This is a genomic window from Rhodococcus sp. SJ-3 (assembly GCF_051918125.1).
Classification (GTDB): domain Bacteria; phylum Actinomycetota; class Actinomycetes; order Mycobacteriales; family Mycobacteriaceae; genus Rhodococcus.
The window spans coordinates 342,280-572,965 of the sequence record NZ_CM123306.1 but is presented as its reverse complement, the minus strand read 5'-3'; the positions used below and the strand labels follow the sequence as shown (position 1 = coordinate 572,965).

Genomic DNA, 230,686 nt, shown 5'->3' with positions numbered 1-230,686 from the left:
TCCGCCGACGAGCCGGAGCAGGGCGTGTACTCGTCGCCGGCCGAGGCCATCATGGCTGTGGACCGGGGCGTGCTCTCGGTGCAGGCCCCCATCCGGGTGCGTCTGTCGCAGCAGCGTCCGCCGCGCGAGATCGAGAACGAACTGTTCCCCGAGGGATGGCGCTACGGCGAGGACTGGCTCGCCGAGACCACGCTCGGTCGCGTGATGTTCAACGAGTTGCTGCCGGCCAACTACGGCTTCGTCAACGACATCATGCCGAAGAAGCGTCAGGCCGGGATCATCAACGATCTCGCCGAGCGCTACCCGATGATCGTTGTCGCACAGACCGTCGACAAGCTCAAGGACGCGGGCTTCTACTGGGCCACGCGTTCGGGCGTGACGATCGCGATGTCGGACGTGCTGGTTCCGCCGGAGAAGAAGGAGATCCTCGAGCGTTACGAGGGTCAGGCCGATTCGATCCAGCGGCAGTACGACCGAGGCAAGCTGTCCGAGGACGAGCGTCGCGATTCACTCGTGAAGCTGTGGCAGGAAGCGACCGAAGAGGTCGGCCAGGTTATGGAGGCGCACTACCCGGACGACAACCCGATCCCGACGATCGTGAAGTCCGGAGCCGCGGGCAACATGACCCAGATCCGCTCGCTGGCGGGTATGAAGGGCCTGGTGACCAACCCGAAGGGCGAGTTCATTCCTCGTCCGATCAAGTCCTCGTTCCGTGAGGGCCTCACCGTCGCCGAGTACTTCATCAACACGCACGGTGCGCGTAAGGGTCTGGCCGATACCGCTCTGCGTACCGCCGACTCGGGTTACCTGACCCGTCGTCTGGTGGACGTCTCGCAGGACGTCATCGTCCGCGAGGTCGACTGTGGCACGCCGCGTGGTATCGAGATGATCATTGCCGAGCCCGAGCGTGACGCACAGGGCAACGAGACCGGCAGGCTCGTCCGCGATGCTCACATCGAGACGAGCACGTACGCTCGCACGCTGGCGACGGACGCAATCGATGCGGCAGGCAACGTCGTGGTCGAGCGCGGCTCCGACCTCGGCGATCCCGCGATCGAGGCTCTCCTCGAGGCCGGTATCCAGAAGGTCAAGGTCCGCTCGGTCCTGACCTGCGACACGGGCACCGGCGTCTGCGCGACCTGCTACGGCCGCTCGATGGCAACGGGCAAGCTCGTCGACATCGGCGAGGCCGTCGGTATCGTCGCTGCCCAGTCGATCGGTGAGCCCGGTACGCAGCTGACGATGCGTACGTTCCACCAGGGTGGTGTCGGTGAGGACATCACGGGCGGTCTGCCCCGTGTCCAGGAGCTGTTCGAAGCCCGTATCCCCAAGGGCAAGGCTCCGATCGCCGACGTCTCCGGACGTATCCGCCTCGAGGACGACGATCGTTTCTACAAGATCACGATCGTCCCCGACGACGGTGGCGAAGAGGTCGTCTACGACAAGCTGTCGAAGCGTCAGCGTCTGCACGTGATCCGCAAGGCCGACGGCACCGAGGGCGTCCTCGGTGACGGCGACCATGTGGACGTCGGTCAGCAGCTCCTCGAAGGTGCTGCCGATCCGCACGAGGTGCTGCGCGTGATGGGTCCCCGCCAGGTTCAGATCCACTTGGTCCACGAGGTCCAGGAGGTCTACCGGAGCCAGGGTGTGTCTATCCACGACAAGCACATCGAGACCATCGTCCGTCAGATGCTGCGTCGCGTGACGATCATCGATTCGGGCGCGACGGAGTTCCTGCCCGGCTCGCTCGTCGAGCGCAGCGAGTTCGAGGCCGCGAACCGTCGTGTGGTCCAGGAAGGTGGCGAGCCGGCTGCCGGTCGCCCCGTTCTCATGGGCATCACGAAGGCGTCGCTGGCCACCGACTCGTGGCTGTCGGCGGCGTCGTTCCAGGAGACCACTCGTGTGCTGACCGATGCGGCCATCAACTGCCGCTCGGACAAGCTGATCGGTCTCAAGGAGAACGTGATCATCGGCAAGCTGATCCCGGCCGGTACCGGCATCAACAAGTACCGGAACATCCAGGTTCAGCCCACCGAGGAGGCTCGTGCCGCCGCATACGCCATCCCGGCGTACGACGACCAGTACTACTCACCGGACGGTTTCGGCCAGAACACCGGTGCTGCAGTGCCTCTGGATGACTACGGTTACTCCAACGACTACCGGTAGTTCGCTGCCGTAGTCACAAAGGTCCCGCCCTCTCTCTTCAGGGCGGGACCTTTGTGGTTTCCGGGATATTGTCCGTAGGGAGCGTCGCTCTGACGCGCAGTATTGCTGTGCCGCTCAGTGTGCGATGTGAAAACGCTCAGCGTGCGATGTGAAAGTCCGTCAGCTCGGCGCGGCCCGGCTCGAGGTCGTCCCAGCTGCCTCGAACGGTGAGGACCGCGAGCGCTGAGGTCGGAAACTTCTCGGAGAGTTGCTGGGCGATGTCGCTGCTGTGGTCTGTGGCCAGGCTCAGAGCCGTCTCGGACAGCGACGGCTCGTGCCCTACCACGAGCAAGGTGTGAATTTCCGGGTCCATCGAGCGGATCTCCGCGACAACGGCCTCGGGAGTGGCCCCGTAGAGCGCCGCGCGATAGTCGACGGGTGCGTCGATCGTCGCTTCGGCGAGGGTTTTGCGCGTGCGTGTCGCGTCGGAACACAGCACTGCGTCGATTTCAGGCAGGTTGGCTCGCATCCATCGACCGGCGAGACCTGCTTCTCGGCGGCCGCGTGGAGAGAGGGGGCGCTCGTGATCGTCCACGTCGTCCGGGTACGCGGACTTCCCGTGGCGAAGCAGGATCAGGGTGCGGGGCATCATCGCTCCACCGTAGGGGCTGCGTGCCCGAACCGGAACGTCGACTCCGGCTTTTGATGTCGATCCGGCGGACCGGCCTTGCGGAGGGTGCGAATGCACGACTACAGTTCAGATAACTGTTACAGCGTGTTACATGAAAATGCGGCTGTGCCGCCCACCCCTCGAGGATCTCGCCATGGCCTACGTCATCACCCAGACGTGCTGCAACGACGCAAGCTGCGTCGCCGTCTGCCCGGTCAATTGCATTCACCCCACCCCCGACGAGCGTGAATTCGGGTCGGCGGAGATGCTTCATATCGACCCGCAGACCTGCATCGACTGTGGTGCATGTGCCGACGCATGCCCGGTCGAAGCCATCCTTCCCGACGACAAGCTCGAACCGTCCCAGGCCCGGTTCGCCGAGATCAACGCCGACTACTACCGCGCGCATCCCATGCCGGAGGGCTGGAATCCTCTCGTGCCGACACCGGCTGCGCCGCGGGATCGCGGAACACTGCGCGTCGCGGTCGTCGGCGCCGGTCCCGCGGCCTGCTATGCGACGCAGGAACTGCTCGAACGATCCGATGTCGAGGTCGAGATGTTCGATCGGCTGCCGACCCCGTTCGGACTGGTTCGCGCCGGCGTCGCGCCCGATCATCCCGGTACGAAGGCGGTCACCGAGTCATTCGAGTGGTCCTTCCGCCGAGACGCCTTCGCATTGCACCTCGACACGGAGATCGGCCGCGACCTCACCCACGCGGAGCTGCTCGACCACCACCACGCGGTGGTGTATGCGGTGGGCGCCTCCGCCGACCGTCGCCTCGGCATTCCCGGCGAAGATCTCGAGGGCAGCCACGCAGCCACGGAATTCGTGGCCTGGTACAACGGCCATCCCGACTATGCGAACCGCACCTTCGATCTGTCCGGTGAACGCGCCGTCATCGTCGGCAACGGCAACGTCGCAATCGATGTCGCCCGTATCCTCGCGATGGACGTCGAGGACCTCGCGCGCACCGACATCGCCGATCACGCCCTCGAGGCGCTGCGGCACAGCAATATCCGTGAGATCGTTCTCCTCGGCCGCAGAGGGCCTGCGCAGGCCGCGTACAGCAACCCCGAATTCCTCGCGCTCGGCGAGCTCGAGGGTGTGGACATCGTCATCGACGAAGCCGACCTGGAACTCGACGAGGCCGGCGCGAACGCTGTGGCGAGCGATCCCGCCGTGGCGATGCGCGTGCAGCTCGCGCGTGAGTACGCGGGGAGCGAGGTGCGGGAGGGCAATCGGCGCATAGTCTTCCGCTACCGCGCCGTGCCCGCGGAGGTGCTCGGCACGGACCGCGTCGACGGCGTCCGGGTCGCGCGCACCGAGCTGGTCGAAGATTCCGAGGGCGCGCTCGTTGCGCGGGTGACCGATGACGTCGATGACATCGACGCGGGACTCGTACTGCGGTCGATCGGTTATCGAGGTGTGCCCGTTCCCGATCTGCCGTTCGACGACCGGCGTGCCGTCGTCCCCAGTACCGGTGGCCGCGTCGACGTCGGTGTCTATGTCACCGGTTGGATCAAGCGCGGGCCGAGCGGCGTCATCGGCACCAACAAGGCCTGCGCCAAGGAAACCGTGGCGACGTTACTCGCCGATTTCGACTCGGGTCGGCTGGCACCGCCGCGGGGCGACCGCCGGAGTCTCGGGAAGCTTCTGGCCGAGCGGCGCCCGGACCGCGTCGACCTCGATGGGTGGCGGGCCATCGACGCTGCGGAACGCGCTGCGGGTCGCGCGAGCGGCCGGCCACGAATCAAGATCACGGAGCGGGCTGCACTCGTCGAACTCGGTCGTCGCCGCCGTCGTCTTCCTCTGATCGGGGCCGCGCGGCGATAAATCCGTTGGGCGCGTTGGCTCATCGTCGCTAAGATCGGCACACGGCGCGCACGCGTTCCGGTATCTGCCACGACCACCGGCGCTCTCTCGCGCGGGCCTGCCACCTCGATTCCAATCAGGCGGAAGCCTTTGCATTCATCGGAGTAGCCTATGACAGCGCCACCTGCAGGTTCTTCGGCCTCGGACACGAAGCTCGACGCTGCAGTCCTGAAAATCGCATCGGTGGTGGTGCTCGGTGCCATCATGTCGATCCTCGACGTCACCGTCGTCTCTGTCGCGCTTCCGACCTTCATGTCGGAATTCCAGGCGAGCTATGCGACGGTCGCATGGACGATGACCGGCTACACCCTCGCCCTCGCCAGTGTGATTCCACTCACTGGATGGGCGGCCGATCGGTTCGGTACCAAGCGCCTGTACCTCACCGCTCTCGTTCTGTTCGTGGCCGGCTCGGTTCTGTGCAGCCTCGCGTGGGATGTCACCTCGCTGATCGGATTCCGCGTCCTCCAGGGCTTCGGCGGCGGCATGCTCATGCCCCTGGGCATGACGATCATGACGCGGGCCGCGGGTCCACAGCGCGTCGGTCGCGTCATGGCGGTCCTCGGTATCCCGATGCTCCTCGGTCCCATCGGCGGCCCCATCCTCGGTGGCTGGCTGATCGACGTGGCGAGCTGGCACTGGATCTTCCTCATCAACCTCCCGATCGGTGCCGTCGCGCTGATCACGGCCTTCGTCGTGCTCCCGAAGGATTCACCGAAGAAGTCCGAATCGTTCGACTTCGTCGGAATGCTGCTGCTGTCGCCGGGCCTTGCGCTGTTCCTGTTCGGCGTGTCGTCGCTGCCGGAGACCGGCACGGTCGCATCGGCTCGGGTTCTCGTTCCCGGCATAGTCGGGGTCGCGCTCATCGGCGCGTTCGTGTACCACGCGGTACGCACCGACCACCCGCTCATCGACCTGAAGTTGTTCAAGAACCGCCAGCTCACCTTTGCGGTCCTCACCATGACGGTCTTCGCGATCGGCTTCTTCGGTGCCGGCCTGCTGTTCCCGAGCTACTTCCTCCAGGTGCACGGCGAAACGACACTCATGGCCGGGCTGCTTCTCGCGCCGCAGGGACTCGGCGCGATGCTCACGATGCCCATCGCCGGACAGCTGGTCGACCGCATCGGGCCCGGCAAGATCGTGCTGGTCGGTCTTGTGCTCATCATCGCGGGCATGTCCGTGTTCACGCAGGTCGGTGTCGACACCGGCTATCCGCTCCTGCTCGGGGCGCTGTTCGTCATGGGAATGGGCATGGGCTGCACCATGATGCCCACGATGACCGCTGCCTTGCAGACACTCACCGATCACAGCATCGCGCGCGGCTCGACGTTGATGAACATCGTCCAGCAGGCGGCGGGGTCGATCGGTACGGCCACGATGTCCGTGATCCTCACGAGCCGGATCATCGCCCCCGAGGGGGCACCGGAAGGGACGACCGGTCAACCCGACGCGGAGATGCTCGCGCAGCTTCCGCCGGAGGTGCAGCAGACCGTGCTCGGTTCACTCGCCGATGCCTTCGGCGACACCTTCCTGGTGGCGACGCTCGTCATGGTGGTCGCGTTGATTCCCGCGGCGTTCCTGCCGCGTACGAAGTCGGTCCAGCCGATCGATCCGACGGCTGTCTCGATGCACTGAGTCGTTCTTGATGCACTGAGTCGTTCGAAGTCGACGGTGGTCGTGATGTATGTCGCGGCCCCCGTCGTCGTCGCGCGACTACCCTGAGCCGGGATGTGTCAGCGATCGGAACGGACAGTGTGAATGAGTAGCGACCTCTCCCCGATGTCCCGGCGAGCCGTGTTGTCGAGCGCAGGCACCGCGTTGGTGGCGGGAACACTGACCGCGTGCGGTGCATCGACGTCGCAGGAACCGGAGGCGGAGCCGGTCGCAACGACCACCGCGCCTCCCGGGCCGGAAGCCGAGGTCGTCGCGGCCGTGACCGACGTGCCGGTCGGCAGTGGCGTGTTTCTCGACGGGAAACGACTCGTTGTCACCCAGCCGACGGCAGGCGACTTTCACGCGTTCGTCGCGATCTGTACCCACCAGGGGTGCAACATCACGGAAGTGGAGGACGACCTGATCGTGTGCCGATGCCACGGAAGTAAGTTCGCACTCGATGGGGTACCGGTGGCTGGGCCCGCGAAGAGGCCGTTGAAGTCGCGTCCCGCGCAGGCCCGCGGTGCGGATGTGGTCGTCGGCTGACCTGCCGCGGAAGGACCGGATAGAGTCCGCCGTGTGAGGACGACACAACGAGACCGGAGGCCGCGGGCCCTGCGCGAGGGTGCCGATCCCGACCCGCGGTTCACGCTCGCCAACGAACGCACCTTCCTCGCGTGGGTCCGGACCGCTCTGGGTCTCATCGCAGCGGCGGTGGCGCTGGAGACTTTCGCCGGCGAGATCATCGACCCGGTCCTGCGCACGGTAGTCGCGTGTGTGTTGCTGGCGTTCGCGGTCGTGCTCGTCGTTGCTTCGGTGATGCGTTGGATCAGCGTGGAAAGCGCGATGCGGGCCGGTCTGCCCTTGCCGTTCCCCTGGATCGCGTATCTGCTTGCCGGGTTGCTCGCAGTTGCCGCGATAGTTCTGGCCGTGGCGATCGTGGTGTGATCGCGCGTGCGCCATGACGACCCGGGCCTGCAGCCCGAACGCAGTTCCCTGGCGTGGCTTCGCACCGAGATCGTGCTCGGTGCGATCATCCTGGGTTTCATGCGATTGGCGCCTGGTCCGGGTCCCGTAGTGGCCGCGATCGGGCTGGCGTGCCTGGTCCCGGTCCTGGTGTTGTTGTTCACCTCGCGAGAGGGGCATCGCGCGCGGGTGCGTGGAATGGACAGCGGCAACGGCATCTACTTTCTGTGGCGCAACCTGCTGCTCGCAGGCACCGTTGCAACTCTCGGGAGCTGTGCTCTGGTCCTGATGTTGCTCTCAGCGTGAAATTTCGATCAGTCGGGCGCTACCCTGGGCCGCCGCGCACACCTTCTCCGAACCGTCTTCGGCGACCACGATGATCTCGCTCCGGCACAGCGCCTGGCGCTTCGAGGATTCGACGACGCGAGCGTGGGCGCGCAGCAGAGTGCCTTGTGCGGGACGCAGGTAGTCGATGGAAAATCCGGTTGTGACTATCGACGGTCCGAGCACGGTGCCTGCGGCGAATGTGATCGCATTGTCCGCTGCGTACGACAGAACTCCGCCGTGTGCGAATCCGAACTGCTGGAGCAGTTCGGGTCGCAGCGGAATTTCGAGCGACACGCCCTCCCGGCCGTAGGCCGACAGTTGTGCGCCGATCAGGACGCTGAACGGTTGCGCGGCGAGGACGTCTCGGGCCCGCTCGATACCGAATGACGACATGGCCGCATTCTGCCTCAGCGACGGATGGCTGGCATATCGTTTCTGCATGACCGAGTGGCCGGATCTCGCAGCGCTGGAGTTGCTCGTCGGCATCGACGACCACGGGGGTCTCGGGGCCGCGGCCCGGATGGTGGGGATCGCGCAGCCGAACGCCACGCGATCGGTCAGGCGTCTCGAGAAGCAACTCGGTGCCGTGCTCGTGAAGCGCGGCCGGTCCGGATCGGTTCTCACCCCGGAGGGCACGGTGGTTGTGCACTGGGCCAGGGAAGTTCTCGCAGACGCGCACCGACTGCTCGATGCGGCAGCGGCGCTCAGCGCCGAAGATCATCCCGAACTCGTGGTCGCGTCTTCGATGACCGTCGCGGAACACCTGATCCCGCCATGGCTCGGTGCCTTCCGTGCGGTCCACGACGACGTCCAGATCCAGTTGCAGGTACACAACTCCATGCAGGTGTGCGACATCGCTGCGGCGGGCGGATGCGACGTCGGATTCGTGGAGGGTCCCAGTGTCCCCACCGGTCTGCACAGTGTGGAAGTGGCGCGCGACGAGCTGGTCGTCGTGGTGGCACCGGGCCATCCGTGGGCACGCCGTCGTCGGCCACTCACGGTGGCCGAACTCGCTGCGACGCCCCTGGTGGTGCGCGAGGAAGGTTCCGGCACACGACGCACCCTCGACCTCGCATTGCAGGAGTACCAGCGCCCGCCTCCACTGCTCGAACTGGGTAGCGGAGCGGCGGTGCGCACCAGCGCACTCGGTGGGGTGGGGCCGGCCGTGCTGAGTACCTTCGCCGTCGCCGACCATGTCGCGTCCGGGCAGCTGAAAGTGGTCGGTGTAGAGGGGTTGGATCTCTCGCGGGTGTTGCGCGCGGTGTGGCGACCTCCGCGCGTTCTCCAGGGTCCCGCGGGCGAACTCCTGCGCATGATCGTCCGGTCCAGGCGGACCGGAGCGGCCCGGGGGAGCACCGACGCACCGTGACGGACCGGCCTTTCCAGGGAATCCGGCCGGAAATACCTCTGTGTGGGATTTGCTCCCGAAGTCCCGTTGTACTCCTTGTACGGTCGCAGCGGCTCATGCCGGCCGCACCCGAACGACACAGGAGGAAGCATCGCCGTGGACTATGTGGAACGGGCCGCACGGATCACCGTCGTCACGAATGCCATCTCGTGCCTTGCCCAGGCAGCGGATTTCGGAACTCTGGAGGAATACGGCTCGCTCCTTTCGGCGGACATCGTGTGGGAATTTCCCGGTGGTGGAGGCTCCGGGCTCGTGGCCCAGGTGCGACGGGGACGCGAGGATGCGTTGGCAGGCGCCAGGGAACGGCGGGCCGACGGTGTCCAGGGGCCCGGTACGGGAACAATGCACGTGATCACGAATGTGTCGGTGGATCCCGCCGGCGACGATGCGACATCGATGGCGTACTGGCACTTCGTCACGGGGGTCGGCGGTACCCCGGTTATCCGGTCGAGCGGTGTCTATCGCGACCGTTTCGTCCGCACCGCGAGTGGTTGGCAGCTCACACACCGGAGGATCAGTGTCGACTGAGCAGGGTATGAGCACTGCGGACCGCGGCGAGGCGGGGCGGGGGACGGTCCTGGTGACCGGTGGCACCGGCGGGATCGGTGCCGAGATCTGCCGAAGTTTCGCCGCAGCCGGCCATGACGTGGCCTTCACGTATCGAAGCCGGGTGGAGGCGGCCGAGCAGTTGGCCGCGGAACTCCGTGGTCTCGGCGTCGTCAGCAGAGCCGACGCCCTGGACTTGTCCGATTCCGAGGCAACCGTCCGTTGGGTGCGTAGCGTCTGCGAACAGTTCGACGGAGTCTGCATCGTCGTGCATGCTGCAGGCCCGCACATTCCGATGATGCACCTGTCGGGAGTATCGCCAGCGCAATTCGGTGCGGCGGTGGATGGCGAGACCAAGGCGTTCTTCAACCTCGTGTCCGCGGTGCTTCCGGCGCTGCGTCGCACGAAGGGAGCGGTCGTGGCCGTCACCACTGCGGCGACAACACGCTACCCGGTCCGGGACGGGCTCTCTGCGGGGCCGAAGGCTGCGGTCGAATCACTCGTGCGGGCGTTTGCGGCGGAGGAGGGCCGATTCGGGGTGCGATTCAACAGCGTGGGGCCCGGAATGCTCGTCGACGGTATGGCGGACCGGCTCATCTCGTCCGGCGATCTCGACGAACACGCTCTCGAAGTGACCAGGCGGAACATTCCGTTGCGCCGCTTCGGGAACGCTCGCGACATTGCTGAGGCGGTGTTGTTCCTCGCCTCCGATCGCGCCGGATTCATCAGTGGGCAGAAGCTCGACGTAGACGGTGGATACGGGGTCTGATTTCCGCTCGGGCCTGATGCCTTCGCAAAAAACAATCAAGAGTGCTTGATTTATCTGCGGGCTCATGTGACGCTGGTCGCATGGCGGACTTGCCCGGGCTCTTCGACGACCTACGCGCCGAAGGCGATGCCCTCGATTCACTCGTGACCGATCTGTCCGACGACGACTGGCGTCGCGACACCCCGGCGGCGGGATGGACCGTGGCGCACCAGATAGGCCACCTGCTGTGGACCGATCGTGCGGCACTCACCGCGGTCACCGATGCCGCCGCGTTCGTCGCCGAGATCGCGCAAATCACCGACGCAACGACATTCGTCGACGAAGGCGCCGGTGAGTATGCGGCCCTGCCGTCTCAGGACCTACTCGCCGAGTGGCGGCACTGCCGCGAATCCCTCGGCCGTGCCCTTGCCGACGTCCCCGCGGCGGTGAAGATCCCGTGGTATGGGCCGCCTATGTCGGCGGCATCGATGGCGACGGCGCGGCTCATGGAGACCTGGGCGCACGGAGGTGACGTCGCGGCGGCGCTCGGGACGGCACCCAGGCCGACGTCACGCCTGCGACACGTTGCGCACATCGGTGTCCGCACTCGCGACTTCGCGTTCGTCCTCCGCGACCGCGCGGTCCCGGCGGAGCCGTTTCGCGTCGAGCTCGCCGCACCGGACGGCAGCACCTGGACCTGGGGGCCGACCGAGGCTGCGCAATCGGTGACCGGTCCGGCTCTCGACTTCTGCCTGCTCGTCACGCAGCGTGTGCACCGCAGCGACACTGCGCTCGTCGCACGCGGGCCGGACGCCGACGCCTGGCTCGACATCGCGCAGGCATTCGCGGGACCGCCCGGATCCGGACGCGAACAAAGTGGGAAAGCACAGTGAATCGAGAGCGCTCCGCCGTAGTGCGAATCGGTAATTGCTCCGGTTTCTATGGAGATCGCTTGTCGGCGATGCGTGAAATGCTCGAGGGCGGTGAACTCGACTACCTGACCGGCGACTACCTTGCCGAACTGACCATGCTCATTCTGGGCCGCGACCGGATGAAGGATCCCGCCACCGGCTACGCCAAGACATTCCTGCGTCAAGCCGAAGAGTGCATGGGTCTTGCGTTGGACAAGGGTGTGCGTCTGGTTGCGAACGCGGGTGGACTCAACCCCACGGGTCTCGCTGCAGCACTGCGCGATCTCGCGGACACGCTCGGACTCGCTCCGAACATCGCTCACGTCGAAGGTGACGATCTCATCGCCCGCGTCGACGATCTCGGCCTGACCACCGATCCTCCGCCGCTCACCGCGAACGCGTATCTCGGTGCGTGGGGCATTGTCGACTGCCTGAACTCCGGAGCCGATATCGTCATTACGGGACGCGTTACCGACGCCTCCGTCATCGTCGGCCCCGCCGCTGCGCACTTCGGCTGGGCCCGAGACCGATTCGATGCACTGGCCGGTGCGGTGGCGGCCGGACACGTGATCGAATGCGGAACCCAGGCCACCGGCGGTAACTACGCGTTCTTCACCGAACTCGACGATCTCGACCGGCCGGGATTCCCGATCGCCGAGATCGAGGCCGACGGATCGTCGACGATCACCAAACACCCCGGGACGGGTGGCGCGGTCACCGTGGGAACCGTGACAGCGCAACTGTTGTACGAAGTCACGGGCGGGCGTTACGCAGGCCCCGACGTCACCACACGTATCGATACGGTCCGGCTCGATCAGGTCGGCCCCGACCGCGTCAGGCTCTCCGGCGTGCGCGGTGAGGCACCACCGCCCACGCTCAAGGTGTGCCTCAACGCGCTGGCCGGATTCCACAATCAGGCCGAGTTCGTTCTCACCGGACTCGACATCGAGGCCAAGGCGCAACTCGTGCGACGCCAGGTCGAAGCGAATCTTCCGGCCCGCCCCGCAGAGCTGGAATGGACGCTCGCCCGCACCGACCACGCCGACGCCGACACCGAGGAAGCCGCGAGTGCGGTGCTGCGTTGCACCGCCCGCGACCCCGACCCGAAGGTCGTTGGACGCGGATTCACATCCACTGCAGTGGAATTCGCGCTCGCGGGGTACCCCGGCTTCTTTCTCACCGCGCCACCCGGATCCGGCAATGCCTACGGCGTGTACACGGCTGGCTACGTCGACGCCGCACAGGTTCCCCACGTGGCCGTTCTTCCCGACGGAGCACGCGTCGAGGTGCCGGCTGCAGAGCAGACCCGGACACTCGACCCACTCGATGCACCTGAATTGCCTGCGCCGCTCCCCGACGGTCCCACCCGTCGCGCACCGCTCGGCGCAGTGGCCGGCGCACGCAGCGGCGACAAAGGAGGAGACGCCAACATCGGCGTGTGGGTTCGTAGCGACGACGAGTGGCGCTGGCTTGCACACACTCTCACCGTCGAGGCCGTCAAGGCACTTCTCCCCGAAACCGAACCGCTCACCGTCACTCGCCACCTGCTGCCGAATCTGCGGGCCGTGAACTTCGTGATCGAAGGAATCCTCGGCCGCGGTGTCGCATCCCGCGCGCGATTCGACCCGCAGGCCAAGGGTCTCGGCGAGTGGTTGCGGGCCCGCTACCTCGATATCCCGATCACCTTCCTGGAGGACCACACGTGAGCATCTGGAACACCCCCGAACGTCGTGCACTGCGCGAGACCGTGGCCGGTTTCGTCGAACGCGACGTACTGCCGTACCTCGACGAGTGGGAACGCGACGGCGAACTTCCTCGTGAACTCCACAAGAAGGCGGCAGCACTCGGGTTACTCGGCGTGGGTTTCTCCGAAGAGGTCGGCGGCTCCGGGGGAGACAGCGCCGACACCCTCACGGTGTGCGAGGCATTCCACGAGGCCGGCGCTTCCGGCGGTGCGTTCGCGTCGCTGTTCACCTGCGGCATCGCCCTGCCTCACCTGATTGCTGCGGGCGATCCCGACCAGATCGACCGATGGGTGAAGCCCACACTCGCGGGCGAGCTCATCGGGTCGCTCGCGATCACCGAACCCGGCGGCGGATCCGACGTCGGGAACCTGACCACCACCGCGGTGCGCGACGGTGACCACTACATCGTCAACGGCGCCAAGACGTACATCACGTCCGGCTGCCGTGCCGATTTTGTCGTCACCGCCGTCCGGACCGGCGGATCGGGCGCGAGTGGCGTCTCGCTGCTCGTGATCGAAAAGGGCACACCGGGGTTCACGGTATCCCGCAAGCTCGACAAGATGGGCTGGCGTGCCTCCGATACGGCCGAATTGTCATTCGTCGACGTCCGGGTTCCGGTCACCAACCTCGTGGGCGCCGAGAACTCCGGCTTCTTCCAGATCGCCCAAGGTTTCGTGTCCGAACGGATCGCGCTTGCTGCCCAGGCCTATTCGGGCGCCCAGCGGTGCCTCGATCTGACCGTCGCATGGTGCCGCGACCGGGAGACGTTCGGGCGCCCGTTGATCACTCGCCAGGCCGTGCAGCGCACCCTGTCCGACATGACGCGCAGGATCGACGTCGCGCGCGTCTATTCGCGGGCACTCGTCGAACGGGCCGTCGGTGGCGACCTGGACCTCATCGCCGAGGTGTGTTTCGCGAAGAACACGGCGGTCGACGCCGGTGAATGGGTTGCGCACCAGGCGGTCCAGCTCTTCGGTGGACTCGGTTACATGGCGGAGTCCGAAGTGGAACGCCAGTACCGCGACATGCGCATTCTCGGTATCGGCGGAGGTACCAGCGAGATCCTCATCGAACTTGCCGCGAAGCGATTGGGGTACCACGGGTGAGCATACTGCCATCGTCCCTCGATCCCGCCTCCGTCGAATTCTGTGCTGCCGCCGACGCGATGCGCGAGCGCCTCGCAGACCTGGACGCCGAGAACTTCAAGGCGCTTGCGGGCGGCGGCGAGAAGTACGTCCGCAGGCACCACGATCGCGGCAAACTTCTGCCCCGGGAGCGGATCGAACTGCTGGTCGATCCCGATTCGCCCTTCCTCGAACTCTCGTCTCTCGCGGCCTGGGGCACCGAGTTCCCCGTCGGGGCCAGTGTGGTCACGGGTATCGGCGTCGTCGAAGGTGTCGAGTGCGTGATAGTCGCAAACGACCCGACGGTGCGCGGCGGCACCAGTAACCCGTGGACCCTGCGCAAGAGTCTGCGCGCCAACGATATCGCTCTCCAGAACCGGATGCCGTTGATCTCACTCGTGGAATCGGGAGGGGCCGATCTACCTACCCAGAAAGAGGTGTTCATTCCCGGCGGCCAACTCTTCCGCGACCTCACGCGCTTGTCTGCCGCCGGTATCCCCACCATCGCCTTGGTATTCGGCAACTCCACTGCCGGTGGCGCCTACATACCCGGGATGTCCGATCACGTCGTCATGATCAAGGAGCGGTCCAAGGTCTTTCTGGCCGGACCCCCGCTCGTGAAGATGGCCACGGGTGAAGAATCCGACGACGAAGCACTCGGCGGTGCCGAAATGCACGCCCGCACATCAGGTTCGGCCGACTACTTCGCGGTCGACGAACACGATGCGGTGCGCCTCGGGCGCAACATCGTGCGGAGACTCAACCACCGCAAGCGCGGGCCCGCGGCCGTTCCGAATGCGCTCGAACCCCGGTACGACGCGGAAGAGCTGATCGGGATCGTGCCCGGCGACCTCAAGCGGCCCTTCGACCCGCACGAGGTGATAGCCCGGATCGTCGACGACTCCGATTTCGACGAGTTCAAACCTCTGTACGGGTCGTCGCTCGTCACCGGATGGGCACAGCTGCACGGATTCCCGGTCGGCATACTCGCCAACGCCCGGGGTGTGCTGTTCAACGAGGAATCGCAGAAGGCCGCCCAGTTCATCCAGCTGGCGAATCGTGCGGACACGCCACTGCTGTTCTTGCACAACACCACCGGGTACATGGTCGGACGCGAGTACGAGGAACGCGGAATGATCAAACACGGTGCAATGATGATCAACGCGGTCGCCAACTCGACCGTGCCGCACATCTCGATCCTGCTCGGCGCATCGTACGGAGCAGGGCACTACGGCATGTGCGGGCGTGCCTTCGCCCCGCGTTTTCTCTTCGCGTGGCCGAGTGCACGATCGGCGGTGATGGGTGGTGCGCAACTTGCCGGCGTCATTTCGATCGTCGGACGCGCCGCAGCCGAGGCCCGGGGCCAGGCGTTCGACGAAGCTGCGGACGAGGCGATGCGGGCCGCAATCGAGAACCAGATCGAGGCGGAATCACTGCCGATGTTCCTGTCCGGACGGCTCTACGACGACGGCATCATCGACCCCCGCGACACCCGCACCGTGGTGGGCATGTGCCTTTCGGCCATCGCCACCGCGCCGATCGAGGGCGCCGACAGCTTCGGCGTCTTCCGGATGTGAGGCAGACCGTGACCGACACAGGAAGCAACGCGGTGTTCCGGGCGGGTATCGAGACCGTTCTCGTCGCCAATCGTGGAGAGATCGCCCGGAGAGTGTTCGCGTCGTGCCGCCGGGCAGGACTCGGCACCGTTGCGGTGTTCTCCGATGCCGATTCGGGCAGTCCACACGTGGCCGACGCGGACGTTGCGGTGCGGCTCCCGGGAACCTCACCCGCAGACACGTATCTCGATGCGGACGCGCTCATCGCGGCGGCGCACGCCGCCGGTGCCGATGCGATCCACCCCGGATACGGATTCCTTTCCGAGAACCACGAGTTCGCACAATCGGTTCTCGATGCCGGACTCACCTGGATCGGACCGCGTCCCGACTCGATCTCCCGCATGGGATCGAAGGTCGAGGCGAAGAAGATCATGGCGGACGCAGGCGTACCGGTCCTCGCGGAACTCGACCCGAACCGGGTCACCGACGCCGACCTGCCCGTGCTGATCAAGGCGTCCGCGGGCGGTGGTGGACGTGGGATGCGGATCGTGCGGTCAGCGGGCGAGCTGCCCGCCCAGCTCGAGGCGGCCCGCCGGGAAGCGGAGTCGGCGTTCGGCGATCCGACCGTGTTCTGCGAGCGCTATCTCGACACAGGCCGACACATCGAGGTGCAGGTGCTCGCGGATCGGCACGGCACCGTCTGGGTGGTCGGAGAGCGAGAATGCTCTATTCAACGCCGGCATCAGAAGGTCGTCGAAGAGGCACCCTCACCGCTTGTCGAGGCAGTTCCAGGCATGCGCGACAAGCTGTTCGACGCCGCTCGTCGTGCCACCGAAGCCATCGGCTACGAGGGGGCGGGCACCATCGAATTCCTGGCATCCGGAGATGCGGGCGAATTCTACTTCCTCGAGATGAACACTCGTCTGCAGGTCGAACACCCCGTCACCGAATGTGTGACCGGGCTCGATCTGGTCGATCTGCAATTGCGCATCGCGGACGACGCCAGGCTCGACCCCGAACCGCCCCCGGTCCGTGGACATTCGATCGAGGTCAGGCTCTATGCCGAGGACCCGGCCCGTGACTGGCAGCCTCAGACCGGGGTGGTGCACCGGATTACGGTGCCGGGCACAATCATCGAGTTCGGAGCACTCTGCAGCGTCGGTGTCCGACTGGATTCGGGTGTCGTCGACGGGTCGCAGGTGGGAATTCACTACGATGCGATGCTCGCAAAGGTGATCTCTTTTGCACCGGCACGGACGACCGCCGCACGGATACTTGCACGTGCGCTCGTCGGAGCCGAGATCCACGGAATCCACACCAATCGCGACCTGCTGGTGAACGTGCTCCGTCATCCGGCATTCCTGGCAGGCGACACCGATACCGCGTTCTTCGGCACACACGGTCTCGGCGCGCTGTCGGCGGCGGTCGCGTCCCCGGAAGCGGAAGCGATGTCCGCGCTGGTGGCTGCCCTGGCAGACTCGGCGAACAATCGTGCCACGGCGACCGTCGGCGCAGGTCTTCCGGCAGGATGGCGTAACTTACCCTCGGTGCCTCAGGCCAAGAAGTATCTCGGCAACCACGGTGAGCATGAAATCCGGTATCGCCGTACCAGGGCCGGACTGGTGGCAGACGAATTCCCCGGTGTCGTCCTTGTCGAGTGCATGCCCGAACGTGTGGTCCTCGACCATGACGGCGTGCGCCGTGAGTTCGCCGTCGCGCGGTACGACGACACTGTCCACGTCGACTCGTCGCTCGGGCCGGTCCGGTTGCAGGTGGTACCGCGTTTCGCGGATCCCGCATCGCACCGCGCCGTGGGATCACTCCTTGCCCCCATGCCGGGCACAGTGATCGGACTCGGCGCGGCCGTCGGGGACACTGTCACTGCAGGCCAGCCCATCCTGTGGCTCGAGGCGATGAAGATGGAGCACACGGTCACTGCGCCCGGGGCAGGAGTGCTCACCGAGCTCGCGGTCGTCGTCGGCTCGCAGGTCGACGTCGGCACAGTGCTTGCCGTCGTATCCGCCGACGATCAGGCGTCGGGCGAGGAACAATCCGCTATCTCAGGAGAACGTGAATGAACATCATCGAAACGGAAGAGCAGAAAGCACTCCGAGCAGCCGTAGCGTCTCTGGCCCAACGCTACAACTACGTCGATTACGTACTTCCGAGATCTCGTAGGAACGAACCGCTGACCGAATTATGGTCGGATGCAGCGAAACTAGGATTTCTCGGTGTGAACCTCCCCGAAGAGTACGGCGGCGGCGGTGCCGGAATCTACGAATTGGCGCTGGTGCAGGAAGAACTCGCGGCGCACGGATGCGGCCTGTTGCTCGTTGTCGTCTCACCCGCCATCTGCGGAACCATCATCTCCAAGTACGGAACATCGGAGCAGAAGCAGCAGTGGTTGCCCGGGCTCGCCGACGGATCGAAGATCATGGCCTTCGGAATCACCGAAGCGGACGCCGGTTCGAACTCCCACAAGATCGGCACCGTGGCCGAGCGTGACGGCGACGATTGGATTCTGTCGGGTAGCAAGGTGTTCATCTCGGGCGTCGATCAGGCAGATGCTGTTCTCATCGTCGCCCGCACCACGGACGCCCGCACCGGGAAACTGCGTCCCGCACTGTTCATCGTGCCTACCGATACCGACGGGTTCACCAAGACCCCGATGGAAATGGACATCATCGAACCCGACCGTCAGTTCACCCTTTTCCTCGACGACGTCCGTCTCCCGGCGGATGCACTCGTCGGCGAACCCGACGCGGCACTCGCGCAGTTGTTCGCCGGACTCAATCCCGAACGCATCCTCGGCGCCGCCATGGCCGTGGGCATGGGTCGCTACGCGCTCGATGCCGCAGTGAAATACGCAGGCGAACGCACCGTATGGAAAGAACCGATCGGTGCGCATCAAGGTATCGCACACCCGTTGGCGCAGCGCAAGATCGAGGTTGAGCTCGCGAAGCTGATGATGCAGAAGGCCGCGTCCCTCTACGACAGCGGGGACGATTTCGGCGCAGCCGAGGCCGCGAACATGGCCAAATATGCAGCGGGCGAAGCTGCTATCGCAAGCCTGGACCAGGCCATCCAGACGCACGGCGGAGGGGGGCTCACACAGGAGTACGGTCTTGCCGCCATGCTGGGGGCCGCCAGGATCGCGAGGGTGGCCCCGGTCAGCCGCGAGATGATCCTGAATTTCGTGTCGCAGCACTCGCTGGGACTGCCGCGTTCCTACTAGGGCAGGAGATGTCATGACGCACACCGAACCCGAAGATCCGCTCGTACGCTACGACGTCGCCCACGGTGCCGCGACACTGACATTGGACTCGCCGCACAACCGCAACGCCCTGTCGTCGACCCTGCTGCATCAACTGCAGAAACGGCTCGACGATGCGGCCGCGGATCCTCAGGTACGCTCGATCGTCCTCACGCACACCAGCGGAACATTCTGTGCCGGAGCGGATCTGCGTGAGGCCGGCAGCACTGACTCGAAGGGGGCACCGGAGGAAGCGGCCGCGGGCCGGACCCGCGAGATGACCGGTCTGTTGCGGCAGATCCTCGAAACCCCCAAACCCGTTGTCGGGCAGATCGACGGCCATGTCCGGGCCGGAGGGATGGGGATCGTCGGTGCGTGCGACATCGTCGTAGCGGGCCCGCGCACCACCTTCGCCCTCACGGAGGCACGTCTGGGGCTGGCTGCCTCGATCATTTCCCTGACTGTATTACCGCGACTGTCGTCGCGGGCCGCCTCACGGTATTTCCTCACCGGAGAGCGTTTCGGTCCCGAGGAGGCCCGCGCGCACGGTCTGGTGACGATCACCGCCGATGACCCCGCCGATACCGTAGCGGAACTGCTCGCCGAGTTCCGTGAGTGCTCACCGCAGGGCCTCGCGGCGTCGAAGCAACTGCTCACGCGGCAGATGCTGGAAGATCTCGATCGGCACGGAGCTGAACTCGCAGCGCAATCGGCCGAACTGTTCGGTTCGGACGAGGCAGTCGAGGGAATGACGGCCTTCCTCCAACGGCGACCCCCCTCGTGGGCCCGTCGGTGACCGACCGCCCGGACAGTCCCGGATCGTTCGAATCAGCGATCCGTGGTGGCCAGGAGCTCGTGCAGAATTCGTCCGAGTCCCCACCTCAGCGTGTCCAGTTCGGGCAGCGGGACCGTCTGCTGGTAACCGACGAGGCAGTAGAGCGCCGTGCGGGCGAAGCCCTCGGCGGCCCCGGCATCGTCCAGGATCGCCGACGTCGCTTCCACTACCACCAGGTACCGCTGGTAATCGACGGTGGCCTGCACCGAACGCACTTCTGCGTCGGTGTGTGCCCAGCCTCGGATGGACGACTCGGCGTGGTGGGGGAGACCGCACGCGAAGTCGATCAGCAGCTCGAGGCGCCGGACCGGGGAGGCTTCGAGGCGCGCAGTCGCGACGAGCCGGATCGTCTGCTGTTCGAGCCAGTTCTCGAGGAATTCCTTGCGGAACTGCGCCCAGCTGGCGAAGTAGTTGTAGAAGGACCCCGTGGTGACGTCGAGGTGTGCGCACAATTGCGCCTGCTTGAGCGCCCCGTAATCGTCCGACGAGAGAAGCTCGATCGCAGCGTCGAAATAGTCCTCGCGTCTCACCAACGTTGCCACAGTGAAACTGCCTTTCCGTCTCGTCCTGGGGTACGAGTGTACGGAGCCGCGATATGAACGGACGGTCTCGGGATCAGGAGAAGGCACTTATGACGCGCGAACCCAAGCAGGACCGCAGCAGAGCGACACGGCAGCGTCTGCTGGAGGCCACCATCGACACATTGGCCGAATCAGGGTGGGCCGCTACGACGGTCGGGGTCGTCGCGCAGCGTGCGGGCGTGTCACGCGGCGCGACCCAACATCACTTCCCGACACGGGAAGACCTCATCACTGCGGCGCTGGAGGTCATGTTCGACAGCCGTATGGATCAGGTCCGCGACGAGAACGTCGCCCCCGTCTCGGGCGTTGCACATACCGAGCGGGTCGTCGCGGGCATCATCGAGCAGTACTCCGGAACCCTGTTCAAGGCGGCGCTGCAGGTGTGGACGGCGGCCGCAGCCGATCCCGTTCTGCGTGAACGCATCGTCCCTCTCGAAGAACGTTTCGGACGGGTCGCACACCGCGCCGCGATCGTAGAACTCGGAGCCGACGATACCGACCCGGTCGTACACCGCATGGTTCAAGCGACCCTCGACCTTGCGCGGGGCCTCGGTCTTGCCGATGTCCTGACCGACGATTCGCGCCGGCGTGCCGAGATCGTGCGGCACTGGGCCGCTCAGCTCGATGCCGTACTGGTCGATGCGCGCAGTCGACAAGCGGGCGGACGTACGGCTGGGTAGTGTCTGTGCACATGCCTGTCGAGGGGACCGGGCGGACCGGGAGGATCACGGCGACCGTGGCAATGGCCGCGCTCGCCGCAGTGTTCGTGGCGGGGTGCGGGTCATCCGAGGACGATGTGGGTGGCGGTGGCCCGGAGACGACGGCGCTGCAAGCCACCGAGCCCGGACCGTTCTTCGGCGAATGCGGTGCGCTCTCGGACGATGAGGTCCGAGAGGTTTTCGCGCTCGGAGACTTCTCCACGGTGACCCGGAACTCGGTGGGATGCGAGTGGGAGACCTACGTCGGCGGCCCGAGCGTGAGCTTCTCGTGGTACCGGGGCAGTCCGATCGGCCGTGAGCGCGCGGGGTCGGATCTGATCGGCCGACCTGCCGTGGACGTCGAGATCGGCGGTCGGCCCGGATTCATGGGCTCGGCTCAGAACGAGCTGGGGCAGACCGTCCTGTGCGAAATCGGGGTGGATTTCGGCGGCGATTTCATTCACTGGTCGGTCACGTACGCGAACTTCACGCCAACGGCCGACTCGTGCGCTGTCGCGCGGGACCTCGCCGAACTGAGCGTGGAGAGGGCGCAGTCATGAGAGCGGGCATGTCTCGGCCCGGCCGGCGTACAGCGAGCGAGCACGCCAGGCCTCGTCGGATCGTCGTGAGTATCGTCGCGCTCTGCGCCGCCCTTCTGTTGATCACCGGATGTGCGCGCAGCATCGAAGGCCGTGCCGTGCCGCAGGGCGCGGGCGGCGGCCCGGGACTGTCGGCGGAGTTCACGAAATTGCTCACCGAATGCGACGCCGTCGCCGACGAGAAGATCGCAGAGACGGTGGGTGCCGCGGCGGTGTACCGAGGGTTTTTCGGGGCCATCTGCCGGTGGGAGGGGGACGGTCCGTCGGGAGTAGTGAAGGTCACGTTCAACTGGTTCGAGACCGGCTCGCTCGACCACGAGCGTAAGGCGGGTGACGAGCTCGGCTACACGGTCGAGGACACCACCGTCGAAGGGAGGCGGGCGCTGCAGATGCGTCGACCGAACGACCCGTTGTCCTGTGGTATCTCCGCCGGTGCGGCAACCACGGGGATCTTCGGATGGTGGGTGCAGTACACGACCGGAGGTACGGACCCGTGTGAGGCTGCTGCTACGTTGGCACGGCTCACCCTCAACCTCAGCAGTTGACTTCTCGCTCATGCCGCGCCGACGTGCGCGGTCATTCGTCGCGTCTCGCTTTGACCGCATGCGCCGCCGCCGGGTATCGTTGTGGGTCGTGTCCGGCATGCCCGGGCCGATCTGTGTGCCTATGCGAGGCGATGCCGTACGCGCGGTCTGTAGATATCTGCAGGTGCGAGTCCCCGGCTGCCTGTGTGGGGGTACGCGACACACCCGACCTCGTGTGCGCACGGGGTGCGAGTGCGGAGCAGTTGCTTCCTTGCTCCAACCGATGGATCCCTAATTTCAGAACAGCCAGTGTTGCTCGCCTGAGCAGCTCCAGACAACGAGAAAGCCGATAGATGCCCACTATCAATCAGCTGGTCCGCAAGGGTCGCCGCGACAAGACCGCCAAGGTCAAGAGCGCGGCCCTGAAGGGCAGCCCGCAGCGTCGTGGTGTGTGCACCCGCGTGTACACCACCACCCCGAAGAAGCCGAACTCGGCACTTCGTAAGGTCGCTCGCGTGCGCCTGACCACTTCGGTCGAGGTCACCGCATACATCCCGGGTGAGGGCCACAACCTCCAGGAGCACTCGATGGTGCTCGTGCGTGGCGGTCGTGTGAAGGACCTCCCCGGTGTGCGTTACAAGATCATCCGTGGCTCGCTCGACACCCAGGGTGTCAAGGGCCGCAAGCAGGCACGTAGCCGCTACGGAGCGAAGAAGGAGAAGGGCTGATGCCACGTAAAGGACCCGCTCCGAAGCGCCCCCTGATCGCCGACCCGGTCTACGGTTCGCCGCTGGTCACCCAGCTCGTGAACAAGATCCTCCTCGACGGCAAGAAGTCCACCGCCGAGCGCATCGTCTACCAGGCGCTCGAGCAGGCTCGGGAGAAGACCGGCACCGATCCGGTCGTCACTCTCAAGCGCGCGCTCGACAACGTCAAGCCTGCCCTCGAGGTGCGTAGCCGTCGTGTCGGTGGCGCCACCTACCAGGTGCCGGTCGAGGTTCGCCCCGGCCGCTCCACCACGCTGGCCCTGCGCTGGCTGGTCACCTTCTCGCGTCAGCGTCGTGAGAAGACGATGGTCGAGCGTCTCGCCAACGAGCTTCTCGATGCCAGCAACGGCCTCGGTGCCGCTGTGAAGCGTCGCGAGGACACGCACAAGATGGCTGAAGCCAACAAGGCGTTCGCGCACTACCGCTGGTGAGTCGACGCCGGTCGGGTGGATCGTCATATGATCCCCCGATCGGCTGCTCGCACATCTGTGTCGGTCCCGTAAAGGCCGGCTGACAACCTAAGAACATGTGGTCCGCACCCAAGGACCGACACGAGCTACGAGCGGGGTTTACCTGTGGCACAGGAAGTGCTGACCGACCTGAACAAGGTCCGCAACATCGGCATCATGGCGCACATCGATGCCGGTAAGACCACCACGACCGAGCGCATCCTCTTCTACACCGGTGTGAACTACAAGATCGGTGAGACCCACGACGGTGCTTCCACCACCGACTGGATGGAGCAGGAGAAGGAGCGAGGTATCACCATCACCTCCGCTGCGGTCACCTGTTTCTGGAACAACAACCAGATCAACATCATCGACACCCCCGGCCACGTCGACTTCACGGTCGAGGTCGAGCGGTCGCTGCGCGTCCTCGACGGCGCGGTCGCCGTGTTCGACGGCAAGGAGGGCGTCGAGCCCCAGTCCGAGCAGGTCTGGCGCCAGGCTGCCAAGTACGACGTTCCCCGCATCTGCTTCGTCAACAAGATGGACAAGATGGGCGCGGACTTCTTCTTCACCGTGCAGACGATCATCGATCGTCTCGGTGCGAAGCCGCTGGTCCTGCAGATTCCGATCGGTGCGGAGGACGACTTCGACGGTGTCGTCGACCTCGTCGAGATGAAGGCGCTCACCTGGCGCGGCACCACCCCGATCGGCACAGAGGCCACCGTCGAGGAGATCCCCGCCGATCTCGCCGACAAGGTCGCCGAGTACCGCGAGAAGCTGCTCGAGACCGTCGCCGAGTCCGACGAAGCCCTGATGGAGAAGTACTTCGGTGGTGAGGAGCTCACGGTCGCCGAGATCAAGGGCGCCATCCGTAAGCTGACCGTCAACTCCGAGCTCTACCCGGTTCTGTGTGGCACCGCGTTCAAGAACAAGGGTGTCCAGCCCATGCTCGATGCGGTCATCGACTACCTGCCCACTCCGCTGGACATCGGCGAGGTCATCGGCCACAAGCTGAACGACGAGGAGACCACCCTCACACGTAAGCCCAGCAAGGACGAGCCGTTCTCGGCTCTGGCTTTCAAGATTGCTGCGCACCCGTTCTTCGGCAAGCTGACCTTCGTCCGCGTGTACTCGGGCCGGGTCGAGCCGGGCGCTCAGGTGCTCAACGCCACCAAGGGCAAGAAAGAGCGCATCGGCAAGCTCTTCCAGATGCACGCCAACAAGGAGAACCCGGTCGACGAGGCCGTGGCAGGCCACATCTACGCGATGATCGGCCTGAAGGACACCACGACCGGCGACACCCTGTGCGACCAGGCGAACCCGATCGTGCTCGAGTCGATGACGTTCCCGGACCCGGTCATCCAGGTCTCCATCGAGCCGAAGACCAAGTCCGACCAGGAGAAGCTGGGCACCGCGATCCAGAAGCTCGCCGAAGAGGATCCGACGTTCTCCGTCGAGCTCGACGAGGAGACCGGCCAGACCGTCATCGGCGGTATGGGTGAGCTCCACCTCGACATCCTCGTCGACCGCATGCGTCGCGAGTTCAAGGTCGAGGCCAACGTCGGTAAGCCGCAGGTCGCGTACCGCGAGACCATTACCAAGGCCGTCGAGAAGCACGAGTTCACCCACAAGAAGCAGACCGGTGGCTCGGGCCAGTTCGCAAAGGTCATCATCGCCCTCCATCCCTTCACGGGCGAGGACGGCGCGACCTACGAGTTCGAGAACAAGGTCACCGGTGGACGCGTTCCGCGCGAGTACATCCCGTCGGTCGACGCAGGTGCCCAGGATGCTCTGCAGTACGGCGTGCTCGCGGGCTATCCGCTGGTCAACGTCAAGGTCACGCTCCTCGACGGTGCGTACCACGACGTCGACTCGTCCGAAATGGCGTTCAAGATCGCCGGCTCTCAGGCGCTGAAGGAAGCGGCCCGCAAGGCTGCCCCGGTGATCCTCGAGCCGCTCATGGCCGTCGAGGTCACGACACCCGAGGAGTACATGGGTGACGTGATCGGCGACCTCAACTCCCGCCGTGGCCAGATCCAGGCCATGGAGGAACGCAGTGGTGCCCGTGTCGTGAAGGCGCTGGTTCCGCTCTCGGAGATGTTCGGTTACATCGGGGACCTGCGGTCGAAGACCCAGGGCCGCGCGAACTTCTCCATGGTGTTCGATTCCTACGCAGAGGTTCCGTCGAACGTCTCGAAGGAAATCATCGCCAAGGCCACCGGCGAGTAACCTTCGGGTTGGAACCGGTCGTCTGCACGACCAAGTAATACAAACCGCACTGCTGCATACTGCACGCAACAACAGTCCAGGAGGACATTCCAGTGGCGAAGGCGAAGTTCGAGCGGACCAAGCCGCACGTGAACATCGGCACCATCGGTCACGTCGACCATGGCAAGACGACGACCACGGCTGCGATCACCAAGGTGCTGGCCGATAAGTACCCGGATCTCAACGAGAGCTTCGCGTTCGACCAGATCGACAAGGCTCCCGAGGAGAAGGCTCGTGGTATCACGATCAACATCTCCCACGTCGAGTACCAGACCGACAAGCGCCACTACGCGCACGTCGATGCTCCGGGTCACGCGGACTACATCAAGAACATGATCACCGGTGCTGCTCAGATGGACGGCGCGATTCTCGTTGTCGCCGCCACTGACGGCCCGATGCCGCAGACGCGCGAGCACGTGCTGCTCGCTCGCCAGGTCGGCGTGCCCTACATCCTCGTCGCCCTGAACAAGGCCGACATGGTCGACGACGAGGAAATCCTCGAGCTCGTCGAGATGGAGGTGCGCGAGCTCCTCGCTTCGCAGGAGTTCGACGAGGACGCTCCGGTTGTCCCGATCTCGGCTCTCAAGGCTCTCGAGGGTGACGAGAAGTGGGTCAAGTCGGTCGAGGACCTCATGCAGGCCGTCGACGACTCCATCCCGGATCCGGTCCGTGAGACCGACAAGCCGTTCCTCATGCCCGTCGAGGACGTCTTCACCATCACGGGTCGCGGCACGGTCGTCACCGGCCGTATCGAGCGCGGTGTGGTCAACGTGAACGAAGAGGTCGAGATCGTCGGCATCAAGGAAACGTCGACCAAGACCACGGTCACCGGCATCGAGATGTTCCGCAAGCTGCTCGACCAGGGCCAGGCAGGCGACAACGTCGGTCTGCTCGTCCGTGGCATCAAGCGTGAGGACGTCGAGCGCGGTCAGGTCGTCATCAAGCCCGGCACCACCACTCCCCACCGGGAGTTCGAGGGCCAGGCCTACATCCTCAACAAGGAAGAGGGCGGCCGTCACACGCCGTTCTTCAACAACTACCGTCCGCAGTTCTACTTCCGTACCACGGACGTGACGGGCGTTGTGACCCTTCCCGAGGGCACCGAGATGGTCATGCCCGGTGACAACACCGAGATGTCCGTCAAGCTGATCCAGCCGGTCGCCATGGACGAGGGCCTCCGTTTCGCGATCCGCGAGGGTGGCCGTACCGTCGGCGCCGGTCGCGTCACGAAGATCATCGCGTGAGTTAGTACTCACTGACGCTCGAGCGGCGTCCACCCTCCGGGGTGGGCGCCGTTCGGCGTTTCTGTGAAGAAGTGTCGTGCCGCGAGCAGGTCAGGGTGAAGGATCGTTCAGCGGACCTCACCCGCTGGGTCCAGATGCAGCAGTATCTGGGTCGCGACACGGGCACCACCGACTGCGGCGGCGGCCCGACGCGCCGCATCCTCTGCGCAGGCCGTGAACTCGGAGACATCGATGCCGGATTCGGCCTGGACGGTCACCGACAGTGTCGGCAGGTGCCGTTCCACGACCGCACGGCTACGCACCGACCGGACACCGGGAAATGTTTCGAGCTCTCGGGCCACCCCTGTTGCGACCGGACCGAGGTCGACGCCGAGTGTCGCATCGGTCACCTCGTCGTACAGCTCCACGGTCGAGGTCCGGCGCCTCGACAGGTTCACGACGAGCAGCACGATCCCGATCGCGCAGCCCGCGGCCAGGACGGTCCACAATGCCGGTGTCCACCACGGCTGATCGGGAAGGTCCATGATGAGCGGCCGGTCGAGATCGGCGAGTCGCTCGCGTGCGAACGGCACCCGCCACACCCAGGCCAGTGCAAATGCGCCTGCGCTGAGGAAGGCACATCCGACCACGAAGGCGAAGAACCGGTTGACGAGCACGGTGCGGAGTTTCACGGCAGTGTTCCCGTTTCGGTGGTGGCGGCAGGCGCTTCGTGGCGCGAGACCTTCAGAACCAGCGGAATCGGGTCTGCCAGCAGTGCCAGCCGCGGTTCCACTTCCGCGCGGATGGTGGCGCTGAGATCGTCGATCGCGCTGTCCGGCGCCGCGACGACGCGGATCAGCGCGCGCCTGCGGTCGACGACGGTCCGCGCGTGGAGTACACCGGGCAAGGCTGATGCGCGCGCGCTGCACATTCGGGCGATGTCGGTCCGTCGCATCCAGACGGTCGGAACGGTGCCGGACTGCGTCAGCGGTAGGTGGGTGCGCCTGCGCGGCTTCAGTGCCACCGCGATCGCGGCGACCCCGAGCAGAACGAGCACTACTGCAACGGGTGCGATCCACGGATGCCAGTGCAGCCGTCCGAACCATTCGAACGAGTTGCGGATCCATGGCGCGCCGTCGTAGGTGCCGCGGACGATGAACAACTCCCGTGCGGCGACGAACGCGAGACCGAGCGCGCCGATTGCGATGAGCGCCGCGGCGGGTGCGGCCGCGGGTGTGGCGAGCGGTGGCAGCGGCGGTGTCACGGGAATGTCGGAGCGCGGTCCGGTATGTCCGGCGACGATGTCGGATTCCAGATACTCGACGGGCACTGACTGCTCGACCGGCTCGTCTTCGACTGCGCGCGCGGTCGACACGATCAACACGTTGAGCTCGTGCACCACGAGTCCGGTGTACTCGTGCAGGTGCCATGCGACGGCGTCGTGCACACGCCGTGTGAGCGCAGCGGCATCGTAGGGCCATTCCGCCGCGATGTAGAGATTGACCGCCACGGCACTGCCCGCGGTGATCACCTCGGCGCGGGGCAGTTCGCGACCGGTGAGCAGGCTCATGCTGCTGCTCTGCCGGACGACGTGGGGTACCTGAAGCGCGGCGGCAGCGGCGATCCGCTCGATAGCACGGTCCTTGACGGTGAGGCTTCCGCGTGCCCCCGCGAGATCGGAGGATTCTGAGTCGGAGCGTGCGGCCGAAGGAGCAGGGTCAGCCACGGCCACGGCTTCGCAACAGCGCACCCAGGTCGAGGATGCCGTCGCGGTGCGCGCCGATGGCGGCGCCGAGTGCACCCAGCAGTACCGCGAAAAGGAGCCCGCTGAATCCGCCCAGAATTCCTGCCAGGGCGAGTAGTAGGCCTGCGATGAGTCCGACAACGGTGTTGGTCGTAGGGTTGTGGTTCACGATGTCACCTGATTTTCTGCGGAGATCTGGTCGGCGAGGGGCCGTCGGATGTCCTGGAACACCACGCGGACCGGCTCGTCGACGAGGGGTTCGACGTATCGCCGCACTGCTTCGCCTAGCGCGGGAAGGTCGGCGGGGTAGAGAGCAGTCACGTGGACCTCGCACACGTCCGGGCCCAGCCGGATGCCGGAGACGCGCCTGCCGGGCAGGTACGTGGCGATCTCACCGAATTCACCACCGTGCAGAGCGGCTATTCCGGCGATGCTCAGCACCGTGTTCGCGACGTCGTCGACGAGATCGGCCTCGTTGCGGTCGGCAGCACGCATGGAGGCGTCACCGTTCGTAGTCCGGCCGTTCACGGTCACTGCACGCGAGGCTTCTGCTCCGCCCCGGCCTCCACCGCCTCGTCCGGGAGGACGACGTCGAACACAGTGATATTGACTTCGGTGACTTCGAGCCCGGTCATGCGCTCGACTGCCACGATCACGTTGTGGCGGATGGCGACGGCCAGTTCGTGGAGCGCAACGCCGTATTCGGCGACGATACCGATGTCGATCGCGGCCTGTTTCTCGCCGACTTCGACGGCAACGCCCTGACCGTGGTTGATCCGAGCTCCCGGAATCCGGTCGCGTAGGGCGCCGACGACGCGTGCGGTGCCTGCGCCGACGTCGAACACCCCGCTGATCTCGCGTGTTGCGATTCCGGCGATTTTTGCGACGACGGCGTCCGCGATGATCGTCCGTCCCTGGGTGTCGACGGGGCCGTGAGACGAACCGGCTCCGAATTGCACGCGGCTGAGTCCTGCGCCGCTGTCGCTCGTCATGAAAACTCCCTCGTGGCTGTGTCGTGTGGGGCTGTGCCGGTCGCGTATGGAGATCTTCGTTGTGCTTTCGACTCTAAGTATCCGCCAGGCGGGGGGAGATGTGCCGCGCAGAGCAGATCGGCGCTCTGTTCACCGCCACTTGTATTTGGTATGAAGACCCGAAGCAATCACGTGGCATACGTCACGACTTCAGGAGGATGGACTCAGGTGGCAGTTGATCGGATCGTCGTTGTCGGAGCGGGACTCGCCGGTGTGCGAACCGCGGAGGAATTGCGCCGCGCAGGGTTCGAGGGCGAACTGGTGCTCGTGGGCGACGAGACGCACCTACCGTACGACCGCCCTCCGCTGTCGAAGGACGTCCTCCGCGGTGACCGCGACGACACCACGCTGCGCCCCCAGGAGTTCTTCGAGGAGCAGAGGATCGATCTGCGGCTCGCCAGCCCGGCCGCGTCGGTGGACACGGCTGCGCAGACTGTCACGCTCGCCGACGGAACCGAGTTGGGCTACGACGAACTGGTGATCGCGACGGGCCTTCGTCCGCGGCGGATCCCGGGTCTGAAGGAACTCGCGGGCGTGCACGTACTGCGATCGATGGACGACAGTCGCGCGCTGCGTGAAGACGTGGTGCCGGGAGCACGTGCTCTTGTCGTCGGTGCCGGGTTCATCGGGTGCGAGGTTGCAGCGAGCCTGCGTGCGAAAGGCGTCGAGGTCGTGCTCGTCGAGCCTCAGGAGACTCCGCTGGCGTCCGTTCTCGGTACCGAGGTCGGTTCGTTGGTCTCGCGACTTCATACCGAAGAAGGGGTCGATGTGCGGGCCGGAGTCGGTCTGGCCGAACTCCGCGGCGACGAGCGCGTCACCTCCGCCGTGCTCGGCGACGGCTCCGAAGTCGCTGTCGACCTGGTTGTGCTCGGTATCGGATCGATCCCTGTCACCGCGTGGCTCGACGGTTCGGGCATCGAGCTCGACAACGGTGTCGTGTGCGACGAGGTGGGTCGCGCGTCGGCTCCCCACGTCTGGGCGGTCGGCGACGTCGCATCCTGGCAGCTTCCTGACGGGGGTCGTAAGCGCATCGAACACTGGACCAACGCGGGTGAGCAGGCCACCGTGCTCGTGAAGGCTCTGGTCTCGGGCGATGTGGGAGTTGCCTCGGCGGTGCCCTACTTCTGGAGCGACCAGTACGAGATCAAGATCCAGGGGCTCGGTGCGGTACGTGGCGACGACACCGTGCACGTGGTGCGCGACGACGGCCGCAAGTTCCTGGCCTTCTACGAACGTGATGGCCGGCTCGTCGGTGTCGTCGGCGGTGGCATGCCGGCTCAGGTCATGAAGAACCGGATGAAGATCGCGGCGGGCGCACCCATCGAGGAGTTGCTCGCCACCATGGCGTGAGCCCGGTAGCCCGGACCCGTTAGATTCGTAGGGTGATGGTTGCTCTTATCGACTCGGGTTTCGGGCTGCTTCCGACGTCCGCGTGGTTGCGGCGCCTGCGCCCCGACCTCGACCTGATGTTGTCGATGGATCCCGCAGGCGCACCATGGGGTCCGAAGCCGTCCGATTGGGTCATCGAGCGTGTAGTCACAACAGCCCGGCGGGCAGTGGAGCGGGGAGCCGAGGTTGTGGTGCTGCCGTGCAACACCGCGTCCGTCACCGCCCTCGAGCACGTGCGCGCCGACCTCGGCGCGGATGTGCCCGTCGTGGGCACTGTTCCCGCCATCAAGCCGGCGGCCGCCGCGTGCGGGTCGGTTGCGATCTGGGCGACCGCGGCGACCACTGCGAGTCGGTACCAGGCTGATCTGATCGCACAGTTCGCAAACGGCAGCGACGTCGTCGGAGTCGCGTGCCACGGTCTCGCCGATGCGATCGATCGTGGCGACCGCGACGGCGCGTCTGCCGCGATTGCTTCGGCCGTCGAGCGCACGCCCGACGATGTCCAGGGAGTCGTTCTCGGGTGCACGCACTATCCGCTTGTCGCGGACACGATCGTCGCGCAGTTGCCCGCGGGGGTGCGCTTGTTCGACAGCGCCGAGGCCGTCGCGCAGCAGACACTGCGCAGAATGGACGCGCTCGGCCGTGATTCGCCGGGATCGGGGCGCATCGAGGTGTTTCTCAGCGGCGAGCGTGGCACCCTTCCGGCAGGTGCCGGCGCATTCGCCGCCGGACGCGAGTTGTTCGGGACGGCTCCGAACCCGATCGGCTGAGTCCGGCCCGATCGGCTGAGTCCGGGGCCCCGCGTGGCGGCAGAGCTGTCGTCACCCCCGGATCCGGGCCAGCATCCCCGGCAGCGGCGTCATCCGGGACATCCCTGCCGCGATCAAGCGTGCAATGTTCTGTAGTTCTTCGTGGGCACGAGGCAGGCCGTCGCGACCGAACAGTCGGTCGGTCGTGGCTGCGGAGAGCATCGCCGAGACCCATGCGGTCGCTGCAGTGCGCAGGGCGTTCACCGACACCGGTACCGGTGAACTCGCCTGGAGGACGCGCATCGTGGTGTCATGAAGGTGTGTGCGAAGGCGCTGTACGTGAGTGCGCACGTCGGTGTGTGTTTCGGCCTCCCGCCAGATGATCACGCGGAGTACCGAGGACTCGTTCCGTTCGAGGTTCAGGGCAGTATCCAGGTTGACCAGGCTCGATGCCGGATCTCCCGGTGCAACGAGTGCGATGACGTCGGAAATCGGTTCGGTGGGGAGCCGTTCGGCGATCAGTGCGTCGAGGATCGCCTCCTTGGTGGGGAAGTAGTAGAAGATCAGACCCTTCGGCACGTGTGCTGCAGTCGCGATGGCGGTGGTCGCGGTCGCATCGAATCCTTGCTCGGCAAACAAGTCCTCGGCGGCGTCGAGGATGCGGTTGCGGGTGGCGGGGTGCGCAGTGGCGCGCCGAGTACTCACCGATCACCTCCGAGAGTTGGAGGGGTCACCGTCCCGATGGCAGCGCCGGACGCTTGCCGGTTTTTCCACCGGGACAGTGATCGGTTTCGGATATGACAGTGGTCTCAGTGATGTGTCGCCAAGCGGCCTCCGTGCATGCGGGTATTCATGGCGGGCAGCGCAGCGACCGCGACGACCACGGTCAGGACACCGACGACCCATGCGGTCCACGACGCTCCGCTGAATGCGGTGTACGACATCACCCACGGCGAGATGAACAGCAGTGCGCCGAAGATGCCCATGGCGTAGTCGATCGCAGCTGTTGCCGGGCTCATGATCTGTGCAATGCCGCACAGGGCGACGAGCACACCGAGGACGATGAGCGACCACATGGCGTTGGAATTGGTGTCCAACCACAGTGGTGAGAGGGCGGCGAAAACGCCCAGAACGACGGCTACGTAGTCCTGCAGCCGGCTGTCGGAGAACATGGTGGCCTCCTTGTGAAATGTGTCTGTGAGGATGTGTCCCTCACTTTCGGTATAGGCCTGATCGACCGGTCGGTCAATGACCGGTCGAGTTGCCAAGTGATAAACCTTTCTGCAGCCCAGCACGGTTGTCGGTGTTGATCGTGACGTAAGCGAAATATTTTTCCGGACGACGATGTTGCACAGGCAGCAGCGCCGTTATGTGCGGCGCTGCTGCTCGTGTTTTGTTTCCTTGTTTCCTTGTCGCCGGTTCGACTGCTGGAGGTTCGATGGCTCCGTCCGCCCCATCCGATGCCGGATCGCGTGTTTTCGGATTCGCGGTCATGGGGGTGGGGGCGTTCACCCTCACTGGATCGTCGTCGGCACCGTCACCTCTGTACCCCGTCTACCAGGAGATGTGGGGATTCTCGGCGGCCGTGCTCACCGTGGTCTTCGCGATCTATGTCGTCTCTCTGCTCGCGACCCTGCTCACCGTAGGGTCGTTGTCGGATCGCATCGGCCGCCGTCCGCTCGTCGGCGCCGCGATGCTGATTCTCGCGATCTCGATGGTCGTGTTCATTCTCGCTGACAGTGCGGGATGGCTGATCGTGGCGCGCATCATCCAGGGATTGGCGGTGGGTACAGCCACGGGCGCCGTCGCCGCGGGGATGATCGACTTGCAACCCAACCCTCGGATCGGCCCGCTGATCAACAGCATCGCACCGTCGCTCGGGCTCGGGCTCGGTGCGGCGGGCGCCGGTCTGCTGGTTCAGTTCGCGCCGTTCCCGACGGTGCTGAGCTATGCGCTCGTCGCGGCCCTCGCGATCGCGATCGTGATCGCGCTCCCGTTCGTGCCGGAGCATTCGCAGCCCGAAGGATTCTCCTCTCGGAGGGAAGCGCTGCGTGCCCTGAAGCCGAGTGTCGCGCTCCCGCAGGGAGTGCGTGCACAGTTCTTCTTGGTTCTGCCGTGCTTGATGTCGGCGTGGGCGCTCGGCGGCCTGTACATGTCCTTGGGGACGTCGATCGTCGATGCGGTGTTCGGTATCGATGACCGGCTCGTTGCCGGGCTCGCCGTCGCGACCCTGTTCACAGCGGGCTCGGTCGCGGCAGTGGTCATGCGACGATTCGCCGAACTCCGCGTGGTCGTGACGGGCGTGGTCCTGCTTACGGCCGGTGTCGTCGTGGTTGCGGCTGCCCTGCTGTCGGGCATGGTGGTGCTGTACTTCGTGGGCACCGCGGTTGCCGGGTTCGGCTGGGGGTCCACGTTCCTGGGTGCCATGGGAATCGTGAGTGGCCTGGGTCGCCCCAACCAGCGGGCACAGATCTTCGCGACCATGTTCGTGGTCTGCTATCTCGCGTTCTCGGTTCCCGCCATCGCTGCCGGCGTGGCCACGGGCACTTTCGGGCTCACCGCCACCGCGGTCGGTTACAGCGCGATCGTCGCGACCCTCGCACTCGCATCCGGGATCGCGCTGGTGCTGCGGCAGCCGAAGCGTGCGCCGGTGCGCCTCGAGGAGGTCACGCCGGCGTAGGAGCCGCAGACACCTCGAGGATGATCAGAATTCGATCTTGAGGGTGTCGGTGACGGGGCGCGCTTGGCAGCCCAGGATGTATCCGGCCTCGATGTCTTCGGGATCGAGCACATCGCAGTGTTCCATCTCGACCTTGCCCTCGAGCACGGTGCACGCACACGATCCGCACTCGCCCTCCTGGCAGGAGTACGGCACGTCGATGCCCTTGGCCAGCATGATGTCGACGAGCGTCTGCTTGCGAGGCCACGACAGGGTGTGGACTTCTCCGTCGAGTTCGACCTCGACGGTCGCTGCGTCGGCGGCCTCGTCGTCGCTGATCTCGACGGGCTCGTGGTCGGCGAACGGATCTCCGGCGAGCGAGTTGAACACCTCGGCGTGCACGCTGGTGCGCGGCATTCCGGCATCGTGTAGCGCCCGGTGCACCGCGTCCATGAACGGGCCGGGTCCGCACATGAATGCTTCGCGGTCGGCGAACGGCGCTGCGACGGTGGCGAGCTGTGTCGCCGTGGGCAGGCCCTGCACCGACTCGAGCCAGTGCAGGACGGTGAGCCGGTCGGCGTGCTTCTCACCGAGTGCGCGCAGTTCTTCGGCGAAGATGACGGATTTCTCGTCGCGGTTGGCGTACACGAGTGTGACCTTGCCCGAGCCCTGCGTCAGCGCGGACTTGAGGATCGAGATGACCGGGGTGATGCCACTGCCTGCTGCGAAGAGCAGAAAGTCGTGGTCGAAGGACTTCGGCGTGAAAACCCCGGACGGAGGAAGGACCTCGACCTCGTCGCCCGCCGAGATGCTGTCACACAGCCAGTTGGAGCCGTACCCGTCGACGGTGCGCTTGACCGTTACCTTGGGGGCATCGTCGGTGAACGGCGAGCTCGCCAGGGAGTAGCACCGAGCGACCGATCCCGTTCGGTCGCTCGGGATGCGCAGCGTGAGGAACTGGCCGGGCTTGTAGGCGAACTTCTCGCGCAGTTCTTCGGGCACGGCGAAGACGATCGAGCGGCTGTCCGGCGTCTCCTCGATGACGGCAGACACGGTGAGAATCACCGATCGTGACCCGTGCGGCACCTCGACTGTCGTCATGGGAATTGTCCTCTCGTGCAAACGTGGGGCGGCAGTGTGCTGCGCACCACAATTCTAGAACGTGTTCTAGTTTGAAGAATACCAGCCGTAGTGTGGCACCGACACGCTACCGGGAGTGGGCCGCGGATGTGCTGCCCACCCGTTCGGTCCCGGCCTGCCTGCCCGATCGGACGGTCCTGCCGCCGCGACCGGACGGTTTCCGTGTGCGGACCTTCTCCGGGTGAACTCCCTGGTCGATTGTTGTTCGTGCATGAGGCGTACATCACACCCGCCGATCATCCCGCCGATAATCGAGGAGAACCACGATGGCAATCGAGCTCAACCAGATCTGGGACTTTCCCATCAAGGAGTTCCACCCCTTCCCGCGCGCTCTCATGGGCGTCGGGGCGCACGACATCATCGGTGTCGAAGCCAAGAATCTCGGGTTCAAGCGCACCCTTCTGATGACCACCGGCCTGCGCGGTTCCGGGATCATCGAAGAACTCGTAGGCAAGATCGAGTACCAGGGTGTCGAGGTCGTCCTCTACGACAAGGTCGAGTCCAACCCCAAGGACTACAACGTCATGGAAGCAGCGGCGCTCTACCAGAAGGAAAAGTGCGACTCGATCATCTCGGTCGGCGGCGGGTCGAGCCACGACGCCGCGAAGGGCGCCCGCGTCGTCATCGCCCACGACGGCCGAAACATCAACGAGTTCGAGGGTTTCGCGAAATCGACCAACAAGGAGAACCCGCCCCACATCGCGGTGTCCACCACGGCCGGTACCGGCTCGGAGACCTCCTGGGCCTACGTCATCACCGACACCTCCGACATGGATCACCCGCACAAATGGGTCGGCTTCGACGAGGCGACGATCGTCACCCTGGCCATCGACGATCCGCTGCTCTACTACACCTGCCCGCAACACTTCACGGCGTACTGCGGATTCGACGTCCTCGCTCACGGTTCCGAGCCCTACGTCTCGCGCCTGGACTTCGCGCCGTCGCTCGGTAACGCTCTGTACTCGATCGAACTCGTCGCGAAGAACCTGCGGGAGGCGGTGTACGAGCCCCGCAACCTCAAGGCGCGCGAGGGAATGATGAATGCCCAGTACATCGCTGCGCAGGCGTTCAACTCCGGTGGTCTCGGGATCGTGCACTCCATCTCGCACGCGACGTCGGCGTTCTTCGACAGCCACCACGGGCTCAACAACGCGATCGCGCTTCCGCGGGTGTGGGAGTACAACCTGCCATCGCGGTACGAGAACTACGCACGCATTGCGACGGCGATGGGCGTCGATACCCGCAACATGACGACTGTGCAGGCTGCCGACGCCGCAGTCGAGGCCGCGATCCGGCTGGCGCAGGACGTCGGGATTCCCGACAACTTCGGACAGGTCCGCACCGACTCGTACGACAAGAACCGGATGAACACCGGCAAGTACGCCGGTCGCGGCGAGACGATCCCGGGCGACGAGAAGACCGTACGGGCGATCTCGGAGCACATCCAGGGTGACTGGTGCACCCCGGGCAACCCCCGTGAGGTCACGGTCGAGTCGATGATCCCCGTCGTCGATCACTGCATCAATCGGTCCTACTGACCCGACAAGACCCCGCGCCCGGGGGCGGCTTGCCCCCTGCCCGCTCCCGGGCGCGATCCCACTCACTGCCCGCTCCCGGGCCCGAGCCCGCACGCACCGGAGGACCCATGACGACCTTCTCCAACGGCGCCGAACTGCAGGACGCGCTGCGCCGGCACGACTACATCGCCGACAACGAATTCGCGACCGTCGTTCACCTCGCCACCGCACTCGAACGACCGCTGCTGCTCGAAGGTCCGGCCGGGGTGGGCAAGACGGAGCTCGCCAAGGCGCTCGCCGCCGTCGGCGGTCGCAGGCTGGTCCGGCTCCAGTGCTACGAGGGACTCGACGACAGCCGCGCGCTGTACGAGTGGGACTACGCCAAACAGTTGTTGCATGTACAGATGCTGCGCGACCGGATCGGTGAACTTCTCGGCCAGCACCCCGACATTGCCGACGCGTCCCGATTTCTCGCCCAACAGGACTTCGGTCTTTATTCGGAGGCGTTCCTCTCGGTCCGCCCGCTGCTCGATGCCGTGCTGTCACCGGAGCCGGTGGTGCTCCTCGTCGACGAGGTGGACCGGACCGAGGAGTCCATGGAGGCGTTGCTGCTCGAGGTTCTCGCCGAACGTCAGGTCACGATTCCCGAAGTCGGCACATTCACCGCCCGTTCGATGCCGTGGGTGATCCTCACCTCCAACGACACCCGGGAGCTGTCCCCGGCTCTCAAACGCCGCTGTCTGCACTATCACGTGGGATACCCGACCCTCGAGCGCGAACGGGAGATCGTGACCGCCCGCGCACCCGAGGTGTCCTCGGGTACCGCGGGGCAGGTCGTCGAACTGGCGCGCACACTGCGCGATCTGCCACTGCGAAAGAGCCCGTCCATCTCTGAGGTGATCGATGCGGCTCGTGCCGCGTCGGTGATGGAAAGTGGTGTACCCGATTCGAATCCGGTAGTCGATATGCGCGACGTACTGTTGTCGACGTTGCTCAAATACACCGGCGACGTGGACCTCGTCAAGAATCGCCTCGATGGTACGACGCCGGTACCGGCACCCGCTGCCGCGACGGTGCCGGCGGAACGTGTGACCGTGGCGTCGAATCCTGCCAACACCACCACTGCGGTCTTCCGGGGTCGTGGTGGAGGCGGTCGCGACGCGGCCGCCAGCGGTGCGCGGCGGTGACCGCGTCATGTATGTGAGTGCTCCCGAGCGCCGGCGCGCCCGGCACCCGCTGGACGTGGTGTCCGCGGTGTTCGGTCTGCTGCTGCGTAAGCACGGTGTCGCGGCTTCACCCGCCGAAACCATCGAAGTGCGGAGGGTGTTCGGCCTTGTGGGGGCCCGTGATCGCGTGGCGCTGCGGTCGTGCCTGCGCGCGGTGTGCGCGAAATACCCGCATGAACGTGCCGGTTTCGAGCGTGCTTTCGACGAGTTGTTCGGTGCGGTGGACGCTGCCACGGCCGACTCTCACGACCCGCTACGTGCCCAGTTCGCCGACTCCCTTCCCACCGCCCTCGAGATCGACGACGATCCGAGCATCGCCCGTTACGCCGAATACAACGAGCGTGCTGCAGAAGTCGGCGACCACTTCGACACTCCCGAGGCCGAGAAGGGCTTCAATCCGCACAAGGACGACGACGATGTGTCGATGACGTCGTCCGATGCCGAGCTGTCGGTCGACACCGGTGCGGACTCGGGCCGGCGCGGCGTGACCTACACGGTCGACGTCGAGCGTGCCGGTTCGACGACGGTCGGCGAACTGTCCGCGGATCCTGGTGCCGCGGTCGTCGGGTCGTTGTCGTGGGACGACCCGACATCCATCCTCGCGTGGCTCGATGCATACGATCCGCACCGAATGTACGGCGGTGACGTCCTCGACGGGCCACTCAGCGAGGCGCAACTGAGCCGTCTCGTCGACGCAGTCGAGGCGTTCGTGGCATCGCTGGCCGGGGTGAGCCCGTCCGGCACCGAGGAAGTCGAAGCTCCGGAGTCCCGTGACGCGGCGGGTGTCGATCGTGCCGAGATCGAGCTCGCGTGCCACGAGGTACTGCGGCGGATGCGCGGTCCCGCGCGACCACGCCCCCGTGAACTGACCCGCGGCCGGCTCGACATGCGCCGTACCGCGCGCGCCGGGATGCGCACCGACGGAGTGCCGTTCCACCTCGTGGTCCGTGCGCCGCGTCCCGATCGCGTGCGATTGCTCGTGCTCGCCGACGTGTCGCTGTCGGTCCGCCCGATCACCGCGTTCACGTTGCGTCTTGCACAGGCGATCCATGGTCGCGCGCATCGTTGCCGGGTGGTCGCGTTCGTGGATCGCCCGGTGGACGTGACGCAGCGGCTGCTCGCTGCTGATGGAGACGGCGCGCTCGCGGCGGTGCTCGCGCATCCCGGCGTGGATCTCGAGGCCAGCAGCGACTACGGCAGGGTGTTCGACGAGCTGCTGGTCGAGCACGCCGGATCGATCGACAACCGGACCTCGGTTCTGGTTGTGGGGGACGGGCGGTGCAACGGGTTGCCTGCGCGGGTCGATCGGCTCGAAGAACTCCGGCGGCGGGTTCACCGCCTGGCATGGATCACGCCCGAACCGAAGCGGTACTGGGCACAGGCGACATGCGCGATGCCCGACTACGCGGACGTGTGCGATCACGTGGTCGTTGCGCGTGACGGCGAACAATTGCTTTCGCACGCAGCGGAACTCGGCCACGCGCTTCGGTGATCGGTGCGTGGCCGAGCTCGGCTGTTCACGGCGCCGACACGCGTGCCAGAACTTCGTCGAGCTGGTCGTAGCCCTGGCTCATGCCGGTCTCCATCCCGGACGATGCCATTCCGTCGCGAGCTTCCATGCTCGGGTACACGGCGTGGCCGCTGAGCCTGCAGCGCCCGCCGCCGAGATCGGTGAAAGTGAGGAACTCGATGCTCACCACATCGGCGAAGCCGTCGAATTCGAATGTCTGAACGGCGAATTCGTTCTCGCGCACGGTGTGGAACACTCCCGTGAACGTGTACGAACCATCGTTGTCGGTGTGGGTGTACCGGTAACTGCCGCCGGTGTGGAAATCGTAGTGGTCGATCGTCATCTCCATGCCGCGTGGGCCCAGCCACTGCGCAATCAGGTCGGGGTCTTTGTGGGCGCGGAACACGTCGGCGACAGGAAAGTCGAATTCGCGCGCGTAGTCGATGAAGGGGACACCGTCGGGGACGGTGACGTTCAGGGCGTTGCTCATGACGAACCTTTCCGAGGGAGGTTCCTCTGGGGAACCCTTATGGTTTCGGGTCGGCCGATTCCCCGGCCAGCACGGCATCGAGATCGCGGAACTGCTGTTCCTTGACCAACCGGTAGCGGTCGATCCAGGCCGTCAGCATCTCCAGCCGCGCGGGATTCAGATGGACGGGACGGCGCTGGGCGTCGCGTGTGCGCGTGACGAGTCCGGCGTGTTCCAGAACCTGAATGTGCTTCGAGATCGCCTGTTTGGTGATCGCGAACGGTTCCGCGAGTTCGTTGACGGTGGCGGGCCCGCGGCTGAGCCGGGCGACGATGCGGCGGCGGACCGGGTCGGCCAGGGCAGTGAATGCCAGGTCGAGTTGGTCGTCGTTCGCGTCGTCGTGCACGGTCGAGCCTCCATTTTTAGCAACCTTCAGGTTTATCAACCATCTGGTTGAATAAAGAATGCGCTCGTATGTGCCGTCTGTCAAGGGCACTCGGAGAAACTCGATGTCGTGCGAATGCCGACGGTGCCGCGCTCGCCCGGCTACCGTCGGAGGATGATCTCGGGGGAGCGAATTCGGTCGGGAATCAGGGTCGCTGCTGTAGCGGCGGTGTCGCTCGCGCTCGTCGGCGCGTGCGCGTCGGGATCCGAGGGCGGGGACAGCGACGACACGCAGAGTGCTGCCGCGACCTGTACTGCGGGGCCCAACGGAACGCCGCTCATGGGCGCACCCCCGTCGCCGGAGACAGGTGACCGCGATATCTCGACCAATCCCGAGATTGCCACCGGCTATCGCACGGGCATGACCGCGGTGACCGCCGATTCGTATGCGGTGTCGACTGCGAACCCGGTCTCGACCGAAGCGGCCTGCGAAGTCCTCCGCGACGGTGGCACTGCGGCCGATGCGCTGGTGGCCGCGCAGATGGTGCTCGGACTGGTCGAGCCCCAGTCGTCCGGCATCGGTGGTGGCGCGTTCCTCGTGTACTACGACGCCGAATCCGGAGAGGTCGAGGCCTACGACGGCCGCGAGACGGCCCCGATGTCCGCGACCGAGAACTACCTACGCTGGATAAGCGACACCGACCGCACGGAACCGAAGCCCGACGCGCGCGCCAGCGGGCGGTCTATCGGAGTGCCGGGCGTGTTGCGCATGCTCGAAATGGTGCACGCCGAACACGGCTCGACGGGCTGGTCCGACCTGTTCGACCCCGCAATCGAACTCGCCGACCAGGGAATCGTGATCAGCGATCGCATGGCCGATTCGATCGCCGACTCCGCGGCGCAACTTGCGGTCGACGACGATGCCCGCGCGTATTTCCTGCTCCCGGACGGGAGCCCCAAACCGGCGGGGGAGACGCTCACGAACCCGGCCATGGCCAAGACCCTCGGCGCGATCGCCACGGGTGGCGCCGACGCCTTCTACACGGGTGACATCGCGCAGGCCATCGTCGACGCGACGGCAACGGACTCGGGTGGGCGCACGCCCGGAACGATGACCCTCGACGATCTCGCCGGATACGAGGCGAAGGTGCGCACGCCCCTGTGCACCCCGTACCGCGACTACGAGATCTGTGGGATGCCGAATCCGTCGTCCGGCGGTGTGACGGTGGCCGCAACACTCGGCATCCTCGAGAACTTCGACCTCGCCGGGTTGCCGCCCGGCACCGTGGATTCCGACGGTGGCGTGCCGGACGCCGATGCCGTCCATCTGGTCTCGGAGGCCGAGCGACTCGCCTACGCGGATCGCGACAAGTACGTCGCCGATTCCGATTTCGTTCCGCTGCCCGGAGGTTCGCTCGACACCCTCGTGAACCCGGACTACCTCGCAGAACGTGCGGGCCTGATCGATCCGGGAAAGAGCATGGGCGAAGCGCAACCGGGTGATTTCGGTCCCGTGCCGCTCGGCGTTCCCGATCAGACGCCGGAACACGGCACCAGCCACATCTCGGTTGCCGACAGCTACGGCAACGTCGCATCCATGACGACGACGATCGAGTCGGCGTTCGGGTCGTTCCACATGACCGACGGATTCCTTTTGAACAATCAGCTCACCGACTTCTCCGCCGAGCCTGTCGACGACGACGGCATGCCCGTTGCCAACCGCGTCGAACCCGGTAAGCGTCCGCGCAGTTCGATGGCCCCAACCCTCGTATTCGACCGCACCCCCGACGGTGGACGCGGCGATCTGCAGATGGTCGTCGGATCACCCGGTGGCTCGGTGATCATCCAGTTCGTGGTCAAGACCCTCGTCAACTCGCTCGATTGGGGACTCGACCCGCAGCAGGCCGTCTCTGCGGTGTCGTTCGGAGCTGCGAACACACCGGTCACCGGAGTCGGTGGAGAACACCCCGCGATCGACGCCTCGGACGACGGCGCACACGACCCCCTCGTGCAACAACTCCGCGACATGGGGCACGAGGTGTCGGTCGCGCCGCAATCCAGCGGGCTCAGTGCGCTCCAGCGCGACGGCGACGGCTGGATCGGTGGCGCCGATCCGCGCCGTGAAGGTGCCGTCATGGGAGACACCGGTCAGTGACCACGACCTGCACCGACGAGACCTGACGCAACCGGACCTACCCGTTCGGGTAGGTTCAGCGCCCGTCCGCAGGCCCGGTGCGTGCCTGTCCGCAGCGTCCTAGGCTTGGGATGCCCACGTAAGCTGGATCACAGCAATTTCGTCCGGATCGTCAGGAGTGAGCCGTGGCCGTCGTCGTGCCGGAACCCGGGTATGCAGGGGTGGGCCACCACATCGGCGAAGGGAGCCGCCCCGGCGTCGTGAAGTTCCACGCCCCCGAGATCGTGTTCGGGGAGGGGTCGCTGGTCGAGGCGGCGCACGCGACGGCGCGCCTCGGCGGGGTTCGGCCGATGCTTGTCACCGACCCGGGCCTGACAGCAGCAGGCTGGGTCGACGAGTTGCGCCGCCACCTCCTCGACCGGGGCCTGAGTCCTACCATCTGGTCGGACCTGACTCCGAACCCCAAGGACTACGAGGTCGCGGCCGGACACGAGGTGTACCGAGAGGCCGGCTGCGATGTACTCGTCGCGCTCGGCGGCGGCTCGGTGATCGATGCCGCGAAGAGTATCGCGATCCTCGCCGCCAACGGCGGCAGCATCCTCGACTACGAGGGAGTCGACCGTGCGAGCCTGCCGATTCCACCGATGGTGATGGTGCCGTCGACGTCCGGTACCGGTGCCGACGTGTCCCAGTTCTGTGTGGTCACCGACACCGCACGCGGCAGCAAGATCACCATCATCGGGCGGTCCCTGGTGCCCGATCTCACGGTGATCGACCCGCGACTGCTCACCACCATGCCCGACGATCTCAACGCGGCAACCGGCCTCGACGCGCTGACGCACGGCGTCGAGGCATTCGTTTCCCTCGCACACAATCCCCTCACCGACCATCACGCGCTGCGGGCGATCGACATGGTCACCGGCACACTCGTCCGGACGATCGACGACCCACTCCACATGGCGGCGCGCGCGGCGATGGCACAGGCGAGTCTGGAGGCCGGGCTGGCCTTCACCAACGCGATTCTGGGTGCCACGCATGCGATGAGCCATCAGGTAGGTGGTCTCCTCGATCAGCCCCACGGCGTCATCAACGGGGTGTTGCTCCCGCATGTCATCCGATTCAACGGCGCGTCCGATCCCGATCCGTACGTCACCATCGCCGCGACGCTCGGACTCGACGAAGCACGTGGACCCGCCGCCGACGCAGTCGAAGCGGTGGCCGCGCGGATCGACGACCTCTCCCGCCGGGTAGGTGTGCCACGAGGGCTGAAGCAGCTCGGAGTCACCGAGGGCGACCTCCCGCGGCTCGCCGAGGGGGCACTCCGCGACGCCTGCATGTCCACCAATCCGCGTACCGCAACCCACGAGCAGATGATCGAACTGTTCCGGACGGCACTGTGAGCGCGCCGGATCTCTCGGCGCTCACCGGCCTCAGGTCGGGAAAGCCGACGTTCTATCCTCAATATCGCGGTGCGGCAGAACGTCTCGAACGGGTTGTGTATGCGCTCGAATTGATCTCCCGAGCCCTGGTCCGCACCGTCGAGGGCCCCGAGACACTGATCTGCGCAGTTGCGGAGGCCGCTCGCGCACATCTGAGCGCCCGCTGGGTGGCGTTCGCGCTCACCGACGGCACCCTGCCCGACGCAGGTCCGCGCCGACTCGTGCTCGGGCCCGACGCCACCCCGTTCCTGGTCGACAACGTCGAAGGGCCACCGTTACCCGACGAGGTGGTCTCCGTCCTCGAGGACATCCGCCGCGGATCGATCGAGCAGGACACCGAGGTCGCGCCGCACCGTGCGTTCGTGCCGATCGTCCTCGACGGGGGTGTGGCCGGAGCGATCGCGGCGTGGACACCCGAGCATCGCGTCCTCGACACCACGGATCGTGCGGTGCTGTCGATTCTGGCGAGCCAGACCGCGGTCGCGCTCCAGAACTCGGCGCTGTATCAGCGGGGACAGTTGCTGCTCCACCGCGCCGAACTGGCATACCAGGAGGCCAATCGTTCGGCGGCCGACCTGCAAGCACGCAATGAAGAACTCGAGGCGACGCTGCGCGAGCTGGCACTGACCCAACGCAGGCTCGGCGCCGCTCACCGGCATCAAGCGCTCGACGAGGAACGCCACCGTATCGCACGTGAACTCCACGACAGTGTCACCCAGGCCGTGCTGTCCGCCGGAATGCAAATAGAAGTGTGTCGCAGCGACATTCCCACCGAAGAGCGCAGCGAGCGTCTCGATCTGGCCAAGGAGCTGACCCGCCGCGCCGTCGAACAACTCCGATCCGCCATCTACGCCCTCAACCGCACCTCCGACGCCGATCGCTCGTCGCTCCCCGAGATGCTCGAGCAACTCCGGGTGGCGCACACGCCCGCCGAACTAGACATCGCGGTGCGGGTGGGCGGCACACCCGTCGAACTGTCCGGCGACGCCGAACACTCCCTTCTCCGGATCGCGGGTGAGGCCCTGTTCAATGCCGCCGTGCACGCGAACGCGACCCGGGCGATCCTGCGCCTGACCTACAGCCCCGACTCGGTGCTGTTGTCCGTAGCAGACGACGGTGACGGCGATCCCGCGCGCATGCGGCTGATGTTGAAGCTGGCGGCGGGCAACGATCTCGACGGCCGTCATCGCGGGCTGGCCAACATGAAGGCCCGCGCACACGAACTCGGCGGCGCCCTCGAGGTGCGCCGAGCCAGGATCGGCGGGGTTCGCGTCGCCGTCCGGATTCCGGTTCGGCGCCCGGCCGACCCGGCCACCACGGGAGAGACACCATGACCGCGACCCGACAACAACCGCAGCGGGCGCCCTCCGGCACGATCCGGATCGCGCTGGTCGACGATCACGCGATCCTGCGACAAGGATTGCGGTCGATCCTCGATCGGGAACCCGACCTCGAAGTGGTGGGGGAGGCGTCCACAGATGTGGAGGCGGTCGCGCTGGTCGACCGGATGCGTCCGGACATCGTCCTGCTCGACCTGAAACTGTCGGCCGGGTCCGACTTCGAAGGTCTGGCCCTGTGCGGGCAGTTGTCCGCGTCCCACCCCGGCACCGGTTTGCTCGTCCTCACTACCTTCCTCGACGAGCAGATCGTCGTCCGTGCGGTGCATGCAGGTGCCCGCGGCTACGTCGTCAAGGATGTCGACACCACCGAACTCGTTCGTGCCATTCGCGCGGTGTCGCGTGGGGAGAGCGCATTCGATTCGCGCAGTGCAGCGGCGGTCGTGCGGTCCCTCAACGGTCAGGGCGTCTCGGTCGAACAACTGACCGGACGGGAACTCGAGGTGCTGCAACTGCTCGCGGGTGGCCTGTCGAACGCGAAGATCGGTGAGCAGCTGTATATCTCGGCGACCACCGTGAAATTCCATGTCAGCAACATCATGCGCAAGCTCGGAGTGAGCCGGCGTGCGGAGGCGGTGTATGCGGCGAGCAAGCAGGGCCTGATCTGACCTCGTCAGGGCGAGGGCAACTGCTCCTCGAAGTTCTTGCCCCACTCGTCGAGCCAGGCGACTGCGATGTCGAGTGTCCGCCCGAGATCGGTCAATGTGTATTCGACCCGCGGCGGCACCTCGGCGAAGACGGTACGGGTGACGATGCCGTCGGTTTCGAGGTCGCGGAGCTGCCGGGTGAGGACCCGTGGACTGACAGGTCCGACGAGTCGTCCGAGTTCCCCGAATCGACGCGGTCCGTCGAGCAGGTACTTGACGATCGTCAGCTTCCACGACCCGCCGAGGACCGCGACCGCCACTTCGACCGGACACACTCGCAGCGCCGTTGCCACCGCTTTCCTGTGCATCGGACCTCCAATACTTACGTTTCTGTCACTATCGGACACAAATGTGCGTACTTCACATCAGGGCTGCAGGCTCACAGTATGGGAGTATGACGTCGAACGAAAGCGTGCTGTGGGTGCACGCGCATCCCGATCCAACCTCGTTGAATCACGCGCTGTTCCGGTCCGGTACGGATCGACTGCGTTGCGTCGGCCATGATGTGTCGATTTCGGATCTCTATGCGCAGAACTGGAATCCGGTGCTCTCCGGCGCAGATTTCGTCGATCCGGTGGACGACACCTTGTCGGCGCAGCAGAAGCATGCCACCGTAACCGGAGGGCTCGCTGCCGACATTCGTCGCGAACAGGATGCGGTGCGGGCGGCACGGTACATCGTCGTGCAGTTCCCGCTGTGGTGGTACGGCATGCCCGCGATACTCAAAGGCTGGTTCGACCGCGTGTTCACCAATGGGTTCGCATTCGGAGTGCACGACGAGCACGGACATGTCGTCAAGTACGGGGACGGCGGCCTCGCGGGCAAGACGCTCCTCGTCGTGGTGACCGCGGGTGACCGGGAGTCTGCGCTGGGTCCGAGAGGAATCAGCGGTTCCATCGATCACGTGCTGTGGCCGCTGCTCCACGGCACCGGCTTCTACACCGGAATGCGGGTGCTGCGACCGCATCTGATCGCGAGTGCGAACTTCATCGACGCGCAGGGTTTCGACGTGGAGGAGCGCCGGTTGCATGCTCGGCTAAACCGCCTCGGCACCGAACCTGCGATCGAATTCCGGCCGCTACGCTCCGGCGACTACGACGCCGATCACGTGCTGTCGCCGCAGGTCCGTGCCGGTGACGGCGGACTGGACGTTCATGTGCGTCAGTGCACATCGATGACGAGCCAGCCGCCATGGTGCTCGAACGCTTCGTAGGGCCGTCCCGTGCCGAGACCCAGCGCCTCGAGCGCGGTGAGATCGAACGTCCGGACGTGCCCATGGCACGCGGTTGCCTCGTCCTCGAACGGCACGGCAACCACGACGCGTTCACGTGCGACCCGCAGTGCCTCGCGCAGCACGGCGTCGCCTATCTCGCCGTCGACGTGTTCGAGCAGGTGGATGGCGGTGACGGTGTCGTAGCTGTTGTCGGGGACGGGCACGTGCGCGGCGTCGCACACGATCGTGTCGAGTTCGATGCCGAGCTCGGGCGCGACGGCGTCGAGGAGGCGCATGGTGCCGGGCAGGATGTCGGTGGCCGTCACGCGGCTACCTGCGCGAGCAAGGCGGAGCGGGAGGAAACCGAAGCACGACCCGAGGTCGAGGATATGGCCCCGGACGAGCTTTTCGGCCTTGTCGTGGATCGGGGCGAATTCTGCCGTGCCGTCGAGGAGTTCGCTCAGTGAATTGCGGTAGTAGGTGACCCACGCGTCGAGTGCGCCGGGGACCGTGGAGCGGACGAGCCCCACCATGGTCAGTTCGAACTCCTCCTGTCCGAAGGCGGCGTCCTGCACCGAGGCGGTGACTTCGGCGACGAGCCGTTCGCTGAGCTGGTCGGCGGTGAGTGAGTGCGTCACGTGCAACCGGTCGTCGCCACGACGCAGGGTGAGAACGCCGCTCGGAACGTGCTCGACCGTCACGTGGTCATGCGACCAGCGTCCGGGAGGGCACGGGGCGAGGGAATCGAGCACGGTCATGGCAGGCCAACCTCGGTGGAGTGTGGAGCGACGGTGAGATCACTGTAGTCGAGTCCTGCTGTGAGGGGCTGCATTCCGGTGGCGATCAGCTCTCGGAGATTCGCCGTGGGGTTGTCCAGCCACTCTTCGTACGCGGCGAGAGCCACACCCAGAAGCAGGTACCCGTGCGTGCGCGGCATGTGATCGTCCGGAGATGCGCCGGTGCGACGTGCGGTGAACTCGGCTACCACGCGCCGCCACCCTTCGTACATCACCGCCGAGTACCCCTGGAGTGCCGGCGTGCGCAGGATCAGGCTCATTCGTGCGCGATGGCGATCGGTCTCCGAATCCGGGAAGGTGTTGAAGTCGAGTATCGCGGTGGTGAGTGCTTCGGCCAGGGGGACATCGTCGGGGATCGCTGCGAGGAGGTCCCGCATGTGATCGAGATGCGCATCGAAATCGCCCCAGGCCAGAGCGTTCTTGGAAGGGAAGTACCGGAAGAAGGTACGCCGCGCAATGCCTGCTTCCTCAGCGATGTCGTCGACGCTGGTCTCGTCGAAGCCCGCCTTCTGGAACAACTCGATGCCGATCGCGGACAGGCTCTCCTTCGTGGTGGACGGGCGTCGTCCTACCCGAGCGGACGGTTTTCGTCGGCTTCGCATCGTTGTGCCCTCCCTCACGTGACATTCTGCACTCGATGCCATTAGAGTGGTTAACCGGGTCACAGTGCAAGTGTGGTGTGACACCGGGCTCCAGTTCTGGAGTGTGAAGAAACCGAAGTGCGAAAGAACCGAGGAGGAAGCATGTCCGATCGTGACAACGCCGTGATCGAGTCCGATCTGATCGAGGAGTCTCTCGTCGAAGAGGTGTCCATCGACGGTATGTGCGGCGTGTACTGACATGACCGCGCCCGGAGCCACCGACGTGTCCCCCGAAGCTATGGACACCGAAACGTTCGACCCGGGTGCCACCTGGCGGCTCCATCCGCAGGTAGCGCTTCGCCCCGAACCTTTCGGGGCGTTGCTCTACCACTTCGGCACCCGCAAGCTGTCGTTCCTGAAGAACACCGTCATCGTCGAGGTCGTCAAGTCGCTCGATGGTCATGCATCGGTGCAAGAGGCGTTGCGCGCCCACGGGATCGACGAGAGCGCCGAGCGACCCTACGTGCGTGCCCTCGGCACGCTGGCCGCTTCGAACATGATCGTTCCCGCCTGACGTTCCGACCCAGCAAGGATTCGCCATGACGTCTCTGCTCGAACCGCCCGTAACCTCTGCACCACCGAAGGTGGGTCGCCTCGTCGACCAGTTCGAAAAAGGTCTCGACGCCCCGATCTGCCTGACCTGGGAGCTGACCTACGCCTGCAACCTGTCGTGCGTGCACTGCCTGTCGTCTTCCGGTAAGCGCGACCCCCGCGAACTCAGCACGCAGCAGTGCAAGTCGATCATCGACGAGCTCCAGCGCATGCAGGTGTTCTACGTCAACATCGGCGGCGGTGAACCCACAGTGCGCTCCGACTTCTGGGAGCTCGTCGACTACGCCACGGAGCATCAGGTGGGCGTGAAGTTCTCCACCAATGGCGTGCGCATCGACAAGAAGGTCGCCGCGCGCCTCGCCGCCTCCGACTACGTCGACGTGCAGATCTCCCTCGACGGCGCGACCGCCGAGGTCAACGACGCGGTGCGCGGTCCGGGCTCCTTCGCGATGGCCGTGCGTGCGCTCGAGAATCTGTCCGAGGCCGGCTTCCGCGACGCGAAGATCTCCGTTGTCGTCACCCGCCAGAATGTCGATCAGCTCGACGAGTTCAAGGCTCTCGCCGATCAGTACGGCGCGACACTCCGCATCACGCGGCTGCGCCCCTCCGGTCGTGCCGTGGACGTGTGGGACGACCTGCACCCCACCCACGAGCAGCAGCGACAGCTCTACGACTGGCTCGTCGCGCACGGCGAAGGGGTGCTCACCGGCGATTCGTTCTTCCACCTGTCCGCCTTCGGAGGCTCCGACGGCGGGGGTGGGCTGCCCGGCCTGAACCTGTGCGGCGCCGGCCGTGTCGTGTGCTTGATCGACCCGATCGGAGACGTGTACGCCTGCCCGTTCGCGATTCACGACAACTTCCTTGCAGGCAACATCCTCACCGACGGCGGATTCTCACAGGTCTGGAAGACCTCGGAACTGTTCCGTTCGCTGCGCGAACCGCAGTCCGCCGGTGCGTGTGCGTCGTGCAACTTCTACGACTCCTGCCGCGGCGGATGCATGGCCGCGAAGTTCTTCACAGGTCTTCCGATGGACGGACCGGATCCCGAATGTGTTCAGGGATACGGACAATCGGCACTCGAAGGCGAACGCACCGTGCCGCAGTCCAGCGTCGACCACTCGCGTACCGGCAAGCGCGCCGAGCGTCGCACCCCTGCGGCGCCGGTGCCCCTGACCCTGCTCACCAAACCCCCCGCCAAGTTCTGCGACGAGAATCCGCTCGCAGGTCTGTAGATCCCGAGGAGACCACTTCAGATGGCCAAGCCCTCCTGGCTGAAGAACCCGTGGGCCCAGGACCCCTGGTTCGAAACGGTCGCGATCGCGCAGGAGCGCGCCCGCAAACGACTGCCCAAGTCCGTCTACGGCGCACTGGTTGCCGGGTCGGAAGCCGGTCTCACGGTGGACGACAACACGGCCGCGTTCCGCGAACTCGGTTTCGCTCCGCACGTTGCCGGGCTGTCCGACAAACGTGAGATGGGCACCCGCATCCTGGGGCAGGACGTGTCACTGCCGGTGATGATCTCCCCGACCGGCGTGCAGGCCGTGCATCCCGACGGTGAGGTCGCGGTGGCTCGCGCCGCGGCTGCCCGAGGTGTAGCGATGGGACTGAGCTCGTTCGCGAGCAAATCCATCGAAGATGTCGCCGCGGTCAACGACAAGACGTTCTTCCAGATGTACTGGGTGGGCAGCCGCGAGGTGCTCGTCCAGCGCATGGAACGTGCCCGTGCAGCCGGGGCGAAGGGCCTGATCATGACCCTCGACTGGTCGTTCTCCAACGGCCGCGACTGGGGCAGCCCGGCCATCCCCGAGAAGATGAATCTCGACGCGATGATCAAGTTCGGTCCCGAGGGCATCACACGTCCCAAGTGGTTGCTCGAGTGGGCCAAGACGGGCGGAGTCCCCGATCTGACCACACCGAACCTCACGCTCCCGGGCGGAGAAGCGCCCACGTTCTTCGGTGCGTACGGCGAATGGATGACCACCCCGCTGCCCACGTGGGAAGACGTTGCGTGGTTGCGTGAGCAGTGGGGCGACGGACCGTTCGTGCTCAAGGGCGTCATGCGCGTCGACGACGCCAAGCGGGCAGTCGATGCCGGAGTCACCGCGATCTCGGTGTCGAACCACGGCGGTAACAACCTCGACGGCACTCCCGCGCCGATTCGCGCGCTGCCTGCTATCGCCGAGGCGGTCGGCAAGGACGTCGAGGTGCTGCTCGACGGCGGTATCCGCCGCGGCAGCGACGTCGTCAAGGCACTGGCGCTCGGGGCCAAGGGCGTTCTCATCGGACGCGCTTACCTATGGGGTCTCGCCGCGAACGGTCAGGCCGGTGTCGAGAACGTCCTCGACATCCTCAGTGGTGGGATCGGCTCCGCTCTCATGGGTCTCGGTAAGAACTCGATCCACGAGCTGACCCCGGACGACGTGTTCGTACCGGCCGGGTTCCGCCGCGACCTCGGCATCTGAGACGAATCTCGTTCCGACACAGATGAGCTCAGGGCGTGCCTGCCCGATCAGGCTCACCGATCCGATCACCCTCGCCGGACGTACTGCTCCGGCGAGGGTGATCTTCGGTCCCCATGAGACGAATCTCGCAGAGGGAAGGTCGTTCTCAGCTGAGCACGTCGCCTACTACGAGCGGCGTGCGCGCGGCGGCGCCGGCATCGTTGTCACCGAGGTCGCATCGGTCCACCGTCTCGATCATCCCTACGAGCGCGCGCCCCTCGCGGAAGACAGCGGGACCGGGTGGGCACGAATCGTCGACGCATGCCGTCCCCTTGGTTCTCTCGTCCTCGTCGGCCTCGGACACAGCGGCCTGCAGGGGTCCAGCGCCTGGTCGCAGTCGGCCCTGTGGGCTCCGTCGCGTGTACCCGACCCGGCGACCCGCGAACTGCCCGCCGAGATGACCGCCGCCGACATCGATGCCGTCATCGAGGGATTCCGGCGTGCAGCCGCGATTGCAGTCGCGTCGGATGCAGACGGAGTCGAACTCGATGCCGGACCCACCGCGCTGTTGCGCCAGTTCCTGTCCCGGCTCACCAACCATCGCGCGGACGAATACGGCGCCGACAGGCTGCGCTTGCTGCGCGAGGTGCTGGCCGCCGTTCGCGCCGAGCTGGGTGCGACGCGAATAGTGGCCTTACGCCTGTCGTGCGACGAGAACGCTCCCTGGGCGGGTATCACCCCGGATGTTGCGGCCGAGTGGGCACGCGGCCTCGCCCCGCATCTCGACCTGCTCACCGTCGTGCGCGGTGGTCTCTACACACCCGAGGCCTACCGCCCCGACGCGCACACTCCGGAAGGATTCAACGGCGACCTGTGTCGCGGGATTCGCAACGCTGTCGACGGCGCCTGCCCGGTGGTCCTGCAGGGTAGTGTCGTCGACCCCGAGCGTGCGGCACTCGCGCTCGACGGGATCTGCGACATGGTCGAGATGACGCGTGCGCAGATCGCCGATCCCGATCTCGTGCGCTCGATCCGAGACGGTCGACGGCCGAGACCGTGCGTGCGATGCAACCAAGCGTGTCTCGTCCGGGATTTCCGCAACCCGATCGTCGGATGCATCGGAAACGCGGAGGCAGGGCGAGAGACCCGGCCGCCGGTTCGGCACGCAGACGACACCCGCGACGTGATGGTCGTCGGCGGCGGACCGGCCGGTCTCGAAGCTGCGCGTGTGCTCGCCGAACGCGGGCACCGTGTCGTATTGACCGAGCGGGACGAACGTGTCGGAGGCCTGACGGCGCTGATCTCGGCCGGGCAGGGGCGTGCTGATTTTTCCGCACTCACCAGCTGGATCGAGAGTCGTTGTCGTGCAATCGGAGTCGAGATTCGGAGCGGAACCGAAGCCGTCGACGCCGACATCGGGTCGGCAGTCGCACAGGGCGTCGCGGTGGTGCTGGCCACCGGCGGTGAACCCCGCCGCCCGGCTTTTCCCGTTGCAGATGAAAGCCGGTACCTCACGGCAGCCGAGGCGCTGGCGAAGCCCTGCCGAACCTCGGGCCGGGTGGTCGTGTGGGACCCTGCAGGCGGCCCGGCCGCCGTCGCGGTTGCCGAACGTGTCGCGGAACTCGGGGCCGAGGTACATTACGCGACCGTCGATCCGATTGCCGGGTCCAGGTTGGCGCCCACGGGCGATCTCGTTGCGGCCGGTACACGCTTCGCGCAGGCCGGTATCACCCGGCACCTCGACGTCACGGTGAGTGCGGTCGATAGCGACGGTGTTCACCTCCGGTGCCGCCATGCGGACGACTCGGTGGTGGTGGCGGAGGCGACCCTCGTCGACTGCGCCCCGCTGCGTCCGGGTTCGCCCAGGCGGCCGAAGACGATGCGTATCGGCGACTGCGTCGCACCGAGAACTGTCCGTTCAGCGGTCGAGGAAGGGTACGAACTGGGACGCACGCTGTAATCTGAGCAAACTGAAACAAGTTCTACTCGACGATCGAAGGGAACGGCTGCAATGGGCGAATTCGACGGCAAAGTCGTCTTCATCACCGGTATCGCGCGGGGGCAGGGCCGCAACCATGCCCTGCGGTTCGCGCGCGAAGGCGCATCGATCATCGGGATCGACGTCGCGAAACCGGTCACGGAGTACGCCACCTACGAGCAGGCAACCGAGGACGACTTCCACGAGACCGTCCGGTTGGTCGAGGAGGTGGGCGGCAAGATCGTTGCCCGAATCGGGGACGTCCGCGACAGCGCCGCCTTGAAATCCGTGGTCGACGAGGGCGTGGCGCAATTCGGCCGGCTCGACGTCGTGGTGGCCAATGCGGGTATCTGCACATGGAACCGATTCTGGGAAATGCCCGACGACCAGTTCGAAGAGCTCATCGACATCAACCTCACAGGCGTGTTCAAAACCCTCAAGGCTGCGGCACCCGCGATGATCGAGGCGGGCAACGGCGGATCGATCATCGTGGTCAGCTCGGTCGCGGGCCTCAAGGCAATGCCGGGCCAGATCAACTATGCAGCAGCCAAGTTCGGCCTCGTGGGCATCACCCAGGCCGCCGCGAAGGAACTCGGAGAGTTCAACATCCGCGTCAACTCCATCCACCCGTACGGTGTGAACACCCCCATGGGCACCGATGTTGCCGTCCTGCAGTTGTTCGACAAGCACCCTGCATGGGGGCCGAATTTCGTCCCGATCCTCACCGAGAAGCCCATCGCCGATCCCGACGACATCTCCGACTCGGTGCTCTTCCTCGCGAGCGACCGTGCGAAGACCATCACCGGAAGTCAGATGGCGCTCGACCAGGGCAACTCCAAGGTCTGAACCGATGTCGCGCGACGCGGACGGAGCCGATCCGCAGGACACCCTGCGGATCGGGCCGTTCACGCTGCGCAACCGCATGATCTTCCCCGCCCACCTCACCAACTTCGCGGTCGACGGCATGATCACCGATCAGCACATCGCCTACTACGAGGCGCGTGCGCGCGGCGGTGCAGCCATGATCATCACCGAGGAACACACCGTGCATCCCTCGGACCGGCCCTACGAGAAGCTGATCCGCGGATGGGATCCAGCGGTGCTACCCGGCTACCGGCGGCTTGCCGCCGCGGTGCATCGACACGGGACCCGAATCCTCGCGCAACTCAACCACAACGGAGCGCAAGGTAGCTCGATGTACACCGGACGTCCGCTGTGGTCGCCGGGAACGGACCCCGACCCGTTGTTCCGGGAAGTGCCGATGGCAATCGGTGAACCCGAGATCGGTGAACTCGTCGACGGATACTCCGACGTCGCGCGTCGATGCATCGACGGCGGATTCGACGGTGTCGAGATCCAATGTTCGCAGGCCTCGATCCTGCGTGCTTTCCTGGCGTCCGGTGCCAATCCGCGCACCGACCGATACGGTGGCGACCTGAGTGGACGAGCGCGGTTGCTGCTCGAGGTAGTAGCTCGAGTTCGAGCCGAGATCGGGCCGGACCATGTGGTCGGGGTGCGGCTGAGCGGATACGACGGCACCGGCGGCGGTATCGACGTCGACGACGCGGTGCAGGTTGCCCGGATGCTCGAGACCACCGGTCACGTCGACTACCTCAACACCTCAGTGGGTGTCGCGACCGAAACGTTGCACCTCATCGAGGCACCGATGGCGACCCCGCACGGCTATTCCCTGTTCGTGCCCAGTGCAATCCGCGCCGCGGTGTCCCTGCCGGTCGTCGGTGTCGGGCGGTTCACGAGACCGGACCAGGTTCGGGCAGCCCTGTCCGGCGGTGTGTGTGACCTCGTCGGCGCGGTGCGAGCACAGATCGCCGATCCGGACTTCGCCGGAAAGACGCTCTCCGGTCGCGACGACGAGGTGCGCCCGTGCATCGGCTGCAACCAGGAATGCATCGGCCGCGTCGGTCTCGGCCGGTGGATCGGCTGCACCGTGAACCCGCGTGCGGGCCGGGAGTCGGTGCCGCTACCCGAGCCTCGCGTGCCCGGCCGCCGCGTGCTCGTGGTGGGTGGGGGACCGGCCGGTCTCCAGGCCGCCGCGACCGCTGCCCGTCGAGGTCACATCGTCACCCTGTGTGAGCGGGAAGCGCGGGTAGGAGGCCAGATTTGCGACGCAGCAACCGCACCCCACCGTGGTGAACTTCTCTCGATGGTGACGAGCCTAGAAGCGGAATGCCTGCGAGCAGGCGTCGAGATCCGTACAGACGTCGACGTCGATGTCGATGTCGTCAGCGAACTGCGGCCCGACGCGGTGATCGTGGCGACGGGCGCACGTCCACTCCGTCCCGCATGGGCGGCTGCGATTCAGCAGGTTATCGACGTGCGCGACGTGCTGGAAGGTCGCGCAACGCCGTCCGGCCGGATACTCGTCGTCGACGATCTCGGATTCCACGAGGCGACGTCGGTCGCCGAACTACTCGCCGACCGCGGCTGCGACGTGACGGTGTGTACCCCGGGAATGATCGTCGGCCAGGACCTCGGCCTCACTCTCGACATGGACGGCTGGCTGCGTCGTGCACACGAGAAGTGCATCGACAGGATCACCGACGTGACTGTGACGGGGGTGGCGGCCCGCGACGAAGGACTCGACGTGTCGCTGGCACATCACCCCACCGGACGAACCCGTGTGCTCACGGTCGACGGCGTGGTCGTCGCGACTCACCAAGAACCCGTCGACGAACTGTGGACAGCTCTGTCGGAGAGCGGGATCCGCGTGTCGCGAGTGGGTGATGCCGTGACCCCGCGCCGAGCCCACGCCGCGATCCTCGAAGGCGACCGTGCGGCGCTGGAAGTGGGAGTCTGACGTAGGTGTCGCGGATGTCGGTTGGTGTATCGAAATACGCGGCACCTACCGTCGTTTCTGACTTCTACATGTCGTTGCGGTGCTGAGAAGGTGTCAGATCGCAAGCACGGTGTCGCCGTGTCGGCGGGCCGGATCCGGAACCGGTACCGCGTCGATGAGCGCCCGGGTGTACGGCTCGCGCGGTGAAGTGAAGACAGCATCGACCGGACCGGTCTCGACGACCGACCCCGACTGCAGTACCACGACGCGGTCGGCGACCTGGTGCACCACAGCCAAGTCGTGACTGATGAACAAGCACGCGAACCCGAGTTCGATCTGGATCTCGGCGAACAGGTCGAGCACCTCGGCTTGCACCGAGACATCGAGAGCGCTGGTGGGTTCGTCCGCGATGAGCAAGCGCGGCGCCAGAGCCAGCGCTCGGGCCAGTGCGACACGCTGCCGCTGTCCGCCGGAGAGCTGGTGTGGGAAACGGACGGTGAGGGCCGCAGGCAGGCGCACCGCGTCGAACAGATCGAGAACCCGCTTCCGTCGCTCCGCCGGTGTGCCGACGGAATGCACGTCCAACGGCTCCCGGACACTGGCTCCGACGGAGAGCCGCGGGTCGAGTGAGGTTGCGGGATCCTGCTGCACGAACGCCACATCGCGACGCAGTGTGCGGAGCTGCGCAGCGGAGATCGTGGCAAGGTCGTGGCCCTCGACCGACACCCGCCCCGACGTTGCCTGCACCAAACCGATTGCGACGCGACCGAGAGTGGATTTGCCGGAACCGGATTCGCCGACGAGGCCGACCACTTCGCCGGTGTGGACGGTCAGGTCGACCGCGTCGACCGCGCGGAACGCCTCGGTGCCGCGACGCCCGGGATAGGTGACGCCCACGGAGTCGAGTTCGAGAACGACCTCGGATGCAGGTTTCGCCGGGGCTGGTGCACTCGCGTGCTCGGGCAATCGAGGTACAGCGGCGAGCAGCGCCCGGGTGTACGGGTGCTCGGGTGCATCGAAGAGCGAATGGGTGGTGTCGGTTTCGACGACCTCTCCGCGCCTCAGTACGACCACGCGGTCGGCCTGCTGCGCGACGACGCCCATGTTGTGGGTGATGAGCAGAATTCCCATGCCGGTGCGCTGACGAATGCGGACGAGAAGGGCGAGGATCTCGGCCTGCACGGTGACATCGAGCGCGGTCGTGGGTTCGTCGGCGACAAGCAGATCTGGATCGTTGGCGAGTGCTAGCGCAATCGCGACACGCTGCTTCTGCCCGCCGGAGAGTTGATGGGGAAAGTGGTCCACCCGCTTCGCGGGTTCGGGGATCTCAACTTGGTCGAGAAGCGAGATCGCGAGCTTTCTCGCTTCGGCCTTCGAGACCTTCCGGTGTGCACAGATGGCTTCGCGCAACTGCCAGCCGATGCGGCGCACCGGGTTCAATGCGCTCTGCGGTTCCTGGAAGATCAGTGCGACGTCGGAGCCGCGGCGTCGCTCGAGGTCGCCCTCGTCGGCACCGATCACCTCGTTTCCGTCCAGCAGGATCGAGCCCGCTACGGACGCGGTCGCGGGGAGGAGGCCGAGGATCGCCCGCGCGGTCATGGACTTGCCTGATCCGGATTCGCCGACCAGCGCGACGACCTCGCCACGCTCGACCTGGAGCGAGACGTTGTCGACGGCGGGATGCCCGGTTCCGAAGTCGATGGTGAGACCGGAGACGGTGAGCAGTGGTGTGGTCACAGGAAGGTCCTTGCTGGTGAGTGCGGCCGGTGTCAGCGGCGACGCGAACGGGCGGCCAGTGCTTGCGAGATCAGGAGCAGGCCGAGGACGAGAACGACCACCACGACCAGCGGACCTACGACGAACAACGGTGAGTGATAGGCGTTCTGGGTGCCTTCCTTGATCAGTGATCCCAGGGACGGCGTGGGCGGTGTGATTCCGAGGCCGAGGAAGCTCATCGCACCCTCGATGAACACTCCGACAGACATCGCGAGCGCTAGCTGCACCGTGAGTGGTTCGAGGCAATTCGGGAGGATGTGCCTGCGCATGATCCATCCCTCCTCGGCGCCGACGGATCGTGCTGCCTCGACGAAGGGTGCCTGACGTACCGTGAGCACCGACGTTCGCATCAGGCGGCCGAACACGGGGATCTCGGCGAGCACGATCACCGTGGCGATCGTCCACACACCCGGGCCGATCACCATCGTCAGCGCGATGGCCAGCACGATGGTCGGGAAGGCGAGGATCAGGTCGAACGACCGCTGAACCAGAGTGTCGAGCCAGGCGAACCGCGTTGCAGCCAGGCCGAGCAGCGAGCCGAGTGCCGCGCCCACCGGAACGGCGAGGAACACGACGAGCAGGTCGATGCGGATGCCGTACAGGGTGCGGGACAGGACGTCGCGGCCGACGGAATCCGTACCGAGGAGGTGTTCGCCGCCCGGCGGCTGGAGGGTAGAGCCCGGGATCTGCTGGTCGGGGGCGAACGGGGCGAGCCACGGCGCGAACACCCCGGCCAGGACCACGATTCCGACCAGGATCAGACCGACCAGACCGCGGCCGCGACGAAGTGCGCTCCAGACGCTGTCGCGGTTCGTGCCCACCGGGGAGGTCGCGTCAGCGGTGAGAGTCGTCGTGCTCATATTTTGTCTCCCAGCCGGATTCGAGGGTCGAGCGACGCATTGACCAGGTCGGTGACCAACTGGATGATCACGAACAGTGCCACTGAGAACAACAGCATCACCTGCACCACCGGATAGTCCCGGCTCGAGATGGCGCGCTCGATGAGGTGGCCGAGCCCGGGCCACGCGAAGATCGCTTCCACCAGCACGGCGCCTCCGAGCAGGTGGCCGATCTGGATACCGAGGACGGTGATCGATGCAGGAAGTGCATTCGGGAGGGCCTGGGTGAGCACGATCCGGCGGCGGGAGATCCCCAGTGCTCGCGCGGTCGTGACGTAGGGCTCCTCGAGCTGGGTGCGCAGCGATTCGGTGAGAAATCGTGTGAGTGAGGCCGCGATCGGCAACGCCAGGCACACCGCGGGCAGTATCAGATACTGCGCCGATATCCCGATGTCGTCGAGGAATCCCCTGCGGGGTATGCCGCCTGCGGGTAGGACAGCCCACACGACACCGAAGAGGACCACCAGCGCAGCGCCGGTGACGAAGTTCGGAATGGCCACGGCCACGGTGCCGAAAGTGGTCACGATGCTGCCAAGCCATTTGCGGTCCACGATCACCGACACGGTGCTCAGTATGAGCGCTACGGCAACAGCGAGGACCAGGGCCGACAGCGCGAGAACGAGGGTGTTGCCCAGTGCATCGAGCAGGAGCGAACCGATCTCACCGCCGAGGACCAGTGACCTTCCCGGATCCAACGTGACGATCCCGGACAGCCACGAGAAGTACTGTGCAATGGGGGATCCGGTGAGCCCGAGTTCGGCGCGCAGTGCGTCGATTGCTTCCGGAGGAGCGTCCGGTCCGGCGAGAACCATGGCGGGATCACCGGGAACCAATCGGAGCAGCGCGAAGATGAGAACTGATCCGACGGCGAGGACGACGAGTGCGGAGGGTATCCGTCGCAGAGCGTAGTTAAGCATACTCGGTCACTCACTCAGGTAGGTGTCGCTGAGGTCGAGCTCGGCCTTCTTCGACCAGTCGATGTTGTGGACGTTTCCTGACATGGCAAGCCAATTCTCGGAGGCGAACAACTCGATGAGGAACGCGTTGTCGAGCAACTCGGTGTTGAGGACCTTGTATGCGGCTTGGGCCTCGGCGCTGGTCGGATCGACGATCTGCCACGCGTTCGCGACTGCGGCCTGATAGTCCGGATCGATGAAATTCGACGTGTTCTTCTTCGAGTTGAACGGGTAGGCACTGGTCGGAAGCGTCGCCGGTGTGTACTGCGTGTAGGTGTGGGCCGTGATCCAGAGCCCGCCGTAGGTTCCGCCGATCAGGTGTTTGAGATTGGTTGCCTGGTCCACCGGCTCGAGCCTGGTCTCGATCCCGGCTGCGGCGAGGTCCGCCTGGATGATCTGCGCAACGGCCTCGGACTCACTCGAGCCCGTTGTGTAGGTGATCGGGATGACCGGGATGGCGCCGACTTCCGCAACCAGCGCCTTGGCCTTGTCGACGTCCTGGGCGTAGGTGACGTTGAGGTCCGCGTCGTAGGCCGGGGAGTATTCCGGCCAGGGCAGACTGCCGGCGGTTCCGTAGCCCTGGTAGACGTCAGCGAGGATGCGATCGTTGTCCACCGCGTAGGCGATGGCCTGACGGACCCGGACGTCGCTGATCCCGGGTGCCTGGACATTCGCACCGATGTACCAGTTGCGTTCCACCCCTACCTGATCGACCAGCTGGTAGCGATTGTCGCCCTCGAGCTGTTCAGCATCGCGAGGAGCCAGGGCGAGTAGCAGGTCGAGCTGACCGGAGCGCAGTTGGGAGACTCGCGTCTGGGCATCGGGAATGACAATGTACTCGACACCGTCGAGGTGAGGAGCTCCGTCCCAGTAACTCTCGTTGGCCTCGAACGTGATCGATGAACTCGGCTTCCACTCCACGAAGCGGAACGCTCCGGTGCCGTTGTAGCCCGAACCGGCGTCGAAGTCGGCGATGGTGCCTTCGTCGATGATCGGCACGATGTCGAGCAGGTCGAGGATATTGCTGGCAGGCTGTGAGAGCGTCAGGGTGATGGCGTGCGGGTTCGAGGTGTCGTACTCCGTGATCAGCGCAGCGGTGCTCGCGAGCTGACCGGCCCGCATGGGGTCCGCGTAGGTGCGCAAGCTGAACTCGACGTCCTCGGAGGTGAACGGCTTACCGTTGTGGAAGGTCACGTCGGGTCGCAACGTGAGGGTCACCAACTTGCCGTCGGGAGAGACCTCCCAGGATTCGGCCAGTACGGGTTCCGCTTCCAAACCGTCCGGTGGGTAGCTGACGAGGGTGTCGTAGACCAGTCCGGTGATGGTGGCTCCCGCCAGGGCACCGGAATAGAACGAGGCTGGCACAAGGTCGCCGCCGTCTCCGATCCGGAGCACACCACCTTCGGTGACCTCTGCGCTGCCGGCCTCTGCCGCAGCCTGGTCGACCGCCGAGGTACATCCCGCAACGGCGAGGACACCGGCGAGGGACAGGGTGATCGCTCCGAGCATGGAGTGGCGCCGAAGGTGTGCGGGGCGGCTGAACACGGAAGGTTCCTTTCGGGAGCGGATCCGGTCACTCATGAGGGAGTGACCGGATCCGACAGGGGCGAGGTGGATCAGGATTCGAAACCGGGGAAACGGTCGGGGGTGTCGACGACGGAGAAGTGCGATGCGTCACCGGTGATGATGCGGCTGGCTTCACCGTCGACAGAGACGGGGACATCGCCGGCCACGGTCACCCGGTGGACGCTGCGCTTGTGGTCGCCGTAGTCCGCGATGCCGTAATGCTGAGTGGCGCGGTTGTCCCAGATGACGAGGTCGCCCGGCGTCCAGGCCCACCGCAGGGTGTTCTCGAGCTTGATGATCCGTTCCTGAAGGAGCTGGTAGAGGGCCGTCGACTCGGAGCTCTTCAGCCCGACGAACTTCTTGACGAAATGGCCAAGCACGAGCGACTTCTCACCGGTCTCGGGGTGGACGCGAACCACGGGGTGTTCCGTCTCGAAAACCGTGCGGGTGAAGTCCTTCATCGTCTCGTTCGTCCGCGCGGCGATGCCTTGCTTGTCGGCGTGGACCCCGGCGTAGTCGTATTCGTTGCTGTGGACTGCCCACAGGTTGTCCACGAGTGCCTTCAACGGAGCGGGAAGCTGCGCGTACGCGGCGGTCGTCGACGCCCAGGTGGTGGCACCACCGTAGGGCGGGATCTCGACCGCACGGAGGATCGAGGCCTTCGGAATCCGATCGATGAAGGTGACATCGGTGTGCCAGCTGTTGGCGGCGCCTTCGAGGATCAGGGTCCGGTTGTCCTCCGAGGTCAGCGTCGGGTGAGTGGTGGTCGGCGTCCCGAGCGTTCCGGCGAACTGGTACTGGATGTCGTCGGTGAGGTGATGCTGGCCGCGGAAGACGACCACCTTGTTGGCGGCGAGCGCGTAGCGGATTGCGTAGGCGGTGTCGGGCGAGATGTCGCCGGAGACATGAACGCCTTCGATGAGTGCGCCGATGTTCTCGCCGAGCTTGGTGACGGTGATTCCGCCGGCCGCATAGATGTCGGTGGCGGTGCTGGGGCGGGTTTCGACGGTGGTCATGTGTATCTCCTCGTGTGATGTGAAGTGAGTGGACAACGGGGTCAGCGGGCGGGGACGGGTGTCTCGGGTGCCACCTCGATGCGATGGATGCGGCGCGGTTCGTCGCCGTAGTCGTAGATCGCGTTGTGCTGGACGAAATGGTTGTCCCAGATCGCGATGTCGCCGACCTGCCAACGGCGCCGGACCGTGAATTCCGGGCGGATCGAGACCGATACGAGGAGTCGGAGAAGTGCTCGGCTCTCGTCTGCGGACAACTCGTTGATGTGAGAGGTGAACAGATCGTTGACGAACAACGCTTCGCGGCCGGTCTCGGGATGACGGATCACCAGGGGGTGCGTTGCCTCGGTTGTATCCGGCCGGGGGGAGATCCGATGTGTTGCGGTCAGACCGTACAAAGCCTCGCGGAGCGGGGCAGACAGCGCTTCGAGCGCGGCGTATTGGTTCGACCACAGCGTGTCACCACCTGCCGAAGGCAGCACCTGCATGTGCAGGATGGAGAACCGCGACGGCGCGGCCCGCCACGAGACATCGCAATGCCAGCGATTCGCCTGATAGGCACTTCCGTTGTCGGTGCCGATGACGCTGATCTCGCGATAGCCCTCGGCTTCGAGGTTGGCCAGATGCTGGTGCGGATACACGACTTCGCCGAAATGCTGAGAGAAGTCCCGGTGGACGGCCGGATCGACACCCTGGCCCGGGAAGAACAACACACAGTGCCGAGTGAGCGCGTCTCTGATCGTGCGGACGTCGGCGTCCGTCAGCGAGTCCAGACGTAGTCCGTGGATCTCGGCGCCGATGGTCCCCGTGAGGGGCACAACGGTCACAATGGGTTGTTCGAGCGTGGTCATCGATCGGGCCTCTCGACGCATGGCGGGCGGTTCAACGAGGGCCAAAGTAATTCCGAATAGTTAAGTTGGGTACGCATACGATCGGTGTGCGTCGAAGGGTTTACATCGGGCGGGTAGTCCGGTAGAGCTACGAATCCGGGAGGTCCGTACCGCGGCAATCGCCGCACGACTTCAGACTCGGGGTGGATGGTCGTGACGAGCCGACGGGGCCGGTACAGCTCAGGACAAGAAACACGACTGCTGCTCGTCGAGACAGCCGAACGTCTGTTCGCGGTGCGGGGATATCACGCGGTGACCTTGGGAGACGTCAGGGCGGCCGCGGGGCAGAACAATGCGTCGGTCGTCAGGTACTACTTCGGCTCGAAGGAGGGTTTGCTCACTGCGATCCTGGATCATCGCCTGCCTCGGATCAGCGCCTATCGCGGCGAGTTGATCCGAGAGTGGGTCGCGGTCGGCGCGACATTCACTGCGCGGGATGCATTGTGGTGTCTCGTCGAACCTTTGGCCGACAGCGTCCGCCGTGGCGAGTACTACGTGGCTCTGCTCGACAGGCTCCTCGAAGCGGAGGTCATCGGCGAGACCTTCACTGCGGCAGACCCCGGTGGCACCGCGAGTGGATTCGAGATCGACTTGGTACTGCGCGGCGTTATCTACGAACTTCCGGAAGGTGCACGAAGACAACGGATTGTCATGGTGTACACAAGTGTGCTCGGAACACTCGCGCAGTACATCCGCACAGGAACCGAACTGGCGCCGACCGAGGTGCCCGCACTCATCGATGCGTGGGAGGGATTACTCTGTGCGCCGACATCGGAGGAGACCCGCGGTATTCAGGCGGTGGCGCGGCGGTAGCGCCGATCAGTCGAGCTCGCGCACCATCGCGATGCGTGGCCACTGCCCGATGGCGCGTGCCCGTTCGTCGGCGAGGATCGCCTCCAGCTCGGGTGTGAGTTGGGAATCTTCCACGACCTCGAAGCCGATCCGCTCGTAGTACGGCGCATTCCAGGGTACGTCGCGGAAAGTGGTGAGGGACAGAATGGTACAGCCGCGATCGCGTGCCCACCCCGCGACGTGATCGATGAGCGCACGACCCACTCCGTGACGTGCGGCATCCGGGTGCACCGACACCTGCTCGATGTGGGCTGCGCCGTCCATGAGCTCTGCGATCAGATATCCCACAGGTCGGTTTGCCTCGTCCAGCCAGGCCCAGCACCGGCCTGCATCCACATAGGTTCGAAGCTCATCCAGGGTCGGCGGTTCGTCCTCGGCGACGAGCGTCATGCCGATGTCGGCGAACGGTTGTCCGGCAGCACGTTCGATGTCCTGCATGGCGCGGAGATCCAGCTCTGTCGCCAACCGGACGGGCGGTAACTCCTTGGCGAAATACAGTGACGAGTCGGCGTCGCCGTACAGCCCGAAACGTTCGGGCATCGGGTCGTACCCGGCCGCGGCATACATCGCGAGCGCCTCGGGTTGCTCGGTGCCGGTTTCCAGAACCGCTCGTCGACGACCTGCGTCGACCGCGGTGCGTTCGAGCGCCCCGAGCATCCGTCGTGCAATACCTCGCCGCCGTGCGTTGCTGCGCACATACATCCGTTTCAGCTCGGCGTCCCCGTCGCGCAGGCCGGCATGGGTGGCGTCCTTCGCTCGCCAGCCGCCGATGCCCACGGGCGTTCCGTCAGCGTATGCGACAAGGAAGACACCCTGTGGGGGAGCGAACTCGTCCGGCAGCAGTTCGGTGTGGTCGGGCCCACCGTAGCGCCGGACGTACTCGAGCTGGACCTCGCCGATGAGTTCCTGCGCGTCCGGGTCGTCGAGCGGACGGTGTTCGATCTGCACGTCAGGTTCGATCTGCACGTCAGGAGCGTACTCATTGCCGGACTGCCCGATGTTTGCACTCTCGCCGATCGGGCACCCATCGATGATGGCAAAGAACGTATTCGTCCTCGGCGTGACCGACCAGCAGCGTGAAGAGCTCGGCACGGTCAGCGACGCGGAAGAACTGAAGTTTCACGGATTGCTCGACTATCACACTCTTGTAGACCCCGACTCCTACGTGTTCGCGGACCTGCTCGACGAAGCGCGGCGCCAACTCGACGAGTTCCCCGGTAGCGTCGACGCGATCATCGCCCATTGGGACTTCCCGACCAGCGTTCTCGCCCCGATTCTCGCTGCCGAACGCGGGCTGCCCGCGCCGAGTCTGCGCAGTGTGCTCGAGTGCGAGCACAAGGCATGGAGCCGGCTGACCCAACGCGAGGTCATCCCCGAGTGTGTTCCGGCGTTTTCGATGTTCGACCCGTTCGATGACAACCCTCTCGAGACCCTCGAGCTCGACTTCCCGTTCTGGGTCAAGCCCGTGAAGTCCCACTCGTCACAGATGGGGTTCGAGATCCGCAACGCGGAACAGTTCGAGGCGGCACTCGAGGAGATCCGGGAGAACATCGGTTTGGTGGGGGACGCATTCGACGAAGTCCTGGCCATGGTCGACCTCCCCGATGAGCTGGGCGGCAGCGGAGGTAAGTCCTGCTTGGCCGAACAGATCATCACCGGTGTCCAGATTGCTCCGGAAGGGACGATGTTCCGCGGCGAATACCAGATCCACGGTGTGTTCGACATGCGCAAGGACGCGGAGGGGCACAGTTTCGATCGTCTCGACTATCCCGGGTCGTCCGTACCCGAGGCGGTGCAGGACCGCATGATCGACCTGACCGAGCGCTACCTGCGGCACATCGGATTCGACAACGGATGTTTCAACAGCGAGTTCATGTGGGACGAGAAGACGGACACGCTTTCGATCATCGAGGTGAACACACGAATCTCTCAGTCGCACAGCGACCTTTTCATCAAGGTGGACGGAACGTCCAACCACGAGGTGGCGATCGACATCGCGTTGGGCCGGAAACCACGTATCGTTCCGCGCCAGGGCAACTACGCGGTGGCGACCCAATGTCATATCGGCTACTACTCCGACGGAATCGTGCGGAAGATTCCAGGGGAAGACGACATCGCACGGCTCCTCGAACGAATCCCCGACACCGTCGTTTCCTTGAAGGTCGCTCCGGGCGATCGGCTCTCCGAGCTGCCGAACCAGGACGGGTACCGCACGAAGCTGGCGACCTTGTCCATCGGAGCCGGGTCTACCGACGAACTCGCGAAGTTCTTCGAGCTTGCCACCGAGCTGTTGCCCTTCGATATCGAACCCGTTCCGGAATAGGAGGGTCTGTATGCAGACCGTGACGTCATTTCCCCACGACGTGCGCGTCATCGAGAACACGTTCATCACGATGCCCGACGGAACGCGGCTCTCTGCACGGATCTGGCTGCCGGAGGACGCCGAGCGGAATCCGGTTCCTGCTGTGCTGGAATACATTCCATACCGTCATCGCGACACCACTCGCGCACGCGACGACCTGAACCACCCCTACATCGCAGGCCACGGGTATGCCAGCGTGCGGGTGGATCTGCGTGGCAGTGGCAACTCCGACGGAGTGCTCGAAGACGAGTACCTCCCGGCGGAACAGGACGACGCCTGTGTGGTGATCGACTGGCTCTCGAAACAACAGTGGTGCGACGGCAACGTCGGCATGATGGGGATTTCCTGGGGCGGTTTCAACAGCCTGCATGTCGCCGCGAAGCGGCCTCCGGCACTCAAAGCGATCATCACGGCGTCCGCCACCGACGATCTGTATGTCGACAACATGCACTACATGGGAGGGTGCCTGTTGTCCGACAATCTCTCCGAGGCAACCGTGATGTTCGCGTTCAACAGCATGGCGCCCGACCCGGAGATCGTCGGCGACAGGTGGCGCGACATGTGGCTGGAGCGACTGCGGGGAAGTGGCCTCTGGGTCGAGAAATGGCTCGAGCATCAGCATCGCGACGACTACTGGAAGCGCGCGTCGATCAACGAGAACTATTCCGATGTGGCGTGTCCGGTCTTCGCCGTCGGTGGCTGGGCGGACGGCTACACGAACGCCATCTTTCGCTTGATGGAGAATCTCGACGTGCCACGTAAGGGACTGATCGGTCCGTGGGGCCACAAGTACCCGCACCTGGGCGTCCCCGGCCCCGCGATCGGATTCCTCCAGGAAGTCGTGCGGTGGTGGGACCACTGGCTCAAGGGTGTGGACAACGGGGTCATGGACGAACCGATGTTGCGCATGTGGCGTCAGGACAGCGTCCCGCCGCATCCGTCCTACCCGGAACGACCCGGAACATGGATCGCCGAGCCGTGCTGGCCATCGCCGCAGGTGGAGGATCGTGAGTACACGATCACCCGGTTCGGCCTCGACCCTGAACTCGGTGCGGGAGAGTCGTCCGCGACCCGGGAGCTGACCGTGCGGTCGCCGATGAGTGTCGGGATGGCAGGCGGCAAATGGGCATCCTATGCCGCGACCCCCGACCTGCCGTCCGACCAGCGCGAAGAGGACGGCGGTGCCCTGGTGTTCGAAACGGATCCGCTCACCGAATCGCTCACCGTTGTGGGACTGCCGAAGCTCGACCTGACGGTGTCGGCCGACAAGCCTGTTGCCATGGTCGCGGCTCGGTTGAGCGACATCGCCCCTGACGGACAGGCCACTCGAGTGACCTACGGGCTGCTCAACCTCACACATCGGGACGGCAGCGCCGACCCGCAACCGGTCGAGCCCGGTCGCCGATACGAGGTGCGGGTCAAACTCAACGGCATGGCTCACGAGTTCCCGGCGGGACACCGTGTGAGGTTGTCGATCTCGACGTCGTACTTCCCACTCGTATGGCCGTCACCGGAGGCGGCGACGGTCACGTTGGTGACCGGCGACAGTCGGCTCATACTGCCCACCCGTCCCGGTCGTGTCGCCGAGGACGCGGCGCTTCGGCCGTTCGGGGAACCCGAGGCGGCCGAGCCGCTGAGCGTGACACAAGTCGAGACGGGCGAGCACCACTGGCGTACGACGCGGGACCTCGAGACTGCGGTGACAACCCTGGAGATCAAGGACGATCAGGGCGAGTTCGTCATCGATGAAACCGGAACCGTACTGCGGCGAGCCACCACCGAGTGGTTCAGTTTCCAGGGTAACGAGGTCGATTCGGCCCGCGGCGAGACCGAGACAGTGCGGTATCTGGGCCGGGGCGACTGGCAGACCGAGGTCAGGACACGCACGGTTCTCACCTCGACCCCCGAGGACTTCGTGATCACCGCCCAACTCGATGCGTACGAATTCGACCGTCTTCACGGCACAAGGCGCATCCACTCGGAGAACTGGAATCGCTCGATCCCTCGTCGCCTGGTATGAGTTTTCGTCGGCCCGGCCCGCCCTTGCAGGTCGGAACGGCAGGCAAGGCCGCGGGTGCTCGACCGGGTTACATGGCGGGGGGTGTCACCCCCTAGCATCGGAGCGGTGACACGGGAGCTTTCCACCGCCTACTGGCCGGACGTCGAACCCCACGGGGTGACGGTCGCGGTACCAGTGGGCGCGTTCGAACAGCACGGCCCCCACCTGCCCCTCGATACCGACACCCGCATCGCCGTGGCCGTGGCCGAGGCTTTGCCCGACGTTGCGCTCGCCCCGCCCCTTGCGTACGGCGCGAGTGGCGAGCACGAGGGGTTCGCGGGCACCGTGTCGATCGGCGCCGACGTCACCAAAGCGATGCTCGTCGAATACGGCCGCTCGGCATGCCGGTGGGCACAGCGGGTGCTGTTCGTCAACGGGCACGGCGGCAATGCGTATCCGCTGGCCGAGGCTGTCGCGCTGCTGCGTTACGAGGGCAGGGACGTCGCATGGTTGCCGTGCGCGGTTCCCGGTTCCGACGCGCACGCAGGCATCACCGAAACGAGCTTGATGCTGCATCTTGCTCCCGAAACGGTCGACATGAATCGTGCTGTAGCGGGCGCGACCGAATCGATCCGCACTTTGATGCCGCGGTTGCGCGAAGCCGGTATCGTTTCGGTGTCTGCGAACGGAGTGCTGGGTGATCCGGCCGGATCCACCGCCGAACTCGGGGCCGAGTTGTTCGCGAATCTGGTGGAGCGGGCGACCGCGCAGGTCGCCCGGTGGCAACCGGGGACGGAGGGGAGACTTCGGTGAGTCAGGCGACATCATCTCGGGTCGCGCACACTCGACTGGCCAGGCTTCCCGACGGCTTCGGGGTGCGTCTCGACCCGCGGGTACGCAAGTTCGCCGCTGGTCGTGTCCTGATCGGCGGTTCGCCCACTCGGATGCTCAAGCTCGCGCCCGCAGCGGCGTCGATGATCGACGGAGATTTCCTGAAAGTCGTCGATTCGCAGACGGCGGTGGTGGCGAGGCGTCTGCTGGACTCCGGTGTGGGAAACCCCCGGCCCGTCGTACTGCCGTCGATGTCCGACGTCACGGTGGTGATTCCCACCAAGGACAACGAAGCGGGCCTTCGTCGATTGCTACAGGCATTGCACGGCCACGAGGTCATCGTCGTCGACGACGGGTCCGATACTCCGATCAAGACGCCGGAGCGTGGCAAGGTTCGCGTGCTCCGCCACGATGTGTCGCGGGGTCCTGCCGCCGCACGGAACACCGGATTACGTGACGCATCAACGGAGTTCGTTGCGTTCCTCGATTCCGATGTCGTACCTCGGCTCGGATGGCTCGAAGCCGGACTCGGGCATTTCAGCGACCCGGCGGTCGCGTTGGTGGCCCCGCGCATCGTCGCACTCGACCCGGACAACGGCGCGCTCGCACGGTACGAGCACGCACGCTCGTCCCTGGATCTGGGCCGGCGCGAGGCCGCGGTGGTGGCGGGAGGTCCCGTCTCCTACGTCCCGAGTGCGGCTCTGCTCGTGCGCCGCGACGCCCTGGAGGCGTGCGGTGGATTCGACGAGTCGATGCAGGTCGCGGAAGACGTCGATCTGTGCTGGCGGCTGCAGGCCGACGGATGGCGACTGCGATACGAACCCATCGCGCGTGTCGCGCACGACCATCGGACCAAGTTCCGGAATTGGATCACTCGCAAGGCGTTCTACGGAACAGGCGCGGCTCCGCTGGCTGCCAGGCACCCCGGGTCGGTGCCGCCGATGGTGATGTCGATCTGGACGCTGCTCGCGTGTCTCGCACTGGCGACCTTCACCCGGATCGGAGTGGTCGGTGCACTGCTGACCCAGGTGGCGACGCTCGTGCGATTGCGCCGCATGTTCGCCGAGCTCGATCAGCCGACACGGATCGCCGCGGTCCTGACTGCTCAGGGGTTCGCAGGTGGTTTGTGGCAGGTCGCGTCGGCGGTATGCAGGCACTATTGGCCGGTGACGGTGGTCGCGTCGCTCTTTTCATCGAAGGTGCGGCGTGCTGTCCTGGCTTTTGCTGTGGCAGAGGGTATCTGGGACTGGATGGGGCACCGTGAAGAAGGTGGGATCGACCCGATCAGGTACGTTCTCTACAAGCGACTGGACGACCTGGCCTATGGCGCAGGGTTGTGGAAGGGTGTGATCGACGCCCGCGACCCGTCGGCGCTGATCCCCGACATCCGGAGCTGACATGGCCCCGCAGCGAGCCGACGTCGTGGTGATCGGCGGTGGCAGCTGCGGCTGCGTGGTCGCCGCAAGGCTGAGCGACGATCCCGAGCGTTCGGTGTTGCTGCTCGAAGCCGGCCGGGGATACGGTGCGGGGCACGCGCTTCCGCCGGAGCTGCGTTCTGCTGCAGAACTCCCGATCGGGCCCGAGAGTCATTGGGCTGCAGCGTATTCCGCGCGCCTCACGAAGGGGGTCGATGCGACTGTCGTGCGTGGCCGAGGCCTCGGAGGTTCCGGCGCGGTCAACGGCGCGTATTTCGTCCGTGCACGCCCGGGCGATTTCGAGTCATGGCCACGATCCTGGTCGTACGACGAGGTACTCCCGCATTTTCGGGCGATCGAATCGGATGCCGACTTCCCGGGCGGGATACACGGCAGCGATGGCCCCATCCCGGTCGTGCGCACGCCGCAGGACCGGCTCCACCCGGCTTCCGCGGCATTCCACGACGCAGCAGTGGCTGCCGGGCACCGGCCGGTCGCCGATCTCAATGCGCCGGGGCCGGTGGGGGTCGGGTGCGTGCCGATGAATGTGCGCGACGGCGTACGCCACGGCCCCTCGCTCGCCTATCTCGCACCCGTGATGGACCGGCCCAACCTTTCGGTGCGAACGGGAGCGAAGGTCGTCCGGATCGTACTGTCGAAGGGGCGCGCGACCGGGGTCGAGGTCGTGGACGGTGCGAGTGTCCGGAGGATCGACGCCGGGCACGTCGTCGTGTGTGCGGGCGCAGTGTGCTCGCCGCAGCTCTTGATGCTGTCGGGGATCGGACCTGAGCCCCGACTGCGGCGCCTGGGAATCGACGTCGTCCACGATCTTGCCGGAGTGGGGGAAGGATTCAGCGATCACCCCGAAATCGCCGTACCGTACCGATATCGGGACGGCATCCCGATGCGGGCACCGCTGTTGGAAACCGTGCTGCACACCGAGACGCTCGAATTCCGCGCATACACGGTGCCGTTCGGTGTGGCGATACCCGGCAGCGGCATTGCCGACCCGGTGCTCGGTGTTGTGCTCACACGGCCACGTAGTCGCGGAAGCGTGATGCTGGATCCGCAGGATCCGTCTGCGCCGCCCGTACTCGACTACCGCTATCTCGCGCACCCCGACGACCGCGCCACGCTGCGCGACGGTGTCTGCACTGCCGTCGACCTTCTGACAGACATGACGGATGTCGTTGCACCTGGCAGTGTCGCTGTCGAAGCAGGGGAGCGAGGACCCAGCGACGCGTGGCTCGCATCGCACCTGGGAACGTCGCTGCATCTGTCCGGCACGTGCCGCATGGGAGACGACGAGCGCTCTGTGGTCGACGAGAGATGCAGAGTCCACGGCATCGACGGGCTGAGCGTCGTCGACACCTCGGTGTTCCCCGAAGTGCCCAGTCGCGGCCCGCACGCGACCGCGGTGATGTTGGCCCACCGAGTCACAGCCGAACCGAACCGAGGATCCGGCCACACACTTCTGCTGTGATTCGGACTACAGTGGCCGCATGGAGGACGCTGCCGGATGACCGTTCGTGAGACCGCGACGACCAGCCCTGCGACGACGAACCCGTGGGTGGCGCTGCCCCCGGGGGAGGATGCAGCTGCGCATGCGCGAGCGGTGCTCCGCGCACACGGCACGATTGTCGGTGCGGCCGGAGAGGGCCGGCCCGACGGAGTGCGATCGATCGTGCACGACTCGTGGCTCCGGAGTCTGCAGCGGGGAATCGACCCCGATCTGGTCGCGCAGCCTGCGCTCCTCACCGGACACGATCTAGAGCAGTACCGTGCCGGCCATCCGATGGCACTCATCCGCCCGGTGGTGCGCAAGCTCCTCGTCGAGGATGCCGCCGACAGCGGTCTGCTCGTCGCCATCAGCGACGGACAGGGCCGGCTGCTGTGGGTGGAGGGTGATCACAGCGCGCGCGACCGCGCGCAGACCATGAGTTTCGTCGAGGGTGCGGACTGGAGCGAGGATCGCGTGGGCACCAACGCCCCGGGAACTGCCTTGGCACTGGATCATTCGGTGCAGATCTTCGCGGCCGAGCATTTCAATCGCGCGGTGCACGAGTGGAGTTGTTCGGCTGCGCCCGTGCACGACCCGGCCAGCGGCAGGATTCTCGGGGCCATCGACATCACCGGCGGCTCGCGGGTGGCGGTCCCGGAAGTCCTGCAGCTGGTCCGCGCGACCGTGGCTGCAGCCGAAGCCGAGCTTCGGCTGCACATGATGACCTCGCCGCACCTGTTCGCCTCCTCGGCACCGCGACTCGACACATTCGGCTCGGGCAGGCCGACTCTCCGCAACAGCGACGACCGGATTCACCTGTCGCAGCGGCACGCCGAGATCCTGCTGATCCTCACAGACCATCCCGAAGGGCTGAGTTCGGACCGGCTCGCAGTATTGCTCGACGAGAACGAGCTGGACTCCGTCACGATTCGAGCCGAAATGTCCCGTCTGCGGAAGGTACTCGGATCGGAGCATCTCGGGTCTCGGCCGTATCGGTTGCTCACGGAACTGGACACGGACGTAACGGAAGTGCGCCGCGCGCTCGATCGCGGTGACGCCGAGTCGGCCGTCCGTCTCTACAGTGGCCCGGTGCTGCCGGGTTCCGATGCGCCGGGCATCGTGGAGATCCGCGAGGATCTGCGCACCCGGGTGCAGGCAGCATTGCTGCGGGGCGGTGACCCGGGTCTGCTTGCCCGGTGGACAGCCTCGATACACGGACGTGACGATCTGGCGGCGTGGTCGGCGTATCTGACCACCCTCGCTCCGACTTCTCCGCAGTACGCACAGGTCAAGGCAAAGATCGATCGATTGGATCTGCGGCTCGCAACGTAGTTGCAACCTCGGCGATCGTAGTGTTTCGAATCACACCACCCGGCCATACGACGCTGTAGGAGATGCACCATGACCGTGTACTCGCGCCCCGGTTCACCCGACGCCCTGATGTCCTTCCAGTCCAGGTACGACAACTGGATCGGGGGTCAGTGGGTCGCGCCGGTGAAGGGAGAGTACTTCGAGAACGTCACCCCGGTGACCGGCCAGGTGTTCACCGAGGTTGCCCGCGGCACCGAGGAGGACATCGAACTCGCCCTGGATGCCGCCCACGCCGCCGCACCGGCGTGGGGCAAGACCTCGCCCGCCGAGCGCGCCGTGATCCTCAACAAGATCGCCGACCGCATCGAGCAGAACCTCGAATCCATCGCGCTCGCCGAGTCGTGGGACAACGGCAAGCCGATTCGTGAGACCCTCAACGCGGACATTCCGCTCGCGATCGACCACTTCCGCTATTTCGCGGGTGCGATTCGTGCGCAGGAAGGTTCGATCTCGGAGATCAACTCCGACACCGTCGCCTACCACTTCCACGAGCCACTCGGCGTCGTCGGTCAGATCATTCCGTGGAACTTCCCGATTCTCATGGCCGTATGGAAGCTTGCGCCCGCTCTGGCCGCAGGCAACGCGATCGTCCTCAAGCCTGCCGAGCAGACTCCCGCGTCGATTCTTCACCTGGTTTCGATCATCGGCGATCTGCTGCCCCCGGGCGTGCTGAACATCGTCAACGGGTTCGGTGTCGAGGCCGGGAAGCCGCTCGCGTCGAGTCCCCGCATCCGCAAGATCGCGTTCACCGGCGAAACCACGACCGGACGCCTGATCATGCAGTACGCGTCGCAGAACCTCATCCCCGTCACGCTCGAACTCGGCGGCAAGAGCCCCAACATCTTCTTCTCCGATGTCCTCTCGGCGAACGACGACTACCAGGACAAGGCCCTCGAAGGCTTCACGATGTTCGCCCTCAACCAGGGCGAGGTGTGCACGTGCCCCTCGCGTGCCCTCATCCAGCAGGACATCTTCGACGACTTCCTGTCGCTCGCGGCGGTCCGCACCAAGGCGGTCAGGCAAGGCGACCCGCTCGACACCGACACGATGATCGGTGCGCAGGCGTCCAACGACCAGCTGGAGAAGATCCTGTCGTACATCGAGATCGGCAAGAGTGAGGGTGCCAAGGTCATCACCGGTGGTGAGCGGGCCGACCTCGGCGGCGATCTCTCGGGTGGCTACTACGTGCAGCCCACGATCTTCCAGGGCGACAACTCGATGCGGATCTTCCAGGAGGAGATCTTCGGTCCGGTCGTGTCGGTCACGTCGTTCGGTGACTTCGACGACGCGATCAAGATCGCGAACGACACGCTCTACGGTCTCGGCGCAGGCGTGTGGTCGCGCGACGGTGGCGTCGCCTACCGTGCCGGTCGCGAGATCCAGGCGGGCAGGGTGTGGACCAACACCTACCACCAGTACCCCGCACATGCCGCATTCGGTGGATACAAGCAGTCGGGCATCGGTCGCGAGAACCACCACATGATGCTCGATCACTACCAGCAGACGAAGAACCTCCTCGTGTCCTACGCCCCGAAGGCGCAGGGATTCTTCTGACCCGACCCCGGCGCCTGCCACGCTCCGGCGGGGCGGGCGCCGGTTCCATGCGCCCGAGATATCCATCCGCCGACAACGGGAGGTTCACATGCCCGCTCCGCTTCGCGTGATCGCGACGGGAAGTGCCGTCGATCTGCTTCGACGATTGTCGAATCGGTCCGGGGCGCTCATGATGCACCAATCCGGCGGCTGCTGCGACGGATCTGCGCCGATGTGTTATCCCGACGGCGATTTCATCGTCGGCGACCGTGATGTACTGCTCGGTGTCCTCGATCTGCGGCTCGAAGTGGGAGAGATCGCCCCCGATCTTCCGTCCGGCGAAGACGCGGTTCCGGTGTGGATCTCGGGTTCGCAGTTCGAGGCGTGGAAACACACGCAACTCGTCGTCGACGTGGTGCCCGGACGTGGGTCCGGATTCAGCTTGGAGACCCCCGAAGGCCTCCGATTCCTCAGTCGAGGGCGCGCTTTCACCCCCGAGGAACACGTGTTGTTCGACGACGAGCAACTCCTGCTCGGCAAGCACTGGGACGCGGGCGTTCGGCCGGTGCCTGCTACCGAGCCGCTCGTGGTCGCGACGGCCGCCGACGCCTGTCCCGTACCGGGAGCGACGCCACCGGCATAACGTCGTTCGACACGGACACCGCGTCGCCGCGCCTGACGAGACGGAATGCGCGACGATGTGGGTCCGAACCGTCGACGAACGCGGAGGTGATGCTGATGACGACCTATCGTCAGCGATTGGCGGGGACCACCTACGAGTTCCACGGATTGGTCGATCTCCTCGCGAAAGCAACGCCGCGCAGATCCGGGGACGAACTCGCCGGGTGCGCTGCCGGGACGGAAGCCGAACGCGTCGCCGCGCAGTGGGCCCTCGCCGAGGTTTCCCTCGGCACGTTCCTCACCGAGACAGTCGTGCCGTACGAGAGCGACGAGGTCACCCGGCTGATCCTCGACCGGCACGACGCCGACTCGTACCGCCCCGTCGCGCACCTGTCCGTCGGTGCCCTGCGCGACTGGCTGCTCGATTCTGCCTCCAGGCCCGGTGCCGCTTCTGTCCTTGCTTCCATCTCGCGGGGACTGACGCCCGAAATGGTCGCGGCTGTCAGCAAACTCATGTCGAATCAGGATCTCGTCGCGGTCGCCCGCGTGATCGAGGTCACCTCTGCTTTCCGCACGACCATCGGGTTGCCCGGACGCCTCTCGACCCGTCTGCAGCCCAACCATCCCACCGATGATCCGCGAGGTATCGCCGCGGCGACCCTCGACGGTCTGCTCCTCGGATGCGGCGATGCCGTCATCGGCATCAATCCCGCCACCGACTCGCGACACGCAACGTCGGAGCTGCTGCACCTGCTCGATGACATCCGCATACGGTTCGGCATCCCGATGCAGTCGTGCGTGCTCTCGCATGTCACCACCACGGTCGCTCTGATCGAGGCGGGCGCACCCGTGGACCTGGTGTTCCAGTCGATCGCGGGCACCCAGGGCGCCAATACCGGATTCGGAATAGATCTGAGTCTGCTCAGCGAGGCGAACGCCGCGGGCAGGTCGCAAGAACGCGGGACCGTCGGTGACAACGTGATGTACTTCGAAACCGGGCAGGGCTCGGCGTTGTCGACGGGGGCCCACCTGGGGACGGACGGCAGGCCCGTCGACCAGCAAACCCTCGAGACGCGAGCGTATGCGGTGGCGCGCGAATTCGATCCACTGCTCGTCAACTCTGTCGTGGGCTTCATCGGTCCCGAGTACCTCTACGACGGCAAGCAGATCATCAGGGCCGGCCTCGAAGACCACTTCTGCGGCAAGCTGCTCGGCCTGCCCATGGGGGTCGACGTGTGTTATACCAACCATGCCGAGGCCGACCAGGACGACATGGACACGTTGCTCACCCTGCTCGGTGTCGCCGGGGTGTCCTTCGTGATCACGGTGCCCGGCGCCGACGATGTCATGCTCGGATACCAATCTCTGTCTTTCCACGACGCGTTGTACGCGCGGAGAGTTCTCGGGCTCCGCGCCGCGCCGGAGTTCGAATCGTGGTTGCAGGGTCTCGGCATGGCCGACGACGCGGGTCGCATCCTGCCGGTCGATGTCGCATCGTCGCCGTTGCGTGCACTCACCGGAGATGTGACGTGAGCGCGATCGGTCCCCGCAGTAGCTGGGGCGACCCCAGTAGCTCGGGTGGTCCCGGTGGCGCGGGCGACTTCTGGACGGCGCTGCGCACGTCGACGCGGGCACGCATCGGGCTCGGCCGCGCCGGCGATGCCCTCTCCACGCCCAGGGTTCTGGAGTTCCGCGCCTCGCACGCAGAGGCGCGCGACGCAGTGCACCGTGAACTCGATGTCGCCGCGTTGACGCAGCAGGTGGAGGACGCGGATCTCGGTTCACCGGTGCTCGTGGCGAGCCGGGTCCGGGACCGCAACGAGTATCTGCGTCGCCCCGATCTCGGACGGCTCCCCGGCAACCTGGCGCACCTGCCTACCGCAGGCGCCGACGTCGGACTCGTTCTTGCCGACGGGCTTTCGGCTCATGCGCTCGAAGCGCACGGCGTACCCACGGCCCGGGCAATCGTGGACGCGCTGCCGCGCCACCTGTCGGTTGCATCCCCGGTGATCGCGACGTCGGCGAGGGTCGCGCTCGGTGACCATATCGGTGCCGCGCTCGGTGTGCAGACCGTGGTGGTTCTCATCGGTGAGCGCCCGGGACTGTCGTTCGCCGACAGCCTCGGTGTCTACCTGACGCATCACCCCCGGCCGGGTCGTTCCGACTCCGAGCGCAATTGTGTGTCGAACGTGCATCCTCCGGATGGTCTCGGGCACTCGCAAGCCGCGCGGGTGGTGGCGAACCTGGTCGGCGGAGCACGGCGCTTGGGGCGCTCGGGCATCGATCTCGAGGACACCAGTGTGCGCGACGTGGCGCAGGGTGGCAGCCCCGGTCTCGGACCCGGTGGGTGAGAATCGAGGCCGAACCGGTCCCGGTTCATACGTGAGGCGGGTTCGGCCCGCCTGGTCAGAGCCCCGACGGGGCGACGAGGAGTGAGATATGGCCTTCGCGGGCAACGTGGACGAGTTGGCACTGCTGCAGACGGTGCGGTTGAAGAAGCAGGTTTCTGCGGAGGTGCTGGCCGCGCATCTGGGTGTGTCGGTCTCGTCGGGGCAGGCGGCGCTCGCAGCGCTCGTCGAGCAAGGTAAAGCTGCATCGTCGGACGGCGGTGTCTCGCTGACCGACAAAGGCTTCGCGGAGCTGTCCGACCAGCTCGATGCGGAGCGTGTGTCCATCGACGAAGATTCGATCGCGGAGCTGTTCGAGCAGTTCGGCCCGCTCGACGAAACGCTGTCGAAGCTGCTCGAAGACCCGGATTCCGACGGCTTCCTCGACGCGTTGCTCGACGTCGATCGGAAGGCTCAGAACCTGTTCGACGACGTGTCGGCATTCGTTCCTCGTCTGTCGCGATACCAGGATCTCTTCGCGGAGGCGCTCGAGAAGATCAAGGGCGGCTCACTGGCGTGGGCGACCGCGGGCAGTATCGACTCGTACGCGACGGTGTGGCGGGAGATGCGCGCCGAGCTCGAAGGGGCATCCGGGAACTGACCGGAGATAGTTCGTTCGACTCACTATGTGACGCTTTTCACAGCCACCCCCTTTCGGGGGTGGTGTGGGGGTGAGGCGGATCACTAGTTTTCCTCCCAATCCGCGGCGACGTAGCCGACCGCGGTCAGGACGGACAACGGAGGATCCACGTGACCACTGTGTCGACACCCGGGGCGGGCGAGCCCTCAGCGGAACAGGCGGTGGAGGCCGGTCGTCCCGGTCCCACTGCCACCGCATCAACCGGTAACGGGGGAGGGCCGGGTATACGTCGTGTCGCGATTGCGAGCTGCATCGGCACGACGATCGAGTTCTACGACTTCTTCATCTACGGCACTGCCGCAGCGCTCGTGTTCCCCACCGTGTTCTTCCCCGCGCTCGGTGCCACCGCCGGCACAGTTGCGTCGTTCGCTACCTTCGCGGTGGCGTTCGTCGCCCGCCCTGTCGGAGCCATGCTCTTCGGTCACTTCGGCGACCGCATCGGCCGCAAGAAGACGCTCGTCTCGACCCTTCTCCTCATGGGCATCGCGACGCTGCTCATCGGCCTTCTGCCCGGTGCCGACACCATCGGTGTCGCGGCTCCGATCATCCTCGTGCTTCTGCGGTTCGCACAGGGCTTCGCGGTCGGTGGTGAATGGGCCGGTGCCACACTGCTGACCGCCGAATATGCCCCGCCGGGCAAACGCGGGCTCTACGCGATGTTCCCGCAGCTCGGTCCGGCTATCGCGTTCGCGCTCTCGAGCGGAACCTTCCTTTTCACCGGTCTCGCGTTGGGCGACACCAACGAGGCGTTCCTCACCTACGGGTGGCGGATCCCGTTCCTGTTCAGCATCGTTCTCGTCGCGATCGGCCTCTACATGCGCCTCGCTATCGAGGAGACACCGGTGTTCCGCGCCGAGACAGAAGCCCGCGCCGCCGAGCCCGAGCAGAAGCGCTCCCTGCCCTTCCTGGACGCCCTGCGCCACCAGACGAAGGAAATCCTCCTCTCGGCCGGTGCTCTCGCGATCATGTTCGCTTTCTTCTACATGGGCACCGCCTACCTCACGAGTTACGCGACGTCGACTCTCGGCTTCGACCGGCCGTTCGTTCTCATGGTGGGAATCGCATCATCGGTGGTCTTCGGTGCGGCGATCGTGCTGTCTGCGCTCTACTCCGACCGGTTCGGCCGGAGGCGCGTGATCATGGTGTCGTGCGGATTCTCCGTTGTCTGGGCTCTGGCACTGTTCCCGCTGCTCGACACGGGCTCCCCGGTCGCGTTCGTCGTAGGCATGATGGTCACCCTCGCGATCTTCGGTATCGCCTACGGACCGTGCGGTGCGCTGCTGCCCGAGATGTTCCACACCCGGTACCGCTACACCGGCGCCGGACTCGGCTACAACCTCGCCGGTGTGCTCGGCGGCGCCATCCCGCCGATGATCGCCGCCCCGCTCGCGGCTGCGTACGGCGGTATCGCGATCGGCGTCATGCTCATGGTGATCGGTCTCGTGAGCTTCGTCTGCACCGCGGCCCTCGTCGAGACCCGCGACCGAGCGCTCTAGGAGCGGGCGCCTTCCCCGAGGTCCTCGGGGAAGGCGCTGTCAGTCGTCAGCAGCTGTCCAGAATCCGCACACCTGCGGCCGTGAAAAGACGAGGATGGTGGAAGAACCCGTCTGTCCGGCCGCGCCCACCGCAGGAGAGTCATCATGACCGGTATCGCCACCCCCGCACTGCCCAGCTACGACTCCGGGGCATGGGATGTCCCATTGCTGGGCGACACCATCGGCGACAACCTCGACCGCACCGTCGCCCGGCACGGCGACCGCGACGCACTCGTAGAGCGAGCCACCGGCCGGCGCTGGACATACTCCGAGTTCGCCGCCGAGGTCGACACCCTGGCCCTCGGACTGCTGCGCGCGGGAATCGGCAAAGGCGACCGTGTCGGAATCTGGGCTCCCAACTGCGCCGAATGGACGTTCGTGCAGTATGCCACCGCCAAGATCGGCGCGGTGCTCGTCAACATCAACCCCGCGTATCGCTCGCACGAACTGCAGTACGTGCTTGCGCAGGCGGGCATCCGGATGCTGATCTCCGCACCGGAGTTCAAGACCTCCGACTACGCCGCGATGATCGATCAGGTGCGAGGTGAGTGCCCAGACCTCGAGCAGGTCGTACTGATCGGCCGTTCGGAGTGGGACGAGCTCGTCGCCGGGGGTCGGGCGGCGCTGAAAACCGATCGGTCACCGCTCGATGCAGCCCGGACGGAACTGTCCCCCGACGACGCGATCAACATTCAGTACACGTCCGGAACCACCGGATTTCCCAAGGGGGCGACCCTCAGTCACCACAACATTCTCAACAACGGATTCTTCGTCGGGGAGCTGTGCCACTACACCGAGCAGGACAAGGTGTGCATCCCCGTGCCGTTCTACCATTGCTTCGGCATGGTCATGGGCAACCTCGCGTGCACGAGTCACGGTGCGACCATGGTGATTCCCGCGCCGGCGTTCGATCCGGCCGCCACCCTCGCGGCCGTCGCCGAAGAACGCTGCACGTCGTTGTACGGCGTGCCGACGATGTTCATCGCCGAACTCGCCGACCCGTCCTTCGACACCGTCGATCTGTCCTCCCTGCGCACCGGCATCATGGCAGGCTCGCCGTGTCCGACGGAAGTGATGAAGCAGGTCATGGAGCGAATGGGCATGAGCGAGGTGTCCATCTGTTACGGGATGACCGAGACGTCGCCGGTGTCGCTGCAGACCCGCAGTGACGACACCATCGAGCAGCGCGTGTCCACCGTCGGGAGGGTCGGACCGCACATCGAGGTCAAGATCGTCGACCCCGCGACCGGGCTCACCGTGCCGCGCGGTGAACCGGGGGAGCTGTGCACGCGCGGATACTCGGTGATGCTGGGGTACTGGGAGCAGGCGGAGAAAACTGCAGAAGCCATCGACACGGCGCGCTGGATGCACACGGGCGATATCGGAGTGATGGATTCCGACGGCTACGTGTCCGTCACCGGCCGGATCAAGGACATGGTGATCCGCGGCGGCGAGAACATCTATCCGCGTGAGATCGAAGAATTCCTCTACACACACCCCGATATCCTCGATGCCCAGGTCGTGGGTGTTCCGGATGAGAAGTACGGCGAGGAACTGATGGTGTGGGTGCGCTTGCGCGAGGGCGCCGATGCGTTCGACGCCGACGCGCTGCGCGAATTCTGCACCGGCAAACTCGCGCACTACAAGATCCCACGTTATGTCCACATCGTCGACGAGTTCCCCATGACGGTCACCGGCAAGATCCGCAAGGTCGAGATGCGTGAGGTGTCGGTCGCGCTCCTCGAGGAGGCCGATCGCAGGTGAACCCGTTGCGGCCCGAGATCGCGCTGTCCTGGAAGCGTTCCGAGCTGAGCGGTCTTGATCCGGGGCACCTTCCCGAGCCCACACTGCTGGGCCCATCCGACACCTCCGGTCGGCTGCGCAGCGCGGCTCGGCCGGTGCTCGACGAACTCGGTGTGCAACTGTCCGGGACCGAGTGCTGCATCATTCTGGTCGATCGTGACTGCCGGATCGTGACCCGCGTGTTCGACTCTGCAACCATGCAACGTGCCATGGACGATCTCGGTGTTCTTCCCGGCGCGGAGTTGAGTGAAGAGACGTTCGGCACGAATGCGCTCGGAACGCCGCTCGAGGTGAGGCAAGGGCTCGTCGTGCACGGGGAGGAACACTTTCTCGAGCCGCTCAAGGGATTCAGCTGCTACGGCCATCCATTGGTCCACCCCGTCACCCGCAGGATCGAGGGCATTCTCGACATCACGGCGGTCGGGAAGACCGCGAATCCCCTGTTCGCGCCAGTTGTGGCCCGCGCGGCACGCGATATCGAAGCGCGCCTGCTCGAGAGTGCCCGCGAAGCGGACCAGCGAGTGGTCGAGGCATTCCAACGCGCGGCGCAGCGGCGCGGGCTCGCCGTTGCGGCGATGGGCGAGGACATCATGCTCACCAACAAGGCCGCCGTGGATCTGCTCGTTCCGGCGGATCATGCAGCGTTGCGCGCGATCGCGATGGACCTACCCTCCGGTGAGTCGCGAACCATGGACTTCGCACTCACCGCGGGTGGTCGCACCACCCTGAGGGTCGACCGCATTCCCGGTATCGACGGCAGCGCGCTGTTCCTCCTCGACGCCACAGGAGACCGGAAGCCGGTGCGTCGAACTGCGGTGGCCCAGACCACGTCGAGCAGTCTCCGAGGCGAGCTCGGGCGTGCCCGCGCCGGCGCCGGCAGCGTTGTCGTCGTCGGCGAACCCGGCAGCGGACGTACCTGGGCGGCCCGTGAATTCTCGGGCCACAGTGGAATTTTCGTCGACGCTGCGCGCATCGTCGCACAAGGGCAACGGGAGTGGTCGGCAGCGCTGCTGGCGACCGTCGACGGGGCAACGAGCGAGGACGTGGTGGTGGTCGAGCATGTGCACTCGGCTCCGGACCCCGTCCTGGGATTGCTCGTCTCCGTGCTGGAATCGGGACCGAGATTCGTGTTCACATCGGACCCCCTCGACACGGTGCGCGAGCCGGTCCGTGAACTCCTCGCACGATGCGCCAGGCAAGTGCGAATTCCTGCACTGCGCCAACGTATCCGGGAGATCGGCGACCTCGCGGCGGCACTTGCAGATGAGCTCGGCAGACCCGACATCCGTCTCGGTCCGGGGGCGGTCGCGGCGCTGGCAGGTCGTTCGTGGCCGGGCAACCTCGCCGAACTCCGCGCGGTGCTCGCCGGAATTCCGGAACGTGAGTCGTCGCTGCCGCTCCGCGCCGAAGATCTCGCACCGGAATACCGCAGCAGCGGCCGAGTGGCGAAACTCGGTGGCCTCGAACGCGCCGAACGTGAAGCAATCATCGACGCGTTGCGCGACAGCGGCGGGAACAAGGTTCATGCCGCGGCGCGACTCGGTATCAGCCGCACCACGCTGTACAGCCGGATCAAGGCACTCGGCATCGTCTGACGTCGTGACGGGCCCTGGCGAGTGTCCAAACCTTGGACAGTTCGGAGACACCCCTCCGGGGAAGTATGACTCGTGTCACACTACTTCTGGAGGTTCGTATGACTGCCGTGGCCGAATACACCGTCGCCCCGCGCGTCCGAGAGTTCCTTTCCGCAACCCGACGCCTCTACATCGGCGGCGAGTTCGTCGATGCTGCGTCGGGTCGCGTGTTCGCCACCTGCGACCCCGCCAACGGCGACAAGCTCGTCGACGTCGCTCACGGCGGCCCGGAAGACATCGACCGAGCCGTCCGCGCGGCCCGCTCCGCATTCGACCACGGTCCGTGGCCGAGCATGAAGGCAGCCGAACGTGAGCGGATGATCTGGCGGGTAGGCGATCTGCTGACCGAGCGCGCCGAGGAATTCGGTCAGCTCGAAGCACTCGACAACGGCAAATCTGCTGCGATCGCTGCGGCGGTCGATACGGCCTGGTCCGCCGACATCTTCCGTTACTACGCGGGCTGGGCCACCAAGATCGAGGGCAGCACCGTCAACGTGTCGATGCCGTTCGTGCCCGGCGGCGAATTCCACGCCTACACCCTGCGCGAACCGGTCGGCGTGTGCGGACTGATCGTGCCCTGGAACTTCCCGCTTCTCATGGCCGCGTTCAAACTTGCGCCTGCGCTCGCAGCAGGCAACACCGTCATCCTCAAACCGGCCGAGCAGACACCGCTGACCGCACTGCTCCTCGCCGAAGTGTTCGAGGAGGCCGGCTTCCCGCCCGGCGTCGTCAATGTCGTGACGGGGTTCGGAGATGCGGGCGCCGCGCTCTCCGCGCATGACGGGGTGGACAAGATCGCGTTCACGGGCTCCACAGAGGTCGGGAAGAAGGTCGTCGATGCCGCGAAGGGCAACCTGAAGAAGGTTTCGCTCGAACTCGGCGGCAAGAGCCCCAACATCGTGTTCGCCGACGCGGATTTCGACGCGGCGGTCGCAGGGTCGCTCGATGCATGGTTGTTCAATCACGGTCAATGCTGTGTCGCAGGAACGCGCCTGTTCGTCGAGCGGCCCATCTTCGATCAGTTCACCGAGGCGATGGCCGATGCCGCGAGCAAGGTGAAGATCGGTCCGGGCATGGATCCGGCCACCCAGCTCGGACCCCTGGTCTCGCAAGAACAGCTGGATCGCGTCACCGGCTTCCTGCGCGAAGGCCTGACCGACGGAGCACGTGCGCTGACCGGCGGACAACGCTGGGGTGACAAGGGCTTCTTCGTCGAACCGACCGTCCTCGTCGATGTACGGCCCGAGTTCAGTGTGGTGCGAGAAGAGATCTTCGGACCGGTCGTCTCCGCGATGCCCTTCGATGCCGAAGGTGGTATCGACGCTGCCGCCAACGACTCGATCTACGGTCTCGCCGCGGGGATCTGGACACGTGACCTGTCGAAGGCCCACCGCACTGCCCGCCGGCTGAAAGCCGGATCGGTGTGGGTCAACCAGTACAACGGCTTCGATACCGCCATGCCCTTCGGCGGGTTCAAGCAGTCGGGCTGGGGACGCGAACTCGGCGCGAGCGCGATCGACCTCTACACGCAGACCAAAGCTGTGAACATTGCGCTCTGAACCCGAAGGCGCCCCGAATCCCACACGTGCTGAAACAACAGCGAGACAACGGAGGACGAGATGAAGACCAAAGCCGCAGTACTGCTCGAAGCGGGCAAGCCGTTCGAACTGATGGAGCTCGAACTCGACGGACCCGGCCCAGGAGAGGTCCTGATCAAGTACACCGCTGCGGGCCTGTGCCACTCCGATCTGCATCTGACCGACGGAGACCTCCCACCGCGCTATCCGATCGTCGGGGGCCACGAAGGATCCGGCATCATCGAGGAGGTCGGTCCCGGAGTCACCAAGGTCAAGCCCGGAGACCACGTGGTGTGCAGCTTCATTCCCAACTGCGGAACGTGCCGATACTGTTCGACGGGCCGTCAGAACCTGTGCGACATGGGCGCGACCATCCTCGAAGGATCGATGCCCGACGGATCCTTCCGATTCCATTCGGGCAGCACTGATTTCGGAGCCATGTGCATGCTGGGCACGTTCTCCGAGCGGGCCACGATCTCGCAGCACTCGGTGGTCAAGGTCGACGACTGGCTGCCCCTGGAGACCGCTGTCCTCGTCGGCTGCGGTGTACCGTCAGGATGGGGCACCGCGGTGTACGCCGGTGATGTGCGTGCCGGCGACATCGTCGTCATCTACGGCATCGGAGGCCTCGGGATCAATGCCGTCCAAGGCGCGGTCCACGCCGGAGCGAAGTACGTCGTGGTGGTCGACCCCGTCGAGATGAAGCGCGACGCTGCCCTGAAGTTCGGAGCAACGCATGCTTTCTCCACCGCAGCGGAGGCCGCGGAGAAGGTCAACGAGTTGAGTTGGGGACAGGGTGCCGATGCCGCGCTGATCCTGGTGGGCACCGTCGACGAGGAAGTCGTGTCGGCGGCAACCGCGGTCATCGGCAAGGGTGGCACGGTGGTGATCACCGGCCTGGCCGATCCCGAGAAACTCACCGTGCACGTGTCCGGCACCGACCTGACGTTGTTCCAGAAGACCATCAAGGGCTCGCTGTTCGGTTCGGCCAACCCGCAATACGACATCGTGCGGCTGCTGCGCCTCTACGACGCGGGACAACTGAAACTCGACGAGCTGGTCACCACCCGGTACACACTCGACGAGGTCAATCAGGGATACCAGGATCTGCGGGACGGCAAGAACCTTCGAGGTGTGATCATCCACGCCTCGTGATCAGGTCCCGTCCCCGCAACTTTCGGTAGTCGATCTTCCGAATTCGCCCCGTAGTCACTACGTGGACGCACACACTGGAAGACAGTTCGTCGCGGCAAGATCATCTACGAGAGGAGCGCGCGATGTTCTGGGAAATCGTCGGCACCATAATTTTCGGTGCGGTCATCGGTGTGCTGGCCCGGCTCGTGATCCCGGGCAAGCAGTCGATGGGCATGATCATCACGGTCATCATCGGCATCGTCGGCGCCCTCATCGGTTACTGGGTCTGGGGCGCGATCTCGTCGGAAGGTAACGAGGACACAGGTGGTATCGACTGGATCCGCTGGATTATCAGTATCGCGGCCGCAGTGGTCCTTACCCTGATCTACACATCGATGACCAGGGCGAGGAGTTGATCTACAACGCTTGACGGCATCGAGCCGATGGCCCCGCCGGAGAAGTCCGGGTCGGGGCCATCGTCGTCTTCGAGGACATGCCGCGCACCGGGCCACGGGAGGTGAGCAGAACCGCACCATCGCACCGTGCCCCACCGGCACAATGGACGCACAGGAAGGCGACGACATGAGCATGATCCCGGGACCCGCATGGTTGTTCTGCCCCGCAGATCGCCCGGAGCGCTACGGCAAGGCCGCCGCGACCGCAGATGTCGTAGTCCTGGATCTCGGCGACTCGGTCGCACCGGCCGACAAGGACTACGCTCGCCGGTCCCTTCTCGACCGGTCGCTCGATCCGGCGCGCACGGTCGTCCGCGTCGGCCCATCCGGCACCGACGAGCATCGCCGCGACCTGCGGGCCCTTGCCGACACCCCGTACACCCGGGTGATGCTCGCGCGATGCGAATCACCGGAGCAGGTAACGGCACTTGCCCCGCTCGAGGTGATCGCGCTCGTCGATTCGCCACGCGGCGCGCTCGCGGTCGCCGAGATCGCACTGGCGATGGGCACCATCGGTGTCATGTGGGGTGCGGAGGCGCTTGCTGTTGCGCTCGGCGGGCAGGGTATCCGGCACGCGGACGGCACCTACCGCGACGTCGCAAAGCATGTCAGGTCCTCGGTTCTGCTTGCGGCGAAAGCGTATGGCCGCTGGGCGCTGGACGCTGCCTGTCCCGACCTCGGGGACCATGCCGGACTCCGCAGCGAGACACTCGATGCGGCCGCCGTCGGTTTCGATGCGAAGGTCGCGATCCACCCCGATCAGGTGGGCGTCATCCGCGCCGCATACGCGCCGAGCAGTGAGTCGGTCGAGTGGGCTCGCGGAGTCCTCGCGGCGGTGCCCGAGTCGCGAGGCGCATTCCGGTTCGAGGGACAGATGGTGGACGCGCCCGTGCTGCGTCACGCCGAACAGATCCTTCACCGATCAGTGGAGGCGCGCGCCAACGATTACCGAGCGGACCGTACCGAGGTCGAGCCGGAACGGAGGTGACGGTGATGGTCCGGCAACAGTGGGTGCCCACCGAGGTGGACTTCGCGGAAGCCAGGGTGACGGCATTCGGCCGCTTCGTCGAACAACGACACGCTGTGCAGCTGCCGGACTACGACACACTCTGGCAATGGTCGATCGAGCACTCCTGCGAGTTCTGGCAGGCCGTGTGGGACTGGTTCGAAATCCGCGGCGGCACCTACCCCGGACCTGCACTCGCCGATGCCACGATGCCCGGAGCAGTGTGGTTTCCGGGGGCCCGGCTGAACTACGCCGCGCACGTCTTCCGCAACGCTCGTGAGGATCGCCCGGCGATCGTCCACATCGACGAGGACGGACAGCGTCGAGAGACGAGCTGGGCACAATTGCACCGGGAGACCGCAGCCCTCGCAGCCACACTCCGTGAGTACGGGGTCACAACAGGAGACCGGGTCGTCGGCTACCTGCCCAATATTCCCGAGGCGATCATTGCACTGCTCGCCACCGCAGGAATCGGTGCCGTGTGGTCCGCCTGCGGGCAGGACTACGCCGCCCCCGCCGCGCTCGATCGGCTCGGCCAGCTCGAACCGAAGGTCCTCGTCACCGCGGACGGCTACCGGTACAACGGTCGCCGACACGATCGGATCGCCGAGATCGTCTGGTTGCGTGAACACATGCCCGGCCTCGAGATGACGGTGCTCGTCGCCCGCAGCGAGACCTCCGGTGACACCCTGCTCGATCCGGGCATTCTCACCTGGGAAGAGGCAACCGCAGGCGAACATGAACTCGAGCCCGTCCCGGTGCCGTTCGACCACCCGCTGTGGACGGTGTTCTCGTCCGGTACCACGGGTCTGCCCAAGGGCATCGTGCACGGGCACGGGGGAGTGTTGCTCGAGCACCTCAAGGCGCTGTCGCTGCACCTCGACATCGGCCACCGCGACACATTCTTCTGGTACACGAGCCCGAGCTGGATGATGTGGAACTTCCTCGCGGCGGGACTGCTGGTCGGCGCCACGATCGTCTGTTACGACGGCGCCCCCTCCTACCCGGACGTCGACCGGCTGTGGCGGATCACGGCCGACGAACACGTCACAGTCTTCGGGACGAGCCCCGGCTACGTCCTCGCGTGCATCAAAGCGGGCATCGTCCCGCGTCGAGAACACGACCTCTCCGCTCTCCGCGGGGTCGGTATCACCGGCTCGACGTTGCCGCCCACATCCTCGCTGTGGCTGGGCGAGAACGCAGGTGAGCGGGTCCAGGTCATGTCCATCACCGGCGGCACCGACGTGGTGTCGGCGTTCATCGGATCGGTCCGGACCGTGCCGGTGTGGCCGGGGGAGCTGTCGGTGCCGTGCCTCGGCGTCGCCGTCGATGCATTCGACGCCGCGGGTCGTCCGGTGCGCGGCGAGGTGGGCGAGCTCGTGATCACCGCGCCGATGCCGTCGATGCCGGTTCGATTCTGGAACGATCCTGATGGCACCCGGCTCCGCGAGGCGTACTTCTCCGTGTACCCGGGTGTGTGGCGGCACGGAGACTGGATCTCCATCACCGAGCGCGGCTCTGTTCGGATGCACGGGCGCTCCGATGCGACGCTGAATCGGCACGGGGTCCGGATCGGTACAGCCGACATCTATCAGGTGGTCGAAGCCTTGCCGGAGATCGTCGAGGCGCTCGCGCTGGGAGTCGAGCGACCTTACGGCGAATACTGGATGCCCCTGTTCGTCGTCCTCGCCGACGGGGTGACCCTCGACGAGGCTCTTCGCGAGCGGATCCGCAATGAACTTCGGATTCGGGTCTCGCCCCGGCATGTACCGGACGAGATCCTTGCCGCACCGGGCGTCCCACATACCCGAACCGGTAAGAAACTCGAGGTTCCGATCAAGCGGATCCTGCAGGGAGCCGACGCCGCGGCGACCGTCGAGCGAACAGCGATCGACGTTCCGGAACTCCTCGAGTGGTACCGCGATCAGGGGTGAAGTACACCACGTCGTGAGTGCTGCCTTACTGGACAGGTAGCGCCTGAAATGTTCGGATTGCGGCCATGGACGTCGCCATCAAGATCCTTCTGATCCTGCATTTCATCGGCCTCGCCGGAATCATCGGCTCGTGGCTCGCGGTCATCAAGGAGCCGCGTGTCGTGATGGGCATGCTGCACGGCGCGATCCTTCAGGTGGTGACGGGGATCGCCCTCGTGGGCTTGCGTGAAGCGCAGGACACGGTCGAGGTGAACCACATGAAGATCGGGATCAAGCTCGTGATCGCGTTGGTGATCCTCGCCGTCGCGGTCGTCGGCCTGAAGAAGGAGAAGCGCGACCCCGGTTCCACTGCTGCGCTCGCCCACGTGGCAGGTGGACTCGGCATCCTCAACGTGATCATCGCGGTCGTGTGGTGATCCTCCTCTCATCGTCCAGGCGACGGCGCCGTGTCCTGCCTGCGACCGCTCGTGTGCTGGTCCGAACCCTGTAGATTGGGCCGGTGTGTATGCGAAGGGCGCCTGAGATGACCAGCGAGTAACCTGTCTCGAACGGTTGTTGCCGATCGGTAGGGTTTGTGGGCTGCGTCGTCGGGCCAGTGGGGCATCCCGCTGCCGGGCTCGCCGTAACGATCCTCACCTGATCTGCAGATATACGCGGGGTACGGTGATGTGCTCCGCAGGTCGGTGCGCAGGTCGGTCGTCGTCCGACGGTGAGAGGAAGGTTGGGGTTTGGACTCGCTGGGTATCGGCGGCGCGGAAACGAAGAGGACGAGTGCGGCAGCGGTGCCGCCCGGTGCGTTTCCCCTCTCGCCGGCACAGCTGGGCATGTGGTTCGCCCAGCACGTCGACCCGACGGTGCCAGCCAATATCGCCCAGTATGTCGAACTCGATGGGGATCTGGATCTCGACGTACTTCGCGAATCCAGTGCCCGTGCCGCCCTCGAAACCGGGTCGGGGTTCCTCCGCTTCATCGAGGTGGACGCGCATCCCTATCAGCTCGTCGATCCTGCATTGGACGCCCCGCTCGGATACGTGGATCTGCGGGGCGAAGAAGATCCTCGTTCGGCTGCGCTCACGTGGATGCGCGAGGACCGCAGTCGGCCCGTCGACGTACTCCGTGATCGGCTCATATCCGCAACGGTGCTCCGCATCGGCGAGACCCGTTACTTCTGGTACAACCGCGTCCACCATCTCGCACTCGACGGGTTCGCTGCCGCGACCTTCATGACCCGGATCGCGGAGTTGTACACCGCGGCCGTGGAAGGGATCGAGGCCAGCCCGAACCGCGCGTCGGACCTGCGCAAGGTCTACGACGTCGAGATGGACTACCGCGACTCGAAACGGTTCGCCGACGATCGCGAGTACTGGGCGGGACAGATCGAGGGTATCGACGAACCGTCGAGTCTGGCCGACCGCGCGGCAGCGCCGGCCCCCGTCAGCCGCATCGACAGCGCCGCGCTGACCGACGACACCGAACACCACGTCGACGTACTCGCCGAGCGTGAGGGGGCGAGTCTCGCGACGGCCGTCGTGGCTGCGTTCGCGGCGTACGTCGCGCAGATGACGGGTCGTACCGATGTCGTGCTGAGTCTGCCTGTCGCCGCGAGGACGACCGCGGTGCTGCGCCGGTCCGGCAGCATGGTCTCGAACGTCGTTCCGCTGCGCCTGGATGTCACCGACGACACCACCGTCCACGACCTGATCGCCGCCTCGGGTGCCGCAGTGTCCGGAGCCTTGAGGCACCAGCGCTACCGGCACGAGGACATCGTCCGCGATCGTGACAATTCGGCCGGGGCGCAGTCCACGTTCTTCGGTCCGTGGGTCAACATCATGCTGTTCGAGAACGAGATTCGCCTCGGCGACATGGTCGGGCACATCAATATCCTGTCGACCGGTCTCATCGAAGACCTCGGAGTCAACGTCTACAAGAGCGACGGCAACCGCGTTCACATCGACTTCGAGTCCAATCCCAACCTCTACGCGGCCGAACAGGCACGTGCCAACCATGCGCGATTCGTCGAGTTCTTCGACCGCTTCGTCGCGTCCGACGCCGATCGGCTCGTCTGGGACATCCCGCTCGCCGCAAGCGCCGAACTCGACCGTGTCGTGGTCGATTGGAACCGCACCGATCACGCGACCCAACAGCGCACACTGCTCGCCGAGTTCCGGGACCGGGCTGCCGCAACTCCCGACGCGACCGCACTGGTCTACGAGAGTGAGTCGCTGACCTACGGCGAGTTCGCGCAGCGGGCAAACTCACTTGCCCGCGAGCTCATCGACCGTGGCGTCGGCCCGGAATCGCTCGTCGGTCTCTCTGTTCGCCGGTCTCTCGAGCTCCTGGTCGGCATGTACGCCATCCTCGAAGCGGGCGGCGCGTGGGTACCACTCGACCCCGACCACCCCTCCGACCGCACCGAGTACATTCTCGATACCGCGAAACCGGTGGCAGTGCTCACCACCTCGCGCGACCGCGCCGGGCTCCCCGACACAGCGCCGATAGTCGAGATCGACACGTTCGACCATCGTTCGCGCGACGGTGGTCCGCTCACCGATTCGGAACGTCTCGGACCCGTGCGGCCCGACACCACCGCGTACGTGATCTTCACGTCCGGATCCACGGGCCGCCCCAAGGGCGTCGCAGTCGGTCATGCTGCGATCGACAACCAGATCCAGTGGATGAACGACCAGTACGACGTGGTCTCCACTGACGTCTACCTGCAGAAGACCGCAACCACGTTCGACGTGTCATTGTGGGGCTTCTTCATGCCGTTGCGAGTGGGCGCGACTCTCGTGATCGCCACCCCTGAGGGGCACCGCGACCCCGTCTACGTCGCGAACAAGATCGCCGAGCACCGGGTGACGCTCACCGACTTCGTGCCCTCGATGCTCACCGTGTTCGTGGCCAATGCCCCCGAAGGCAGTTGCGACACGCTGCGCCATGTCTTCGTGATCGGCGAGGCGCTGCCCTCGGAGACGGCTGCCGACTTCGCCGGGTTGTGCTCTGCAGACCTGCACAACCTCTACGGGCCAACGGAAGCCGCGGTGTCGATCACCTATCACCGCGCCGGACCGGGCGACGTGCACAGTGTCCCGATCGGTATTCCGCAGTGGAACAGCCGTGCCTACGTCCTCGACCGGCGCCTCCGTCCCGTCCCGGTGGGGCGTCCGGGAGAGCTCTATCTCACCGGAGTTCAGCTCGCCCGCGGGTACCTCGACCGGCCGGACCTGACCTCCGATCGGTTCCTTGCCGATCCCTTCGGTGCGCCGGGCGACCGGATGTACCGAACCGGCGACCTGGTGCGCTGGGTGTCGCCCGAGGGCGACCACGGCCTCCTCGACTACATCGGGCGCACCGACTTCCAGGTGAAGTTCCGCGGTCAGCGCATCGAACTCGGTGAGATCGAAGCGGTTCTGCTCTCGCACGACGACGTCTCGCAAGCCGTCGTGCTCGTGGTGCAGACGCCCACCGGGGATCAGCTCGTCGGGTATGTGGTGCCCACCCCGGCAGCGACGATCGAGGTCGCCGACCTCGCAGATCACGCAGAGCGCGCGTTGCCGTCGTACATGGTTCCGGCGTCGCTGATGGTGCTAGAGGAACTGCCGCTCAACACCAGCGGCAAGCTCGATCGTAAAGCGCTGCCGCAGCCGGTCTTCAGCAGTACCCGTACCTTCCGCGAACCCCGGACCCCTGCGGAACGGGCGGTGTCCGCTGCGTTCGGCGAGGTCCTCGGTGTCGAGCGGGTGGGTCTCGACGACGACTTCTTCGAACTCGGCGGAAACTCTCTCGTTGCCACCCAGGTCGTCTCTCGCATCGGTGCCGCGCTTGACACTCGGATTCCGGTGCGCGCACTGTTCGAAGCATCGACCGTGGTGGGTCTCGCCACCCGGGTCGCGAAGCAGATCGGATCGGGTGCACGGCGTGCGTTGGTGGCGCGGCCACGGCCCGAGGTCCTGCCTCTTTCGACCGCGCAGCAGCGCATCTGGTTCATCAACCGGTTCGATACCACGACCGCGGCATACAACCTGCCGTTCACAGTTCGCCTCACCGGTGATGTGGACCCACGCGCGCTGTCCGATGGTTTCGCTGACGTAGTGCATCGGCACGAGACGCTGCGGACCGTCTACCCCGAGGTCGACGGTGAACCCCGCCAGGTGATCCTGCCTGCCGATCAGGTCACCTCGGTCCTCGAACCATTGGAGGTCGACGAAGCGGGACTCCAGGTTGCCGTCCTCGAGATGGCAGGCCGTGGTTTCGACGTCACGACCGATGTTCCTTTCCGGGTGGCCCTGTACCGGATCGCTCCCGACAGCCGTGACCGGTCGGCGACCTACGTCCTCGCGATGGTGTTGCACCACATCGCGTCCGACGGATCGTCGTTCGGTCCGTTCGCTCGTGACGTCGTCACCGCCTACTCGGCGCGCGCGGAGGGGCACGCGCCGCAGTGGGCGCCGCTGCCGATCCAGTACGCCGACTATGCGATATGGCAACGTGACGCGCTCGGCATCGAATCCGACTCGGAATCGGCTGCTGCAAAGCAGATTGCCTACTGGATCGAGGAGCTCGACGGGCTTCCCGATCAGCTCGATCTTCCGTCCGATCGGCCGCGACCCGCGGTCGCAAGCTACGGCGGATCCAAGTACCGATTCGACATCGACGCCGAAACCCACAGGCGCCTGGTTGATCTCGCACGTACTCACCACGCATCACTGTTCATGGTCGTGCACGCCGCTTACGCGGTGCTGCTTTCCCGGCTGAGCGGGTCCGGTGACATCGCGATCGGCACCGCTGTCGCGGGTCGTGGCGAGAAGGAACTCGACGACCTGATCGGCATGTTCGTCAACACCCTCGTGTTGCGCAGCCGGATCGATCCCGGTTCCTCGTTCGAAGAGTTCCTCGGCGACGTCCGTGGAACCGACCTCACCGCGTTCTCGAACGCCGATGTTCCGTTCGAGCGGCTCGTCGAGGTACTCAACCCCACACGATCCACCGCTCGGCACCCGCTCTTCCAGGCGGCGCTGTCGCTCGAACCGGCGCACGCGCGTGACGTGTCGTTCGCCGGTGTTCATGCTGTGGGCACCGAACTCGACATGCCCATCTCGAAATTCGACATCCAGCTCTGGGTCACCGAGCGGCTCGACGACGCCGGGCGGCCGGCGGGGCTCGGAGCGGTCTTCGAGTTCGCCACCGACCTGTTCGACGAGGCCACCGTCGCCACGTTCGGTGAACGATTCGTTCGCATTCTCGATGGTGTCGTCACCGACCCCACAACCCCAGTGGGTGACCTCGAGATCTTGTCTCCCGGTGAGGTCGACCGCCTGGTCGCGACCCACGGCGCCGTCGTCACCGAGCACGTCACCCTCGTCGACCTCCTGGTCGAAGGGGGCCGGCTCCATCCAGACCGCATCGCGGTGCGCGACGGCGATACGGCGATCACCTACCGCGAGCTCGACGACATGTCGAATCGGATCGCACGCTACCTCATCGCGAGAGGTGCCGGACCGGAAGAAATTGTGGCGCTGGCTTTTCCACGCTCCTGGGAAATGCTTCTCGGTGTCTGGTCGGTGGCGAAGACCGGTGCAGCGTACCTGCCCGTCGATCCCGAACATCCGGCCGAGCGTATCGCCCACATGCTCGACGACTCGGGAGCTCTGTCGGGTCTGACGACGGCCGAGCGAATCGGCATGCTCCCCGCCGTCGTCGACTGGATCGATCTCGGCAGCGACGCGTTCGTCGCAGAATGCGCGACCCTCTCCAGTGCTCCCGTCGGGGACGCTGACCGGATCCGCACGCTCCGTCCGGACCACACCGCGTACGTCATCTACACCTCGGGTTCAACGGGTAGACCGAAGGGCGTCGCAGTCACCCACACCGGGCTGTCCGGACTCGTCCGTGAATCCGTCGAGCTCTACGAGGTCACCGCGGATTCGCGGATCCTCCACATCTGTTCGCCGAGCTTCGACCCGTCGGTGCTCGACTGGACGCTCACGGGAGCCACAGGCGCCGAACTCGTCGTCACTCCGCCCACGATCTACGGCGGCGGTGAGCTTCGCGCGCTCATCGAGGCCACGAAGGTCACCCACGCCGTCATCACCCCGGCGGTACTCGGATCGGTCGACCCGGCCGGTCTGGAGTCGCTCCGCACCCTCAATGTCGGTGGTGACGCCTCCACCGCGGATCTCGTCGCCCGCTGGGCGCCGGGTCGCCGTTTCTTCAATGCGTACGGGCCGACCGAGACGACAATCGTCTCCACCCGCGCCGAGCTGACGGCCGACGGTCCGATTACCGTTGGCACTCCTGTTGCTGGAGTGGTCGCCTACGTACTCGATCGACGTCTGCGGCCGGTGCCTGCCGGAGTGTCGGGCGAGCTGTACCTCGCAGGGCACGCGCTTGCTCGCGGCTATCATCGTCGCGGGTCGCTCACGGCAGACCGTTTCGTCGCGAACCCGTTCGGCGATCTCGGCGACCGCATGTACCGCACCGGCGACATCGTGCGCTGGAACGATGACGATCGGCTGGTCTTCACCGGCCGATCCGATTTCCAGGTCAAGGTCCGCGGTTACCGCATCGAACTCGGTGAGATCGATGCGGCATTGCTGACCCACGACCTGGTGGACTTCGCGGCCACCGTTGGACACGAAATGCCCTCGGGTCAAACGGCTCTGGTGTCGTATGTGCATCCCGCTCCCGGTATCGACGCCACCGGTGTCGACACTGCAGACCTCACACGCCACGTGGGTCTCTCGCTGCCCTCCTACATGGTTCCGGCCCAGATCATCGTTCTCGACGAGGTTCCCCTCACTCCGATCGGGAAGCTCGACCGGCGGGCACTGCCCGAACCGGAACTCGTCATCACCTACCGTGAGTTCCGGGCGCCGACCACCCCGATCGAAGAGACCGTCGCAACGGTGTTCGCCGACGTCCTCGGCCTGCAGGTCGTCGGGCTCGACGACGACTTCTTCGAACTCGGCGGTAACTCCTTACTCGCGACGCAGGTGGTCTCGCGACTCGGTGTCGCGCTCGACGCTCAGGTTCCGGTGCGAGCTCTGTTCGAGTCCACCACCGTCGCTGCACTCGCCGTGCGGGTCGAGCAGGAAGCCGGCCGCGGTGCGCGTATCGCGCTGGCGAAGATGCCTCGGCCCGAACGGGTCCCGCTCTCGCTCGCACAACAGCGCATGTGGTTCCTCAATCGCTTCGACACCCAATCGGCGACCTACAACCTGCCGATGGCGCTGCGGTTGCGCGGCGAACTCGACGTCGCTGCCCTGCAGGTGTCGATCATGGATGTCATCGACCGTCACGAGTCGCTGCGTACCGTCTTCCCGGACTCGCCCGAGGGTCCGCACCAGGTCGTTCGTGCCGCCGCTGAAGTCGTTCCCGACCTGACCCCGACCGTGATCGCGGCCGGCGAACTGCCCGAGGCTGTTCGCCGCCTCGCCTCCACGGGTCTCGACGTGACCTCCGATGTCCCGATCCGGGCCGAGCTCTTCGAGCTCGGCGACTCGGAGCATGTCCTCGTCGTTGTGGTGCACCACATCTCTGCGGACGGCTGGTCGATCGGTCCGATGGCGCGCGACATCATGGTTGCGTACACGGCGCGGACCGACTGGGAAGAACCGTCGTGGGCACCGTTGCCCGTTCAGTACACCGACTACACGCTGTGGCAGCGGGAGATCCTCGGCTCCGAGAATGATGAGCAGTCGCTGATCTCGCGTCAACTCGACTACTGGCGTCGCACCTTGGCCGGAATCCCCGACCAGCTCGACCTTCCTGCGGACCGGCCGCGGCCGAGTCAGCAGTCGTACGCCGGGGCGATGGTGGAATTCCGGATCGATCCCGAATTGCACCGAGGTCTGGTCGATCTCGCGCGCACGCGTAATGCGTCGCTGTTCATGGTGGTGCACGCTGCCCTGTCGGTGATGCTGTCGCGTCTGTCCGGGCAGGACGACATTGCGATCGGTACCCCCGTGGCCGGCCGTGGTGAGCAGGCACTCGACGACCTGATCGGCATGTTCGTCAACACCCTCGTGCTGCGCACCGAGGTCGACGCGGCCGACGAGTTCATCCACCATCTTGCTCGGGCCCGCGACAGTGCGCTCGGTGCGTTCGGGCACGCGGATGTGCCCTTCGAGCGTCTCGTCGAGGTACTGAATCCGGAGCGATCGACGGCGCGGCATCCGTTGTTCCAGGTGATGCTGTCGTTCGAGAACCTTCGTGCGTCGCGCATCGACCTGCGGGGACTGACCCTCGACGTCGTCGACATCGACTCGGCCGTCGCGAAGTTCGATCTGCAACTGACCTTGACCGAGGCGTTCGACGGCGACGGTACGCCCAACGGACTCGGAGCTGCGTTCACGTACGCGACCGATCTGTTCGATGCCGCTACCGCGCGGGGATTCGCCGACCGTTTCGTGCGAGTGCTCGAAGCGGTCGTCGCGGATCCGACAGCGCGGGTCGGTGACATCGATCTGCTCGATGGTGATGAACGGTCTCTGGTGTTGGAGCGGTGGAACGACACCGCGTGCGAGGTCGAGTCGTCGTCGACGTTGGTGGATCTGTTCGAGGCGCAGGTGCGCCGGACTCCGGGTGCGGTGGCGCTCGAGTTCGAGGGTCGGTCGTTGACGTTCGCGGAGTTCGATTCTCGTGTGAATCGTGTTGCGCGGTATTTGATTTCGGTGGGTGTGGGGCCCGAGTCGACGGTGGGTCTGGCTGTGCGCAGATCGTTGGATCTGCTGGTCGGGATGTATGCGATCGTCAAGGCCGGTGGTGCGTATGTGCCGTTGGATCCGGATCAGCCTGCCGATCGCAACGGGTACATTCTCGATACTGCTGCTCCGGTGGTCGTGCTGACGACCTCGCGTGACGCGTTTGCCGACGATCGTGTGCTTTCGGTCGAACTCGACGGGCTCGATGTGTCGGAGTTCTCCGATGCGGGGGTGACGGACGCAGAGCGTTCGGCGCCGTTGCGGTCGTCGAATGCGGCGTATGTGTTGTTCACGTCGGGGTCGACGGGCCGGCCGAAGGGCGTCGCGATCTCGCACGCCGCTATCGTGAACCGCCTTCTGTGGATGCAGGACCAGTACGGACTCGGCGGCGACGACATCGTTCTGCAGAAGACGCCGTTCACATTCGACGTGTCGGTGTGGGAATTCTTCTGGCCGTTGCAGGTGGGCGCACGGCTCGTGATCGCGGCCCCCGACGGTCACCGCGACCCGGACTATCTCGTGCGGACGATGATCGAGACTTCGGTGTCGGTGGCGCATTTCGTGCCGTCGATGCTCGCGGTGTTCGTAGCAGCATCCGGTGTCGAGAACGTCTCGACGCTGCGTGCTGTATTCGCCTCGGGGGAGGCGCTGTCGGCTGCCGTCGCGACTCGTCTGCGCACGGCCCTGCCCCAGGCGCGCTTGCACAACCTGTACGGGCCCACCGAGGCGGCGGTCGATGTGACCTATCACGAGGTCACCCGGGCCGACACGGTGTCGGTCCCGATCGGCCTGCCGGTGTGGAACACCGCTGTCTATGTCCTCGACGGTCGGCTCCGACCTGTCCCGGTGGGGGTTGCGGGCGAGCTGTATCTGGCGGGTGTGCAGTTGGCGCGGGGATACGTGACGCGCCCGGATCTGACTGCCGAACGGTTCGTCGCCTCGCCGTATGTGGCGGGGGAGCGACTGTACCGAACCGGTGACCTCGTCAAGTGGGGCCGTCGTTCCGGGGAACTCGAATACATCGGTCGTACCGATTTCCAGGTGAAACTGCGGGGACTGCGGATTGAGCTGGGTGAGATCGAAGCTGCCCTCGTAGAAACCGGGGACGTGACCCACGCTGTGGTCCTGGTGCGATCGGATCCGCGTTCGGGTGAGCAACTCGTCGCATATCTCGTCGGTGGGACCGAGGCTGCGCTCGATACTGCGGCGATCTCGCGGTCTCTGACGACTCGGCTGCCCGCGTACATGGTGCCCACCGCGTATGTTGTGCTCGACCGGCTGCCGTTGAGCCCCGCAGGCAAGCTCGATCGTAAAGCCCTGCCGGAGCCCGTTTTCGAGGTCAAGGAGTTCCGGGCCCCGAGCACACCCGTCGAGCAGATCGTGGCCACGGTCATCGCAGAGGTGCTCGGGCTCGATCGAGTCGGACTCGACGACGACTTCTTCGCGCTCGGAGGTAACTCGCTGATTGCGACGCAGGTAGTGTCGCGGATCGGTGAGGCTGTCGGTCATCGCCTGCCGCTGCGCACGATCTTCGAGGCGTCGACCGTCGAGTCTCTGGCCGTCGCCGCCGAGTCCGGTTCCGCCGAGGCGGACCGGATCCCGTTGATCGCGCAGGATCGCCCGGCCCGGGTGCCCCTGTCGCTGGCGCAGCAACGGATGTGGTTCCTCAACCGTTTCGACCCCGACTCCTCGGTGAACAACATCCCGGTTGCGGTGCGGTTGTCGGGCAAGCTCGATGTCCCTGCGCTCGAGGAGGCGTTGCGGGACGTCGTGGCGCGGCACGAATCGCTGCGCACCATCTACCCGGATGTCGACGGTTACGGCTACCAGAAGATCCTCGCACCGGGCGACGTCGCGATCGCGCTGGAGACCGTTCCCACGACCGAAGCCGACGCCCCCGATGCGCTGCGTAGGCTCGCAGGCATCGCGTTCGACGTGGCGCATGAAGTTCCCTTCGCTGTCTGCCTGCTCGAGCTCGGACCGGAGGAGCATCTGCTGGTGGCGGTCCTGCACCACATCGCCGCGGACGGGTTCTCGATGGTTCCGCTCACGCGAGACATCATGATCGCCTACGCGGCACGCTCGACCGGGGACGATCCAGCTTGGGAACCGCTGCAGGTGCAGTACGCCGACTACACGCTGTGGCAACGCGAGGTCCTCGGGTCCGAAGACGATCAGGACTCGCTGATCTCCCAGCAGATCCGGTATTGGATCGACGCGCTCGACGGAGTACCCGCGAGCCTCGAACTGCCCACCGACCGTCCCCGCCCGGCGGTGGCCACCAACGCAGGGGCGGTGCACCGATTCGAGATCGGTGCCGATCTGCGAGCCGCGATCGACAGGTTGGCACACGAGCAGCGCACCACAGAATTCATGGTGGTCCACGCTGTGCTCGCAGTACTTCTTGCACGACTCGGAACATCGGACGACATCACGATCGGTACCCCGGTGGCCGGTCGCGGTGACCGGGCCCTCGACGGTCTGATCGGCATGTTCGTCAACACCCTCGTACTACGCACGCGTGTCGATCCGGCGGAAACCTTCGGCGAACTCCTCGCCCACGTGCGTGAGTCGGATCTGGGCGCTTTCGCGCACGCCGAGATCCCGTTCGAGCGGCTCGTCGATGTGCTCGCGCCCGTCCGCAGCCAGGCCCACAATCCGTTGTTCCAGGTGATGCTCGCATTCCAGAACGTCGGCCAGGTGTCGCTCGAACTACCGGGCATGGCTGTGTCCAACATTCCGCTGGACAGCGGCATGTCGAAGTTCGATCTCGTCGTGACCGTTCTCGACGTCCCGCTCGACAACAGCTCGGACGGCGGATACTCGGTCGAATTCTCCTATGCCACAGATCTGTTCGATGCCTCGACCGTCGCAGGCATGGGCGAGCGCTTCCTCTCGTTGCTCGAGGCGGTCACGGGCACACCGGCATTGCCGGTAGGCGACCTTCCGCTGCTCACCGGCAACGAACTCGCGGCGGTCGAGTCGGCATCCCACGGACCCGAACACGACATCGACTCCGCGGTCACGCTGCCCCACCTGGTCGACCGGCAGGTGGCACGAACTCCGGATGCTCAGGCGCTGATCCCGGGCACCGACGCACTCGGCGCACCGCGGACATATCGGGAGTTCGGGCGCGACGTCAACCGGCTCGCTCGCTACCTCGTCGACCGCGGCGTCGGTCCCGATACCCGTGTGGGGGTCGCGCTGAGCCGTTCAGCCGACCTGGTTGTCGCCATACACGCGGTGATCGCCGCGGGTGGTGCGTATGTACCGGTCGATCCCGACCAGCCCTCCGAACGCATCGAGTACATTCTCGAGTCCTCGGCGCCGTCGCTGCTCCTCACCGCTGGGTCTGCGGCATCTGTGTGCGCCGAGACCTCGGCTGCCACGTGCGATGTCGACGCACTCGACCTCTCCGGATTCGACGACACGCCGCTGACCGACGCCGACCGCCTCGCGCCCCTACGCGCCGAGAACCTCGCGTACGTGCTGTACACGTCAGGATCCACCGGCAGGCCCAAGGGTGTCGGCGTGACCCACGCTTCGGTCGTCAACCAGATGCTGTGGATGCAGAACCGGTTCGCATTCACGGAGTCCGACGCAGTTCTGCTCAAGACTCCCGTGACCTTCGATGCGTCGGTCTGGGAAATATTCCTTCCGCTGCACACCGGTGCCTCCATCGTCGTGGGATCCCCGGATCTCCACCGTGATCCTGCTCGACTGGCGGCGGAGATCGCCAATACCGCCACCACCGTGGTGCAGTTCGTGCCCACTGTCTTCGACGCGGTCCTCGAATATCTCGAGCAGACAGCGGCGGCCTCGTTGAACCATGTGTTCTGCGGCGGCGAGGCGCTTTCGGCCAACAGCACCGCCAGGTTCGCGGAACTCGGGGATGCGCCCGTGCACAACGTCTACGGGCCGACCGAAGCGACGGTGCAAACCGTATTTCGGACCGCAGAGGCAGGCGAAGAGCGGGTCGTGCCGATCGGTCGCCCAGTGTGGAACACAGATGTGCTCGTGCTCGACTCGCGACTGCGTCCGGTTCCGGTCGGCGTGGCGGGAGAGCTCTATCTCACCGGTGTTCAGCTCGCCCGCGGCTACCATGGCCGGGCGGATCTGACCGCGGAGCGATTCGTGGCAGATCCGCGTTCGACGGTCGGTGCGCGCATGTACCGGACCGGCGACCTCGTCAAATGGGTTCCGGTTACGTCCGGGGAGCCCGGCTCTCCGTCGATCGAGACGCTCGAACTCGAATATCTCGGACGTACCGATCGACAGGTCAAGCTGCGCGGCCTCCGGATCGAGCTCGGCGAGGTCGAGTCCGCCCTCGTCGGAGTGAGCGGGGTGCGGCAGGCCGTAACGATCGTCCGCGATGACCCCGGCGCCGGCCCGCAGCTCGTAGCGTATGTGGTGCCTACCTCCGGGACCACCGTCGACCCACTCGACATGAAGACCGAGCTCGCGCAGGTGCTGCCGTCCTACATGGTCCCGTCGGCGATTGTGGCCCTCGACGCGTTCCCGCTCAATGCCAGTGGCAAGATCGATCGAAATGCGCTGCCCGCCCCGACTTTCGAGGTCCGCGAGTTCATGCCACCGCGCACTCCTGTGGAGGAGATCGTCGCGGGAGTCTTCGCGCAGGTACTCGGGATTCCCCGAGCGGGCCGTGACGACGATTTCTTCGCGCTCGGCGGTAACTCGCTCGTGGCGACGCAGGTGGTCGCTCGTCTCGGTGAAGCGCTGGGCACACGGATACCCGTGCGCGCGCTCTTCGATGCCCCGACCGTCGAAGCGCTCGCGCTGCGCGCCGAGCACGCCGACGGAACCGCAACCCGGCCCGAGCTTGTCCGCCGCTCCCGCCCCGAGCTGATTCCGCTGTCTCCTGCTCAGCAGCGCATGTGGTTCCTCAACCGGTTCGACACCGCCTCTGCGGTGAACAACATTCCGGTCGGTGTCCGACTTACCGGCACTCTCGACTTGGAGGCGCTGTCCGCCGCGCTCGGCGACGTCGTCGAGCGTCATGAATCGCTCCGCACGATCTATCCGGACGTCGACGGTGTCGGGCACCAGTCCGTGCTTGCCTCGCACGCTGTGGAGCTGATCACCGAGAGCGTCGACGAGGCGTCGCTGCTCGTGCGAGCCGAGCAACTCACCGCAACGGGATTCGACGTCACTGCCGAGGTCCCGATGCGGGTGGTGTTGTTCGAACTCGGCCCACGCGACCACGTGCTGTTCCTCGTGGTGCACCACATCGCATCCGACGGATTCTCGCTGCGTCCGCTCGCGCGCGACATCATGGTGGCCTACGCGTCGCGGACGCACGGCGAGCCGCCCGCCTGGCCGCCGCTCACAGTTCAGTACCCCGACTACTCTCTGTGGCAACGCGACGTGCTCGGCTCCGAGGACGACCCCGAATCGGTTCTCTCGGAGCAGATCGAGTACTGGACCTCGCAGCTCGCCGGAATTCCGGATCAGCTGGATCTTCCCTCCGACCGGTTGCGGCCCGAGACCGCGACCGGTGAGGGCCGGACCAGCAGTTTCCGGATCGACCCCACGCTGCATGCACGCCTCCATACGCTCGCGCGCGAGCACAACACCTCGTTGTTCATGGTGATTCACGCGGCCCTGAGCGTGCTGTTGTCGAGGCTGTCGGACACCGACGACATCTCGATCGGCACACCGATCGCCGGCCGCGGCGAGGCAGCACTCGACGACCTGGTCGGCATGTTCGTCAACACCCTGGTGCTGCGCACCACGTTCGAGAACGACGTGCCGTTCGAGCAGCTGCTCGCCCAGGTCCGCGAGACCGACCTCGACGCTTTCGCGCACGCCGACGTTCCGTTCGAACGGCTCGTGGAGATCATCGATCCCGAACGGTCGCGGGCGCGGCATCCGCTGTTCCAGGTGGCCCTGACGTTCCAGAACACGGGCGCGGTGGATTTCGAACTCGATGGGATCACCGCGAGCGCGTTCGAGTACGAAGCCCCCTTGGCGAAATTCGACTTGCAGTTCACCTTCGCCGACGCGATCGGTGCAGGATCGATCACTGCCGACAACGGCGCAGGTGGAATGGATTTCGCGATCACCTACGCCACCGATCTGTTCGACGACCTGCGTGTCGCCGCGTTCGCGGAGCAGCTGCTGCGGATTCTGCGGGCGGTCGTGGAGGATCCGGCGGTTGTGGTCGGTGACATCGGGATCCTCGATGACTTCGAGCGCGAGCTCGTCGTGTCGCGGTGGAATTCGCTGGGCGATGACGTGGCGCCGGCGGATGTGACGCTGGTGGACATGTTCGAGGCGCAGGTCGCCGCACGTGGTGATGCGGTGGCGGTGCGGTTCGGTGACGAGTCGGTGTCCTATCGCGAACTCGGCTCGCGGGTGCGTCGTCTGGCGCGGCATCTGATCGACGTCGGGGTTGGGCCTGAGTCGTTGGTGGCGGTGACGCTACCGCGGTCGGCCGATCTGGTGGTGGCGCTGCTTGCGGTGCTCGAAGCCGGTGGCGGTTATCTGCCGGTCGACCCGAACTCGCCCGCCGAGCGCATCGAGTTCCTGGTGTCGGATGCGCGGCCTGTCGCGGTCGTGACGCATTCCGGTGAGGATGTTTCGTTCCCGAGCGGTGTTCCGGTCATCGAACTCGACCGGGTCGATCTGTCCGGGGTGGACGATGCGCCGATCCTCGACGCGGAGCGTCGAGCGACGCTCGGTTCGACGAACCTCGCGTATGTGATCTACACGTCTGGTTCGACGGGCCGGCCGAAGGGTGTGTTGATTCCGCATCGCAACGCGGTGCGGTTGATGGTCAACACGGAGTCGGTGTACGGGTTCGGTTCGTCGGATGTATGGACGATGTTCCACAGCTATGCGTTCGACTTCTCAGTGTGGGAGCTGTGGGGTCCGTTGTTGTACGGCGGGACCTTGGTGGTGGTCGATTACTTCACGTCGAGGTCGCCGGAAGCGTTCCGGGAGTTGCTGGTTCGTGAGCGGGTGACGGTGCTGAACCAGACGCCGTCGGCGTTCTATCAGCTTGCCGAGGCCGATCGTGTGGCCTCCGATAGTGCGGATTTCGCGCTGCGGTATGTGATTTTCGGTGGTGAGGCACTCGAGCCGCGTCGTTTGGCGGGGTGGTTCGAGCGACACGGGGATGCCGGGCGAGCGCAGCGACCGGAGATCAGCACTGCGCCGCGTTTGGTCAATATGTACGGCATCACCGAGACGACGGTGCATGTGTCGTACCGGGAGATCGGTGCTGAGCTCGCCGAGGTGGGATCTGCGAGTGTTGTCGGCGTGCCGATCGCGGGTCTGCGTGTGTATGTGTTGGACAGGCGTCTTCAGCCGGTACCGGTGGGGGTCGCGGGGGAGATGTACGTCGGTGGTGGTCAGCTCGCGCGTGGTTATCTGCGCCGGTCCGAGTTGTCGTCGACGCGGTTCGTGGCCGATCCGTTCTCTTCGGACGGTGCGTTGTTGTATCGCACCGGTGATGTGGCGCGCTGGGTGGTCTCGGGAGATCTCGAGTATCTGGGGCGTGCCGACGACCAGGTCAAGATCCGTGGTTTCCGTATCGAACTCGGTGAGGTCGAGGCGGCGGTGTTGGCGCAGGCCCAGGTGGCGCAGGCTGCGGTGATCGTGCGTGAGGATGCGCCGGGTGCTGCGCGGATCGTTGCGTATGTGGTTCCTGCCGAGGGTGTTTCGGTCGAGCTGGAAGCGCTGCGCGACGGTGTGGGTGCGGTGGTGCCCGAATACATGGTGCCGTCCGCGTTCGTGGTGATCGATTCGATCCCGTTGACGGTCAACGGCAAGCTGGATCGTCGGGCACTGCCGGAGCCGGCGTTCGAGACGCGTGAGTTCCGTGCGCCGTCCACTCCGATCGAGGAGATCGTGGCGGGTGTGTTCGCCGATGTGCTCGGTGTCGAGCGGGTGGGCACGGACGATGATTTCTTCGCTCTCGGTGGTAACTCGCTGATCGCGACGCAGGTGGTGTCGCGGCTCGGTGCGGCGTTGGATGCGCAGGTTCCGGTGCGTGCGTTGTTCGAGGCGTCGACGGTGTCGGCGTTGGCGGCGCGGGTGGAGCAGGAGTCGGGTCGTGGTGGGCGGGTTCCGCTCGTGGCGGGGCCGCGTCCGGTGCGGGTGCCGTTGTCGCCCGCGCAGCAGCGGATGTGGTTCTTGAACCGGTTCGATCCGGAGTCGACGGCGTACAACATTCCGTTTGCCTTGAGGTTGACCGGGGAACTCGACGCCGCAGCACTGCAGTCCGCTGTCACCGACCTGGTGGCGCGACACGAGTCGCTGCGCACCGAGTACCCCGAGACCGGCGACGGTCCGGCGCAGAAAATCCTTCCTGCCTCGCTGGTGCACGTCGACCTCACCCCGGTGGACATCGACGCGGGCAATCTCGAGACACGCCTGCGGCAGATCGCCGCGACGACCTTCGACGTGACCTCCGAAGTGCCGGTGCTCATGCAACTGCTGCGCGTCGACGACGACGAGCATGTGCTCGCGGTCGTGGTGCATCACATCAGTGCCGACGGCTCGTCGATGGTTCCGCTCGTGCGCGACCTCGTCACTGCGTACGCGGCGCACACCTCCGGCACTGACCCAGTGTGGGCGCCGCTACAGGTGCAGTACGCCGATTACGCTCTGTGGCAGCGCGAGGTACTCGGCTCGGAGAACGACCCGGAATCGATTGCGGCGCAGCAGCTCGGCTACTGGCGAGATGCGCTCGCCGATCTGCCCGATCAGCTGGGCCTGCCGCTCGACCGTCCTCGGCCTGCACAGCAGTCCTTCCGCGGTGACCGCATCGAGTTCGTTGTCGGCGCCGATGTGCACGCCGGACTCAGAGATCTGGCGCGCAGCCACAATGCGACCGTGTTCATGGCGGTGCACGCGGCGTTCACGGCGCTGCTCGCACGACTGTCCGGAACCTCGGACATCGCGGTGGGCACCCCTATCGCGGGCCGCAACGAGCAGGCCGTCGAGGACATCATCGGCATGTTCGTCAACACTCTCGTGCTCCGGCTCGAGGTCGACGCGGGTACATCGTTCACCGATCTGCTCGCAGCGGCACGCGAGACGGACCTGCAGGCGTTCGCGCACGCCGATGTGCCGTTCGAGCGACTCGTGGAGGTGCTCAACCCGGCGCGATCGACGGCTCGTCATCCGCTGTTCCAGGTGGGCTTCTCGTTCCAGAACCAGGCCGGAACGGAGCTGCAACTGCCCGGACTCGCGGTGGCTCCGCTCGATCTCGAGGGCGGAACGGCCCAGTTCGATCTGCACCTGATCGTCGCCGATCGCTATGACGACGACGGCGCACCCGCCGGCATCGACGCGATCCTCACATACGCCACAGATCTGTTCGACGACGACACCGCTCGCGGTGTGGCCGCCCGGTTCGAACAGCTCCTCGGTGCCGTCCTGCAGGCACCCGACGCCCCCGTCGGCGATCATGCGGTGCTGCTCCCCGGCGAGCGCGACGACGTGCTCACCACATGGAACGACACCGACCACGACCTCGACGGTTCGCGCACGCTTGTCGACCTGTTCGACGAGCAGGTCCGGCGTGACGGCGGCGCGGTAGCACTCGTGTACGAGAGCGCACAGTGGACGTACACCGAATTCGATACGGCCGTCAATCGTCTCGCCCGGTACCTGATCGGTCTCGGAGTCGGGCCGGAGGACCGCGTGGCGCTCGCCGCCCGCCGCTCACCCGAGCTGCTCATCGGCATGTACGCGATCGCCAAGACCGGCGCCGCCTACGTGCCTGTCGACCCGGACCAGCCGTCCGAACGCAACTCGTACATCCTCGGCACCGCGGCTCCCGCAGCGGTCGTCACCACGGCGGCAGACAGGATCGAGCATCCCGAGGTGCCCCAGGTGGTGCTCGACGACCTCGATCTGTCGGACTACTCCGACGCGCCGATCACCGACCGCGACCGCACGTCGCCGCTGCGGGCACACAACACCGCCTACGTGATCTTCACGTCCGGCTCGACCGGACGGCCGAAGGGCGTCGCGGTGCCGCACGCTGCGATCGTCAACCAGCTCGAGTGGAAGCGTTCCGCGTTCGATCTCGGGCCGGACGACGCGGTGCTGCTCAAGACCATCGCGACGTTCGACCTGTCGGTGTGGGAGTTCTGGTCCGCCCTCACCTCGGGGGCGCGTCTCGTGGTCGCGACGGCGGACGGTCACCGCGACCCCGACTATCTGCTGACTCTGCTGCGCGCGCAGCGTGTGACGACCTTGCACACGGTGCCGTCGATGCTGTCGATGCTCATGACCGTCGCACAAGACGAAGTATCGCCGTCGTTGCGACGGGTGCTCGCCATCGGTGAAGCGCTTCCGGCGCCCGTCGCCCAGCAGTTCCGCGCATCGAACGAGGCGGCCCTGTTCAACCTGTACGGTCCGACCGAGGCCGCGGTCTCCGTCACCGTCCACGAAGTGCGCGACGACGACACCGTATCGGTGCCCATCGGTGTGCCCGAGTGGAACACCGCCGTGTATGTTCTCGACGACCGGCTACGGCCGGTCCCGCCGGGCGTCGCCGGTGAGCTGTACCTTGCGGGCATCCAGCTCGCACGCGGCTATCACGACCGCGCCGACCTCACCGCGGACCGGTTCGTCGCCGATCCGTTCGGCCGTGGCCGCATGTACCGCACCGGCGATATCGTGCGCTGGAACCGCGAAGGCCACCTCGAATACCTCGAGCGTGCAGACTTCCAGGTCAAGGTCCGGGGCTACCGCATCGAACTGGGCGAGATCGAAGCAGTTCTCCGCGACCTCGACGCAGTGCGCGACGTCGCGGTGCTCGTGCGCAGTGGCGCCCACGTCGGCGATCGTCTCGTCGCGTACGTCGTGCCGTCGAACGAGGATGTCGACGTCGACGACCTCAGGGTGCGGCTCGGGGCGCGCCTGCCGTCGTACATGGTGCCGTCCGTGTTCGTCGTTCTCGATGCCCTGCCGCTCAACACCAACGGCAAGCTCGACCGTGGCGCACTGCCCGAACCGGACCTCGAAGCGGGTACCTTCCGGGCGCCGACCACACCGGTCGAGGAAATCGTCGCAGCGACCGTGGCGGAACTGCTCGGTATCGAACGAGTGGGACTGGACGACGACTTCTTCGAACTGGGCGGCAACTCGCTGCTGGCGACGCAGCTGTCCGCTCGGCTCGGCGTGGCCCTCGACACTCGTGTCGCGGTGCGCACCGTGTTCGAGGCCTCGACGATCGTGGCCCTCGCGGCGCACATCCAGCCGTCCGTCGGGCGCGGGGCACGGGTCGCGCTCGTCGCAGGGCCGAGGCCCGATCGGATCCCGCTGTCGCTGGCACAGCAGCGCATGTGGACCCTCAACAGGGTCGACCCCGAGTCGGGTGTCTACAACATCCCGGTGGCGGTGCGGCTCACCGGCGCCCTCGACACGGACGTGCTCCGTGCCGCGGTCGCAGACGTCGTCGCCCGGCACGAGGTGTTGCGCACGGTGTACCCCGACACCGAGGACGGTCCGGTCCAGGTCGTGCTCCCCGTCGCGGAGGCGATGCCCGATCTCGAACCGATCGCGGTGTCGGCCGGTGATCTCGTCGGACGACTCACCGAGGTGCTCGGCACCGGTTTCGACGTCACCGCACAGACCCCGCCCGTGCGGGTCGCGCTGTTCAGGATCGCCGATGAGGGCGAGCACGTGCTAGCTGTCGTCGCCCACCACATCAGCGCGGACGGCTATTCGATGCGCCCGCTGATCCGCGACGTGATGGTCGCGTACCTCGCGCGTATGGAAGGAACGACGCCGGACTGGGCTCCGCTGGACGTCCAGTACGCCGATTACACGTTGTGGCAGTCGTCGGTACTCGGCGACGACGCGGATCCGGACAGTGAACTCGCGCGCCAGCTCGCGTACTGGACCGGCGAACTCTCCGGTGCGCCCGAGGTGCTCGCGCTGCCCACCGACCGCCCGCGGCCTGCGCGTCAGTCGACCGAGGGCGAGTCGATCACGTTCGCCGTGGGGGAGGCGCTCGCGCAACGTGTCGAGAAGACGGCGCGTGATCAGGGCGCCACCGTATTCATGGTGATGCATGCGGCCTTCGCGGTGTTGATGTCGCGGCTGTCCGGATCCGAGGACATCACGGTCGGTACCCCGACCGCGGGCCGCGGGGAAGAGGCACTCGACGACCTCGTGGGCATGTTCGTCAACACCCTCGTGTTGCGCACCCGCGTCGCGGGCGGCTCGACGTTCGCCGGCCTGCTCGGGCACGCGAAGGAAAAGGACTTGGCGGCATTCGGCAACGCCGACGTCCCATTCGAGCGGCTCGTGGACACATTGGGGGTGCGTCGCACCAGCGCGCACACTCCGCTGTTCCAGGTGATGCTCACCTTCCAGAACATCGACACCGGTGTCCTCGAGCTTCCGGGGCTCGCGGTGCAGCCGCTCGAGACCGGTGCAGATCAGGCCAAGTTCGATCTGCAGTGCACCGTCGTCGAACGGTTCACCGACGGCGGCCTCCTGGGCGACATGGACGTGACGTTCACCTACGCGACTGCGCTGTTCGACCGCAGCACGATCGAGGTGTTCATCGAACGGTTCCGCCGCGTTCTCGACGTCGTGACCGACGACCCGCAGGTCGTGCTGCGCTCCATCGATCTACGCAGCGACGACGAACGCGCACGCGCCGTCCGCCCGCGGAAGGCCCGGACGGTCGCCGACCTGCCGGATCTGGCGGCTCGAGCGGCTGCGGCCGCACCGGATACCGTCGCGTTCGGCCACGGCGACCGCGACGTCACGTTCGGCGAGTTCGCGCAGCGGCTCGAGACGATGGCCTCGACGACGGGCGGTGCACTCACCGCCGAAGCACTGGTCTCGGTAGTACTCAACGGGCTCGTCCCGGGGATGCTGCCGCAACTCGGCGCCGACGGTTTCGGTCGGTTGATCCGCGACGTGATCGCTTCCGCGGAGGCGGTCACCGGCACGGATTAGCCGCCTGTCGGTCGGTTCGGGATAATGGAGGATCGACTGTCGTTCGGACGTCCGGGGGCGTACCGTCCCCGGACGGCGTCGAACAGCAGAGCGCGCGGTGATACGCCGGTCGCAGGCTATTTTCAGGAGGATGACGTAGATGACGGGTGGTATGGCGGGCAAGCCGGCGCTGACGATCGAGGATCTTCCCCGGTTGCTCGCCGCAGTTGTGGACGTCGACCCCGACCGCATCGCGCTCTCCGATGGTGACACGCACCTCACCTATGCCGGGTTGCAGCAGGAGATCACCACTCTCGACGGTGCGATGGGCGGTGTGCTCGGTTTCGACGCGCTTCTTCCCGTCGTGCTGTCCAACGTGGCGCCGGGACTACTGGGAGGCGCCGGTCTCCCCGCGGTGGTCGATACCCTGCTTGCCGATGCATCCGAGGTCCTCGGTGACGACGCGTCTGCCCCCGTGACAGCGGATCCGCACACGCTCGTCGCGCGCTTCGACGCGCAGGTCGCGGCCACTCCCGATACCACCGCACTCGAGTTCGAGGGCGAGAGCCTCACCTACCGCGAGTTCGATGCCCGCGCCAACCGCCTCGCTCGTCACCTCATCGAGCTCGGTGTCGGACCGGACACCCGGGTCGGCCTGTCGATCCGCCGGTCCTTCGATCTGCTCATCGGCATGTACGCCATCGTCAAGGCCGGCGGAGCGTACGTCCCCCTCGACCCGGATCACCCCGCCGACCGCAGCGCCTATGTGCTCGAGATCGCCGAACCTGTCGCGGTGGTCACCACCGCGCGCGATGCCGTCGACCTACCCGGAACCGTGCCGGTCGTCGAGATCGACACCCTCGACGTGTCCGGCTACGCCGACGGTCCGATCGGGGAGGACGAGCGGAACGGCGCATTGACCGCCGACCACCTCGCTTACGTCATCTTCACCTCGGGTTCGACCGGCCGGCCGAAGGGCGTGGCGGTCGAGCACCGTGCGATCACCGCGAACATCGCGTGGCGCCAGTCCGAATACGCGATGCGCGCCGACGACGTCGTACTGCAGAAGACGCCGTTCACGTTCGACGTGTCGGTGTGGGAGTTCTTCTGGCCCCTCCAGGTGGGCGCCAGCTTGTCCATCGCGGTCCCCGACGGGCACCGCGACCCCGCCTATCTCGCCCGGACGATGATCGACCGGGGTGTGACCATCGCGCACTTCGTTCCGTCGATGCTCGCGGTCTACCTCGCCGAACCCACCGCGGCATCGGTGACCACCCTGCGCTACGTCTTCGCATCCGGTGAAGCTCTGCCTCCGCAGACGGTCGCCCGCTTCTATGAGATCAGCTCCGCGGGTCTGCACAATCTCTACGGCCCGACCGAGGCCGCGGTCGACGTCACCTACTTCGCGACCGCCGCCGACAACACCGTCGTGCCGATCGGTGACGCGGTTGCCGACACCGGGCTGTACGTACTCGACGAAGGACTGCGGCCCGTACCAGCAGGTGTCGAGGGAGAGTTGTATCTCGCGGGTGTACAGCTCGCACGCGGCTACCTCCGTCGCCCCGACCTCACCTCCGACCGGTTCGTCGCTGATCCTTTCGGCGAACCCGGCGACCGGATGTACCGCACCGGCGACCTCGTCGAACTCGACGACGCAGGCCGACTCGTCTACATCGGCCGGACAGATTTCCAGGTCAAACTGCGCGGCCTCCGGATCGAACTCGGCGAGATCGAATCCGCTCTGCTCGATCATCCGGGTGTGCGGCAGGCCGTTGTGGTCGTGCATTCCGACCCCGGCCTCGGAGATCACCTCGTCGCCTACCTCGTCACCGACGGCGGACACATCGAGCGGACCGAGCTCGCCGACGCAGTGCGTCACCGGCTGCCCGACTACATGGTGCCGTCGCTGTTCGTCGAGATGGACGAATTCCCGCTCGGCGCAAGCGGAAAGCTCGACCGGGGCGCTCTGCCTGAGCCCGACTTCAGTTCCCTCGCACGCGAATACCGCGCACCGAGCACGCCGACGGAACACGCCGTCGTTTCGGCCTTCGAGCAGGTGCTCGGTGTCGAGAAATTCGGTGTGGACGACGATTTCTTCGAGCTCGGTGGTAACTCCCTGAGCGCGACCCGCGTGGTGGCCCGAATCAACGCCGATCACAAGGTGCGCATCGACGTCCGCGAATTCTTCGACGCGCCCACCGCAGCCGAACTGTCCTCCCTTGTCGACACCGCGATCGCTGCCGGTGGTGACGGGCGTGCGCCGTTGGTGGCGCAGGTGCGTCCGGAGCGGGTGCCGTTGTCGTTGGCTCAGCAGCGGATGTGGTTCTTGAATCGGTTCGAGCCCGATTCTGCGGTGAACAACATTCCGGTGGCGATCCGGTTGTCGGGGTCGTTGGATGTGGCCGCGTTGCAGGCTGCGGTGTCGGATGTGCTGGGACGGCACGAGTCGTTGCGGACGGTGTATCCGGACGTCGACGGTGTCGGGTATCAGCGGGTGTTGCCGGTGTCGGAGGTCGCTCCTGATCTGTCGCCGGTGCCGGTCGACCCGTCGGGCGTGGTCGAGAAGATCACCGAGCTCGTCTCGGCGGGCTTCGACGTCACCTCTTCGGTGCCGGTCCGCGTGCAGCTGTTCGAACTGTCCGACGACCAGCATGTCCTGGTTCTCGTTCTGCATCACATTGCGGCCGACGGCTTCTCGCTGGGCCCACTGACGCGCGACGTCGTCACGGCGTACGCATCCCGCGCAGCAGGCAGTGCGCCGGCTTGGGAGCCGTTGCCGGTGCAGTACGCGGATTATGCGTTGTGGCAGCGGGAGGTGCTGGGTTCGGAGGACGATCCGGACTCAGTGTTCGCGTCGCAGGTGGCGTTCTGGCGCGACACGCTCGCGGGAGCTCCGGAACAGCTGGACCTGCCGTCCGATCGGCCCCGCCCGCTGGTGGAATCGTATCGCGGTGCGGCGCAGCAGTTTACGATCGGATCCGATCTTCGTGCGAATATTGCAGACCTCGCGCGTCGCACCGGTACCACCGACTTCATGGTCGTTCACGCTGCACTGTCGGTGCTCATCGCGCGGTTGGCCGCCACCGATGATGTCGCGATCGGTACTCCGGTCGCGGGTCGCGGTGAGGCTGCACTCGACGACGTGATCGGGATGTTCGTCAACACCTTGGTGTTGCGCACGCGGGTCGACGGCGATGAGTCCTTCGATGAGGTGCTCTCGCAGGTGCGACGCAACGACCTGGAGGCGTTCGGGCACGCGGATGTGCCGTTCGAGCGTCTCGTCGAGGTCATCGATCCGGAGCGTTCGACTGCGCGGCATCCGCTGTTCCAGGTGATGCTCGCGTTCCAGAACCTCGACATCGGCACACTCGAGCTTCCCGGTCTGACCGTATCGGCGCTCGACGCCGACGCTGCGGTGGCCAAGTTCGATCTGCAGGTCACCGTGTCGGACGACGCTGCCGACGGCTACCTCGTCGATCTGACCTACGCAACCGACCTGTTCGACCCGACCACCATGACGACTTTCGCCGACCGTTTCGTGCGAGTGCTCGAAGCGATCGTCGCAGACCGACAGATCAAGGTCGGTGACATCGATCTGCTCGATGGTGATGAACGGTCTCTGGTGTTGGAGCGGTGGAACGACACCGCGCGCGAGGTCGAGTCGTCGTCGACGTTGGTGGATCTGTTCGAGGCGCAGGTGCGCCGGACTCCGGGTGCGGTGGCGCTCGAGTTCGAGGGTCGGTCGTTGACGTTCGCGGAGTTCGATTCTCGTGTGAATCGGGTTGCGCGGTATTTGATTTCGGTGGGTGTGGGGCCCGAGTCGACGGTGGGTCTGGCTGTGCGCAGATCGTTGGATCTGCTGGTCGGGATGTATGCGATCGTCAAGGCCGGTGGTGCGTATGTGCCGTTGGATCCGGATCAGCCTGCCGATCGCAACGGGTACATTCTCGATACTGCTGCTCCGGTGGTCGTGCTGACGACCTCGCGTGACGCGTTTGCCGACGATCGTGTGCTTTCGGTCGAACTCGACGTGCTCGATGTGTCGGAGTTCTCCGATGCGGGGGTGACGGACGCAGAGCGTTCGGCGCCGTTGCGGTCGTCGAATGCGGCGTATGTGTTGTTCACGTCGGGGTCGACGGGCCGGCCGAAGGGCGTCGCGGTGTCCCATGCGTCCGCGGTCAACCAGGTGCTGTGGTTGACGACCGAATACGCCCTCGACGCGGCAGACGTCGTTCTGCAGAAGACACCGTTCACATTCGACGTGTCGGTGTGGGAACTGTTCGGTGCGCCGGCAGTCGGCGCCCGCCTCGTCATCGCCACGCCTGACGGTCACCGCGATCCGGCCTATCTCGGACAGGTGATCCGTGACCGGGCCGTGACCGCGACATCGTTCGTGCCGTCGATGCTCGCCGTATTCGCAGGTGCCGTCTCCGCCGCCGAATGCACCTCACTCCGCGTCGTCCTCGTGGCGGGCGAGGCGTTCCCGGTCTCGGTGGCCGAACAGTTTGCGCGTGTGAGCGATGCGGAACTCCACAACCTGTACGGTCCCACCGAGGCGACCGTGCACGCGACCGCCCGGCCGGTCGGCGACCTCACCGCGGGCTCCGTGCCGATGGGGTCACCGGTGTGGAACACCGGCGCCTATGTCCTCGACGACCGCCTCGCGCCCGTTCCGACGGGTGTGGTGGGTGAGCTGTATCTGTCGGGTATCCAGGTGGCACGCGGATACTTCGGTAGGCCGGAACTGACCGCCGAACGCTTCGTGGCCTCGCCGTTCCAGAAGGGCGCACGCGTCTACCGGACCGGCGACCTCGTCCGGTGGACATCGGCCGGTGAACTCGAATACCTGGGCCGCAGCGACTTCCAGGTCAAACTGCGCGGTCTGCGCGTCGAGCTGGGCGAGGTGGAGTCGGCGCTCCTCGAACGCACCCCCGCGACCCAGGCTGCGGCCGACGTACGTCACGAGCAGTTGGTCGCGTATGTCGTTCCCGCGCAAGGGGGCACGTTCGACAGCGCAGGCGCCCAGGAAGCCTTGTCCTCGGTATTGCCCGCGTACATGGTTCCCACGACGTTCGTCGTGCTCGATGTCATGCCGCTCGGCAGCTCCGGCAAGATCGACCGTAAGGCACTGCCCGAGCCCGTCTTCGAAACCCGCCGTTTCCGCGCTCCCACGACACCGATCGAAGAGATCGTCTCGGGCGTCTTCGCTGACGTGCTGGACCTCGACCGGGTGGGCCTCGACGACGATTTCTTTGTCCTCGGCGGCAACTCGCTGATCGCCACTCAGGTGGTGGCCCGCCTCGGCGCAGCACTGGGGACCACCGTTCCGGTTCGTGCCTTGTTCGAAGCGTCCGGTGTCGAAGATCTTGCTGCCCGCGTGGAACGAGCCGGGGGTGACGGGCGTGCGCCGTTGGTGGCGCAGGTGCGTCCGGAGCGGGTGCCGTTGTCGTTGGCTCAGCAGCGGATGTGGTTCTTGAATCGGTTCGAGCCCGATTCTGCGGTGAACAACATTCCGGTGGCGATCCGGTTGTCGGGGTCGTTGGATGTGGCCGCGTTGCAGGCTGCGGTGTCGGATGTGCTGGGACGGCACGAGTCGTTGCGGACGGTGTATCCGGACGTCGACGGTGTCGGGTATCAGCGGGTGTTGCCGGTGTCGGAGGTCGCTCCTGATCTGTCGCCGGTGGCGGTCTCGGAGTCCGATCTGGTGTCGCATGTGCAGTCGCTTATCTCGGCAGGGTTCGACGTGTCGGCGACCGTGCCGATCCGCGTCCGGCTGTTCGCCCTCTCGGCGTCCGAACATGTCCTGGTCCTGGTGGTGCACCACATCGCCGCCGACGGTTTCTCGATGGGTCCGCTGACGCGCGATGTGGTCACGGCCTACTCGATGCGCGCTGCAGGCGGCGAGCCCGTATGGGAACCACTGCCCGTGCAGTATGCGGATTATGCGTTGTGGCAGCGGGAGGTGCTGGGTTCGGAGGACGATCCGGCCTCGGTGATCTCGTCGCAGGTGGCGTTCTGGCGCGACACGCTCGCGGGTATCCCGGAGCAGTTGGATCTGCCTGCGGACCGACCGCGTCCCGTCGTCGCCAGCAACGGTGGTGCCCAGTACGAGTTCACGGTGGGCTCACGGATTCACGACGGAATCCTGCGTCTTGCTCGTGAGCGCGCCGCGACGCCGTTCATGGTTGTGCACGCTGCGTTGTCGGTGTTGCTGGCACGGTTGGCCGGTACCGATGATGTCGCGATCGGGACGCCGGTCGCGGGGCGCGGTGAGGCCGCACTCGACGACGTGGTGGGGATGTTCGTCAACACGTTGGTGTTGCGGGCACGCATCGACGGTGGTGAGTCGTTCGACGAGGTGCTTTCCCGGGTTCGCGGTAGCGATCTGGATGCGTTCGGGCACGCGGATGTGCCGTTCGAGCGTCTCGTGGAGGTGCTGAATCCGGAGCGTTCGACGGCGCGGCATCCGTTGTTCCAGGTGATGCTCTCGTTCCAGAATCTTGCGGCCGAGCGCGTCGAACTCCCGGAACTTGTGGTGTCGGGTATCGAGATCGACACCACCACAGCCAAATTCGACCTTCAGTTCGTCGTCACCGAGGCTCCGGATTCTGAAGGGTCGGCAACGTACTCGGTGGGTCTGACCTACGCGACCGACCTGTTCGACGAGGCCACCATCGCCGGTGTCGCCGACCGCTTCGTGCGGGTCCTCGACGCGGTGGTCACCGATTCGTCCGTGGCGGTCGGTGACGTCTGCCTGCTCGACGCCGACGAGCGCGCCCGGATGGTCGAGGAGTGGAACGACACGGACCACCCGTCGGGCACCTCCTCGACCCTGGTCGAGCTGTTCGAGGCTCAGGCACTGCGCACGCCGGATGCCATAGCTCTCGAATTCGACGGCGAGACGCTGACCTATGCGCAGTTCGCCGACCGTGTCCATCGTCTTGCGCGTCATCTGATCGGGCTCGGAGTGGGTCCGGAATCTCATGTGGGCCTGGCAATCCGGCGTTCGGTCGACCTACTGGTCGGCATGTATGCGATCACCACGGCCGGTGGCGCGTATGTGCCGCTCGATCCCGATCAGCCTGCCGACCGCAACGCCTACATTCTCGGGACTGCGGCACCCGTGGTGGTGCTGACCACCGAGCGTGACGGCTTCGAGGTCCCGCGGGAGGCGAATTCTGTCCCTGTCGTATCGATCGACGCGGTCGATCTCTCGCAGGTGGCGCCCGGGCCGATCACGGATTCGGAACGCACCGCGTCGCTGCGGGCATCCGGTACCGCATACGTGATCTTCACGTCGGGGTCGACCGGCCGTCCGAAGGGCGTGGCCGTCACCCACGAGGCCATCGTGAACCGCCTGCGTTGGATGCAGGACGAATACGACCTCACGCCCTCCGACGTGGTGTTCCAGAAGACGCCCTTCACGTTCGACGTGTCGGTATGGGAGTTCTTCTGGCCCTTGCAGGTCGGTGCTCGTCTCGTGATCGCTGTACCTGACGGTCACCGCGACCCGCGGTACCTGGTGGCGACGATACGCGAGAAGTCGGTGTCGGTGGCGCACTTCGTGCCGTCGATGCTTGCGGTGTTCGCGGCCGAACCCGCAGTGTCGGAACTGTCGCAGCTGCGGTATATTTTCGCGTCCGGTGAGGCGCTTCCGGCGGCGCTCGCCGCCAGGGTCCGGACGACACTGCCCACAGTGGGGATCCACAATCTGTACGGCCCGACCGAGGCGGCCGTCGATGTGACCTACCACGAGGTGACCGACGCGGACACCGTCGCGGTGCCGATCGGTGCTCCGATCTGGAACACGAAGGTATTCGTCCTCGACGACCGGCTGCGGCCGGCTCCGCTGGGTGTCGCGGGTGAGCTGTATCTGTCGGGTGTCCAGCTGGCCCGCGGTTACGTCCGCCGGCCGGATCTCACAGCCGAGCGTTTCGTTGCATCGCCCTTCGGATCGGGCCTGCGGCTGTACCGCACCGGAGACCTCGTCAAGTGGAGCGCCGACGGTGAACTCGAGTACATCGGCCGCACCGATTTCCAGGTCAAGTTGCGCGGTCTGCGCATCGAGCTCGGCGAGATCGAATCGGCACTGCTCGAGCGGGACGACACGGATCAGGCAGTGGTGCTGGTTCGTCAGGATCAGCTCGTCGCGTATGTCGTACCCGCTTCGGGCCGGACGTTCGACGACGCCGCGGTCAGTACGGAATTGTCCTCACTACTGCCCGCATACATGGTCCCCACGACCTACATCGTGCTCGACGTGCTGCCGCTCGGCGCGTCCGGCAAGCTGGACCGCAAGGCCCTCCCGGACCCGGTGTTCGAGGTCAAGAAGTTCAGGGCGCCCACGACGGCGATCGAAGAAATCGTCGCAAGTGTGTTCGCAGAGGTGCTCGGTCTGGACCGGGTGGGCCTCGACGACGACTTCTTCGCGCTCGGCGGCAACTCCCTCATCGCGACACAAGTTGTGTCGCGGATCGGCGCAGCGCTCGACTCGACGGTGCCGCTGCGTCTGCTGTTCGAGGCATCGTCTGTGGAATCTCTCGCAGCCCGTTTGGAGCACGGCGCGGCAGTCGGTCCCCGGCTCCCGCTGATTGCGGCCGAGCGCCCCACACAGATCCCGCTGTCCTTGGCTCAGCAGCGCTATTGGTTCCTCAACCAGTTCGATCCCGCATCGTCCGCGGTCGACAACATCCCGATCGCGGTACGCCTCGTCGGTGACCTCGACGTCGCGGCGCTCCAAGCTGCTGCACACGACGTGATCGCCCGCCACGAATCGCTGCGTACGGTATATCCGGACTCGGCGGACGGGCCGCACCAAATCGTGCTCCCGTTGGATCAGGCGAATCCGGATCTCGCGATACAGGACGTGAGCGACGAGGAGATCGAGCCCGCGATCGTCTCGTTCATGTCCACTACATTCGATGTGACACAACAGGTTCCGGTTGCCGTCCGCATCTTCCGAGTGCGTGAGAACGAACACATCCTGGCTCTCGTGGTCCATCACGTGTCGGCCGACGGAGCGTCGGTCGGTCCGCTGACCCGTGATCTCATGCGCGCATACGCAGCCCGCTCGCGGGGGGAGGCTCCCGGTTGGGCGCCGATGCCCGTGCAATACGCGGACTACGCGCTGTGGCAGCGTGAGATTCTCGGGTCGGAGGACGATCCCGAGTCGCTCGCTGCGAAGCAGGTCGACCACTGGAAGGCCGCGCTGGACGGCTTGCCCGACCAGCTCGATCTGCCCTCAGATCGGCCGCGCCCGCCGAGCCAGAGTTTCCGCGGTGAATCCCTGCAGTTCACTATCGATCCTGAACTTCACGGCCGTCTGCAGAGCCTTGCGCGATCCAAGAACGCCACCCTGTTCATGGTGGTCAATGCTGCTTTCGCGACCCTGCTGGCGCGCTTGTCCGGCACGGACGACATCGCGATCGGTACGCCGATCGCCGGCCGCGGCGAGCGTGAGCTCGATGATCTGATCGGCATGTTCGTGAACACGCTGGTGTTCCGTACGCGAGTCGACCGGCACACGAGCTTCGCCGAGCTCCTCGAGCAGACCCGCGAGACCGATCTCGGTGCATTCGCGAACGCGGATGTCCCGTTCGAGCGTCTCGTCGAGATCCTCAACCCGGTCCGTTCGACCGCGCGTAACCCGCTCTTCCAGGTGGGACTGTCCTTCCAGAACCTGGCGCGCACCGAGCTCGAGCTTCCCGGACTCACGGTCAGCTCGACCGACTTCGAACTCCAGCTCGCCAAGACCGATCTGCAGCTCACCGTCTTCGATCACTATGACGACGACGGCGCTCCGCACCGGATCGATGCCACCTTTACGTATGCGACAGACCTGTTCGACGAGTCCACGGTCGCGGGTTTCGCGCACCGCTTCGTGCGAGTCCTCGAAACGGCTGTCGAGGATCCCACCCTGCCCATCGGTGACATCGAACTGCTGGATCCGGTCGAGAAGACCCGGATGCTCGACGCGTGGAACGACACCGCGCACGAGGTCGTAGCCTCTGTGACACTGATCGATCTGTTCGACCAGCAGGTACGGAGCAACCCGGGCGCGTCCGCGTTGGCGTTCGAGAGTGAGACCCTGACTTACAGCGAGTTCGACGCTCGCGTCAACCGTCTGGCCCGGCATCTCGTCGGGTTGGGTGTGAGGCCGGAGTCGACGGTCGTGCTGGCGATGCGTCGGTCGGTGGAACTGCTGGTGGGCATGTACGCCGTGGTGAAGGCAGGTGGCGCGTATGTGCCGGTGGATCCGGCTCAGCCGGACGAGCGCAATGCGTACATCTTCGACACGGTCGCTCCGGTGGCGGTGCTGACGACCACCCGTGACGGGTTTGTGAGGACGGGCGACAACTCCGTCTCCACCATCGAGGTCGATGCTGTGGATCTGTCCGAGCTGTCCGCGGAGCCGGTGACCGACGCGGATCGTGGTGCGCCGTTGCGGTCGTCGAACACCGCGTATGTGATCTTTACGTCGGGTTCGACCGGCCGCCCGAAGGGCGTGGCGGTGCCGCACGCCGCGGTGGTGAACCAGATGTTTTGGAAGCGCGAGTACTTCGGTCTCGGCGCGGACGATACGCTGCTGCTCAAGACCGCGGCGACTTTCGACCTGTCGGTGTGGGAGTTCTGGTCGGCGCTGGTGTCCGGTGGTCGTGTGGTGATCGCGTCTGCCGATGGGCATCGTGACCCGGCGTATCTGAATGCGCTGATTGCCGAGCAGGGCGTGACCACGTTGCATGTGGTGCCGTCGATGCTCGAGGCGTTGCTGGTCGAGTCGTCGGGCGTGTTGTCGTCGTCGTTACGTCGGGTGTTGGCGATCGGTGAGGCGTTGCCGCCGTCGACGGCGCAGCGGTTCCTGGCGTCGAACGAGGCGCGGTTGGTGAACTTGTACGGTCCGACCGAGGCTGCGGTGTCGGTGACCGCGGGTGAGGTGGTCGAGGCGTCGGGCGCGTCGGTGTCGATCGGTGTGCCCGAGTGGAATACCCGGGTCTATGTTCTCGATGATCGGTTGCATCCGGTGCCGGTAGGTGTTGCGGGTGAGTTGTACCTGGCGGGTGTGCAGTTGGCGCGGGGTTATCACGGACGGGTGGATCTGACCGCGGAGCGTTTCGTGGCGTCGCCGTTTGCGGTGGGGGAGCGGCTGTATCGCACGGGTGATCTCGTCCGGTTCACTGCTGAGGGTGAACTGGATTACGTGGGCCGCACCGACTTTCAGGTGAAGGTGCGTGGATTCCGGATCGAGCTCGGTGAGATCGAGTCGGCGTTGCGTGGTGTGGACGGTGTCCGTGACGTGGCGGTGGTTGCTCGTGCAGATGAGCGTGCGGGTGCCCAGCTGGTGGCGTATGTGGTGCCGAAGTCGGGCACAGAAATCGACGTGGCGTCGGTGAGGACCGCGTTGACGGCCGAATTGCCGTCGTACATGGTGCCGTCGGCGTTTGTTGTGCTCGAAGCGTTGCCGTTGAATGTGAACGGTAAGTTGGATCGGAAGGCGTTGCCGGAGCCGGTATTCGAGGCTCGTGAGTTCCGTGCACCGGTGTCGCCGGTGGAGGAATCGGTGGCGGCGGTGTTCGCCGAGGTACTCGGAATCGACCGGGTGGGTCTTGATGACGACTTCTTCGAGCTCGGCGGCAACTCGCTGCTCGCCACCCAGGTGGCGTCGCGGTTGAGCTTCGCGCTCGGCACGAAGGTCCCGGTGCGAGCCTTGTTCGAAACACCGACGGTCGAGGCACTTGCCGCGGTGGTCGAGTCGCAGGACACAGAGATCCGCGTGCCGCTCGAAGCCGGTCGCCGGCCCGACCGGATCCCGCTCTCGCCCGCTCAGCAACGCATGTGGTTCCTCAACCGCTTCGATACCGACACGGCTGCGTACAACGTTCCGATGGCCATTCGGCTGAGCGGCGACCTCGATGTGGGTGCGCTGCAGGCTGCTGTAGCCGATGTCGTCACGCGTCACGAATCGCTGCGCACCTACTATCCGGAGTCCGTCGACGGCCCGGTCCAGGTGATCGTCCAGGCCGCCGACGCCACCCCGGATCTGCTCCCGGTGAGGGTGGCAGAACACGAAATCATCGACGCTGTGATCGCCGTGGGAGCCACCACGTTCGACGTTACCAAGGAGGTACCGCTCGCTGCGACACTCTTCCAGGTCGGCGCTACGGACTACGTGCTCGCGTTCGTCGTCCACCACATCTCGGCGGACGGCTCGTCGATGGGCCCGTTGACCCGCGACCTGATGCAGGCGTATGTGGCGCGCTCCGAGGGCGGTGTCCCCACGTGGGAGGCGCTCGAGGTGCAGTACGCGGACTACGCCGTCTGGCAGCGAACGGTACTCGGCTCGGAGGACGATCCCGACTCGATCGCGTCCAAGCAGGTCGGCTATTGGAAGCAGGCCCTCGCGGGTCTCCCGGATCAGCTTGATCTTCCGACCGATCGTCCGCGCCCCGCAGTGCAGTCGTTCCACGGTGCACGGGTCGACTTCACTGTCGACGCCGCGCTGCATCAGCGCCTGACCGATCTCGGTCGGCAGACCAACACGACGCTGTTCATGGTGCTGCACACCGCATTCGCGGTTTTCCTCGCGCGGATGTCGGCGAGCGACGACATCGCGATCGGTACGCCGATCGCGGGTCGTGCCGAGCGTGAACTCGACGACCTGATCGGCATGTTCGCCAATACCCTGGTCTTCCGCACGCATGTGGATGGCCGGGTGAGCTTCGCCGAACTCCTCGAGCAGACCCGCGAGACGGACCTCGGCGCGTTCGCAAACGCGGACGTACCGTTCGAACGTCTCGTCGAGGTCCTCAACCCGACGCGTTCGACTGCGCGGCACCCGCTGTTCCAGGTGGGATTGTCGTTCCAGAACCTCGCGCAGTCGTCGCTCGAACTGCCCGGGCTGACGATCTCGGGGATCGACGCCGATATGGCGATCTCGCAGTTCGATCTGCACCTGATCGTCACCGATCGATACGACGCCGACGGTGTAGGAGCGGGCATCACCGGTTTCTTCACCTATGCGACCGATCTGTTCGACGAGTCCACGGTGGCAGGCTTCACCGACCGGTTCGTCCGGGTACTCGATTCCGTGGTCACCGACGCGGCTCTGCCGGTCGGCGACATGCCGATGCTCGACCCCGTCGAGAAGACCCGAATTCTCGTAGCGTGGAACGACACGGCGCACGAGGTCGACGGTGCGGCCACGCTCGTCGATCTGTTCGACGAGCAGATGCGACGCAATTCGGATGCCGTCGCATTGGTGTCCGAAGACGGATCGCTGACATACGGCGAGTTCGATTCCCGAGTCAACCGTCTTGCCCGGCAACTTGTCTCGATGGGCGTCGAACCCGAGGTGACCGTGGTCCTCGCCATGCGTCGTTCGGTCGAGTTGCTCGTGGGCATGTATGCCGTAGCCAAGGCGGGTGGCGTGTATGTGCCGGTGGATCCGGATCAACCGGACGAGCGCAACGCCCTCATCGTCGAAGCGGCTGCGCCCGCGCTGGTACTGACCACCGGGCGCGACGAGTTCGTCGTACCCGGGGAGGTCTCTGTCCCCACCGTCCTGGTGGACGCAGCGGACCTGCCCGAGTTCTCTGCAAAGTCTGTGACGGACGCAGATAGGCGTGCACCGTTGCGGTCGTCGAACACCGCGTACGTGATCTTCACGTCGGGTTCGACCGGCCGGCCGAAGGGTGTGGCGGTGCCGCACGCGGCGATCGTGAACCAGATGCTGTGGAAGCGCGAATACTTCGGTCTCGGCGTGGACGATGCTGTGTTGCTCAAGACGATCGCGACGTTCGACCTGTCGGTGTGGGAATTCTGGTCGGCGCTGGTCTCCGGCGGCCGGGTGGTGATCGCCTCACCGCACGGCCATCGCGATCCGGCATACCTGAACCGATTGATGGCGGAACAGGCCGTGACGACGTTGCACGTGGTGCCGTCGATGCTCGAGGCGTTGATGATCGAGGGCGACGGCCGGTTGGCGGGGTCGCTGCGCCGTGTCCTTGCCATCGGTGAAGCATTGCCGGTGGCGACCGCGGAGCGTTTCGTCGAGCGCAATACAGCGCGGTTGGTGAATCTGTACGGCCCGACCGAGGCTGCGGTGTCGGTGACCGCGGGTGAGGTCGTGGATCCGTCGGGTGCGTCGGTGTCGATCGGTGTGCCGGAGTGGAACACCCGGGTGTATGTGCTCGATGAGCGGTTGCATCCGGTGCCGGTGGGTGTGCCGGGTGAGTTGTATCTGGCGGGTGCGCAGTTGGCGCGCGGTTATCACGGTCGGGTGGATCTGACCGCGGAGCGTTTCGTGGCGTCGCCGTTCCGGGCGGGGGAGCGGTTGTACCGCACCGGCGACCTCGTGAGGTGGACGGCGCAGGGTGAGTTGGATTACCTGTCGCGGACCGATTTCCAGGTGAAGGTGCGTGGTTTCCGGATCGAGCTCGGCGAGATCGAGTCGGCGTTGCGGGAACAGAACGAGGTCCGTGACGTTGCGGTGATCGCGCGTGAGGACGAGCGCACCGGTGCGCAGTTGGTGGCGTATGTGGTGCCGAAGTCGGGCGTGGAACTCGATACGGCCGAACTGAAGACGGCGCTGGGCCGCCGCCTCCCGTCGTACATGGTGCCCGCTGTGTTCATGGTGCTCGACGGGTTGCCGTTGAATGTGAACGGCAAGCTGGATTGGAAGGCGTTGCCGGAGCCGGTGTTCGAGGTGCGTGAGTTCCGAGCGCCGCGTACGCCGGTCGAGGAGATCGTCGCGGGTGTGTTCGCGGACGTACTCGGTGTGTCGAGGGTGGGGGTCGATGACGACTTCTTCGAACTCGGTGGCAACTCGTTGCTTGCAACGCAGGTGGTCTCGCGCATCGGTACAGCGTTGGGTGCACGTGTACCGGTTCGGATCGTGTTCGACGCTCCGAATGTCGGTGCGCTCGCTGTCGCTGCGGAGCAGCATGCTGACACCGATTCGAGGACGCCACTCGTACCGCAGTCGCGTCCGGACATGGTGCCGCTGTCGCTCGCGCAGCAGCGCATGTGGTTCCTCAATCGCTTCGACACCGACTCGTCGGTCAACAACATTCCGGTCGCCGTGCGTTTGACCGGGGAACTCGATGGGTCCGCGCTGCAGGATGCTGTGCGGGACGTGCTGGTGCGGCACGAGGTGTTGCGCACGATCTACCCGGAGATCGACGGGCATCCCTACCAGTTGATCGTTCCCGCAGCCGAGGCCGCACCCGAGGTCGTCGCCGAAACCGTCACCGAGGACGACCTCCTCGCGCGTGTCGGCGAGGTCGTGTCGGCCGGTTTCGACGTCACGTCCGAGATTCCGTTGAGGGTTGCGCTGTTCGCGCTGGCGGACAGCGGAAGCGACGCCGAGAACGCGACCGATCATGTGCTCGTCTTCGTCGCGCACCACATCAGCGCCGACGGCTGGTCGATGGCACCTCTCACGCGCGACGTCATGACCGCCTACGTGTCCCGCGCGGCGGGCGAGGCCCCGGCCTGGGCGCCGCTGCCCGTGCAGTACGCGGACTTCGCACTGTGGCAGCGCGAGGTGCTCGGCAGCGAAGACGATCCGGAGAGTGTGCTCTCGGCTCAGGCAGAATTCTGGAAGGGCACCCTCGCCGGCGTCCCGGACGAGCTCAACCTGCCGATGGATCGCCCGCGCCCTCCGGTGCAGTCGTTCACCGGAGGAAAGGTCGAGTTCGCACTCGACGCGTCCGCTCATCGTGAACTCGCGGCGCTGGCCCGCCGGACCGGAACAACCATGTTCATGGTCCTGCACACGGCGTTGGCAGTGTTCCTCGCGCGTATGTCCGACTCCGACGACATCACGATCGGCACACCGATCGCGGGTCGCGGCGAGCGTGAGCTCGATGATCTGATCGGCATGTTCGTCAACACCCTGGTGTTGCGCAGCCATGTCGATACCGGTGAGACCTTCGAGGACCTGCTGTCGCGGGTGCGCGCCGCCGACCTCGACGCGTTCGCACACGCCGACATTCCGTTCGAGCGGCTCGTGGACGTACTCGAGCCCGAGCGGTCCACCGCGCGGCACCCGCTGTTCCAGGTGGTGCTGTCGTTCGAGAACATGCCCGAAACCGCCCTCGAACTCCCGGGGCTGAGTGTGTCCGGTGTGCCGTTCGAACTCGACATCGCGAAGTTCGATCTCGGACTGACGCTGCGTGAACACGTCGACGCCGGCGGTGATCCGGACGGGCTGTCCGCTGAGTTCTCTTATGCGAGCGCACTGTTCGACCACGGTACGGTCGAGCGGTTCGCGGAGCGATTCACCCGGCTCGTGAACGGCATCCTGTCCGGAACAGCTACACCGGTCGGCGACCTGCCGCTGCTCGGCGATGAGGAATTCGCGCAGCTCACCAGCATGCGCGGGCACGACGTCCTGACCGAGCCGAAGACCCTCGCGGACTTCCTCACTCTCGGTGTGACGATGGATCCCGACGCCACCGCAGTGCGTTACGAGGGACGTTCGATCACCTACCGGGAGATCGACGAAGCGTCGTCGAGACTTGCCCGGATGCTCATCGATCGGGGAATCGGGGCCGAGGACTTCGTTGCCGTCTCGTTCCCGCGTTCGTACGACATGGCGGTCACCGTCATGGCTGTCGCGAAGACCGGCGCCGCTCATGTGCCGGTGGACCCCACGTACCCCGCCGAGCGCGTGCGGTACATGCTGTCCGATTCCGGTGCAGCACTGGGTATCACGTCGTCGCAGTACGCCACCGGTCTGCCCGACGACGCGGAATGGCTACTCGTCGACGACCCCGACTTCGTCGCGGAGGTCGACGCACGTGCGTCCACACCGATCAGCGACACGGATCGCGTGCGCCCCACTCACGTGTACCAGCCCGCCTACCTGATCTACACCTCGGGTTCGACGGGGCAGCCGAAGGGCGTCGTCGTCACCCACTCGGGTCTGGCCGGTTTGAAGGACATGGTCACCGATCTGTACGGCGTGACGTCCGAGTCGCGGTTCCTGCAGATCTGCTCGCCGAGCTTCGACCCGTCGGTACTCGAATGGATGGCTGCCTTCTCGTTCGGTGCCACGTTGGTGATCGTGCCGTCGACGATCATCGGTGGCCCGGATCTCGCGGAGCTGCTGCGCACCGAACGGGTGACGCACACGATCATCACCCCGGTGGTGCTCGGGACCATGGAGTCCGACGGCGTCGACAGCTTCGAAGTGTTGTCGGTCGGTGGCGATGTCACCACGCCGGAACTGCTGTCGGAGTGGTCGAAGCGCACGACCTACGTCAACGCGTACGGGCCCACCGAGGCCACGATCGTATCGACCTTCGGGCAGATGGTGCCGGAGCGCCCGATCACGATCGGTGAGCCCATCGTCGGCATGACCACCCTGGTGCTCGATTCACGTCTGCGGCCGGTCGCGGCCGGTATGGCGGGTGAGCTCTACGTGGCGGGCCGTGCCCTTGCGCGCGGTTACCACCGACGCAACGCTCTCACCGCCGAACGATTCGTCCCGAACCCGTACGGCGAAGCCGGCGAACGCATGTACCGCACCGGTGATGTGGTGCGGTGGCGTGCTGTCGAGGATCGTCTCGAACTCGAGTTCGTGGGGCGCAGCGACTTCCAGGTGAAGGTGCGCGGTTTCCGTATCGAACTCGGCGAGATCGACGCTGTGCTCTCGGCACACGACACCGTCAACTGGACAACCACGGTCGGTCGTTCGACGGCGTCGGGTGCGACGGTGTTGGTGTCGTATGTCTTGCCTGCGGCGGGCCGGACTGTGGATGTGGCGGGGTTGACGGAGTTCGTGGCTCGGTCGTTGCCGCCGCATATGGTGCCGTCGGCGATCGTGGTGCTCGATGAGGTGCCGTTGACGCCGGTGGGCAAGTTGGATCGTGATGCGTTGCCGGAGCCGGTGTTCGAAGAGCGTGAGTATCGCGGTGCCGGTAGTGAGGTCGAGGAGATCATTGCGGAGGTGTTCGCGGAGGTTCTGCACTTGGAGAAGGTGAGTGTGGACGAGTCGTTCTTCGCGCTCGGTGGTGATTCGATCGTGTCGATTCAGTTGGTGTCGCGGGCGAAGGCTCGTGGTGTGGTGTTCACGCCGCGGGATGTGTTCGAGCGGCGTTCGGTGGCGGGGCTGGCGGAGGTCGCCTCGCGTGTGGATGCGGATGCGCCCCAGAAGCTGGCCGAACTTCCGGGTGGTGGTGTCGGTGATGTTCCGTTGACGCCGATCATGCGTGAGGTGCTGGGCTGGCCCGGTGGCTTCGACCGATTCTCGCAGACCATCGCTGTCAACCTTCCGCAGGACATCACCGCGGACGTGCTCGAGCGGACGATCGGTGCTGTGGTGGATCACCATGATGCGCTGCGGTCGATCCTCGACCGGAGTGATGACGCGGCAACACTGCGCATTCGCGCCACGGGCACTGTCGACGCGTCGTCCCTGATCACCAGGATCGAGGTCGCGGCCGAGATCTCCGATGCCGATCTCACCGAGATCGCCTCGCGCGAACTCGATTCCGCGCTCGGGCGCCTCGACCCGGTATCGGGGTCGGTACTGCAGTTCGTGTGGTTCGACTTCGCCGGCGGCGCCCGGCCGGGTGTGTTGCTGATCGTCGCGCATCACCTGGTGATGGACGGTGTGTCGTGGCGAATCCTGTTGCCGGACCTCGGTCTTGCGTGGGGGCAGATCGTCGCAGGGCAGGATGTCCAGCTCGCCGAGGTCGGGACGTCGTTGCGGCGCTGGGCGCACGGCCTCGTCGAGGCGGCGCCGTCGTATCGAAATGAGCTGGAGTTGTGGGAGCGGGTTCTCGGTGAACCCGACCCGCTGCTCGCGCAGCGTCCCTTCGACCCCGCGGTCGATGTCACCTCCACGGTGGAACGCATCGAACTGACACTGGATTCACGGCAGACCGAGGCGTTGCTGACGTCGGTGCCGTCGTTGTTCCGTGGTGGTGTCGCCGATGGTCTGGTGGCGGCGTTGGGGTTGGCGTTGGTGCGGTGGCGTCGTGATCGTGGTGTGGAGTCATCGTCGGCGTTGGTGAAGTTCGAGGGTCACGGTCGTGAAGAGGCTGTGGTTCCGGGTGCGGATCTGTCGCGGACGGTGGGGTGGTTCACGAGTGCGTATCCGGTGCGGGTGGATCTGGCGGGTGTCGATGTCGATGATGCGTTCGCCGGTGGTGTGTCGGTCGGTGCTGCGGTCAAGGCTGTGAAGGAGCAGTTGCTGGCGATTCCGGACAGGGGCATGGGGTATGGCCTGTTGCGGTATCTGGATGGGCAGTCGTCGGTGCGGTTGGGTGCGGTGGCGAAGTCGCCGCAGATCAGTTTCAACTATCTGGGGCGTGTGTCTGCTGCGGATGTGCCGGAGGAGTTGGCGGCGATCGGGTGGGCGCCCACCGGCGCACTCGGCCAGGTCGACGCCGCGCTCGATGCGGACATGCCCGCCAGTGCCGCGATCGACATCAACGCGATCGTGAACGATGGGCCGGAGGGTCCGCAGCTCGGCGCGAACATCGCATTCCCCACCGGACTGTTGGATCGCGACGATGTCGACGAGTTCGCGCAGCACTGGCGCGCGGCTCTCGACGCGCTCGTCGCCCACGTCGACGCACCCGACGCCGGCGGGCTGACACCGTCGGACGTTCCGTTGGTGAATGTGACCCAGTCCGGCCTGGAACGGTGGGAATCGCGGTACCGGCCGGTGGCCGATGTGTGGCCGCTCTCGCCGCTGCAGTCCGGTCTGTTGTTCCACGCGCTGATGACGGCCGACGATGACGTCGACGTGTACACGATGCAGGCGGTGCTCGACCTCGAAGGCGCGGTCGACGCGGACCGTCTGCACCGGGCTGCTCAGGGGCTGCTCGATCGGCATGCGAATCTGCGCACCGTCTTCGTCACCGACGACGACGGCGACTCGGTCCAGCTGGTGCTCGACGACGTACAGGTGCCGTGGCGCACAGTCGACATGTCGTCGGAGGTCGCGTCTTCGGGAGTGACGGCCACCGTCCCGTTCTGGCGCGACGAGGAGTCCCGTGGATTCGTCATGGACACCGGACCGCTCATGCGGTTCGTACTCGTCTCGCTCGGCGGTGATCGCTACCAGCTCGGCGTGACCACGCACCACGTGCTGGTCGACGGCTGGTCGATGCCGCTGCTCATGCAGGACCTGATGGCCCTGTACGCCACTCGCGGCGATACGTCGATGCTGCCGCGTGCGCGGTCGTACCGCTCGTTCCTCGAATGGGTCGGCACACGCGACCTGGAGGCCTCGCGCGACGCCTGGTCACACGTATTCGACGGATTCGACGAACCGACACTGCTCGCCCCGCAGTCGCCCCGTCATCCGAAGGAGCAGGGCGACGACCGCGTCAAGATCGAACTGGACGCGCAGCGCCTGACCGCGATCAGCGATGCCGCGGCGCGCCTCGGCGTCACCGTGAACACTCTCGTGCAGGCCGCATGGGGCGTGCTGATCGGACGTCTCACCGGCCGCGACGACGTGGTGTTCGGCGCGACCGTGTCCGGACGCCCCGCCGACCTGCCCGGCGTGGAGTCGATGGTGGGTCTGTTCATCAACACCCTGCCGGTGCGGGTGACCTTCGACCCCGACGAGCCGATCGGCGAGTTCCTCGGTCGTCTGCAGAGCGAACAAGCCGCGCTGCTCGAACATCACCATCTCGGACTGACCGACATCCAGCGGGCCTCGGGTCCCGCGGTGGCCTTCGACACCCTCACCGTGTTCGAGTCCTACCCGCTCGACGAGGAGGGCCTCGCCCAGCAGGCCTCGTCGATCGACGGCATGTCCGTCACAGGTGTCGGTACACACGACGCCACGCACTACCCGTTGAGCCTGTTCGTTCACATCAAGACGGGCATGGAAGTCGAACTGCGCTATCAGCGTGCACTTTTCGATCGCGATCAGGTATCCACGCTCGTTGCCCGCTTCGTGCGTGCACTCGAGTCGCTTGCTGCGCGGCCTGACAATCATGTGGGTGACATCGAGCTCCTCGATGCCGCGGAACTCGACCGGATCCTCCACGACTGGAACGACTCGGCGCACGAGCTCGACGCGTCGGCACTGCTCACCGACCGTTTCGACGCGCAGGCCGCTCACACACCCGACGCTGTCGCACTCGTCTACGAAGGTGACTCCCTCACCTACGCCGAGTTCGACGCTCGCGTCACACGCCTCGCGCGACACCTGATCGCGCACGGTGTGGGGCCGGAGTCGTTGGTGGGCTTGGCCATCCGACGGTCTCTCGACCTCATGGTGGGTATGTACGCGATCGTGCGCGCCGGCGGCGCATGGGTGCCGATCGATCCCGACCACCCCATCGATCGTGTCCGGCACATCCTCGACACGGCCGATCCGGTCTGCATCGTGACCACAGCGCGCGACGAGTTCGAGGTGCCGTCGGATCTCGGTATCCGGTCGATCGCCATCGACGTGCTCGATTTGTCGAACACCTCGATCGCACCGGTCACCGATGCGGACCGGATCGCACCGCTGCGTCCTGACAACACCGCCTACGCGATCTTCACGTCCGGTTCGACAGGACGCCCGAAGGGCGTCGCGGTGACGCACCGCGCAATCGTCAACCAGACGGAATGGATGCTGCACGAGTTCGAGATGACCTCGAGCGACGTGTACTTCCAGAAGACCGCCACCACGTTCGACGTGTCGCTGTGGGGCTTCTTCATGCCCTTGAGCGTGGGTGCCCGTCTCGTGATCGCCACCCCGGACGGTCACCGCGACCCCGCGTACCTGTCCGAAGTCATTGCACGCGAGCGCGTCACGATCACCGACTTCGTGCCGTCGATGCTCACGGTGTTCGCCGCCCACGCCGACGCCGAAGAATGCCGCACTCTGCGCGACATCTTCGTGATCGGTGAAGCCCTGCCGCCCGAGACGATCGACGGTGTCCGCAGGATCAGCTCTGCGGACATCGACAACCTTTACGGACCCACGGAAGCCGCCGTGTCCGCCACCTACTGGCAAGCACCGGCAGCGGGTTCGGTCGACGTGGTGCCGATCGGTGTCCCGGAATGGAACGTGCAGGTGTACGTCCTCGACGGCCGGCTCCGCCCCGTTCCCGTCGGTGTCCCGGGAGAGCTCTATCTCGCAGGTGTCCAGCTCGCACGCGGGTACGTGCGCCGCCCGGACCTCACCTCGGACCGGTTCGTCGCGAATCCGTACGGGGAGTCCGGCGACCGGATGTACCGAACGGGCGACCTCGTGACGTGGAACGAGCATGGCGAACTCGAATACATCGGCCGCACCGACTTCCAGGTGAAGTTCCGTGGCCAGCGCATCGAGCTCGGCGAGATCGAAACCGCGCTGCTCGCCCACGATTCGGTGAACCAGGCCGCGGTACTGGTGGTGCAGACACCCACCGGCGACCAGCTCGCCGGATACGTCGTGCCGGCACCGGGACGGAACATCGACACCGGCGAACTCGTCGAGTTCGTGTCGGAGACGCTGCCCGCGTACATGGTGCCGTCCGCGTTGGTCGTGCTCGGAGAGTTCCCGCTCAACACGTCTGGCAAGCTCGACCGCAAGGCGCTTCCCGCTCCGACGTTCGAAGCGCGGGAGTTCCGGGCTCCGACGACACCGATCGAGGAGATCGTTGCGACGACCTTTGCCGATGTCCTCGGTGTCGAACGTGTCGGCCTCGACGACGACTTCTTCGCGCTCGGCGGAAACTCACTGATCGCGACGCAACTCGTTGCGCGCCTCGGGTCGGCACTCGATGTTCGGATTCCGGTGCGGGTGCTGTTCGAGTCCTCGACCGTGCATGCCCTCGCCGCGCAGGCAGAGCAGCACACGGGGTCGACGCGTCGTGCACCGCTGGTGCCGCAGCAGCGCCCGGATCGGGTGCCGCTGTCGCTTGCACAGCAGCGCATGTGGTTCCTCAATCGCTTCGATGCGACGTCGAGCGCCGACAACCTCCCCGTCGCAGTGCGGCTGACCGGCGCCCTCGACGTGGATGCGCTGCAGGCGGCCGTGCGTGATCTGCTCGATCGACACGAGGTGCTCCGCACGATCTACCCGGAGGACGACGGTCGTCCCTACCAGCAGATTCTGTCGGTGGACGAGGCGATGCCGAACCTCGACGCTGTGCAGGTCGACGAAGCGGACCTGCCCGCACGGATCCTGGAGATCGTGGGCGCTGGGTTCGACGTGACGACACAGGTTCCATTGCGTGCGGTCCTGTACAGGCTGGGGGCGTCGGTCTCTGATCACGTGCTCGTATTCGTCGTCCACCACATCAGCGCCGACGGCTGGTCGATGGCACCGCTCACCCGTGATGTCATGGCCGCCTACGTGTCCCGTACGAACGGCGAAGAACCTGCCTGGGCTCCGCTGCCGGTCCAGTACGCGGACTTCGCGTTGTGGCAGCGTGAGGTTCTCGGCTCGGAGGACGATCCGGAGAGTCTGCTGTCGACCCAGGCCCAGTACTGGAAGCGTGCGCTCTCCGGCATTCCGGACGAGCTGAATCTGCCGATGGACCGTCCGCGTCCGCCGGTGCAGTCGTTCGCCGGTGGCCGGGTCGAGTTCGCGCTCGATGCGTCCACGCATCGTGAACTGGCTGCGTTGGCCCGCCGGACCGGCACGACCATGTTCATGGTCGTCCACACCGCGCTGGCGATCTTTCTGGCGCGCATGTCCGACTCCGACGACGTGGCGATCGGCACCCCGATCGCGGGTCGCGGCGAGTCCGAACTCGACGACCTGATCGGCATGTTCGTCAACACCCTGGTGTTGCGGAGCCGTGTCGAGGCGGGCGAGCCGTTCACCGACCTGCTGGCGCGGGTCCGTGAGATCGATCTCGAGGCGTTCGCCCACGCGGACATCCCGTTCGAGCGGCTCGTCGAGATCGTCGAGCCCGAGCGGTCGACGGCGCGGCACCCGCTGTTCCAGGTGGCCCTGTCGTTCGAGAACCTGCCGTCCGCGGATTTCGAGCTTCCGGAGCTGAGTGTGTCCGGCGTGCCCTTCGATGTGGACACCGCGAAGTTCGACCTGTCGCTCACGCTGCGCGAAGGCATCGGGCAAGACGGTGCACCTGCCGGCATATCGGCCGAGTTCTCCTACGCGAGCGCGCTGTTCGATCACGGTACCGTCGAACAGTTCGCGCATCGGTTCGAACTGCTGATCTCCGGCCTCCTCGCGGATCCACAGGCACCGGTCGGGGATCTCCCGCTGCTCGGCGGCGACGAGTTCGGCCGGCTCACGCACGTCCACGGGGATCGCGTCGGAGCGGGCGGAACCCTCGCCGATATCCTCACGGCGGCGGTCACGCTGGATCCGAACGCCACCGCGGTCCGCTACGAGGGGCGCTCGATCAGCTACCGCGAGCTCGACGAGACCTCGTCGAAGCTCGCGCGCATCCTCATCGGACAGGGCGTCGGCCCGGAGGACATCGTCGCGGTGTCGTATCCGAGGTCGTACGAGATGGTTCTGAGCGTGTGGGCGATCGCGAAGGCCGGTGCCGCGCACCTGCCGGTCGACCCCACCTATCCCGTCGAGCGTGTGCGGTACATGCTGGCCGATTCCGGCGCGGTCCTCGGTATCACGTCCTCGACCTATCGGGACGGACTACCCGGGGACTCCGACTGGATCGTGCTCGACGATTCGACGTTCACCAGTGAGCTCGACAGGCAGTCGGAGCTGCCGGTGGGCGCCTCCGACCGGGTGCGTCCGCTGTCGCTGTTCCACCCGGCCTACGTCATCTACACCTCGGGTTCGACGGGCCGTCCCAAGGGCGTCGTCGTCACACACCAGGGTCTGGGCGGGGTTGTCGACACCGCCGTCGAGCTGTACCACCTGCGTGCCGGACATCGTTTCCTGCACATCTGCTCGCCGAGCTTCGACCCGTCGGTGCTCGAGTGGATGGCGGCGTTCACCAGTGGTGCGACGCTGGTGATCGTGCCGTCGACGATCATCGGTGGCCCGGATCTCGCGGACCTCCTGCGCACCGAGCGGGTGACTCACACGATCATCACCCCTGCGGTGCTCGGCACGATGGATCCGACGGGGATCGACAGCCTCGAGGTCGCGTCGGTCGGCGGCGACGTCACCACGCCGGAACTGCTCGCCAAGTGGGCACCGGGCCGCAAGTACTTCAACGGATACGGCCCCACCGAGACGACGATCATCTCGTCCTTCGCTCGGCTCGAGCCGGGACGCCCCATCACGATCGGCCACCCCACTCACGGGGTGTCCGCGCTCGTGCTCGACGCACGGATGCGTCCCGTCCCGGAGGGCGTCGCCGGTGAGCTATACATGGCAGGTGCGGCGCTTGCCCGCGGTTACCACGGCCGCAGCGCCCTCACCGCTGAGATGTTCGTCGCCAATCCCTACAGTCCGGACGGTTCACGGATGTACCGCACGGGCGACGTCGTCCGGTGGCGGGCCGGCGGGGAGCGTCTCGAGCTCGAGTTCGTGGGGCGCAGCGACTTCCAGGTGAAGGTGCGCGGTTTCCGTATCGAACTCGGCGAGATCGACGCAGCCCTGGCGGCACATGAGACCGTCGATTTTGCCGCAACCCTCGGCCGTTCGACGGCGTCGGGTGCGACGGTGTTGGTGTCGTATGTGTTGCCCGCGGTGGGCCGGACTGTGGATGTGGCGGGGTTGACGGAGTTCGTGGCTCGGTCGTTGCCGCCGCATATGGTGCCGTCGGCGATCGTGGTGCTCGATGAGGTGCCGTTGACGCCGGTGGGCAAGTTGGATCGTGATGCGTTGCCGGAGCCGGTGTTCGAAGAGCGTGAGTATCGCGGTGCCGGTAGCGAGGTCGAGGAGATCATCGCGGAGGTGTTCGCGGAGGTTCTGCACTTGGAGAAGGTGAGTGTGGACGAGTCGTTCTTCGCGCTCGGTGGTGATTCGATCGTGTCGATTCAGTTGGTGTCGCGGGCGAAGGCTCGTGGTGTGGTGTTCACGCCGCGGGATGTGTTCGAGCGGCGTTCGGTGGCGGGGCTGGCCGAAGTTGCTGTTCGGAGCGACGAGTCTCAGGGCCTCGTGCGGCTCGACGAACTACCCGGTGGTGGTGCCGGTGATGTTCCGTTGACGCCGATCATGCGTGAGGTGCTGGGCTGGCCCGGCGGCATCGACCGGTTCTCCCAGTTCGTCTCCGTGACCCTTCCGCAGGACATCACCGCGGACGTGCTCGAGCGGACGATCGGTGCTGTGGTGGATCACCACGATGCGCTTCGGTCGATCCTCGACCGCGACGACGCCGGCATCACCTTCCGCGTGCGCGTTGCCGGTGACGTGGACGCAGGGTCCCTTCTCACCCGCGTCGAGGCTCCCACAGACATCAGCGACGAGGACCTGACCGCCCTCGCCGGACGTGAGATCGATGCGGCCCTCGGCCGACTCGACCCGTTCGCCGGGGCGATGCTGCAGTTCGTGTGGTTCGACTTCGGTTCGGCCGGGCGTGCCGGGGTGCTCGCCGTCGTTGCCCATCACCTCGTGGTCGACGGAGTGTCGTGGCGAATCCTGTTGCCGGACCTCGGTCTTGCGTGGGGACAGATCGTCTCCGGCCAGGAGAAGGTCGAGCTTGCCGCAGTCGGGACGTCGTTGCGGCGCTGGGCGCACGGTCTCGTCGAGGCGGCACCGTCGCATCGCGACGAACTGGGGCTCTGGGAACAGATTCTCGAGGGTCCCGATCCGCTACTCGGCGAGCGGCCGTTCGATCCGTCCGTGGACACCGCGTCCACCGTGGAGCGTTTCGACGTCAGCGTGCCCGCCTCGGACACCGAGGCGTTGCTGACGTCGGTGCCGTCGTTGTTCCGTGGTGGTGTCGCCGATGGTCTGGTGGCGGCGTTGGGGTTGGCGTTGGTGCGGTGGCGTCGTGATCGTGGTGTGGAGTCATCGTCGGCGTTGGTGAAGTTCGAGGGTCACGGTCGTGAAGAGGCTGTGGTTCCGGGTGCGGATCTGTCGCGGACGGTGGGGTGGTTCACGAGTGCGTATCCGGTGCGGGTGGATCTGGCGGGTGTCGATGTCGATGATGCGTTCGCCGGTGGTGTGTCGGTCGGTGCTGCGGTCAAGGCTGTGAAGGAGCAGTTGCTGGCGATTCCGGACAGGGGCATGGGGTATGGCCTGTTGCGGTATCTGGATGGGCAGTCGTCGGTGCGGTTGGGTGCGGTGGCGAAGTCGCCGCAGATCAGTTTCAACTATCTGGGGCGTGTGTCTGCTGCGGATGTGCCGGAGGAGTTGGCGGCGATCGGGTGGGCGCCTACGGATGCGCTAGGCAAGCTCGACGTGGTCCAGGACGCGGACATGCCCGCGAACGCTGCGGTCGATATCAACGCCGTGGTCAGCGACGGGCCGGAGGGTCCGCAGCTCGGCGCGAACATCGCGTTCCCGGCGGGACTGCTCGATCGCGACGACGTCGACGAACTCTCCCAGCACTGGATTGCTGCGCTGAGCGCCCTCGCGGAGTACGCGACGGGGCCGCAGGCAGGTGGACTCACCCCCTCGGATCTGCCGCTGGTCGACCTCGATCAGACCGAGATCGAACACTGGGAGCGCCGCTACCCGGCGCTCGACGACGTGTGGCCGCTCTCACCTCTGCAGTCCGGTCTGCTGTTCCATGCATCGATGATCGACGAGAGTCACGTCGACGTGTACACAATGCAGGCTGTGCTCGACCTCGAAGGCGCGGTCGACGTGGATCGCCTGCGCGGCGCAGGTCAGGCGTTGCTCGACCGGTACCCGAATCTCCGCACCGCGTTCGTCACCGACGACAAGGGCGACTCGGTTCAGTTGGTGCTCGACGAGGTTGAACTGCCTTGGAAACAGGTCGATCTCGGAGATCTTCCTGCCGACCGTCGCGAGACGGAGCTTGCGGAGGTGCTTGCAGCCGAGCAGGCTCGCCGGTTCGAAATGGAGACCGCTCCGCTGATGCGGTTCCTGCTCGTCAAGGAATCCGATGGCCGGTACCACCTCGCAGTCACGAGCCATCACATACTGCTCGACGGCTGGTCGATGCCGCTGCTCATGCAGGACCTGATGGCCCTGTACGTGCTGCGCGGAGATCAGTCGTTGCTGCCGCGTGTCCGCTCGTACCGCCACTTCCTGTCCTGGTTGTCGGAGCAGAATCGCAACGACTCCCTCGATGCGTGGGCGGACACCCTCCGCGGTATGGAGGAGCCGACGATCCTGGCACCGGCCGTCCGCGACGCGGACAACGACACGATCTCCACGGTGTCGGTGCTCTACGACGCCGAACGGACCGCGCGGTTGACCACGTTCGCCGGGCAACTCGGGGTGACGGTCAATACGCTGGTCCAGGCGGCGTGGGCAGTGCTCGCAGGCCGGCTGACCGGACGGAACGACGTGGTGTTCGGCGCGACCGTCTCCGGGCGTCCCGCAGACCTGCCCGGCGTGGAGTCGATGGTGGGTCTGTTCATCAACACGCTGCCGGTGCGGGTGAACGCCGAACCGGACGAGTCGGTCGAGGCATTGCTTACGCGTCTGCAGGCGGAGCAGGCCGGACTCCTCGATCACCACTACGTCGGCCTGTCCGACATCGAACAGCGCGCAGGCATCCCGATCGGGTTCGATTCGCTGCTGGTCTTCGAGTCGTATCCGATCGACCGCGAAGCACTGTCCGATGCGGCAGGGTCGATCGACGGGATGACCATCACGGGGGTGAGTGTCAAGGACGCGACGCACTACCCGATCACGCTGCTCACCGTTGCCGACACGGCGATCGACTTCACCTTCAAGTACCTCGAGCGCTTCTTCGACGAGGTGGCGATCTCGAGGATTTCCGAGCAGTTCGTCCGGGTACTCGACGCGTTCGTCGACAACCCGGGTGATCCGGTCGGTGACATCGATCTGCTCGGTGCCGACGAGGCGGCTCGCATCGTCGAAGAATCGGGACCGGTGACTCCGGTCGTCACATCCGCGGCACGCACCCTGGCCACCGTCCTCAGTGAGGTCCTCGAGGAGGACCCGTCCGCTCCGGCTCTGGCGGTACCTGCGGATGCCGCCACCGGTGAGGAAGGACGCGAGTTCTCGTACCGGCAACTCGACGAGCAGTCGTCGCAGCTTGCCCGTGTGCTCATCGCACGCGGTCTGGGAACGGGGGACATCGTGGCCATCGCGATACCGAGGTCGGTGGCTTCGGTGGTCGCGCAATGGGCCGTGGCGAAGACCGGCGCGGCCCTTGCGATTGTCGACTCTCAGCGGTGGACGACAAGTCTGCCGTCGGGTGCGGTGCTGGGCTTGACTGTTGCGGCGGTGACCGCAAGTGCACCGGCCGGCGACTGGCTCGTGATCGACGACGAGGCGTTCACGCGAGAAAGTGCAGCGATGCCGGCGGATCCGGTCACATATGCCGATCGTGTGCGCCCGGTCGAGCCGTCCGACCCGGCGGTGGTCCTCGATTCGCGAACGCTTTCCAACGCGGAACTGGTCGATCTGCTCGTTACCCTGCGCGACCGGTACTCGATGACCTACGAGTCCCGGAGCGCGGCGGTTTCGCGTGCGGGGATCAACGGTGCGGGAGCGACGGCACTGGCGCTCGAGCAGTTGCTCGTCACCGCGACGGGGGCGGCCGTCGTGCTCGTTCCCGAAGGCATCCTCGGTGGCGCGGACCTCGATGGGCTTCTCTACAACGAATGGGTCACGCATGCCCACCTGCCTGCGGCGTCCCTGGAGACCCTCGAACCCGGTCTCGAAGACCTCGCGGTGGTCGTGGTGGTCGACGAAGCTCCGGCAGGAGTGCTCACGCAGTGGCAGAGTGCACATCAAGTGCACATCGTTGCTGACCAGCATTGATGCCCGTGGGGTCGCCGAGAGGCGGCCCCACGGTCGTTCGTCTGCAGGTGTCGAGTTCGGCCGACGGTAACGTCGAAGCTGCCCGGAGAGATCTAACCAAGAGGTTACTAACGGGTAAGGAAAGCTCGCCGATACGGATGACTATGCTGGCTCGGTTCGCATCAGGCGAGCTTTGAGGTACCGAAAGCGAAGGGTGTGGGCTTTTACATGCGTTCACGACACGACGGCGGCTCGGATGGGGTTACTCCGATGAATGCCCCGCAGTCGAACGAGCCACAGCCGTCGGTACCCGAATCGAGCACCGAGCATCCGGCCGACGGTGTACGCGGCGGCACTGTCGATCGCAGCGGTGCCCGTGCACCTCGGGCACCCCGGGCACCCCGGCCTGCCCGCGCGGAGCGTCCTGCCCGCGGTGAACGTCGTGGTGGGCGTGGTCGGGGTGTGGTGTTGCCGCAGTTGTTGGTGTCGGCGGTGGAGTCGTGTGGTGATGCGGTGGCGGTGGTTGCTGGTGGGCGGTCGTTGTCGTATCGGGAGCTCGATGAGGTGTCGTCGCGGTGGGCTCGGTGGTTGATTTCTCGGGGTGTGGGTCCGGGGGATGCGGTGGTGGTGGCGGTGCCGCGTTCGCTCGAGTCGGTGGTGGTGTTGTGGGCGGTGGTGAAGTCGGGGGCGACTTTTGTGCCGGTGGATCCGGGGTATCCGGCTGAGCGTGTCGAGTTCATGGTGTCCGATTCGGGTGCTGTGTTGGTGGTGACGGTGTCGTCGGTGGTGGATGTGGTGTCGGTGTCGTGTCCGCCTGCGGTGCCGGTGGTGGTGTTCGATGATGCGGGTGTGGTGTCGGAGGTGGCGGGGTTGTCGTCGCGTCCGGTGTCGTATGCGGATCGGGTGCGGTCGGTGGAGCTTGTTGATGCGGCGTGGATGATTTATACGTCGGGGTCGACGGGGCGGCCTAAGGGTGTGGTGGTGTCTCATGCTGGTGTGGCGCCGTTGATTTCGGCTGAGCGTGAGCATTTCGGGGTGGATGGGTCGTCTCGGGTGTTGCATGTGTGTTCGCCGAGTTTCGATGTGTCGTTGTTGGAGTTGTTGGTGGGGTTTTCGGCGGGGGCGTCGGTGGTGGTGGCTCCGGCGGGTGTCGGTGGTGGGCCGGAGTTGGCGGAGTTGATTGCGGCGGAGCGGGTGTCGCATGTGTTCATGACGCCGGGTGCGTTGGGGTCGATGGATCCGGTGGGGTTGGATTCGTTGTCGACGGTGGTGGTGGCGGGGGAGTCGTTTACGCCGGAGTTGGTGCGGCGGTGGTCTGTTCCGGGTGTGCGGCGTTTTTTCAATGCGTATGGTCCGACGGAGACGACGATTTTGGCGACGAGTTCGTCGGAGTTGGTGGCGGGTTCGGTGGTGTCGATCGGGTCGGCGATTGCGGGGGTGGGGTGTTTTGTGCTGGATGAGCGGTTGCGTCCGGTGCCTGAGGGTGTGGTGGGGGAGTTGTATGTGGCGGGGGCGCAGGTGGCGCGGGGGTATCACGGTCGTGTGGGGTTGACGTCGTCTCGTTTTGTGGCGGATCCGTTTTCGTTGTCGGGTGGGCGGATGTATCGGACGGGGGATCTGGTGCGTCGGGGTGGTGATGGGGTGTTGGAGTATGTGGGGCGTAGCGATTTTCAGGTGAAGGTGCGGGGGTTTCGTATCGAGTTGGGGGAGATCGATGCGGTGTTGTCGTCGTTGCCGGGGGTGGGTTTTGCGGTGACGGTGGGGTCGGTGTTGGCGTCGGGTGAGTCGGCGTTGGTGTCGTATGTGGTGGCGGAGTCGGGTGTGGTGCTCGAGTCGGGTGTGGTGCGTGAGCGGGTGGCGGGGGTGTTGCCGGGGTATATGGTGCCGGCGTTGGTGGTGGTGCTTGATGAGGTGCCGTTGACTCCGGTGGGGAAGGTGGATCGGGGGGCGTTGCCGGAGCCGGTGTTTGCGGTGCGGGAGTTTCGGGCGCCGCGGTCGGTGGTGGAGGAGTCGGTGGCGTCGGTGGTGGCGTCGGTGTTGGGTCTGGGGCGGGTCGGTTTGGATGATTCGTTTGTGGATTTGGGTGGGAATTCGTTGGCGGCGACTCGTGTGGTGGCGCGGTTGTCGTCGGTGGTGGGTGTGCGGGTGCCGGTGTCGGTGGTGTTCGAGGTGGGGTCGGTGGAGGAGTTGGCTGCCCGGATCGAAACACTGGTGTCCGGAAGCGACTCGGTGCCGTTGGCGGCCCGTGAGCGTCCCGAACGTGTTCCGTTGTCGTCGGCCCAGCAGCGGATGTGGTTCCTCAACCGCCTGCACCCGGAGTCGTTCGTCGACAACATCCCGATGGCTATCAGGCTCTCCGGAGATCTGGATCGTGCGGCATTGCGCTCAGCAATGGATGACGTCGTTGCCCGGCACGAATCGCTGCGCACCGTTTATCCGGACATCGACGGCATCGGATACCAGCAGGTACTCCCGGCATCGGATGCCCGGCTCGCTGTGTCACCGGAACCGCTGTCTGCAGACGAGGTCCCCGATCGCATCGCGGAGATCGTGACCGCCGGGTTCGATGTCACTCGTGAGGTTCCACTTCGAGTGCGTCTGCTCGAGGTGTCGGAGCGCGAGCACGTGCTGGTTGTGGTCGTCCACCACATCTCCGCCGACGGCTACTCGATCGGCCCACTCGTGCGTGACGTGGTGACCGCCTATGACGCCCGCGTCGGTGGGAATGCGCCCTCGTGGACTCCACTCGAAGTGCAGTACGCGGACTACACACTGTGGCAGCGTGAGGTGCTCGGCGACGAGTCCGACCCTGAGTCTCTGCTGTCCCAGCAGGTGGAGTTCTGGCGACACGCCCTCGCCGAACTGCCGGAAGAGCTTCCGCTTCCCGTCGACCGCCCGCGACCCGCAGTGGCGAGCAACCGAGGTGCCTCGCTGCGTGTAGACCTCGACCGCGACGTGCGCGCGGGTATCGCTGATCTGGCACGACGCAGTGGCGCAACGGAATTCATGGTTGTCCACGCTGCGCTCGCAGTGCTCCTCGCGCGGATGAGCGGTACCGAGGACATCGCGATCGGCACGCCTGTGGCCGGGCGTGGGGAGGCTGCCCTCGACGATGTGATCGGCATGTTCGTCAACACTCTCGTGCTGCGTACCGAGGTCGACGGTGGGGGATCGTTCGAAGAGTTGCTTGCTCGGGTGCGGGTCGCGGATCTGGACGCATTCGTACATGCGGACGTGCCGTTCGAACGTCTTGTAGAGGTGCTGGACCCGCCGCGCTCGCAGGCCCGTCACCCGCTGTTCCAGGTGATGCTGACGTTCCAGAATATGCCGGTGTCGAACCTCGAGCTGCCCGGGTTGAATATATCTGGTGTCGAGTTCGACACGGCAACAGCAAAATTCGACCTCCAGATCACCGTCGCCGACACTGTAGGGGCGGATGGTGCACCCGGTGGTTTCGCCGTCGAATTCAATTACGCGACGGAACTGTTCGACACCACCACGGTGGAGAGCCTCGCGGGGAGGTTCGTCCGTATCCTCGGCGCGGTGATCTCCGACGAGCGGACCGCCATTGCGGATCTGCCGCTCCTCGACGAGAGCGAGCGTGAACGGATTCTGACCACCTGGAGTTCACTCGGCGCCGGTTCTCCGGCGCGAACTCCGGACACACTCGCCGGTCGTCTGTCGGAATCTGTGCTCGGTCACGGCTCCGCGCCTGCCGTCACCTTCGGCGGCACTACCATCGACTACGCCGAACTCTCGGCTCGGGCCAACCGGATGGCACGTCGGCTCGTCGCGGCCGGTATCGGCCCGGGGGCGCTCGTGGCGGTGGCCTTGCCACGCTCGATCGACCTAGTTGTCGCGCTCATCGCCGTGATCGAGTCGGGCGGCGCCTACCTGCCGGTCGATCCGACCTATCCGCAGGACCGCATCCGGTACATGCTCGACGATGCGCGCCCCCGGGCGATCGTCACCTCGGGCGTGATCGGGCGTGACGACGGTGCCAGTGTGCTGTGGAACAGCGGGATCGACATCCTTTGCACCGAGAGTGCGGACACCGCTGAAGAATTCGCGGCAGACCCGCTCACCGATGCGGACCGTCGGGCACCGCTGCGACCCGACGATCTCGCCTACGTCATCTACACCTCGGGCTCCACGGGTCGTCCGAAAGGTGTCGGTGTCACTCACCGCAACGTTCTCACTCTTTTCGAGAATGCGGACCCGTTGTTCGGTTTCGGATCGGACGACGTGTGGACCCTGTTCCATTCGTACGCCTTCGACTTCTCGGTGTGGGAACTGTGGGGGCCACTACTCCACGGTGGCAGGCTCGTCGTCGTCGACTACCCGACCTCGCGGTCGCCGGAGCTGTTCGCAGGTCTCGTGCGCACCGAAGGCGTGACCGTCCTCAACCAGACGCCCTCTGCTTTCTACCAGTTCGACGAGGCGGACCGTGCCCTCGCCTCGAGTGAGGTCGAGGCCGCACCTTCGAGACTGCGGTACGTGGTGTTCGGCGGCGAGGCGCTCGATCCGGGACGCCTCGACGGCTGGTTCGACCGGCATCCCGTCACGCCCCGTCTGATAAACATGTACGGCATCACGGAGACGACAGTGCACGTCTCCTTCCACCCTGTCGAGCGCACCCATGCGCAGGCCGGGGCGGCAAGCGCGATCGGGCGATCCCTGCCCGGACTCGCGGTGCGCGTGCTCGATCGACGGTTGCAGCCGGTACCCCAGGGTGTGCCCGGTGAGGTCTATGTGTCCGGCGACCAGTTGTCGCGCGGGTATCTCGGACGCCCTGACCTGACGGCAGTGCGGTTCGTCGCAGATCCGTTCGGCCGGGGCAGGCTGTACCGCACCGGGGATATCGCTCGCTGGAACTCGGCCGGAGTCCTCGAATACGCAGGCCGCAGTGACTCCCAGGTGCAGTTGCGTGGTTTCCGCATCGAACTCGGCGAGATCGAGGCGGCTCTGCTGCAGGCATCGGGTGTTGCCCACGCCGTTGCGATGGTTCGCGACGATGGTCTCGGCGAACGACTCGTGGGCTACGTCGTGCCCCGAGCCGGTGAGACCGTGGTCTCGGCAGATGTGCGCGCCCGGGTGTCGGAGTTCCTGACCGGCTACATGGTGCCCGACATTGTGACCGTGCTCGACGAACTGCCCCTGACGATCAACGGAAAACTCGACCGTCGGGCTCTCCCCGCGCCGCGGATCGATGTTCTCGGTGACGATTACCGGGAACCGGTGACGGAGTCCGAACGCGCAGTGGCACAGATCTTGTCGCAGATCCTCGACGTCGACAAGGTCGGAGCGGACGACTCGTTCTTCGATCTGGGCGGCAACTCGCTCATCGCGACACGGGTGATCGCGCGGATCAACGAGGCACTGGGTTCGAACCTGGCGATCCGTGAATTGTTCGAGGACCCCACCGTTGCAGGTCTGGCAGCGCGGGCCGACTCCGGGCAGGGTGGCCGGACGCTCCCCGACCTGGTTGCCGGGGTCCGGCCGGACCGCATCCCGTTGTCGCTTGCGCAGCAGCGCATGTGGGTGCTGAACCAGCTGGATCCGGGGTCGGCGACATACAACATTCCACTCGCCATCCGGTTGCGCGGCGACCTCGACACCGCGGCACTGGCTGCCGCGGTACACGACATCGTCGAGCGCCACGAGTCGCTGCGCACCGTATATCCACAGGACGAGCAGGGGCCGCACCAGAGGATTCTGGACGCCGACACGGTGGATGCCTTCGCGACGGTCGCCGTGGACTCGGAGGCAGAGGCCGTCGCGTCCGTTGTCGAGGTGGTCTCGCAGGGATTCGACGTGGCCACCGAGGTGCCTGTCCGCGGTCGTCTCGTGAGCATCGGTTCTGACGACCACGTCCTTGCACTCGTGGTTCATCACATCTCGGCCGACGGCGCGTCCCTGCCGCCGCTCGCCCGCGATCTGATGTCGGCGTATGTGGCTCGCCTCGAGGGGAAGGCTCCCGCTGCCGGCCCTCTCGAGATCCAGTACGCGGACTTCGCTCTGTGGCAGCAGGAAGTATTCGGTGACGCCGAGGACCCACACTCGCCTGCGGGCGTTCAGCTTGCGTACTGGCGTGCGAATCTCGCCGGGGTTCCCGACCTGCTCGACATGCCCACCGATCGGCCGCGTCCGGCAACTCCGAGCCTGCGTGGCGCCACTCACATGACCCGGGTGACTGCAGAGACCCGCGGTCGTCTCGACGAGCTCGGTGCGGCGCACCGATCCACGTTGTTCATGGTCGTGCACTCCGCTCTTGCTGTGTTGTTGTCGCGGCTGAGCAACTCGCGCGACATCGTCGTCGGCACTCCCGTGGCCGGGCGCGGTGCTCGCGCGCTCGACGATGTCGTCGGCATGTTCGTCAATACGCTGGCGTTGCGCACCGACATCGACCCTTCCGCCACCTTCGGGTCGGTCCTCGACGCGGCCCGCGCTGTGGACCTCGAGGCGTTCGCGAACGCCGACGTGCCGTTCGAGCGAATCGTCGATGAGGTTGTCTCAGCACGATCGGCGGCGCGGCATCCCGTGTTCCAGACGGTGTTGTCGTTCCAGAACATCGAACCGGCACGCCTCGAGCTTCCCGGGTTGACGGTCGAAGCTGTCGACGGTGGCGAACTGGCAGCGAAGTTCGACCTGCAGGTGACCGCGGAACCCGAGGACGGCGCCGACGGTGCGGGCGGAGGGATGGCACTCGCGTTCACGTACGCGACCGACCTGTTCGACCCGGACACGATCGAGACCCTCGCAGAGAGGTTCGTGATGCTCCTGGATACGGTAGCGGCCGACCCCGCCACGGTGGTCGGCGACATCGATATCCGTACGGACAGTGAACGTTCGGTCGCTACGAGTGTCGCGCCGTCTGTGCCGGCGACGACGCCGATGAGTGTGGATCGCACACTTGCGCAGGAACTCCAGGTTGCCGTCGAATCGGATCCGGATGCTCCGGCCGTCGTGTTCGGCGACGCGGAGTCGAGTTTCGGGGAGATCGAGATGCGCTCATCGCAGTGGGCGAGGTACCTGATCTCCCGCGGAGCGACCTCGGCCGATGTCGTGACCGTGGATCTTCCGGTCGGTGTCGATCTGGTGGTCGCACTGTGGGCGGTGGCGAAATCAGGTGCCGCCGTGTCGGTCGACCGGGAGGTGCCCGCCCGCTGGGGACTGACCACGAGCGACCGGATCGCCGAGTTCACGGAGTCGACGGTTGCTGCCGAGACGACGTGGATCTCGATCGACGACCCTGCGGTCGATGCGGCAGTGGCGGACCTGTCCGGCCGTTCACTCGCCTACACCGATCGCCCCGAGGTGCTCGGTCCCGGTGACCGGGCACTGTGCTTCGGTGATGTGTGTCTCAGCCACGGTGAAGGAGTTGCCGCGTTGCGTCGGGGGCAAGATCAGCTGGCCCTGACCTACGATTCGCGCATCCTTCCTGGCGGCGCGGACGCCGATCGATGGACGGTCTTCGCCGTGTTGGCCGCGGCAATTGCCGGTGCAGTGGTCGTCGTTCCTGGTCGCGATGATGATCTCGGCGAACTCGCTCTCGAAGAGTGGATCAGCCACGCTTTCGTTCCGGCCGCTGAGGTATCCGCATTGTCCGATTCCGTGGACCTCGAGGTTGTGATCATCACCGATCGACACGCCGGGGCGAACGATGGCGTTTCAGGCTCCCTGGCAGGCAAGAGTGCCACCCTGGCCGATCCCTGGGTACTGCACGAAAGGTAACTGTTCGGTAACTTTACTTCCGGTCGGGCAGCGTCGGGGCTGTTCGACCGGAAGGAGTCGATTTCGTGGTGAGCGCTGACCGGGGGACGCGTTCGGTTGGGCAGGCCGAAGCGGATGAACTGCGACATAGCGGCCGGAGCACACGGACCGGACGGAAGAATCCTTCGAAACAACGTCGTGGTGGGCGTGGTCGGGGTGTGGTGTTGCCGCAGTTGTTGGTGTCGGCGGTGGAGTCGTGTGGTGATGCGGTGGCGGTGGTTGCTGGTGGGCGGTCGTTGTCGTATCGGGAGCTCGATGAGGTGTCGTCGCGGTGGGCTCGGTGGTTGATTTCTCGGGGTGTGGGTCCGGGGGATGCGGTGGTGGTGGCGGTGCCGCGTTCGCTCGAGTCGGTGGTGGTGTTGTGGGCGGTGGTGAAGTCGGGGGCGACTTTTGTGCCGGTGGATCCGGGGTATCCGGCTGAGCGTGTCGAGTTCATGGTGTCCGATTCGGGTGCTGTGTTGGTGGTGACGGTGTCGTCGGTGGTGGATGTGGTGTCGGTGTCGTGTCCGCCTGCGGTGCCGGTGGTGGTGTTCGATGATGCGGGTGTGGTGTCGGAGGTGGCGGGGTTGTCGTCGCGTCCGGTGTCGTATGCGGATCGGGTGCGGTCGGTGGAGCTTGTTGATGCGGCGTGGATGATTTATACGTCGGGGTCGACGGGGCGGCCTAAGGGTGTGGTGGTGTCTCATGCTGGTGTGGCGCCGTTGATTTCGGCTGAGCGTGAGCATTTCGGGGTGGATGGGTCGTCTCGGGTGTTGCATGTGTGTTCGCCGAGTTTCGATGTGTCGTTGTTGGAGTTGTTGGTGGGGTTTTCGGCGGGGGCGTCGGTGGTGGTGGCTCCGGCGGGTGTCGGTGGTGGGCCGGAGTTGGCGGAGTTGATTGCGGCGGAGCGGGTGTCGCATGTGTTCATGACGCCGGGTGCGTTGGGGTCGATGGATCCGGTGGGGTTGGATTCGTTGTCGACGGTGGTGGTGGCGGGGGAGTCGTTTACGCCGGAGTTGGTGCGGCGGTGGTCTGTTCCGGGTGTGCGGCGTTTTTTCAATGCGTATGGTCCGACGGAGACGACGATTTTGGCGACGAGTTCGTCGGAGTTGGTGGCGGGTTCGGTGGTGTCGATCGGGTCGGCGATTGCGGGGGTGGGGTGTTTTGTGCTGGATGAGCGGTTGCGTCCGGTGCCTGAGGGTGTGGTGGGGGAGTTGTATGTGGCGGGGGCGCAGGTGGCGCGGGGGTATCACGGTCGTGTGGGGTTGACGTCGTCTCGTTTTGTGGCGGATCCGTTTTCGTTGTCGGGTGGGCGGATGTATCGGACGGGGGATCTGGTGCGTCGGGGTGGTGATGGGGTGTTGGAGTATGTGGGGCGTAGCGATTTTCAGGTGAAGGTGCGGGGGTTTCGTATCGAGTTGGGGGAGATCGATGCGGTGTTGTCGTCGTTGCCGGGGGTGGGTTTTGCGGTGACGGTGGGGTCGGTGTTGGCGTCGGGTGAGTCGGCGTTGGTGTCGTATGTGGTGGCGGAGTCGGGTGTGGTGCTCGAGTCGGGTGTGGTGCGTGAGCGGGTGGCGGGGGTGTTGCCGGGGTATATGGTGCCGGCGTTGGTGGTGGTGCTTGATGAGGTGCCGTTGACTCCGGTGGGGAAGGTGGATCGGGGGGCGTTGCCGGAGCCGGTGTTTGCGGTGCGGGAGTTTCGGGCGCCGCGGTCGGTGGTGGAGGAGTCGGTGGCGTCGGTGGTGGCGTCGGTGTTGGGTCTGGGGCGGGTCGGTTTGGATGATTCGTTTGTGGATTTGGGTGGGAATTCGTTGGCGGCGACTCGTGTGGTGGCGCGGTTGTCGTCGGTGGTGGGTGTGCGGGTGCCGGTGTCGGTGGTGTTCGAGGTGGGGTCGGTGGAGGAGTTGGCTGCCCGGATCGAAACACTGGTCGGCTCGGATGAGCCCGTCACCGATGGTGCATTCGACATGGTCATCCCGCTCCGTGCCGGAGATCCAGAGCTCGAAGCGGTCTTCTTCGTGCACCCGGTGGTCGGGCTCGCGTGGAGCTTCGCGGAATTGGCGACCTACGTCGAGAAAGGACGGCCTGTCTACGGGCTCCAATCTCCCGCATTGTCCGGTAGCGGCGTAATGCCCGGATCGATCGAAGAGTGGGCCGGACTCTACGTGTCCGAGATCCGCCGTCTCCAGCCCCACGGGCGCTACCACCTCGCGGGTTGGTCGATGGGCGGGGTGATTGCCCACGAAATGGCCGTACAGCTGCAGCGCGACGGGGGAACGGTGGCATCGCTGACACTGCTCGACACGCAGGTTCCTGCCCCGTCGGATCCCCCCGTCGACGCGGAGCAGGTTGCCCTCGCCGCATTGCAGGGCGGTGTCTGTGCAGGTCTGGGTAACACGGACAGATTGGTGGCGGAAATCACACGGGAGCTGGATGAGGGCGCGGTCGGGGGGCTCGCGACGATCGATTTCCTCGACGGAATCGGATGTTCGTTCGACCTTCTCGCGCATCATCGGCCCGGACGGTTCGCCGGCGACCTCCTCTTCGTGGCAGCGCGGGGATCGGAACCGGGAGCGGATCATTCCCGCCTCGACTGGACCCCCTTCGTGGTGGGTGAGGTGCACCGCCGTGAGGTCGAGGTGTCCCACTGGGAACTGACGGGATCCCATGCGTGCAAAGTGCTCGGTCCGCTCGTGGGAGCCTGGACCGCTATTCACGAAATGTCCGAATTGTTCACTGTTTCAGCCGAAATCGAATAGTTCAATTGTCATTCAACTGGAAACGACGGTGTTCTCATGTAAGACTCGAAACCGGTCGGTGTGCGTGACTGGGTTTGTCGGGGGCCTCGTTCACGCAACAGCACTCGGCCCGCGGGTATCGCCGAACGTGCTGCCCACGACCGCATTCCGCCCCGATGTGAAACGGGGAGTGGTATGGCGATCGAGGTCATCGAGTCCGGGGATATACATACGAGCAGTACGGGACGTGAGGTGATCCGCCGGAACGGTCGTTCCGGGCGAACCAGGCGCCATGCCCCCATTCCCCTGCTACCCCATCTGCTCGCCGCGGCAGTGGAGCGTGATCCCGACGCGCCCGCAATTGTGTCCGACGGCAAGGTCCTCACGTATCGTGAGCTCGATGCCGCATCGTCGACATTGGCGCGGTTGCTGCTCGGTCGCGGTGTCGGGCCGGAAGACCGCGTTGCGATCCTGATGGCTCGCTCGCTCGAGTCGATTCTTGCGACGTGGGCAGTAGTCAAGACCGGTGCGGCATTCGTGCCGGTCGACCCGACCTACCCTGCCGACCGAATCGAATACATGCTCGCCGACTCCGCGTCCGCTCTTGTGTTGACCCTGTCGGCTCATGCCGAATCGGTGAGGACCGATGCCGATGTGGTTGTCGTCGACGCGTCCGAGACCGAATCGGCGCTTGCGGTACTGCCGTCGGACCCTGTGATGTTCGACGAGCGGGTTCGGATGTTGCGGCTCGAGCATCCGGCCTACATCATCTACACCTCGGGATCCACAGGTAAGCCCAAGGGCGTCGTGGTGTCGCATACGGGGCTGGCGAACCTCTGTGCTGAGCAAGTGGAGCGCTACGGGGTGGGTCCGGGTGCGCGGACGTTGCACTTCGCGTCTCCGAGTTTCGATGCATCGGTGTTGGAATTGCTGTTGGCGGTGGGTGAATCGTCGACGATGGTCGTCGCGCCGACAACTGTGTTCGGCGGTGTCGAACTGGCGGAGCTTATTGTTCGACAAGGGGTCACCCACGCGTTCGTCACGCCGGCTGCGTTGGCCTCGATGGATCCCGCGGGGTTGGACGTGCTGGAGTGTGTGGTCGTAGGAGGGGAAGCGTGTCCACCCGATCTTGTTGCGCGGTGGGCACGGAGTCGCCGGTTCTTCAATGCGTACGGCCCGACCGAGGCGACAGTCGCGATCACCATCTCCGATCCGTTGACGCCGGGCGAGGACGTGACGATCGGCGCGCCGATCCGCAATTCGGCGGGGCACGTGCTGGATTCGCGGTTGAATCCGGTTCCGGTCGGCGTAGCGGGTGAGTTGTATCTGTCAGGCCCGGGGATGGCGCGGGGATATCACGGTCGTCCTGGACTGACGGCATCACGATTCGTAGCGGCGGCGGGTGGTGCGCGGACATACCGGACCGGGGACCTGGTGCGCGGCCCGCGAGATGCTCGGCCGGGGTTCGTATATGTGGGGCGCAACGATTTTCAGGTGAAGGTGCGCGGATTCCGTATCGAGTTGGGTGAGATCGATGCGGTGCTGTCGTCGTTGCAGGGAGTGGATTTCGCGGTGACGTCGGGGTACTCGACTCCAGCCGGCGAAACCCGATTGGTGTCGTATGTGCACGGCATCGACCTCTCGCTCGATGTTCGTGAACTCGCCGAGCGTGCGGCAGGGCTCCTGCCGACGTACATGGTTCCCTCGGTGATAGTGCCCCTCGACCGGATTCCGCTCACTCCGTCCGGCAAGCTCGACCGCTCGGCGCTTCCCGAGCCCGATCTGATGGTCACCGAGTACAGGGCGCCGCAGTCGGCGACGGAAGTCGCGGTCGCGGCGGTGTTCGCGGATGCGCTCGGGGTTGCACAGGTCGGTCTCGACGACGACTTCTTCGACCTCGGCGGAAACTCACTGCTCGCGACGCGCGTGGTGGGTCACCTCCGCTCGGTGCTCGGCACCACCGTCACCGCCGCCGCATTGTTCGATGCTCCGACGGTGGGGTCGCTCGCCGCGCGTGTGGATATGTTGCCGTCTGCTGGGCCGTCGCTGCTTGCCCCGCGAACTCGTCCCGATCACCTACCTCTGTCCTACGCTCAGCAACGCATGTGGTTCCTCAACCGACTCGAACCACAGTCTCCGCTCTACAACGTTCCGCTCGCGGTACGGCTCACCGGACATCTCGACGTAGCGGCGATGCGCGCTGCGCTCGCCGACATCGTTGCGAGGCACGAGACGCTGCGTACGGTCTACCCCGAGAATGACGGTGTCGGTGAGCAGCGGATCCTCGAGTGGGGCGCTCTGGAATTCGATGTGGCGGTCGAGGCCGTGGAGGCGGAGGACCTTCCACAGAAGCTCGGCGAACTCGCAGGCGGACCATTCGACGTCACGACTCAGGTTCCCGTGCGCGCACGCATTCTCGCGACCGGACCGAGCGAACACGTCCTCGCCCTGGTGATGCACCACATCGCCGGCGACGGTTCGTCGCTGGCGCCGCTCGTGCGCGACCTCGTTTCCGCATACACCGCACGCAGCAGCGGCACTCGGCCGGACTGGGCCCCGATGCCGGTCCAGTACGCGGACTACACCCTCTGGCAGCGTGAGCTTCTCGGATCCGACGAGGACCCACGGTCTGTCGCAGGCAGACAACGTGCCTTCTGGACCGAGACCCTGGAGGGAATCCCCGGAACCCTAGAGCTCTGCACCGATCGCCCGCGTCCTGCGATCCTCGGTTCTGCCGGCGACCGGGTGCGTGCCATGCTCGACCCCGAGATGTACCGGAAGATCTCGGAACTGGCGCGTCGAGGCGGTGCGACTCCGTTCATGGTCATGCACGCGGCCCTCGCGATCCTCCTTGCGCGACTGTCCGACACTGCCGATGTGGTGGTCGGAACCCCGGTGTCCGGGCGATCTGTACCCGAACTCGACGATGTCGTCGGGATGTTCGTCAACATGCTCGCGCTCCGCACACCGGTGGATCTCGGCAGCACATTCAGCGAACTGCTCGACCAGGTGCGGACATCGGATCTCGCCGCATTCGACAACGCCGACATCCCGTTCGAACGACTCGTCGAGGTGCTCGATCCCGTTCGATCGCCCGCGCAGCATCCCGTGTTCCAGGTCGGATTCTCGTACCAGAACTTCACCGTCGATTCACTCGCCCTGCCGGGGCTGAAGGTCGAGCAGCTCGAAGCCGCATCGACGTCCGTCCGGTTCGATCTGCACGTGACCGTCGTCGACCACGGCGCCGGCGGAGGGCAGGGCGGGTTCGGTATCGAATTCGGCTTTGCCACAGAATTGTTCGATCGTCCGTCGGTTCAGCGGATGCTCGACCGTTATGTGCGCATCCTCGCTGCAGTGGTCGACGAGGCATCGGTTCCGGTCGGCGACATCGACCTGCACGATCCGCACGAACTCGAAGCCATGCTGCAGGCATGGGAAGCCGAGCAGCGTGCCGTCGGTCCCGGACGGACATTGGCCGACCTGTTCGACGATCAGGCACGCGCGACACCGGACGCGGTGGCCCTTGTCGAGGGAGCCGACACGATCACCTACGGGGATTTCGCGGCACGCGTGAACCGGCTGGCGCGGCTTCTCATCGACCGCGGAGTCGGACCGGAGACAGTAGTGGCTCTCGCCATGCGACGTTCGACCGATCTGGTCGTCGCGATGTACGCGGTGGCCGAGGCGGGTGGAGCGTATCTGCCACTGGACCCCGACCATCCGGCCGAACGCATCGAGTACATCCTCGACACGGCGTCCCCGGTGGGTGTTCTCACGACCTCTCGGGATCGGATCGCCCTACCGGCCGTCCCCTTCGTTCTGGAGCTGGATCGTCTCGATCTCGATCCATACGACGGCCGGCCGATCCGAAACTCCGACCGGCTCGCACCCCTGCGCTCCGACAACGCTGCCTACGTCATCTTCACCTCCGGCTCCACCGGCCGCCCCAAGGGCGTCGTGGTGTCCCACGGCGCGATCGTCAACCAGCTCGTCTGGAAGCGTGAACATTTCGCCCTCACTCCGTCCGATGCGGTCCTGCTCAAGACCGCGGCGACGTTCGACCTGTCGGTGTGGGAATTCTGGTCGGCGCTCACGTCAGGCGCACGGCTCGTGATCGCGGCACCCGACGGACATCGCGACCCCGCCTACCTCAACGATCTGATTCGGCGTGAACACGTCACTACCTTGCACGTGGTTCCGTCGATGCTCGACGCACTGCTCGACGATGCCGGCGGTGAGTTGCCCGACACGCTTCGCCGGGTCCTGGCGATCGGCGAAGCGCTGCCGATCGATACCGCCGAGCGGACCCTCGCTCGGTCCGACGCCGGACTGGTCAATCTCTACGGCCCGACGGAAGCTGCGGTCTCGGTGACTGCCCACGAGGTTCTCGAGCTGCCTTCGACGTCTGTGCCGATCGGCGAGCCCGTATCGAACACTCAGGTGTTCGTCCTCGACGAACGGCTCCACCCGGTGCCGCCGGGGGTGCCGGGCGAGCTGTACCTCGCCGGCACTCAGCTTGCCCGTGGCTACCTCGGACGGCCCGGCTTGACCACCGAACGTTTTGTCGCGAATCCGTTCGGTGAACCGGGGTCCCGGCTGTACCGAACGGGTGACATCGTGCGGTGGCGGCCGCACTACGAGAACGGCTCCGGCACCCTCGAATACCTCGAACGTGCGGATTTCCAAGTCAAGGTTCGGGGATTCCGCATCGAACTCGGTGAGATCGAGGTCGCCCTGCGTTCGCTGCCCCAGGTACGTGAAGCCGTCGCGTCGGTACAGCCGGGGGCCTCCGCGCAGTCCGGCGACCGCATCGTCGCATTCGTCGTACCCGCCGGGAACCAGCTGGATATTCCCGCGATGCGCTCGGAACTCACCCGGATACTGCCGTCCTACATGATTCCGCAGGGTTTCGTGACGCTGGACACGGTGCCCTTGAACATCAACGGCAAGGTCGACAGAAAGGCACTCCCGGAACCTGAGGTGGCCCCGCGCGCATACCGAGCACCGCGTACCACGACCGAGACTGCCGTCGCCGCTGCCTTCGCAGACGTGCTCGACACACCAGGGAAGGTCGGCCTCGACGACGACTTCTTCGACATCGGTGGCACATCGCTCAGCGCGGTGAAAGTGGTCGCGCGCGTGCGCGACTACCTGTTCGCCGAGGTACCGCTGCCGTGGCTGTTCCTGCATCCCACAGTGGAGCAGCTGGCCGCCCGCGTCGACGCCGAGACGGTCGGCGCCGGCACAGATGCCACCGGCCCATTCGACGCCGTACTTCCGTTCAAGACAGGAGGGACAGGCACGCCGGTCTTCTGCTTCCATCCCGTGACCGGCCTGTCCTGGAGCTTCGCGGGTCTTGCCCGTCACCTGGGCGAGAACCGCCCGGTCTACGGCCTGCAGTCGCCCGCACTGAGGGAGGGCGCCGACCTGCCTGCAGACATCGAATCCTGGGCAGACGAATATGTACGGAGCATCCGCACCATCGCACCGCACGGTCCCTACCACCTGGTGGGATGGTCGATGGGTGGGGTGCTCGCCCACGCCGTCGCGGTCGCGCTGCAACGTGAGGGCGAACAGATCTCGACTCTCGCCGTGCTCGACACCTATCCCGCAGATGCCGAGATCGAGACGAAGACGGGTGGGCAGGAGCCGACGCCGACCGTAGGTGACATGTTCGGCGACAGCATCGACGATCGGCGGATGAACGGAACGCCCGTCGGGTCGATGTCGATTGCGGACCTCACACCCGAAGCCGCATCGGACCTGGCCGCATCTTTACCTGGACCACTGGGGGATCTCACCCCCCGGCGCATCGAGCAGATGTTCGACGGAGTGCGCCACTCTTACGACGTGCTGGCCTCACATCGGCCCAGCGAGTTCGACGGTGATCTGCTGATCTTCGTCGCAGGTGACGATCGGGGCGCGTCGGCCGCTGAGAGCTGGCACCACCATGTGAGCGGAGTGGTGGTCGCGGAGGTGGTCCCGGCGACACATTGGCAGATGCTCTCGCGAGATGCCGTGGATCACATCGGTCCGGTGCTCGGCCGCTGGCTGACGGGACGTTCCTGACCAGCGACAACTGAACAGCTCCTGAGGTGGGGTGGTCCGCAACCTGGGTCACCCCACCTTGCTGTGCCCGACTCGCCCGTAACGTGAGGAATCGTGCCCCGATGGTCTAATGGGGCTCGATACCGTCCGGTAGCCCGCCGGACCGGACATGGACGTAGGTGCGAGGAAAACAGTGGTGAGTGACGCCTGGCGTGAGCACGGGACGGAGCAAGGGGACAATACACGGATGAATCTCGATGATCCCCGTGGCGAGCGCCCGTCGGCTTCCGGACGCGTCCGCACCCGTCAGCGCCCGACGCGGCGTCGCGAACCTCGCGCGCTCCTGCTCCCGCAGCTGCTCGCCGCTGCGGTGGAACGCGATCCGTCGGCCACCGCGCTCGTACACGAGGATCGCTCGCTGACCTACGCGGAGATCGACGAGGCGTCCTCGAGGCTCGCCCGGCTGCTGATCGGGCAGGGCGTCGGACCGGAGGACGTGGTCGCGCTCGCGTTCGTTCGTTCGCTCGAGTCGGTCGTCGCGACCTGGGCCGTCGCCAAAACCGGTGCCGCTTTTGTGCCCGTCGACCCCAACTACCCTGCCGACCGGGTCGAGCACATGACTGTGGATTCCGGCGCGGTCCTCGGACTGACCCTCTCCGACACAGCACCGACCTTGCCGATGACGGCGCATTGGATTGCGCTCGACGATCCTGCCACGGTGGCGGAACTGTCGGGCCTTCCTGCCGAGCCTGTGTCGTTCGACGAGCGTGTCCGGGCATTGCGACTCGAGAATACGGCGTATGTGATCTATACGTCCGGGTCGACGGGGAAGCCCAAAGGTGTGGTGGTGTCACATTCGGGTTTGGCGAATTTCTGTGCTGAGCAGGTGGAACGGTACGGATTGGGCCCGGAATCCCGGACGTTGCATTTCGCGTCGCCGAGTTTCGATGCATCGATGATGGAACTGCTGCTTGCGGTGGGTGCATCGTCGACGATGGTGGTGGCGCCGACCTCGGTGTACGGCGGGGTGGAATTTGCAGATCTTATTGTGCGTCATGGAGTTACCCATGCCTTCGTGACGCCGGCTGCATTGGCGTCGGTGGATCCACAGGGATTGGGCGTACTCGAGTGTGTGGCCGTCGGTGGGGAAGCGTGTCCGCCGGAACTGGTAGCGCGGTGGGCGCCGGGTCGCCGGTTCTTCAATGTGTACGGTCCCACCGAGACGACGATCGTGATCACGATGTCGGATCCGCTTATGCCTGGTGAGCAGGTGACGATCGGTGCGCCGATTCGGAAGTCGGTCGGTCACGTGTTGGATTCGCGGTTGCATCCGGTTCCGGTGGGTGTGGCGGGTGAGTTGTATCTGTCGGGTCCGGGTGTGGCGCGTGGGTATCACGGTCGTGCGGGTTTGACGGCGTCGCGGTTCGTGGCGGCCCCGGGCGGTGCTCGGATGTATCGGACCGGGGATGTGGTGCGGGGTCCACGGGATGAGCGGTCGGGGATCGTGTATGTGGGGCGCAACGATTTTCAGGTTAAGGTGCGTGGTTTCCGTATCGAGTTGGGTGAGATCGATGCGGCGTTGTCGTCGTGTGCAGGGGTGGATTTTGCGGTGACGGTGGGGCATTCGACTGCGGCTGGTGAGACACAGCTGGTGTCGTATGTACATGGCGCCGCGGGAACGCGCCTCGATGTTCGCGCAATCTCCCGCGAGGTATCCGAACATCTTCCCTCGCATATGGTTCCGTCCGTTATTGTCGAGCTAGAGGCCATTCCGCTGTCACCCACTGGGAAGCTCGACCGCGACGCACTGCCCGATCCTGGGCCGGTGGTCACCGAGTTCCGGGCGCCGCAGTCGGCAACGGCAGTTGCGGTCGCTGCGGTGTTCGCAGATGTGCTCGGTGTCGAGCGGGTGGGTCTGGACGACGATTTCTTCGATCTCGGAGGAAACTCCCTCGTCGCGACCAGGGTCGCCGCTCGGCTCGGTGAGCGTCTCGACACGCGCGTGCCCGCTCGTCTGGTCTTCGAGGGCTCGACCGTGGCGGAACTTGCCGCGTCGATCGACGCGCTTACCGGTGATACCGCAAGGACACCCCTTGTGGCCGGGCTGCGACCCGATCCGATCCCGCTGTCGCCCGCGCAACAGCGGATCTGGTTCCTCAACCGCTTCGATACGGCCTCGGCCGCCGACAACATCCCCGTGGCCCTGCGACTGAGGGGCAGACTCGACATCTCGGCGCTTCGCGCGGCCGTCCACGACGTGATCGAACGACACGAATCACTGCGCACCGTCTACCCGGATCGCGACGGTGTGGGTTGTCAGTTGATTCTCGATGCAGCTCGGGTCGCGCCTGCCGTCGAGGCCGAGTTCGTGGATTCTGCCGCGGTACCCGATCGTGTCGTCCGCGCTGTCACCACCGGGTTCGACGTCGCCCGAGAAGTACCGCTTCGCGTGGAACTGCTGCAGGTGACCGACGACGAACATGTCCTGGTGCTCGTCGTGCATCACATCGCGGCCGATGGCGCTTCTACCGGTCCGTTCGTACGCGACCTCGCCGCCGCATACTTCGCTCGCGCTGCGGGGCAGGCCCCCGGATGGTCACCACTCGAGGTGCAGTACGCCGATTACACGCTGTGGCAGCGAGCGGTCCTCGGCCACGAGTCGGACCGCGACTCGGTCGCAGCACGGGAGATCGAATTCTGGACGAGAGCCCTCGATGAACTGCCCGACCGCCTCGACCTGCCGACCGACCGGCCGCGTCCGGGCGAGCCCTCCGGGCACGGTGGCTCCGTGGTGTTCGAACTCGACACCTCCCTGCACGCGGCGGTCGCGGAAATCGGGCAGGCAACGGGGTGCTCACCCTTCATGGTCGTGCATGCTGCGTTCGCAGCGCTGCTCGCGCGGTTGTCGTCGACCACGGACATCGCGATCGGAACCCCTGTAGCCGGTCGAGGTGAACAAGCCCTCGACGACCTCATCGGCATGTTCGTGAACACTCTCGTGCTGCGCACTGCTGTCGCACCGGGCGATACGTTCGCCAAACTGCTCGATCGAGTACGCACCGGTGATATCGACGCGTTCGCGCACGCCGAGTTGCCTTTCGAGCGGCTGGTCGAGGTCCTCGACCCTGTGCGCTCGACCGGGCACCATCCGTTGTTTCAGGTGGCGCTGTTCTTTCAGAACATGGACCGGCCGGATTTGTCGTTGCCGGAGCTCGACATCGAGACCGTCGACCTCGGGGGTGCCGTTGCCAAGTTCGATCTCCAGCTGACCGTCACTCCCCGACTCGACGCCGGTAAACCGTGCGGAATGTCCGCGCAGTTCACATATGCCACCGACCTCTTCGATGAGAACACGGTGCGAGGCTTTGCGGACGGGCTGGTCGCGACGCTCGAGGCACTGGTGTCCGATCTCGACACCGTCGTCGGTGATGTCGACCTGCTCGCACCCGCCACCCGCCGAGCACTCGTCCACACTGTCAACGCCACCGAGCGCGCCGTGGACAGCGGAACGCTCCTCTCGGAATACCGCGCCCAGGTCCGCCGCACCCCGGATGCCCCCGCTGTCGTCTTCAGCGACGAGATGCTGACCTACGCGCAGTTCGACGCGCGGGTCAACCGGCTCGCACGGTATCTCATCGGCACGGGCGTAGGGCCGGAAGCGCTCGTCGCGATCGGTATCCGTCGTTCAGTCGATCTCGTGGTGGCGATCTACGCGGTGATCACCGCTGGGGGCGCGTATGTCCCACTCGATCCGGACCATCCCTCGGAGCGGATCGGGCACATTCTCGACACGGCGCAGCCGGTATGCGTGCTCACCACTGGCGCCGACGCTGCCGATCTGCCTCCGCACGCGAACACCGTCGAGGTCGACACCCTCGAATTGGATTTGTATGCAGTGCAATCAGTTCAGGATGGCGAACTCGGAGGGCCGATTCGGCCGGGCACCCCCGCGTACGTGATCTTCACATCCGGCTCGACCGGACGCCCCAAGGGCGTCGCTGTGTCGCACGAGGCGATCGTCAACCAGGTCGCCTGGATGGTCCATGAATACGCCATCGGTGCAGACGATGTGTACCTGCAGAAAACCGCCACCACCTTCGACGTGTCGCTGTGGGGGTGGTTCCTGCCGCTGCGCAGCGGTGCCCGCCTGATCGTCGCCGACCACGACGGGCACCGCGACCCGGCGTACGTCGCCGACATGATCGATCGCCACCGTGTGACCCTCACGGATTTCGTGCCATCGATGCTCACCGTGTTCGCCGCGCAGGCTCCGGCCGGGAGCTGCGCCGATCTACGCCACGTGTTCGTCATCGGTGAGGCGCTCCCACCGAAGACTGTCGCCGCCTTCCGTCGTCTCGGCACGAGTGCCGCTGTGCACAATCTGTACGGTCCCACCGAAGCTGCAGTCTCGGCGACGTACCGACCGGCCGACGACGCGACTGGGGTCGTTCCCATCGGAATACCTGAATGGAACGTGCAGGTGTACGTCCTCGACGCGCGTCTGCAGCCGGTGGGACTCGGTACACCGGGCGAGCTCTACCTCGGGGGCGTCCAGCTCGCGCGCGGATACGTCCGCCGACCGGACCTGACCTCCGACCGGTTTGTCGCAAACCCGCTCGGGCAGGCAGGTGAGCGGATGTACCGCACGGGCGACCTCGTTCGATGGATCCGCACCGGCAGCGACACCGTCGTGCTCGACTACTTGGGTCGAAGTGACTTCCAGGTCAAATTCCGTGGACAGCGGATCGAACTCGGCGAGATCGAGACCGCGTTGCTCGCCCACCCCGGAATCACCCAAGCTGTCGCACTCGTGACGTCCACGTCGACCGGCGACCAGCTCGTCGCCTACGTGGTCGGCGAGTCCGTCGATCGGCAGGCCCTCCTGGCCGCCGTGCGGGAGACCCTGCCGTCGTACATGGTGCCGTCGGCCACCGTCGTGCTCGATGCGTTCCCTCTCAACACGAGTGGCAAGCTTGACCGGAAAGCGCTGCCCGCACCTACTTTCGAATCGCGGGGGTTCCGCGCGGCACAAACCCCTGTCGAGGAGATCGTCGCCGGTGTCTTCGGCGATGTCCTCGGCGTCGATCGGGTGGGTCGCGACGACGACTTCTTCGACCTCGGAGGTAACTCGCTCGTGGCGACCCAGGTCGTGTCGCGCCTCGGCACTGCTCTGGGCACTCGTGTTCCGGTACGTGCATTGTTCGAGTATTCGGTCGTGGAAACCCTTGCTGCACATGTAGAGTCCATGTCCGGCGACTTGCGCGTGGCACCCTTGGCAGCGCAAACCAGGCCGGAGCGGATCCCCTTGTCGCTGGCGCAGCAGCGGATGTGGTTCCTGAACCGGTTCGAGCCCGACTCGTCCGTGAACAACCTGCCACTCGCGATCCGCCTGCGCGGAGCGCTCGACGTCGACGCCCTGCGCGCCGCGGTCGCAGACCTCGTCCGACGACACGAGTCGCTGCGGACCGTCTACCCCGAATCGGACGGTATTGCACAGCAGGTGATCCTTCCCACAGTGTCCGCCGTGCCGGACATCGTGGTGGTCGACGCCGACCATGCGGATGTGTCGCGACACGTCGAGGCGGCAGTGACAGAAGGTTTCGATGTCACTGAGCAGGTGCCGCTGCGCATCTGTCTGCTGCGTCTCGGTCACGACGAGCACGTGCTCGTCGTGGTACTGCACCACATCAGCGGCGACGGATTCTCGATGGGGCCGCTCGCCCGGGACGTCATGCTCGCCTACACCTCGCGTGTGGACGGCCATGAGCCCGACTGGTCACCGATGCCGGTGCAGTACGCGGACTACACGCTGTGGCAGCGCGACGTCCTCGGATCCGAATCGGATCCTGAGTCGCCGATCTCTCGGCAGCTCGCCTACTGGCGGGAGAGGCTGAAGGGAATCCCCGACCAGCTGGACCTGCCCGCGGATCGACCCCGTCCCGCGGTCACGTCGTACCGCGGAGCGAACACCGCATTCGAAATCGACGCGTCGACCCACACAGCCCTCGAACGACTTGCCCGCACAAGGGGAACGACGCTGTTCATGGTCGTGCACAGTGCACTGGCGGCGCTGCTGGCCCGGCTGTCCGGTACGGGAGACATCGTCGTCGGCTCGCCCATCGCGGGCCGCGGTGAACAGCTGCTCGACGACATGATCGGGATGTTCGTCAACACACTGGTGCTGCGCACCGAGGTGAACCCATCCGACACCTTCGGCGATCTGCTCGCCCGCGTCCGCGAAACCGACCTCGGCGCATTCGGGCATGCGGACCTACCGTTCGAGCGCCTCGTCGAGGCACTCGATCCCGAACGTTCTCAGGCTCGGCATCCGCTCTTCCAGATCGCTCTGACGTTCCAGAATCTGGGGCATTCCCGTTTCGACCTTCCAGAGCTGGCCGTCGATCCTGTGGATTTCCCGATCACCGACGCCAAATTCGACCTGCAGGTCACCGTCGTCGAATCCTTCGGTCCGGACGGGGACCCAGGCGGAATGGCAGTGGCGCTCAACTACGCCACGGATCTGTTCGACGAGAGCACGATGAGCACATTCGGCGATCGACTCGGCCGGATGCTCAGCGCTGTCGCCGCCGACCCCGACGTGGTGATCGGCGACGTGCCGCTGCTCTCCGATGAACAACGCGCGATGCTGCTCGACGCGTGGAACGAGCCCGGTACTCGTGCAAGTGACCACACGCTCGTACAGCGCTTCGTCGATCAGGCGACGCTCACTCCCGACGCAATTGCCGTGACGTTCGGTGATCGCCACCTGACGTACCGCGAACTTGCCGCCCGCGTGAACCGGCTCGCACGTGTACTGATCGATCAGGGTGTCGGACCTGACTCCCTGGTCGCGGTCGCGATGACCCGCTCCGACGACCTCGTGGTCGCGCTGCTGGCGGTGCAGCAGGCCGGCGGCGGATATCTGCCTATCGACCTCACCTATCCGGCCGAGCGCTTGGAGTTCATGCTCGCCGATGCGTCACCGGTCGTCGTACTCGTCTCGGGCGCCCACGACGAACTGCCCAGCACTGGTATACCCGTAATCGACCTCGACGAGACAGATCTGTCGACGCACAGCGATGCACCCGTGAGCGACGAGGAACGCACCGCACCGTTGCGCAGCGACAACCTCGCCTACGTCATCTACACTTCCGGATCCACCGGGCGCCCCAAAGGGGTGCAGGTTCCGCACCGGACGGTCCTCGAGTTGTTCGAGAACACCCGAGGAGCCTTCGAATTCGACGGCGACGACGTGTGGACCCTGTTTCACTCGTATGCTTTCGACTTCTCGGTGTGGGAATTGTGGGGCCCGCTGCTCCACGGTGGCAGGCTCGTCGTGGTCGACCACTTCACGTCCCGATCGCCGGAGGACTTCCGTTCCCTCCTCATGCGGGAGCAGGTCACGGTCCTCAACCAGACACCGTCGGCGTTCTATCAACTTGCCGAGGCCGATCGTGTTGCGCAGGCCCAGGGCACGGGCCGACTCGCGCTGCGGTACGTCGTTTTCGGCGGTGAGGCCCTCGACCTCCGCCGCCTGACCGACTGGTACGGCAGGCATGCCGACGATGCGCCGCGCCTTGTGAACATGTATGGCATCACCGAGACCACGGTGCATGTCTCCCGCCTCGAACTGTCGTCGGCCGACAGTGAGAGCACAGCGAGCCTCGTGGGCCGTGCAATCCCCGGACTCGGCGTGTACGTCCTGGATCCGCGACTGCAACCGGTGCCTGTCGGGGTCCCCGGTGAAATGTACGTTCGCGGTGATCAGCTCACTCGCGGGTATCTCGGCCGCGGTGCGTTGACCTCGGGACGATTCGTCGCCGACCCGTTCGGCTCGTCGGGAACCCGCATGTACCGAACCGGCGACATCGCGCGCTGGTCGGCCTCCGGGCAACTCGAATACGTCGGACGCAGTGACTCGCAGGTGCAGCTGCGCGGTTTCCGTGTCGAACTCGGGGAGATCGAGGCCGCCCTGACCTCAGTCGACGGTGTTGCGCATGCGGTCGCTGTGGTGCGGACCGACTCGCACACCGGCGACAAACTCGTCGGATACGTCGTCCCGCGCGCAGGCGCCGGGGTTGTTCCTGTCGAAGTGCTCGAGGAGGTCGGGCAGTTCCTGACCGGCTATATGGTGCCCGACGCGATCGTCATCCTCGATGCGTTGCCACTCACCCCGAACGGCAAACTCGACAAGAAAGCGCTCCCCGCGCCGGTGTTTGTCGGCGACAAGAAATTCCGTGCGCCCTCGACACCGGCGGAGGTGACGATCGCGGAGGTCTTCGCCGATGTGCTCGGCATCGACGAGGTCGGTGTCGACGACTCGTTCTTCGCGCTCGGAGGCGACAGCATCGTGTCGATCCAGTTGGTCTCGCGCGCCAAGGCGCTCGGTATCGTGTTCACGCCCCGGGAGGTCTTCGAGCAGCGCACCGTGGCCGGACTTGCCGAGGTGGCGCGGATCGGGACCGACGCGGTGCCGTCGCTACCCGAACTCGACGGGGGAGGGGTCGGCGAGATCCCGCTCACTCCGATCTTGCGATACATGGTTGAGCGCGGCGGCTCCTTCGACCGTTACACCCAGACAATCGCGCTCGAGTTGCCCGAGAACATCGCGCGACGGGATGTGGTCGCGACCATCGCCGCTGTCGTCGATCGGCACGATATTCTGCGGGCATCGTTGCGGTGCAACGATGCCCGCGAATGGGTGCTCTCGACAACCGCGCCAGGAACTGTCGATGTCGATTCTCTCGTGTCCCGTGTGGAGGTGTCCGCGGATGCGGACGACGCGCAGTGGCGCAGTATCGCGGCCGAGGAACTCGACACTGCCGAGGGGCGACTGGATCCGTCGCAGGGCATCGTCCTGCAGTTCGTCTGGCTCGACCCTGCGCCCGGAGCAGGCCGCAACGGACGGCTGATCGTTGTCGGACATCATCTCGTGGTCGACGGCGTGTCGTGGCGAATTCTGGTACCCGATTTCGTGACCGCGTGGGCACAGATCGATCACGGACAGCCTGTGGTGCTGCAATCGGTCGGAACGTCGTTCCGGACCTGGGCCGATGCCCTCGTTCGCAGCGCCGACAATCACGCAGCAGAATTGCCGCTGTGGACGTCGATCCTGACAGGACCCGATCCGCTGCTGGGTGCGCGTGCCTTCGATCCCACAGTCGATCTCGCGTCGGCCGTCGAGAAAGTTCAGGTCAGAGTCGCAGCCGAGGTCACCGACACGCTGCTCACCACGCTGCCCGAGCTCTACCACGGCAGCGTCAACGATGTGTTGCTCACGGGGCTTGCGTTGGCGCTGGCCGGTTGGCGTCGCGACCGCGGCACCGACGAGTTGTCCGCGCTGATCGCACTTGAAGGGCACGGTCGCGAGGAAGATCTGGTCCTCGGGGCCGACCTCTCACGCACCGTCGGCTGGTTCACTGCCATGTTCCCGGTTCGACTCGACTTGCTCGGTATCGATCTCGATGACGCCGTCGACGGTGGTCCGGCTGCGGGCGCCGCGCTCAAACTCGTCAAGGAGCAATTGCGTGCTGTCCCCCACAAGGGGCTCGGTTACGGATTGCTCCGCTACTGCAACAACGACACGGGTGGGCAACTCGCGCAATTGCCGTCCGCCCAGGTCAGCTTCAACTACCTCGGACGCCTCGACGCCGGTGAGGTGTCGCAGGACCAGGCCGCGGAACTGGGCTGGCTTCCCGTCGGAGACCTCGGCGACCTGTCCGGCAGCAACGACAGTGACGCCCCCGCGCTCACCTCGGTGGATATCAACGCAGTGGTGATCGGCGGAGAGCTCGGCGCGAACCTCGGTTTTCCCTCCGGGCTGCTCGGCCGCGACGACGTCGAGGAACTCGGACAATGGTGGGTGCGCGCACTCGAAGCGCTCGCCACCCACGCGGCTCGCCCCGACGCAGGCGGTCGCACGCCGACCGATCTGCCTCTGGTCGACGTCACCCAACGCGACATCGCCGCCTGGGAAGCGGAGTACCCCAACGTTTCCGACGTCTGGCCGCTCGCACCGTTGCAATCCGGACTGCTCTACCACGCGCAGCTCGCCGAAGGGCAGTCCGATGTCTACAGCACCCAGGTGCTGATCCATCTCGCAGGACTTGTCGACCCTGCGCGACTTCGAGTCGCTGCCACTGCGCTCCTCGGCCGGCATCCCAACTTGCGGACCGCCTTCGTCGCTGCCGAGTCCGGTGAACCGGTTCAGGTCGTTGTCGACGATGTCGCACTGCCGTGGCGAGAGCTCGACCTCACCCGGCAGGGAACCTGCGCAGCCGATGCCGTCGAACTCGATGCGATGCTGCGTGCCGACCAGGACACGGCCTTCGATCTGTCGGCGCCGCCCCTGATCCGCTTCACGATGGTCCGGACCGGAGTCGACTCGTGGACACTCGCGGTCACGAGCCATCACATTCTCCTCGACGGCTGGTCCATGCCGTTGTTGATGAAGGACCTGCTTGTGCTCTACGCGACCTCGGGTGATGCTGCGGTACTGGGGCGGGTGCCGTCCTACCGCGGTTATCTCGAGTGGCTGAGTGGTCGTGACCATCGAGAATCGGTCGACGCGTGGGTTCGAGTGCTGGAAGGAGTCGACGAACCGACGCTGCTTGCAGGCACCGAGGCCGACGTCACCGGTGCAAGCTCGGCCGAGCACCACGTCGATCTCGGTCGCGAACGCAGCGATGCTCTGACGGACGTCGCAGCGAGGCTCGCTGTGACCGTCAACACTGTGTTGCAGGGAGCGTGGGCGACGCTCATCGGCCGCATGACGGGGCGAGAGGATGTCCTGTTCGGCACTACGGTGTCGGGTCGCCCCGCGGACCTTCCGGGCGTCGAATCGATGGTCGGGTTGTTCATCAATACGTTGCCCGTCCGCGTACGGCTGTCCGAGTCGGCCACGATCGAGGACCTACTCCAGCGCATCCAGATCGATCAGGCGTCGCTGCTCGACCACCACCATGTGGGCCTCGCCGAGATCCAGCAACAGACAGGTCTGGGAGCGCTGTTCGACACTCTGCTCGTGTACGAGTCGTATCCGGTGGATCGCAGCGGCATCGCAGACGCGGGATCGATCGACGGACTGGTCGTTGCGGGTGTGAATACTCGCGACGCCACGCACTATCCGCTGACCGTCGCCGTCACTTCCGAAGACACGGTTGCCCTCGGATTCAAGTATCGTAGTGACATTCTCGACGCCGACACCGTAACGGTGCTCGCCACCAGGTACCTGCGAATCCTCGACGGCATCATCGCCGATCCCGCGACGCGCATCGATGCCCTGCCGTACTTCGACGCTGCCGAGCTCGAAGGTCTGACTCACAGGCACGGCGGTGCGGCTGAATCGCCGGTTCCGCTCGGAGACTTTCTTGCGGCCGCCGCCGAGGGCAACCCCGACGGCATCGCTGCGGTCGACGACGGCCGCGAGTGGACCTACGCGGAGCTCGACGCGTTCTCTTCTCGATTGGCTCGGTTGCTGATCGGACGCGGGATGGGAACGGAAGATGTTGTGGCGCTTGGATTTACGCGTTCGATCGAGTCGATCGCTGCGGTGTGGGCGGTGGCGAAGACCGGTGCTGCGTACGTTCCAATCGATCCGAACTACCCTGCTGACCGAATTACGCACATGGTTTCGGACTCAGGGGCGGTGCTGGGTCTGACCGTGACGCCGCATCTCGTCGAACTGCCGGACGACGTCGAATGGATCGACCTGATGGCGCACGAGACCATCGCTCGGATGGACGCATGGCCGGGTGGTCCGATCACGGCGGACGAGCGCGTACGCCGTGTACGCGCTGACAACAGCGCGTACATCATCTACACGTCCGGCTCGACCGGGCTGCCCAAGGGAGTTGTCGTCACCCACTCCGGGCTGGCGAATTTCGCGGCCGAGCAACGCGATCGGTACACGCTGGGCGTCGACACCAGGGCGCTGCATTTCGCATCACCGAGCTTCGACGCGTCGGTTCTGGAGCTGTTGATGGCCTTCGCCTCAGGAGGGACGCTCGTGATTGCACCGCCGAACATCTACGGCGGTCGCGATCTCGCAGACTTCATCCGCACCGAAGGCGTCACACACGCGTTCATCACCCCGGCGGCGATCTCCTCGCTCGATCCTGAGGGACTCGACGAACTGCGTGTCCTCGTGGCAGGAGGGGAGATGGTGGCGCCCGAACTGGTGTCGCGCTGGGCGTCCGGGCGTGCATTCCACAACGGTTACGGTCCCACCGAAACCACGATCATGACCAACATCAGTGCACCGTTGACTCCCGGCGACGATGTGACGATCGGCGGACCGATCCGAGGCGTCGGTGCCGTCGTGCTCGACGCCCGGTTGAGACCCGCCCCGGTCGGAGTTGCCGGCGAGCTCTACGTGTCGGGGATACAACTGGCGCGTGGGTACCTGGGAAGAGCGGCGCTCACGTCCGACCGTTTCGTCGCCGACCCGTTCGGGTCGGGGACCCGGCTCTATCGGACCGGCGACCTGGTCCGCTGGACCGATTCCGGCGACCTCGCCTACGTGGGTCGATCGGACTTTCAGGTCAAGATCCGTGGGTTCCGAATCGAACTCGACGAGATCGATGCAGTGCTTCGGCGTGACGAAGCGGTGGACTTCTCGGTCACGATCGCCCGGACGTCCGAGGCAGGCACCGCGCGGCTCGTCTCCTACGTGACCTCGGTGCCCGGACGGGCTGTCGAAACGGAGGAACTCCTCCGTGCGGCTGCGCGCGCGCTGCCTCGGCACATGATTCCGGACGCGATTGTCGTCCTCGAGGGCGTACCACTGACTCCGGTGGGCAAACTCGATCGGGCGGCCCTGCCCGAACCTGCTACGTCGGTTCGGCCGTACCGCGCGCCGCGCACGAATCGTGAAGAGCTGGTCGCACGCGTGTTTGCGGACGCTCTCGAGATCGACCGGGTCGGACTGGACGACGACTTCTTCGACGTCGGGGGGAACTCCCTTATCGCGACCCAGGTGGTAGCACGGCTACGGGACGAGTCCGGCGTAGCCGTGCGTGTCCCCTGGCTCCTCGAGTCCCCCGTGGTGGAAGATCTCGCTGCTCGGCTCGGTGTCGACGGCGAAGCGGCCACGGGACCGGACGCTGCCCTCTCGGTGATCTTGCCGTTGCGTGCGGGTGACGCTGCGGGGACCGTGTTCTGTTTGCACCCTATGATCGGGCTCGCCTGGTCCTACGCACCGCTCGCGGCACGCCTGGACGGACGGGGCGCGGTGTACGGGATTCAGACCCCCGCGCTGACCGAACCCGATTTTGCCGGGGCGTCACTGGACGATCTCGCCCGCAGGTACGCCGACGAGATCGTCTCCACCGAGCCGCACGGACCGTACCGTCTGCTCGGCTGGTCTTTGGGCGGTGTGCTTGCGCATGCGGTGGCAGTCGAACTCCAGTCCCGCGGTCTGAGTGTGGACGAACTCGCGCTGATCGACAGCATCCCGCAGATCGACACCGACCGTTTCGAATCGGAGATCTCTGAGAACCTACGGACGCTCGGCGTGGAGGTGGATCCTGTGACGCTCGACGGGCAGCTTCCGCGCGCGGCGGCCGAAGCGCTTGTGGGCGCGATCCCGGCGGAGCTGATCGACCTCGATGTCGAGAGAGTGCAGCGGATCTTCGCTGCCGCGATGACGTCACCGGATCTGATCAACCGTCACGAACCCGCAGTGTTCGCCGGTGACGTGAAGTTCTTCAGTGCGGTTGCGGAGCACCCGACCGAAGCGGACGCCGCGGACCTGTGGGTGCCGTTCGTCACGGGACGTGTTCGTACCCGATTCGTGCCGGGAGGACACGGGGAGATGATGGAACCGCTCGCCCTCGACGTCATCGTGCCTGCTCTGGGCATTGGTCGTGTCGATCTTGATCCGCGGTGATCTCCAGGTAGGGTGTGCTCGCGCAGGACTGGCCGGTCGCGGGTGCGCGATCCACGGTAACGTGCATGCCTGACCTGTAGATATACGTATTGCTGCGCCGGTCGGTGCACCTCGGACGCATCCGAGGTCTGAAAAATCATGTCCCGGAAACGGGCCTGAGGAGGTTCAAGCGAATGAAGGTTGTCGAGTCGCGGACATGCACTCGAAGGACGAGACTCGCCGCGCTCTCGGCAGCTGTCGTAGCACTGCCGTTGTTCTTCGGTGGAGCTACGGCCGCGGCCGACCCGGTCTGGGACAGCGAGCAGCCTCTCGAGGTCGCCGAGTCCGAGAACGGCTCCTACATCACGCGTATCGAGCAGTACGGCGAGCAGCAACTCCTCGTCTACGTCCACTCGGCGTCGATGAACAAGGAAGTTCTCCTAGATGTGTGGCGTCCGGCAGACACCAGCGAGCCCCGCCCGACGCTGTACCTGTTGAACGGTGCGGGCGGCGGTGAGGACAGCGCGACGTGGCGGTTCCGCACCGACGCCATCGACTTCTTCAAAGACAAGAACCTCAACGTCGTCTCGCCGGTCGGTGGCAAATGGAGTTACTACACTGACTGGAAGAACGAGGATCCGGTTCTCGGTGTGAACAAGTGGGAGACCTTCCTCACCAAGGAAATCCCGCCGCTGATCGATGCTGCACTGGGAACCAACGGCGTCAACGCGATCGCGGGTCTTTCCTCGTCGGGCACATCGGTTCTCCAGCTCGCCATTGAAGGCGGCGACCTCTACCAGGGTGTGGCAGCCTACAGTGGCTGTGCCCAAACCTCGGATCCGATCGGTCAGCAGTTCGTGAAGGTCACCACGGAGACCTGGGGGGGCGGCGACACCCGCAACATGTGGGGCGAGCTCGACGACCCGATGTGGCGCGAGAAGGACCCCTACCTCAACGCCGAGCAGTTGCGCGGCCTCGAGCTGTACATCTCGAACGGTAACGGTCTGCCCGGCCCGTACGACACGCTCGACGGCCCGCAGATCGACGGCCAGGTGGACGTGCTCGCGAATCAGATCGTCGTCGGCGGCGTTATCGAGGCGGCGACGAACTACTGCACGCACAACCTGCAGAACCGACTGAACGAACTGGACATCCCCGCCACCTACAACTTCCGCGATTCGGGTAGCCACTCGTGGGGGTATTGGCAGGACGATCTGAAGGATTCGTGGCCGGTGCTCCAGCGCGCACTCGGACTGTGATCGGCCCTTCCTGCGCATGAAGTGAAATGCCCCTCCTGTCGATGACAGGAGGGGCATTGTCGTTCGGGCGACCTTTACCCGGCGTCGGGTGCATCCGGAACGGTGCAGGGAGCTTCGTGGGCTTCGGCGTAAGCGGGATCGAGGGCGGACTTCACCAGATACAGCGATTCGGGGAGCATCAACATCGTCGAATGATCTGCGGGCGAGGCCGGGCACAGGTCCTGGACCCACTTGTTCTGGACCGCGGCGCCAGCATCGGGCTCGAGGAACGAGCTCTCCGGCGGTGTCACGATTCCGTCGTGGCGCGTCGCGATCGACGTGTAGGTGATTCCAGGCAATGTCTCGGGGCCGTCGTTGAGCGCTGCGAGCACCCGGGAACCGATGAGCTGTTGCTGCCCGGCGACACCGAGGTTGGTGCCGGCGAACAGTGCCTGCGCGACGATGTCGTTGCCGTTTGTCAGGCCGAAGATCGCCAGCGCCGCGTACAGCTGCTGGAGCCCGTTGAAAGACGTGCCGTGATTCGTTGCACCGAGCATGACGAGGTTCTCGACCTTGTTACGTGCCGGGACGAGAAGATCGGCTCCACCTTCGAACTTCAGGTACTGCCGCGATAGCATTCCGCCCTGCGAGTGTCCGACCAGATCGACCTTGTCGCTGCCGGTGTGCTCGAGGACAGCATCGACGAAGTCCCGTACCTCGACTGCGGACTTCTCGATGTCGGTGACGCCCCAGATCGTCTTGTCGGGATCGAACACGGCCTTCGCGCCGCCGTAGTTCAGCGCATATACGCAGTAGCCGAGGTCGGCGAGCTGCGGCGCGACGATCGGCCACGTCTGCATCATTCCCGACCCGGTTCCATGCACGAGTACCACCGGTCGCGGATGTTCCGGCGACGGCACACAGTCGAGGTCGTTTGCTCCCTCGGGGCTCTGCCCCATCGTCGCGAGCATGCCGGCCAGACGGCTCTCACTCGGGGCGGTTTCGCTCGAGGGCGGGTCGACGGTGGGCTGGGCAGACGCCATCGCCGGTGTGGTGACCAGCGACGCCGAGACAGCAAGGGCAGCGGTGGCTGTGGCCACAGCGATCCGGCGCGCAAATTTCATGGAGGCTCCTCGTGCGGACCGCCGGGGTCGTGGCGTATCCGTACCTGATCGGTCTGGAGTGAGGTTAGCAGCGGAAACCATGATCGTCGGGCAAGCTCGAGGTCACCCTTGTTGGGCCGCGCGACGATAGCCGCGGATGGCAGGCACCAGGAACAAGGCGAACATCCCGACCGACCACGCGAGGGTCTTGACCATCGGCTCGGCCAGCGGCCCACCCATCGCGAGTGCCCTCATGGTGTCGATCGCGCACGACATCGGCTGGTTCGCGACGATCGGCTGCAGCCAGGTCGGATAGGCCATGACCGGCACGAATCCCGAATTGAAGAACATCAGGAGGGTGCACACGATCGACACCATCTCTACGAGAGGGATCTTGGTCGACAGGGTGGCCAGGACGGTCACCATCATGGCGAATCCCATCCCGAACACGATGGGTACCACCAACATCAACAATGTCGCCGGGACGCCCTGGGTGAACCGGAAGCCCATGACGACGCCTGCGGCGAAAATCACAATTGAGGTGACGAGGACGCGAACAGCCTCCGCCATCAGGCGTCCCACCAGCCCCGCTGATCGGTGGATCGGCAGCGTGTAGAAGCGGCTCAGCAGACCGGACTCTCGTTCGGCGCGCAACCCGACTGCACTGACGACGGAACCGAACATCGCACCCACCAGCACGATCATCGGTACTGTCCCGAATATCGACGGCTGCCCCGTTGCGGCGGTGATGCTGTCGCCGAGCACGATCCTGAACATCACCAGTGTCAGTGCGGGATAGATCAGCGCTTGGATCATTGTCGCCGGATCGCGCGCCCAGCGAAGGAGGAGCCGGCCGCATTGGAGGCGGCTGTGCTGCCACAGCGCGGCGAGAGAGTTCTCGGCGACCACGGCGTTCGGCGCCGGATACCCGAACGATCCTGACCCTGTCCCCAGCGCAGTGCTCTGACTCATCCGGTCACCTCCGTCTCGTATTGGCCCACACGGCGAGAGGTAGACACACGATGGTCAACCCGACCAGCCACAGCAGACTCGGGTAGAACCCCTCCCACGTGACCCCTCCGTCTGCCATGTCGCGCATAGCGAACGAGAACTGCGAGATCGGCTGATTGCGCACGAACGGACGAATCCATTCGGGAAAACCTTGCTCGGGAACGAAACCGCACGACAGCATCCCGAGGATCAGCTGGGGGAGTGTCAGCGCCTGCGAGGTCGCTTCGGGGCTTTTGGAGAGGCTGCCGATCGCGTCGGCTCCCAGACACAGCACGAGGCTGATGGCGAGTGCCGTCACTCCGAAGAGAACAGCTTGTCCGAGTCCGGCGGTGAACCGGAAACCGATCAGATATCCGAATCCGATCGCGGCGAACAGGGAAATCACCGATCTTGTCATCCCCGCCGACATGCGAGAAAGCAGCGGTACGGTCGGGCCGACGGGCATTGTCTTCAACCGGGTCGTCAGTCCGGTTGTCGCCTCCTGCGCGGCCATCTGGGCCGCCGAGATAGCGGTGAACGCCATCGATTGAAGGACGATGATCGGCATCAGGAACTGCGCGTAGTCGATGCCCTGCATCTGCATCACGAACTTCAGCGGGAGATAGAACCCGAGACCGAAGACGAACGGTGCGATCACAGCGACGATCAGTTCGCCGTACCGCGCCATCGTGCGCAGGGTGCGTCCGGTCAGCGCCGACCATTGCGACACCGAGCTCGGATGGATACGGCGGTGCGTGCCCGACCGTCGGTCGGGAAGGCTCGCACTCGTGTCGTCTGGGGGCCGACCCGCCGGAAGACGCTCGGTGCGGGCCGTCACGGGCCCTCTCCCGCCGTGGCTGCATCGAGTTCGGCGGATGCCGTCGACGCGCTGTGACCGGTCAGCTGCAGGAAGACGTCGTCCAAGGACGGCCGCCGTAAACCGATATCGGCGAGTTCGATGTCGAGGGGCGAGAGCAGGCGCAGCGCTTCGGTGAGGGTAGCTGCTCCATCGGGCGCTGGGATGGAGACCCGGTCGATGTCGCCGGGCGACGAGAGATCGGCACGTACGGAATCGGGGACGAGAGAACCGAGCGCGTGCACGATCCCGGGCACCGTCGCAGGGTCGACAGGGACGATTTCGCAGTAGCTGCCCCCGGTCGAAGCCTTCAGTTCGTTCGCCGTCCCCCTCGCGATGACCGTTCCTCTGTCGATCACGATGATGTTGTCGCTCAGTACGTCGGCTTCTTCGAGGTACTGAGTGGTCAACAGGGTCGTGATGCCCTGTCTCTTCAGGGACTCGACCAGTGACCACACACCCTGGCGCGACCGCGGGTCGAGTCCGGTGGTCGGCTCGTCGAGGAACACGACCTCGGGCCGGACCACGAGTCCGCATGCGATGTCGACCCGGCGGCGCATACCACCCGAATAACCCTTGACCGGTCGGCGTCCCGCTTCGACGAGGTCGAACTCGAGGAGAAGCTCGTCCGCGCGCAGCTTTGCAGAGGTCTTGTCGAGCCCCATCAAGCGCCCGAACAGTACGAGATTCTCGCGTCCGGTGAGGGTGTCGTCCAGGGCAGCGAACTGTCCGGTCATCATGATCGAGCGTCGAACCGCAGCGGGGTTGGTCTCGACATCGTGACCTGCAACGACGGCACGGCCGCTCGAGGCGTGGATGAGCGTCGACAGGATCTTGACCATGGTGGTCTTTCCTGCACCGTTGGGGCCGAGGATCGCGAGGACCGAGCCTTCCGGAGCCGAGAAATCGACGCCGGCGAGTGCATGAACATCTCCGAACGACTTGTGGACATCCTCCACGAGGACTGCATGGTCGTGGTTGCTTCGCATCCGCACCCCACCGTCGAACTCGGTCCCTGTCGGGACTCGGTCATGGCCAGTCCAGCGGGTGTCCCCGCCTCCCTCGTCGAGATGCTACCGCTCCGAGGTGTTCCCGGCCGGGTGTCTGCGAACGGCCGTTGCGAGACGAGATCAGGACCAGATACCGATCTCGTCCAGATGCCGGACGAGACGGCGTGCTCCATCGGTGAAATGATCCCGGGTCTCGGTCCCGGCCGTGCTCGGATCATGCGCACGGAGAGCATCGAGAATTCGGCGATGTGCCGCGACGGCCTCGACCCCCCATTCCGGGTCGGACGAATAGAAATGTGCGGGAGTGTACCGCGTGGCGTTGTGCAGGAACCACGCGAGTTTGCGTGCGGCGGCGACCCGGTTGAGTGTCCGGTGGAAGGAGAATTCGAGAGCTTCGATTCGTGCTCCGTCGCCGGTCTGTACCGCGTCGGTGAACTTGACGTTGATGTCGTCGAGCTCGGCGATCGTGTCGCTACCGATGGTCTCCGCGGCGCGCGCGGCGAGTTTCTCGGCGATGCGCCCTTGCAGCCAGAACACGTCGTCGATGTCGGATCGGGTCAGCGGTGCGACGACGTAGCCCCGATGTGGAACGAGTTCGACGAGGCCTTCGCCGCGAAGGGTGAGCAGAGCTTCACGAACCGGGGTCACACTGACCCCGAGTTCGGCGGCGGTCTCGTCGAGCCGGACGAAATCGCCCGGCCGCACGTCGCCCGACATGATGCGGTTGCGGACGAACGACGCCACATCGTCCGACAGCTGGGGCCGCCGCCCAAGGCCGCGGGGAGAGCCGGACCGCTCGAACGGGGACATCGGCTTCTCCTGTATTCGTCATCGGTGCCGGGCTTCGTCGACGGTGGACTCGTCGATCCGGGCGATTATCGCGTACGGACGACGCCACGTGATGTGAAACCTCCCGATGGCGGCGACCGCTCGTCGGTTCGCGGCATGTCAACCCTGCGCTCGCAGAGTATTCGTGCTTCTCTGGGCAAATGAGTAGTGCGCTCTCCCGCCGCAGGATGTTGGGCTCGCTCGCGGGAGGTGCTCTGCTTCTGGGGACAGCCACCGCGCAGCGTAGTCATGCCGGACCGGTGCGGCGACTTCCGGATCCGGGCGCGGTCGACGCAACGGACCCTGCACTTCTGAGCGCAGTCGAGGCCGCGAGCCTCCTGCACTCCGGTCGGTTGCATCCGAGGGAACTGCTCGATGCATGTCTTGCGCGAACCCGGGGGTTCGACGGTGCGATCGGTGCGTGGGTCCGGCTGTATCCGGAGTTCGCGTATGCCGGTGCGGACGCCGCGGGTGAGCGGCTCACAAGGGCTCGAAGCGAAGGAATCCCGGTCCCCGACATCTGTGGCCTGCCGGTTGCGTTGAAGGACTTGTTCGCGGTGTCGGGATTTCCCCTCACGGCATCGAGCAGAGTGCTCGAAGGCAACATTGCGGCCGGTCATTCCGGTGTCTGGAGCAAGCTCGAAGACGCCGGGGCAATCCTGATGGGACACGCGCACACCGACGAGTTCGCAATCGGTATCGCGACGCCGCAGGTGGGAAATCCGTGGAACACCGAGATGTCACCGGGTGGGTCGTCGGGTGGCAGTGCCGCGGTCCTCGCCGCCCGCTTCGCTCCGCTCGCGGTCGGCAGTGACACGGGGGGATCGGTGAGGTTGCCTGCGAGCGCATGCGGGATCTCGTCGATCAAACCCACGTACGGCCGAATCACTTCGCACGGCATGATTCCGCTGACCTGGACCCGCGACCACGTCGGGCCGATGGGACGGAGCGTTGCCGACGCATCGTTGATGTTGTCGATCCTCGCGACCGTCGATGTCGACGATCCGATCACTGCGCTCGGGCCTGCGGTTCCGGCAGGTGGCTATCCGCTGACAGCGAAGGGCGGCGCGTCGCCGCTGGCCGGGATTCGGCTGGGACTTCCGCCGTCGGATCTTCCACCGCCGTTGCAGACCCTTTTCGACGACGCGGTCCAGCTTGCACGTTCGCTCGGCGCGGAGGTGGTCCCCGTGGTGATGCCACCGACTCCGACGTCTCTTGCGACCGGCGATGTCGTCGAAATGGGCTCGTATCACCGGCAATTCGCCGACCGGATCGGTTTGTACCGCCCGGAGCGGGTATCCAGTGTCGGGACTGCGGTGGCGTCTCTCGCAGTCCCCGTCGTGGACTACCTCATGCTCGAGCGAGACCGGTTGCGATACCAGTACGACTACAACAAGCTCTTCGCCGACAACGATCTCGACGCGGTGATGATCCCCGGCACAAAGGTGGACGGCGCCCGGCGTGAGGAGTTTCTCGGGGTGAGTGTGACAGAAGGCGCACCGGGCGAGGTGAAGTGGGCCAACTACTCGGGTGCGCCGGTTGTGACACTCCCGGTGGGGCGGTCGGTGGCGACCGGCATGCCGTTCGGTGTGCAGCTCGGCGCGAGGCCGTGGCAGGACGAACAGATCATCCAGATCGGCCTCGAGCTGCAGGAAACGCTTCCGGTGTGGAGGGACTTGCCCGCTCTGGTGCCTGCACCGGGAGTTGCGCCCGAGGTGGTTCAGGTGGCGCCCGGTCCCGGCCCCGACCCGACCAACACCGTGGATGCGGCCGCGCCGTTGCGTACGCCACCGATGAACGCAATAGGTTGAAGGTCCGTCCCGACGGGGGATGAGTTCGGCGGAGTTGTACTCGGCGGCGGATTGCTGCATACTGGTCGGGTTGCCTTGACCGGGCCATGGATGTTTCGCGGCTCGGAACGGTGAAAGTAGTGACAGTCGCGGATCGAGCCTTAAGGCCAGGTCGCGGCCACATGCAAGACGGAAGCAGTACCAGCGTGCGCTCGTATGAGCGCATCCGGTCCCGTTCTGTGCGGTGTCGAAATGCAGATTTCGGCGCCGGGGAATGAGCGACGGAGCGACACGCCCGACCGCGTGGACCGGAGAACAATGACAGATGAACAGCGGCAGCGGATCGGGTGAGCCCGGCTCGCGATGTGTATGAGTGCTGTTCTCTGTCGCCTGTTCCGTTCGGAACTGTGCAGACGAGGTGGTTCCCGATCAGATCGGGTGCTACGAAACGCGGCAAGAAAAGGACACTAAGCGTGGCGGGACAGAAGATCCGCATCAGGCTCAAGGCCTATGACCACGAGGCGATCGACGCATCTGCGCGCAAGATCGTCGAGACGGTCACCCGTACGGGTGCCCGTGTGGTCGGCCCGGTGCCGTTGCCCACTGAAAAGAACGTGTACTGCGTCATTCGCTCGCCGCACAAGTACAAGGACTCGCGCGAGCACTTCGAGATGCGTACTCACAAGCGGCTGATCGACATCCTCGACCCGACGCCGAAGACGGTCGACGCACTCATGCGCATCGACCTCCCGGCGAGCGTCGACGTCAACATTCAGTGACTTACAGCGAGCTTGTAGAAGACGCAGCGGAGAGAACAGATGACTAACCAGATCAAGGGAATCCTGGGCACCAAGCTCGGCATGACCCAGGTCTTCGACGAGAACAACCGGGTCGTTCCGGTGACCGTCGTCAAGGCCGGACCGAACGTGGTCACGCAGATTCGCACGGAGGAGCGCGACGGCTACAACGCTGTGCAGCTCGCCTTCGGTGCCATTGCGCCGCGCAAGGTCAACAAGCCGGTCCGCGGCCAGTTCGACAAGGCAGGCGTGACCCCGCGCCGCCACCTCGTCGAGCTTCGTGTCGAGGACTCCTCGGAGTACGAGGTCGGCCAGGAACTGACCGCAGAGGTGTTCGAAGACGGCGCATTCGTCGACATCACGGGCACTTCCAAGGGCAAGGGCTTCGCCGGCACCATGAAGCGTCACGGCTTCGCCGGTCAGGGCGCTTCGCACGGTGCGCAGGCTGTGCACCGTCGTCCCGGCTCCATCGGTGGCTGCGCCACCCCGGGCCGTGTCTTCAAGGGCACGCGCATGTCCGGCCGTATGGGTAGCGACCGCGTCACGACGCAGAACCTCTCCGTCCACAAGGTGGACGCCGAGAACGGTCTGCTGCTTATCAAGGGCGCGATCCCCGGCCGCAAGGGCGGCCTCGTGATCGTCAAGACTGCAGTGAAGGGTGGTGCACGGGCATGACCAGCACCGAGACCGCAACCAAGCTGACGCTGGACGTCAAGGCTGCGGGTGGCAAGTCCACCGGCACCGTCGATCTCCCCGCGGAGCTCTTCGACGCCCCGGCCAACATCGCGTTGCTGCACCAGGTGGTTGTCGCGCAGCTCGCTGCTGCACGCCAGGGCACGCACTCGACCAAGACGCGCGGAGAGGTCCGTGGCGGTGGTCGTAAGCCGTACCGCCAGAAGGGCACCGGCCGCGCACGTCAGGGCTCGACCCGCGCACCGCAGTTCGTCGGTGGCGGCACCGTCCACGGCCCGCAGCCGCGCGACTACAGCCAGCGCACCCCCAAGAAGATGAAGGCAGCCGCCCTGCGCGGTGCCCTCTCCGACCGGGCGCGCAACGAGCGCATCCACGTGATCACCGAGCTCGTCGCGGGTCAGACCCCGTCGACGAAGTCGGCGCGCGCTTTCCTCGGTGAGCTCACCGAGCGTAAGAACGTGCTCCTGGTGGTCGGACGTGCAGACGTCGCCGCGTGGAAGAGCGTGCAGAACCTGCCGAACGTCCACACGCTCGCACCCGATCAGCTGAACACCTACGACGTCCTCTACAGCGACGATGTCGTGTTCAGCGTCGAGGCGCTCAACGCGTTCATTCACGGGCCGGCCGAGTCGGCTCAGGAAGTCAAGGAGGAGAGCAAGTGAGCACGATCGCCGATCCGCGCGACATCCTGCTGGCTCCCGTCGTCTCCGAGAAGTCCTACGGGCTGATGGAAGAGGGCACCTACACCTTCCTGGTCCACCCGGACTCGAACAAGACGCAGATCAAGATTGCCGTCGAGAAGGTCTTCGGCGTCAAGGTGAGCAGCGTCAACACCGCCAACCGTCAGGGCAAGCGCAAGCGGACGCGGTTCGGTTACGGCAAGCGCAAGGACACCAAGCGCGCGCTCGTGACCCTGACCGCCGACAGCAAGCCCATCGAGATCTTCGGAGGCCCGGTCGCTTAGGCGCCGGAACTCGCGAGAGATAGAGGACGAGAAGACTCATGGCAATCCGTAAGTACAAGCCGACTACGCCGGGCCGTCGTGGCGCCAGTGTGTCGGACTTCGCCGAGATCACTCGGTCGACGCCCGAGAAGTCGCTGATCCGCCCGCTGCACGGTCGCGGTGGTCGCAACGCGCACGGTCGTATCACGACCCGGCACAAGGGTGGCGGACACAAGCGCGCATACCGCTTGATCGATTTCCGTCGCAACGACAAGGACGGCATCCCGGCCAAGGTCGCTCACATCGAGTACGACCCCAACCGCACCGCCCGCATCGCGCTGCTCCACTACGTGGACGGCGAGAAGCGCTACATCATCGCCCCCAAGGGCCTGGTGCAGGGCGCCCCGGTCGAGTCCGGCCCGACGGCCGACATCAAGCCGGGCAACAACCTGCCGCTGCGCAACATCCCGACCGGTACCACCATTCACGCGGTGGAACTGCGTCCCGGTGGCGGAGCCAAGATGGCCCGTTCGGCCGGCGCGAGCATCCAGCTCCTCGGTAAGGAAGGCACCTACGCCACGCTGCGTATGCCGTCCGGTGAGATCCGTCGCGTCGACGTGCGCTGCCGCGCAACCGTCGGCGAGGTCGGCAACGCCGAGCAGTCGAACATCAACTGGGGCAAGGCCGGCCGTATGCGCTGGAAGGGCAAGCGTCCTACCGTCCGCGGTGTCGTGATGAACCCGGTCGACCACCCGCACGGCGGTGGTGAGGGCAAGACCTCCGGTGGTCGCCATCCGGTCAGCCCGTGGGGCAAGCCCGAGGGCCGCACCCGCAAGAACAAGGCGTCCGACAAGCTCATCGTTCGTCGTCGCCGCACCGGCAAGAAGCGCTAGTCAAGGAGGGAGTTAGAGAATGCCACGCAGCCTCAAGAAAGGCCCGTTCGTCGACGACCACCTCCTGGCTAAGGTGGACGCCCAGAACGAAAAGGGCACCAAGCAGGTCATCAAGACCTGGTCGCGCCGTTCTACGATCCTGCCCGATTTCATCGGTCACACGTTTGCAGTCCATGACGGACGCAAGCACGTTCCGGTGTTCGTCTCGGATTCGATGGTCGGCCACAAGCTCGGTGAATTCGCACCGACCCGTACGTTCAAGGGCCACATCAAGGACGACCGGAAGAGCAAGCGTCGATGAGTACTGAAACCACAAACCCGAGCGCTCGGGCTGTTGCGCGCCACGTGCGTGTGACCCCGATGAAGGCGCGCCGCGTCGTCGACATCGTTCGCGGAAAGTCTGTCGAGGAAGCCCTCGCAATTCTGAAGTTCGCGCCGCAGGCCGCTGCAGAGCCGGTCGCCAAGGTGATCGCCTCGGCAGCTGCGAACGCACAGAACAACCTGAACCTCGACCCCAGCACGCTCGTCATCGCGACGGCGTACGTGGACGAGGGCGCAACCCTCAAGCGGTTCCAGCCGCGTGCACAGGGTCGCGCGTTCCGTATCCGCAAGCGGTCGAGCCACATCACCGTGATCGTGGAGAGCGTCGGCTCGAACTCGTCTCGCAACCGCCGGAAGGGAGCTCAGTAGTGGGCCAGAAGATCAACCCGCACGGCTTCCGTCTGGGCATCACCACCGACTGGAAGTCGCGTTGGTACGCAGACAAGCAGTACGCGGACTACGTGAAGGAAGACGTCGCGATCCGTAAGTTCCTGGCCTCCGGCCTCGAGCGTGCAGGCATCGCGAAGGTCGAGATCGAGCGCACCCGCGACCGTGTGCGTGTGGACATCCACACCGCGCGTCCGGGCATCGTCATCGGCCGCCGCGGCGCCGAGGCCGATCGCATCCGCGCCGAGCTCGAGAAGCTGACCGGCAAGCAGGTGCAGCTCAACATCCTCGAGGTCAAGAACGCCGAGTCCGAGGCTCAGCTGGTGGCGCAGGGCGTCGCAGAGCAGCTCTCGAACCGCGTGGCGTTCCGCCGGGCGATGCGCAAGGCCATTCAGTCGGCAATGCGTCAGCCCAACGTCAAGGGCATCCGCGTGCAGTGCTCGGGCCGCCTCGGTGGCGCAGAGATGTCGCGTTCGGAGTTCTACCGTGAAGGTCGCGTCCCGCTGCACACGCTGCGCGCGGACATCGACTACGGCCTCTACGAGGCGAAGACCACCTTCGGCCGCATCGGCGTGAAGGTCTGGATCTACAAGGGCGACATCGTCGGTGGCCGTCGCGAGCTCGCTGCTGCCGCAGCTGCTCCCGCCGACCGCCCGCGTCGTGAGCGTCCGAGCCGCCCGCGTCGTTCCGGCGCCTCGGGCACCACCGCGACGAGCACCGAAGCGGGTCGGGCAGCCGACGCCCCGGCTTCGGCAGAGAACAAGGAGGGCTGACGCAATGTTGATCCCCCGGCGGGTCAAACACCGCAAGCAGCACCATCCGAGCCGTTCGGGTAACGCCAAGGGCGGCACCCAGGTCGCCTTCGGCGAGTACGGCATCCAGGCTCTCGAGCCGGCCTACATCACGAACCGGCAGATCGAAGCCGCTCGTATCGCCATGACCCGGCACATCAAGCGTGGCGGCAAGATCTGGATCAACATCTTCCCGGATCGCCCGCTCACCAAGAAGCCTGCCGAAACCCGCATGGGTTCCGGCAAGGGTTCGCCCGAGTGGTGGGTCGCGAACGTCAAGCCCGGTCGCGTGCTGTTCGAGATGAGCTACCCGAACGAGGAGACCGCTCGTGAGGCCCTGCGCCGCGCGATGCACAAGCTCCCGTGCAAGTGCCGGATCGTGACGAGGGAGGAGCAGTTCTGATGGCTACCGAAACCCCCGCCGCAGAACTCCGCGAGCTCACCGAGGAAGAGTTGACCTCGAAGCTTCGCGAGTCCAAGGAAGAGCTGTTCAACCTCCGCTTCCAGATGGCTACCGGTCAGCTGGACAACAACCGACGACTGCGCACCGTGCGTAACGAGATCGCTCGTATCTACACGGTTCTGCGCGAGCGTGAGCTCGGTCTGGCCACCGGCCCGGATGCGGGTGACGTGGCATGAGTGAGGAAAAGGCAGTGACCCAGAACGAAGAGCGCGCGAGCCGCAAGGTCCGCATCGGCTACGTCGTCTCGGACAAGATGGAAAAGACCATCGTGGTCGAGCTCGAGGATCGCGTGAAGCACCCGCTGTACGGCAAGATCATCCGCCGTACGACCAAGGTGAAGGCACACGACGAGAACGGTCTCGCCGGCATCGGCGACCGCGTGCAGCTGATGGAGACCCGTCCGCTGTCCGCGTCGAAGCGCTGGCGTCTGGTCGAGGTGCTCGAGAAGGCCAAGTAGTCTTCTCACACTTCGTGTGACGAAAGTCCTCGGCCCGGTGTCCATTTCGGACGCCGGGCCGAGGTCGTCTTCGGAGTACAGGCGCTGGCGCCGAGTTTCGTGCCTTCCATCCGGGGCCCGGGATGGGAGCGAGCGCACAGTTCGCTAATTTGCCCTGGGTACGGTATATGGCCTACCCTGGACGGGTTGCTTCGCGGGACCCGTGTGTCTTGCGCGCGTGCGCCGTGAGTAGCCGACGACCGCGTACGTCCAGGTCGGAAATCTGACGTACACACCAATCCAGGTCAAGGAGACGTAAGTGATCCAGCAGGAGTCGCGACTGCGCGTCGCCGACAACACGGGTGCCAAGGAGATTCTCTGCATCCGCGTTCTCGGTGGTTCGTCCCGTCGCTACGCCGGTATCGGCGACATCATTGTCGCCACCGTCAAGGACGCCATCCCCGGCGGCAACGTCAAGCGTGGCGACGTCGTCAAGGCCGTGATCGTGCGCACCGCCAAGGAGCGCCGTCGGCCGGACGGCTCGTACATCAAGTTCGATGAGAACGCCGCAGTCATCATCAAGGGTGACAACGATCCGCGCGGCACCCGCATCTTCGGACCCGTCGGTCGCGAGCTTCGCGACAAGCGGTTCATGAAGATCGTCTCGCTCGCTCCGGAGGTGCTGTGATGAAGGTGCACAAGGGCGACACCGTGCTCGTCATCTCGGGTAAGGACAAGGGCGCGAAGGGCAAGGTCATCGCGGCCTTCCCGCGCGAGAACCGTGTCCTCGTCGAGGGCGTGAACCGGATCAAGAAGCACACCGCGGTCTCGGCCAACGAGCGTGGCGCCTCTTCGGGCGGCATCGTGACGCAGGAGGCCCCGATCCACGTTTCCAACGTTGCGGTCGTCGACTCGGACGGAAATGCCACTCGCATCGGCTACCGGACCGACGAGGAAACCGGCAAGCGCGTTCGGATTTCCCGGAAGAACGGGAAGGACATCTGACATGACCACCACCGAGAACAAGATCCAGCCGCGTCTGAAGACCCGCTACCGCGCGGAGATCCGTGACGCGCTGAACGCGGAGTTCGCCTACGCGAACGTCATGCAGATCCCCGGCGTCGTCAAGGTCGTCGTCAACATGGGTGTCGGCGACGCGGCCCGCGACGCGAAGCTCATCAACGGTGCGGTCAACGACCTCGCGTTGATCACCGGTCAGAAGCCGGAGATCCGCAAGGCCCGTAAGTCCATCGCGCAGTTCAAGCTTCGCGAGGGTATGCCCATCGGCGCGCGCGTCACGCTCCGCGGCGATCGCATGTGGGAGTTCCTGGACCGTCTCGTGTCCATCGCGCTTCCCCGTATCCGCGACTTCCGTGGCCTGAACGGCAACCAGTTCGATGGCAACGGCAACTACACGTTCGGCCTGAACGAGCAGTCGATGTTCCACGAGATCGACGTGGACAAGATCGACCGCCCGCGCGGCATGGACATCACCGTCGTGACCACCGCTACCAACAACGAAGAAGGCCGTGCCCTGCTCAAGCACCTCGGCTTCCCGTTCAAGGAGAACTGAGCCCATGGCTAAGAAGGCACTGGTCAACAAGGCCAACAAGAAGCCGAAGTTCGCGGTTCGCGCCTACACGCGCTGCCAGCGTTGCGGTCGCCCGCACGCGGTGTTCCGCAAGTTCGGTCTCTGCCGCGTCTGCCTCCGTGAGATGGCACACGCAGGCGAGCTTCCGGGAGTTCACAAGAGCTCCTGGTGACGTGAGCGGGTGGGCGGAGACCTCGTGCCTCCGCCCACCGTCACGCTGTCAGGGGCCGGCTCATTTCGGGCCGGCTCGCATTGAAACCAAATTCGCTGCAGGCCCACGACCGGATTCCTCCGGTGTTGCATGGGAACCGCTCCGAGAAAGGTGTACAGGTCAGACCATGACCATGACCGACCCCATCGCAGACTTCTTGACGCGTCTGCGTAACGCCAACACGGCGTTCCACGACGAGGTCAAGCTCCCGTCCTCGAAGATCAAGGTGAACATCGCCGAGATCCTCAAGCGCGAGGGCTACATCTCCGACTACCGCACCGAGGACGCCGAGGTGGGCAAGACCCTCGTCGTCGACCTCAAGTACGGGCCTTCCCGTGAGCGCAGCCTCGCCGGCGTGCGTCGCGTGTCGAAGCCCGGCCTTCGTGTGTACGCGAAGTCCACCAACCTGCCCAAGGTCCTGGGCGGACTCGGCGTGGCGATCATCTCCACGTCGTCCGGTCTGCTCACCGATCGCCAGGCGGCCAAGCAGGGAGTAGGCGGGGAAGTCCTCGCCTACGTCTGGTAAGGGAGGCCACCACAATGTCGCGAATCGGAAAACTCCCCGTTGCAGTTCCCTCGGGTGTCGAGGTGAACATCGATGGCCAGAATGTCGCAGTGAAGGGCCCCAAGGGCAACCTGTCGCTGACGATCGCTGAGCCCATCTCCATCGCCAAGGGCGACGACGGGGCACTGAACATCAACCGCCCCAACGACGAGCGTCGCAGCCGTGCGCTGCACGGTCTGTCGCGGACCCTGGTGCAGAACCTCATCGTCGGTGTGACCGAGGGTTACACCATCAAGATGGAGATCTTCGGCGTCGGCTACCGCGTTGCGCTCAAGGGCAAGGACCTCGAGTTCTCGCTCGGCTACAGCCACCCGGTACTCATCGAGGCCCCCGAAGGCATCACCTTTGCCGTCGAGGCGCCCACGAAGTTCTCGATTGCGGGTATCGACAAGCAGCAGGTCGGCCAGATCGCGGCCAACATTCGCCGTTTGCGTAAGTCCGACCCGTACAAGGGCAAGGGCATCCGCTACGAGGGTGAGCAGGTCCGTCGCAAGGTCGGAAAGACGGGTAAGTGATCATGAGCCAGACCGAGAACCAGAAGGCCAAGCGGATCCCGCGCGGCAAGGATGCGTCCACGACGCGTCGGCTGTCGAAGACGCGTCGTCATTTCCGCCTCCGCAAGAAGATCGCCGGAACGGCAGAGCGTCCGCGTCTCGTCGTCAACCGCTCGTCGCGCCACATGCACGTGCAGGTCATCAACGACCTCACCGGCACGACCGTCGCCGCTGCGTCGACCATCGAGGCCGACGTGCGTGCGCTCGAGGGCGACAAGAAGGCGCGTGGCGCCAAGGTCGGACAGCTGATCGCCGAGCGCGCGAAGGCTGCCGGCGTGGAATCCGTGGTCTTCGACCGCGGTGGACACACCTACAGCGGCCGCATCGCGGCCCTCGCGGACGCAGCACGCGAGAGCGGGCTGAAGTTCTGATGATCATCTTTTCGAACGGAAGGAACGTCTGATGCCGGGACGTCAGCGGCGTGACGGCGGAAACGGCCCCGCCGGACAGAATGGCCCCAACACCGGGGACAACCGTGGTGGTCGCGACCGCCGCGATCGCGACTCGCGCGGCGGCAACGCTGCCGAGCGGTCGAACCACATCGAGCGTGTCGTCTCGATCAACCGTGTGTCGAAGGTCGTCAAGGGCGGCCGTCGCTTCAGCTTCACCGCGCTGGTGATCGTCGGAGACGGCAACGGTGTGGTCGGCGTCGGTTACGGCAAGGCCAAGGAAGTTCCCGCGGCCATCACCAAGGGTGTCGAGGAAGCTCGCAAGAACTTCTTCCGCGTTCCGCTCATCGGCGGAACCATCACCCACCCGGTTCAGGGTGAGGCTGCTGCAGGCGTCGTCCTGCTGCGTCCGGCTTCCCCCGGTACCGGTGTGATCGCCGGTGGCGCGGTGCGCGCTGTGCTGGAGTGCGCGGGCATCTCCGACATCCTGTCGAAGTCGCTCGGCTCCGACAATGCCATCAACGTGGTGCACGCGACGGTTGCAGCTCTCAAGGGCCTGCAGCGTCCGGAGGAAGTTGCGGCTCGCCGTGGGCTTCCCCTCGAGGACGTCGCTCCCGCAGGCATGCTTCGCGCCCGTGCACTGGCTGCTGGGAGCGTGAAGTAATGGCAGAGCTGAAGATCACCCAGATCAAGAGCACCATCGGTACCAAGCAGAATCAGCGTGACAGCCTGCGCACCCTCGGCCTGCGGAAGATCCGCCAGTCGGTGGTCCGCGAGGACAACGCGCAGAACCGTGGCTTGATCAACGTGGTGCGTCACCTCGTGACCGTTGAGGAGGTCTGAGAATGACCATCAAGCTGCATCACCTGCGCCCCGCTCCGGGCGCGAAGACGGACAAGACCCGCGTCGGACGCGGTGAGGGTTCGAAGGGCAAGACCGCTGGTCGCGGTACGAAGGGCACCAAGGCGCGTAAGAACGTCTCGGCAGCCTTCGAGGGTGGCCAGATGCCCCTGCACATGCGTCTGCCGAAGCTCAAGGGCTTCAAGAACGCATTCCGCACCGAGTACCAGGTTGTCAACGTCAGCGACATCGCCCGGGTCTTCCCGGAGGGTGGCCAGATCGGCGTCGACGAGCTCGTGGCCAAGGGCCTGGTTCGCAAGAACCAGCTCGTGAAGGTCCTCGGCGAGGGCGAGATCGCGGTTGCCGTTCAGGTATCCGCGAACAAGTTCTCCGGCTCCGCCAAGGAGAAGATCGCCGCTGCCGGTGGTACTGCAACCGAACTGGCCTGACCGGTTCGATTCTGTATGAATCACGGCTGACGAACGGCCGCGGTGCAGTCGATGACTGCGCCGCGGCCGTTCGCGTATCTCTGTGCTGCCGTACGCTTGTGACGTACTTGCAGCGCGTTGCGTCCTCCGCGTCGTCCCGCCGATGATCCTGACCGGTGGCTGTCGGGGTGCGCACTGTTAGAGTTCTAGAGTTGTCTACTGTCCGACGGGCCTATCCGGCCTGTCGCTCCCGATCGGCCTGCCAGGAGGATTCTTGCTTTCCGCCTTCGTCTCGGCCCTCAGGACACCGGACCTGAGGCGGAAGATCCTCATCGCCCTCGGGCTGGTGGCTCTGTACCGTCTCGGCGCCTCGGTGCCGTCCCCGGGCGTCGACTACGGAAACGTCCAGGCGTGTGTCGACCAGCTCGCCGGTAGTGAACAGGCCGGCATCTACTCCCTGATCAATCTGTTCTCGGGTGGTGCCCTCCTTCAGCTGTCGGTGTTCGCTATCGGCATCATGCCTTTCATCACCGCGAGCATCATCGTGCAGCTGCTCACCGTCGTGATCCCCAGATTCGAAGAACTCCGCAAGGAGGGGCAAGCGGGTCAGGCCAAGATGACGCAGTACACGCGATATCTGGCTGTGGCGCTTGCCGTCCTGCAGGCGACCGGAATCGTGGCGCTCGCCGCCCGAGGGCAGCTGCTGCAGGGCTGTGCCGAACCGATCCTGGCCGACGACAGCGTCTTCGGCATGGTCGTGATCGTCCTCGTCATGACTGCGGGTGCTGCGGTGGTGATGTGGTTCGGCGAACTGATCACCGAACGCGGTGTCGGCAACGGCATGTCGATCCTGATCTTCGCCGGTATTGCGTCCGCGCTGCCGAGCGAAGGCCGGACGATCCTCGAATCCCGAGGTGGCCTCGTCTTCGCGATCGTGCTGGTTGTTGCGCTGCTCCTCATCACCGGCGTCGTCTTCGTCGAGCAGGGACAGCGTCGTATCCCGGTGCAGTACGCCAAGCGGATGGTGGGCCGCCGTATGTACGGTGGTTCGTCGACTTACCTGCCGCTGAAGGTCAACCAGGCCGGCATCATCCCGGTGATCTTCGCGTCGTCGTTGCTGTATCTGCCCAACCTGATTGCTCAGCTCACCGGCGCGACCACCAACCCCGAGCCGAGTTGGTGGCAGCGCATCATCAACGAATATCTCGTCAACCCGAACAACCCGGTCTACATCGCGTTGTACTTCGGATTGATCGTGTTCTTCGTGTTCTTCTACGTCGCCATCACGTTCAATCCGGAAGAACGCGCCGACGAGATGAAGAAGTACGGCGGCTTCGTCCCCGGTATCCGGCCGGGCAGGCCCACTGCCGAGTACCTCAGCTACGTGCTCAACCGCATCACGGTTCCCGGCTCGATCTACCTCGGTCTCATCGCAGTACTTCCGAACTTCTTCTTGTCGGGCGGCCAGACCGCCAGCAGTATCTTCGGCGGCGCAGCGGTGCTCATTCTCGTCAGTGTCGCGCTGGACACTGTCAAGCAGATCGAAAGTCAATTGATGCAGCGCAACTACGAAGGGTTCCTCAAGTGAGACTTGTACTCCTCGGTCCTCCCGGTGCCGGCAAAGGCACACAGGCCGCAATCCTGTCCGAGAAGCTCGGCGTTCCCGCCATTTCGACCGGCGATCTCTTCCGCGCCAATATCGGGCAGGGCACCGCGCTCGGCTTGGAGGCCAAGAAGTACATCGATGCCGGAGATCTCGTCCCCGCGGAGATCACCAACAACATGGTGCGCGAACGGCTTGCAGAGCCCGACGCCGCCAACGGATTCCTTCTCGACGGGTTCCCTCGTAGCGTCGAGCAGGCCGAGGAACTCGGCAACATCCTGAAGAACCTGTCCACCTCTCTCGACGGTGTGCTGTCGTTCGTCATCGACGAGGATGTCGTCGTCGAGCGCATGCTCGCTCGCGGTCGTGCCGATGACACCGAAGACGTCATCCGCAACCGTCTCCGGGTCTACCGGGAAGAGACCGCGCCTTTGCTCGACCACTATGCAGATGTCCTCATCACGGTCGACGCCGTCGGCGAGGTCGACGAGATCAACGCGCGCGCACTCGCGGCGCTCGGCAAGTAGACACAGGAATTTTCGGTATGGGTTTCGGGCGCAAGCGCAAAGTGGTTCCGTTCCGCACTTCCGGCGAGCTCGACGCGATGGCGGCCGCTGGTGCCATCGTGGGCGCCGCGCTCGTCGCGGTGCGAGATGCGGCGAAGCCGGGCGTGAGCACCCTGGAGCTCGACCGGGTGGCGGAAGCGGTGATCCGTGATGCGGGTGCCGTTCCGTCGTTCCTGGGGTACCACGGGTTCACCGGCTCGATCTGTTCGTCGGTCAACGACCGCGTGGTGCACGGCATCCCCTCGGAAGACGAGATCCTTGCCGAGGGCGACCTGGTGTCGATCGACTGCGGAGCGATCCTCGACGGATGGCACGGCGATTCGGCCTGGAGCTTCGGGGTGGGGGAGCTGTCCGCTGCCGACTCCGACCTCAGCGACGCGACGCGCCTGTCGATGGAAGCGGGCATCGCCGCGATGATCGCGGGTAACCGCCTCACCGACGTATCCCACGCGATCGAAGAGGGCACACACGCCGCAGAGCGTCTGCACGGTCGTCCGTACGGCATCGTGGACGGCTACGGTGGACACGCCATCGGCCGCGAGATGCACATGGACCCATTCCTCCCGAACGAGGGCAAGCCCGGCAAGGGTCCGCAGCTCGTGGTGGGTTCGGTGCTCGCGATCGAGCCGATGCTCACCCTCGGCACCCACGAGACCGTCGTCCTCGAGGACGAGTGGACCGTGGTGACCACCGACGGCAGCCGTGCGGCGCACTGGGAGCACACCGTGGCTGTCACCGAGGACGGTCCTCGTATCCTGACTCTTCGCGCGGAGTAGTCACACCTCGACGAGCAGGGTGACCGGGCCGTCGTTGACGAGAGTCACTTCCATGTGGGCACCGAACACTCCCGATTCGACATGTGCACCGAGGGTGCGCAGCGCCGAGATGAACTCGTCGATCAAAGGTTCGGCCACGGGCCTGGGCGCTGCCGCCGACCACGACGGACGCCGACTCTTCCGTGTATCTGCCATAAGGGTGAACTGGCTTACGACCAGCAGCGGAGCATTCAGGTCCGAGGCCGACTTCTCGTCTTCGAGAATCCGCATCGACCAGACCTTGCGTGCGAGTGTCGCGGCCTTCGCTGCGTCGTCGTCGTGGGTGACGCCGACGAGGACGAGCAGACCGTGACCACCGTCCGGGGGCGTGATCCGCGCGACCTCCGCTCCGTCGACCGCGACGGATGCAGTGGTGACCCGTTGAATCAGCGCACGCACGTGTGCCTCCTTACATCATTGCCATTTGGCCAGGTGAGAAAGTTCCCGTAATATCGATCGGTGGTGCGCGCTGCGCTCCGGTCGGTCTGCGTCGACGTGGTCTTCGCAACGGAGATCCGGGGATGCCGAGCGTCACGGTATCGGATACCGATGCAACCACACGTCGAACAACGGATCGCGGAGGATATGGCTAAGAAGGACGGCGCAATCGAGGTCGAGGGTCGGGTTATCGAACCGCTTCCCAATGCGATGTTCCGCATCGAGCTGGAGAACGGCCACAAGGTGCTGGCCCACATCAGCGGCAAGATGCGGCAGCACTACATTCGTATCCTTCCCGAGGACCGGGTCGTCGTGGAGCTTTCGCCCTACGACCTCACGCGTGGACGCATCGTCTACCGCTACAAGTAACAGGCTTCCCCGGCCGGACGGTCGGGGAAAAACATGTCTCCGGAACGGCCTACGCCGAATTCGGAGGCGCACATACAGGAGATCGGACGCACGTGAAGGTTCAGCCTAGCGTCAAGAAGATCTGCGAGAAGTGCAAGGTGATCCGTCGTAACGGTCGGGTCATGGTGATCTGCGAGAACCTGCGTCACAAGCAGCGTCAGGGCTAGATCTACCTTCCTCGCGAAGATCTGCTTGGCAACAAGCAAGAAGACCTTCCAGTACCAGTCGCACGGTTACGATCCACGATTCGTCGCGGAGCTGTGCGATATACCCCCGGTTCGGAGGCCGGGGCCCCACTGTGTTTGTCACTACACAGTTTCTTACGCAGGGGACGGGCTGGGAGCAGACCTCCGCACACCGAATAGGAATGCCACATGGCACGTCTCGCAGGTGTTGATCTTCCCCGCGAAAAGCGGATGGAGATCGCACTGACCTACATCTACGGCATCGGCCGTACCCGCTCCAAGGAGATCCTCGAGGCAACCGGCGTCAGCCCGGACCTGCGCAGCAAGGATCTGTCCGACGAGGATCTCTCGAAGCTCCGCGAGTACATCGAGGAGAGCTACAAGGTCGAGGGTGACCTTCGTCGCGAGGTCCAGGCGGATATCCGTCGCAAGATCGAGATCGGCTGCTACCAGGGCCTGCGACACCGTCGTGGTCTGCCCGTGCGTGGACAGCGCACCAAGACCAACGCTCGTACCCGCAAGGGCCCGAAGCGCACCGTCGCAGGAAAGAAGAAGTAATGCCTCCCAAGTCACGCACCACCGGTCCGAAGAAGACCCAGAAGGCACGGCGCAGGGACAAGAAGAACGTCCCGCACGGCGCTGCTCACATCAAGAGCACCTTCAACAACACCATCGTCTCGATCACGGATCCTCAGGGCAACGTGATCTCCTGGGCGTCCTCGGGCCACGTCGGCTTCAAGGGCTCGCGCAAGTCGACTCCGTTCGCCGCGCAGCTCGCCGCCGAGAACGCTGCCCGCAAGGCGCAGGAGCACGGCGTCAAGAAGGTCGACGTCTTCGTCAAGGGTCCGGGTTCGGGCCGCGAGACCGCGATCCGCTCCCTCCAGGCCGCAGGCCTCGAGGTCGGCACCATCTCCGACGTCACCCCCCAGCCGCACAACGGCTGCCGCCCTCCCAAGCGTCGTCGCGTCTAACAACGGGAAAGGAAAAGGTTCTAAGTCATGGCACGTTATACCGGTCCCGTTACCCGTAAGTCGCGTCGTCTCCGCGTCGACCTGGTCGGAGGCGACCAGGCCTTCGAGCGTCGCCCCTACCCGCCCGGTCAGCACGGCCGCGCGCGGATCAAGGAGAGCGAGTACCTGCTCCAGCTGCAGGAGAAGCAGAAGGCACGCTTCTCGTACGGCATCATGGAGAAGCAGTTCCGTCGTTACTACGAGGAAGCAGCCAGCCGCCCGGGTAAGACCGGTGAGGTTCTGCTGACAATCCTCGAGTCGCGCCTGGACAACGTCGTCTACCGTGCCGGCCTCGCGCGCACCCGCCGCCAGGCCCGCCAGCTGGTGTCCCACGGACACTTCCTGGTCAACGGCAAGAAGGTCGACATCCCGAGCTACCGCGTCTCCCAGTACGACATCATCGATGTCCGTGAGAAGTCGCTGAGCACGCTGCCGTTCCAGATCGCGCGTGAGACCCAGGGCGAGCGCCCGGTCGCTGCGTGGCTGCAGGTCGTCGGTCCGCGTCTGCGGGTGCTGGTCCACCAGCTGCCCGAGCGCGCGCAGATCGAGATCCCGCTGCAGGAACAGCTCATCGTCGAGTACTACTCGAAGTAAGCCACTTCGTGCCGTGGTGTCCTCCTTGCCTTCTCGGGCGGGAGGACACCACACCACCACTAGGGCGTCAAATAGCGGACGCCCACAAGGAGGCAACTCATGCTCATCTCGCAGCGACCCACGCTGACCGAAGAGGTCCTCGCCGACAATCGGTCGAAGTTCGTCATCGAGCCGCTCGAGCCCGGCTTCGGCTACACGCTCGGCAACTCGCTTCGTCGCACCCTGCTCTCCTCGATCCCCGGTGCCGCCGTCACCAGCATTCGCATCGACGGCGTGCTCCACGAGTTCACCACGGTTCCCGGTGTCAAGGAAGATGTCACCGACATCATCCTGAATCTCAAGGGCCTCGTGGTCAGCTCGGAAGAGGACGAGCCGGTCACCATGTACGTCCGTAAGCAGGGCCCGGGCGTCGTCACCGCAGCGGACATCGTTCCGCCGGCCGGTGTCGAGATCCACAATCCCGACCTGCACATCGCCACCCTGAACGACAAGGGCAAGCTGGAGGTCGAGCTCGTCGTCGAGCGCGGTCGCGGCTACGTCCCCGCCGTCCAGAACAAGGCATCCGGTGCCGAGATCGGCCGTATTCCGGTCGACTCGATCTACTCGCCGGTGCTCAAGGTGACGTACAAGGTGGAGGCCACCCGCGTCGAGCAGCGCACCGACTTCGATCGGCTGATCCTCGATGTGGAGACCAAGAACTCGATCGCTGCACGCGATGCACTCGCGTCGGCGGGCAAGACTCTTGTCGAGCTCTTCGGTCTGGCTCGTGAGCTGAACGTCGAAGCAGAAGGCATCGAGATCGGTCCCTCGCCTGCCGAGGCCGACCACATCGCCTCCTTCGGACTTCCGATCGAGGATCTGGACCTGACGGTCCGGTCCTACAACTGCCTCAAGCGCGAGGGTGTTCACACCGTCGGCGAGCTGGTGGCACGCACGGAATCCGACCTGCTCGACATCCGCAACTTCGGTCAGAAGTCCATCGACGAGGTCAAGGTCAAGCTGCACTCGCTCGGCCTGTCGCTGAAGGACAGCCCCGCGTCCTTCGATCCCAGCAGTGTTGCCGGCTATGACGCCGCCACCGGTACCTGGAGCGACACCGACGCCGGGTTCGGCGACACCGACGGCAACGAGGACTACGCCGAGACCGAGCAGCTGTAGCAGCTCACGGTCCGTTACTAGGAGAAAATCATGCCCAAGCCCAAGAAGGGCGCCCGCTTCGGCGGGTCGGCCTCGCACCAGAAGGCGATCTTCGCCAACCTGGCCACCGCGCTCTTCGAGCACGGCCGCATCACCACCACCGAGGCCAAGGCCAAGGCCCTGCGCCCGTATGCCGAGAAGCTCGTCACGCACGCAAAGACCGGCACGCTGGCTTCGCGTCGTGAGGTGCTGAAAGTCATCCGCAACAAGGACGTCGTGCACGCCCTCTTCGCGGAGATCGGTCCCTCGTTCGAGGACCGCAACGGCGGATACACGCGCATCATCAAGACGATGCCGCGCAAGGGCGACAATGCGCCCATGGCGATCATCGAGCTCGTGCGCGAGAAGACGGTCTCGTCCGAAGCCGATCGCGCTCGGCGCGTGGCGGCTTCGCAGGCTGCACCGGCTGCCGAGGAGAACGTGGTGGAGGCCACCACGGCCGACGCCACCGACGCCGAGGTCGAGAACGCTGATGCTGTCGTCGAGGGGATCGAAGACACCACCGCAACGGCCGCTGACGCGACCGAGGCGGACGAGGCCAAGAAGGACTAGTCCACTTGGTTTCGGCACCAGCTGAATCGAACGAGCCCGTCGCCCCGTTCAGGGGCGGCGGGCTCGTCGCATCGGACACTCCCGGCGAGCACCTCACGCGCCTTCGGCTCGACATCTCGTACGACGGAACCGATTTCTCGGGTTGGGCTCGTCAGCCCGGCCGCCGCACGGTGTGCGGTGAGATCGAAGAGAAGCTGTCGGCCATCGTGCGGGCACCTCTGCTCCTCACCGTTGCCGGACGCACCGATGCAGGTGTACATGCGAGGGGTCAGGTTGCCCACGTCGACGTGCCCACCGAGGCGCTGCCCGACGACCCGTCGCGTTGGATCCGTCGTCTCGCGCGGTTCCTCCCACGCGATGTCCGAGTCACGGGGATATCGGTTGCCCCGGAGCATTTCGATGCGCGTTTCTCCGCGGTCCGCCGTCATTACGAGTACCGCGTGACAACGGCCGTGTACGGAGCCGACCCGCTACGTGCCCGCGACACCGTTGCCTGGCCGAAGAACGTCGACCTCGACGCGATGCAGAGCGCGTCCCGGTCATTGTTGGGGCTTCACGACTTCGCAGCATTCTGCAAGCGGCGCGAAGGCGCGACCACGGTTCGCGAACTCCAGCGCTACGACTGGATCCGTTCCGGTGACATTCTCACCGCGCATGTGAGCGCCGACGCGTTCTGCTGGTCGATGGTTCGCAGTCTCGTCGGCGCGGCGCTCGCGGTGGGAGAGGGGCGCCGGTCGGTCGAATGGATGACCGCTCTCCTCGACGAACGTCAGCGCGCCGCGTCTGTCGCAGTCGCTCCCGCACACGGTCTCTCACTCGTTCGCGTCGACTACCCTGCTGATGAGGATCTTGCTGCACGCAATTCGGAGACACGGGAGACGCGCGGGCCGATTGCCCGTGGCTGCTGCGGATGAGGGGAACGACTTTGGCTGGCTCACGGTATGCGTTCGCAGCGGCTGTTGCGGTCACGGTCGTCGCGATGACAGGCGGACCCGCCCCCGGCACCGTCCGTGCCGAGACTCCGCCCGCAACGGAGACCGGGACCGCCGAATACGGTGTCGCCACACTCGAGCGTGTGGACCGGCGTTCCGACCGTGACTGGTCACTGTTCGTCTACTCCGCAGCGATGGAGCGCACGATCGAGCTTCAGGTGATCCGTCCCGCCGACAACAGCGCCGCGCGTCCGGTGCTGTATCTGCTCAACGGTGCCGGTGGTGGTGTCGACGAGGCCACCTGGCGCAAACAGACCGATGTCATGGATTTCTTCGGCGACAAGGATGTCAATGTCGTCACCCCGGTAGGCGGCGCGTTCAGTTATTACACCGATTGGCTTGCAGACGATCCGGAGCTGGGTCGCAACAAGTGGACGACCTTCCTCACCGAAGAAGCGCCGCCGATAGTCGACGCTGCCCTCGGCGCGAGCGGGCGAAATGCGATCGCGGGTGTGTCCATGTCGGCGACATCGGCGCTCGCGCTCGCCGAGCACGCGCCGAATCTGTACGCGGCCGTCGCGTCGTACAGCGGTTGTGCCGAGACTGCGACGGTCGAGGGCAGCCGCTACGTCGAGATGGTGGTGGGCCTCGGCGGTGGTGACGTCGAGAACATGTGGGGGCCGATCGATGGTCCGTACTGGATGGAGCGGGATGTGATCCGCAATGCCGAGCGGCTGCGGGGAACTGCGGTGTTCGTGTCGTCGAGCGGAGGACTGCCCGGTGTGCACGAAGCCCGCGCGTGGGATGAACACGGACCCGCAGTCATACCGGACATAGCGCTGCTCGGGGTGATCGAGACCGCGGTGAGTAGGTGCACGGACAGGCTGCGCACCGAGCTGGATGCGCTCGGGATCGAGGCGACCTATTCGACCCGTGTCGAGGGAACCCACACGTGGGGATATTGGCAAGACGCGCTGCATGAATCCTGGCCCCTGCTCTCGGAGGCCATGAGCGCCTGACACGCTCGCCCGTCCACCGGTGTTCTCGACCCTGTGGCCCGCACGCAGCGGCGTGTCACCTCGCGGGATGAGGCGACACGCCGCTGTCCGTGTCAGGGCAGAATGCGAATCCCACAGCAGGACGCCGACTTTCGGCTCCGGTCACGGGTGCGTCATTCACAGGGGGAGAAGGACGCGGCTGTCAGCTGTCATCGGTGCTGGCCCGTGTGCCGAGACAGTCCTGTCTGGAGGATGAATCGTGCTCGTGTGAGCAATACTCATGCCCGAGCGGGTAGGAGTTGTGGTGAGCCCTCAGAGGAGGATGCCCAGACCGGCGAGCAGAGTGAGCAGGGTGGCGCCGAGTGATCCGAGAACCATGGTCTTCTCCTTCGTTCGGTGAGCCTCGGCCCGGTTCCGGACCTGAGGGGGCGACCTCGGCCCCCGATGGGGGGTGAGGGCCTCGGTCGCCCACCACAGACATACCCCGCTTTGGCGGCATCAATCCTCGGTCGCGTCGAAATCTGGAGGGAGGCGGGCTGTCTCGTTCCGTGAACTCCTGTCCGACGGGGCTGCAGCGCAGGTCAACCGGCCAGCGACCGGGCAATCACGAGGCGCTGAATCTGGTTCGTGCCCTCGAAGATCTGGGTGATCTTCGCGTCGCGCATGAACCGCTCGACGGGAAAGTCACGCGTGTAGCCGTACCCACCGAGGACCTGTACGGCGTCGGTCGTAACCTTCATCGCGGCGTCCGTGGCTACCAGCTTTGCGACCGAGGCCTGACGTGAATAGGGAAGACCTGCGTCCTTACGTCGAGCGGCATCGATGTATGTTGCGCGCGCGGAGTCGACGGCGGCAGCCATGTCGGCCAGAACGAAACCGAGACCCTGATGGTCGATGATCGCCTTGCCGAAGGCCTTCCGTTCCTTCGCGTATGCGGTTGCTTCGTCGAGAGCGGCCTGAGCGAGTCCGGTCGCGACGGCAGCGATGCCGAGTCGTCCTGAATCGAGAGCGCTGAACGCAATGGGAAGACCCTGCCCCTCGGCGCCGATGCGACGCTCGGCGGGAACGAAAGCATCGTCGTAATGGGCTGCGGTGGTCGGGATCGCATGCAGACCCATCTTCTCCTCGGGCTTCCCGAAGGTCAGGCCGTCGGTACCGTCGGGCACCAGAAAGCAGGAAATGCCCTTGCTGCCAGTGTTGCTGCTGCCGGTGTCGCTCGTCCGCGCGAACAAGGTGTAGAAGTCCGCTTTGCCGCCGTTGGTGATCCACGCCTTCGAGCCGTTGATTCGATATCCGCCCTCGACGGCCTGGGCCCGGCATGTCAGTGCCGCTGCGTCGGAGCCGGCCTGAGGTTCGGACAGGCTGTAGGCGCCGATGGTCTCGCCACCGAGCATGTCGGGTAGCCATTGGGATTTCTGCTCGTCGGTGCCGTGCGTCGCGAGTGCGAAGCACGACAGGCCGTGCACGCTCACGGCAACGGCGACTGCGGCCCACCGTGCGCCGAGTTCCTCGAGAACCTGGAGGTACACCTCGTACGGCTGATCTCCACCTCCGAACTCTTCCGCGTAGGGGAGGCTGAGCAGCCCGGCTGCGCCGAGCGCGGGGAACACGCCTTCCGGGAATGTCTCGTTGCGTTCGTGTTCGACGACGCGGGGTGCGAGTACCTTGTCGGCGACGTCGCGTGTGAGCTCGATCAGGTCGTGGGCCTCGGGGGTGGGTAACAGGCGCTCGACGGGCACGGCAGAACTCCTCGCAGAAGACGGATTCACCAAGATAGTACTAACAGCGATACTGCAGTACTGTAGCGAGTATGGCAAGAGTAGGGGTACGGCGCACCACTGCACGGCAGGCGCAACTGTTCGACCAGCTTGTCGAGTTGTTCCTGGCCGAAGGATTCGCGCACTTCACTCTCGACGACATCGCAGCCCGTCTGCGGTGTTCGAAATCGACGCTCTATGCCCTCGCCGAGAACAAGGACCGACTCGTCTACGCCGTCACCGTCCATTTTTTTCGAGGCGCAACCGAGCGTGTCGAGGCCGACATCGCGGACGCCGCAGGAGCCGAGACGCGGATCCGGACCTACCTCGAATCCGTAGGAAGGCAGCTCGAACCCGCATCGGTCCGCTTCATGGAGGACATCGCCGCAACACCGGTCGCGCGGGAAGTGTACGAGCGCAACACACGTCTCGCAGCCGACCGGATCCGGGCACTGATCTCGGACGGCGTCGATGCCTGCGAGCTGCGCGACGTGCACGCGGCCTTTGTTGCCGACGTCATTGCTGCAGTGATGGTGCGTATCCAGCAGCGGCAGGTGGCGCAGCAGACCGGTCTCGACGACGCACAGGCCTACCGTGAACTCGCGGCGCTTCTGACCCACGGTATGACGACCTGAGGCACCCTACGATCGGGGCATGGACCAGAAGCTGCAGGCACCGATCCGGCTCGGGATCATCGTGGCGAGTGTGCGTGAGGGGAGGGTCGCCCCTGTCGTCGCGAACTGGTTCGCGGAGACGGCGAGACACCATTCGACGGCAGATGCTCAGGAATTCGACATCGATATCATCGATCTCGCTCGGACGCCGTTGCCGCAGGAGCTTTCGGGAGGATCCGAAGTCGAGGCGTTCGCGCGGCGGATCGACGCGGCGGAAGCATTCGTCGTGGTCACCTCCGAGTACAACCACGGTTATCCGGCAGCGCTCAAGACTGCTATCGACAGTGTCAAGCACGAGTGGCGCGCGAAGCCGGTCGGATTCGTGTCCTATGGCGGGTTGTCCGGTGGGCTCCGTGCGGTCGAGCAGTTACGGCAGGTCGTCGTGGAGGTTCATATGGTGCCTGTGCGGGAGTCCGTGAGTTTCCACCGCGTCAAGCACGCCTTCGCCGCAGACGGTACGACGCGCGATGGTGCGGCCATCGACGCCGCCGAGCGGATGCTCCGGCAGTTGGAGTGGTGGGTGCACGCGGTCAGATGTGGCCGGCGATTATGCACCTACCCGGGTTGACCGCGCTGTTTCGGCGCAAGCCCGGTCGCTCTCGGTCGGGAGGAGGTCCAGAACAGTGTTCGAAGCGTCGTCACATGGATCGACGACCCATGCCGCGCGACACTCAACGCGACGAAACGGACTCCATGGTGCGGGGGCGTCCGATGTGGGCGGACTCGGCCGCGATGGTGACGAGCGTCAGTGTCATCCGCTTTCGATGTGTGGTGAGCACAACCCGATTGCCGAATCCGTTCGGCTGTTCGATGGCAACGGTGGGAGATTCGCGGGGCCACTGATCCGGATGCGCATGCACGTGGATGGTGCCGGGGTGCCGCCTGCCGGTCGGCCGCACTCCGTCGAAGACGACGGTGTCGAACTCGCGGTCGTCGGGATACTCGCCGGCAATTCGCAGCCGATCCGGTGATGCGGCACCGTTCAGCAAGGGGCGCCAGGCATCGACGCGATCGGTGTGGATCACCACGCGCGCGCCGACCGCCACCGCGCGGAACACGATCTGCTGTGCGAGATACAACTCGCCCGCCACATGGACCGAGTCCACTCCGGGGCCGGTGAGGCGTACCGCGACTGCTTGCCCGGACTCGTCCGAGCCGATCAGCTGACCGCAGCCTGCGACGGGCAGTGCCAACTCGTCGAGATATCCGCGGCTGACGCTGCGCAGATCGGTGACGGTCTCGAGCCCGTCCGCCGCATACGGCAGGGATGCGAGCAACACCTCACGCTCGCGCCCGTGGACAGTGCGCACACCGGAGGTGAGCGGGCCGTCGGGGGTGCGGGTGGTGTACCGGACGAGGCCTCCGACCCGTGTCGTGCCGAAGGATCCAGGGCGAATGCGCACCGTCACCGTCGACGACAGTGACGGGTGGGTCCAGACCCGGGTCAGGGTGCTCGCGTCGAATCGCCGCGGATCGAGTACCCCGCCCGTGCTGTAGCCGGTGGGAAGGCGGACATGACGCCAGGACTCCTCTGCCGTCAGCGGATCGGCGCCGTGAGTGATCCGGAGGGCAGCAGATCGGATCTCCTGCGCGGTCAACAGCCTTGCCTCGCAGCCGGAATCACTCAGCACACGCACCACTCGCAGGGCCGACGCGGTGATCGTGCGGGTTGCGCCTCGGACGCCACCGCCGCGCCGGTCCACGGCGTCGCGACACGTCGACGCGTCGAGGCGTAGCGCAAGCCACACCGTGCGCATCGCGGCAGCGGGCAGGGGGCCGATCAGCTGGGCATAGACCTGACCCGCGGGCGTTGCGTCCAATACGCGTCGGCCGTGGACGACGACGTCGATTCCGTCGAGGGTCACGTCGTGTCGGCGCAGGCAGCCGGAAAGCGCGCCCAAGGGCAGGGGCAGCGACGAGTCGGCACGATCTCGTCCCAGCAGTGTGACGAGCCCAGCAGGTGCGAGCACCTCGACGACCGCAGTCACGCGTGTTCCGTCCCACCGTAAACCGATCGGCCGGCCGGTCGGCTGTGCTGCATCGCGGATCTCCGCGCGGACGTGTGCTCTCGGAAATCTGTACCGCAACAGCGTCATCGCAGCGTCGATCGCATTGAGGCCGCGGACCCGGAGCAGCACGAGAACCGCGATGGCAGCCGCTGCGGCCGCTGCCGCCCATGCGGGCGCACCCGATGCGGCCACTGCGATCCAGACCGCGAGTGCAGCGCACTGCGCCATGACGATCCGTGAGATGAGGCGGGGCCGTTCGTACACGGACCCTTCCCGCACGACCTCGGACACAGTTCGATGCACAGCACTCCCCCCGACACCGATCGGGCGGCCCTGTGGGTGCGCGCCCGAACTTCCCGAGTTGCAACTGTACTGTGTTGCGGCAGTGAGCGTGCCGCACGGGGGAGGACATATGGCATCGCAACCCACCACTCGATGGCAGGTAAGCGGTTACCGATTTCTGATGAGACGGATGGAGCATGCGCTCGTTCGCCGAGACGTGCGCATGATCCATGACCCCATGCGCTCACAGTCGCGGTCGTTGATGGTGGGGGTGGTGATCGCCTGCCTGGTCCTTGCCGGGTGCGCCGCGTTGGCCCTGTTCCGGCCCCAGGACAAGATCGGTAATGCGAAGCTCGTGGTCGGCAGGGATTCCGGTGCGCTCTACGTTGCGATCGACGGGACATTCCATCCCGCGATGAATCTCGCATCCGCGCGGCTTGTGCTCGACGACCCTGTCGAACCGACAGTCGTAGCCGACGAGGAACTGGAGGCCCGCCCCAGAGGGCCGCTCGTCGGCATTCCTGGGGCTCCGTCGTCCCTGGCGTACGTCGGACACGACACGCCCTGGACGGTGTGCGACACGGTCGATGCAGGCGGACGGCAGTTCGTCACGACTGCGGTCTCGGCAGGCGTGCCCGAGTATTCCGGTGTAGGTGGTCCGCTCGACGACGACGAAGCGCTCCTCATGACCTCCGACGGTGAATATCACCTCGTCTACGGAGACGGCAGGGCCGAGATCGATCCGCAGGATCGCGCACTGACGCGGGTCCTGGGACTCGATCTCGGGTCGGCCAGGCCCGTAGGCGCAGGATTGCTCGCGGCACTCCCGGAACTACCGGAGCTCACCGCACCCGTCATCCCGGATGCAGGGAGCATGCCGCGAGTGCCGGTAGGTGGTGTTCGCGTCGGATCTGTTGTCGGACTCGCGGAACCGAACGGCCAGCGCTATTACGTCGTACTGAGCGATGGCGTGCAGGAGGTGTCGAGCGCGACTGCACAGATCATTCATGCGTCGGATTCACAAGGCATCGCCGAGATTCCGATCGTTCCGCCCGACACTCTCAAGGACGCGCCGACGGTACAGCACCTTGCGGTCGGCACGTTTCCCACGGTCGTGCCCACGATCCTCGGGCCCGCTGACAGGCCCGTCGGATGTCTGACATGGGAACCGGAAGCGGGACCCGAAGATCAGCGACGATCGGGTCTGGTGCTGTCGGCGGGTGAGGTCCTGCCGATTGCCGAGGACGCGATCCCGGTCGAACCCGCACAGGCCGACGGACCGGGACCGAACGTGGATGCCGTCCATATCCCTCCGGGGCGTGGCACATTCGTGCAGACGACGTCGGTCGTCCCCGACAGTGAACGCCGGGATGCGCTGTTCTACGTCGCAGACACAGGTGTCCGTTACGGCGTAGCCGATGCAGAGGCGGCCAAGGCACTCGGGTTGGAGGGGGACCCGGCTAGAGCGCCGTGGCAGATCGTCGGCTTGCTCGCCCCCGGGCCTTCGCTCGGGCGCGCCGAGGCGTTACTCGCTCACGATGGTGTCGCCCCGGACCCACGACCTGCACCGATCGGGACAGGAGAATGAGGGTTGCTCGCATGTCTCCGCCTACGTGCACGCTCCCGAAGGGGCAGTGCGGCGAGCAGCGCGGCGAGGAGTAGGACGAGGACCGCGGCACCGCCTCTCCATGCAATGAGTCGTGCGGTCGGGTCGGGAGGTTCTACGTGCGCGGGACCGGCTATCTCTCTAGGGGCCGCAGGGTTGTCCTGCTCGGCCGGTAGTGGTGCGGTGACCGCGGCCAACGGGTCGATCACACCGTGCCCGACCCGCGGGTTCCAGCCCTCCGCAGGGGCGTGGGCGGTCGATTCGATGCGGTCCATCACGGCGCGAGCGTCGAGGTGGGGATGGCGGGCTCTGACCAACGCGACTGTTGCAGACACCAGTGGTGCGGAGAAACTCGTTCCGGACAGCGGCACCGGGCCCTGGGCGCTGATCTGTGCGTCTACGAGACCGTCGGAGAACGGGTCGAGCGAGATGATGCCGGTCCCGGGCGCTGCGACATCCACCCACGGCCCGGGAACACTCTCGTCGGACGGTGTGCCGTCGGCTTCGGCCCAGCCGACTGTGAGCACATAGTCGTCATACCAGGCGGGGGAGGCGATCGTCGTGATCGAATCCCACGGATCTGCCAGCGGGTCGAGCGGATTCGCTGCAGGGGGGTTCCCCGCCCGGCACACATCCTTGTTCCCTGCCGCCGCGACCACCACCGCGTCTTCGACGTCGGTGGCGTACTGGACTGCCGCGCCGAGCGGTCCGTCGGCGATCCCGTCGCTCGCGAGCGTGCACGCGACCTCTGAAATGTTGATGACGGTGGCCCCGAGGTCTGCGGCATGTCGCACCGCAGACGCCAGGGTGAGCACGTCACCGTAACCGGGGGAGTTCTGCGCGGCGTCTTCGTCGCCGGCGGAGCGGTCGGAGTAGTTGCGACTGGATTGACGGATGGCGATGACTTCGACGTCGGGCGCACCACCCGCGAATCCCGACCCCGCGAGCGGTTGCGCCGCGATGAGACCGGCGACGAGGGTCCCGTGCGCGTCACAATCGACCGTGCCGTCGTCGGTAGCCACGTAGTCGCCGCCCGGGGTGAGGTGGGGGAGTCGCGGATGCGGGTTCACTCCCGTATCGATCACAGCCACGATCTGACCTGCGCCGCGCGTCAGCGGCCACACCCGCTCGAAGTTCATGATGCGTTGTGCGAGCGGTCGTTGCAGGCTGTCGGAGACAGGCCTGCCCCGTGTGCACAGATTGCGCTGCTCGGTCGCTTCCGGGGCAGCGGGCTCGCCTGCGGTGGGCAGCAGTGCGCTGTCGGGGACGGGGGGAGCTGCCGCGGCCGGTCCGACAGCCGCGATCGTGACGATCAGAGCGGTGACGAGTGAGGCAGCGGTGAGCCGCCGACGATGTGTCGCCCGCCGCGAGAGCGCCGGGAGGTCGCTCACAACCCACGGACCGCGGAGTAGAGGCCGCCAACCCAGCAGGCCAGCGGCACGATCGTGGCGATGACGGTGTACTCGGTGAGTTCGCTGATCCGCCGCTGCACCGGCGTGAACGTGCGGCGCGGAACAACGACCCCGAGAACCAGGGCGCCGACGAACATGACGACAGTGACTCCGAAGAGCACCTGTGGGGCAACGCTTCCGGAAAGCCCGGCACCGACCACCAGGCCGAGGAGGAGGATTGCACCACCGACGATCATCGGCGCCGCCTGCTCTGCCCCGATGTACGTGCGGCCTCGGAACATCAGGAGGATCCCCGTCGCGACCGCCACTGCGACCCCGGGCCAGGAGACACCTGCCTCCTGCATCGGCCACGCTGCGCACCATGCACCGGCCGCCGCGAGCACGACCACCGCATAGATCCACCCTGTCAGATGAGCTCGCGCACGCGCGGTTTTCGCTTCGAGCTCCTCGAACGTGGGCGGCGGATTCTCGTCATCCGGATCTGGAACCACGGGGTCGAGGGAGGTGCCGGGCGCCGGAACCGGGGGAAGGGGGAGGCGGGCGAGGAGCGCGGCCGCGCGGGCGGCGAACGTCACCAGTAGCAGCGCGGTCACGACGATACCTGCGCCGAGCGCATGTACCGGCGTGTCGGTGGCCGTGGCGACGATCAGTGCGATCGTCGCAACCCCCGAGATCGTCGAGATCGCAGTGAACGTCGAGAGTCCGACGGTCGTGACGTTCACCGTGACCACGCCGACCGCGCCGGTCAGGATCGTGGCCAACAGCAGGTGGGGGGCGCCGAAATCGCCGGGAACCAACAGCATCCCGGTGACGAAGGACGCGGGGGCCGCGCAGACCGCGAGCAGCAGCCCGATTTGCCGGTCGAGGTAGATACGTGCGATGACAGCGGCTGCGGTCACGAGCAGGAGTGCCAGCACGGCAGTGGCGATTCCCGCGACCATTCGCTCGCTTCCGGACGACGGCAACAGGAGCAACACGCCGCACCCGAGGGTGATCGCGGCCGACGCGACCGCGGCCCCGACCACAGCCGCGGTGCGATCGGACCAACGATGCAATCTGTCGCGGCCCGCAACCGCCACGTTGTACATCACGTCGTCGAACAATGGCGGCGACGAGGGCGCGGACGATTCTGCGAGGACGAGCACCTCGCCGTCGCGGATCCCGAGCTCGTCGAGACTCAACGCACCTGCGAGCGGCGCCTGGCCTATCCGGGCGAGAGTCCAGGTTTCCGGCTCGACCCGTTCGGGGGTGCGGTCGAAGTCGTTGTCGGGACGGTGAGCAGCCACCAGGTCGACGATTCCGGCCAGAAGGAGGGCAACCGGCACGCCGAGTGGCAGCGCCAGATCGACCTCGGAATGTTTGGTGAGCACTGTGATCCGGCACAGTTCCGGCGCCGCTACCGCACCGGGTACGTTCGGGCTCGTCGGTGCAGCCGTCATCGATTGTTCCCCCCGTCGTTCGTGCACCGACCCGGAGACCGAAGGCGGCGCGGACCTTTCGACGACGCAGACCTTACGACATCGCCGTGGATGTAGTTGTTGCGGTGCGCTACTCTTCCACGACCGTGGGGGGGAAGGTCGTTGTCGGCGGCCGGTGTGTACGGGGGGTTGGGGAATGAGCACGGTTCGTTTTGCGCGTCGAGTGCGTCGGGATGCGCCACGCGCACCCGGTGGGGAAGTGAGTCTGCAGGCACCGCCGGATATTCCGAGAGCCACACCGGGCAACTTGCTCATGAAGCTGCTGCCTCTGGTGATGGTTGCGGCGATGATAGGCATGGTCGCGCTCATGTTCGGTTCCGGAATGGCGCGCAGTCCCATGGCTTTGGTCTTCCCGCTGATGATGATGGTGTCGATGATCGGCATGCTCGCCAACAGCGGTCGCGGAGGCGGCGCGAAAACTGCCGAGGCGAACGAGGATCGCAAAGACTACCTGCGCTACCTCGACACCCTGCGGCGCGACGTCGCCGAGACGGGTTCGGCGCAGCGGCGGTCCCTCGAGTGGACCCACCCGGACCCGGCGCTGTTGTGGACTCTCGTCGGGACGGTCCGGATGTGGGAACGCCGCACTTCCGACGCGGACTTCTGCCACGTGCGGGTGGGCCTGGGGGGACAGCGACTCGCGACGAAGCTGATCGCTCCCGAGACCGGCCCGGTCGAGGATCTCGAACCGGTCGCCGCGGTGTCGTTGCGCCGCTTCGTGCGCGCGCACTCGGTGGTGCCTGCGCTCCCGACGGCTGTATCGATGCGTGGATTCGCGTCGGTCGGTATCAGTGGCGACCGTGAGGCCGCGCAGCAGCTGGCCCGGGCGATGCTCGCTCAACTGTGCACCTTTCATGCACCCGATGTACTCCAGGTCGCCGTCGTATGCGGACCGGACACCGCTGCGGAATGGGAGTGGGTCAAGTGGCTCCCTCACGCGCAGCATCCCGAGGCGCGCGACGGGGCAGGCAGCGCCCGCATGGTGTTCGGTTCCGTACTCGAACTCGAGACGGTCCTCGGTGTTCACCTGTCCTCACGCGGACGGTTCGTCCGCAACACACCCGCCGTCGAAACAGTTCCGCAACTGCTGATCGTCATCGACGGCGGGGTCTCCGGATCCGGTTCCGGGCTCCTCGACGATGGGCTCGACTCGGTGACACTGCTCGACCTCTCCGGGTTCGCGCCGCGGCTCGCGGCGCATCGTGGGCTGCAGCTGGTCGTGGAGAACGGTCGTCTCGGCGCGAGAACGGGCAGTTCGGTGGAAACCTTTGCGGAGGCCGACGGCATCGGTGCCCCGCAAGCGCAGGCCTTGGCGCGCCGCCTCGCCCCGTACCGCGCCGCTACTCAATTCGCGACGGACGACGGAGCCGACACCGGCAGTATCGAGAACTGGCAGGACCTGCTCGGACTCGGCGACATCGCACGACTCGATCCGTTGCAGGCCTGGGCACCGAGATCCGGTCGCGACAGGCTGCGAGTCCCGATCGGTGTCGGTGTGGACGGCGCTCCGGTCGAGATCGACCTGAAGGAGTCTGCGGAGAACGGGATGGGTCCGCACGGCCTGTGCATCGGTGCCACGGGTTCGGGAAAGAGCGAGTTCCTGCGGACTCTCGTGCTCGGCCTTGTCGCAACGCACTCACCGGATGCACTCAACCTCGTACTCATCGATTTCAAGGGCGGCGCGACTTTCCTCGGGCTCGATCGGAGTCCGCACGTTGCAGCAGTCATCACCAACCTGGCCGACGAGCTCGCGATGGTCGAACGGATGAAAGACGCACTCGAGGGCGAGATGACCCGCAGGCAGGAGCTGTTGCGAGCGGCAGGCAACTTCGCGAATGTCGGTGACTACGAAAGAGCCAGGAGTGCAGGTGCTCCGCTCGCACCGTTGCCGGCATTGTTCATCGTCGTCGACGAGTTCTCGGAACTGCTCGCCCAGCAGCCCGAATTCGCCGACCTCTTTGCGGCGATCGGCCGTCTCGGCAGGTCGCTGCACATGCATTTGTTGCTGGCGAGCCAGCGGCTCGACGAAGGAAAATTGCGTGGTCTGGACAGCCACCTGTCCTATCGCATCGGACTGAAGACCTTTTCCGCAAACGAATCCCGCAGTGTTCTCGGTGTTCCGGATGCATACAGCCTGCCACCCACACCAGGTGCCGGTTACCTCAAATGCGATTCCGCGGAGATCGTGCGTTTCGATGCAGCCTACGTTTCGGGACCGTACGAACCCGGCAGGCCGGCGCGCAGGAGTCGGACGGCGGCTGCCGGAACTGCCGGCCCGCGCGTGTTCACGGCACGCGATGTACCTGCCGATCGGGGAGCCCCCCTGCCGGTCCCGACGGCAGGCGATCCGACCCCGGAAACGGGGGCGACCACGGCCGACGGGGGCCGCACTGTCCTGGACGTCGTGGTCGGCAGGGTCCGTGGTCACGGCACCCCAGCACACGAGGTGTGGCTTCCGCCGCTGGACGAATCTCCGAGCCTCGACAGAGTCCTGTCACACTCGTTGCTCACCGGAGATGTGCTGCGCCAGTCCACTTTGCGGACGACGATCGGGATCGTCGACCGGCCCTTCGAACAGCGTCGGGACCCTTTGGTCGTCGACCTGTCGGGAGCTGCAGGCAACGCCATCGTGGTCGGAGGTCCGCAATCGGGTAAATCGACGTTGCTGCGCACCCTGATCGTGTCGTTGGCCGCTACCCACACAGCTGAGCAGATCCAGTTCTACTGCCTCGATTTCGGTGGCGGCACTCTTGCCGGGATCTCAGGTCTCCCACACGTAGGTTCCGTGGCGAATCGTCTCGCCGCGGACCGGGTTCGCCGCACCGTTGCGGAACTCATGGGGCTACTGCGTCGGAGAGAGCAGCAGTTCGGCGATTGGGGGCTCGAATCGATGTCGCAGATGAGACGGTTGCGTGCCGAAGGTGCCCCGCATGTCTCCGCAGAGCCATTCGGCGACGTCTTCCTCGTGATCGACGGCTGGCCCAGCATTCGGGAGGACTTCGAGCCACTCGAGCAGAGTGTCGGTGTCCTGGCGTCGCGTGGGTTGTCCTACGGAATCCATGTCGTGATCAGTGCACCGCGGTGGTGGGACGTCCGGCCGGCGCTGCGTGACCACCTCGGAACGCGCCTCGAACTCCGTCTCGGCGACCCGGCCGATTCGGAATACGGGCGTAAGAAGGCGGCGCTGGTGCCCGAGGGCAGGCCCGGCCGAGGAATCGACCGGGACGGACTTCACGTACTGGCTGCACTGCCACGAGTCGACTGCAGTGCAGGTGTCGACGATCTCAGCGAGGGCGTGGCCGCGGCTGTCGCCGCGATCGCTGCTGCAACTCCGGGCGGCCATGCGCCCGCTGTCAGGATGCTGCCCGAGGAGGTCGACCGCGCGGCCGTGCTCGCTGCGCTTCCCGGCGGCTGGCCGGTCTCGACCAGCGCACCGGTCGCGCAGCGGTTGCACACGCCGATCGGGATCGACGAGGCGGAGCTGGCTCCGGTGGCCCTCGACTTCGCCGAGAGTCCCCACCTGCTGGTGTTCGGAGATTCCGGGTGCGGGAAGACCACGCTGCTCCACGGGATCTGCCGGAGCCTCATGGAGTCGAACACCGGGGCGCAGGCACGGATCATCATCGGCGACTACCGCCGGACCATGCTCGGAGTAGTCGAAGGCGACCATCTCGGCGGTTACGCGCCGAGCGCGTCCGTGTTGTCGACGATGGCCGTCGAACTCGCCGGGATCTTCGAACGACGGCTTCCGGGCGCCGACACCACCCAGCAGCAATTACGCGACCGCACATGGTGGACGGGCCCCGAGGTGTTCGTCATCGTCGACGACTACGACCTGGTTGCGTCATCCGGTCAGAATCCGTTGACGCCGCTGCTCGAGTATCTTCCGCAGGCGAAGGATATCGGTCTGCACCTGATCATCGCGAGGCGCGCGGGCGGTGCGAGTCGCGCGCTGTACGAACCGGTCATCGCACGGTTGCGGGAACTGTCCACCCCGGGCCTGATCATGTGCGGAAGTCGCGACGAAGGCGCGCTCATCGGCACTGCACGGCCCGGTCCGATGCCGCCCGGCCGAGGAATCCTCGTGCGACGCAACGGTAACGAACTCATCCAGACAGCACGGCCACAACCGTCGTGAGCACGGATGTGCTGGGACTCCACATCGGATCGTCAGGCGTGTGTGCGCGCCGTGGCGAACGCATCCGGTACGTGCCTGCCATCGCTGGGAGGCTGGGCGACGGGTGGGTTTTCGGAGACGCCGCGGCGGCGCTGGAGACGACCGACGTGTTTGCAGATGACTCCGTCGAGATGCTCACAGGACTGATGCGTTATGCCGCTGCAGCGGTCGGTGCGCCCCCGAGTACGGGAACGGTCGTCGCGGTGCATCCGACGAAGTGGAGTGCGCGGCGGCGTGACGCGCTGTACACCGCCGTTCGGAACGTTGCACGCAATGCGGAGTTGATACCGGCTGCGGTCGCGGCATGCGACGCAGTCGAGGTGGCTACGGACGAACGATGTGTGACGCTCGAGGTCGAGACGGACGGGGTCACAGCGACCTCGCTCGAACCGGGTGGCAGTGGGCGTGCTGTCATCGACCGTGTTGCGAGGGATCCGGGGCTGGCGGCCGGGGAGGTGGATTCCGACGACGGCACCACATGCCTCAGATCTCTGATCGAAGCGGTCTCCGGACGAGTCGATCCGGATGTCCTGCTGGTGACGGGCGTTCCAGGTGAACCTGCGGGTGTCGAATTGTGCACGCGGTTGGGCGTGCGGATCGGACGCGGGATCCGGGTTGTTCCCGTCGCAGCATCGGAGATGCTTGCACCGTTCACGCGGGTGTCCGAGCCGAGAGAGGGGCAGGCCGGGGCCGCGGAGAGCGATGCCGGGACGTCGACGGCGCAATGGCTGCGGGACGTCCGTGGCCCGATGCCCGAGCCGTCGCGCGCCCCGGTCCTGGGTTGGGCACTCGCGGGGGCGCTGCTCGTGGTCGTCGTCGTTGCCGCAATGGTGCTCACATCGGGTGGTGAGGGCACCGGCGAGACCGTCGCGGACACCGGTGTCTCCGGCAGTGCCGGCGTGGCCGAAGCTTCCGACAGTCCTTCCGCCCCGGCCTCGCCGGAGGCGGACGACCCCGAGTTCGCCACGATCGATCTGGGGCCCGTGCGCCTGGACCTCCCATCGTCTTGGCGTATACGTGATTCCGACGTACAGCAGCCGGGACGGATCGAGCTGTTGCCGGGTTCGGGGCCCGACCGAAGGATCGTGGTCGTGTACTCACATCTCGCGGACGGGATGGATTCGGATGCGGTGGCGATCAGTCTTGCGGCGCGCGCGGCGGCGCGTAGCGATGTCATCCGAGATATCGAGTCGGACACACGCTTCGGTGATCGTCCGGTCATTTCCTACGTCGAGGTGCCCGACGAGTTCTCCACGGTGCGGTGGTCGGTCGTCGTCATGCCCGGTATTCAGGTTTCGATCGGCTGCCAGTTCCTCGCCGACGAATGGACCGGAATCAGAAATGAATGCGAACAGGCTGTGCACACAGTGGAGCCGGTGTGAGAAATCTTCGACATAGTTCGGATCGAGCGGAACCGATCCGGCGCGGGCTGCGTCGAATCAGGTGTAGGGGCGAAGCGGTCGGACCAACGGGGGCCGAGGGAACCGCAACGCGGAACAATGGAGGGGTACGCGATGAGCGAGGGCGGAACCGGCAGCGGGGGGCAGGTCACTACCGACGTCGTGACCATGGAAGTGGTCGCGAGTCAGCTGCAGGACTCGCGAACCGAACTCGAAGGCACGATCCAGGCGCTTCGTGCGCGGGTCGCGGCGGTCGACGAAGTGTGGCGAAGCAAGGCAGCGAATCAATTCGCGGGAATCATGGAGCGCTGGGATCGCAATGGCCGACAGCTGAACCTGGCACTCGACGAACTGGCAGAAGGTATTCGAAGCAGTGGCCGGTCCTACGAGGAAGCAGTACAGGAGCAATCTGCGGCGTTGAACCGCGTCGATCCGGGATCCGGGTCGGCACTGAACGGATCTTACTGATCGACCGACGTACGTCGGCAGCCCGCTGGACGGCAATTCCAGCAGGGACCACTTCGAACAGACAGGGAACCCCACATGCCCGATGGCGAGATCTATCAGAATTTCGGCGGCATAGATGATCTGCACGCGGGACTTTCCACGTTGCAGAAGAACATGAACGACACGCTCGACAGCATTGCGCGCCAGGTGGCTCCACTGATCGAAACCTGGGGCGGCGACGCCCAGGAAACCTACCGAGGCACACAGGAACGCTGGAATCAGGCGCAACTCGGACTCAATCAGGTCCTGTTCGAGATCAACACTGCCGTTGCCGGCGGCAACGACAGGATGCGCGACACCGAGGTGCTGAACAAGGGACGTTTCCCCGGGTGAAACCTGCCCGCCAGGCGGGGCGGGGAGACCCCGCTGCGCGATGTCCCGGGGGTGGAGAGGCCGCCGGGACATTGCGTGCCCGGGAAGTCGGAGCTGCCGCGCTTTGACCCTGCCGCCCTCCGACGGGTATTGTGTGCGATCGGCGTGTCGCACGCTGTCGTAGCCATGTGCGCGGCAAGCGTCGTCTCTCGGGTCTCAACTGGCCGCCGAGGTCGACTATGCGCGGCACGCGGGCCAGCAGCGAAACGATAGACGAGGAAGATCTGTGTCTACGTACACACCGAAAGCCGGCGACGTGACCCATCAGTGGCACGTCATCGACGCCACCGACGTGGTGCTCGGCCGCCTCGCGGTGCAGGCGGCAAACCTGCTCCGCGGCAAGCACAAGCCCACCTTTGCCCCGCATGTCGACGGTGGTGACTTCGTCGTCATCATCAACGCCGACAAGGTCGCCATCTCCGGCAACAAGCGCGAAGGCAAGTTCCTCTACAGCCACTCCGGTCACCCGGGTGGTCTCCGCGCTCGTTCCGTGGGTGAGGTTCTCGAGAAGAACCCCGACCGCCTCGTGGAGAAGGCCGTCACCGGCATGCTCCCCAAGAACAAGCTCGGCCGCGCCATCGCCAAGAAGCTGAAGGTCTACGCGGGCCCGAACCACCCCCACGCCGCGCAGCAGCCGGTGCCGTTCGAGATCAAGCAGGTGGCCCAGTGACGGCGCCGGAGGAGCAGAACGTGAACCCCGAAGAGTACGCCGACAACGTCGAGGTTGCCGCGGACGAATACGTGGTCGAGGAGGTTGCCGAGGACTTCGTCGAGGCACCCGTCGCGCCGATCGTGTTCGATCGTCCGATCCAGACCGTCGGTCGCCGTAAGGAGGCGGTCGCTCGCGTCCGCCTCGTGCCCGGCTCCGGCAAGTTCGTGCTCAACGGACGCACCATCGAGGACTACTTCCCGAACAAGGTGCACCAGCAGCTCGTGAAGTCGCCGTTGGTGACCGTCGAGCGCGTCGAGTCGTTCGACATCCACGCGAGCCTGCACGGCGGCGGACCGTCCGGCCAGGCCGGCGCTCTGCGTCTCGCCATCGCGCGTGCGCTGACCGAGGTCACCCCCGAGGATCGCCCGGCGCTCAAGCGCGCAGGCTTCCTCACGCGTGACCCGCGTGCGACCGAGCGTAAGAAGTACGGTCTCAAGAAGGCCCGTAAGGCACCTCAGTACTCCAAGCGCTGATGTGTCGCCGGCGCTGACCTCGTCAGCTTCGGTACCTGTTCGACCACGAGAGCAGGCGCCGGTAGAGAACTACTACCGGTGCCTGCTTTCGTGCATTCTGATTCCGGTGACAGTGTCCATGAGGGTCCTGTCTTCCGAAGACTCGACGTGAGGACGTGTGTATGGCCCGGTTGTTCGGCACGGATGGGGTTCGCGGGATGGCGAACGCCGGATTGACGGTGGAATTGGCGATGCGGCTCGCAGGAGCGGCGGCGACCGTGCTCGCGCCCGCCCGTGCCGGTCGTCGCCCGGTTGCCGTGGTGGGTCGTGATCCGCGTGCGAGTGGCGAGATGCTCGAAGCCGCCGTCACCGCGGGGCTTGCCGCAGCCGGCGTCGACGTCGTGTCGGTCGGTGTGCTGCCCACTCCGGCAGTCGCGTATCTCACCGGTGACTACGCTGCGGATCTCGGTGTGATGATCTCGGCGTCACACAATCCCATGCCGGACAATGGAATCAAGATCTTCGCCGCAGGCGGTCACAAACTCGACGATGCAGCCGAGGACAGGATCGAGGCGGCACTGCACGACGAGACGCCTCCGGCCCGCCCGACCGGAGCCGGTGTCGGCAGGATCCGAACCGCAGACGACGCGGCAGATCGTTATCTGGCGCACCTCGCGAGCGCGACGAGCGTGTCCCTCGACGGTGTCACAGTGGTGGTCGACTGCGCGCACGGCGCGGCCTCACACGTCGGTCCCGCCGCCTATGCCGCGGCCGGCGCCACGGTGATCGCGATCAGCGCCGAACCGGACGGCCTCAACATCAACGACGGTTGCGGGTCGACGCATCTCGCGTCCTTGCAGAAAGCCGTGATCGAGCACGGCGCCGATCTCGGCCTCGGACACGACGGCGATGCGGATCGTTGCCTCGCGGTCGATGCGTCCGGCGCGGTCGTCGACGGTGACGCCATCATGGCAGTGCTCGCACTGAGTATGCGAGACCGCGACGAGCTGCGTGACGACACACTCGTCGCAACCGTCATGAGCAATCTCGGTCTGCACCTGGCGATGCGGGAGTCCGGAATCGAGGTCGTGACAGTTGGAGTCGGCGACCGGTATGTGCTCGAGGAACTCCGTCGTGGCGGCTTCTCCCTCGGAGGAGAGCAATCCGGACACATCGTCTTCCCCGCACACGGCACGACCGGTGACGGCGTTCTGACCGGACTGCGGTTGATGGAACGGATGGCAGTGACCGGAACGTCACTGGCAGACCTGGCCGCGGTGATGCGGTCGCTCCCGCAGGTCCTCGTCAATGTCCCGGTATCGGACAAAGCCGCGGTCGCGGCGAACCGGGCGGTCGCCGATGCTGTTGCCGAAGCCGAACGGGAACTCGGCAATACCGGACGAGTGCTCTTGCGCCCATCCGGCACCGAGCAGCTCGTCCGCGTCATGGTCGAGGCGTCGGAGAACACGCACGCACAGGCTGTCGCCGATCGACTGGCGAAGGTCGTTGCCGGCGTCTGAGGAGAAGACGATCGCCGAGCGGCGGGGGCAGTTCTTTTCGTCGAACGGGGAACCGGATCGGCTGCCGCTGCGTCAAACTCTGTGACGGTGTCGACCGACACGTGAAGGAGTGGGCGTGGAGCCACGAGGCGAGCTGTATTTCGACGGCACAGCTGTCCGGGCTGTCGTTTCGACGGTGACCGGTTCTGCGATGTCAGCGGACAGGACATGTCGCCGTGCGCTCGGCGCCATGGAATTCGGGCCGCGATACGCAGGCGAGTCGTATCGATCGCGAGGGGTCGCCGTCGAAGAGGGGTATCGGCGCCTGCGGCGTGCGCTCGACGAATGGACGGCGGAGACCAACCGGTCTTCCGATGCCGCGGCGAGAGCCGCGGACGGATACCGCGACCAGGAACAGGCCACCTTCGACGCACTCTGCGGCACCCGGATGGACCTCCCTCGGTGAACTCACCGAGGACAGGTCCGACCGCGTCGCTCGAGGCCGGTGCACGCGGTCTGGATTTCTTCGCCGCTTACCTGCCGCACGCTCACAGCGCCGGCATCGCAGACCGGATCACCGTTGAAGGTTTGCGCGCACGCTACGAAGAGCAGATCGGACTCGACATGTCGGTACTCGCCGACGACGCGGCCGTGCTGACCCGACTCGCGAGCGACTTGGACAGCCTGGTTACGGAGCAATCGGACGGAGTGCGCGCCTTACGTTCGGCGTGGCAGGGAGATGTCGGCGATCTCGCCCACGACGATCTGCATCGAGCCGTGCAGCGCGGTGCGATGCTGCACGACACGGTAGATGCGCTGGCCCGAACCTGCACGGATGCGGTCGAAAGTATCACCCGTGCGGTCGACGAGAAGGCGAACGCCATCGGACGGTTCGCGGATATGTCGGTCGCCGGCCGGACCCCGGAGGACATCGGCACGATCATCGCCGGAACGGGCGGCGACGGCGGCCCCACTATCGGGCAGGTGGCACTGTGGTGCGCGGAGGCAGGCACACCCGCTCCTGAGCCGGCCGGAGTCGCGGCGTGGTGCGAGCGCTGGTTGGACGAGGTGTTCGCGCCGACGATGCAGTCGAGGATCGATCGGTTCATCGAGGTGTGCGATAGCGCCCACGACACCGTCGACCGCCACCTCGGCGCGATCGCCCGTTCCTTCGACCTGCTTGACACACCTGTACGGGCGTCCGAGCCGGCGAGACAGCTCGGCGGTGGCCCCCTCGGTACGGCCGATACCACCGGAGGGCCGGATGACATCCTCGGAGCGGCGACAGACCTCGTGGATGCCGGTCGAGAGCTGGTCGGTGCCGTTGCGGATCTGACCAGCGCAGTAGCCGAACTCGCGACGGCCGCGGCAGAGGGAGCAGCCGTCTTCACCGAGGCTGTCGCGTCCGGGATCTCCCGGCCCGGCGTCGAGGGCTTCGAGCCCCCACCGGACGCGGGGGTGCAGGCAGGGCCGGCGGACGCGGGGGTGCAGGCAGGGCCGGCCGGCCCGGCGGTGTTCGTGCCGAAGTCGGCAGAGTCCGGCCCGGCTCCACAGCCGCCGTCCACACCGCAGGAGCCGCCTTCGTCGCAGGATGCGTGGCCACCCGCCGGGCCCATGGTCGCTCAGGCGCCGACCGAAAGCCGAGCTGCCAACCGTCGAACGGGCGTGAATTCGGGTGCCGCGGCAACCGACCCCGTCGACACGGAGTCGCCCGAGGACGACGGAGTCGTGCTCGCCGAGGCGGGACCGTTGTGACGTCGCGGGATCTAGCCGCTGAGCAGCTTGTTTATGCGGCTACCGAGATCCTCCTCGACCAGAGCGGGATCCGTGATCGCGGTGGAACCGGGAATTTCGGTCGTGGAATCGGAGAACACCGCGTAGGTCTTGTCGTCGGTGAGTCGATTCAAAAGGAATCCGGTCAGGAGCGCCCGGGTGCGCTCCTGTGTCTTCCGCTCGGCCCCGCCGAACCCGAGAGCGCCGAGTAGGCGACGGCCCTCCACGAGCCCTTGGTCGTCGGCCTTGTCGACGACGCGCAATTGCACGTCCTCGCCGCCCCAATTCTGGGCCACCGACACCGCGTCGCTGTTCATCGAGCCGAAACTCTTCTCTCCGACGAGCACCAACCCGGGTGCTGTGACGCGGGCGGCGGCTTCGGCTGCTGAGGGAGAGGTGGGGGCGGGGTAGAGCGCCGCGACAGCGCCCACCCTGCGCTGCGCCGCGCCCAGAATCGCGGCACCGGCGCCCAGGCCGTGCCCGACGAGAGCAAGCCGGTGCGGATGCACGCTGATGCGACCGGTGCCCAGTCGGACGCCCGTGCAGATGTCGAGGGTGGTCAGCAGATCGGTGGCCAATCCGACGGAGGAAGGGATCGGGCCGCGTTCGGTGCCGGGCGCTGCAGCCACGATCCCCCATGAGGCGAGATGCTCGAGCAGCCCCGAGTACTTGCCGATGCCGGTCAGCCAGCCGTGACCGAACGCCACCGCGGGAAGGTTGAAGCCTTCCGCAGGGGTGTAGACGATGCCGGGGAGACCGGCGAGCGCGAGGTCGCCGCGCAGCACCGTGTGCGGGCCGCGCTTCGAGAGTTGCCGAGCCAGGGATTTCGGGTTCGCCGCCACGGCGAGAACGTTAGCCGATCGTCGTGGGAGACGGGTGCGGTGATCGGGCTGGGCGTGCCGCAGCTGCTCTGTGTACCGTGCACAACCTGGTCACCAGCGCATTGTCGATGAGCCGAGCGTGCCAAGTACCCTGCTAACCATGTGCGGAATCGTGGGGTATGTCGGGCACCGCCGTGCCCTCGACGTCGTGGTGGAGGCGCTTCGGCGGATGGAGTACCGAGGCTACGACTCGGCCGGTATCGCCGTCCTCGACGGCGAGGGTGGGCTCGCCGTCGAACGTAAGGCCGGCCGGCTCGCGAACCTGGAAGCGGAACTCGCCGAGATCGGTGAGGACCGGTTCGACGGTACGGCAGGGATGGGACACACGAGGTGGGCGACGCACGGTCGTCCCACCGACCGCAACGCGCATCCGCATCGCGATGCGAGCGACCGGATCGCGGTGGTCCACAACGGCATCATCGAGAACTTCGCGCCGCTTCGTGCCGAACTCGAAACGGCAGGCGTCGAACTGGAATCCGACACCGACACCGAGGTCGCGGTCCACCTGGTTGCCCGCGCGTACGCGCACGGGCCTACGGCCGGTGATTTCGTCGAGAGCGCCCGCAGTGTGCTGCGCCGCCTCGAAGGCGCGTTCACGCTCGTGTTCGTGCATGCAGATCATCCGGGAACGATCATCGCGGCCCGCCGCTCGACGCCGCTGGTCGTCGGCGTCGGAGACGGTGAGATGTTCATTGCCTCGGATGTGGCGGCATTCATCGAGTTCACCCGCGACGCCGTCGAGCTGGGCCAGGACCAGGTCGTGGTGATCACGAAGGATTCGTATGTGGTCACCGACTTCGACGGCAATACCGATGTGCCGACGCAGCCATTCACCATCGACTGGGATCTCGCGGCCGCGGAGAAGGGCGGTCACGACTACTTCATGCTCAAGGAGATCGAGGAGCAACCCGCCGCGGTTGCGGACACGTTGCGCGGGCATTTCGTCGACGGCCGGATCGTGCTCGACGAGCAGCGGCTCTCGGATCAGGAACTGCGTGACATCGACAAGGTGTTCGTCGTTGCGTGTGGCAGCTCCTATCACTCGGGTCTGGTGGCGAAGTACGCGATCGAGCATTGGACGCGGTTGCCCGTCGAGGTCGAGCTGGCATCGGAGTTCCGGTACCGGGATCCGGTGCTGGACCGGTCGACGCTGGTGGTAGCGATCTCGCAGTCGGGGGAGACCGCCGACACGCTCGAGGCGGTGCGGCACGCGAAGGATCAGAAAGCACGGGTGCTTGCGGTGTGCAACACCAACGGTGCGCAGATTCCACGTGAGGCCGATGCGGTGTTGTATACGCGGACCGGTCCGGAGATCGGGGTTGCCTCGACGAAGGCGTTCCTGGCGCAGATGGCGGCGAACCTGTTGGTGGGGTTGGCGTTGGCGCAGGCGCGGGGCACCAAGTATCCCGATGAGGTGGCGCGCGAGTATCAGGATCTCGAGGCGATGCCCGCGAAGATCGAGCAGTTGCTGTCCGGGATGGGGCCGGTGCGGGAGTTGGCGCGGGAGTTGGCGGCGTCGCCTGCGGTGCTGTTCCTGGGTCGGCATGTGGGGTATCCGGTGGCGCTCGAGGGTGCGCTCAAGCTCAAAGAGCTGGCGTACATGCATGCGGAGGGTTTCGCCGCAGGTGAGCTCAAGCACGGGCCGATCGCGTTGATCGAGGACGGATTGCCCGTCATCGTCGTCATGCCGTCGCCCAAGGGGCGTGCTGTTCTGCACAGTAAGTTGCTCAGCAACATCCGGGAGATCCAGGCCCGTGGTGCGGTGACCGTGGTCATCGCGGAGGAGGGTGACGAGACGGTGCGTCCGTTCGCGGATCATCTCGTGGAGATCCCCGCGTCGCCGTCGTTGTTGCAGCCGTTGTTGTCGACGGTGCCGTTGCAGGTGTTCGCTGCGGAAGTTGCGCAGTCGCGCGGGTACGACGTGGACAAGCCCCGTAATCTCGCCAAGTCCGTCACCGTCGAATAGTCGCGAGAAGCGCAGACCGATCGATCGGGAGTCCCGATGCGCAGCTACTACCCATGTGAGCAGGTTCGTGCCGCGGAGGCGCAACACCTGGCGGTCCTGCCCGAGGGCACGCTGATGCGCCGAGCCGCGTTCGGGCTCGCGCGACTGGTGGCCGAGGAACTTCGCGCGCGCACAGGTGCCGTCGCGGGGCGGGCGGTGACCTTGCTCGTGGGTTCGGGCGACAACGGCGGCGACGCTCTGTGGGCCGGTGCGTTCCTGCGTCGGCGCGGGGTCGCGGTGACCGCAATGTTGCTCGCTCCGGATCGTGCGCATCCTGCGGGACTCGCCGCATTGCGCGCGGAGGGGGGCCGCACGGCAACCGCGACGCCCGAGCATCTCGGCGATCCCGACCTCGTGCTCGACGGTATCGTCGGAATATCGGGCCGCGGCCCGTTGCGTCCGGCGGCGGCAGCCCTCGTCGATGCGGTCACTGCGCCGATCGTCGCGGTCGACACGCCGAGCGGTGTCGATCCCGACACCGGGGTGATCGACGGCCCGGCGGTGACCGCCGCGCTCACAGTCACGTTCGGTGCACGCAAACCTGTGCACGTCCTTGCCCCGACGCGATGCGGTCGCGTCGAACTGGTCGACATCGGTCTCGACCTGCCGCCGTCGGACCTGGTATCGGCGGACCCCGCCGAGCTGGGCGCGATCTGGCCGGTCCCCGGGGCGGACGACGACAAGTACAGCCAGGGCGTGGTCGGCATCGTGGCAGGCAGCGCGCGGTATCCCGGGGCCGCGGTGCTGTGCACGGGCGCTGCGGTGGCCGCAACCTCCGGCATGGTGCGCTACGTCGGCAGCGCGGGAGCAGAGGTACTCGCGCACTGTCCGGAGGTCGTCGCGGCGCCCACATTCGATGCTGCGGGCCGGGTACAGGCATGGGTGATCGGGCCGGGCGCCGGCACGGACGCACGTGCGGAGAACACGCTGCGCGACGTTCTGTCGACCGATCTACCGGTACTCGTCGACGCCGACAGCCTGACGATCCTCGCGCGCAACCCGTCACTCGTGCGGGGTCGTCCCGCGCCGACCCTGCTCACTCCGCACGCCGGGGAGTTCGCGCGTCTCACCGGCAGCGACCCGCAGTCGGACCGGCTCGGTGCTGCGCGCAGCCTCGCTGCGGACTTACAGGTGCACGTGCTTCTCAAGGGACGCACCACGCTCATCGCCCGACCCGACGGACACACGTTCGTCAACGATGCGGGTGGATCGTGGGCGTCGACCGCGGGCGCCGGGGATCTGCTGGCCGGAGTCGTAGGAGCGCTCGTGTCGTCGGGCATGCCGATCGAGCTTGCTGCCGCTGCGGGCGCACGCGCGCACTCACTTGCCGCGAATCTCGCAGCGCGTGGTGAGGACGGCGAGAGTGTCGGAACCGCACCGGTATCGGCAAGCACCATCGCCGAACATCTTCGCGCCGCGGTGCGAATTCTGCGGACCCACGCATCCGAATCGTGATCGGACACACCCGGGCTCCCCGAAGGCGCCGATCGTCGCGGTGGCAGGATCAATTCATGTGACCGCCCTACAACGCACCCCGTCCACCGGCCGATCGCTTCCTCAAGCAGAAGCGATCATCGATCTGGACGCGGTCGCGCACAACGTCAGGCGCCTTCGGGACTACGTCGGCGACACAGCGATCATGGCGGTCGTCAAGGCCGACGCCTACAACCACGGGGCAGTCCCTGTCGCCCGCGCGGCGCTCGCCGCCGGCGCACGCGAACTGGGCGTCACCACGCTCGCCGAAGGGCTCGAGTTGCGCGCCGCCGGAATCGACGCGCCCATCCTGTCATGGCTGCACACGGTCGACGCAGACTACGCACCGGCGATCGCGGCCGGGATCGAACTCGGTGTCTCGTCGCCGCGCCACCTCGCGGCCATAGTTGCCGCCGCGGGAAGCATCGGCGAAACCGCAGTCATCACCGCCAAGGTCGACACGGGGCTCAACCGCAACGGTGTGGCACGCAACGAGTGGCCCGAGTTCGTGCGCGATGTCGCCCGTGCGCAGGCGAGCGGCGCAGTCCGGTTGCGCGGACTGTTCTCACACCTTGCCCACGGCGACGAACTCGGCCATCCCGAGATCGATGTGCAACGCGACAGGCTCCACCAGGCCGCTGACGACCTCCGGCGCTCCGCGCTGACTCCCGAGGTCGTCCATCTGGCCAACTCTGCTGCCACCGTTACCCGACCTGACCTGCGATTCGACATGGTTCGGCCCGGAATTGCGATATACGGGCTGACGCCGATCCCGGAGCAGGGCGATTTCGGGTTGCGGCCGGTGATGACATTGCGAACGAGGGTGGCGCTGGTGAAGAAGGTCTCGGCAGGTTCGGGCGTGTCGTACGGGCACCGCTGGGTCGCCCCGGCCGACACAACGGTGGCGCTACTGCCTATGGGCTACGCCGACGGGATCCGACGCAATCTCAGTGGCCGAATCGATGTTCTGCTCGGCGGGCGGCGTCGCCCCCAGGTGGGCCGCGTGTGCATGGACCAGGTCGTCGTCGACCTCGGCCCGGACGGCGGGGGAGTACAGGAGGGCGACGAAGCGTTGTTCTTCGGTGACGGACGTCTCGGAGAACCCGGAGCCCAGGACTGGGCCGAGCTCTTGGACACGATCAACTACGAGATCGTGACCGGGATCGGTGGCCGAACCGTCCGCACCTATGTAGGTGGTGAAGGAGGCGTGTTGCGATGACGCTGATGGGTCGAATGGGGCTGTTGGGCGCCAGTCTGGTGACACTCGCATCATCGGCGGGTCTGTATGCCGTGCGGAGCGCCGGAATGCCCGCCAACGAGATGTACCGGGGTGAGGACTTCGACGCTCTGCTGCGGCTGACCCAGCGGACCGTCCTGACCGACGACGGCATCCCCCTCGTGGTGCGCGAATCCGGATCGCCACGCGCTCCGCTGACCGTCGTCTTCGTCCACGGCTACTGCCTGCGCATGCAGTCGTGGCATCTGCAGTATCGGCACGTGCTCGAGCGGTGGGGCGAGGATGTCCGGATGGTCTTCTACGACCAGCGCGGTCATGGAGAGTCCGGTATGCCCGGCCGGAATTCGTGCACCATCGCGCAACTCGGGCGCGACCTCGGCCAGGTCATCGACGAGAGCGCCCCAGGCGGGCCGGTCGTCGTGATCGGTCACTCGATGGGCGGCATGACGACGATCGCTCTTGCGTCCCAGCGGCCGGACCTGTTCGAGTCCCGGATCGTGGGCGTGGGTTTGCTCGCGACCACGGCAGCAGGCCTGAACAAGAGCGGGCTCGGCCGCAACCTCGAGAACCCCGTCATCGACGCGTTTCGGTACGCCGCGCGGACCGCACCCGGATTCGTGCAGGCAGCACGCGGTATGGCGCGCGCGGTGGTCACACCGATCCTGCGTGCGGCGTCGTATGGGACGGTGGTCAGCCCGCGACTCGTCGAGTTGTCCGACCGGATGCTCGACGAGACTTCGGTCCTGACGATCGTGAACTTCTTGCGCACTCTCGAACTGCATGATGAATCCGCTGCGCTCCCCGTGCTGGGGTCGGTGCCGTCTCTCGTGCTCTGTGGCGACGCAGACATGGTGATCCCGTTCTCGAGCTCGGAGGCATTGGCCGAGGCGCTTCCCGGAGCCGAACTCGAGCGGGTCCGTGGGGGCGGGCATCTCGTCCAATTCGAGTTCCCGGAGATCGTCAACAGTGCGATCGACCGACTGATCCAGCGAGGTTTCGCGCATGACGTCTCTACCAGACGAGCCGCATTTGTCTGATTCGGCACAGCACGTCGAACTGCCGACAGTCGAGGACACCGAAGCGTTCGGCCGCCGACTGGCAGAAGATCTCCGCGCCGGGGACCTCGTTGTGCTCGACGGTCCGCTCGGGGCGGGCAAGACCGCACTGACGAGAGGACTCGCAGCCGGGCTCGGGGTACAGGGCCGCGTGACATCGCCGACATTCGTCATCGCTCGCGAGCATCGGCCGGGACAGCGCGACGGTGCGCCACCGGTGGGTCTGGTCCATGTCGATGCGTACCGGCTGGGCGACGGCCCGAACGCCCTCGACGAACTCGATGCACTGGATCTCGACACCGACCTCGACGCGGCCGTTGTGGTGGTCGAGTGGGGTGGAGGGCTCGTCGAGAAGCTCACCGACCGGCACCTGCGAGTGCGATTGCGTCGTGATCCCGAGTCCGATGTGCGCCGTGCGGAATGGACCTGGGTGGGCCGACACGCTCCGAGATCCGGATAGGGCCGGAACCGGGAGAGGACCGGGACGCTGGGACGGCTCGAAACTCGAGAGGGCTGGGGACCGGGTATCCTGGGAAATCGTGCTTGTGCTCGCCGTCGATACCTCAACGCCCGTCGTGACCTCGGGTCTCGTCCGACTCGGCAGCGAGGGAGACGCAGCCCACATCTCCACGCTCGCCGTGCGCCTGACCGACAACCCCCGGGCTCACGCGGAGATCCTCACTCCGCAGATCCTCGAGTGCTTCGACGAGGCCGGATACACACCCGCCGATCTCGACGCCATCGTCGTGGGTGTCGGACCGGGTCCGTTCACCGGCCTGCGGGTCGGCATGGTCACCGCGGCGGCGTTCGGTGATGCCCTCGGCATTCCGGTCCACGGTGTCTGCAGCCTCGACGCACTCGCGCAGGATGTGCACGGCGAAACACCCGACGGCGGCGACCTGCTCGTGGTCACCGACGCGCGACGCCGGGAGGTGTACTTCGCTCGGTACGACGGATTCTGCCGCCGTACCGAGGGCCCTGATGTACGCAAGCCTGCGGAGGTGCCCTCCGAGCCCTCGCGCCGGGTTGCCGGGTCGGCCCAGCACGTTGCTCTGTTCGCGCTTCCCGCAGTACCCGTGTACTCGCCGTCGCCTGCGGGTCTGGTTGCCGCGGTCTCGCCGGCTCTGCGTGCGGGACGGGATCCAGAGCCATTGGTACCGCTGTACCTGCGCCGGCCCGATGCCGTTGCGACTGCGGATCGTCACAGATGAGTGTGCGGATCGATGCACTCCGCAGCGACGACGTGGACAGGTGCGCAGAACTCGAAACCGTATTGTTCCCGGGAGACGACCCGTGGAGCGCAGACGCGTTTCGTTCGGAACTGGCCTCGTCCCACAACTACTACGTAGCTGCGCGCGACGAGTCGGGGACTCTCCTCGGCTACGCCGGGCTGGCACGGCTCGGCACCGGAGTCGACCCGGAGTCCGAGGTGCACACGATCGGCGTGGATCCCGGCGCCCGGCGCCGCGGGATCGGTGGCGCACTGCTGACCGCGCTGCTGCACGTCGCGGATCGATGGGGTGGGCCCGTGTTCCTCGAGGTCCGCACCGACAACGACGCCGCGATTGCGTTGTATCGGGGTGAGGGTTTCGAGGTCGTGGGGACGAGAAGACGTTACTACCAGCCGAGTGGGGCCGACGCGTACACCATGCGTCGCCCGGATCGGCGAGAGGAGCTACGACGGTGACCGGACCGATCGTGATGGGGATCGAAAGCTCGTGCGACGAGACCGGAGTCGGTATTGTCCGTTTCGTCGGTGACGGCACGCTCGAGCTTCTCGCCGACGAGGTCGCCTCGAGCGTCGACGAGCATGCCCGATTCGGTGGTGTGGTTCCCGAGATCGCCTCCCGCGCACACCTCGAGGCGATGGTGCCCACGATGCAGCGGGCACTCGCCTCGGCCGGTATCTCCAAGCCCGACGCGGTGTGCGTCACGATCGGCCCCGGCTTGGCGGGGGCGCTCCTCGTCGGAGTTGCCGCAGCCAAGGCATATGCAGCGGCGTGGGACATTCCCTTCTACGCGATCAACCACCTCGCCGGACACGTCGCCGTCGACACGCTCGAACACGGGCCGATGCCGCCGTGTGTCGCACTGCTCGTCTCGGGCGGGCACACGCACCTCCTACACGTCGAGGACCTCAGCAAGCCGATCGTCGAGCTCGGTACCACCGTCGACGACGCGGCGGGGGAAGCGTTCGACAAGGTCGCGCGTCTGCTCGGACTCGGCTATCCCGGAGGCCCGGAGGTCGATCGGCTCGCACGAGAGGGAGACCGGAACGCGGTGGTCTTCCCGCGCGGTATGACAGGCCCGCGCGATGCCCGCAACGACTTCTCGTTCTCCGGGCTCAAGACGGCTGTCGCACGGTTCGTCGAAGCGAAGGAACGTGCCGGTGAGCCGGTGCCACTTGCCGATGTCGCAGCCGGCTTCCAGGAGGCCGTGGCCGATGTGCTCACGATGAAGGCGGTGCGTGCGGCCCGCGATCTCGGTGTCGACACATTGGTGCTCGGCGGAGGCGCGACTGCGAACACTCGATTGCGTGCGCTGGCCGAGGAACGTTGCGCGGAAGCCGGCATGACCCTGCGTGTACCCCGGCCGCGGTTGTGCACCGACAACGGCGTGATGATCGCGGCGCTGGGCGCGCACCTCATCGCGGGGGGAGCGACTCCCTCGTCGCTGTCCGTGGGAACGGACCCTGGGCTGTCGGTGTCGGTGGCACAGGTATCGGCCTGATCTCAGCCAGAACGGCGCGGCGGACTTCTTACCCGGTCGTTGTCGAGGTGTCCGAGGGGGTCGGATCTCCGCTGGTGTCGTTGCTCTCGGGGGTCGACTGTCCCTCGATGGCCGGTGTCGTCGAGATGAGTCCGGGCCGGGTGGTCAGTGCCGGAGATGACGGCGCGGGGGAGACGCCCGGCGCCGGGTCGGGCTCTGTTGTCTCTGTTGGCTCGGTCGGTGTCGTGGGATCCGTGGGGTCTGTGGGTGTAGTGGGGTCGGTCGGATCGGTGGGGTCCGTTGGATCGGTCGGATCGGTCGGATCGGTTGGGTCCGTCGGTGTCGTGGGATCCGTCGGATCTGTAGGGGTTGTGGGACCGGTCGGATCGGTGGGGGTCGGTTGCGGTGAGGTCGTCGAGTCGCCGGGGCGGTGCGGCTGCCACCTGTCGGTGGTCTCGTCGGGTGCGGCCTCGAGTGTCTGGACCTGGTCGATCGGGGTCGGAGTTGCCGTGGGGTTGCTGTTCGACACCGGGATATCCGTTTGCGGAACAGTGGACGGTGGCGGAGTGGGAAGTGGCGTTCCCTCCAGCCGGCCCTCGGTGCTCCGCGTCGATGAGAGGGAGGGGTCGGGATCGGCCGACGGGATGTCGGTCTCCTCCGGATGCGGTGGCTGCGACGGGTCTTCCGTGAGGACCACACCATTGGTTCCGGCAGGGGACACCGGTGTGCTGGCGGACCGGTCGGTGAATTTGTCGGTGGCGAATCCGGCGACGACTGCGGCGAGCACCAGGGCGGCTGCCACAGCGCCGGACATGCGCGCTCCCGCCGACGTCGAGGAAGCGTTCACTGAACCGACGACGTCGTAACCGCCGAAGTGCGCGGAACCCGACAGGTGCGCAGCGCCCTGAGCGGCTGCGGACGCGGGTTCCGGAACTGTGATGACGTGGCCGTCGAAGCTGTCGGTGACGGCGTCGGTCAACGCGGGAACTGCCGCAGTACCGCCGACGAGGGCGAGTGTGCGCGGACGTGGCAACGACTGGGTCGTGACCTGACGGGTGAACGTTGCGGCGGTAGCGGACAGGTCGGCGGCGAGCGTCGCGAGATCGGTGCGGGTAAGGGTCACCGAGGCATCGGGCCCTGCTTCGGCAATGTCGATCCGGGTGCGTTCGGCTGTGGTGAGTACTTCCTGGGCGCCCTGACAGCGTGCTTTCAGAAGCGCGGGATCGACCTGCATGCGCGTTCGCATGCGTTTGGTCGCGCGGTAGACGTGGTCGTAGATCACGGTGCCGATCGCATTGCCGCTCACGTCGTCTGTCCGCGCAGATCGCAGTACGGTGCCGGATTCCTGATCGAGGACCGAGACGGTGGTGCCGGACGCGCCCAGATCGGCGATAGCGATCGAGCCGGGCTCGGTGCGCACTCCGACGGTGCGGAGGTACGTCAGGAGGGCGGTGGTCTCAGGAACGAGCCGTACGAGCTTGCCTCGGCGCTCTGCAGCGGTACGGATCGCGTCTGCCTGCTCTTCGGTGCGATAGGCGACGGTGATGGCGTCGGGGACCGGTTGATCCACGACCTGTGTGGTCATCAACGAGATTGCATCGAAGACGAGAT

At 65.8% G+C, this 230,686-nt stretch carries 158 protein-coding genes (2 of these 158 running past the window's edge); 123 read left to right on the top strand and 35 right to left on the bottom strand.

Annotated features, from left to right (window positions below; genetic code table 11):
• On the top strand, window positions 1-2,166 hold the 3' portion of the coding sequence (locus ACTDXD_RS02430) for a DNA-directed RNA polymerase subunit beta' (protein WP_440125629.1). The gene continues 1,806 nt to the left of window position 1, outside the view; the window shows 2,166 of its 3,972 coding nt (coding positions 1,807-3,972); the start codon falls outside the window, past its left edge; the stop codon is at window positions 2,164-2,166.
• 136 nt (window positions 2,167-2,302) lie between these two features.
• Here the strand turns inward: ACTDXD_RS02430 and ACTDXD_RS02425 are convergent, their stop codons facing one another.
• Window positions 2,303-2,794 carry a SixA phosphatase family protein gene (locus ACTDXD_RS02425; protein WP_440127503.1) on the bottom strand — a complete coding sequence of 164 codons (492 nt, stop codon included), beginning with the start codon at window positions 2,792-2,794 and terminating at the stop codon, window positions 2,303-2,305.
• Between the two features lie 175 nt (window positions 2,795-2,969).
• Between ACTDXD_RS02425 and ACTDXD_RS02420 the strand changes: the two genes are divergently transcribed.
• The 5 genes from ACTDXD_RS02420 to ACTDXD_RS02400 all read left to right on the top strand — a co-directional run bounded on the left by ACTDXD_RS02420 (window position 2,970) and on the right by ACTDXD_RS02400 (window position 7,610).
• Window positions 2,970-4,649: an FAD-dependent oxidoreductase gene (locus ACTDXD_RS02420; protein ID WP_440127502.1), complete on the top strand. Its 1,680-nt coding sequence runs from the start codon at window positions 2,970-2,972 to the stop codon at window positions 4,647-4,649.
• A 150-nt stretch (window positions 4,650-4,799) separates the two neighbouring features.
• Complete coding sequence (locus ACTDXD_RS02415) at window positions 4,800-6,320, top strand: DHA2 family efflux MFS transporter permease subunit (protein ID WP_440125628.1); 1,521 nt, start codon at window positions 4,800-4,802, stop codon at window positions 6,318-6,320.
• 123 nt (window positions 6,321-6,443) lie between these two features.
• A complete protein-coding gene (locus ACTDXD_RS02410; RefSeq protein ID WP_440125627.1) occupies window positions 6,444-6,884 on the top strand; it encodes a Rieske 2Fe-2S domain-containing protein in 441 nt (146 codons plus the stop codon).
• Between the two features lie 33 nt (window positions 6,885-6,917).
• The gene (locus tag ACTDXD_RS02405; protein ID WP_440125626.1) at window positions 6,918-7,286 is read left to right on the top strand and encodes a YidH family protein; all 369 of its coding nucleotides are present in this window, start codon (window positions 6,918-6,920) and stop codon (window positions 7,284-7,286) included.
• A gap of 6 nt (window positions 7,287-7,292) precedes the next feature.
• Complete coding sequence (locus ACTDXD_RS02400; protein WP_440125625.1) at window positions 7,293-7,610, top strand: DUF202 domain-containing protein; 318 nt, start codon at window positions 7,293-7,295, stop codon at window positions 7,608-7,610.
• On the opposite strand, the gene ACTDXD_RS02395 is transcribed toward ACTDXD_RS02400, so the two are convergent.
• Window positions 7,602-8,024 (bottom strand): PaaI family thioesterase, encoded by a 423-nt coding sequence (locus ACTDXD_RS02395; RefSeq protein WP_440125624.1) that lies wholly within the window; start codon window positions 8,022-8,024, stop codon window positions 7,602-7,604. The genes ACTDXD_RS02400 and ACTDXD_RS02395 overlap by 9 nt on opposite strands.
• 46 nt (window positions 8,025-8,070) lie before the next feature.
• Between ACTDXD_RS02395 and ACTDXD_RS02390 the strand changes: the two genes are divergently transcribed.
• From ACTDXD_RS02390 to ACTDXD_RS02345, 10 genes are all read left to right on the top strand, one after another.
• The gene (locus tag ACTDXD_RS02390; protein ID WP_440125623.1) at window positions 8,071-9,000 is read left to right on the top strand and encodes a LysR family transcriptional regulator; all 930 of its coding nucleotides are present in this window, start codon (window positions 8,071-8,073) and stop codon (window positions 8,998-9,000) included.
• 135 nt (window positions 9,001-9,135) lie between these two features.
• Window positions 9,136-9,567, top strand: a complete 432-nt coding sequence (locus tag ACTDXD_RS02385) for a nuclear transport factor 2 family protein (protein WP_440125622.1) — start codon at window positions 9,136-9,138, stop codon at window positions 9,565-9,567.
• A 7-nt stretch (window positions 9,568-9,574) separates the two neighbouring features.
• Complete coding sequence (locus ACTDXD_RS02380; RefSeq protein ID WP_440125621.1) at window positions 9,575-10,354, top strand: SDR family NAD(P)-dependent oxidoreductase; 780 nt, start codon at window positions 9,575-9,577, stop codon at window positions 10,352-10,354.
• A gap of 80 nt (window positions 10,355-10,434) precedes the next feature.
• Window positions 10,435-11,226, top strand: a complete 792-nt coding sequence (locus ACTDXD_RS02375; RefSeq protein ID WP_440125620.1) for a TIGR03084 family metal-binding protein — start codon at window positions 10,435-10,437, stop codon at window positions 11,224-11,226.
• 68 nt (window positions 11,227-11,294) lie between these two features.
• Window positions 11,295-12,950 (top strand): acyclic terpene utilization AtuA family protein, encoded by a 1,656-nt coding sequence (locus tag ACTDXD_RS02370; protein ID WP_440125619.1) that lies wholly within the window; start codon window positions 11,295-11,297, stop codon window positions 12,948-12,950.
• A complete protein-coding gene (locus tag ACTDXD_RS02365; protein ID WP_440125618.1) occupies window positions 12,947-14,095 on the top strand; it encodes an acyl-CoA dehydrogenase family protein in 1,149 nt (382 codons plus the stop codon). The genes ACTDXD_RS02370 and ACTDXD_RS02365 overlap by 4 nt, the downstream gene beginning before the upstream one ends.
• Entirely contained in the window at window positions 14,092-15,690 is a 1,599-nt protein-coding gene (locus ACTDXD_RS02360; RefSeq protein ID WP_440125617.1) for an acyl-CoA carboxylase subunit beta, read from the top strand. The genes ACTDXD_RS02365 and ACTDXD_RS02360 overlap by 4 nt, the downstream gene beginning before the upstream one ends.
• A gap of 32 nt (window positions 15,691-15,722) precedes the next feature.
• Window positions 15,723-17,747, top strand: coding sequence for an ATP-binding protein (locus ACTDXD_RS02355; RefSeq protein WP_440127501.1), 2,025 nt, complete (start codon window positions 15,723-15,725; stop codon window positions 17,745-17,747).
• Window positions 17,744-18,904 (top strand): acyl-CoA dehydrogenase family protein, encoded by a 1,161-nt coding sequence (locus tag ACTDXD_RS02350; RefSeq protein ID WP_440125616.1) that lies wholly within the window; start codon window positions 17,744-17,746, stop codon window positions 18,902-18,904. The genes ACTDXD_RS02355 and ACTDXD_RS02350 overlap by 4 nt, the downstream gene beginning before the upstream one ends.
• A 13-nt stretch (window positions 18,905-18,917) precedes the next feature.
• A complete protein-coding gene (locus tag ACTDXD_RS02345; protein ID WP_440125615.1) occupies window positions 18,918-19,718 on the top strand; it encodes an enoyl-CoA hydratase family protein in 801 nt (266 codons plus the stop codon).
• 32 nt (window positions 19,719-19,750) lie between these two features.
• Here ACTDXD_RS02345 and ACTDXD_RS02340 read toward each other — a convergent pair whose 3' ends face one another.
• Window positions 19,751-20,299 (bottom strand): TetR/AcrR family transcriptional regulator, encoded by a 549-nt coding sequence (locus ACTDXD_RS02340; RefSeq protein WP_440125614.1) that lies wholly within the window; start codon window positions 20,297-20,299, stop codon window positions 19,751-19,753.
• An 89-nt stretch (window positions 20,300-20,388) separates the two neighbouring features.
• On the opposite strand from ACTDXD_RS02340, the gene ACTDXD_RS02335 reads away from it, so the two are divergent.
• From ACTDXD_RS02335 to tuf, 7 genes are all read left to right on the top strand, one after another.
• A complete protein-coding gene (locus tag ACTDXD_RS02335) occupies window positions 20,389-21,018 on the top strand; it encodes a TetR/AcrR family transcriptional regulator (RefSeq protein ID WP_440125613.1) in 630 nt (209 codons plus the stop codon).
• 11 nt (window positions 21,019-21,029) lie between these two features.
• Entirely contained in the window at window positions 21,030-21,596 is a 567-nt protein-coding gene (locus ACTDXD_RS02330) for a DUF3558 domain-containing protein (protein WP_440125612.1), read from the top strand.
• An 8-nt stretch (window positions 21,597-21,604) separates the two neighbouring features.
• The gene (locus ACTDXD_RS02325) at window positions 21,605-22,180 is read left to right on the top strand and encodes a DUF3558 domain-containing protein (RefSeq protein WP_440125611.1); all 576 of its coding nucleotides are present in this window, start codon (window positions 21,605-21,607) and stop codon (window positions 22,178-22,180) included.
• 332 nt (window positions 22,181-22,512) lie between these two features.
• Entirely contained in the window at window positions 22,513-22,887 is a 375-nt protein-coding gene (rpsL, locus tag ACTDXD_RS02320; RefSeq protein WP_440125610.1) for a 30S ribosomal protein S12, read from the top strand.
• On the top strand, window positions 22,887-23,357 hold the full coding sequence (rpsG, locus tag ACTDXD_RS02315; protein WP_054714779.1) for a 30S ribosomal protein S7: 471 nt from the start codon (window positions 22,887-22,889) through the stop codon (window positions 23,355-23,357). Before rpsL ends, rpsG begins: the two co-directional genes overlap by 1 nt.
• A gap of 144 nt (window positions 23,358-23,501) precedes the next feature.
• Window positions 23,502-25,604 (top strand): elongation factor G, encoded by a 2,103-nt coding sequence (gene fusA / locus ACTDXD_RS02310; protein WP_440125609.1) that lies wholly within the window; start codon window positions 23,502-23,504, stop codon window positions 25,602-25,604.
• 92 nt (window positions 25,605-25,696) lie between these two features.
• The gene (gene tuf, locus ACTDXD_RS02305; RefSeq protein WP_440125608.1) at window positions 25,697-26,887 is read left to right on the top strand and encodes an elongation factor Tu; all 1,191 of its coding nucleotides are present in this window, start codon (window positions 25,697-25,699) and stop codon (window positions 26,885-26,887) included.
• Window positions 26,888-26,994: 107 nt separating this feature from the next.
• Here tuf and ACTDXD_RS02300 read toward each other — a convergent pair whose 3' ends face one another.
• The 5 genes from ACTDXD_RS02300 to ACTDXD_RS02280 are packed head-to-tail and all read right to left on the bottom strand — an operon-like array spanning window position 26,995 to window position 29,602.
• Complete coding sequence (locus tag ACTDXD_RS02300) at window positions 26,995-27,558, bottom strand: hypothetical protein (RefSeq protein ID WP_440125607.1); 564 nt, start codon at window positions 27,556-27,558, stop codon at window positions 26,995-26,997.
• On the bottom strand, window positions 27,555-28,592 hold the full coding sequence (locus ACTDXD_RS02295) for a DUF6286 domain-containing Asp23/Gls24 family envelope stress response protein (RefSeq protein WP_440125606.1): 1,038 nt from the start codon (window positions 28,590-28,592) through the stop codon (window positions 27,555-27,557). Before ACTDXD_RS02295 ends, ACTDXD_RS02300 begins: the two co-directional genes overlap by 4 nt.
• Window positions 28,585-28,779: a hypothetical protein gene (locus tag ACTDXD_RS02290; protein ID WP_054714775.1), complete on the bottom strand. Its 195-nt coding sequence runs from the start codon at window positions 28,777-28,779 to the stop codon at window positions 28,585-28,587. Before ACTDXD_RS02290 ends, ACTDXD_RS02295 begins: the two co-directional genes overlap by 8 nt.
• Window positions 28,776-29,105 carry a hypothetical protein gene (locus ACTDXD_RS02285; protein ID WP_440125605.1) on the bottom strand — a complete coding sequence of 110 codons (330 nt, stop codon included), beginning with the start codon at window positions 29,103-29,105 and terminating at the stop codon, window positions 28,776-28,778. Before ACTDXD_RS02285 ends, ACTDXD_RS02290 begins: the two co-directional genes overlap by 4 nt.
• A 35-nt stretch (window positions 29,106-29,140) precedes the next feature.
• Window positions 29,141-29,602 carry an Asp23/Gls24 family envelope stress response protein gene (locus ACTDXD_RS02280; protein ID WP_440125604.1) on the bottom strand — a complete coding sequence of 154 codons (462 nt, stop codon included), beginning with the start codon at window positions 29,600-29,602 and terminating at the stop codon, window positions 29,141-29,143.
• A 207-nt stretch (window positions 29,603-29,809) separates the two neighbouring features.
• Here ACTDXD_RS02280 and ACTDXD_RS02275 point away from each other — a divergent pair, with 207 nt between their 5' ends.
• Entirely contained in the window at window positions 29,810-30,991 is a 1,182-nt protein-coding gene (locus ACTDXD_RS02275) for an NAD(P)/FAD-dependent oxidoreductase (RefSeq protein ID WP_440125603.1), read from the top strand.
• 32 nt (window positions 30,992-31,023) lie between these two features.
• Complete coding sequence (locus tag ACTDXD_RS02270) at window positions 31,024-31,800, top strand: glutamate racemase (protein ID WP_440125602.1); 777 nt, start codon at window positions 31,024-31,026, stop codon at window positions 31,798-31,800.
• Between the two features lie 51 nt (window positions 31,801-31,851).
• Here the strand turns inward: ACTDXD_RS02270 and ACTDXD_RS02265 are convergent, their stop codons facing one another.
• Both ACTDXD_RS02265 and ACTDXD_RS02260 read right to left on the bottom strand, forming a co-directional pair.
• Window positions 31,852-32,484, bottom strand: a complete 633-nt coding sequence (locus ACTDXD_RS02265; RefSeq protein ID WP_440125601.1) for a TetR/AcrR family transcriptional regulator — start codon at window positions 32,482-32,484, stop codon at window positions 31,852-31,854.
• A gap of 104 nt (window positions 32,485-32,588) precedes the next feature.
• On the bottom strand, window positions 32,589-32,951 hold the full coding sequence (locus ACTDXD_RS02260; protein ID WP_440125600.1) for an SPW repeat domain-containing protein: 363 nt from the start codon (window positions 32,949-32,951) through the stop codon (window positions 32,589-32,591).
• Window positions 32,952-33,217: 266 nt separating this feature from the next.
• Here ACTDXD_RS02260 and ACTDXD_RS02255 point away from each other — a divergent pair, with 266 nt between their 5' ends.
• On the top strand, window positions 33,218-34,459 hold the full coding sequence (locus ACTDXD_RS02255; protein WP_440125599.1) for an MFS transporter: 1,242 nt from the start codon (window positions 33,218-33,220) through the stop codon (window positions 34,457-34,459).
• A 24-nt stretch (window positions 34,460-34,483) separates the two neighbouring features.
• On the opposite strand, the gene ACTDXD_RS02250 is transcribed toward ACTDXD_RS02255, so the two are convergent.
• Window positions 34,484-35,539 carry a 2Fe-2S iron-sulfur cluster-binding protein gene (locus ACTDXD_RS02250; RefSeq protein ID WP_440125598.1) on the bottom strand — a complete coding sequence of 352 codons (1,056 nt, stop codon included), beginning with the start codon at window positions 35,537-35,539 and terminating at the stop codon, window positions 34,484-34,486.
• A 305-nt stretch (window positions 35,540-35,844) separates the two neighbouring features.
• Between ACTDXD_RS02250 and mdo the strand changes: the two genes are divergently transcribed.
• From mdo to madC, 3 genes are all read left to right on the top strand, one after another.
• The gene (gene mdo / locus ACTDXD_RS02245) at window positions 35,845-37,116 is read left to right on the top strand and encodes an NDMA-dependent methanol dehydrogenase (RefSeq protein WP_440125597.1); all 1,272 of its coding nucleotides are present in this window, start codon (window positions 35,845-35,847) and stop codon (window positions 37,114-37,116) included.
• A 107-nt stretch (window positions 37,117-37,223) separates the two neighbouring features.
• Window positions 37,224-38,282, top strand: a complete 1,059-nt coding sequence (locus tag ACTDXD_RS02240; protein ID WP_440125596.1) for a MadB family AAA-type ATPase — start codon at window positions 37,224-37,226, stop codon at window positions 38,280-38,282.
• A 7-nt stretch (window positions 38,283-38,289) separates the two neighbouring features.
• Window positions 38,290-39,813 carry a MadC family VWA domain-containing protein gene (gene madC / locus ACTDXD_RS02235; RefSeq protein WP_440125595.1) on the top strand — a complete coding sequence of 508 codons (1,524 nt, stop codon included), beginning with the start codon at window positions 38,290-38,292 and terminating at the stop codon, window positions 39,811-39,813.
• Between the two features lie 25 nt (window positions 39,814-39,838).
• Here the strand turns inward: madC and ACTDXD_RS02230 are convergent, their stop codons facing one another.
• Together ACTDXD_RS02230 and ACTDXD_RS02225 are read right to left on the bottom strand one after the other, a co-directional pair.
• Entirely contained in the window at window positions 39,839-40,321 is a 483-nt protein-coding gene (locus ACTDXD_RS02230; RefSeq protein ID WP_440125594.1) for an SRPBCC family protein, read from the bottom strand.
• Window positions 40,322-40,358: 37 nt separating this feature from the next.
• Window positions 40,359-40,706, bottom strand: coding sequence for an ArsR/SmtB family transcription factor (locus ACTDXD_RS02225; protein WP_440125593.1), 348 nt, complete (start codon window positions 40,704-40,706; stop codon window positions 40,359-40,361).
• Between the two features lie 153 nt (window positions 40,707-40,859).
• Here ACTDXD_RS02225 and ggt point away from each other — a divergent pair, with 153 nt between their 5' ends.
• The 4 genes from ggt (at window position 40,860) to ACTDXD_RS02205 (ending at window position 46,262) form a co-directional block, all read left to right on the top strand.
• Window positions 40,860-42,839 (top strand): gamma-glutamyltransferase, encoded by a 1,980-nt coding sequence (ggt, locus tag ACTDXD_RS02220; protein WP_440125592.1) that lies wholly within the window; start codon window positions 40,860-40,862, stop codon window positions 42,837-42,839.
• 212 nt (window positions 42,840-43,051) lie between these two features.
• Window positions 43,052-44,218 carry an iron-containing alcohol dehydrogenase gene (locus ACTDXD_RS02215; RefSeq protein ID WP_440127500.1) on the top strand — a complete coding sequence of 389 codons (1,167 nt, stop codon included), beginning with the start codon at window positions 43,052-43,054 and terminating at the stop codon, window positions 44,216-44,218.
• On the top strand, window positions 44,215-45,591 hold the full coding sequence (locus tag ACTDXD_RS02210) for a MadS family sensor histidine kinase (protein ID WP_440125591.1): 1,377 nt from the start codon (window positions 44,215-44,217) through the stop codon (window positions 45,589-45,591). The genes ACTDXD_RS02215 and ACTDXD_RS02210 overlap by 4 nt, the downstream gene beginning before the upstream one ends.
• Complete coding sequence (locus ACTDXD_RS02205; RefSeq protein ID WP_440125590.1) at window positions 45,588-46,262, top strand: MadR family response regulator transcription factor; 675 nt, start codon at window positions 45,588-45,590, stop codon at window positions 46,260-46,262. The genes ACTDXD_RS02210 and ACTDXD_RS02205 overlap by 4 nt, the downstream gene beginning before the upstream one ends.
• 5 nt (window positions 46,263-46,267) lie before the next feature.
• Here the strand turns inward: ACTDXD_RS02205 and ACTDXD_RS02200 are convergent, their stop codons facing one another.
• A complete protein-coding gene (locus ACTDXD_RS02200) occupies window positions 46,268-46,609 on the bottom strand; it encodes a winged helix-turn-helix transcriptional regulator (RefSeq protein ID WP_440125589.1) in 342 nt (113 codons plus the stop codon).
• A gap of 86 nt (window positions 46,610-46,695) precedes the next feature.
• Between ACTDXD_RS02200 and ACTDXD_RS02195 the strand changes: the two genes are divergently transcribed.
• Window positions 46,696-47,514 (top strand): NAD(P)H-dependent oxidoreductase, encoded by an 819-nt coding sequence (locus ACTDXD_RS02195; RefSeq protein WP_440125588.1) that lies wholly within the window; start codon window positions 46,696-46,698, stop codon window positions 47,512-47,514.
• On the opposite strand, the gene mftM is transcribed toward ACTDXD_RS02195, so the two are convergent.
• The gene (gene mftM / locus ACTDXD_RS02190) at window positions 47,463-48,272 is read right to left on the bottom strand and encodes a mycofactocin oligosaccharide methyltransferase MftM (protein WP_440125587.1); all 810 of its coding nucleotides are present in this window, start codon (window positions 48,270-48,272) and stop codon (window positions 47,463-47,465) included. The two genes, ACTDXD_RS02195 and mftM, sit on opposite strands and share 52 nt — an antisense overlap.
• Window positions 48,269-48,913, bottom strand: a complete 645-nt coding sequence (gene mftR / locus ACTDXD_RS02185; protein WP_440125586.1) for a mycofactocin system transcriptional regulator — start codon at window positions 48,911-48,913, stop codon at window positions 48,269-48,271. The genes mftM and mftR overlap by 4 nt, the downstream gene beginning before the upstream one ends.
• A 141-nt stretch (window positions 48,914-49,054) precedes the next feature.
• Here mftR and mftA point away from each other — a divergent pair, with 141 nt between their 5' ends.
• Genes mftA through ACTDXD_RS02150 form a run of 7 tightly spaced genes read left to right on the top strand, consistent with a single transcriptional unit; the run spans window position 49,055 to window position 56,741 of the window.
• On the top strand, window positions 49,055-49,150 hold the full coding sequence (gene mftA, locus ACTDXD_RS02180; RefSeq protein ID WP_006553546.1) for a mycofactocin precursor MftA: 96 nt from the start codon (window positions 49,055-49,057) through the stop codon (window positions 49,148-49,150).
• A gap of 1 nt (window position 49,151) precedes the next feature.
• Window positions 49,152-49,466, top strand: coding sequence for a mycofactocin biosynthesis chaperone MftB (gene mftB / locus ACTDXD_RS02175; protein ID WP_440125585.1), 315 nt, complete (start codon window positions 49,152-49,154; stop codon window positions 49,464-49,466).
• A 25-nt stretch (window positions 49,467-49,491) separates the two neighbouring features.
• The gene (gene mftC, locus ACTDXD_RS02170) at window positions 49,492-50,736 is read left to right on the top strand and encodes a mycofactocin radical SAM maturase (protein ID WP_440125584.1); all 1,245 of its coding nucleotides are present in this window, start codon (window positions 49,492-49,494) and stop codon (window positions 50,734-50,736) included.
• 21 nt (window positions 50,737-50,757) lie between these two features.
• On the top strand, window positions 50,758-51,966 hold the full coding sequence (gene mftD / locus ACTDXD_RS02165; RefSeq protein ID WP_440125583.1) for a pre-mycofactocin synthase MftD: 1,209 nt from the start codon (window positions 50,758-50,760) through the stop codon (window positions 51,964-51,966).
• A 22-nt stretch (window positions 51,967-51,988) separates the two neighbouring features.
• Window positions 51,989-53,905, top strand: coding sequence for a mycofactocin system FadH/OYE family oxidoreductase 1 (locus ACTDXD_RS02160; RefSeq protein WP_440125582.1), 1,917 nt, complete (start codon window positions 51,989-51,991; stop codon window positions 53,903-53,905).
• 51 nt (window positions 53,906-53,956) lie between these two features.
• Complete coding sequence (locus tag ACTDXD_RS02155) at window positions 53,957-54,769, top strand: mycofactocin-coupled SDR family oxidoreductase (protein WP_440125581.1); 813 nt, start codon at window positions 53,957-53,959, stop codon at window positions 54,767-54,769.
• Window positions 54,770-54,773: 4 nt separating this feature from the next.
• Entirely contained in the window at window positions 54,774-56,741 is a 1,968-nt protein-coding gene (locus tag ACTDXD_RS02150; protein WP_440125580.1) for a mycofactocin system FadH/OYE family oxidoreductase 2, read from the top strand.
• Between the two features lie 93 nt (window positions 56,742-56,834).
• Here the strand turns inward: ACTDXD_RS02150 and ACTDXD_RS02145 are convergent, their stop codons facing one another.
• From ACTDXD_RS02145 to ACTDXD_RS02120, 6 genes are all read right to left on the bottom strand, one after another.
• A complete protein-coding gene (locus tag ACTDXD_RS02145) occupies window positions 56,835-58,457 on the bottom strand; it encodes a dipeptide ABC transporter ATP-binding protein (RefSeq protein ID WP_440125579.1) in 1,623 nt (540 codons plus the stop codon).
• Between the two features lie 32 nt (window positions 58,458-58,489).
• Window positions 58,490-59,356: an ABC transporter permease gene (locus ACTDXD_RS02140; protein ID WP_440125578.1), complete on the bottom strand. Its 867-nt coding sequence runs from the start codon at window positions 59,354-59,356 to the stop codon at window positions 58,490-58,492.
• Window positions 59,353-60,312 (bottom strand): ABC transporter permease, encoded by a 960-nt coding sequence (locus tag ACTDXD_RS02135; protein ID WP_440125577.1) that lies wholly within the window; start codon window positions 60,310-60,312, stop codon window positions 59,353-59,355. Before ACTDXD_RS02135 ends, ACTDXD_RS02140 begins: the two co-directional genes overlap by 4 nt.
• Window positions 60,313-60,318: 6 nt before the next feature.
• Complete coding sequence (locus ACTDXD_RS02130) at window positions 60,319-61,896, bottom strand: ABC transporter substrate-binding protein (protein WP_440125576.1); 1,578 nt, start codon at window positions 61,894-61,896, stop codon at window positions 60,319-60,321.
• A gap of 71 nt (window positions 61,897-61,967) precedes the next feature.
• Window positions 61,968-62,933, bottom strand: a complete 966-nt coding sequence (locus ACTDXD_RS02125; protein WP_440125575.1) for a TauD/TfdA dioxygenase family protein — start codon at window positions 62,931-62,933, stop codon at window positions 61,968-61,970.
• A gap of 41 nt (window positions 62,934-62,974) precedes the next feature.
• A complete protein-coding gene (locus tag ACTDXD_RS02120) occupies window positions 62,975-63,781 on the bottom strand; it encodes a TauD/TfdA dioxygenase family protein (RefSeq protein WP_440125574.1) in 807 nt (268 codons plus the stop codon).
• Between the two features lie 192 nt (window positions 63,782-63,973).
• On the opposite strand from ACTDXD_RS02120, the gene ACTDXD_RS02115 reads away from it, so the two are divergent.
• Window positions 63,974-64,633, top strand: coding sequence for a TetR/AcrR family transcriptional regulator (locus ACTDXD_RS02115; RefSeq protein ID WP_440125573.1), 660 nt, complete (start codon window positions 63,974-63,976; stop codon window positions 64,631-64,633).
• 6 nt (window positions 64,634-64,639) lie between these two features.
• Here ACTDXD_RS02115 and ACTDXD_RS02110 read toward each other — a convergent pair whose 3' ends face one another.
• Entirely contained in the window at window positions 64,640-65,638 is a 999-nt protein-coding gene (locus ACTDXD_RS02110) for a GNAT family N-acetyltransferase (RefSeq protein WP_440125572.1), read from the bottom strand.
• A 31-nt stretch (window positions 65,639-65,669) separates the two neighbouring features.
• On the opposite strand from ACTDXD_RS02110, the gene ACTDXD_RS02105 reads away from it, so the two are divergent.
• The 27 genes from ACTDXD_RS02105 (at window position 65,670) to ACTDXD_RS01975 (ending at window position 173,449) form a co-directional block, all read left to right on the top strand.
• Window positions 65,670-66,995, top strand: coding sequence for an ATP-grasp domain-containing protein (locus ACTDXD_RS02105; RefSeq protein ID WP_440125571.1), 1,326 nt, complete (start codon window positions 65,670-65,672; stop codon window positions 66,993-66,995).
• 10 nt (window positions 66,996-67,005) lie between these two features.
• Complete coding sequence (locus tag ACTDXD_RS02100; protein ID WP_440125570.1) at window positions 67,006-69,054, top strand: CocE/NonD family hydrolase; 2,049 nt, start codon at window positions 67,006-67,008, stop codon at window positions 69,052-69,054.
• Window positions 69,055-69,159: 105 nt separating this feature from the next.
• On the top strand, window positions 69,160-69,846 hold the full coding sequence (gene mftE, locus ACTDXD_RS02095) for a mycofactocin biosynthesis peptidyl-dipeptidase MftE (RefSeq protein ID WP_440125569.1): 687 nt from the start codon (window positions 69,160-69,162) through the stop codon (window positions 69,844-69,846).
• The gene (gene mftF / locus ACTDXD_RS02090; RefSeq protein ID WP_440125568.1) at window positions 69,843-71,261 is read left to right on the top strand and encodes a mycofactocin biosynthesis glycosyltransferase MftF; all 1,419 of its coding nucleotides are present in this window, start codon (window positions 69,843-69,845) and stop codon (window positions 71,259-71,261) included. The genes mftE and mftF overlap by 4 nt, the downstream gene beginning before the upstream one ends.
• Before the next feature lies 1 nt (window position 71,262).
• Window positions 71,263-72,762: a mycofactocin dehydrogenase MftG gene (gene mftG / locus ACTDXD_RS02085; protein WP_440125567.1), complete on the top strand. Its 1,500-nt coding sequence runs from the start codon at window positions 71,263-71,265 to the stop codon at window positions 72,760-72,762.
• A 36-nt stretch (window positions 72,763-72,798) separates the two neighbouring features.
• Complete coding sequence (locus tag ACTDXD_RS02080; RefSeq protein WP_440125566.1) at window positions 72,799-74,112, top strand: GAF domain-containing protein; 1,314 nt, start codon at window positions 72,799-72,801, stop codon at window positions 74,110-74,112.
• Between the two features lie 69 nt (window positions 74,113-74,181).
• Window positions 74,182-75,705, top strand: a complete 1,524-nt coding sequence (gene adh, locus ACTDXD_RS02075; RefSeq protein ID WP_440125565.1) for an aldehyde dehydrogenase — start codon at window positions 74,182-74,184, stop codon at window positions 75,703-75,705.
• 88 nt (window positions 75,706-75,793) lie between these two features.
• Window positions 75,794-76,327 (top strand): DUF779 domain-containing protein, encoded by a 534-nt coding sequence (locus ACTDXD_RS02070; protein WP_440125564.1) that lies wholly within the window; start codon window positions 75,794-75,796, stop codon window positions 76,325-76,327.
• 95 nt (window positions 76,328-76,422) lie between these two features.
• Complete coding sequence (locus ACTDXD_RS02065) at window positions 76,423-77,838, top strand: ethanolamine ammonia-lyase subunit EutB (RefSeq protein WP_440125563.1); 1,416 nt, start codon at window positions 76,423-76,425, stop codon at window positions 77,836-77,838.
• A gap of 5 nt (window positions 77,839-77,843) precedes the next feature.
• Window positions 77,844-78,656 carry an ethanolamine ammonia-lyase subunit EutC gene (gene eutC / locus ACTDXD_RS02060; RefSeq protein WP_440127499.1) on the top strand — a complete coding sequence of 271 codons (813 nt, stop codon included), beginning with the start codon at window positions 77,844-77,846 and terminating at the stop codon, window positions 78,654-78,656.
• 88 nt (window positions 78,657-78,744) lie between these two features.
• Window positions 78,745-79,293, top strand: a complete 549-nt coding sequence (locus ACTDXD_RS02055) for a hypothetical protein (protein WP_440125562.1) — start codon at window positions 78,745-78,747, stop codon at window positions 79,291-79,293.
• Window positions 79,294-79,493: 200 nt separating this feature from the next.
• On the top strand, window positions 79,494-80,828 hold the full coding sequence (locus tag ACTDXD_RS02050) for an MFS transporter (protein ID WP_440127498.1): 1,335 nt from the start codon (window positions 79,494-79,496) through the stop codon (window positions 80,826-80,828).
• Between the two features lie 144 nt (window positions 80,829-80,972).
• Complete coding sequence (locus tag ACTDXD_RS02045) at window positions 80,973-82,631, top strand: AMP-binding protein (protein ID WP_440125560.1); 1,659 nt, start codon at window positions 80,973-80,975, stop codon at window positions 82,629-82,631.
• Window positions 82,628-84,265, top strand: coding sequence for a sigma-54-dependent Fis family transcriptional regulator (locus ACTDXD_RS02040; protein ID WP_440125558.1), 1,638 nt, complete (start codon window positions 82,628-82,630; stop codon window positions 84,263-84,265). Before ACTDXD_RS02045 ends, ACTDXD_RS02040 begins: the two co-directional genes overlap by 4 nt.
• A gap of 98 nt (window positions 84,266-84,363) precedes the next feature.
• Window positions 84,364-85,863: an aldehyde dehydrogenase family protein gene (locus tag ACTDXD_RS02035; protein WP_440125556.1), complete on the top strand. Its 1,500-nt coding sequence runs from the start codon at window positions 84,364-84,366 to the stop codon at window positions 85,861-85,863.
• Between the two features lie 60 nt (window positions 85,864-85,923).
• On the top strand, window positions 85,924-87,036 hold the full coding sequence (locus ACTDXD_RS02030; protein ID WP_440125555.1) for an NDMA-dependent alcohol dehydrogenase: 1,113 nt from the start codon (window positions 85,924-85,926) through the stop codon (window positions 87,034-87,036).
• 122 nt (window positions 87,037-87,158) lie between these two features.
• Entirely contained in the window at window positions 87,159-87,431 is a 273-nt protein-coding gene (locus ACTDXD_RS02025) for a GlsB/YeaQ/YmgE family stress response membrane protein (protein ID WP_440125553.1), read from the top strand.
• Window positions 87,432-87,597: 166 nt separating this feature from the next.
• The gene (locus tag ACTDXD_RS02020; RefSeq protein ID WP_440125551.1) at window positions 87,598-88,458 is read left to right on the top strand and encodes an HpcH/HpaI aldolase/citrate lyase family protein; all 861 of its coding nucleotides are present in this window, start codon (window positions 87,598-87,600) and stop codon (window positions 88,456-88,458) included.
• 5 nt (window positions 88,459-88,463) lie between these two features.
• Window positions 88,464-90,410: an acetoacetate--CoA ligase gene (locus tag ACTDXD_RS02015; RefSeq protein WP_440125549.1), complete on the top strand. Its 1,947-nt coding sequence runs from the start codon at window positions 88,464-88,466 to the stop codon at window positions 90,408-90,410.
• Between the two features lie 65 nt (window positions 90,411-90,475).
• Complete coding sequence (locus ACTDXD_RS02010) at window positions 90,476-90,826, top strand: hypothetical protein (RefSeq protein WP_440125547.1); 351 nt, start codon at window positions 90,476-90,478, stop codon at window positions 90,824-90,826.
• A gap of 312 nt (window positions 90,827-91,138) precedes the next feature.
• Window positions 91,139-112,066 carry a non-ribosomal peptide synthase/polyketide synthase gene (locus ACTDXD_RS02005; RefSeq protein WP_440125546.1) on the top strand — a complete coding sequence of 6,976 codons (20,928 nt, stop codon included), beginning with the start codon at window positions 91,139-91,141 and terminating at the stop codon, window positions 112,064-112,066.
• Between the two features lie 139 nt (window positions 112,067-112,205).
• Complete coding sequence (locus ACTDXD_RS02000) at window positions 112,206-141,806, top strand: non-ribosomal peptide synthase/polyketide synthase (protein ID WP_440125544.1); 29,601 nt, start codon at window positions 112,206-112,208, stop codon at window positions 141,804-141,806.
• 249 nt (window positions 141,807-142,055) lie between these two features.
• The gene (locus ACTDXD_RS01995; protein ID WP_440125542.1) at window positions 142,056-149,519 is read left to right on the top strand and encodes an amino acid adenylation domain-containing protein; all 7,464 of its coding nucleotides are present in this window, start codon (window positions 142,056-142,058) and stop codon (window positions 149,517-149,519) included.
• A gap of 203 nt (window positions 149,520-149,722) precedes the next feature.
• Entirely contained in the window at window positions 149,723-152,296 is a 2,574-nt protein-coding gene (locus ACTDXD_RS01990) for an amino acid adenylation domain-containing protein (protein ID WP_440125540.1), read from the top strand.
• 174 nt (window positions 152,297-152,470) lie between these two features.
• The gene (locus ACTDXD_RS01985) at window positions 152,471-158,344 is read left to right on the top strand and encodes an amino acid adenylation domain-containing protein (protein ID WP_440125538.1); all 5,874 of its coding nucleotides are present in this window, start codon (window positions 152,471-152,473) and stop codon (window positions 158,342-158,344) included.
• A 226-nt stretch (window positions 158,345-158,570) separates the two neighbouring features.
• Complete coding sequence (locus ACTDXD_RS01980) at window positions 158,571-172,211, top strand: amino acid adenylation domain-containing protein (protein ID WP_440125536.1); 13,641 nt, start codon at window positions 158,571-158,573, stop codon at window positions 172,209-172,211.
• A gap of 173 nt (window positions 172,212-172,384) precedes the next feature.
• Window positions 172,385-173,449, top strand: a complete 1,065-nt coding sequence (locus tag ACTDXD_RS01975; RefSeq protein ID WP_440125534.1) for an alpha/beta hydrolase — start codon at window positions 172,385-172,387, stop codon at window positions 173,447-173,449.
• A gap of 74 nt (window positions 173,450-173,523) precedes the next feature.
• Here ACTDXD_RS01975 and ACTDXD_RS01970 read toward each other — a convergent pair whose 3' ends face one another.
• From ACTDXD_RS01970 to ACTDXD_RS01950, 5 genes are all read right to left on the bottom strand, one after another.
• Window positions 173,524-174,552 (bottom strand): alpha/beta fold hydrolase, encoded by a 1,029-nt coding sequence (locus tag ACTDXD_RS01970; RefSeq protein ID WP_440125532.1) that lies wholly within the window; start codon window positions 174,550-174,552, stop codon window positions 173,524-173,526.
• A 102-nt stretch (window positions 174,553-174,654) separates the two neighbouring features.
• Window positions 174,655-175,503 carry an ABC transporter permease gene (locus ACTDXD_RS01965; protein WP_440125530.1) on the bottom strand — a complete coding sequence of 283 codons (849 nt, stop codon included), beginning with the start codon at window positions 175,501-175,503 and terminating at the stop codon, window positions 174,655-174,657.
• 4 nt (window positions 175,504-175,507) lie between these two features.
• Window positions 175,508-176,359, bottom strand: coding sequence for an ABC transporter permease (locus tag ACTDXD_RS01960; protein ID WP_440125528.1), 852 nt, complete (start codon window positions 176,357-176,359; stop codon window positions 175,508-175,510).
• Window positions 176,356-177,366, bottom strand: coding sequence for an ATP-binding cassette domain-containing protein (locus ACTDXD_RS01955; RefSeq protein ID WP_440125527.1), 1,011 nt, complete (start codon window positions 177,364-177,366; stop codon window positions 176,356-176,358). Before ACTDXD_RS01955 ends, ACTDXD_RS01960 begins: the two co-directional genes overlap by 4 nt.
• Window positions 177,367-177,507: 141 nt before the next feature.
• On the bottom strand, window positions 177,508-178,197 hold the full coding sequence (locus tag ACTDXD_RS01950; protein ID WP_440125525.1) for a GntR family transcriptional regulator: 690 nt from the start codon (window positions 178,195-178,197) through the stop codon (window positions 177,508-177,510).
• A 179-nt stretch (window positions 178,198-178,376) separates the two neighbouring features.
• Between ACTDXD_RS01950 and ACTDXD_RS01945 the strand changes: the two genes are divergently transcribed.
• The 25 genes from ACTDXD_RS01945 to map all read left to right on the top strand — a co-directional run bounded on the left by ACTDXD_RS01945 (window position 178,377) and on the right by map (window position 193,252).
• The gene (locus tag ACTDXD_RS01945) at window positions 178,377-180,026 is read left to right on the top strand and encodes an amidase (protein WP_440125523.1); all 1,650 of its coding nucleotides are present in this window, start codon (window positions 178,377-178,379) and stop codon (window positions 180,024-180,026) included.
• 452 nt (window positions 180,027-180,478) lie between these two features.
• The gene (gene rpsJ / locus ACTDXD_RS01940) at window positions 180,479-180,784 is read left to right on the top strand and encodes a 30S ribosomal protein S10 (RefSeq protein ID WP_003938093.1); all 306 of its coding nucleotides are present in this window, start codon (window positions 180,479-180,481) and stop codon (window positions 180,782-180,784) included.
• A 39-nt stretch (window positions 180,785-180,823) separates the two neighbouring features.
• Window positions 180,824-181,477 (top strand): 50S ribosomal protein L3, encoded by a 654-nt coding sequence (gene rplC, locus ACTDXD_RS01935; protein ID WP_169685519.1) that lies wholly within the window; start codon window positions 180,824-180,826, stop codon window positions 181,475-181,477.
• Window positions 181,474-182,157, top strand: coding sequence for a 50S ribosomal protein L4 (rplD, locus tag ACTDXD_RS01930; RefSeq protein ID WP_440125520.1), 684 nt, complete (start codon window positions 181,474-181,476; stop codon window positions 182,155-182,157). Before rplC ends, rplD begins: the two co-directional genes overlap by 4 nt.
• Window positions 182,154-182,459, top strand: a complete 306-nt coding sequence (rplW, locus tag ACTDXD_RS01925; RefSeq protein WP_169685523.1) for a 50S ribosomal protein L23 — start codon at window positions 182,154-182,156, stop codon at window positions 182,457-182,459. The genes rplD and rplW overlap by 4 nt, the downstream gene beginning before the upstream one ends.
• A 38-nt stretch (window positions 182,460-182,497) precedes the next feature.
• Window positions 182,498-183,331, top strand: a complete 834-nt coding sequence (gene rplB / locus ACTDXD_RS01920) for a 50S ribosomal protein L2 (RefSeq protein WP_169685525.1) — start codon at window positions 182,498-182,500, stop codon at window positions 183,329-183,331.
• A 19-nt stretch (window positions 183,332-183,350) separates the two neighbouring features.
• Entirely contained in the window at window positions 183,351-183,632 is a 282-nt protein-coding gene (gene rpsS / locus ACTDXD_RS01915) for a 30S ribosomal protein S19 (protein ID WP_169685527.1), read from the top strand.
• The gene (rplV, locus tag ACTDXD_RS01910; protein WP_169685529.1) at window positions 183,629-184,021 is read left to right on the top strand and encodes a 50S ribosomal protein L22; all 393 of its coding nucleotides are present in this window, start codon (window positions 183,629-183,631) and stop codon (window positions 184,019-184,021) included. Before rpsS ends, rplV begins: the two co-directional genes overlap by 4 nt.
• Window positions 184,021-184,812 carry a 30S ribosomal protein S3 gene (rpsC, locus tag ACTDXD_RS01905; protein WP_132471069.1) on the top strand — a complete coding sequence of 264 codons (792 nt, stop codon included), beginning with the start codon at window positions 184,021-184,023 and terminating at the stop codon, window positions 184,810-184,812. Before rplV ends, rpsC begins: the two co-directional genes overlap by 1 nt.
• Window positions 184,813-184,816: 4 nt before the next feature.
• On the top strand, window positions 184,817-185,233 hold the full coding sequence (rplP, locus tag ACTDXD_RS01900) for a 50S ribosomal protein L16 (RefSeq protein ID WP_169685532.1): 417 nt from the start codon (window positions 184,817-184,819) through the stop codon (window positions 185,231-185,233).
• Window positions 185,233-185,469, top strand: a complete 237-nt coding sequence (gene rpmC / locus ACTDXD_RS01895; protein ID WP_054716697.1) for a 50S ribosomal protein L29 — start codon at window positions 185,233-185,235, stop codon at window positions 185,467-185,469. The genes rplP and rpmC overlap by 1 nt, the downstream gene beginning before the upstream one ends.
• Window positions 185,466-185,750 carry a 30S ribosomal protein S17 gene (rpsQ, locus tag ACTDXD_RS01890; RefSeq protein WP_054805954.1) on the top strand — a complete coding sequence of 95 codons (285 nt, stop codon included), beginning with the start codon at window positions 185,466-185,468 and terminating at the stop codon, window positions 185,748-185,750. Before rpmC ends, rpsQ begins: the two co-directional genes overlap by 4 nt.
• Window positions 185,751-186,048: 298 nt before the next feature.
• On the top strand, window positions 186,049-186,417 hold the full coding sequence (gene rplN / locus ACTDXD_RS01885; protein ID WP_003938082.1) for a 50S ribosomal protein L14: 369 nt from the start codon (window positions 186,049-186,051) through the stop codon (window positions 186,415-186,417).
• Window positions 186,417-186,734: a 50S ribosomal protein L24 gene (gene rplX / locus ACTDXD_RS01880; RefSeq protein ID WP_440125516.1), complete on the top strand. Its 318-nt coding sequence runs from the start codon at window positions 186,417-186,419 to the stop codon at window positions 186,732-186,734. Before rplN ends, rplX begins: the two co-directional genes overlap by 1 nt.
• A gap of 1 nt (window position 186,735) precedes the next feature.
• Entirely contained in the window at window positions 186,736-187,302 is a 567-nt protein-coding gene (rplE, locus tag ACTDXD_RS01875; protein WP_054716688.1) for a 50S ribosomal protein L5, read from the top strand.
• Between the two features lie 4 nt (window positions 187,303-187,306).
• Complete coding sequence (locus ACTDXD_RS01870; RefSeq protein ID WP_169685536.1) at window positions 187,307-187,492, top strand: type Z 30S ribosomal protein S14; 186 nt, start codon at window positions 187,307-187,309, stop codon at window positions 187,490-187,492.
• Window positions 187,493-187,658: 166 nt separating this feature from the next.
• Window positions 187,659-188,057 (top strand): 30S ribosomal protein S8, encoded by a 399-nt coding sequence (gene rpsH, locus ACTDXD_RS01865; RefSeq protein WP_054716682.1) that lies wholly within the window; start codon window positions 187,659-187,661, stop codon window positions 188,055-188,057.
• A 14-nt stretch (window positions 188,058-188,071) separates the two neighbouring features.
• The gene (gene rplF / locus ACTDXD_RS01860; protein ID WP_169685538.1) at window positions 188,072-188,611 is read left to right on the top strand and encodes a 50S ribosomal protein L6; all 540 of its coding nucleotides are present in this window, start codon (window positions 188,072-188,074) and stop codon (window positions 188,609-188,611) included.
• Between the two features lie 2 nt (window positions 188,612-188,613).
• Window positions 188,614-189,021 (top strand): 50S ribosomal protein L18, encoded by a 408-nt coding sequence (gene rplR / locus ACTDXD_RS01855; protein WP_054716703.1) that lies wholly within the window; start codon window positions 188,614-188,616, stop codon window positions 189,019-189,021.
• A gap of 31 nt (window positions 189,022-189,052) precedes the next feature.
• On the top strand, window positions 189,053-189,703 hold the full coding sequence (rpsE, locus tag ACTDXD_RS01850) for a 30S ribosomal protein S5 (RefSeq protein ID WP_169685540.1): 651 nt from the start codon (window positions 189,053-189,055) through the stop codon (window positions 189,701-189,703).
• Window positions 189,703-189,882, top strand: coding sequence for a 50S ribosomal protein L30 (gene rpmD / locus ACTDXD_RS01845; RefSeq protein WP_054805962.1), 180 nt, complete (start codon window positions 189,703-189,705; stop codon window positions 189,880-189,882). The genes rpsE and rpmD overlap by 1 nt, the downstream gene beginning before the upstream one ends.
• Window positions 189,883-189,884: 2 nt before the next feature.
• Window positions 189,885-190,328 (top strand): 50S ribosomal protein L15, encoded by a 444-nt coding sequence (rplO, locus tag ACTDXD_RS01840; RefSeq protein WP_169685542.1) that lies wholly within the window; start codon window positions 189,885-189,887, stop codon window positions 190,326-190,328.
• A 253-nt stretch (window positions 190,329-190,581) separates the two neighbouring features.
• The gene (secY, locus tag ACTDXD_RS01835) at window positions 190,582-191,895 is read left to right on the top strand and encodes a preprotein translocase subunit SecY (RefSeq protein ID WP_440125512.1); all 1,314 of its coding nucleotides are present in this window, start codon (window positions 190,582-190,584) and stop codon (window positions 191,893-191,895) included.
• Window positions 191,892-192,437, top strand: coding sequence for an adenylate kinase (locus ACTDXD_RS01830; RefSeq protein WP_440125511.1), 546 nt, complete (start codon window positions 191,892-191,894; stop codon window positions 192,435-192,437). The genes secY and ACTDXD_RS01830 overlap by 4 nt, the downstream gene beginning before the upstream one ends.
• A gap of 17 nt (window positions 192,438-192,454) precedes the next feature.
• Window positions 192,455-193,252 carry a type I methionyl aminopeptidase gene (map, locus tag ACTDXD_RS01825; RefSeq protein ID WP_440125510.1) on the top strand — a complete coding sequence of 266 codons (798 nt, stop codon included), beginning with the start codon at window positions 192,455-192,457 and terminating at the stop codon, window positions 193,250-193,252.
• Here map and dtd read toward each other — a convergent pair whose 3' ends face one another.
• Window positions 193,253-193,690: a D-aminoacyl-tRNA deacylase gene (gene dtd, locus ACTDXD_RS01820; RefSeq protein ID WP_440125509.1), complete on the bottom strand. Its 438-nt coding sequence runs from the start codon at window positions 193,688-193,690 to the stop codon at window positions 193,253-193,255. It abuts the gene before it with no gap.
• Between the two features lie 186 nt (window positions 193,691-193,876).
• Between dtd and infA the strand changes: the two genes are divergently transcribed.
• From infA to ACTDXD_RS01775, 9 genes are all read left to right on the top strand, one after another.
• Window positions 193,877-194,098 carry a translation initiation factor IF-1 gene (gene infA / locus ACTDXD_RS01815; protein ID WP_006554587.1) on the top strand — a complete coding sequence of 74 codons (222 nt, stop codon included), beginning with the start codon at window positions 193,877-193,879 and terminating at the stop codon, window positions 194,096-194,098.
• Window positions 194,099-194,190: 92 nt separating this feature from the next.
• Window positions 194,191-194,304, top strand: coding sequence for a 50S ribosomal protein L36 (gene rpmJ, locus ACTDXD_RS01810; RefSeq protein WP_003938068.1), 114 nt, complete (start codon window positions 194,191-194,193; stop codon window positions 194,302-194,304).
• 207 nt (window positions 194,305-194,511) lie between these two features.
• Window positions 194,512-194,880 (top strand): 30S ribosomal protein S13, encoded by a 369-nt coding sequence (rpsM, locus tag ACTDXD_RS01805; protein WP_169685552.1) that lies wholly within the window; start codon window positions 194,512-194,514, stop codon window positions 194,878-194,880.
• Window positions 194,880-195,293, top strand: a complete 414-nt coding sequence (rpsK, locus tag ACTDXD_RS01800) for a 30S ribosomal protein S11 (protein ID WP_169685554.1) — start codon at window positions 194,880-194,882, stop codon at window positions 195,291-195,293. Before rpsM ends, rpsK begins: the two co-directional genes overlap by 1 nt.
• Before the next feature lie 27 nt (window positions 195,294-195,320).
• On the top strand, window positions 195,321-195,926 hold the full coding sequence (gene rpsD / locus ACTDXD_RS01795) for a 30S ribosomal protein S4 (RefSeq protein WP_054715397.1): 606 nt from the start codon (window positions 195,321-195,323) through the stop codon (window positions 195,924-195,926).
• Window positions 195,927-196,025: 99 nt separating this feature from the next.
• Entirely contained in the window at window positions 196,026-197,084 is a 1,059-nt protein-coding gene (locus ACTDXD_RS01790) for a DNA-directed RNA polymerase subunit alpha (protein ID WP_054715400.1), read from the top strand.
• Between the two features lie 30 nt (window positions 197,085-197,114).
• Window positions 197,115-197,675: a 50S ribosomal protein L17 gene (rplQ, locus tag ACTDXD_RS01785; protein ID WP_440125507.1), complete on the top strand. Its 561-nt coding sequence runs from the start codon at window positions 197,115-197,117 to the stop codon at window positions 197,673-197,675.
• 5 nt (window positions 197,676-197,680) lie between these two features.
• Window positions 197,681-198,589, top strand: a complete 909-nt coding sequence (gene truA, locus ACTDXD_RS01780; RefSeq protein ID WP_440125506.1) for a tRNA pseudouridine(38-40) synthase TruA — start codon at window positions 197,681-197,683, stop codon at window positions 198,587-198,589.
• A 65-nt stretch (window positions 198,590-198,654) separates the two neighbouring features.
• Window positions 198,655-199,626, top strand: a complete 972-nt coding sequence (locus ACTDXD_RS01775) for an alpha/beta hydrolase (protein WP_440125505.1) — start codon at window positions 198,655-198,657, stop codon at window positions 199,624-199,626.
• A 560-nt stretch (window positions 199,627-200,186) separates the two neighbouring features.
• Here ACTDXD_RS01775 and ACTDXD_RS01770 read toward each other — a convergent pair.
• Window positions 200,187-201,344: an acyl-CoA dehydrogenase family protein gene (locus tag ACTDXD_RS01770; RefSeq protein WP_440125504.1), complete on the bottom strand. Its 1,158-nt coding sequence runs from the start codon at window positions 201,342-201,344 to the stop codon at window positions 200,187-200,189.
• A gap of 71 nt (window positions 201,345-201,415) precedes the next feature.
• On the opposite strand from ACTDXD_RS01770, the gene ACTDXD_RS01765 reads away from it, so the two are divergent.
• Both ACTDXD_RS01765 and ACTDXD_RS01760 read left to right on the top strand, forming a co-directional pair.
• Window positions 201,416-201,997 carry a TetR/AcrR family transcriptional regulator gene (locus ACTDXD_RS01765; RefSeq protein ID WP_440125503.1) on the top strand — a complete coding sequence of 194 codons (582 nt, stop codon included), beginning with the start codon at window positions 201,416-201,418 and terminating at the stop codon, window positions 201,995-201,997.
• Window positions 201,998-202,016: 19 nt separating this feature from the next.
• Window positions 202,017-202,604, top strand: a complete 588-nt coding sequence (locus ACTDXD_RS01760; RefSeq protein WP_440125502.1) for an NADPH-dependent FMN reductase — start codon at window positions 202,017-202,019, stop codon at window positions 202,602-202,604.
• A gap of 103 nt (window positions 202,605-202,707) precedes the next feature.
• On the opposite strand, the gene eccE is transcribed toward ACTDXD_RS01760, so the two are convergent.
• Entirely contained in the window at window positions 202,708-204,309 is a 1,602-nt protein-coding gene (gene eccE / locus ACTDXD_RS01755; RefSeq protein ID WP_440125501.1) for a type VII secretion protein EccE, read from the bottom strand.
• A gap of 148 nt (window positions 204,310-204,457) precedes the next feature.
• Here eccE and eccB point away from each other — a divergent pair, with 148 nt between their 5' ends.
• Complete coding sequence (gene eccB, locus ACTDXD_RS01750) at window positions 204,458-205,915, top strand: type VII secretion protein EccB (protein WP_440125500.1); 1,458 nt, start codon at window positions 204,458-204,460, stop codon at window positions 205,913-205,915.
• On the opposite strand, the gene mycP is transcribed toward eccB, so the two are convergent.
• Window positions 205,861-207,324, bottom strand: coding sequence for a type VII secretion-associated serine protease mycosin (gene mycP / locus ACTDXD_RS01745; protein ID WP_440125499.1), 1,464 nt, complete (start codon window positions 207,322-207,324; stop codon window positions 205,861-205,863). The genes eccB and mycP overlap by 55 nt on opposite strands.
• Complete coding sequence (gene eccD / locus ACTDXD_RS01740; RefSeq protein WP_440125498.1) at window positions 207,321-208,784, bottom strand: type VII secretion integral membrane protein EccD; 1,464 nt, start codon at window positions 208,782-208,784, stop codon at window positions 207,321-207,323. Before eccD ends, mycP begins: the two co-directional genes overlap by 4 nt.
• A 175-nt stretch (window positions 208,785-208,959) precedes the next feature.
• Between eccD and eccCa the strand changes: the two genes are divergently transcribed.
• From eccCa to ACTDXD_RS01695, 9 genes are all read left to right on the top strand, one after another.
• The gene (eccCa, locus tag ACTDXD_RS01735) at window positions 208,960-212,961 is read left to right on the top strand and encodes a type VII secretion protein EccCa (RefSeq protein ID WP_440125497.1); all 4,002 of its coding nucleotides are present in this window, start codon (window positions 208,960-208,962) and stop codon (window positions 212,959-212,961) included.
• Window positions 212,958-214,382 (top strand): type VII secretion-associated protein, encoded by a 1,425-nt coding sequence (locus ACTDXD_RS01730; RefSeq protein WP_440125496.1) that lies wholly within the window; start codon window positions 212,958-212,960, stop codon window positions 214,380-214,382. Before eccCa ends, ACTDXD_RS01730 begins: the two co-directional genes overlap by 4 nt.
• Before the next feature lie 132 nt (window positions 214,383-214,514).
• A complete protein-coding gene (locus ACTDXD_RS01725; protein ID WP_440125495.1) occupies window positions 214,515-214,868 on the top strand; it encodes a WXG100 family type VII secretion target in 354 nt (117 codons plus the stop codon).
• Window positions 214,869-214,943: 75 nt separating this feature from the next.
• The gene (locus tag ACTDXD_RS01720) at window positions 214,944-215,240 is read left to right on the top strand and encodes a WXG100 family type VII secretion target (protein ID WP_440125493.1); all 297 of its coding nucleotides are present in this window, start codon (window positions 214,944-214,946) and stop codon (window positions 215,238-215,240) included.
• A 265-nt stretch (window positions 215,241-215,505) separates the two neighbouring features.
• Window positions 215,506-215,949, top strand: coding sequence for a 50S ribosomal protein L13 (rplM, locus tag ACTDXD_RS01715; protein WP_054714919.1), 444 nt, complete (start codon window positions 215,506-215,508; stop codon window positions 215,947-215,949).
• Window positions 215,946-216,464, top strand: coding sequence for a 30S ribosomal protein S9 (gene rpsI / locus ACTDXD_RS01710; protein ID WP_169685583.1), 519 nt, complete (start codon window positions 215,946-215,948; stop codon window positions 216,462-216,464). The genes rplM and rpsI overlap by 4 nt, the downstream gene beginning before the upstream one ends.
• A gap of 161 nt (window positions 216,465-216,625) precedes the next feature.
• Entirely contained in the window at window positions 216,626-217,963 is a 1,338-nt protein-coding gene (gene glmM / locus ACTDXD_RS01705; RefSeq protein ID WP_440125492.1) for a phosphoglucosamine mutase, read from the top strand.
• Between the two features lie 115 nt (window positions 217,964-218,078).
• On the top strand, window positions 218,079-218,408 hold the full coding sequence (locus ACTDXD_RS01700; RefSeq protein WP_440125491.1) for a hypothetical protein: 330 nt from the start codon (window positions 218,079-218,081) through the stop codon (window positions 218,406-218,408).
• Window positions 218,405-219,697, top strand: a complete 1,293-nt coding sequence (locus tag ACTDXD_RS01695; protein ID WP_440125490.1) for a hypothetical protein — start codon at window positions 218,405-218,407, stop codon at window positions 219,695-219,697. Before ACTDXD_RS01700 ends, ACTDXD_RS01695 begins: the two co-directional genes overlap by 4 nt.
• Before the next feature lie 11 nt (window positions 219,698-219,708).
• On the opposite strand, the gene ACTDXD_RS01690 is transcribed toward ACTDXD_RS01695, so the two are convergent.
• The gene (locus ACTDXD_RS01690; RefSeq protein ID WP_440125489.1) at window positions 219,709-220,557 is read right to left on the bottom strand and encodes a hypothetical protein; all 849 of its coding nucleotides are present in this window, start codon (window positions 220,555-220,557) and stop codon (window positions 219,709-219,711) included.
• Between the two features lie 139 nt (window positions 220,558-220,696).
• Here ACTDXD_RS01690 and glmS point away from each other — a divergent pair, with 139 nt between their 5' ends.
• The 8 genes from glmS (at window position 220,697) to tsaD (ending at window position 229,096) form a co-directional block, all read left to right on the top strand.
• Window positions 220,697-222,562 (top strand): glutamine--fructose-6-phosphate transaminase (isomerizing), encoded by a 1,866-nt coding sequence (gene glmS, locus ACTDXD_RS01685; protein ID WP_440125488.1) that lies wholly within the window; start codon window positions 220,697-220,699, stop codon window positions 222,560-222,562.
• A 36-nt stretch (window positions 222,563-222,598) separates the two neighbouring features.
• Window positions 222,599-224,056 carry an NAD(P)H-hydrate dehydratase gene (locus ACTDXD_RS01680; RefSeq protein WP_440125486.1) on the top strand — a complete coding sequence of 486 codons (1,458 nt, stop codon included), beginning with the start codon at window positions 222,599-222,601 and terminating at the stop codon, window positions 224,054-224,056.
• Between the two features lie 58 nt (window positions 224,057-224,114).
• Entirely contained in the window at window positions 224,115-225,293 is a 1,179-nt protein-coding gene (gene alr / locus ACTDXD_RS01675) for an alanine racemase (RefSeq protein ID WP_440125485.1), read from the top strand.
• Window positions 225,290-226,348 (top strand): alpha/beta fold hydrolase, encoded by a 1,059-nt coding sequence (locus ACTDXD_RS01670; protein ID WP_440125484.1) that lies wholly within the window; start codon window positions 225,290-225,292, stop codon window positions 226,346-226,348. Before alr ends, ACTDXD_RS01670 begins: the two co-directional genes overlap by 4 nt.
• Complete coding sequence (gene tsaE, locus ACTDXD_RS01665) at window positions 226,314-226,826, top strand: tRNA (adenosine(37)-N6)-threonylcarbamoyltransferase complex ATPase subunit type 1 TsaE (protein ID WP_440125483.1); 513 nt, start codon at window positions 226,314-226,316, stop codon at window positions 226,824-226,826. Before ACTDXD_RS01670 ends, tsaE begins: the two co-directional genes overlap by 35 nt.
• Before the next feature lie 79 nt (window positions 226,827-226,905).
• A complete protein-coding gene (gene tsaB / locus ACTDXD_RS01660; protein ID WP_440125482.1) occupies window positions 226,906-227,577 on the top strand; it encodes a tRNA (adenosine(37)-N6)-threonylcarbamoyltransferase complex dimerization subunit type 1 TsaB in 672 nt (223 codons plus the stop codon).
• Complete coding sequence (gene rimI / locus ACTDXD_RS01655) at window positions 227,574-228,053, top strand: ribosomal protein S18-alanine N-acetyltransferase (protein ID WP_440125481.1); 480 nt, start codon at window positions 227,574-227,576, stop codon at window positions 228,051-228,053. Before tsaB ends, rimI begins: the two co-directional genes overlap by 4 nt.
• 14 nt (window positions 228,054-228,067) lie before the next feature.
• Window positions 228,068-229,096 (top strand): tRNA (adenosine(37)-N6)-threonylcarbamoyltransferase complex transferase subunit TsaD, encoded by a 1,029-nt coding sequence (gene tsaD, locus ACTDXD_RS01650; protein ID WP_440127497.1) that lies wholly within the window; start codon window positions 228,068-228,070, stop codon window positions 229,094-229,096.
• Window positions 229,097-229,124: 28 nt separating this feature from the next.
• Here tsaD and ACTDXD_RS01645 read toward each other — a convergent pair whose 3' ends face one another.
• Window positions 229,125-230,686, bottom strand: the 3' portion of a protein-coding gene (locus ACTDXD_RS01645) for an Hsp70 family protein (protein WP_440125480.1). The gene runs 133 nt beyond the window's last position; 1,562 of the gene's 1,695 nt are visible here — the last part of the coding sequence; its start codon lies off the right edge, out of view — the gene reads right to left on this strand; the stop codon is at window positions 229,125-229,127.

Excerpts from the sequence above, each read along its gene's own strand:
- ACTDXD_RS02425 (WP_440127503.1), bottom strand. The coding sequence starts at position 2,794 with ATGCCCCGCACCCTGATCCTGCTTCGCCACGGGAAGTCCGCGTACCCG.
- ACTDXD_RS02420 (WP_440127502.1), top strand. The coding sequence starts at position 2,970 with ATGGCCTACGTCATCACCCAGACGTGCTGCAACGACGCAAGCTGCGTC.
- ACTDXD_RS02415 (WP_440125628.1), top strand. The coding sequence starts at position 4,800 with ATGACAGCGCCACCTGCAGGTTCTTCGGCCTCGGACACGAAGCTCGAC.
- ACTDXD_RS02410 (WP_440125627.1), top strand. The coding sequence starts at position 6,444 with ATGAGTAGCGACCTCTCCCCGATGTCCCGGCGAGCCGTGTTGTCGAGC.
- ACTDXD_RS02395 (WP_440125624.1), bottom strand. The coding sequence starts at position 8,024 with ATGTCGTCATTCGGTATCGAGCGGGCCCGAGACGTCCTCGCCGCGCAA.
- ACTDXD_RS02390 (WP_440125623.1), top strand. The coding sequence starts at position 8,071 with ATGACCGAGTGGCCGGATCTCGCAGCGCTGGAGTTGCTCGTCGGCATC.
- ACTDXD_RS02380 (WP_440125621.1), top strand. The coding sequence starts at position 9,575 with ATGAGCACTGCGGACCGCGGCGAGGCGGGGCGGGGGACGGTCCTGGTG.
- ACTDXD_RS02375 (WP_440125620.1), top strand. The coding sequence starts at position 10,435 with ATGGCGGACTTGCCCGGGCTCTTCGACGACCTACGCGCCGAAGGCGAT.
- ACTDXD_RS02370 (WP_440125619.1), top strand. The coding sequence starts at position 11,295 with ATGCGTGAAATGCTCGAGGGCGGTGAACTCGACTACCTGACCGGCGAC.
- ACTDXD_RS02350 (WP_440125616.1), top strand. The coding sequence starts at position 17,744 with ATGAACATCATCGAAACGGAAGAGCAGAAAGCACTCCGAGCAGCCGTA.
- ACTDXD_RS02345 (WP_440125615.1), top strand. The coding sequence starts at position 18,918 with ATGACGCACACCGAACCCGAAGATCCGCTCGTACGCTACGACGTCGCC.
- ACTDXD_RS02335 (WP_440125613.1), top strand. The coding sequence starts at position 20,389 with ATGACGCGCGAACCCAAGCAGGACCGCAGCAGAGCGACACGGCAGCGT.
- ACTDXD_RS02330 (WP_440125612.1), top strand. The coding sequence starts at position 21,030 with ATGCCTGTCGAGGGGACCGGGCGGACCGGGAGGATCACGGCGACCGTG.
- ACTDXD_RS02325 (WP_440125611.1), top strand. The coding sequence starts at position 21,605 with ATGTCTCGGCCCGGCCGGCGTACAGCGAGCGAGCACGCCAGGCCTCGT.
- rpsL (WP_440125610.1), top strand. The coding sequence starts at position 22,513 with ATGCCCACTATCAATCAGCTGGTCCGCAAGGGTCGCCGCGACAAGACC.
- rpsG (WP_054714779.1), top strand. The coding sequence starts at position 22,887 with ATGCCACGTAAAGGACCCGCTCCGAAGCGCCCCCTGATCGCCGACCCG.
- ACTDXD_RS02285 (WP_440125605.1), bottom strand. The coding sequence starts at position 29,105 with ATGCGTGCTGCCGACCGCAACGAGGCCGATCTCGTCGACGACGTCGCG.
- ACTDXD_RS02280 (WP_440125604.1), bottom strand. The coding sequence starts at position 29,602 with ATGACGAGCGACAGCGGCGCAGGACTCAGCCGCGTGCAATTCGGAGCC.
- ACTDXD_RS02260 (WP_440125600.1), bottom strand. The coding sequence starts at position 32,951 with ATGTTCTCCGACAGCCGGCTGCAGGACTACGTAGCCGTCGTTCTGGGC.
- ACTDXD_RS02255 (WP_440125599.1), top strand. The coding sequence starts at position 33,218 with ATGGCTCCGTCCGCCCCATCCGATGCCGGATCGCGTGTTTTCGGATTC.
- ACTDXD_RS02250 (WP_440125598.1), bottom strand. The coding sequence starts at position 35,539 with ATGACGACAGTCGAGGTGCCGCACGGGTCACGATCGGTGATTCTCACC.
- mdo (WP_440125597.1), top strand. The coding sequence starts at position 35,845 with ATGGCAATCGAGCTCAACCAGATCTGGGACTTTCCCATCAAGGAGTTC.
- ACTDXD_RS02240 (WP_440125596.1), top strand. The coding sequence starts at position 37,224 with ATGACGACCTTCTCCAACGGCGCCGAACTGCAGGACGCGCTGCGCCGG.
- madC (WP_440125595.1), top strand. The coding sequence starts at position 38,290 with ATGTATGTGAGTGCTCCCGAGCGCCGGCGCGCCCGGCACCCGCTGGAC.
- ACTDXD_RS02230 (WP_440125594.1), bottom strand. The coding sequence starts at position 40,321 with ATGAGCAACGCCCTGAACGTCACCGTCCCCGACGGTGTCCCCTTCATC.
- ggt (WP_440125592.1), top strand. The coding sequence starts at position 40,860 with ATGATCTCGGGGGAGCGAATTCGGTCGGGAATCAGGGTCGCTGCTGTA.
- ACTDXD_RS02205 (WP_440125590.1), top strand. The coding sequence starts at position 45,588 with ATGACCGCGACCCGACAACAACCGCAGCGGGCGCCCTCCGGCACGATC.
- ACTDXD_RS02200 (WP_440125589.1), bottom strand. The coding sequence starts at position 46,609 with ATGCACAGGAAAGCGGTGGCAACGGCGCTGCGAGTGTGTCCGGTCGAA.
- ACTDXD_RS02195 (WP_440125588.1), top strand. The coding sequence starts at position 46,696 with ATGACGTCGAACGAAAGCGTGCTGTGGGTGCACGCGCATCCCGATCCA.
- mftM (WP_440125587.1), bottom strand. The coding sequence starts at position 48,272 with ATGACCGTGCTCGATTCCCTCGCCCCGTGCCCTCCCGGACGCTGGTCG.
- mftR (WP_440125586.1), bottom strand. The coding sequence starts at position 48,913 with ATGCGAAGCCGACGAAAACCGTCCGCTCGGGTAGGACGACGCCCGTCC.
- mftA (WP_006553546.1), top strand. The coding sequence starts at position 49,055 with ATGTCCGATCGTGACAACGCCGTGATCGAGTCCGATCTGATCGAGGAG.
- mftB (WP_440125585.1), top strand. The coding sequence starts at position 49,152 with ATGACCGCGCCCGGAGCCACCGACGTGTCCCCCGAAGCTATGGACACC.
- mftC (WP_440125584.1), top strand. The coding sequence starts at position 49,492 with ATGACGTCTCTGCTCGAACCGCCCGTAACCTCTGCACCACCGAAGGTG.
- mftD (WP_440125583.1), top strand. The coding sequence starts at position 50,758 with ATGGCCAAGCCCTCCTGGCTGAAGAACCCGTGGGCCCAGGACCCCTGG.
- ACTDXD_RS02160 (WP_440125582.1), top strand. The coding sequence starts at position 51,989 with ATGAGCTCAGGGCGTGCCTGCCCGATCAGGCTCACCGATCCGATCACC.
- ACTDXD_RS02155 (WP_440125581.1), top strand. The coding sequence starts at position 53,957 with ATGGGCGAATTCGACGGCAAAGTCGTCTTCATCACCGGTATCGCGCGG.
- ACTDXD_RS02150 (WP_440125580.1), top strand. The coding sequence starts at position 54,774 with ATGTCGCGCGACGCGGACGGAGCCGATCCGCAGGACACCCTGCGGATC.
- ACTDXD_RS02140 (WP_440125578.1), bottom strand. The coding sequence starts at position 59,356 with ATGAGCACGACGACTCTCACCGCTGACGCGACCTCCCCGGTGGGCACG.
- ACTDXD_RS02135 (WP_440125577.1), bottom strand. The coding sequence starts at position 60,312 with ATGCTTAACTACGCTCTGCGACGGATACCCTCCGCACTCGTCGTCCTC.
- ACTDXD_RS02125 (WP_440125575.1), bottom strand. The coding sequence starts at position 62,933 with ATGACCACCGTCGAAACCCGCCCCAGCACCGCCACCGACATCTATGCG.
- ACTDXD_RS02120 (WP_440125574.1), bottom strand. The coding sequence starts at position 63,781 with ATGACCACGCTCGAACAACCCATTGTGACCGTTGTGCCCCTCACGGGG.
- ACTDXD_RS02105 (WP_440125571.1), top strand. The coding sequence starts at position 65,670 with ATGTTTGCACTCTCGCCGATCGGGCACCCATCGATGATGGCAAAGAAC.
- ACTDXD_RS02100 (WP_440125570.1), top strand. The coding sequence starts at position 67,006 with ATGCAGACCGTGACGTCATTTCCCCACGACGTGCGCGTCATCGAGAAC.
- mftG (WP_440125567.1), top strand. The coding sequence starts at position 71,263 with ATGGCCCCGCAGCGAGCCGACGTCGTGGTGATCGGCGGTGGCAGCTGC.
- ACTDXD_RS02080 (WP_440125566.1), top strand. The coding sequence starts at position 72,799 with ATGACCGTTCGTGAGACCGCGACGACCAGCCCTGCGACGACGAACCCG.
- adh (WP_440125565.1), top strand. The coding sequence starts at position 74,182 with ATGACCGTGTACTCGCGCCCCGGTTCACCCGACGCCCTGATGTCCTTC.
- ACTDXD_RS02070 (WP_440125564.1), top strand. The coding sequence starts at position 75,794 with ATGCCCGCTCCGCTTCGCGTGATCGCGACGGGAAGTGCCGTCGATCTG.
- ACTDXD_RS02065 (WP_440125563.1), top strand. The coding sequence starts at position 76,423 with ATGACGACCTATCGTCAGCGATTGGCGGGGACCACCTACGAGTTCCAC.
- ACTDXD_RS02055 (WP_440125562.1), top strand. The coding sequence starts at position 78,745 with ATGGCCTTCGCGGGCAACGTGGACGAGTTGGCACTGCTGCAGACGGTG.
- ACTDXD_RS02045 (WP_440125560.1), top strand. The coding sequence starts at position 80,973 with ATGACCGGTATCGCCACCCCCGCACTGCCCAGCTACGACTCCGGGGCA.
- ACTDXD_RS02035 (WP_440125556.1), top strand. The coding sequence starts at position 84,364 with ATGACTGCCGTGGCCGAATACACCGTCGCCCCGCGCGTCCGAGAGTTC.
- ACTDXD_RS02030 (WP_440125555.1), top strand. The coding sequence starts at position 85,924 with ATGAAGACCAAAGCCGCAGTACTGCTCGAAGCGGGCAAGCCGTTCGAA.
- ACTDXD_RS02025 (WP_440125553.1), top strand. The coding sequence starts at position 87,159 with ATGTTCTGGGAAATCGTCGGCACCATAATTTTCGGTGCGGTCATCGGT.
- ACTDXD_RS02020 (WP_440125551.1), top strand. The coding sequence starts at position 87,598 with ATGAGCATGATCCCGGGACCCGCATGGTTGTTCTGCCCCGCAGATCGC.
- ACTDXD_RS02015 (WP_440125549.1), top strand. The coding sequence starts at position 88,464 with ATGGTCCGGCAACAGTGGGTGCCCACCGAGGTGGACTTCGCGGAAGCC.
- ACTDXD_RS02010 (WP_440125547.1), top strand. The coding sequence starts at position 90,476 with ATGGACGTCGCCATCAAGATCCTTCTGATCCTGCATTTCATCGGCCTC.
- ACTDXD_RS02000 (WP_440125544.1), top strand. The coding sequence starts at position 112,206 with ATGACGGGTGGTATGGCGGGCAAGCCGGCGCTGACGATCGAGGATCTT.
- ACTDXD_RS01995 (WP_440125542.1), top strand. The coding sequence starts at position 142,056 with ATGAATGCCCCGCAGTCGAACGAGCCACAGCCGTCGGTACCCGAATCG.
- ACTDXD_RS01985 (WP_440125538.1), top strand. The coding sequence starts at position 152,471 with ATGGCGATCGAGGTCATCGAGTCCGGGGATATACATACGAGCAGTACG.
- ACTDXD_RS01980 (WP_440125536.1), top strand. The coding sequence starts at position 158,571 with ATGAATCTCGATGATCCCCGTGGCGAGCGCCCGTCGGCTTCCGGACGC.
- ACTDXD_RS01975 (WP_440125534.1), top strand. The coding sequence starts at position 172,385 with ATGAAGGTTGTCGAGTCGCGGACATGCACTCGAAGGACGAGACTCGCC.
- ACTDXD_RS01970 (WP_440125532.1), bottom strand. The coding sequence starts at position 174,552 with ATGAAATTTGCGCGCCGGATCGCTGTGGCCACAGCCACCGCTGCCCTT.
- ACTDXD_RS01965 (WP_440125530.1), bottom strand. The coding sequence starts at position 175,503 with ATGAGTCAGAGCACTGCGCTGGGGACAGGGTCAGGATCGTTCGGGTAT.
- ACTDXD_RS01955 (WP_440125527.1), bottom strand. The coding sequence starts at position 177,366 with ATGCGAAGCAACCACGACCATGCAGTCCTCGTGGAGGATGTCCACAAG.
- ACTDXD_RS01950 (WP_440125525.1), bottom strand. The coding sequence starts at position 178,197 with ATGTCCCCGTTCGAGCGGTCCGGCTCTCCCCGCGGCCTTGGGCGGCGG.
- ACTDXD_RS01945 (WP_440125523.1), top strand. The coding sequence starts at position 178,377 with ATGAGTAGTGCGCTCTCCCGCCGCAGGATGTTGGGCTCGCTCGCGGGA.
- rplC (WP_169685519.1), top strand. The coding sequence starts at position 180,824 with ATGACTAACCAGATCAAGGGAATCCTGGGCACCAAGCTCGGCATGACC.
- rplD (WP_440125520.1), top strand. The coding sequence starts at position 181,474 with ATGACCAGCACCGAGACCGCAACCAAGCTGACGCTGGACGTCAAGGCT.
- rplB (WP_169685525.1), top strand. The coding sequence starts at position 182,498 with ATGGCAATCCGTAAGTACAAGCCGACTACGCCGGGCCGTCGTGGCGCC.
- rpsS (WP_169685527.1), top strand. The coding sequence starts at position 183,351 with ATGCCACGCAGCCTCAAGAAAGGCCCGTTCGTCGACGACCACCTCCTG.
- rplV (WP_169685529.1), top strand. The coding sequence starts at position 183,629 with ATGAGTACTGAAACCACAAACCCGAGCGCTCGGGCTGTTGCGCGCCAC.
- rplP (WP_169685532.1), top strand. The coding sequence starts at position 184,817 with ATGTTGATCCCCCGGCGGGTCAAACACCGCAAGCAGCACCATCCGAGC.
- rpmC (WP_054716697.1), top strand. The coding sequence starts at position 185,233 with ATGGCTACCGAAACCCCCGCCGCAGAACTCCGCGAGCTCACCGAGGAA.
- rpsQ (WP_054805954.1), top strand. The coding sequence starts at position 185,466 with ATGAGTGAGGAAAAGGCAGTGACCCAGAACGAAGAGCGCGCGAGCCGC.
- rplX (WP_440125516.1), top strand. The coding sequence starts at position 186,417 with ATGAAGGTGCACAAGGGCGACACCGTGCTCGTCATCTCGGGTAAGGAC.
- rplE (WP_054716688.1), top strand. The coding sequence starts at position 186,736 with ATGACCACCACCGAGAACAAGATCCAGCCGCGTCTGAAGACCCGCTAC.
- ACTDXD_RS01870 (WP_169685536.1), top strand. The coding sequence starts at position 187,307 with ATGGCTAAGAAGGCACTGGTCAACAAGGCCAACAAGAAGCCGAAGTTC.
- rpsH (WP_054716682.1), top strand. The coding sequence starts at position 187,659 with ATGACCATGACCGACCCCATCGCAGACTTCTTGACGCGTCTGCGTAAC.
- rplF (WP_169685538.1), top strand. The coding sequence starts at position 188,072 with ATGTCGCGAATCGGAAAACTCCCCGTTGCAGTTCCCTCGGGTGTCGAG.
- rplR (WP_054716703.1), top strand. The coding sequence starts at position 188,614 with ATGAGCCAGACCGAGAACCAGAAGGCCAAGCGGATCCCGCGCGGCAAG.
- rpsE (WP_169685540.1), top strand. The coding sequence starts at position 189,053 with ATGCCGGGACGTCAGCGGCGTGACGGCGGAAACGGCCCCGCCGGACAG.
- rpmD (WP_054805962.1), top strand. The coding sequence starts at position 189,703 with ATGGCAGAGCTGAAGATCACCCAGATCAAGAGCACCATCGGTACCAAG.
- rplO (WP_169685542.1), top strand. The coding sequence starts at position 189,885 with ATGACCATCAAGCTGCATCACCTGCGCCCCGCTCCGGGCGCGAAGACG.
- map (WP_440125510.1), top strand. The coding sequence starts at position 192,455 with ATGGGTTTCGGGCGCAAGCGCAAAGTGGTTCCGTTCCGCACTTCCGGC.
- infA (WP_006554587.1), top strand. The coding sequence starts at position 193,877 with ATGGCTAAGAAGGACGGCGCAATCGAGGTCGAGGGTCGGGTTATCGAA.
- rpsM (WP_169685552.1), top strand. The coding sequence starts at position 194,512 with ATGGCACGTCTCGCAGGTGTTGATCTTCCCCGCGAAAAGCGGATGGAG.
- rpsK (WP_169685554.1), top strand. The coding sequence starts at position 194,880 with ATGCCTCCCAAGTCACGCACCACCGGTCCGAAGAAGACCCAGAAGGCA.
- rpsD (WP_054715397.1), top strand. The coding sequence starts at position 195,321 with ATGGCACGTTATACCGGTCCCGTTACCCGTAAGTCGCGTCGTCTCCGC.
- ACTDXD_RS01790 (WP_054715400.1), top strand. The coding sequence starts at position 196,026 with ATGCTCATCTCGCAGCGACCCACGCTGACCGAAGAGGTCCTCGCCGAC.
- rplQ (WP_440125507.1), top strand. The coding sequence starts at position 197,115 with ATGCCCAAGCCCAAGAAGGGCGCCCGCTTCGGCGGGTCGGCCTCGCAC.
- ACTDXD_RS01775 (WP_440125505.1), top strand. The coding sequence starts at position 198,655 with ATGACAGGCGGACCCGCCCCCGGCACCGTCCGTGCCGAGACTCCGCCC.
- ACTDXD_RS01765 (WP_440125503.1), top strand. The coding sequence starts at position 201,416 with ATGGCAAGAGTAGGGGTACGGCGCACCACTGCACGGCAGGCGCAACTG.
- ACTDXD_RS01760 (WP_440125502.1), top strand. The coding sequence starts at position 202,017 with ATGGACCAGAAGCTGCAGGCACCGATCCGGCTCGGGATCATCGTGGCG.
- eccB (WP_440125500.1), top strand. The coding sequence starts at position 204,458 with ATGGCATCGCAACCCACCACTCGATGGCAGGTAAGCGGTTACCGATTT.
- eccD (WP_440125498.1), bottom strand. The coding sequence starts at position 208,784 with ATGACGGCTGCACCGACGAGCCCGAACGTACCCGGTGCGGTAGCGGCG.
- eccCa (WP_440125497.1), top strand. The coding sequence starts at position 208,960 with ATGAGCACGGTTCGTTTTGCGCGTCGAGTGCGTCGGGATGCGCCACGC.
- ACTDXD_RS01725 (WP_440125495.1), top strand. The coding sequence starts at position 214,515 with ATGAGCGAGGGCGGAACCGGCAGCGGGGGGCAGGTCACTACCGACGTC.
- ACTDXD_RS01720 (WP_440125493.1), top strand. The coding sequence starts at position 214,944 with ATGCCCGATGGCGAGATCTATCAGAATTTCGGCGGCATAGATGATCTG.
- glmM (WP_440125492.1), top strand. The coding sequence starts at position 216,626 with ATGGCCCGGTTGTTCGGCACGGATGGGGTTCGCGGGATGGCGAACGCC.
- glmS (WP_440125488.1), top strand. The coding sequence starts at position 220,697 with ATGTGCGGAATCGTGGGGTATGTCGGGCACCGCCGTGCCCTCGACGTC.
- ACTDXD_RS01680 (WP_440125486.1), top strand. The coding sequence starts at position 222,599 with ATGCGCAGCTACTACCCATGTGAGCAGGTTCGTGCCGCGGAGGCGCAA.
- ACTDXD_RS01670 (WP_440125484.1), top strand. The coding sequence starts at position 225,290 with ATGACGCTGATGGGTCGAATGGGGCTGTTGGGCGCCAGTCTGGTGACA.
- tsaE (WP_440125483.1), top strand. The coding sequence starts at position 226,314 with ATGACGTCTCTACCAGACGAGCCGCATTTGTCTGATTCGGCACAGCAC.
- rimI (WP_440125481.1), top strand. The coding sequence starts at position 227,574 with ATGAGTGTGCGGATCGATGCACTCCGCAGCGACGACGTGGACAGGTGC.
- tsaD (WP_440127497.1), top strand. The coding sequence starts at position 228,068 with ATGGGGATCGAAAGCTCGTGCGACGAGACCGGAGTCGGTATTGTCCGT.